We start from the raw sequence: 221757 nt of genomic DNA, 5'->3' as shown, positions 1-221757 counted from the left end.
CGCGAGATCATCGAGGCGGTGCGCTATTCCGCCGTCTCGGCGCGCTACAAGGTCTACATCATCGACGAAGTCCACATGCTGTCGAAGAACGCGTTCAACGCGCTCCTCAAGACGCTCGAGGAACCGCCGGCGCATGTGAAATTCCTGTTCGCGACCACCGAGGTGAACAAGGTCCCCATCACCGTGCTGTCGCGCTGCCAGCGCTTCGACCTGAGGCGGATTCCGGCAGAGCTGCTCGCCGCCCATTTCGGCGAGGTCGCGAAGGCGGAAGGCGCCGAGATCGAGGCGGAGGCGCTGGCGCTGGTCGCCCGCGCCGCGGAAGGCTCGGCGCGCGACGGCCTCTCCATCCTCGACCAGGCGATCGCCCACGGCGCCGGCGCGGTCACCGCCGAGCAGGTGCGCGCGATGCTCGGCCTGTCGGACCGCGGTGCGACCCGCCGCCTGCTCGGCCTCCTTCTCGCCGGCGACGCCGGCGGCGCGCTGGCGGCGCTCAGGGACCAATATGATCTCGGCGTCGAGCCGTCGGCGCTGATCCGCGGGCTGCTCGAGGCGGTCCACGGAATCACCCGCGCCAAGGTCGGCGGCGAGCAGGATCCCGCCCAGTCGGCCGAGGAGCGTGACGCCTATGCCGATTGGGCGAGCCGCCTGTCCTATGCCGCTGTGCACCGGCTGTGGCAGCTGCTGCTGAAGGGCCTCTCGGAAATCCATATCGCGCCGTCGCCGCTGGAGGCGGCGGAAATGGCGCTGCTGCGGGTGATCCACGCCTCCGAGCTGCCCGATCCGGGGGCGCTCGCCGAGCGTATCGAGAGTGGCGCCGTCGCCGCGACGGCCGCGCCTCAGGCCGCTGAGAAGGCCGAGGAGCAGGCGCCCTTGCTCCGGCTCCCGGAGAGCTTTGCGGCGATGATCGACCTGGTCGACCGACACGGCAAGTCGCTGCTCGCCCAGCAGCTCCACGATTTCGTCGGACTGGTCCGCTACGCCCCGCCGGAGCTGGTGATCCGGCCTTTGAAGCCGCTGGCCGGCGATTTTGTGCGGGACCTTGCAGCGGCGCTCAAAACGGCTACCGGGGCGGTCTGGCAGGTGAGGGCCGCCGACGAACCGGCCGAGCCGTCCCTGCTCGACCAGGAGAAAGCGGCGGCGGAGCGGCTGCGCCAGCAGGTGCTCGACTCGCCGGTGGTGAAGGCGGCATTCGAGATCTTCCCGGAGGCCGAGCTCGCCGACTACAGGATCGACGAAAAGCGGAGTGCCTAATGCCCAATCTCGACGACATCATGAAGATGGCCCAGGAGGCCCAGGCGAAGCTGATGCAGGCCCAGGAGGAGCTCGACCGGGTGACGGTCGAGGGCGTCTCGGGCGGCGGCATGGTCAAGATCCATGCGACGGCCAAGGGCCGCATCACCGGCGTCGACATCGACGAGAGCCTGCTCCAGCCGAGCGAGAAGCAGATGGTCGAGGACCTCGTCGCGGCGGCGATCAACGACGCCCGCACCAAGGCTGAGCTCGCCGCCCAGGAGGCGATGCAGAACGCGACCGGCGGTCTCCAGCTGCCGCCGGGCTTCAAGATGCCCTTCTGAGGGCCGCCCACTCCTGCATTCTCGTCATCCCCGCGTAAGAGGATGTGAAGAATTCCCCCTGCTCGTCATCCTGGCGCAAGCCAGGATCTCATTTCCTTGCTCACCGTGGACCTAAGGCATTGAGATCCCAGCTTTCGCTGGGATGACGAGGTTGGGGCGAAAGGCAAAAGACCGAGCCTCAGTCGCTTGGAAGTCCGCGAGGGCCGATTTCTTCACATGCTCGTAAGCGGGGATCCAAGCTGCCTTTCCGGCGGGCTTCACCGGTTCCTGCGAGGAAAGCTGGACCCCCGCTTTCCCGGGGGTGACGATTTGAGTGAGGTTGGTGCGTTCGTGACGGCGGAAGCCGTCACATTCCAATCGGATCAACTGTCTCGGGCTGGGGCGGGGCGATCTCGACCGGCACGGGCTCGAGTGTCGCCTCCGGCTCTTCGAACTCTTCGCCCGGAAGCGGCTGCGGCGCCGGGTCTGGCCTCGGCACCCGCGGCTCGGTCCGCGCCTTCGGCCGCTCGCTCCGCGGCTCCGACCGATCCGAGGAAGGCACCGCCGCCGCGCCTTCATAGACGCAGGCGTCGAGTCCGTCGCGGCGGACTACCGCCATGCGCGCCGTGATCATGTTGCCGTAGCGGCGGGTGAAGCCGGTCGGCGCGACGGCCTCGCGGCGCTTGGGCAGCGGGAAGACGGCGGCGATGCGGGCGGCCTCGGTGGCGGTCAGGGACGAGGCGTCGTGGCCGAAATAACGCTGGGCGCCGGCATTGACGCCATAGGTGCCGATGCCGGTCTCGGCGACGTTAAGATAGACCTCCATGATCCGCCGCTTGTCCCAGAGGTTTTCGATCAGCAGGGTGAACCAGGCTTCGAGCCCCTTTCGGACATAGCCGCCCCCCTGCCAGAGGAAGGCGTTCTTCGCGGTCTGCTGGCTGATCGTCGATCCGCCGCGGATGACCGATCCGCCGCGGGCGTTTCGCCGCATCGCCGCCTCGATCGCCTGGCGGTCGAAGCCGTCATGGGCGCAGAACTTGCTGTCCTCGCCGGCGATCACCGCCCGGACCATGTCGCGGTCGATCCCCTCGATCGCCATCCAGTCGCGCCCGGCGCCGTTGCCGGCCGCCCAGTCGCCGATCTGGGTGAAGGTGACGGGCGGGTTCACGAAGCGATAGGCGACCACCCACAGCACGCTGCCGACGAGGAAGATGAGGACGAGCGAGACCAGCCAGCCGATCAGGCGGCGGAGCAGGGAGCGCCTCTTGCGGGTGCGGGGGCGGGCCACTTCATTCCCCTCCCTGCGTACAGGGAGGGGTCAGGGGAGGGGAAAATCCCACCGGCCGAGCGGAACCGGACACGTACCCACCTCCAGCCCCTCCCTGCGGGCAGGGAGGGGAGTCATGGTGGGGCATCCTACCCCGCCGTCAGCAGGCGGCGTTCGCCGGCGAGGTTCATCAGCGCCTTCTGGAGCTTCTCGAAGGCGCGTACCTCGATCTGGCGGATGCGCTCGCGGCTGACGTCATAGACCTGGGAGAGCTCCTCCAGGGTCTTGGGCTCGTCGCTGAGCCGCCGCTCGGTGAGGATGTGGCGCTCGCGGTCGTTGAGCGCCTGCATCGCCTCGACGAGCAGCTCGTGGCGGACCTTGGTCTCCTCGGCGTCGGCGACGCGCTCGTCCTGGAGCGGCTCGTTGTCGACCAGGAAATCCTGCCAGCTGCCTTCGCTGTCGTCGCGAAGCGGCACGTTCAGCGAGGTGTCGCCGCCCATCGCCATGCGACGGTTCATCGAGATCACATCCTCCTCGGACACGCCGAGATCGGTGGCGATCTTCCTGACGTCCTCAGGCTTGAGATCGCCCTCCTCGAACGCCTCGATGCGGTTCTTCATCCGCCTGAGGTTGAAGAACAATTTCTTCTGCGCCGCGGTGGTGCCCATCTTCACCAGGCTCCAGCTGCGCAGGATGAATTCCTGGATCGAGGCGCGGATCCACCACATCGCGTAGGTGGCGAGGCGAAAGCCCCTTTCGGGCTCGAACTTCTTCACGCCCTGCATCAGGCCGATATTGCCCTCGGAGATCAGCTCGGAGAGCGGGAGGCCATAGCCGCGATAGCCCATGGCGATCTTCGCCACGAGGCGCAGGTGGCTGTTCACCAGCTTGGCGGCCGCCTCCGTGTCCTGATGCTCGGTCCACCTCTTGGCGAGCATATATTCCTCTTCCGGCGTGAGGATCGGGAATTTCTTGATCTCGGCGAGATAGCGGTTGAGCCCCGCCTCGCCGCCGGTGGCCGGAATGGTCGCCGGTACGTTTCTGCCGCTAGCCATGATGACTTCTCACTTACTCCCTGGGGCGCTCCACGGCATTTCTCCGCTTCGGCACCTGTTTCCTATACCGAGAGCATCCCGAACAGTTCCTGAATATCAGACGGGACGTCACTTTTGAAGGTTAAGTTTTCTTTCGAAACCGGGTGAACGAAGCCGAGCTCCGCCGCATGCAGGGCCTGGCGATGAAAACCCAATTCTTTCAACACTTCCCGATGCGCCGGCCTGCTCCGGCCGTAGACCGGATCGCCGAGCAGGGGGTGGCCGATCGACGCCATGTGGACGCGGACCTGGTGCGTGCGGCCGGTTTCGAGCCGGCATTCGACCAGGGCGGCCTCCTTCAGCGGACGGAGCGTGCGGTAATGCGTCACCGCGCGCTTGCCGCGGCCGGGCTCGACCACCGCCATCTTCTTGCGGTTCGCGGACGAACGCGCCAGCGCCGCGTCCACCTCGCCCGAAGGCGGGTTGGGCCGACCGGCGACGATCGCCCGATAGGCCCGGTGGATGCTGTGCCGGGCGAACTGCGCCGCGAGCCCTTCATGGGCGACGTCGGTCTTGGCAACGACGAGCAGGCCCGAAGTATCCTTGTCGATCCGGTGGACGATGCCCGGCCGGGCGACGCCGCCGATCCCGGAGAGCCGCCCCGCGCAATGGTGGAGCAAGGCGTTGACCAGGGTGCCGTCGAAATTGCCGGCCGCGGGGTGGACGACCATGCCCGCTGGCTTGTCGACGACGAGGAGGTGATCGTCCTCGAACACGATGTCGAGCGCGATATCCTGCGCCTCGTTATGCGCCGGCTTCGGCTCCGGGACCGAGACTTCGTAGACCGCGCCCGGCAAAGCCTTCACCGCGGGATCGCGGACGGGCGCGCCTTCGGGGCCAAGCACCTCTCCGCTGGAGATCAGCGCCTTGAGCCGCTCGCGCGAGAGGGTGGGGAGCGCTGCCGCCAGCGCCCGGTCCAGGCGCCACCCGACGGCATCCGAGGCAATCGTCGCGAATATGGTCGATTTCCCCCCGGACATCCTGTGCCGATATGGTGCGGGGCGTAACGATTTCAAGATGGACGGAGACCGCCTGCAGGTGGATCGCGGCCGCCCCGATCCTTCCGGCAAATGCCTGAATCCGGCGGGTTTGCGATGGCTGGCTGAGAAGCGGCCGGCGCGGCCCTGCCCCTTGAATCCTCGATTCGCAGGGGCCAATAGGGGACGACCACCGCCAGAGAGGGGCCCGGCGCGAATGAAATCCCATGAATTTGCCAGCCTGCTCTGCTCGAGGCTGTGCCACGACCTGCTGTCGCCGGTCGGCGCCCTCAACAATGGCATCGAGCTCCTTGCCGACGAGCATGATCCCGAGATGCGGGCGCGCTGCCTCGACCTGCTCGCCGAGAGCGCCCGCGCCTCCGCCAACAAGCTCAAATTCTTCCGCCTCGCCTTCGGCGCCGCCGGCGGCTTTGCCGACGAAGTCGATTCCCGCGAGGCTCGCGCCGCGATCGAAGGGCTGTTCGGCGGCGACGGCCGCATCCAGCTCGGCTGGATGGTCGACGAGCCGGTGATCAGCAAGGCGGCCTTGAAGGTGCTGCTCAACATCGTCCTCATCGCCGGCGATTCCCTGGTACGCGGCGGGCGGCTGGATGTCGGCGCCGAGAAGCACGATCACGGCCTCGACATCGTCGTGCGCGCCGAGGGCAGCCGGATCGTGCTCGATCCGGAGCTGAAGAGCGTGCTCATCGGCGGGACCGGAGAGGACGAGGTCGCGCCCCGTGCGGCAGCGGCCTGGCTGGTCCACTGCCTCGTCCAGGAAGGCGGCGGCCAGGTCCAGGTGGCCGAGGGTCAGGACGGCATGCTGCTGATCGGGGCGAGCCTGCCGGCGTGATTCCGCCCCTCCCTGCACGCAGGGAAGGGAAAGTGGGGGCGGGCACCTAGTCCAAAGTCGTCCGGTACCGCGCCAGCGCCAAGGCGCTCACCACGCAGACGAAGACCGCGAGCGCGAGCAGGCTTGGCGCCATCTCGGCGAGATCCTGCCCCTTGAGCAGGGCGCCGCGGACGATTCGCAGGAAATGCGTCACCGGGATCACCGTGCCGAGCCATTGCGCCCATTCCGGCATGCCGCGGAACGGGAACATGAAGCCCGAAAGCAGGATGGAGGGCAGCAGATAGAAGACCGAGAGCTGCATCGCCTGGAGCTGGGTACGGGTCAGGGTCGAGATCAGGAAGCCCAGCGCCAGCGAGCCGATTATGAACAGGCTGGTGCCGATCGCGAGGCCGGCCCAGCCGCCGGCCATCGGCACGCCGAACAGCAAGCGGGCGACGAGCAGGATGATCGCGGTCTGGAGCAGGCCGACGATGACGAAGGGCGCGAGCTTGCCGATCATCACCTCGAGCGGCTGGACCGGCGTGGCGAGCAGGCTCTCCATCGTCCCGCGCTCCTGCTCGCGGGTGACGCCGATCGCGGTCATCATCACCAGGGTCAGAGTGAGCACGACGCCGAGCAGGCCGGGGACGATGTTATAGGCGGTGACGTTCTCCGGGTTGTAGCGACGGTGCACGACCAACTCGAACGGCGGCGCGGACCGGGCGGACGCTGCGGCGGCGCCGGTCAGGTCGTGACGCAGCGCTTCCGAAGGCAGGCTGGCGAGCGCGGCGACGGCGCTACCGACAGCGGTGGGATCGGTGGCATCGGCCTCGACGAGAATCTGCGCGCCGTCGCCGCGGACGACGCGCCGGGTGAAATCGCCCGGGATCGTGATTGCGAACTGGACCTGGCCGGTGCGGATCAGCCGGTCCAGCTCTTCCGGCGAGCGCACCTCGTGCTCGATTTCGAAATAGCTGCTGTTCGCGATCGCGCTCACCACCGAGCGGGCGAAGACGCTATTCTCCTGGACCAGCAAGGCGGTGGGAAGGTGGCGCGGGTCGGAATTGATCGCATAACCGAACAGCATCATCTGGACGAGCGGAACGGCCAGGATCATCGCATAGGTCAGGCGGTCCCGGGTGAGCTGGATGAACTCCTTGACCAGCACCGCGGTCATCCGCTGCCGGGAGAAGCCGCGGCGGGCAGGGAGCCGGCCGGCGCTCACCGGAAATTGTCCTCGACCCGGCCCATCAGGTGGATGAACACGTCTTCGAGACCCGGCTCGGTCCGGGTCCAGCGGAAGGGCGGCCGGCGGTATGGCTCGAGCGCGGTCTCGAGGGCGGAGGCGTCGCGGCCGCTGACGTGAAGGGCGAGGCCGAAAGGCGCGGCGAGCTCGATCGCCGGGTCGCCGAGAAGCTCGGGGGAGAGGCGATCGACGCCGGGGCCTTCGCCGCGCCAGGTGACGAGCCCGGCCGATCGGATCACCTCCTCGGCGGTGCCGCGGGCGAGCAGCTCGCCATAAGCGATATAGGCGATGTCGTGGCAGCGTTCAGCCTCGTCCATATAATGGGTCGAGACGAGAACGGTGAGGCCGTCCGCGGCCAGCCGGTGGATCTCGTCCCAGAAGGTCCGCCGCGCCTGCGGGTCGACGCCGGCCGTCGGTTCGTCGAGCAGCAGCAGCTCTGGCTCGTGGAGGGTCGCCGTGGCGAGCGCCAGGCGCTGCTTCCAGCCGCCGGAGAGGGTGCCGGCGAGCTGACGCCGCCGCTCGGTGAGTCCAAGCTGATCGAGCGCCGCCTCGACCCGCTGCCGGACGCGGTCGAGATCCCGGATACGGGCGCTGAACTGGAGATTCTCCTCGATGGTGAGGTCCTCGTACAGCGAGAAGCGCTGCGTCATGTAGCCGGTGCGCCGCTTGATCTCGGCGCTCTCGGCGATGATGTCGTAGCCCAGCGCCTCGCCGGAGCCGCTGTCCGGGGTCAGCAATCCGCACAGCATGCGCAGCGTGGTCGTCTTGCCCGAGCCGTTCGGGCCGAGGAAGCCGGTGATCCGGCCTCGCTCGACCTCGATCGCGAAGTCCTTGACGACGCGGCGGCCGCCGAACGACTTGTTCAGACCCTCGACGCGGATTGCGACGGTCACCGGTCCGCTCCGATCGGTATGACGTCGACCGGAAGACCGGGGACGAGCTGCGCGTCGGCGGCGGGAAGCGCCTCGACCATGAAGACAAGCCGGTCCCGGCTCTCCCGGCTGTAGATGATCGGCGGCGTGAATTCGGGCCGTGGGCTGACGAAGGCGATCGCCGCCTCGAGCCCCGCCGGGCAGCCGTCGCAGCGGAAGCGGACGCGGCGGCCGGGCCGATAGGCCGCGACCTGGGCCTGCGGGACGAAGAAGCGCACGCGCACGCGGCCGTCCGGGATCATCGCGACGATCGGCTGGTTGGCCGCCGCCCATTCCCCGCGCTGGTAGAAGACCTCCTCGATCCGGCCCGCCGACGGGGCCCTCGGCGCCATGTCGTCGATCCGCTCCGCCGTCTCGCTCTGCCGCGCCCGGGCGAGGGCGGCACGGGCGTCGGCGGCGCGTATCTCGTCCTCGCGCTGGCCGAGCCGGGCCGCCTCGAGCCTTCGGGTGGCGGCGGTGAGGCGGGCGGCGGTGGTCTCGTGGGCGGCGCGGGCATCGTCGAGCCTCACCCGCGCGAAGATGCCCCGCCGGACCAGCGCGGCGGTCCGGTCGAGCTGGATCCGCGTCTCCCGCGCTGCGGCCGCGGCAGCCTCGCGCTCGGCCTCGAGGATGCCGAGCTCGACCGGACGCTGGCCCTTGCGGGCATCCTCGGCGAGCGCCTGCGCCGCCTCGACGTCGGCGCGCGCCTGCTCGCCCTGCGCCTCGCGCTGTCCGGGAGCAACGACGAACAGGCGCTGCCCGGCGGCGACGCGCTGCCCGCGGCGGACGCCGAGCTCGGCGACGGAGCCGGCAACCGGGCTGGCCAGATAGAGCGTCTCGCCCTCGACATAGCCGGAAAGCGTCTCGACCTCGCGACCGTCGGGTGCGAGCAGCAGCCAGGCCAGGAAGAGCAAGGCGAGCAGGGCCAGGATCGCGACGACGATGCGCTGGGGCTTCATCGCGCGCTCTCCTTCAGGCTGAGCCCGTCGATCACCGTCTCGGCATGCTGCCGCGCGGCGGCCACGAGATCGACCTCGGCGCCGCCGATCGGGGTGAATGTTTCCCTCCACAGGATGCCGAGCAGCATCGGCCCCATGATCGAAAAGGCCTGGATGCGCGGATTGCCGGCGCGGACCTCGCCGCGGGCCTGCGCCGCCTCGAGCAGCTCGACGAGCAGCCCGATCGACTTCAGGATGACATCGTCGTGCCAGACCTTGGCGAGCTCGGGGAAGTTGCGCGATTCGCCTATCACCATCTTGGCGACGGCGCCGATCGGAAGCGCGGTGACGATGGCCGCGAAGCGGGGCAGGAGTTCGCGGAGCCGCTCCGGGAAGGGGGTGGCCGAGCCGAGCACCGATTCCCGGAGCGCCTCGACGTTTGGAACCACCACGTCGCGCACCACCGCCCGGAACAGGGCCTCCTTGCTGTCGAAATAGAGATAGAGCGTGCCCTTGGACACGCCCGCGCGGCGGGCGATCTCGTCCAGCCGTGCGGCGGCGAAGCCCTTCTCGGTGAACAGTTCGAGCGCGGCGGCGACGATGTCGGCCGGACGCGCCTCCTTTCGGCGGCGCCAACGGGGTTCGGGGACAGGGGCCATGACCGATCCTTACTAACTGACCAGTCAGTCATTAATAGGCCCGGACGCGCCTGTCGAGTCTCGCGCCTTCGGCGGCAAGCGGCAGGACGGGGGTGGGGGTCAGCCGCAGGCGCGGTCGGCGGCGTTCCAGTCGAACCAGTCGGAGAAATAGACGCTGTCGATCGACCGGTCGAAGCTGAGCTCGACCCGCCAGCGGGCATTGTCCGAACCCCGCGCGCCGATGATCCGAAGGACGTGATCGCCGCCCTCGGCGGCCGCGAACGCGCCGGTCGCCCGCCGTCCGTCGCCGCTCGCCTCCAGCGTCGCGAGCGGCTGCTCGGGCGCGCCGGCGCGGAAGACCTGCAGCGTGAGCGGTGCATCGGGCGAGGTCAGGCTGATACCGTTCCGAGCGCCCGCCTCGAACCGATGCAGCTGGTCGCGAAAGGGGCGACCGTCAGCCAACGTCCCGCCGCCGCACCCTGCGCCGAGCCTGCCGACATGATAGGTTCCGATCGCCGGCGTCGCCGGTCGGTCGTGGTGCGAGATCGGCATTGGCGGCGGCGGCGGCGGCGGCGTGTCGGCCAGGCGCACGACGGGCGGCTCCCGGTCGGGAAGCCCCAGAAGAAGCGAAGCCTGTCCCGGCGCGACCCGTTCGACGCCGCCGCGGACGACCATGGCGGCGGGCGTCAGGCCGATCAGTGCGGCAGCTGCCAAGACATTCATCATTCGAGCCTCCTCCGGTCGTTCTCGTCGGATCGAGAGTTAAGCCGCTTCGAAGCGACGACGGAACCGGACATTTGTCGGGAAGGCGCGCCCGCCCAGCCGGGACAGGGCGGTAAACGGCTTCTTTACCAGCGCCGCTCCATAGGGGTTCCGCGACGGTTGCGGACGGAGCCATGGACGAGCTGATCAACGACTTCCTCGCGGAGACGCGCGACATGCTGCAGGCCCTTTCGGGGGCGATCGTGGCCTGGGAGTCCGAGCCGGGCGACCGCGCACGGCTCGACGAAATCTTCCGCTTCGTGCACACCGTCAAAGGCAATTGCGGCTTCTTCGACCTGCCGCGCCTTCAGCAGCTCAGCCATGCCGCCGAGGACGTGCTCGCCGAAGTCCGCTCCGGCAAGCGCTCGGCGGATTCGCGGCTGGTCAGTGCGGTGCTCGCCGTCATCGACCGGATCGGCGAACTCGTCCAGGCGCTGGAGACGGGCGAGGCGCTGGGCAGCGAGGACGACGAGCAGCTGATCGCCGCGCTGAGCGGCGAGACGGCCCTGCCGGCGCTGGAGCCGGAGATAGCGGCAGGCGCCGCCGCCGAGGTGCGCAAGGGCATGCGCAGCATCCGCCTCTCGGTCGACCTGCTCGATCGGATGATGAGCGGCGTCTCCGACGCCGTGCTCGCCCGCAACGAACTGGCGCGGCGACTGCGCGACATCGATCGCGATCTCGCCGTCGAGGCGGCTTTCGAGCGGCTCTCCGCCTGCATCGGCGAGATACGCGACGCCATCACCCGCACCCGCATGCAACGGATCGACAGCCTGTTCACCGCTTTGCCGCGAATGGTCCGCGACCTCTCCGCCGAGCTCGGCAAGCAGCTCCGGCTGGAGATAGACGGCGGTGACGTCGAGCTCGATCGCGAGATGATCGAGATGATCCGCGATCCGCTGACCCACATCATCCGCAACGCGATAGACCACGGCATCGAACAGCCCCAGGATCGCGCCAGGGCGGGCAAGGACAAGACCGGCTATCTGCGCGTTTCCGCGCGCCAGGCCGGCAACCAGATATTGATCGAGGTGATCGACGACGGCCGCGGCATCGATCGCGAGGCTTTGGTCCGCAAGGCGCTTTCCGCCGGGATCATCGCGCCCGACCAGGCCGAGCGGCTTTCGTCGAGCCAGAAGCTCGCGCTCGTCTTCGCGCCGGGTCTGTCCACGGCCGGCGAAGTCACCGCCATTTCGGGCCGCGGCGTCGGCATGGACGTGGTTCGCGCCAATATCGAGCGGATCGGCGGTCTGGTCGACATCGATTCGCGGCGCGGCGAAGGCGTGCGGCTGTGCATCCGGGTGCCGCTGACCCTGACCATCATCCCGGCGCTGACGGTGAGCGCCGGGGGCCAGGTCTTCGCCATCCCGCGCTCGGCGATCGAGGAGATCTTGCGCGCCGGCACCGGGGCCCAGATGGACCAGGTCGGCGAATCGACCGTGGCGACGGTGCGCGGGCGTCGGGTGCCACTCGTCGACTTGTGCGACCTCCTCGGGGTCGAGGCGGCCGGGCAGGCGGGCAACGAGGCCGCGGTGGGCCGGGCCTCGGCCTCCCGCAGCGCCAACATCATCCTGCTCAAGCCCGCCGGCGGCGACGTCTACGCGCTCGCGGTCGAGGCGGTTCACGACCATGAGGAGCTGGTGGTCAAGCCGGCGGCGCCGGCGGTGATGATGGCCGGCCTCTATGCCGGCACGACGCTCGCCGATGACGGCCGGCCGATCCTTCTTCTCGATCCTTCGGGAATGGCCAATCAGGCCGGCCTCGGTTCCGACGAGCAGGGGCCCGAGGCGCGGGCAGCGGAGGAGGAGATTTCGGACGACGGACCGAACGAGACCACCTTGCTGCTGTTCCAGGGGCTGGACGGCGGTCTGCGCGCGGTGCCGGTGCCTGTGGTCGAGCGGATCGAGGACGTTCCCACTCAGGCTATCCGCCACAGCGCCGGCAAGCTTCGCGTCGCGCTGGGCGGCAACATATTGCCCCTGGCCGGCTGCGCCGCCGCGCCCGGCGAGGGCAAGCTGCGTATCCTCCGGCTGACCGATGGCGAGACCGAGATCGCCTACGGGTTTGCCGAGGTGGTCGACATCCGCTCGGTCGCCGTCGAACTCAAGCCATCGCCGTCGCCGGGGGAGATTGCCGGCGTCGCGCTCATCGACGGCAGCCAGGTCGAGCTGCTCGATCCCTATTGGCTGTTCGCCGCTTGCGGGGACGCCACCGCCGGCAACGACGAGGCGCCGGTGTGCGCGCTCCCGACCGGGGATCCCTGGATGGAGAACATGCTTCGCCCGCTGATCGAGAGCCTGGGTTACCGGGTCGTCCCGGCGGGCGAGGGCATCGCCGCCGACATTCTCATCGCCAGCGCCGAGGACGACCTTCCCGACTCGGCCGTCTCGGCCGGCGAGGTACTGCGCATCCGCTCCCGGCCGGAGCATTCGGGCGAGAATGACAACAGCATCTACCGGTACGACCGCGCCGGCCTGCTCGAGGCGCTGAGCCGCGGCGCCAACAAGGCTCGATCCCATGGCTGACCATCTCCTGCTCATCGTTCGGCTCGCCGGCCGCCGGGTCGCGCTTCCCGCCGCCGAGGTGGAAGGCGTCGTCGAGCTGGACGGGATCACGCCGACCCCGAAGGCGGCGGCGCACGTCGCCGGGCTGTCCGCACTGCGCAGCCGCGTGCTCACCGTCATCGACGGGCTCGCCGCGCTCGAATTCGGCCGGTCCCCCGTCGACGGACTAGCCGAGGCGATCGTCGTCATCTCGGGCGGCCATCCTTATGCGCTGCTCGTCGAGGCGGTGGAGGACGTGGTCGAGATCAATCGCGCGGCAACGCCCGTGCGCGGCCGCGTCGGCGCCGGCTGGGACCGCGTCGCTGCCGGCATGGTCGAGGTGGAAGGCAGCCTGCTCCTGCTCGTCGATCCCCATCTGCTCATCGCCGGCCCGACCGCCCAGGCGGCCTAGGCACATCCGGCGGTTCCGCCCGCTTCGCTTCAACGCCTCACCCGAAACCCGTGATGATTGCCGTCGGTCGATCGACGCCGAATGTTCGGCTTTAAACTTGTGATTACCTCTTCGCATTACGGTCCCCGGCGCGGCCAACGGAGCAAAGAGATATGAGAAGCTGTCTTGTCGTCGATGATAGCAAGGTGATCCGCAAGGTCGCCCGTCACATCCTGGAAACCCTCAACTTCTCGGTCGAGGAAGCGGAAGACGGGCGCGAGGCGCTCGACCGCTGCGACAGCAGCATGCCGGACGTGATCCTGCTCGACTGGAACATGCCGGTGATGAGCGGGATGGAGTTCCTGCGTGCGCTGCGCGGCTCGGAGCGGCCCGAGCAGCCCAAGGTGGTGTTCTGCACGACGGAGAACGACATCGCCCATATCCGCGCGGCGATCGCCGCCGGCGCGGACGAATATGTGATGAAGCCGTTCGATCGCGAGACCCTTCAGAGCAAGCTGCAGATCGTCGGCGTGGCGTGAACGCCCCCTGCGCCACCCTGCGGCGGCGCCCAGAACGGGGCGGACCCGCCCCGATTCGCCTGATGATCGTCGATGATTCGACGGTCGCGCGGGCGGTGCTGTCGCGAATGGTCGGCAGCGAGCCGGACTTCGAGGTGGTGGCGCTGGCCGGCAATGCGCGCGAGGCGCTGGATGCCTTGCGTACGGTCGAAGTCGACATCGTCCTGCTCGACGTGGAGATGCCCGGGACGAGCGGCCTCGAGGCGCTTCCCGAGATCATCGCGGCCGGTAACGGCGCCCGGGTGCTGATCGTGTCGTCCATGGCCGAGGATGGCGCCGAGGTCACGGTCCGTGCCCTCGCCGAAGGTGCGGCCGACACCCTTCCCAAGCCTGGCACAGGCTTCTTCGCGGGACGTTTTTCCCAGGTGCTTGCCGACCGGTTGCGTCGGATCGGCCATGCCAGCCGCGAGGAAGGCCAGGTCGCGCGGGCCCCTGGGCCGGTCCGGCTGCGCGACATGCCCGACCGGCCGCTTGGCTGCGTCGCTCTCGGCGCGTCCACCGGAGGGCTCCATGCCCTGGTGGAGCTGCTGCGTGCGCTGCCGCCGCGGATCGGCGCGCCGATCCTGGTCACCCAGCACCTGCCGGCGGTGTTCATGCCCTATTTCGCGCGCCAGCTCGAGACGGCCTCCGGCCGCGCCGCGACGGTCGCGGTCGAAGGCCGGACGCTGATCGCCGATCGCATTCACGTCGCTCCGGGCGACGCCCATCTGTGCGTGGCCGGCGCGCCGGGCCAGGCCCGGGTCAGGCTCGATCGCCACCGGGCGCCGTCGGGATGCATGCCTTCGGTCGACCCGATGATCTCCTCGGTGGCCGAGCTGTTCGGCGATTGTGCGGTCGGCGTGATCCTGAGCGGCATGGGCCGCGACGGCCTGATCGGCAGCCGCCTGCTCGTCGAGCGGGGAGGCGCGATGCTCGCCCAGGACCAGCTGAGCTCCGCGGTGTGGGGTATGCCGCGCGCCGTCGCGGAGGCGGGACTCGCCTCCGCCGTGCTTCCGCCCACCGAGCTGGCGCGGCGGATCGCCGAGAGGGCGGGGGCCGCATCGTGGAAATAAGCCAGTCCTCCCAACGCATTCTCGCCAGCCTGCTCGAGGCCCGCACCGGCCAGCAGATCACCTTCAATCGGCGTTGGCGGATCGACAGCGCGCTCTCCTCGATCATGCGCGAGCGCGACTTCGCCAATGTCGACCAGCTCGTCGCCCGCCTCGTCGCCGGACGCGACCCGGCGCTCACCGAATCGGTGATCGAGGCGCTGCTCAACAACGAGACCTATTTCTTTCGGGACAAGCTTCCCTTCGATCTCCTGTTCGGCGGGCCGGTGAAGCGCCTGGAGCAGGCGCGGCAGCGCGAGAAAAGGCTGTCTATCTGGTGCGCCGGCTGTTCGACCGGTCAGGAGGTCTATTCGCTGGCGATGAGCTTCGCCGACGAGAAAACCCGCTGGCAGGGCTGGAAGATCGATATCGTCGGCACCGACCTGTCCCGTCGCACGATCGAGAAGGCGCGTGCGGGAATCTATTCCCAGTTCGAGGTGCAGCGCGGCCTGCCGGTGGTGCAGATGATCCGTCATTTCGACGAGGTCGGCGGCCGCGAATGGAAGATCTCGCCGGTCCTGCGCGACGCCGTCCGCTTCGAGGCCCGCAACATCAGCGACGCGCCTCCTCATCCGGGCAAGTTCGACATCATCCTGTGCCGCAACGTGCTGCTCTATTTCTCGCCGGAGATGAAGCGGCTGGCCTTCACCCGGCTCTCGCAGGCGATCGCCGCCGACGGCAGCCTCATGCTCGGCGCCGGCGAGACGGTGATCGGGCTGACCGATCGATTCGTCTCGGATCCGGAAAATCGCGGACTCTACGTCCCGGCACCGGGAGTCGGCATCGGTGCGTCGCCCGCGGCCCGCGTCGCCTGAACCCACCCTCGAGGCCCCCGTCGCCGTCTGCGCTTGACCTTTCGGCGGATTTTCATCCCTAAGCGGTCATGGACGAGATCATCGACTGCCCGTCGCCCAATTTCGACGAGCGCGACCAGCCCGTGTCGATGGTCGTCCTTCATTATACCGGGATGGCGGATGCCGACGCGGCGATCGACCGGCTGCGCGATCCGGAGGCGAAGGTCTCCTGCCACTATCTCGTCACCGAGGACGGCCGGGTGCTGCGCATGGTGCCCGAGGAGAAGAGGGCGTGGCATGCCGGCAGCTCCTATTGGCGCGGCGTCCACGGCGTGAACGCGGTCAGCATCGGCATCGAGATCGTCAACCCGGGCCACGAGCTCGGCTACCGGCCTTTCCCGAAGGCGCAGATGGACGCGCTGCTGCCCTTGCTCGACGGAATCGTGAAGCGCCATCAGGTGCCGCGTGCGAACATCGTCGGCCATTCCGACGTGGCGCCGGCGCGCAAGCAGGATCCCGGCGAGCTTTTCGACTGGGGCCTTCTCGCTCGTTGCGGCCTGGCGGTGGCGCGGCCGTGCCGCGGCCTGGTCGATCCCGCCTGGACCGACGGCGGCTTCCTGCTCGCGCTCGAACGCTATGGCTATGACGTGCGCGAGGCCGTTGCGGCGGTCACCGCCTTCCAGCGCCGCTTTCGTCCCGAGATGGTCGACGGCGCGATAGACGGTGAGTGCCGGGCCATCCTCCTCCAGCTGCTGCTCGACCGCGAGCGCGGGCACGTCTTCTGACCTTTCGGAATCGGGCGGCAGGTCCTAGATAGGCTGGACCAGAGGGTCGGGCGGCCGCGGCCTGCGCAAGCAGGGCGAGGAAAGTCCGGGCTCCATGGAACGGCGGTGCCGGGTAATGCCCGGCGGGGGCGACCCCAGGGAAAGTGCCACAGAAAGCATACCACCCTCCTTCGCTCAAGCTCCGGCGGGCTCGCCCGCCGAAGCCGAAGGCGCAGGCGGGCCAGGGCGAAAGGGTGCGGTAAGAGCGCACCGCGTCTCCGGCAACGGAGGCGGCACGGTAAACCCCACCGGGAGCAAGACCGAATAGGGGCGGCATATGGGCTTCGTTCCGGCCCCGTCGCCCGGGTTGGTTGCTTGAGGGACGGAGCGATCCGTCTCCTAGAGGAATGGCCGCCCATCCGCTCCGGCGGTGGACAGAACCCGGCTTACAGACCCTCTGGCCATTTCCTCGCCGTCTGCCGGTCGGCGGCGGTCACGAACTTTTTCCCCTTACCCCCGTGCACGTGCGCACCATTCTGACTAGATTGGCCGGACCTATGGCAAAACCGACGCGATCGAACGACTGGGGCTTTCCCCGCTGGCGCGGCTACGGATCGGCGCGTGATGCCGAGCCGGTGCGGCTGTGCGATCGCCACGGCTGCGACGAGCCGGGCGATCGGCCGGCTCCGAAATCTCCGAACAGTCGCGAACGCTGGTATTTCTGCGAGCGCCACGCCGCGGAATATAATCGCAACTGGAATTATTTCGAGGGCCTGACCGTCGAGGAGGCGGCGGCGCGCGAGGCGGACGAGCAGCGCGGCGCCAACGGCTATCGGCAGGCGGGCCATTATGGCTGGGGAGGCCCCGGCGACGGCAGCCGCAGCCGGGACGAGATGCGTGCGCTCGAGGCGCTCGAGCTCGAATCCGACGCGGAGTTCGACGACATCCGCGCCGCCTATCGCCGTCTCGCCAAACTCAATCACCCCGACGCCCGCCCGGGGGATGCCGAGGCGGCGGCGCGCTTCCAGGCGATCCAGGCCGCCTATGAGGTGCTGCGCAAGGCCGAGGAGCGGCGCAGCGCGGCGTGATGCCTGTCTTGCGGTCCCGGGGGGGCGAGGGCCTGCCGGCCGGAAAGCGGATCAGTCGGTGAACATGAAGGTGCCGCCGACATGCGCCACCGGCCGTGCCGGATCGCCGTCATGGGCGGTGCCGCGGACGAAGCCGACGCTGCTGGTGACGGCATAGCATTCGCCGCGCCCGACCAAGGTCTGGCCGGGCACGGCAGGGCGCAGATAATCGACCCTGAGGTCGAGCGTCGCCTGATGGCGGAAGCGGCCCAGCCTGATCCAGATGGCGAGGCTGGTCGCCATGTCCATGAGGCTGATGATCGGGCCGGAGGCGATGATGCCGGTGGCGGGCATTCCGACGAGCCGCTCGGCATAGGGAAGCTCGAGCTCGGCCCAATCCTCGCCGTGGCTGCGATAAAGGATGCCGAGCGCGCCGCCATGTCCGATGCGGCGGACCAGCTTCATGAAGCGCTCGGGATCGAAGCCTTCGGCGATGCTCAACGCACGAGCCTCGCGGCGGTCTCTCGCACCAGCGCGATCATGTTTGGAATGCCCTGAGTGCGGTTCGAGCTGAGCTGGTTCCTGAGATCGAAGCGGACAAGCTCGCCCTCGATATCGGCGGCAAGGATTTCGGCGGGCTCCCGATCCTGGACAGCCAGCAGGACGAGCGCGACGATGCCCTTGGTGATCGCCGCATTGCTGTCGGCGAGGAAATGGAGGCGGCCGTCCTCGCGCGGGACGGGATAAACCCAGACCGCCGCCGAGCAGCCGCGCACCAGGGTGGCATCGGTCTTCAGCGCGGCGGGCATCGGCTCGAGCTCGCGGCCGAGATCGATGAGCAGGCGATAGCGGTCGTCGGCGTCTAGAAGCTCGTAATCGGCAAAGACGTCGTCGAGGGACTGGAACGGCATGCGCGGCGCTTAGAGCAAAAGGCGGCCTTGCGTCACCTCTTCACCGACGAGATCAGTCGTCGCCGTCGGCGATCGATTCCAGCCGTCGGATGCGCTGCCTGAGGTCGGCGAGCTCCAGCCGGGCCGGCGTACGCCGCGCGCCTTCGCCGAGCTCCAGCCGCTTGAGCGCCAGCCAGTCCGTCCACAGCCGGAGCGCCGCGGTCGAACCATAAGCGAGGAGGGCGGTCGCGAGTGCGCACATGGCGAGGAGGGGAAGCGACGCAGCCATTTCAATCACTCCTCAGGCGTTCGATTTCCTGCTCGAGCCGCGCGTCCTTGTCGGTCGCGATCCGCTCGAGAACGGCGAGCCGGTCCTTCACTCGGGCCAGGTCGTCGCGCAGCAGCCGGTTATCGGATTCGCTCTGGGCGTGGCGCGCCCGGCGGGCGCCGCCGCGGTTGATCCAGACGGAAAGGACGATGCCCAGAGTGATGACGAGCACGCTGAAGGCGATCATGTCATATTCGTTCATTCGTTCCTCCTCGCTCGTCTCGCCGGCAGCCGCGCTTCAGCCCGGCAACCTCATCGTGGGCCCAGCTCGGGCCGGTCGCGCAGCGCCTCGATCTGTCGCTCGAGGCTGTTCTCCTTTTCGACGGTGATCCGCTCGAGCACCTGCACCCGGTCGCGCAGCTGCTTCACCTCCTCCCGAAGGCGGGCCATCTCCTGCTCGCCGGCAAAGGCCCCATCGCCGCGCCGGCCGCGGGAATGACCGTACCGGGCCCGGACGATGCTCGCGATCATCACCATGGCGACGATCAGCACCACCATGAACTGTCCACCACTCATCTGTTCAACCTTTCGTGACTGGGCGGCGGGCCGCCCGATGCGTCAGTTTCTCGGGCCCCGAAGCGCCTCGATCTCCTGGGTGATCCGGTGGCTGTCGTCGGTGACGATGCGCTCGACATTGGCAAGCCTGTCCTTCACCGCGCCGAGCTCGGCGCGCAACTGCGCATTCTCGCTCGACAGCAGCCGTATCCGCTCGGTCGTCTCCGTGGTCGTCCTCGGCTCGAGGGGTTTTCCCCAGCTCGTCTCCAGCGGATAGCCGTGCTTGATGCGCAGCCAGGTCGTGAAAACCCAGCCGACGATCCCGACCGTGCCCATGGCGAGCGAGGCGGCGATGATCCATGGGAGGTGGGGGAGGATGGCTTCCGCGCCGTTCATGTCCGGGACCTTCCTGAGTGTGCGGCCTCAATTGGCGGGGCCGCGGAGCGCCTCGATCTCCTGGGTGAGCCGGTGACTGTCGTCGGTGACGATCCGCTCGACCGTCACCAGCCTGTCCTTCATCGCGCCCATTTCGGCGCGCAGCTTCGCATTCTCGCTGGACAGGAGCTTGATCCGCTCCATCGCCTCGTCGCTGGTCTTCGGATAGACCGCCTGTCCCCAGGCGCCGTCGAGCGGGTAGCCATGCTTGACACGCATCCAGGTGGTGAAGACCCAGCCCAGCACCGCGGCGAGACCGACAATGGCGAGGACGGGGGCCATCGCGTCGAAGGAAAAAGGCATGTCCGTGTCTCCTAGTTGGCGAGCTTGGGCTGTTCGCGCGTCGGCTCCGGAAGGGCGTCGATCTCCGCGGCGAGGTGGTTGGAACGGTCGGTGACGATCCGCTCCAGAACCCGGATCCGCTGCTCGAGCCGCTCGATCTGGACCGCCTGGCTCGCGGCCTTGTCTGCGGCGAGATGGGCGGCATGGTCGAGCTGCTTCTCCTTGTGCTTGAGCCAGCGCTTGAAGATGTCGGAGCCGATGCCGAGCACGACCGGCAGGCCGACGACGAAGAAGATGATGGTGAGGACGAAGGCGTGGGAGGACATCGGCGATTCCCCTGTCAACGAAGGCTGTCTATGCTGCGGGCGGTGCGTCCGGCCGGATCGGTCGCGATCCGCTCCAGCACCCGGATCCGCTCTTCGAGCCGTCCGATCTGCGCGCGCATCTCGCCATTCTCGCCGGACAATCTTTCCACCTCCCGCGTCTCGGCGGGGACCTCGTTCCTGTAGGTCTTGCCGCTCCACTCATTTTCGAGCGGGTAGCCGTGCCGCGCGCGGATCCAGCTGCTGGCCAGCCAGCCGAGCGTGCTGATCGCGATGATCGCGAGGACGAATTCGGGGCCTCCCCAGGACATTTCGCAATACTCCTCTTGGTCTTCAGCGCAGGCTGTCTATCTCGCGGGCCGTCCGTTCGGCGGGATCGGTGGCGATCCGCTCCAGTACCGCGATCCGCTCGTGCAGCCGGGTGACTTCCGCGGTCAGCCGCTCGTTCTGCTCCACCAGCTTGGGCACTTTGCGATCCTCGTCCTGGTTGCCGCGCACCGTCCTGAGCGCGAGCTCCTCGTCGGTCGGGATGGCGTGACGCGCCCGGATCCAGGTGGTCAGGATAGTGACGATCATGGCGGCCGAGATCGCCACCACCAGCACCAGGAAAATCGTGAGATTGGTGTCCATGGTCGTTCCCCTCCTGACGCCGAACCGCTCAGCGCAGCCTGTCTATTTCGCGGGCGGTGCGTTCGGCAGGATCGGTGGCGATCCGCTCGAGCACGGCGATGCGCTCCTCGAGGCGGCCCACCTGGCCGCGCAGCTTCTGATTCTCGTCGGTCAGCAGCTCGATCTGGCGCGTCGCCTCCGGGCCGGCCGACGGATGGACCGTGTTGCCCCAGTCGTCGGTCACCGGATAGCCGTGCTTCGCCCGGATCCAGCTGGTCAGCACCCAGCCGAGCGTCGTGATCAGGATGATCGCGATGACGAAATTGGGTCCGCCGAAATTCATGTGTCTTCCCCCTGCCGGTGTTCGCGGTCAGCGCAGCTGCTCGATCTCCCGCGCCAGGCGGCTGTTCGAGCTGGTCACATAGGTCTCGACGTCGGCGAGACGGCGGTCGATTTCACGGAAGCGGGAGCGCACGTCCCGGGCGGTGCGGCGCGGATTGGCCCGCACGCCCTGCCAGAACTTCTTCTCGTCCGGATCCTGCTCGTAGAAGGAGAGCGGCTTCCTCGGCGCCATCGCCGCGACGATCCAGTAGGCGATGAGCGTCCAGGGAAAGCCGCCGAGCAGGGTCAGCAGCACCGCACCGATGCGGACGAGGGTGACGTCCATGCCGGTATAATCGGCGATCCCGGCGCAGACGCCCGACCATTTGGCATTCTGCTTGTCGAGGTAGAAGCGGGTGCGCGGGCCGGTCATGAATTCCTCCTGCGGGGCTGGTTGCTGAGGCGGCCGTCGTCGCCGATCGCGTCGGGATCGAAGCTGCGGCTCAGCCGCGGCTCCAGACCCATTCCGGCCGGATCGTGGGCGATGGCGCGCCAATTGGGATTCTCGGCCTGGATGATGCGCTCGATGGTCGCCATCCGGTCGTCGAGCCGGCGCGCCACGTCGTGCAGCTCGTCGAGCAGATTCTCGTCCTCGGTGGTGAGCGTCGCCGCCGTCTTCCACTTGGTGATGTAGTGAAAGATCACCCACGGGAAGCCGATGAACAGGATCGCGCAGATGACGATCGGGAACAGGAAGTCGCCCATCGATCAGTCTTCCTTCTTCTGAGCTTCGCCGCCATTCGTACGCTTCGCCAGCGAGGCTTTCAGCGCCTCGAGTTCGGCATCGACCTTGTCGGAGCTCCTGAGCTCCGCGATCTCCTCGTCCAGGCTCTTGGGCGGCCCGCCGAGGCCGAGCGCGTCCGCATGTCCCTCGGCGAGGTCGGCGCGGCGCTCGAGCACATCGAAGCGCGAGAAGGCCTCGTCGACCTTGGGGCCGGAATGAAGCTCGCGCAGCCGGGCTCGATTGTGGGCGCTCTCCATCCGGGTCATGATCGCGGTCTGGCGGGCGCGGGCCTCGCGCAGCTTGTTCTGGAGCTTGGCGATATCGGTCTCGGAAGCGCGAAGCGCGTCGTCGAGGACCTCGATCTCGGCGGTGAGCTCGACGGCCATGTCGCCGGCCTTCTGCTTCTCGAACAAGGCGGCCTTGGCGAGATCCTCGCGCCCCTTGGACAAGGCCAGCTCGGCTTTCTCCACCCAGCTTTCCTGAAGCCGCTCGAGCTTGGTGATCTGGCGCCGCAACTCCTTCTGGTCGGCGATGGTCCGGGCCGCGGAGGCGCGGACTTCGACCAGGGTCTCCTCCATCTCGAGGATGATCATCCGGATCATCTTGGCCGGGTCCTCGGCCTTGTCGAGCAAGTCGGTAACGTTGGCGGCAATGATATCGCGCGTCCGCGAAAAGATACCCATGGGGAAAAGCTCCTTGGCAGAAAGATAGGGCCGGGCCGGGCCGGACCGTGCGGATTCACGCGGCGCATTCATGCGCACCAGCGCTTCGCGATCAACCACGATCCTCACCGGCTTCGGCTCAGCCATGCGCCCTGACCCCGTCGTGGATCGAGGCGATGACCGTCCGGTCGACTGCGCCCGTTTGGGCAGGGCCGATCGCGGCGGCCACCGAAAGGGTCGAAAGGACGAGCGCGCCGACCGTGGCGAGGGCGACGCGGGAGAGGCGATCGAAAAGGGTCATGTCCGGTCTCCTGAACCTGGGTCTTCGTCTCGTCCCGCCGACCATCGGCGGTGACTCCCTTTCTTAAGCAGGGTACGTGCCAAGTGCGGAAAATGGCGGAAAAGCGCGAAAAAATCTTCTTCCGACCTCCCCTGAACCGATAAGCTCTTGCCAAGAGGTGGCGAATTACGCCAAAAAGTGGCGATGGAACGTCACGTCCAGCTGATCGGCCAATCCTCCTCCTTCCTCGACGCCGTCGAGCGGGCGAGCCGCGCCGCGCCGCTCGATCGGCCGGTGCTGGTGATCGGCGAGCGCGGGACGGGCAAGGAGCTGATCGCGGAGCGACTCCACCATCTTTCCTCCCGATGGGATGGTCCGCTCATTATCATGAATTGCGCCGCCTTGCCCGAGACGCTGATCGAAGCCGAGCTGTTCGGCCACGAAGCCGGCGCCTTCACCGGCGCCACCAAGGCGCGGCCGGGCCGGTTCGAGGAGGCCAATGGCGGCACCTTGTTCCTCGACGAGCTGGCGACGCTGTCGAGCCCGGCCCAGGACCGGCTGCTGCGCGCGATCGAATATGGCGACGTGACTCGGATCGGATCGAGCAGGCCGGTGCGGGTGGACGTGCGAGTCGTCGCCGCGACCAATGAGCATCTGCCACGGCTGGTCGAGCAGGGCCGGTTCCGAGCCGACCTGCTCGATCGCCTGTCGTTCGAGGTCGTCACCTTGCCGCCGCTGCGGCACCGGCAGAGCGACATTCCGGTCCTCGCCGAATTCTTCGCGCGGCGGATGGCGGTCGAGCTCGGCTGGGAAGGCTGGCCCGGCTTCAGCGAGGACGCGATGGCACGGCTCCAGGCCTACGCCTGGCCCGGCAATGTCCGCGAGCTGAAGAACGTCATCGAGCGCGCAGTCTATCGCTGGGAGGGCCGGGACGGGCCGATCGGCGAGATCCAGTTCGATCCGTTCGAAGCGCCCTGGGGTCCGCTCGAGCCGCGGCCCGTGGCGAACGAGAATCGCGCCTTGCCGGGCGGCGGCGCCGTCGAGTCGGAGGAACCCACGACCGTGGTGGAGCAGGCCGCGAAGGCGATGGAAGCGGCGTCCCATGCCTTCGATCCGGGCAGTTGCGCCGACTTCCGCCTGGCGGTCGCCGAATATGAGAAGGCGATCCTCGCCGCCGCCCTCGAGAAATGCCGCTGGAACCAGCGGCAGGCGGCCACGGCGCTCAGCCTGACCTACGATCAGCTGCGGCACGCGCTGCGGCGGCACCAGATCCAGGGCTAGGGGTTCGGGTTCAGCCGTCCAGCGCCAGCCGGATCGCGCGCCAGACCGGGAAGTCCTGCGCTACCGCCTCCTCGGGATCCAGGTTCGGGGCGGGAAGGAGCGGCGGCTGAGCGATGATTCGCGGCCGCGTTCCGAAATGCGGCTGGGCGGCGTGCACCAGGAAAGGATGGCAGAGATAAACCGTTCCCGCCTCGCCGACGGCGAGCGCGACGGCGCGATCGGCCGAGCTGGCGAAGTCGTCGGCGGCGAGTTCCCCCAAAGTCCGTCCCGCCGCGCCATGAGGCGCCAGGTCGCGGGCGACGTCCCGATGGGATCCCACCCGCAGCCGCGTCGGTGCATCCGCCTCGCCGACGTCGGTGAGCAGGAACAGCATCAGCAGAGTTCGGCCCTGCGAGTGGATATTCAGCCGCCAGGACAGGAAATCGGGATTCTCGAAGCCGAAGCTCGGGTCGACATGCCAGCCGGTATCGCCGGGTTCGTCGGGGGAGGGGAATCGGATCGGGAAGGTGCCGAGGCCGCCTTGCCGCTGCCAATTGCCCGCCCCGACGAGCTGGTCGAACGCTTCCAGAAGGATCGGCGCGTTGGCGGCTTCGCGGAAGACCGGCTCGGCCTGGTGGCCGAGGCGCACGACCGGTCCGGGCCAGGTCGCGGGATCGTCGGGATCGCAACCGGCCTCGCGCCAAAGGATGTCGCAGGCGGTGGCGGCCATATCGCGCGAGAAGGCGCCGTCGATCCGGACGAACCCGCGATGAACGAACTGGTCGATTTCGCCGGCCGAGAGCCGGGGGGTGTCGGATTGGGCCATGGTGCAGGTCGGATGGCGCGAACCGGCCGCCGCGTCGCGGGCTAGGGCAGGCGCGCGCCGGTGAGGAGGGCGAGATTGCGCGCGAGAGCGCGCTTCGGCAGCGCCGCCGAGACGCGCGCGATCAGGCCTGGATCGACTCCAGCACCGATCCTGCCGAGGGCTGCGGCTCCGGCACGTCGTGGCCGGCGAAGGGATGAACCGCGAAGAACAGCAAGGCACCCGCGGCGAAGCCCTGCAGGGTCAGCATGATCGGGTTCTTCAGCGTCTTGCGAACGTTCATCTTTCCTCTCCGGCGGCCTGTCCTGCCGCGTTGCCAGGCCCTGCATATAGGGCACAAGAGCCTGACTTTCATCGACAATTCGGTTTCGGCCGGGTGTCGATCGTGTCAATCGTGCCTGCCATGGGACGGGCCGAGCCGCACGGCGCGAGCTAGTCCACGGTCTGATCCGCGACCTCCTACGGCTTCGGCCTGGCGGGGAAACCGGCTTCGCGACGAAGCCGCCGCGCGGCGCGACGAAGCCGACGGCCTGCCGATCGCCGTCGGAGGCCGCGGAGGTTGACGTCGGGCGCGGACGCCTTCACCGGAAGATGCCATCGAGATCAGCGCGGCGGCCGAAAAGAAAGGACTGAGCAGGCGTGGACTTCATCGACTCGATGATGGTGAAGATCGCGCTGATCGGTTTGCTGGGAATCGGCGCCCAATGGATCGCCTGGCGGACCGGTCGACCGGCGATCGCGCTGATGATGCTCGCCGGACTCGTTGCCGGCCCGGTCACGGGCGTGATCGTTCCGGAGCGGGACTTCGGGCCACTGCTCGAGCCGATCATCAAGCTCGCGGTGGCCGTGATCCTGTTCGACGGCGGCCTCAGCCTCAACTTCCGAGACCTGCGCGCGTCGAAGGCCGGCCGCGCCGTGCTCGGGCTCGTCGTCGTCGGCGTCCCCGTCGGCTGGGCCTTGGGTACCGCCGCCGCTTATTATGGCGGAGGACTGCCGCTCGCGGTCGCCGCCTTGTTCGGCGGCATCATGGTCGTGACCGGTCCCACCGTGATCGGGCCGTTGCTGCGCAACCTCAATATCGGCCGGCGGCCGGCGCAGATCCTGCGCTGGGAAGGAATCGTCAACGATCCGATCGGCGCCCTTCTGGCCGTCTTCATCTTCGCGTGGATCACCTATGAGGGTACCGCGCGGAACGTTGCCGAGATCGCCGCCGAGGTGGCCATTGCGACGGGCATTGCCGCCGCGCTCGGCGTGGCGGTGGCGATGATGCTGACCTGGCTGTTCCGGCGCGGGCTGGTGCCTGAATATCTGAAGGCGCCGGTGCTGCTCGTCTCGGTCATTGCGAGCTTCGTCGCAGCCGATCTCATCTACCATGAGACCGGGCTGGTGACGGTGACGGTGATGGGCGTGGTCATCGCCAACAGCCGTCTTTACGAGTTCGAGAGCCTGCGCCGCTTCAAGGAAGATCTGGGCGTGCTGCTCGTCTCCGGCGTGTTCATCCTGCTGCCCGCGACCCTGGACTGGGTCACGTTGCGCGCCTTCGAGCTGCGCTTCCTCCTTTTCCTCGTCCTCCTCCTGTTCGTCGTCCGGCCGCTGACCGTGATGGCCAGCCTTCTTTTCTCGGGCGTGCCCTGGCGCGAGCGCGCCTTCGTCGCGTGGATCGGGCCGCGCGGCGTCGTCGCGGTCGCGATCAGCGGCCTGTTCGCGTTGCGGCTGGAGGAGCATGGGGTACCGGGCGCCGAGGCCTTGATCCCGCTCTCGTTCGGGGTCGTCGTGGCGACGATCGTCGCGCATGGTTTCACCGCCAATGCGTTCGCCCGCCGCCTGGGCATCGACCAGGGCGAGGGGCGGGGTCTGCTGCTGGTCGGGGCCAATCCCTGGACGATCGCCCTCGGCCGCTTCCTGGCGGAACTCGGAGTCGAGGTGACGGTGGCGGACGACAGCCGGCTGGCGCTGCGACCCGCCGTGCGCGAGGGTCTCGCCGTCTATCGCGGCGACATATTGAGCGAGGTCACGGACGATCTCGTCGATCTGTCGCGCTTCCAGCAGCTCGTCGCGGCGACGGGAAGCCCGGCGCGCAACGCCCTGATCTGCACCGATCTGGGTCCCGAAATGGGCTATCATGCGGTGGCGCAGATCGGCGTCGACGATGAGCGGCCGCCCCTCCACCATCGCGGCCGGGTGCTGCTCGAGGATCAGGCGTCGATCGAATCGCTGGTCGCCCGGCACGAAGCGGGCTGGCGCTTCCGGCGAACGGAGCTGACGGAACGCTTCACCTTCGGCGACAAGAAGGCGACGATGGAGGAGGGCAGCCTGCTCGTCGCGGTGCTGAAGCCTGACGGGCGACTGCTCTTCTTCGGCTCCGGCGCGAAACCGGCGGCCGAGACGAGTGACGTCCTGATCAGCTTCGCGCCGCCCGCGCGCTGACGGAGCGAGACGCGCGTCGACGCGTCAGGGACTGGCCAGGCCGGGATCGCTGCCGATCGTCCGATGGGCCTTGTCGAGGCACAGTCCGGCGATCATGAAATGTGCCCTCGCCGCGGCTTCGTGCCGGGCCCGCCGCGCCATCCGCAGCTCGGATTCCGCTCGCAGAAGGTAATAGGCCTTTTCCGTGAGCCGCGAGATATCGTTCATATTCCCCCTTTTCGATCCGACCCCCCATTCTTCCATAACCTGGATCAGGGGGCGACGCCGGTAAGCGACGATCGGGCTGCATGACGCGTCGGAACGCTTCCGGTTCCGCGCCCGACGTCGAACCGGCGGAGTCGCGCCGCCGCTCGTTTTCAGCGGACGCTGCGGATGGACCGAATCGCCTCGTTGCAGGCATCCGCGCAGCGGCGGCACGCCTCGGCGCAGACGCGGCAATGTTCCATCATCCCCGCATGATGCTCGCATTCGTCGCCGCAAAGACGACAGGCAAGGGCGCAGGCGGTCAGGAGCTGGACGAGCAATTCCTCGTTGCTGCCCGTCCGGCGCGTGGCGGCAGCGCCGGCGGCCGCGCAGATATCGCCGCAGTCGAGATTGAGACGGATGCATTGGCGCAGGTCGGCGACCCTCTCCTCGGCGAGACAGGCGTCGGCGCAGGCCGTGCAGGCCTGGGCGCAGGCATAGCATTCCTCGATGCATCGCAGCAGCGCATCGTTGGCGTCGCCCTTCACGTTGGGATGTGTCGAGAGCATCTCGCGAACTTGCATCTTGGAATCCCTTTTCGACGAACGGCCGGGCAGCGTCGCTCGCGCAGCGACGTCGGGCCAACGGGCGCGCGGCGCGCCGGTTCCGCGACATGCCTTGCGATCCCCAGCAGGCACCGTTAGACTCATGTTTATGCGGCATTTCCCCGCCTTCGAGCGTTTGCGACTGCATGAGGCCGGTACCTGGTTCACGTGCTGCCCTCGGGTGGATTCGCGCGGCTAGCGCAGGCACCCGGGGGGACACAGATCGGGCCGGGCTCGCCGGCATGGCAGGCGTCGCCGGATCGTCCGCCCCGGGAAGCGAGCTTCCGCGCCCACGTCGCCACATCCTTCCTCCGGGGGAGCAACGGAACGCCGACATGTCCGTAAACCTGATCGCCGAAAACACCCGCCTCGCACTCGCTCAGTCTCTCGCCATTCTCGAACGTCACCGCGATGGCGTCACCGCCTCGATGCAGAAACGGCTGGTGGCGATGGAGACCAGTGACGAGGCCTTCGGCCAGGGCGACATCACCGCGCTCGTTCTGGTCAGGCTGCTCCTCGGCGCCGCTGGGGATCTCGTTGAAGGCCGCGAGGTGGGCGATCTGCGCGAGGAAGCGGCCGAACATCGCCGCCTCGAGATCGATGGACGCCATTATTCGCGCTTCGGCCTCGCCCTCGGCGGCGTCCTACGCGAGACGCTCGGTCCGCGGCTCTCCCCGGCGATGGTTTCGGCATGGACCGACGCCTATTGGTTCGTCGTCCGCGAGCTGGCTCCCGTCGAGACGGGACCGGCACGGCTGAGCCGATTCGGCTGAAGGCAGGATCGGCGGCGCCTCAGATCCCGAAGACCTTGAGCGCGGCGTCGCCCAGGCCCTCGAGTCCGCGGCCCCACAAGCCGGCGCGGGCGCCCTCGCGCGGCATCTCCTCGTAGAGGCAGAAGCCGTCACCGTCTTCGAAGCTGTCGTTGAACAAGTCCTGGCGGCCCAGCAGATAGGCGCCGAACGCCTCGCTCCGGCGCACCGAATAGGCAAGTCCCGCGCTGAAGCCGATCGTCGCCGCCTGGTTGATCCCGCGCCCGCGTGCCGCGCGCTCGAGCCGGACTCCGCGCCTGCCTTGGACGATCAGGGTGCAGGGACCGTGGAAGACGATGTAGCGGAACTGCAGCGTCAGCCAGGCGGAGAGGTGGGCGAGACGCCAGTGTCGGGTGATCCGCACGGGACGTCCGATCGGCTGGAGCAGACCGCGCAGCGCGCGCGGTCGCAGCACCAGGGCGGAACCCGCCGCCATCTCGACAAGGGCGATCTCGGCCAGCGGATCGGCCGTCGCCGAGACCAGGACGGTTTCCGGCCGGCGCGAACGGATCCGGATCAGCCCGGCCATTCCGGCGGCGAGGCTGGTGAGCGGCATCGACGTCCGCAGCAGCCACTGGGTCGCCTTGGCCGCATCATGGGGCGTGCTCTGCACCGCCTCCGGGACGACGAGCAGCTCATCGGCCGGCGTGACCGGGACAGGCTGCGACACGGCCGGTGCCGCGCTGGCGGCGGCGATTTCGCCGCGATCGCCGGGCAATAGCCGGATCGGGCGGCGCCGCGCCGCCAACGGGGCGATGACGAAATAGAGGAAGGCCTTGACCAAGGGCGGCGCCAGCATCGCCGCGGCGAGGATGGCGAGCGCGGTCGGCAGCATCTCGACGATCGGCCGTCGGATCCAGATCAGCCAGTTCGCACGAAGGGCGCGCTCGGCTTGTTGCAGGCGCGCCGCCGTGGCCGCGCGCTCCGCCTCGAAGAGGGCGGCGGCATCCGCGGCGGCCGCACGGGCTGCGGTCATCGCGCCCAGACTACGGTCGATGGCGCGGATCTCGGCATGGGCGCGGCGATTCGCCGCCAGCGCCGACGCCATGTCCGCCCGCGCCTCGCGCAGCGCCTGATAATGATCGCAACCGATCCCCGGCCGCGCATTGCGGCAGACGAAGTTGCGCGGGCCGGCGAGCGGGCGCCGGTTGAGCGCGGCGGCACGGTCGCGCGCGGCGAGCCACTGGCGATGGCTGGCGGCGACGCGGCGGGCGGCATCCTGTCGCTGCGCCGCCAGGCTGGATCGGCGGCTGTCGCTGGCGCGGGCGGCGAGCAGGCTGTCGATATAGTTTCGCTCGCGCTCAAGGAGGGCGATTTCGGCGCCGGCGCGGGCATGGGCGAAAAGCGCGTCCGAATCGCCCTGCGTTGCGGCCAGGGCGAGGGCGCCGCCGCCGAGCCGCTCCTTCCGCACTTCGGCGAGCGCGGGATCGATGGCCGAGCGCCGCGCGCGCAGGGCCGCTGCGGGCGCTTCTGCGAGCCGCGCCGTCTCCAGCTCGATCTCTTGCGCCCTGGCCGCGGCATAGGTTTCGAAGCGGTCGCGGGCGTCGGCATGAGCGGCGCGCGCGGCAGGCAGGCTCTGCGCCGCCGTGCTCTGCGCGCGGACCCAGTTGCGTACCGGTTCCCACGCATAGCGTCCGGCAATCAGGATGATCAGGATCAGGATGAGCGCGAGCGCGTGTCTGGCGAGCCAGAGCAGGATCGTTCGGCCGAGTTGGATCAAGAGGAACGCGCCTTCGTCGGTTGCAGCTGCTCGGGTCGGACGAGCCGGGGAGGACAGAGTTCCGAAGCGGCCGGATGGGCAGGGAACTAGCGCACGATCCTCCAGGTCAAGTCGGCCCGGACCGTGTCCGGGGCGGGATTGCCTTCGGCGTCGCGCGCCGGCTCGAATCGCGCACGCTCCCGCATGATCTCGCAGGTGCGTGCGTCGAGCGCGCTGCTGCCGCTCGATCGGGTGACGACGCAGTAACTCACCTCTCCGCGCGACGAGACGTCGAGCTCGAAACTGACCCGCCCCTGTTCGTTGCGGGCGAGCGCCGTCCGAGGATAGTCATTATACCTCACATAGGAGGCGAGATTCGCCCTTGCGTGGGCGGCGACGGCGGGCGCCTCCGGCAATCGCCAGGCAATGGTCGCCGGCACGCTGTCCGGAACCGCGTGGCCTCCGGCATCGCGCGCCGGGGTGTAGCGAACGCGATCGCGAAACAATTGGCAGGTGCCATCGTCAAGGCCGGCGTCACCGCTCGAGCCGGTGATCCGGCAGTCGACGACGCGGCCTTCGGGAGAAATCGAGGCGACCAGCCTGACCGTGCCCTCCGCCCCCCGCCGCCTGGCTTCGGGCGGATATTCATCGGGAGAGATATAGTCGCCGAGGCTGGCGCGGGCGCGAACGGGCGGCCGATCGCCCGCAGGAGCGCTCTCGGCCCACGCTGCCGGGGCACCTGCCAGCAGCAGCGCGGGGAAGGCGATCCTGATCAACTCTGCCATCTGCCATCATTAATCGACGCATTCTCAGTTTGTCGATTGGGGCGACGCTGTCTTGCATGGGCGCCAAATACGCGGAAAAATGGGCCCCTAAGCTTCAAGTGGGGGCAATTCATGAAAGTCATGGTCATTTCACTCGGCGCGGTGCTCGCGCTCGCCGGTTGCAACTTTCTCAACGACGAAGCGAAAGTCGAGGACTCGATCCGCGAGAATCTCGCCTCGCGCGGTGAAGTCACTCAGGTCGATCTCGCGCAGCAGGAGGATGGCACCTTCGCCGGCTTCGCGGTGGTGCGGGACCGCGCCAGCGGCGCCGAGAGCCGGCTCAATTGCACGGCACGCCGCACCGAGGGGACGGAGATCAACTGGCAATGCGTTCCCACGGTCGATGATGCCGCGATCGCCAGCATCGAGAACAATATCCGGGAATTCTATCGCGGCCGCCAGATCGAGGTGGCCCAGATCGACCTCGAGCGCGCGGACGATGACGGCATGCGGGGAAGCGGCCGCATTCGCGACGCGAGCGGGGCCGAAGCGAGCGTGAATTGCACCGCCACGCGCGAGAATCCGCAAAGCACGGACTTCCGCTGGGAATGCAATCCCGCCGAAGAGGCCGCGAATGGCGCAGGCGGCGCCGCCGCCGCCGGCGGAAGTCCCGCTGCCGAGGGCGATCCGGCAGGCGGCGCCGGCCCCGGTGGCAAGCCTGGCGCCGACGAAGCCGTCGCGACTGCGGACGGAGGCGGCAAGGACTGAGGTCGCGGGGCGCATCCTCGACAAAGGGGCCGCCGCCCTGTTTCAGGGCAGCTGCGCCTTCGGGAATCCGCCCCAGGCCTGATCATAATCCCGCTGCAGCGCCTCGGTCTCGAGCGCGAAATTCGTCGGCCGGTAGGGCCAGCAGCTCTCGACCATGAAGGCCATCGTGCCTTCGATCTTGTGCGGCGCGAGCGTCGCCTCGCTGGCGCCGCGCCAGCTCGCGACGTCGGGGCCGTGTCCGGCCATGAGATTGTGGAGGCTGAGGCCGCCGGGGGCGAAGCCTTCCGCCTTGGCGTCATAGTCGCCGTAGATCAGCCCCATGCACTCGCTCATCACGTTGCGGTGGAACCAGGGCGGACGGAAGGTGTCCTCGGCGACCATCCAGCGCGGCGGGAAGACGACGAAATCGGCATTGGCCCGTCCCGGCACATCGCTCGGCGAGGTCAGGACGGTGAAGATGGACGGGTCGGGATGGTCGTAGCTGACCGAGCCGATCGCGTTGAACAGCCTGAGATCATATTTGAACGGCGCGAGATTGCCGTGCCAGGCGACCACGTCGAGCGGGCTGTGGTCGAGCTCGGTCACCCAGAGCGAGCCGAGCGATTTCTGGACGAGGGTGAAGCGGCCTTCGCGGTCCTCATAAGCGGCTTCGGGCGTCAGGAAATCGCGCGGGTTGGCGAGGCCGTTCGAGCCGATCGGACCGAGCTCGGGCAATCGGAACAGCGCGCCGTGATTCTCGGCGACATAGCCGCGCGCCGCCCCGTCGGGCAGCAGAACGCGAAACCGGACGCCGCGGGGAACGAGGGCGATCTCGCCCGGCTCCAGTTCGATCGCGCCGAGCTCCGTCCTGAGATCGAGCCGGCCTTCCTGCGGGATGATGAGGAGCTCGCCGTCGGCGTCGAAGAAATAACGGTCCTCCATGTCGCGCTCGGCGCGGTAGAGATGGACGGCGACACCCTCGAGATCGGCCGGGTCGCGATTGGCGACCATCGTCACCAGCGAGTCGACGAAATCCGCCGCGGCCTCGGGCATCGGCAGCGGGCTCCAGCGCAGCCGGTTCGGCGGCAGCGGATCCGGGCTGGTGCCCGGCGCGAACAGCCTTGCGCCCTCGTAACGGCGATACGGGGGATGCTCGGCCGAAGGGCGCAGCCGGTACAGCCATGAGCGCCGGTTCTCCGCGCGCGGCGCGGTGAAGGCCGTTCCGGAAAGCTGCTCCGCATAGAGGCCGAAAGGCGGCTTCTGGGGCGAGTTGCGTCCCTTCGGCAGGGCGCCTTCGGCGGCTTCGGTGGCGAAATGGCTGCCGAGGCCGGACATGTAGGTGCGGGTCATGGCCGTTTCTCTAGCCGCGGGCGAAGGGGCGGGGAAGGGCGGGCCGCCGCGGCTGCTCAGCGCTTCAGCCGGTAGCTCACGAACGCGATCGAACGTCCGTCCGGCGACCATGACGGCACATTGATCGTGCCCTGGCCGCCGAACAGCCGGGTGAGCACCCGTGGGCCCGCGCTGCCGTCGGCCGGCATGATCCTGAGGTCGACATCGCGATTGGGCGGATGGTCGCCGAGCTCGATGTCGAGGCCGAAGGAGATGAAGACGATCCAGCGGCCGTCCGGCGACAGATGCGGGAACCAGTCGCGATAATCGGGATCGGTGGTGACCTGCACGGGACCGCTGCCGTCGATGCCCATGCGCCAGATCTGCATCGCGCCGGACCGGGTCGAATTGAAATAGAGGAAGCGGCCGTCGGGCGAATATTCGGGGCCGTCGTCGACGCCGGGGGACGTCGTCAGCCGCCGTTCCGGACCGCCGGCGAGGTCGCGGACGTAGATCTCGAAATCCCCGTCGGTCTCCGGGCGGGTCGCGGCATAAGCGATGGTGCGGCCGTCGGGCGACCAGGCATGCCAGTAGGAGGGATGGGTCGGGTGGCCGACCACCAGCTGGGGCCGGTCGGACCCGGCCAGCGGCAGGATGTGGATGCGAGAGACATTGTCGGGTTCGGACTGGTCGGAGATGATCAGCCTCGTCCCGTCCGGCGAAAGCCCATGATCGTTGTTGTTGCGCCGGTTCGGCCCGGTATCGATCGGCTCGGACGTACCTCCGGCCACCGGAATCCGATAGATGAGGCCGTCTCTGTTGTAGATGAGCGAGCGGCCGTCGCGAGTCCAGTTGGGCGCCTCGATCTTTCCGTCGAAATGGCGGACGACGCGGCGGGTCTGCGCGCCGTCCACCTCCATCACCTCGAGGCTGCTCTCGACCGCGGCGGGGTACCCGGTGTCGGGGATATATGCGAGACGGGGGACCGTCAGCGAGACTTCGGAGAAGAGCGCGGTTTCGGTGCGGCGATCGTCGTGGGCGGAGACGGCAAGGCCGACCAGATAGGGGGCGCGCAAGGCGATGCGGTAATTCCCGCCGGCATGGCGGAAGACCCCGTCCTCGCCGGCGACCGAGAAGAAGACGTAATCGCCCTCGCGTTCGAGCCGCACGCCGCGCACTCCGGTGACGTCGGAGACGATCTGGCGGGTCGGTCCATCCTGCGTCTCGCGATATTGCAGGGCGACGAGGCCGTCGCCATGGACCATGACGTCGGCATAAGGCGAGCCCGGCGTCGGATTCTGGCGGATCATCAGACCGGCCTTGCGGTGCGGATCGCCGCCGTGCCCGACGAAGGCGATGCTCGCGGCGGCGTGGAGATCGCCGGATCGCCGGGTCCAGACAAAATGGAAGGCGTCCTCGCCGCCCCAGATATTGGCACCGGCGCCGGTGACCCGGTAGCTGCCGGAGACGGCATCATGGAGGACGCCGCCGGGCAAGGACACGGCGCCGATATCGCGATGGTCCTCGAACAGGACGATCGGCTCGGCGGCGGCGGCGCCCGTGAGCGCGAAGAGCCAGCCCAGGCAAGCGAACAGGATCCGCATCGGCGCCCCCTCCCGGCCGGGTCGGCGGCCGCCGCCCAGCTCATGCGGGAGTCATGTTACCGCTCACATGGCGAAAAGGCGAGGGGGCGCCATGCTGTTCCCCGTTCCAGGAGGATGAGAGGGCTTGTGACGCCCCCCTCAAACCACCTTGGCCGGCTCCAGCTTCGGCACCAGCAGGTGGATGACGAGCAAAGCCAGCAGATAGGTCGATCCGGCGACGATGAACATCGGCATGTAGCTGCCGGTCGAATCGAGCACCCACCCGGTGAACTTGGCCATGAACATGCCGCCGACGGCGCCCAGCGTGCCGCCGATGCCGATGATCGCTCCGACCGCCTTGCGCGGGAAGAGATCGGAGGGAAGGGTGTAGAGATTGGCCGAGAAGCCCTGGTGAGCGGCGGTGGCGAGGCCGATGAGGAGGACGGCGCCCCACAGGCTGTCGATGCCCGGCGCCAGGATCACCGGCGGGACCATCAGCGCGCAGACCAGCATCGCGGTCTTGCGGCCGGCATTGGCGCTCCAGCCGCGCTTCATCAGCGCCGAGGAGAGCCAACCGCCGAACACGCTGCCGACGTCGGAGATGATGTAGATGGCGACCAGCGGCGGCCCGAAGGTCATCAGGTTGAGGCCGTGCTCGGTCTGAAAGAAGCTGGGCAACCAGAACAGGAAGAACCACCAGATCGGATCGATCATGAACTTGCCGACCGCATAGGCCCAGGTCTGGCGGTGGCGCAGCAGCGACAACCATGGCACCTTTCCGGGCGGGTCGGCCGGATCGCTCTCGATCCAGGCGAGCTCGGCAACGGACAGGTTCTTCTTCTCGCGCGGCCGACGATAGACGGTCCACCAGATCGCCACCCAGACGAAGACGATGGCACCGGTGAACAGGAACGCCGCGCGCCAGCCGAAGGCGAGGACGAGGATCGGCGCGATCAGCGGCGTCAGGATCGCGCCGATATTGGCGCCGGCGTTGAAAATTCCGATCGCGAGCGCCCGCTCGCGGGCCGGAAACCACTCCGACACCGCCTTCACGCCGGCCGGGAAATTGCCCGATTCGCCGAGGCCGAGCGCGAATCGCGCGATCATGAAGTCGAGCGCGCCGCGCGCGCCGGCGTGCGCCATCGCGGCGATGCCCCAGATCACGGCGGCGAGCGAATAGCCGAAGCGCGCGCCGAGCCGGTCCATCAAATGGCCGAAAATGAAATAGCCGATCGCGTAGGCGGCCTGGAAGGAGAAGACGATGTTGGCGTAGGTGGTCTCGCTCCACCCATATTCGGCCTGCAGCGTCGGCTTGAGGACGCTGATCATCTGCCGGTCGATGTAGTTGATCGTGGTGGCGAAGAAGAGCAGCGCGCAGATCCCCCAGCGGACCCTGCCGACGCTCCACCCTCCCGAAGTCGCGCTTGCGCCTTCGCTGCTGCTCGAAGCCATTCTGTTCCTCCCGCGACGCCTCTGGCGGATGTCTGCGCCGGTTGTAGGGGAAACCGGTGTCATGTACAACGCCCTCGCCGTAACCGGAGGGAGAAAGGCTGTGGAAAAGACTGCGATTGCTGCGTTGCTCGGGATAGCCGCCATGATCGGGGGCTGCGCGTCCGAAGCGCAGGATCAGGCCGACGCGCCGGCCTCCAATCGGGTGGAGACTTCAGGCAAGTCCGACGTCCCGCTCGCCGAGGTGCCGGCCGAGGTCCTCGCCGCGGCGCAGGCGGCGCAGGCCGGCTTCGTCCCCGCCGAGGCGGAACGCGAGACTCGCGAAGGCCGGCTCTATTACGACGTCGAGGGCCGCCTCGCGGACGGGTCCGAAATCGAGTTCGACATCATGCAGGACGGCGCCGCGTGGCGCGTCGTGGAGACCCAGCGCGACATCGCCTTCGCCGCTGCGCCGTCGCCGGTGCGCGAGGCGGCGAGCGCGCATGTGCCGGGTCTGGAGCCGACGCGGGTGATCGAGAGCGTCCAGCCCGACGGGGTCGTCATCTATGAGATCTACGCTCCCGACGGCGCCGATCCCCAGGGCCGCAAGGTGGAGGTGCGCTGGAACGGCCGCGAAGCGGATCTGCTGACGCAGGAATGGGCGCACTGATCTCGTCCCGGCTCCCGGGAACCCGCCCCGAGGAACCTTCGGCGATGGTCCGCGCGGGGAGGGAAGGGGGCGGCCAGCGGCCGTTCGTGGACGCGGGCCTATTCGCCGCGGGCGGCGGCCAGCTTGCAGCTCACCGAATAGCCCTCGTCGAAGTGCGCCTCGACACGCTGGCCGGGCCGGGCGTCGTGGACGCCGGTGACGGCGCCGGACGAGATCCACTGGCCGGGCTGGAGCGCGATCCCGCGACGCGCCATCAGCTCGAGCAGGAAGCGGGCGGCGCCTATCGCTCCGTCGGGAAAGGCGCGGGCGCGGCCACGGCCGGCCTCGCGGCCGTCGATCAGGGTGACGACCTCCCAATCCTCGAAGCCGCTGTCCCGCCACCGGGCGATCGCCGGGCCGACGAGGATTCCGTTATTGTTGCCGAAGTCGGAGATCACCGAAGTCGGTCCGAGCGCGTTGATCGACGGCAAGGGCGAGCTCGCAATTTCGATCCCGACATGGACCGCATCGATATGGTCAGCCGCCTCGTCCAGGGTGAAGCGCGTCTTCCCCGCGCTCGGCGCGTGGCCGATGCGGAGCAGGAACTCGGATTCGGCGGCCGCGAAGCCGCCCTCGAAGACCGGCATCTCCGGATCGTCTTCGACGGCGCCCGTTTGTCGGAAGATCGGTCCGGCGAGGCGGTCGGCGCCGAATCGCTCGGCTTCCGGCAGGTGGATGCGTCCTACCTTCCAGCCGATCACCGGACGCGCCCAGCCGGCGATCGCCGCGTCCTGGATCGCATAGGCGCCGTCGAGCGAGTCGGGCAGCTGGCCGGGATAGCCGGTGAGCGGAGAAGCGCGCCGGCGGGCATCGAGGAACCGCCGCGCGATGACGCTCGTCTCGTCGTGCGTCTCGTTCACGAACGGCGCTCCCGCGACAGGACAGGATCGAATCTAGTAACCGGTGTCATTCCTAATCCCCGCAAGCAACCGGATCCGTCCGGCCCGCGTGTCGGTCGCGCGATTCCGGTCTCTCCGCCGCAGGGCTTGTGATATTCGGAAACCGGTGTCAATCCATGCTCGTCGCCACGCCATTGTCGCCGACGCGCTTTTGCTGGCGAGCGCTGCGCAAGCGAGCTAAGCCGATGGGGTGGGAGAGACACCGGTGGCGGACAAGGATCAGGGGGCATCGGCGCGGGCGGCCAAGCCCACCATCAACGACGTCGCCCGGCTCGCGGGGGTCTCGAAGAAGACGGTGAGCCGGGTGATCAATCGCTCGCCTTTGCTCAACGACGAGACCCGCGAGCGGGTCGAGGCGGTCATCCGCCAGCTCGGCTATGTCCCGAACCCGCAGGCGCGGGCGCTCGCGCTCGGTCGCAACTTTCTCGTCGGCCTCATCCACGACAATCCCAATGCGCAGATGGTCCTGAACGTCCAGCACGGCATCCTGGAGGCGCTCGCCGGCACCGATTTCGAGATGGTCGTGCGTCCGGTCGACCGGAACAGCTCGATGCTGCTCGACGACGTGCGCGCGTTTCTGGAGCGCCAGCGGCTGTTCGGGGTGGTTCTGCTCCCGCCCATCTCCGAGAATGACGCGCTGGCGCGGCTCTGCGACGAGGTCGGCTGCCGCTATGTCCGCATGGGCTCCGCGCAGCTCGATTCGAGCGAGCATATGGTCGCCTCGAACGACCGCGAGGCGGTGCGCGAGGCCACGGCCTATCTCATCCAGAGCGGGCACAGGCTGATCGGCCTGATCGAGGGGCCGGACGGCTTCCGGTCGGCACGGGAGCGCCGGCTGGGATTCGAGGATGCGATCAAGGCGGCCGGTCTCAAGCTGGCGAGGAGCCTGATCGCCGGCGGCAACTACACCTTCGAAACCGGGGTCACCGCCGCCAACCGCCTGCTCGACCTGTCGCCGCGCCCGACCGCGATCTTCGCGAGCAACGACGAGATGGCGGCCGGGATCGTCTTCGCGGCGCGCGAGCGCGGCATCTCGGTACCGGACGATCTCTCGGTGATCGGCTTCGACGACACGCCGATCGCCGCTCATATCTGGCCGCCTCTGACGACGGTGCGCTGGCCGATCGTGTCGATGGCGCGCTCCGCGGCGCGCAAGCTGGTCGGCGACGTCGTCCTGCCCGGCGACGATTCCCAGCCGAGCATGCTGCCGTCGATGCTGGTCAAGCGTGGGTCGGTCGCGCCGCCGAAGCCGGAGGTGGCGTAGGAGGGAAGGCGGCCGAGACCGGCTCGTTCCTCAGGCTTGCCTACGGTGTTGACACCGGTTACCAGAGTGACAGTCCCGGCGCGCCGCGAGCGCCGCCGCTTCAAGCCAGAGGAGATGCCGATGTTCGAGAGGACCTATTACGCCACCCATCCCGACATGATGGAGTGCGTCTCGAACGAGGAGCTTCGCGACCGCTATCTGATCCAGAACCTGTTCCGCGAGGGCGAGGTCGTGCTCAGCTACACCCATGCCGACCGCTTCGTCATAGGCGGCGTCCAGGTCGGCGCCGGTGCCGTGCGGCTTCCGGACCAGACCGAACCGGCCTCGGCCGCCGGCCACCCGTTCCTCGAGCGGCGCGAGCTCGCCATCGTCAATGTCGGCAAGACATCCGGGACGGTCACCGTCGACGGCGAGACCTTCTCGCTGGACAACAAGGATTGCCTCTACGTCACGATGGGGGCGAAGGACGTGACCTTCGCCGGCCAGGGTGCGCGCTTCTACCTCGCCTCCTGCCCGGCGCATAAGACCTTCCAGACCCGCAAGCTGTCGATCGCCGAGGCCAATGCGCTCGAGCGCGGCAGTCTCGAGGAATCGAACCAGCGCACCATCTACCAGCTCGTCATCCCCGGCGTCTGCGACAGCGCGCAGCTCGTCATGGGCCTGACCGTGCTCAAGCCCGGCAGCGTCTGGAACACGATGCCGCCGCACATCCACGAGCGGCGCTCGGAGATCTATTTCTATTTCGAGCTCGACGGCGACAATGACCGGGTCATGCACTTCATGGGCGAAGGCGAGGCGATGCGGCACATCGTCGTCGCCAACGAGGAAGCGGTGATCAGCCCGGTCTGGTCGATTCACATGGGCGCGGGGACCAAATCCTATGCCTTCATCTGGGCGATGGCCGGCGAGAACCAGGACTATACGGACATGAACGTCCTCGACATCTGCCAGCTGCAATGAGCATGAACCCGTTCGATCTGTCCGGCCGGGTCGCGATCGTCACCGGCGCCAATACCGGCATCGGCCAGGGGCTCGCGCTCGCCCTCGCCGAAGCCGGCGCCGACGTCGCCCTCGCCGGCCGCACCCCGGCCGAGGACACCGCGGAGCGGGTGCGCGGCCTCGGGCGCCGCGCCCTGGTCGTCCCCGCCGATTTCGCGACGACCGCTCCGGTGCAGGCGGTGGTCGACCGCACGATCGGCGAGCTCGGCGGCCTCGACATCCTCGTCAACAATGCCGGCATCATCCGCCGCGCCGATGCGCTCGATTTCACCGAGGAGGATTGGGATTCGGTGATCGACACCAACCTCAAATCGCTCTTCTTCCTCTGCCAGGCCGCCGGCCGGCATATGGCGAAGCAGGGCCGCGGCAAGATCATCAACATCGCCTCGATGCTGAGCTTTCAGGGCGGCATCAGGGTGCCGAGCTATACCGCCTCGAAGAGCGGCGTCGCCGGGCTGACCCGGTTGCTCGCCAACGAGTGGGCGGCCAAGGGGATCAACGTCAACGCGATCGCCCCGGGCTACATCGCCACCAACAACACGGCGGCGCTGCAGGCGGACGAGACCCGTAACCGGCAGATCCTGGAGCGGATCCCGGCCGGCCGCTGGGGCGCCCCAGCCGATCTCGGCGGGGCCGCGGTCTTCCTCGCTTCCTCGGCTTCGGACTACGTCCAGGGCCATATCCTCGCGGTGGACGGCGGCTGGCTGGCGCGGTGAGGATGGACGCGCGGGCAAGCGCCGCTAAGCTCGCCGCGACGCACCTTCGGACCTGAAGGGCGCGGGCATTGCCGCGAGCAGGGGAGGAACATCTGGGCGATCATCGGGCACCACCCTCCGGCCACGTCGCCTGCTTCGGCGAGCTGCTGCTCCGCCTGAGCGCGCCGGGGCGCGAGCTGCTGCTGCAGAGCGGACGCCTCGACGTCCATGTCGGCGGCGCCGAGGCCAATGTCGCGATCGGCCTGGCGCGGCTCGGCCACCGAACGGCGATGATCGGCCGCGTGCCGGACAATCCGCTCGGGGAGGCGGCGGCGGGCTTCCTGCGCCGCCATGGAGTCGACGCATCGCGCGTCGCGACGGCGCCCGGCCGGATGGGCCTCTATTTCCTGTCGACGGGAGCAGGTCTGCGCGCCTCGGCCATCACCTATGACCGCGAGGGAAGCAGCTTCGCGCTTGCCGGGCCGGACGATTTCGACTGGACCGCGCTGCTGGAAGGCGCCGACCGGCTGCACCTTTCCGGTATCACGCCGGCGCTCGGGCCGCGCTCGGCCGCTGTGGCCGAGGCCGCCGCCGAGGCGGCGGCGGCGCGCGCTATTCCCCTTTCCTTCGACGGAAACTACCGCGCCAATTTGTGGGAGCGCTGGGACGGCGATCCACCCTCGATTCTGCGCCGGCTGGTCGAGAAAGCGGACATATTGTTCGGCAATCACCGAGACGTGGCCCTGCTCCTCGGGCGCAGCCTGGAGGGCGAGGGCGAGGCGCGCCGCCGCGCCGCCGCCGAGGCCGCTTTCGCCGCCTTTCCGAAGCTCGAGCTGATCGCCTCGACCGCCCGTCATCTCGTCGATGCCGACACGCACCGCCTCTCCGGCAGGATCGATACGCGCGATGGGGCGGTGCAGACGGAGGAAGTCACAATTCCCGGCATCGTCGACCGGATCGGCGCCGGCGATGCCTTCGCCGCCGGCGTGCTCCACGGCCTGCGTCTCGGTCGCGGCATCGACTGGGCGGCGCGCGCCGGACTGGCACTCGCCTGCCTCAAGCATAGCCTGCCGGGCGATGCGAGCCTGTTCGGAACCGGGGAGGTGGACGCCTTCATGGCCGGCCAGCTCGACGTGCGTCGCTAAGCGGCCGGCGGCGGGAGGGACGCGGTGCAGGGTGATGACGAGCGTGCGGCGCGGATGACGTCGATCAGCCGGCGGGCGATGCTGGCCGGGAGCGCGGCGGTCGCTGCCTTTCCCGCCGCGGCGCGGGCGCGGCGCGAGGTGCCGGTCGAGTCTCCGGCGGGCCGCTTCGCCGGGATCCGCGAGCAGGGGATCCGCCGCTTCCTGGGCATACGCTACGGACGGGCGCGGCGGTTCGAGGCGCCCGCGGCCGAGCCAGCGGCGCGCGAGGTCGTCGACGCCGCCGCTTTCGGCCCGGCCTGCCCGCAGCGGGGCGACCGCTACCAGCCGCAGGACGAAGATTGCCTGACGCTCAACATCTGGTCCCCGGAGGCGGATGCGCGCGCTCGCCGGCCGGTCATGGTCTATTTCCATGGCGGCGCCTATTCGGCCGGAAGCGTCGCCGATCCGCTCAATGACGGCCGCCATCTCGCTGCGCGCGGCGACGTCGTCGTGGTGACGGTGAATCATCGCCTGAACGCCTTCGGCTATCTCTATCTCGCGCGGCTCGATCCGCGCTTTCCCGACAGCGGCAATGCCGGCCAGCTCGACCTGGTGCTCGCCCTGCGCTGGATCCGCGACAATATCGCGGATTTCGGAGGCGATCCTGGGCGGGTGATGGTGTTCGGCCAGTCGGGCGGGGGCGCCAAGATCGCGACCTTGATGGGCATGCCTGCCGCGGCGGGCCTCTTTCACCGCGCCGCGACCATGAGCGGACAGCAGGTCACCGCCTCGGGGCCGCTCAACGCCACCGCCCGGACCAGCGCCTACATGGCCGCGCTCGGCGCCCGTAGCGCCGACGAGCTGCTGGCGATGCCGACGCCGGCTTTGGTCGAGGGGCTTTCCGCTACCGATCCGATCCTCGGCGGCGGCGTCTATTTCGGCCCGGTGCTCGACATGAAATGGCTGGCTCGCCATCCCTTCTGGCCCGACGCCCCACCGCAGTCGAACCCGATCCCGATGATGCTCGGCAATACGCGCGACGAGACGAGGGGCTTCTTTGGCCCTGACCATCCCCGCATCGTCGGCCTCGACTGGAGCAACCTCGCCGAGCGGATGGCGCCGGAGCTGCGCGTCGACGCGCATCCTGAGTGGGTGGTGGCGGAATATCGCAAGCTGTTCCCGGGATTTTCGGCGGAAGAGGTCTTCTTCGCGGCGACCACCGCCGGCCGCAGCTGGCGCGGCCAGGTCGAGGAAGCCGACGCCCGCGCCCGCGCGGGCGCGCCGACCTGGGTCTACCAGCTCGATTTCCCGTCGCCGATCGAACCTTGGCGCGGGGCGCCGCACACGCTCGACATCCCGCTCGTGTTCGGCACGCTCGACGCAGCGGGTTCGATCGCCGGCACCGGCGCCGACTCGCGTCGGCTGAGCGCGGCGATGATGGACGCGTTCATCGCCCTGGCGCGGAACGGGGACCCGAATCACGCCGATTTGCCCGACTGGCCGGTCCATCGCGTTCCCGAGCGTCAGACGATGGTCTTCGACCGCCGCCTTCGGGTCGAGAACGATCCGCGCCGGGTGCAGAGGGAGCTGTTCGCACGGGTGCCCTACGTCCAGCCGGGAACCTGATCGCCTTGCCGGACGATCTCTGCCCAACTTCACCGTCAACTTACCGGACAGAGCAGATCGAATGCAGTCAGACGTTATCGTCTGACTACTCGAAAATTGCGGCAAACCAATAACCTGGAGCGGCCGTCCCGAGGCTATCGGAACGCAGCCGGCTCTGGTCTCTTCGACGCTGAAGGACGGCGCGACAGGAGACCGGGCACGACGGTCGCGGCCGCAGCCGCCGGCTTGCTCCTGTTGCCGGGAAGCCACGCTCCCAGCCTCCGCCCCGAGCCGGCGAACCATGCGCTTGACAGTCGCGCCGGCTCGGCTCAAAACCCGATGACACCGGTTACTTCAATGAGCGCCGGCGATAAAGGACTGCGGCCGAACGCAGCGCAGGGAGAGGAAGACTGGGGCCCCGAGCCCTGCTCGACGCTTCTCTTCTGCGTCTACGCGGCAAGGCCCGCCTTCTTTCGCCCCTCGGCAAGACACCGGTGTCATGAGCGGGGCGCGAGGTCGCGCTGACGGAAGGGGATAGACATGGCTTCGATTCAGGAATTCGCGCCGGCCGGGCAGAGGCTCCTTCGCATGATGGGTGCGGCGTCGGCGCTGGCGATCGCGACCTTCTCCTTTTCGGCCCATGCGCAGGAAACGGGCCAGGCGGATCCGCAGATCGGCGCGGGGGATACCCAGCAGGTCGACAGCGGCGCGCCGGCCGAGGACGAGATCGTCGTCACCGGCTTTCGCCAGTCGCTGAACCAGGCACTCGAGCTCAAGCGCCAATCCGTGTCGGCGGTCGACGCGATCGTCGCCGAGGACATCGCCCAGTTTCCCGACCAGAACCTCGCCGAGTCGCTGCAGCGCATCCCCGGAATCTCGATTCAGCGCGACGGCGGCGAGGGCCGGGCGATCACCGTCCGTGGCCTCGGCTCGCAATTCACCCGCGTCCGTGTGAACGGGATGGAGACGATCGCCACGTCCAGCGACGGCGCTTCGGCCAACCGAGACCGCGCTTTCGACTTCAACGTCTTCGCCTCGGAGCTGTTCACCTCGCTGGTCGTCCACAAGACCGCCGAGGCTTCGCTCGACGAGGGTTCGCTCGGCGCCGTCGTCGATCTCAATACCGGCAATCCTCTGGGGGGTCGGGCGGGGCTGTCGCTGGTCGCCTCGGCACAGGCCTCCTACAATGATCTCAGCGACACGGTCGGGCCGCGCCTCGCCGGCCTGCTCGGCTGGCGCAACGATGCCGGCACCTTCGGCGTCTCGGTCTCGGCCGCCTACCAGAACACCGAGACGCTCGAGCTCGGCAACAACACCGTCCGATGGGCACAGGCCCGCTTCGACTCCGTTGCCGGCACGCCCTGCTGGACCAATTCGGCGGAAGACCTCACGCCGCGACAGAATAGCGGCGGCCGCTATCTCCCGAGCGCGGTCTGCGACCAGGCGGCGCTCGCTTTCCATCCGCGCATTCCGCGCTACGGTGAAGTCTCGCACGATCGCGAGCGGCTCGGCCTGACCGGCAGCGTCCAGTTCGAGCCGAGCGAGTCGACGCGCTTCTCGGTGGACGCCCTTTATTCCCGCTTCCGCGAGGATCGCCGCGAGAAATGGGGCGAGGTCCTGTTCCGCAGCAACGAGCGCTCGATCGATATCGTCGACTATGAGATCGACCCCGAGACCAACAATCTGGTGCGGGCGACGGTCAACGACGCCTGGGTTCGCACCGAGCATTATCTGCGCCGGTCGGAGACCGAATTCTACCAGATCGGCGGCAGCTGGGACCAGGATATCGGCGACACCTTCCGCTTCACCCTGATGGGGGGCTTCTCGCGATCGAGCGCCGACATTCCGGTCGAGACGACCTTGGTCTTCGACGACCGTGACGCACAGGGCTACAGCTACGATTACACCGATTCGCGCAGCCCGGTGCTGACCTTCGGCACCGACGTCACCAATCCGGCCAATTTCCAGCTGGCCGAGATTCGCGATCGCCCGTCCAACGTCACCAACAAGTTCCGCACGGCGCAGCTGCGCACCGAATGGGACGTGGCGGACGGGCTTCAGGTCCTCGCCGGTGCGGTCTACCGCCGCTACGACTTCGAGGCCGAGGCTTTCACCCGCGATACCGCCGTGTGCGGCAGCAGCGGCGGGCCCGACCTGGTTCTCGGCACGATCACCTGCACGCCGAGCAGCGTCTTCGGCCCCACCGCCGTCTATGGCTTCCCGGTCACCGGCGATCTCGCCGAGCTGTTCGAGCTCGGTAATGCCGGTCAGCCGAGCGGGACGACGACGAGTTGGCTGATCCCGAACCTGGAAGCGGGCACCGCCTTCACGGGCCTCTATGATCGCGAGGCCAGGCCGGACGCCGGCAACATCCGCAGCGTCACCGAGGAGGTGACCGGAGGCTATCTCCAGTTCAACGCCCGAGGCGAGCTCGGAACCCTTCGCTACGCCTTGAATGCCGGCATCCGCTACGTCCATACCGATCAAAGCTCGACCGGTCTGCTGAGCGGGGTCCAGGTCACCGTCGATCGTGGCTATGACGACTGGCTGCCGGCGGTGAATCTCGCTTTCTATCCAACCGAAGATCTCATCGTCCGCGCCGCCGTCGCCAAGGTCATGACCCGGCCTTCGCTCGGCAACCTTACCCCGGGCGGCTCGGCGGACGGCTTCAACTTCCGGATCACCAACGGCAATCCCTTCCTCCAGCCTTACCGAGCGACCAATTTCGACCTTGGCATCGAATGGTATTTCGCGCCGGAATCGGTCTTCTCGGTCGCCCTGTTCCGCAAGGAGGTCGCCAGCTTCCCGATTTCGATCACCCAGACGACGAGCTTCGATGCGACGGGACTGCCGGTGTCGGTGCTCGTTCCGTCCTCGCCCGGCGCGCTCGACGCGGATCTGCGCGCGGCGCCGATCTGGACCTTGTCGACCCAGGGCAATGGCGAGGGCGCAACCCTGAACGGCATCGAGGTGGCGTTGCAGGCGCCGTTCACCTTCCTGCCGGGCTTCCTGTCCAATTTCGGCGGCATCGTGAACGTCACCCTCGTCGACTCCGACGCCGATTATCAGGTCAGCGGCCCCGCGGTCGCCACTTGTGTCGGTGCGAATTGCGCCTTCGGACCGCTGGTGAGCGAAACTCGGACGTCCACATTGTTCGGCCTGTCGAAGCGCGCCTTCAATGCCACCCTTTATTATGAGGACGGCCCGTTCAGCGCCCGCGGCTCGATCAGCTATCGCAGCCGCTATGTCGATCAGAACAGCGGCACCGGAAACGTCTTCGAAGGCTTCAACTCGACAATCAATCTCGACGCCGTCCTGCGCTATGAGATCAACGACCATTTCGAGGTGTCGATCGAGGGCATCAATCTGACCGACGAGTATCGCGACCGTTTCGTCGATATCGACGCGAACCGGGCCTATGAGAACAACCATTTCGGCCGGACCTTCCTGTTCGGGGTCCGTTACCGCCTTTGACCGACGCGCATCCCCCCTTGGCCGGGCGTCGGATCGTACGCCCGGCCGTTTTTTTCAGGGACAGGGGCTGATGGACCGCCGGACGACATTGAAAGCCATCGCTGCGACCGGGCTGTCGCTCGGCGTCGGTGCCGGCCCGCTCGGTACGGGGAAGCTGCTCGCCCAGGGCTCGCGCGCCTCCTCTTCGCTCGACCCCCATGGCGACATGCGCTGGGGGCGCGGCTTCGAGGGCCAGCGTAAGGCCGATCTCGGCGACGGGACCTTCCTCAACCCGGTCTTCGCCGGCGACCATCCCGATCCGACCATCCTGCGAGACGATGACGATTATTATCTCACCTTCTCGAGCTTCGATGCCTATCCCGGCATCGTCATCTGGCACAGCCGCGACCTGGTCAACTGGCGGCCGGTCACGGCCGCGCTGCGCACGCCGATCGGCTCGGTCTGGGCGCCCGAGCTGGTCAAGCATGACGGCCGCTACTTCGTCTACATCCCGGCGCGAACGCCCGATCGACGCTCGATCTACGTCATCCATGCGGACCGCATCGAAGGGCCATGGTCCGAGCCGATCGACCTCGACCTTCCCCAGCATATCGACCCCGGCCATGCCGTCGGCGAGGACGGCCGGCGCTACATCTTCCTGTCGGGCGGCGACCGTGTCCGGCTGACCGCCGACGGCCTCGCCAAGGCGGGGCCGGTCGAGCATATCTACGATCCCTGGCGCTATCCCGAAGACTGGGTGGTCGAGACCTTCGCCCCGGAAGGCCCGAAGATCGTTCGCCGCGGCGGCTATTTCTACATGGTGACCGCGGTCGGAGGGACGGCGGGCCCGCCGACCGGCCACATGGTGATCATGGCGCGCTCGCGCTCGATCGACGGGCCGTGGGAGGATGATCCCGCCAATCCGGTGCTGCGGACGCAGTCCGAGACCGAGAAATGGTGGTCGAGGGGCCACGCCACCCTGTTCGAGGGGCCGGGCGGTCGCTGGTGGATGATCTATCACGGCTATGAGAACGGCTATTGGACGCTCGGCCGCCAGGCCCTGCTCGAGCCGGTCGAGTGGACCGAGGAGGGGTGGATCCGGCCGCTCGGCGGCGATCTCTCCCGGCCCATCGCGAAACCGGTCGATCTCGGCCCGCAGCCGCACGGCCTGCCGCTCAGCGACGATTTCGCCACCAGCCGCTTCGGCATCCAGTGGGCCTTCTACGACCCCGCCGTCGATGAGATGGATCGCGTCCGGCTCGCCGACGGCGCGCTCCGTCTCCGGGGCAAGGGCAGGACGGCGGGCGACAGCTCGCCCGTCACCTGCATCGTCGGCGATCAAAGGTACCGCTTCGAGGCGGATGTCGAGGTCGATCCGGGCTGCGAGGCGGGGCTGCTGCTCTTCTACAATCGCCGGCTCTATGCCGGACTGGGCTTCGGCGACGATGGGCTCGTCATGCACCGCTACGGCCTGCAGCGCCCGCGCGGCGCGATCCCGGGCCAGCGCGAGTCCGGCCCAAGCGGACCGGTGCGGCGGCTGCGGCTCCGGCTGACCAATGACCGCAACATCCTCACCATCCACACCAGCGCCGACGGCGGTTCGAGCTGGCGGAAATTCGACGTGCAGATGGAGGTTTCCGGCTATCACCACAACGTGGCCTATGACTTCCTCAGCCTGCGCCCCGGTTTCTATGCGACCGGGCAGGGCAGCGCCCGCTTTCGCGACTTCCGTTACGAGGCGCTGACATGAAGCTCGACCGGCGTACCGCCTTGCTCGGCACGCTCGCACTCGGCCTTTCCGCCCGCGCCGCGGCGCAGGTGCCGCCGCCGTTGGTCCCGGGCGGCCGCACCTTGTCTTTCCCGGACCCGACGGAGACGATCGAGCTGTGGCCGGCCGGGGCGCCGGGCCTCGCCGGCGCCGCGCCGCGCGAGACCGTGACCGAGCGCAGTACCGATCCCGGATATAACGACCGCATCGTCACGGGCATCGCCCGTCCGCGGATGGCTGCCTTCCGCCCCGAGCGGCCCAACGGCGCCACCGTCCTGCTGATCCCGGGCGGCGGCTATCAGCGCGTGGTGATCGACAAGGAAGGCTATGAGATGGCCCGGCTGCTCGCCGGCCGCGGCATCACCGCCTTCGTCCTTTTCTACCGTCTGCCGCACGAGGGCTGGCTTCGGGGAGCGGACGTGCCGCTCGCCGATGCGCAGCGGGCGGTGCGGCTGCTCCGCGCGCGCGCGGCCGGCTTCGGCCTCGACCCGACACGTCTCTGCGTCATGGGCTTCTCGGCGGGTGGCCATGTCTGTGCCAGCCTGCTCGCCCGCTTCGGCGACCGCTCCTACGATCCGATCGACGAGGCCGACCGGCTCTCGGCGCGGCCAGACGCGGCGGCGCCCATCTATCCGGTCGTGTCGATGACGCCGCCGCTCGCGCATGAAGGTTCACGCTCGCGGCTGATCGGCGACGATCCACCAAGGCAGCGCGAGCAGGCGTACTCGCCGCACCGGCACGTGAAGGCGGGCAGCCCGCCCACCTTCCTGCTTCACGCCGAGGACGACGAGTCGGTGCCGGTCGGCAATACGCTGCTGCTGCGCGAGGCGCTGCGCGACCGTGGGGTGCCGGTGGAGACCCACCTTTTTCCCGACGGCGGCCACGGCTTCGGCATCCGTCTCGCCCGCGGCCATTCGGTCGAGCACTGGCCCGACCTCTTCCTCGCCTGGGGCCGAACAAGGAATCTCTGGTCATGATCGCGCGCCTGCTGCTTCTTTTCTCGGTCGGCCTGCTCGCCGCCGTGCCGGCGTCCGGGCAGAGCCGCGACGAGATCGAGAGGACGATGCGCTGGGCGACCACCTTCATGGTCGAGGAGGTGGCGGCCGAAGGCGGCTATCTCTGGGCCTATCTGCCCGACATGTCGCGCCGCTGGGGCGAGGCTGAGGCGTTTTCGACGATGATCTGGATCCAGCCGCCGGGCACGGCGACGATGGGCCAGCTCTTCCTCGACGCCTACCACGCGACCGGCGACGAATATTATTATCGCGCCGCCGAGCAGGTCGGACAGGCCCTGGTCCGCGGCCAGCATCGCAGCGGCGGCTGGGGCTATTTCATCGATTTCGGCGGGCCGGAATCGACGCGGCGATGGTACGAGACGATCGGCCGCAACGCCTGGCGGATGTCCGAATTCCACCATCCGGCCGACGACGCCACATTCGACGATGCCGGCACGGTCGAGGCCGGGATCTTCCTGCTGCGCCTCTATCTCGAGAAGAACGATCCGCGATTCCGGCCTGCCCTCGATCGGGCGGTCGGCTTCGTGCTCGACAGCCAATATCCGATCGGCGGCTGGCCGCAGCGTTGGCCGCCGGATCCGGACGCGCCCGATTATGCCCGCCTGATCACCTTCAACGACGAAGTGGCGGCGGAAAATCTGCGCTTCCTCCTTTTGGTCTGGCAGACGCTCGGCGGCGAGCGGGTCCGCGACGCGATCACCCGCGGCATGAATGCCTTCATCGTCACCCAGGGCGGTCCCGAACAGCCCGGCTGGGGCCTGCAGCACAGCCTGGAGACTCTGCAGCCGGAAGCGGCGCGCAGCTACGAGCCGCGGGCGCTCTCGACCCACACCACCGCGTCCAACATCCGCCAGCTCTTGGATTTCTACCGGTTGACCGGCGACAGCCGTTTCCTCGCCCGCGTCCCCGAGGCGCTCGACTGGCTGGAGACGGTCCGTCTTCCGGCAGGGCAGGTCCGCGAAGGCCGCGCTTTCCCGACCTTCGTGGAAATCGGCACCAATCGCCCGATCTACGTCCACCGCCGCGGCTCCAATGCGCGCAACGGCGAATATTATTGGGACTACAGCCCGGAAGCGACGATCGGCCACTATTCGGCCTTCCGCGCGATCGACGTCGCCGCCATGCGCCGGGAATATGAGGAATTGCGGCGCACGCCGGGCGAGCGCCTTCGCGCGACCTCCCCCCTCTACGCGCCCGCCGCCTCGCCGCTGCCGCGCTTCATGGTGACTCGCGTCGAGGCCGGCTCCGACCTCAATGCCGGCGGCGGCGGCTCACCCGCGGAGATCATCGCCGCGCTCAACCCCCAGGGTTATTGGCCGACGCCGCTGCGCGCCACCAGTCATCCGTATCGCGGTCCGGCGCCGGCCGAGGTGGCGCCGGGCGACTATCGCACCACCCATGTCGGCGATGCCTCCGATACCTCGCCGCATCCGACCGACCGGCCTGTCACCGGCATCTCCACCGCCACCTACATCGCCAATATGGCAAGGCTTATCGCGGCGCTGGAGGAGAGGGCGGGAGAGTGAAGGGGGCCGCCGCGGCCATCCCATCCGTCATTCCAGCGCAGGCTGGAATCTCTCTTCACCTTCGCAAGGTCAAGGGAGATCCTGGCTCTTGCCAGGATGACGGCGAGGGGGTTGGTGTAAGGAGCCCCGTCCAGGCCGGGTCGAGCCTGGCCGGCTCGCCTCCCGCAAGATCCGCTGGAATGTGGGACATTCGACATGCCGCGGCGCCGGGCAGGCTGCCGCATGGCGCAGCCCGTCGCGCATCGCGCCGAGCCTGCGGATCGTCCGGTCGATCTCGTCCGCCTTGGCCCTGAGCCTCTCCCGGTCCAGGCTCGGCCGCCCGTCCGGCGCAAACATCGAGGCGATCTCGTCCAACGAGAAGCCGGCCGTCCTTCCCACCGCGATGAGCGCCAGCCGCTCCAGCACGCCGGGATCGAACAGCCGCTTCAGGCCCCGTCGTCCGATCGAGGCGATCAGCCCCTTCTCCTCATAGAAGCGGAGCGCCGAAGCCGGCACGCCGGATCGCTTCGCTACTTCGCTTATGTCCAGATCGCGCATGGCCTTGACCTCAAGTGGGCTTGAAGTGGCATCCTCCACGAATCGCAATCCAGCGGCAAGCGAAGGGTGACGGGAATGGAGAGCTCCGGACGGATGGAACAGGATCAGTCGGCTTTGTGGAACGGCGCCGCCGGGCGCGCCTGGGTGGACCAGCAGGCGCTGCTCGATACGGCTTTCGAGCCGATCGAGCACTGGCTGGCCGAGGTCGCCGCCCGCGCGCAGGCGCGGCGCGTGCTCGACGTTGGCTGCGGCACCGGCAGCACCACCCTCGCCATTGCCCGCCGGCTCGCCCCCGCCGGCCAATGCCTGGGCGTCGACATTTCGGCGCCGATGATCGCCCGCGCACGGGACCGCGCCGGGCAGGCGCAGGCCCGAGCTGCCTTCGCCGAGGGCGACGCCGAGACCTACGCGTTCGCGCCGGATACCTTCGATCTGATCGTCTCGCGCTTCGGCGTGATGTTCTTCCGCGATCCGGTCGCCGCCTTCGCCAATGTCAGGCGATCCGCACAGCGCGGCGGCGCGCTCACCCTTCTCGTCTGGCGCGGCCCGGAGGAGAATGCCTTCATGACCACCGCCGAGCGCGCCGCCGCGCCGCTCTTGCCCCAGCTTCCGCCCCGGAAGAAGGACGGACCCGGGCAGTTCGCTTTCGCCGATCCGGCACGCGTGCGCCTCATTCTCGCGCAGGCGGGCTGGAGCGACATCGGCATCGAAGCGGTCGACTTCGCCTGCGCCTTCCCGAGATCGGGCCTGGCTTCCTATGTCACGCGGCTCGGCCCGGTCGGATTGTTCCTGCAGGGGGCCGACGAAGCGATCCGTTCCCGCATCGTGGACGCGGTGCTCCCTGCTTTCGACGGCTATGTTGATGGAGCGGAGGTCCGGTTCGTCGCGGCCTGCTGGAAGATCGTTGCCCGGAAATCAGCGGACATATCAAGTTAGCCGGCTCAGCCTGCTGACGCGCGGCGGGTCAGTCGAACAAGGTCTCTCCGGCCCGATAGGCGCGCAGCAGCTCGGCGTCGCTGCGCCGGCGCGGCGCCAGCCGCGATCCCTCCGCCATCGCGCAGACCAGGGCCCGCTCGGTCGGACGCCATGGCTCGCCGGGCAGGTCCCGCCGCCAGGGCGCCGGCTCGTCGACCGTCCGCACGAGGTCGCCGGAGGCGCCGAACGACCTCACCGAAAGCACGCGCGCTTCGGGAGCGTCGCAGCGGACTTCCCAGCTGTCGATGCCGTAGGAGCCGCCATTTTCGTCGGCCTGCAGCAGGACCAGCTTCGAATAGCGAACGCCCGCGTCGGTTCGCCGCACCGACGTCGCGTCGAGGATGGAGGCGGCGTCGTCATAATATTGAAGCGGGAGCATCGCCGGCGCTCCTTCCGGCGCTGCCGCGGCCTGATCCAGCTTGCGCACGAGCGCCGCCCGATCCCAGCCGGTGGGTCCCGGATCGTAATCGGTGGCCAGCGCGATCCGCCATTGGGCATGGGCATCGGCCATCCGGCCGAGACGCGCAAAGGCGTCGCCGAGGTCCTCGTGCACGATCGACCAGCGCGGCAAGCTGTGGTGGCGCGGCCGCGCCAATGGCTGCAGCAGCCGGACCGCATCGGCGTAGCGGCCCTGTCGATAGGCGAGCCATGCCCGGGCGTGGGTCCAGGCGTCGCCCTGCAGGCTGTCGCAGTCGAGGATGGTCTCGTAGGGTGCGAGATCGCCGGATGGCAGCTGCAGGTCGATCAGCAGGCGCAGGGCCCGCGCCCGCGCCACGTCACCGCTTTCGCTCGCTAGCGCCCGGCGCGCCAGTGCCTCCGCTTGGGCATGATCGCGGACCGCCATCGCCTGCGCCGCCTCCTGCACCAGCGTCTCGGCCTCGCCCTCGCTTTGCATCGCCTCCAGCGCCGGGCAGGAGCCCGAAGGGGAGGGCGGCGGCGTCGGCGGCACGGACAATCCGGCGAGCATCGCCGCGGCCAGCATCGTCGGTATCATCGCGCCGCCTCTGACGTAGGGGCAGGCGGAGCGTGAAGGGCGACCGTCAGGCTTCTCGGGACCATAGACATTCTTCTCTTCGAATCAGCGACGCTCGGCGCGCTATCTGGAATGCCAACCGCAAAGGGAGGCGGAGCGGGCCGCCGGCTTTGCCGCAGGCGGCATCGTCCGTCGCTCCCCGCCGGCGGCACGTGGAAGTCCAGTCGAGGCGGTTCCCTTCGGGATGTCAATGGGTTTGAGCCGGATGGGGCGGAGCGGTGGGGCGTTCGCCCATCCCGCCCGCTGCCGTCGCGCCGGGCGGCATTTGGTTTGTCGAGTCGGCTCTCCTTCACCCGGCGGCGGCGCGCGGCGCTACCAGGCCGAATAGCTCCTCCACAGCATGTAGATCGCCACGACGAAGATGAGTCCGGCGAAGGCCAGGCTGAGGCGGCCGCGGCTCGCGGACAGCCTTCTCGCGGCCTGCGCGCCGAACAGGCCGCCGACGACGCCGCCGCCGATGAAGGTCAGAGCCAGCCATCCGTCTACGAGGCCGGAGGCGGCATAATTGAGCGAGGTGGTGAGCCCGAACGCCGCGACGGCGACGAGCGATGAGGCGACGGCATTGATCATCGGCATTCCGGTCGCGGCGATCAGACCCGGGACGATCAGGAATCCGCCGCCGATGCCGAAGAAGCCGGAGAACAGGCCGGTGCCGGCGCCGAAGCCCGCCAGCTTCGCCGCATTATGCCTTCCGAGCACCACCAGGGGATCACCGGCGCGATGGCGCCCGCGGACCATCATCGCCCCGACGAGGAGCATGACGAGCGCGAACAGGAAGAGCAGCTTCTCGCCGTCGAACGCCTTGCCCGCCGTCGATCCCGCCAGCGCGCCGACCATTCCGGCCGCGGCGAAGACGAACGCGCATTGCCATTTCACGTTGCCGTGGCGGATATGGCTGGCGAGACCGGTCGCGGCATTGACGGCGACGGCCAATGCGCTCGTTCCGATTGCCACGTGCGGGTTCGGGACGCCGACCAGATACACCATCAGCGGGACGGCGAGGATCGAGCCGCCGCCGCCGACCAGCGCCAGGACGAAGCCGACCAGCAGACCCGAGCCGGCGCCGAGCAGATATTGGGCGGTGTCGAGCATCTCAGCGCCCCTGCTTGGCCCTCCGATCAAAGAAGGTCGAGCGGAACCTTGAGATAGCTCACCCCGTTCGCCTCGGGCTCGGGCGGACGGCCGCCACGCATGTTGACCTGGATCGCGGGCAGGATGAGCTTCGGCACCGAAAGGGTCGCGTCGCGCCGGGTGCGCATCTCCACGAACGCGTCCTCGGAAACGTCCTCGTGGAGATGGATATTGCCCAGGCGCTCGGCCAGCATGGTGGTTTCCCAGGCAAATTCTTCGCGGCCGGGCGTCTTGTAGTCGTGGCAAAGGAAGACCCGGCACTCGTCCGGAAGCTTCATCAGGCGCCGCACTGATCGATAGAGCGTGCGGGCGTCGCCGCCCGGGAAATCGGCGCGGGCCGAGCCGTAATCGGGCATGAAGATCGTGTCTCCGGTGAAGACGGCGTCTCCGATCACATAGGCCATGTCGGCCGGCGTATGGCCGGGAACGTGCAGCGCGATCAGCGGAATGCCGCCGATCATCAGCATGTCGCCGTCGCGCAGCAGCCGGTCGAACTGCGAGCCGTCGCGCGCGAAGTCGGCGGCTTCGTTGAAGATCCTGCCGAAGTTGACCTGGACGGCGACGATATCGGCGCCGATCGCCAGCAGTCCGCCGAGCCTCTTGTGCAGATAGGGCGCGGCAGACAGATGGTCGGCATGGACGTGCGTCTCCAGCAGCCATTCCACCTTGAGGCCTTCCTGCCGCACGTAGGCGATCATCGCATCCGCCGCGTCGCCGCTGGTCCGGCCGGACGCCGGGTCGAAGTCGAGGACGCTGTCGATGATGGCGGCAGCCTTCGTCTCGGAATCGTGGACGACGTAGCTCGCGCTGAAGGTCGGCTCATGGAAGAAGGCCCTGACCTGCGGCGGGCGGATCGCGCCGCCAAGGACCGCGCGAACCTGCTCCGCGGCGCGACGTAGGTTGAAGTCGTCGTTCATGGTGGGCCCGGCCTGATTCATCGTCATCGTCGCGCTCCGGCAGAGACGATATCCGACCGGGCTTCAAGGGGCGCCGGGGAATCGGGCGCGGCTTGGTACCTTTCCGGCGCCCGTCATGGCATGAACGCGTTCGCGGACGGCGGCCGCTATCGTCTCGACTTCCGCCTCTCGGCCATACGGACTGACCCAGGCAAGGAATCGGATCGGCCAGGCCTGACTGGCTGCGCCGATCTGTCGACGAACATGATATGCACGATTCGCTCAACCGAGGGAGGAAGAATGGAGCCGTCCCGTCGTCGGCCGCTGCCGGTCCCGCTCGCCATCGCCTTCGCGCTCGCCGGCTGCGGCGGCGCCGACCAGCCTTCGCCGCCGCCGGGCCCGGGCGGACAGGCGCCGCCGTCATCGGCTTTCGCCATCTGCTCCACCTGCCACACGATCGGGCCCGGCCAGAACCGGCTCGGTCCGACGCTGCACGGCGTCGTCGGGCGCGGGGCCGGGTCGCTTCCCGATTTCGCTTACTCGCCGGCGATGCGTGACAGCGGCATCGTCTGGACGCCCGAGACGCTCGACCGCTTCCTTGCCGATCCGCGCGGCACGGTTCCCGGCAACCGGATGGCCTTTGCCGGGCTGGCCGACGACGCCCGCCGCCGGCAGCTGATCGACTATCTCACAAGCCTTGGCGCCGCGCCTGGGAAGGTCCGGTAGCGGCGCAGCCCGACGCTTCAGAAGTCGCCGCATGCCGCCCGGGGCATGCGTTCGTGCGCGCAAAGAGGTGGAGGCCCGAGCCGGAATCGAACCGGCGTGCAAGGATTTGCAGTCCTCTGCGTAACCACTCCGCCATCGGGCCGGAGGCGCGGAAATGGGCGGGAACGGCGAGGGTGTCAACCGCCCGCGCCACTTTCCCATCGGCATCGTCGCTCTGGCCGGAGCGCAGTCCGGTCAGCCGCGATCCTCAGCGGTGGCGCGGTCGGTATCGGCCCGCTCGCCGCGGTCGCGGTCGCCCGGCGAGGATTTCTGGCCCTTCTCGCGTACATTCCCGGCTATCTCGAAATCCTGCTTGCCCTCGCTGGTCCCGGCTTTGTTGATCCGGCTATCGGGGGTCGTGCCGAACTTGTCGTCCTTGGTCATCGCCTTCTCCTCTCCGCTTCAACCGATGGGCGAGCGATTGGTTCGCCTCGGGCGGGCCGCGACCGGGCCGAGCGCCCGCGCCGGCCCCGCTAGAAAACCGGGTTTCATCGCCGCCATGTACCTGCTCTAATTGGCGCGATGAGCGACGCCTTCCTCAGTTCGGCGATCATGCTGCTGGCGCTCGCTCTGTTCATCAGCGATCGGCTGCGGCCAGACGCGGTGGCGCTGATCATCCTGTTGCTGGCCTGGGTCACCGGCCTGGTATCGCTCGAGGAGGCGCTCGCCGGCTTCGGCTCGCCCGCGGTCATCATCGTCGCCGCCGTCCTGGTCGTCGGCCGCGCGGTCGAATATAGCGGCGCCGCCCAGGCGATGACGCGTCTGTTCGTGCCGAGGTCCCGCTTCGCCAGCGTCCGTATCGGCGGCGTCCTGCTCATGGGTGCCCTGCTCTCGGCGTTCATGAACAACATCGCGGCGCTGGCCATCACCATGCCGATCGCGCTCAACGTCGCCCGCGATCACGATCTGCCGGCGGGCGCGGTGCTGATGCCGCTCGCCTTCGCCACCATTCTCGGCGGGATGACCACGCTGATCGGCACGCCCGCCAACCTGATCATTTCGTCGGTCCGCGAGGACACGGTCGGCGCGCCCTTCGGCATGTTCGACATGACTCCGGCCGGTGGCGCGCTCGCTTTGGCCGGGCTGGCCTATCTGACCCTGTTCGGCTGGCGACTCGCACCTCGCCGGCAGGGCGAGGTCGAGTCCGGCCCCACCCATCGGGTGCTGGTCTTCGAGCTCTCTCTGCCCATTGCCGCGACCCTGGGGCAGATGCGCGTCGGGCAGATGCGCGAAAGGCTGCGCGAGGCGGGGGCGGTGATGCTCGCGGTGTTGCGGGAGGGCCAGCGCGCGAAGCTGGAGCCCGATGCCCTGCTTTTCCATGACGACCGGCTGCTGGTGATGAGCCGCGACTATCCCTGGAAGGTGGCGGAAGGTGCCGATCTGTTCGCCGACGTCGCCGGCGACCGTCCGGACACCATCTCCTCGCATGTGACGGTGATCCACGGCTCGTCCTTGATCGGCCAGGATTATGGTGCGATCGGCGCCCGCACCGGCGGCGCCGTCGAGCTCGTCGCGGCCGGCCCGCGCGCCGCGCGGCTGCGGCGGCCGCTGCAGACCAATCTCATCGAGGCGGGCGACCAGCTCTACCTGAGGGGCGAGCCCGAGGCCCTCGCCGAGCTCGTCCGCCAGGCGCGCCTGCTCGAGGTCGAGCAGGAGGCGGCGCCGGTCAAGCCGGGGCGGCCGGCGCTGCTCGTCGTCGCCATCTATGCGGCCGCCGTGCTGCTGGCGTCGATCGGAATCGAGACCACCGCCGCCTTCATCGGCGCGGCGCTGGCCATCTGCCTGCTGCGCCTGCTTCCGGCGGACGAGGCCTATCGCTCGGTCGACATCCCGGTGCTGGTGCTGCTGGCGGGCATGATCCCGGTGGGGCGGGCGTTCGACGAGGCCGGCGGCAGCGATGCGATCGCCGCCGCCTTGGGCTGGCTGCTGGCGGGCGCCCCGTTGTTCGTGATGCTGGCGGTGATCGTCGGGGTGACGATGCTGCTGACCGTTTTCCTCAACAACATCGCCACCGCGCTGGTGATGGCGCAGGTCGGAGTCGGCGCTGCGGCGGCGCTCGGCATCGATCCGGATGCCGCCCTGCTCGCCGTGCTGATCGGGTCCTCGTGCGACTTCCTCACCCCGATCGGCCACCAGAACAATCTGATCGTCATGCGGCCGGGCAATTACCGGTTCCGCGACTATCCGAAGGTCGGGCTGCCGCTGTCGCTGCTCGCCATCTTCGTCACCGCCTGGGTGCTGAGCCGCCTCTATGGGTGAGGCGCTGGCCCGCGCCCGAATTCTGCTGCGGCCGGTGCTGGATTTCGCGCTGCCGCCGCGTTGCCCCGGCTGCGGCGCGATCATCGGCGAGCCGCACCGTTTCTGCCCGGCGTGCTGGAACCGGCTGCTGTTCCTCGGCGAGCCCTGCTGTACCTGCTGCGGTCTTCCCTTCGCTTACGAGCAGGCCGGCGGCGGCGAAGCGCGATGCGGCGCCTGTCTCGCGGAGCCGCCCGCCTTCGACCGGATGCGTGCCGCCGTCGCTTATGGCGAGGTGCCGCGCCAGGTCGCGCTCAAGCTCAAATATGGCGGCCGTCCCGGAGTCGCCGAGACCATCGCCCGCTTCCTCGAGCGACATGTCGAGCCGTCGACCGAGTCCGTGCTCGTCCCGGTGCCGCTGCACCGCTGGAGGATCTGGAAGCGGGGCTACAATCAGGCGGCCCTGATCGCCGCCGCGCTGGGCCGGCGGCGCGGGATCGAAGCGCGCCTCGACCTGCTCGATCGGACGCGGCCGACACCGCCGCTGAGGGGAATGAACCGGCGGGAGCGGGCGGAGGCGGTTCGCGGCGCCTTTCGGGTCGCGCCGCGTCACCAGGACCGGGTGCGGGGCCGCCACATCGTCCTTGTCGACGACGTCTTCACCAGCGGCGCCACCGCCGGCGCCTGTGCACGCGTGCTCAAGCGCGCCGGCGCGGCCCGGGTCGACCTGCTATGCTGGGCCCGCGTGGTGAGGGAGGAGACGGCCGACTCCGGCCGTGAATAGATTCCCCCCGCCGATCCGGAAGCCCTCTCCACCGTTGACAAGGCCGGGCCGTGTCCTCACTTCCGATCGGATGGCAAAAGTCGAAATCTACACCAAGATCTTCTGCGGTTATTGCGTGCGCGCCAAGCGGCTGCTCGACACCAAGGGCCTTGCCTACGACGAATATGACATCTCGATGGGCGGGCCAAAGCGGGCCGAGATGCTGCAGCGCGCGCCGGGGCGCACCACCGTGCCCCAGATCTTCATCAACGACCGCCACGTCGGCGGCTGCGACGACCTTCTCGAGCTCGAGCGCAACGGCCGCCTGGATCCGCTGCTGACGGCCGAATGAAGGTCGCCCTGTTCCAGGCGCAGACCGGCATCGACCCCGAAGCCAATGCGGCCGAGCTGGTCGGGCGCATCGGCGAGGCCGCGGCGGGCGGCGCAGCGATGCTGTTCACGCCCGAGATGAGCGGGCTGCTCGACCGCGACCGTCAGCGGGCGGCTCCGCATTATCGTCCCGAAAGCGAGGATCGGGTTCTCGCCGCCGTCCGCACGGCCGCACGCGATTCGGGCCTCTGGGTCCATCTCGGCTCGTTGGCGCTGCGCGACGAGAATTCCGAAAAGCTCGTCAACCGGGGCTACGTCATCGATTCGCAGGGCGAGATCCGCGCCCGCTACGAAAAGTTGCACCTGTTCGACGTCGACCTGCCGACCGGCGAGAGCTGGCGGGAATCCGCCTCCTATCGCGGCGGCGAGCGGGCGGTGCTGGTCGATACGCCGCTCGGCACGCTGGGCCTCGCCATCTGCTACGATCTGCGCTTCGCCGGCCTTTTCGCCAGCCTCAGCGATGCCGGCGCGACCTTGTTCAGCGTCCCGGCGGCCTTCACGGTGCCGACGGGGCAGGCTCATTGGCATGTCCTGCTGCGCGCCCGCGCGATCGAGGCGGGCGCCTTCGTCGTCGCCGCCGCCCAGGTCGGCCGCCATGCCGACGGCCGCGTCACCTACGGCCATTCGCTGGTCGTCGACCCGTGGGGTCAGATATTGCTCGACATGGGGGCCGATGGTCCCGGCCTCGGCTTCGCCGAGCTCGATCCGGGCGCGGTCGAGGAAGTACGGGGCCGGCTGCCGGCCATCCGTCACCGCCGGCCGATCCCGCTGCCGGAGCGGGCAGGGGGCCCCCGCTCTTGATCGTCTTCGACCTCAGATGCGCCCCGGACGGCCATGTCTTCGAAGGCTGGTTCGGTTCGACTGCCGATTATGACGACCAGTCGGCGCGCGGGCTGGTCAGCTGCCCGATGTGCGGCTCGGGCGAGGTCGGCAAGGCGCCGATGGCGCCCCGGGTCGGCCGCAAGGGCAATCAGCTGGCGGTCGCGCCCGCAGCGGCGCCGGCAGAGCCGTCCGCCGAGCCGTCGGCCGCGCAGGTGAAGGCGATGCTCGCCGAGCTGGGCAGGATGCAGCGCCGGCTGCTGGAGAAGAGCGATTTCGTCGGCGACCGCTTTCCCGACGAGGCCCGCGCGATCCATCTCGGCGAGGCGGAGGCGCGGGCGATCCACGGCCGCGCCACCCTCGCCGATGCGGAAAGCCTGATCGACGAGGGGATCATGGTCGCGCCGCTCCTGTTTCCGGTCGCCGAACCGGGCGAGGAGAATTGACCCTGTGCGCCGCTTGCGCCAAACCGCTCGCGTCGCGTGGAATGGCCCCGTAGCTCAGCAGGATAGAGCGACTGATTCCTAATCAGTAGGCCACAGGTTCGAATCCTGTCGGGGTCACCACCTTTCCGACCGGCGGTTTGTGCCTTCAGGCAGAGCGCGGTGCGACGGCGCATCGGGGAAGACCCCGATCCCTCTTGCGGGTCTTTGCGCTATCCTCCCCCGGGACCAGGACCTGCGCACGGAAGGTTCAAGCCTGGTCCAGCTCGAGGAGAATCGCGATGAGGTCGATCACTATCGTGGGGCTCATGCTCGTCGCCGGTTGTTCCGACGCGAGTGTGCCGGCGGCCCAGGCCGACGGGGCTGCTCCGAACCAGGCCGTGACGGCGGCGCCAGGCAACGCGCTTGTCGATCGCGTTGTCTCTCTCGGCCTTACTGCCCGCCAGCTCGAGGATGCGGAGATCGTCGATGCCTCCGGTCGCGAGCTTGGTGACGTGGAGCGGCTCGTCTTCGGCGCCGATGGCGAGCTCCTGACTCTGGTCGTCGAGATCGAGGACAGCGATCCCGATCGCTTCGTCATGCTTCCGCTCGAAGGGCTCACCGTCGTTCAGCGCGGTGATGATCGTGACCTGCAGGCGAAGATGACCCGCGAGCAACTGGCCGCCCTCCCCGCCGCGGCGCGCTAGGACGTCTCAGACGGGCCTGGCAGAGACGACGCCGCGCGTCTTTGGGGCGACGGGCGAGCCGATCCTGATCGCGATCAGCGCCGGCGCGGCGACGGCGAACGGCAGGGCGACGGCGGCGAAGCCCGAGTTGAAAGCGATCCCTGCCATCGTGCGGCGGGACGGCCATATCCTGCGGGCGCCTAGAAGACCCTCTACCTCGGAACAGGTCGGCGGCGGCGGGCTGGCCCGTCAGGCCGCGTCGAAAAAGTCCGCCAGGCAGCGGCCCGCGTCCTCGGTCTCGTCGAGTGTGTAATGGGTGGTGCCGGGAAGGATGGCGAGGCGCCCGGGCGGACGCCCGGATCCGTCGATGCCGCCGTCGCGCAGGAACCCGCCCAGCTGGCGGTAGAAGTCGACGATATGCTCCGGCCGGATCGCATCCGCGTCCGCGAAGATGAGCATGGTTGGCGCCGCGATGGCGGAGACCTGGTCCGACCAGTCGAAGGGCTCCCTTTCCGTCTCGCCCATCTTGCGGAAGAGGCTTTCCCAATCGCTGTCCGGAAACATGCTTGGCAGCGGAGTCTCGCGAATGCCTTCTGCGTGCGCCGCCGGATCGGCGGCCATATCCAAGAAGGCCTGGACCACCTCCGGATACCAGCCGTCGCGCGCCATCGTGGTCGAGACGATCCCGAGCTTGTGCACTCGCTCCGGATGACGAAAGGCGACGTTCATCGCGATCCCGGCGCCCATCGAATAGCCGGCAAGGTCGGCGCGGTCGATGTCCAGATGCGTCAGGAGCGCAACCACGTCCTCGGCCATCTGCTCGTAGCTGAGCGGGCGCTCCGGGATGTCGCGGGTATAGCCATGCCCCTGCATGTGAGGCGCGATCACCTGCCGCTTCCGCGCCAGCGCGGTCAGCGTAGGACCGAGCCCGTAGGTGACGGTCATGCCGCCATGGAGCAGAACGGTCGGAACGCCGCCGCTGCCGTGGATCTCGTAATAGAGGTCGAGCCCGTTGATCGACGCCCTGGCGGACTTGGATCTTGCCGGTTCGATTCTTGTCATTCGCGTTCCTCCCGACGATCGTTCGGCGGATGCAGCCCCGAGCAAAGGCGGGACATTTCCGGCCTCCGCCTCGACCTCAGCCGCTCGGCGCCGAACCGCCATAGCATGGCCGAAGGCGTGACGAAGGTCCTGAAGGGGCAGTCTCTCACCGACGAAAGACGCTGTTGCGGACGGCAAGCTTGCCATCGAACGACATCTGCACCGGCACGCCGGTACGGCCATCGACCGCATGCATGTGGAGATGGGGCTCGCTGCTGTTGCCGGAATTGCCCACTTCCCCGATCGCGTCGCCGGTAGCGATCCGTTGGCCTTCGGCCACCAGGATGCTGCTCCTTCGGAAATGAGCAAGCTCGACGCGGGTACCTGCGCAGTCGAGCACCACATGGTTTCCCGCGGCATTCTCGGGATCCATTCGCGGCGGCGACTGGTCGGGCAAGCCGTCGCGCAGGTCGACGACCGTGCCGTCGCAGGGACTGACGACGTCCGCTCCCCAGATGGCGTAACGGTCGAGCCGGCTCGGATGCAGCCCGGCCGCGCGGAACCCGGCCGGGTTGAGAGCGAGGATGTCCGCGGCGTGCCGCTGCTTCGGGTGCGAAAAATGATGGTTGAGCAAGGTCCGGCTTCCGCCTTGGCCGACCACGAAGGTGCCGCCCCTGAGCGGAAAGGCGAATTCCTGCGGATCGTCTCTGACGAACAGGCCGGCGCCGAGATAGACCGACGCTCCGCCGAACGCGACCAGGGACAGGATGTTCGTCCATTGCCCGCGCCAGACGCCCGGGCCCTCCGGCGTCTTCCATGGACGAGCAGAATGGCGTCGCCAGGAGCGGGCGAGCGCGACCGCGAGCAGAGCGAGAAGGATGAAGCGGGTATAGTGACCCACGACATCCCAGCGGCCGAGGATGAAGATGAAGGCGATGAATGCCAATGTCTCGCCGACGACAATCAGCCAGCCGCTTCGGGTCGGCTGGTCGAGCCGCCACAGTCGCCAGGTCAGTGCGAGCGGCACGCCGACGCAGATGACGATCATCAGGATCCCCATCAGCTGCATGATCATCTGACGGCACCTTCCGGCTGACGCGCCCGCCACACGGGATCGCTGGCGATAGTCGGGGCTCCACGGCGGTGCCCGACTGATCCCTCGACTTGCGTGCAGCGGGGATCGGGGGAGATCGAGGACGCTGAAGGCTCATCGAAGATCGTTCCTGCGACGGTGTCGTCGGTGAGCCGCCGGCGCAGCCATGCGGTGATATGGCCGATGAAGCTCGTCGCACCCTGGCGGCAGCCGAAGGCGAGAAATCCGCAAATACCCGACAGCCGTCCGACCAAGTGATTCATCACCTTTCCTCCATTGGGATGGCTGGCGATGAGGCGGGGCCGTCTCCGAGGCTCCGCCGCAAGCAAGGCACTGGCCAGCGCGCGCCCGTCGGGGAAGCCTGTTCCGCCGGGCCGAGCCATGGCCGGGGCGGACCGCCTCGTTCACGCCGACGACGCCCCGGTCACCCCCGGTTCATCTCGTTTCGGCTTGGTGTCGTCTTCCACCGGCTCCCCCTCGCAGGTGCCGACCTGGATCGCTACGCGCCGTCCCTGGGGCGACCCTCGGCAGCGCCATGAGGGGAGAGTCGCATGAAGCCCAATCGCCCGCTCAATCGCCGTTCCTTCCTGCGCCGGGTCGGCGGAGGCGTGGTCGGCGCCGGCTCGTTCCTCGGCCTGACCGGGTGCATGTCGCCTTATTCCGATGCCGACCCCTACGATCCGGCCGGCGGCGGCGGCGGAGGAGGCGGCTATGGCGGGCGCGGGTGGGGCAGGCCTCCACGCGGCCGCGGCTGCACCGACAACGACACCGGCCGCTATGCCGATCCGGTCGGCCGTGGCCGGGATTGTGGCGGCGGCGGCCAGACCGACAACGACACCGGCCGCCATGCGGACCCGGTCGGCGGCGGCCAGGGCGGCGGGGGCGGCACGGGCATCACCGACAACGATACCGGCGGCTACGCCGATCCCGTCGGCCGCGGCCGCGGCGGCGGGGGCAGCGGGATCACCGACAACGACACCGGCCGCTACGCCGATCCGGCAGGACGAGGTCGCGGCGGGGGAGGGCGCGGGGGCGGAATCACCGACAGCGATACCGGCCGGAATGCCGATCCCGCCGGCCGCGGTCGCGGCGGCGGTGACGGCGGCAGCGGATGCAGCGACAGCGACAGCGGCGCCCGGGCCGATCCCGGCGGCGACGGCCGCTCCTGCAGGCCGCGGCCGATCTGACACTCGTCGAAGCGGTTTCGCTCTCGGGGTCATATGTGTATCCGCCTCTTCCAAAGGGAGGTGACGAATGGACCCGAACGGCCCCGATCCGGTGGATGGCGACCTCGTCAGCGAGCCGGGCCCCGCCGAGATTCCCGCCGACGTGCAGCAGGCGGTGCGGACCCTGATCCGCTGGGCGGGGGACGACCCGGACCGGGAGGGCCTGCTCGACACGCCGCGACGGGTGGCGCGCGCCTGGAAGGAATATGCGCGCGGCTACGAGGAGGATCCGAGCCACCATCTCCGCCGCACCTTCGAGGAAGTGGGCGGCTATGACGAGATCGTGCTCCTGAAGGACATACCCTTCCAGTCGCATTGCGAGCACCATCTCGCGCCGATCATCGGCAAGGCGGCGATCGCCTACCTGCCCAAGGACCGGGTGGTCGGCATCTCGAAGCTCGCGCGGGTGCTGCACGGCTTCGCCCGGCGCCTCCAGGTCCAGGAGAGACTGACCGCGCAGGTTGCCGACGCGATCTGGGAGAATCTCCAGCCCAAGGGCGTCGCGGTGGTGATCGAGGCGACCCATGCCTGCATGACTGCGCGCGGCGTCAACACGCCCGGCGTGATGATGACGACCAGCCGGATGATGGGCACCTTCCGGTCGGACGAGCGCAGCCGCCGCGAGGTGCTGGCGCTGATGGGCTATTGATGCGCACCGGCTTCCTCCTGCTCGCGGCGCTGGCCGCCTGCGGCTCGGAGGGGCCGTCCACCGGCACGCAGGGCGGCGGCGCCGATGCCAACCAGATCCGCCGCCTGTCGACGCCCCCTCCGGCGCAGGGGGACGTCCAGGCCGCGGTGCGGCTGGAGCCGGTCACCTATGCCGAGCTCGAGGCGGAGGGCGTGATCGGAGCCGGCTGCGCCTTCACCCGTGGCGGCGTGATCCTGCTCGCCGCAGCCGGCAGCGACGCGCTGATCCGGGTCAATGGCGGTCTTCGCCATCTCGTCCAGTCGTCGGTCATGGGGCCGACCGGCGGCTTCTTCGAGGACCGCCAGATCAGCGTCAGCGTCGGCCGCACCGACGAACGCGGCGAGGCCGGCGAGGAGTCGACCGCCTGGCCGGCGCGGATCACGGTCACCAACCGCCGCTCGAATGCGGATATCGAGCTGGACGGGGAATGGAGCTGCGGCGCCTGAGCGCCGGGCCGACAAAGGAAGAGAGATGGCGTCCCCAGCCGCAGCGACCGGTGAAAAGACCCCGCTCCGGCGGGTGGTGATGGCGAGCCTGATCGGCACGACGATCGAATGGTACGACTTCTTCCTCTACAATGCGGCCGCGGCCCTGGTCTTCAATCGCCTGTTCTTCCCGACCTACGATCCGTGGATCGGCACCCTGCTGTCCTTCGCCACCTTCGCGCTCGGCTTCGTCGCCCGGCCGATCGGCGGGATCGTCTTCGGCCACTATGGCGACCGGATCGGGCGCAAGCGGCTGCTCATGCTGAGCCTCGTGCTGATGGGGCTGGCGACGGTGCTGATCGGCCTTCTCCCCACTTATGCTCAGATCGGCATCTGGGCGCCCGTCCTGCTCGTCCTGCTGCGGCTGGTGCAGGGCTTCGCCGTCGGCGGCGAATGGGGCGGGGCGGTGCTGATGGCGGCCGAGCATGGCGACGCGGCGCGTCGCGGCTTCTGGGCGAGCTGGCCGCAGGCCGGGATTCCCGCCGGCAGCCTGCTCGCCGCCGGCGTGCTCGCCCTGATGGCCGGCTTTCAGGACGAGGCGGACTTCGTCGCCTGGGGCTGGCGGGTGCCGTTCCTGCTCTCCTTCGCCCTGGTCATCGTCGGCTGGTATATCCGCAACCGGGTTTCGGAGAGCCGGCTGTTCGAGGCTGCCGTCGAGGAGGCCGAGGCCCCGCCGAAGCTGCCGGCGCTCGAGGTCTTCAAGGAGCGCCCGCGGGCGATCCTGGTCGGATCGGGCCTGCGCTGGGGCGAGAATATCTCTTACTACATCCTCACAGCTTACTCTCTCAACTACCTGGTAGAGAATGCGGAAGAGTCCCGCAGCCTCGCCTTGAACGCCTTGCTGATCGGCGCTGTCATCCAGTTCTTCGCCATACCCGCCTTCGCCCGCCTGTCGGACGCGATCGGCCGGCGCCCGGTCTACGCCTTCGGCGGTTTCGCGCTCGCCGGATGGAGCTTCGCCTTGTTCCCGCTGCTCGGCAGCGGCCAGGATCTCGCCATCTTCACCGCCTTGGTCGTCGGCCTGGTGCTCCACGGCGCGATGTACGGGCCCCAGGCGGCGTTCATCACCGAGCTCTTCCCGACCCGGATCCGCTATTCCGGCGTCTCGATCGCCTATCAGCTCACCTCGATCGTCGCCGGCTCGCTCGCCCCGATCGTCGCCGTCTCGCTCTACCAGATCAGCCAGTCGGCGCTGCCGGTGGCGATCTATCTGGCGGCCAGCTGCGCGGTCAGCGGCGTGTCCGCCTTGCTCGCCAGGGAAACCAAGGGCGTCGAGCTCGCCGACATCCGCTGAGGGTCGCCTTCGCCTGGCGCGCATGGAGTCGAATATTTTATTCGATCCGGCAGCGCGGATTGCAGGCACGAAAAAGGCCGCCGGTCGCCCGGCGGCCTTCTCGATCGTTCCACCTGGAAAGGGTCAGGCCTGGGCCTGTTCGCCTTCCTCGGCCGGCTCGGGCGCGATCTCGCCGGGCTCGAGGCCTTCGACGCGCTCCTCGGTGAAGCCGGCGACGTCCTTCTCGAACATCTCGGCCATCACGTCGACACCCTGCTCCTGCAGCTCGGCCTCTTCGGGCGAGCGGGCGATGTTGACGTGGATGGTGACCGACACCTCCGGATGGAGCGCGATCTTCACGTCCTGGACGCCGATCGCCTTGATCGGGCGGTCGAGCACGATCTGGTTCTTGGCGACCTTGTGGCCTTCGGCCTCCAGCGCCTCGGCGAGATCGCGGGCGGACACCGATCCGTAGAGCTGGCCGGTGTTGGACGCCTGGCGGATGAGCTGGATCTTCAGCCCGTCGACCTTCTTGGCGTCCTTCTCGGCATCGCTGCGGCGCTCGGCGTTCTGGGCCTCGATCTTCTCGCGATTGGCCTCGAACACCTTGCGGTTGGCCTCGTTGGCGCGAAGCGCCTTCTTGCGCGGCAGCAGGAAGTTGCGGGCGTAACCGTCCTTCACTCTGACGACGTCGCCGATGGTGCCGAGCTTCTCGATCCTCTCGAGCAGGATGACTTCCATGACCCGGGCTCCTTACTTCACGACATAGGGGAGCAGGCCGATATGGCGGGCGCGCTTGATCGCGCGCGCCAGCTCGCGCTGCTTCTTGGTGCTGACCGCGGTGATGCGGCTGGGGACGATCTTGCCCCGCTCGGAGACGAAGCCCTGGAGCAGGCGGACGTCCTTATAGTCGATCCGGGGAGCATCCTTGCCCGAGAAGGGGCAGCTCTTGCGGCGGCGGAAAAATGGGCGTGCCATGTCGCTATGTCCCTCTCTTAGCCTTCGAACTCGTCACGGCCGCGGCTGGGGCGGTCGCCCCGGTCGCCCCGGTCGCCACGATCACCGCGGTCGCCGCGCGGGCCGCGATCGTCGTCGCGGTCGCCGCGACGCTTGTCGCGCTCGCCGCGGCGCATCATCACCGACGGGCCCTGCTCGTGCTCGTCGACCTTGATGGTCATGTAGCGGATGACGTCCTCGTTGATCTGGGTCTGCCGCTCGAGCTCGGCGACGACCGGCGCGGGCGCCTCGAAGTCGAGGGCGACATAGTGCGCCTTGCGGTTCTTCTGGATGCGGTAGGCGAGGTTGCGGAGGCCCCAGGTCTCGGTCCTGACGACCTTGCCGCCATTGTCCTCGACGATCTTGGTGGCGGTCTCCGCCAGCGCGTCCACCTGGGCCTGGGCCAGGTCCTGACGTGCGAGAAACACATGCTCGTAGAGAGCCATGCTCATGCGTCCTTGTCTTGGCCGATCGCTGACGCCGCCCAATGCGGTCGCCCCTCCGGCTGTCGTCTTCGCGATGCTTCAAAGCGAAAGCCGGGGCTGAAGGTCGCGCCTCCGCCCCGGATGCGGGCCACATGGCGGAGAAAGCGACGGAAATCAAGTCCGCCTTGCGCCCAGGCGGGCGCGTGGATAGGCGGGCAGCCGTTGTTCACGACCCAATCAAAGCCCTCCCCTTGATGAGGAGGGTTTGGGTGGGGTGGAGGTCGCGGCGGACACCGTGCCGGCGGAAACTCCACCCCCACCAACCTCCCCCATCATGGGGGAGGCTTTGGGTCAGGATGAGGGTCAGGCTATGCGCGCATTCATCTTCCCCGGGCAGGGGAGCCAGACGGTAGGGATGGGCAAGGCGATGGCGGAGGCGAGCCGCGCCGCCCGCGACGTGCTCGAAGAGGTGGACGAGGCGCTCGGGCAGAAGCTGTCCGCGCTCATGGCCGAAGGGCCGCTCGACACGCTGACTTTGACCGAAAATGCCCAGCCGGCGATCATGGCCAATGCGATCGCGACCCTGCGCGCCTCCGGTCTCGACGTGGCGGAGAAGGCCGATTTCGTCGCCGGCCACAGCCTTGGGGAATATAGCGCCCTGTGCGCCGCCGGCGCCTTCGACCTGGCGACGACGGCCCGGCTGCTGAGGCTGCGCGGCCAGGCGATGCAGGCGGCGGTGCCGGTCGGCGAGGGGGCGATGGCGGCCCTGCTCGGCGCCAGCCTCGAAGTTGCCCAGGCCGTGGCCGAGGCGGCGGCGCAGGGCCAGGTCTGCACCGTCGCCAACGACAATGATCCCAGTCAGGTGGTCATCTCCGGCCATCGGACGGCCATCGAGCGGGCCCTGGACATCGCCAAGGAGAAGGGCGCCAGGCGCGCCGTCCTGCTGCCGGTGTCGGCGCCGTTCCACTGTCCCCTGATGCAGCCGGCCGCGGATGCGATGGCGGATGCGCTGGCCGGCGCCGCGCTCGCCTCGCCGGCGGTCCCGGTCTATGCCAACGTCACCGCCGCACCGGCCGGCCAGCCCGACGAGATACGCGAGCTTCTCGTGAGGCAGGTGACCGGCATGGTGCGCTGGCGCGAGAGCGTCGTCGCCCTATGGGAGGCCGGCGTCACCCAATATGTCGAACTGGGCGGCAAGGTGCTCGGTCCGATGGTCAAGCGCATCGCGCCCGACGCCACCGTGATCAGCGTGGTCACCCCCGACGACGTCGACGCGCTCGTCAGAGAAATTTAGGACTCCACAGAACAGGGCAGAAGAAATGTTCGACCTTTCAGGAATGACCGCGTTGGTGACCGGCGCTTCGGGCGGGATCGGTTCGGCGATCGCCAGAGGCCTGGCTGCCCGGGGCGCGCGTCTGGCCGTCTCCGGATCCAATGCCGAGAAGCTCGAGAGCTTCCGCGCCGACCTGGGCGGCGACCATGTTGCGCTCGCCTGCAACCTCTCCGACGCCGCCGCGGTCGACGCGCTGGTGCCGCAGGCGGTAGAGGCGCTCGGCAAGCTCGACATCCTCGTCAACAATGCCGGCGTCACCCGCGACAATCTCGCCATGCGCATGAAGGACGAGGAGTGGTCCGACGTCATCCGGATCAACCTCGAGGCCGCCTTCCGGCTGGCCCGCGCGGCTCTGAAGCCGATGATGCGCGCCCGCCACGGCCGCATCATCTCGGTCACGTCGGTGGTCGGCGCGACCGGCAATCCCGGCCAGGCCAATTACGCCGCCTCCAAGGCCGGGCTCGTCGGCATGTCGAAGGCGCTGGCGCAGGAGGTAGCGAGCCGCGGCATCACCGTGAACTGCATCGCCCCCGGCTTCATCCGCTCGGCGATGACCGATGGCCTTCCGGAGGCGCAGAAGGAAGCGCTGCTCGGCCGTATTCCGATCGGCAAGCTCGGCGAGGGCGAGGACATCGCCGCGGCCGCCGTCTATCTGGCGAGCCGCGAAGCCGGCTACGTCACCGGCCAGACCCTGCACGTGAACGGCGGAATGGCGATGATCTGAGCGCGGCTCCGCCGGCATCGTCGACGAGCACGGCGCGGCGCACGGCCAGCGCCAGCACGATCAGCGCGGTGATCTGGCCGGCCGGGACCAAAGTCAGCGTGGCGAGCGGCCGCGCGAACAAGGGCGCGATCCAGACCAAGGCGAGCAGCGACTTCTCGAAGCCGAGGAAGCCGCGCTGCCGCCCGTCCGCGACCAGGAAGGCGCAGCCGATGCCGAGCAGGACGAAATCATAGTCGAGCACGTAGGGCGTCGACAGGATGGCGGCAGCGGCGACGGCGGCACCGCGCGGGCCGGGGCCCGCGAACCGCGCGGTCCACAAGGCCGCGCCGATCGCGGCCGCGGAGGTCATTCCCTGGACCGCGTAGGCGAGGTCGACGCCGCCGCCCCACATCCGGATCATCGCGAACGGGCTCTGTATCTTGCCCCAGCCGGTGGCACCCGCCTCGATCACGATCTGCCGGGTCAGCGGCAGCGAATCGAGGAAGGCCTGCCAGACCGGCCATCCCCACAGCATCAGGGTGAGGGCGACGAGCGCGCCCGAGGAAAAGGCCGCGCCGGCGAAGGCCCGCCCGTTGCGCGTCACGAGCAGCAGGGGCGGGATGATCAGCGCGAATTGCGGCTTGTAGACCAGGCAGCCGAGGAGGAGGCCGGCCAGGAGGGGGCGCCGCTCGAGCAGCAGCAGCCCGCCGCCGAGCAGCGCGGCGGTAAGGAAGCCGTTATGGCCGTGAGCGAGGCAGACCAGGACCACCGGCGCAGCGAGCACCGGCGGCAGCGCATCGCGGTGGGGCAGGATGCGCCGGACCACGGCAAGGGCTCCCGCCAGGGAGGCGCCCTGCCAGACGGCAAGCGCGGCGAGATAGGGGAGGAAGCCGAGCAGGGCGGCGACCAGCAGGAAAGGCGGCGGATAATGCCAGCCGTAGAAGGGAACCTCCCGATCGGCATGGGCCTCCTGCTGGACCCGATGATGGGCGCCCCAGTCCCAGGCATCGGCGGCGCGCCCCTCGATCGCCATCCGGCCCGCGGTCCAGACATTGGAGAAATCCGTGCCGAGAGGTCGCCCCCACCGGTCGAGCGTGCCCTGCGAGGTCAGCAGCAGGAAGAGGAGGAAAAGGAGGCTCGCCGCGCCGGCCACGCGGGCGACGGCGCGGACGCGGTCGGCGGTCAGCCAGCTTCCGTCGGCGAGCGATCTCCACATGGCGCTCTCATGCCGCCGCCCAAGGCAAGGAATGGTTAACGGCGCTGCCATGACTGTCGCGGGATGCCGGCGTCTATGTCGGGGCGCGGATCATGATCGGACGGGCGCAGCGGGGCCTGCCGCTGCATTGACCGGGAAGCCACCGCGCCGATACCTTGCCGGAGCTTGGGGCCTTCGCGCGCGCCCCTTGCCAGCGGCGGTAGCGAGCGGCTAGGGCGGGCTCAACAAGACAGCCTCTAGGGAAAGGTGGACTATGAGCGAGACTGCCGAACGCGTGAAGAAGATCGTCGTCGAGCATCTGGGCGTCGAGGGCGACAAGGTGACCGAGGAAGCGAGCTTCATCGACGATCTCGGCGCGGACAGCCTCGATATCGTCGAGCTGGTCATGGCCTTCGAGGAGGAGTTCGGGGTCGAGATCCCGGACGACGCCGCCGAGAAGATCACGACCGTCAAGGACGCGATCGATTACATCGAGCAGAACAAGGCCTGAGGCTTCTCGCGAGGCCTGCCGGTCCGCCTGGAGGTGGCCGAGCCGAAAGTTGAAAAAGCGGCTCCCCGTCCTAGGTCGGGGGGCCGCTCGTCGTTAGGAGATAGCACGCATGCGCCGTGTCGTGATCACCGGTCTCGGACTCGTCACCCCTTTGGGTGCCGACGTCGAGACCAGCTGGAAGAACATCCTCGCCGCGAAGAGCGGAGCGGGCCGGATCACCCGGTTCGATCCGACGGACTATGCCTGCAAGATCGCCTGCGAGGTGAAGCCCGCCGATCATGAATATGGCTTCGACCCGAACAAGCGCGTCGACCACAAGGTCCAGCGCCAGGTCGATCCGTTCATCGTCTTCGGCATCGACGCGGCTGGCCAGGCGCTCGAGGATGCCGGCCTCACCGACATGAGCGAGGCGGAGCGCTATCGCGCCGGCGTGTCGATCGGCTCCGGCATCGGCGGGCTTCCCGGCATCGAGTCGGAATCGCTGGTGCTGCACGAGAAGGGGCCACGCCGGGTCAGCCCGCATTTCGTCCATGGCCGGCTGATCAACCTCACCTCGGGCCAGGTCTCGATCAAATATGGTCTCATGGGACCCAACCACGCCGTCGTCACCGCCTGCTCGACCGGCGCCCACTCGATTGGCGATGCCGCCCGGATGATCTCGATGGACGATGCCGACGTCATGCTCGCCGGAGGCTCGGAAGGGGCGATCTGCCCGATCGGAATCGCCGGTTTCGCCCAGGCGAGGGCGCTGTCGACAGCCTTCAACGACGAGCCCGAGCGGGCCAGCCGGCCCTATGACGTCGCGCGCGACGGCTTCGTGATGGGCGAGGGCGCCGGCGTCGTCGTGCTCGAGGAATATGAGCGGGCGAAGGCGCGCGGCGCGAAGATCTATGGCGAGGTGGTCGGCTATGGCATGTCCGGGGACGCCTATCACGTGACGGCGCCGCATCCGGAAGGCGCCGGCGGCTTCCGGGCGATGCAGATGGCGCTGCAGCGTGCCGGAATGAACCCGGGCGACATCGACTATATCAACGCCCACGGCACGTCGACGCCGCTCGGCGACGAACTCGAGCTCGGCGCGGTCCGTCGGCTGTTCGGCGACGCCATCGGCAACCTCTCGATGAGCTCGACCAAGTCCGCCATCGGCCACCTGCTCGGCGGCGCCGGCGCGGTCGAGGCGATTTACTGCCTGCTCGCGCTTCGCGATCAGATCGTGCCGCCGACGCTCAACCTCGACAATCCGAGCGAGGGTACCGCCGGGGTCGATCTCGTCCCCCACCATGCCAAGGAGCGTCAGGTTCGGGCGGTCATCAACAACAGCTTCGGCTTCGGCGGCACCAATGCCAGCCTGGTGATGAAGGCCGTCTGACTTGAGGCTCGGCTGTCTGGTCGCCTCCCGCTCCGCAAGAGCGGGAACGGACATGCGGGCGCAGCGATGATCCGCCGGTGAAGCGTTTCCTCCTCCTTTTCCTGCCTGCTCTCGCCTTGGTCGCTGCGGGGGCGGCGCTCTGGCTGCTGTGGGTGGGGCCGGGGCCGACCGAAGAGCCCAAGACGCTCATCGTCGCCCAAGGATCGAGCCTGGCCCGCGTCGCCGATCAGCTCGAGGAGGCCGGCGTCATCCGCGGCAATGCCACCAGCTTCCGCGCCTTCGCGCGGCTGCTCGGCTCGTCCGACCCGGTCCAGGCCGGCGAGTTCCTGATCCCGGCCCGGCTCAGCGCCGACGGGATCCTGAACCTTCTCCAGCATGGTCGGCCGGTGCAGAGGCTGGTGACCATTCCCGAAGGCATGCCGTCGGTGCTCGTCCACGAACGGCTGGCCCGCAATCCCTATCTGACCGGGGACATCCCGGTTCCCGCGGAGGGGTCGGTCCTTCCCAACAGCTACAGCTTCCAACGCGGCGAAAGCCGGGCAGCCGTGCTCGGGCGTATGCAGGCGGCGATGCGCGCCGAGCTGTCCCGCCTGTGGGCGCAACGCCGGCCGGATATCGCGGTGTCGACGCCACGGGAGGCGATCATTCTCGCCTCGATCGTGGAGAAGGAGACGGCCAAGCCATCCGAGCGGCGGATGGTGGCCGGCGTCTATACCAACCGGCTGAAGGCGGGCATGCCGCTCGGCGCCGATCCCACGGTCATCTATCCGGTGACGCGTGGGCGCCCGCTGGGCCGCCGCATCCTCCGCTCGGAGCTGCGGGCCGACAATGGCTACAACACCTATGTCCGGGCCGGCCTGCCCGTCGGTCCGATCGCCAATCCCGGCCGCGCGTCGATCTCGGCCGTGCTCAATCCGGAGACGACCGACGCACTCTATTTCGTCGCCGACGGCACCGGCGGCCACATCTTCGCGAGGACGCTCCAGGAGCACAATGCCAATGTCGCCCGCTGGTACGCGATCCGGCGCGCGCGCGGCGAGATGTGAGGGCCGGGCAAGGGGGCCGACACGCTTGGATCGGATCGTGATCCTGATAGCATCGGATCATCCGGTCCAGCGTCAGATCTATCGAGATTTCCCGATGATCGAATAATCTCGTCCGACCAGAAATCGACTAGTCCAGCCAGCCTTTCTTCTCGCCGGTGGCGGCGAGCCGGACGAGGAGGAAGGCGATGGCGAGCACGCCGATGCCGAGGGGCTGGAGCCCGGCGCCGCTGGCCAGGAAAACCCATCCCCAGTCGATCGCGAGGGCGATGAGCGAGATCCAAAGGACGAGGCGCGACCATTCACGCGCCAGGGCCAGTCCGAACGAGCCGATGGCGCCGGCAAAGACCCCGACGGCGTAGGCGCCGGAGACCCAGAAGGGCATGGCGATGCCAGGCGCGGGTGGCGCGAAGACGCCTCCCAGGATGCCGACATGACCGAAATAGAAGGCCACGCCGACCAGGTTCCAAAGCAAGGCGATGAACCCGACGAGACGAAGCCAGCTGGGTGGCCTCGCGCCGATGACGTTGCTCATGTCCGCCCTCCCTGTTCCCCCGAACCGGAAGTTAACGTTTCGCGGGCGAAATGCAAATCAGCGCGCATCGGATGGCCCGGTGGGGCCAAGATGCCAGGGCGTTCATCGAAGCAGTGCCGGCAATTCTACTTGAGTGGGGGACCCATCTGCTTGTCGATGCGCCGCTTTCTCATGGCGAGGCGCGAATTCGAGGCCTTTGGCGGACTCAGAAGGAGAGTCTTCGGCGCTCCAGGCCGGGCCGGTCGAGCACGGCCACCGGATCCACCGTTACCTTGCCTGCGGCAGGGCAGGCGTGGATCATCAGCAGATCGTCGATCATCAGACCCGAATCGCCGTCGAACAGGATGAGATCGCCCCGTCGCAGCGGCACGCCGTCGGCGATCGGTTCTCCCAGCCCCCGCTGCTCGTCGGCAAAGCGCGGCGCGGCGAGGCCGCACAGCGCCAGCGAGAGCTGGACGAGGCCCGCGCCGTCGATGCCGTTGAAGCTGCGCCCGCCGGCCAGGTAGGGCGTGCCGATCAGCCGCTCCGCGACCACCACCGGATCCTCGTCATGCTCGTCGATGCGACGAAGATGGCTCAGCGACACGCAGCCATATTCGGTACCCAGGCACGCGCCCTGTTCGGTCCCGTGCAGCCTCGATCCCATCGGCAGCGAGGCCAGCACCGGCGAGGTCACCAAATCGTCGGCCGCCACCGGCGCGCATCTTTCGCAGACGATATGGGTCGGCGGACTGGGAGCGGCGAGTTCGATCGCCTCGACATAGCCGACGACATGGTCATTCTCGCAGAAGCCCCACGCCCACCCTCCGGCATATTCGAGCACCGCGAAGCCTTCGCCGGGAAGCAGTTCCGACGCGATTTCGGCGGCCGCATCGGGCTCGATGCGCACGAAAGTCGAATGGGCGCCGCAGCTGCGCATCACCGGCCGCGCATAATGCGGCGCGATCACCCGGCCCGCCAAGGCGATGTCGGCGAGATCGTGGCGATAGGCGTTGATGCGCGCATCCAGCGGCAGCGACGGTCCCGAAAGCCCGTAACGCTCAGCCGTGCTGGAGGATGAGCCCCCGTTCCCGGGCGACTTTCTTGCTGGAGCCGTCCTGCTCGAGATTGCGTTCGAAGCTTTCAAGGAATTCCTGTCCAACACTGGTCCTGGCGACGAAGACATTGCGGCGGTCGGTCTCATCGCGAACGCGGCGCAGATAGCCGAGCGAGCCGAGTGTGTTCAAGGCGCGCGTGATCACCGGCTTCGACACGCCCAATATATGGGCGAGGCCACGGACCGTGTGCGGACCCGGCGTGAGGTAGACGAGCAGCATCAGGGCCATCTGCCGGTTGGTCAGGTCCGGCTGACCAGACCGGACATAGTTGATCAGGGTGTGCATCCAGCTTCTGAGCGCTTGCTCCGACACGGCGCTTGCTCCGAAATGATTGGAGGAAAGGACGTTTCGGCAATTAAACCAGCAAGTACCCGTTTCGTTTCCGACCAATCCGGAATTCTGCTGAAAAATGAAGCACGATCCGCTTTTCCAGGCCAGATCCTAGCGCGGATAGCGGTTCCGGATCGCTTGCCAGGCGGCGCGAAGACCGAGAGCGTCGCCGCCCTTCGGTCGGCCCGGCTTGGCCGCGGATCGCCATGCGAAAGTGTCGAAATGGGCCCAGGCCGTTCCTTCCGGCACGAACCTCTGCAGAAAGAGGGCCGCCGTGACCGCGCCGGCCATCGGCGCCTCCGAGACGTTGCCGAGATCGGCGATGTCGGACGACAGCATGTCGTCATAGGGCTTCCACAACGGCATCCGCCAGAGCGGATCGGACACGGCGGTGCCGCATTCGAGCAGCGTCGCGGCAAGACTGTCCTCGTTGGCGAAGAGAGCCGGCAGGTCGGGGCCGAGCGCGATCCGCGCCGCCCCGGTCAGCGTCGCGAAATCGAGGATCAGCTCCGGCTCCCTTTCGGCGGCGAGCGTGAGCGCGTCGGCGAGGATGAGGCGCCCTTCCGCATCGGTATTGCCGATCTCCACGCTGAGGCCCTTGCGGCTGCGCAGCACGTCGCCCGGTCGGAACGCGGCACCGGAAACGGCATTCTCGACCGCCGGGACGACCAGGTGCAGCCGCACCGGCAGGTTCGCCTTCATCACCAGCCGGGCCAAGGCGAGGGCGTGCGCCGCCCCGCCCATGTCCTTCTTCATCAGCCGCATGCCCGCGGACGGCTTGATGTCGAGGCCTCCCGAATCGAAGCAGACGCCCTTGCCGACCAAGGCGATGCGGGGATGGCGCTGGTCGCCCCATTCCAGCTCGATCAGCCGGGGTCCCCGCTCCGGCGCCGCCGCGCGGCCGACCGCTGCCACCATCGGGAAGCCAGAGTCGAGCGCCTCGCCGGTCGTCGTGCGGATCCGTGCGCCGAATTCGGCGGCGACCTCCTCGGCGGCCGATTGCAGCTCCGCCGGCCCGAGATCGCCTGCCGGCATGTTGACGAGATCGCGGACCAGGTAGACCGAGCCGGCAATGTCGACGGCTTCGCCAACCCGGGCCGGATCGTCGGTGAGCAGCACGCGAGGCCCTTTCGGTTCCTTCGCCACGCGGTAGCGGTCGAAGCGATACTGGCCGAGCAGCCAGCCCAGCATCGCCGGCCCGGGACTGCGGCCCTCGACCCGATAAGTCCCTTCCGGCAGGGATTCCGCGGCCTTGGCCAGGCACCAGGGGCTGAGCTCGTCGACATTGGCGACTCCGAGCACGGCCGACCAGCCGTCGCGCTCGCCCGGCAGCACGGCGAGCTGGAAACCGTCGCCCCTGAAACCCTGGGCCTGCGCCGCCTGGCGGGCGCGATCGGGCTGGGCCGCGAGCCAAGCGTCGAAACACTTGCGGTCGACGAGCTGGAGCGGCGTGGCCGGCTGCCCGCGGTCGGGCTGGAGGAGGTCGGCGAGGTCTGGCATGCTGGTCCCCTATCACCATCGGGACGGGGGGTTCAAATGCGGCGAATCCTGTTGTGTCTGCTGGCCATTCTCGCCGGCGCGTGCTCGCTGCGCGGGGCCCTGGAGACGATGACGGCGCCGGAGGATCGCGCCTTTGCGCAGGAGGTGGTCGAGCGGTTGCGGCGCGGCGATCAGGCCTGGCTGCAGCGGCATTTCGATCCGGAGCTCTGGGCGCAAAGCGCGAAGCAGCTACCGCAGGTGCCGTCCCTGTTCCCGGCGGACGCCGGCACGACCGAGATCACCAGCTTCCAGACGTCGACTTCGGTCGCCAACGGAGCGACCCGGCGCGAGCGGCGATTCACCCTGGTCACCCATGGCGGGGGGCGATGGACCGTGACCAGCTTCCAGACCTATTCGGTCGGCGGGCCAGACCGGATCGTCCAGTGGCAGGTCGTTCCCCACGAGACCGCGCCGCCCGAGCTGCGGATGCTCGATGCCGTCGACCGGGCGCTACCCTGGATCTGGGGCGGACTGCTTTTCCTCGTCGCGGCCATCGCCGCGCTGATCTTCTGGCTGATGCGGCGCAGCCGCCGCCGGCGCGACGCTCAGAGCGGAACGCCGTAAAGATCATGCTCGTCGGCATCCTCGACCAGAAGCTCGACGATGTCGCCCGGAGCGAGATGGCCAGCGTCGCGGAGATGGACCTCGCCGTCGATCTCGGGCGCATCCGCCTTGGAGCGGCCGGTCGCGCCGCCTTCCTCGCCGACGGCGTCGATGATCGCCGAGATCCTGCGGCCGACCTTGGCCTGCAGCTTTGCGGCGGAGATGGCGGCACTCGTCGCCATGAAGCGCTCGTAACGCTCCTGCTTCACCTCTTCGGGGACGATGCCCGGAAGATCATTCGCCGCGGCGCCCTTGACCGGCTCGAACTTGAAGGCGCCGACCCGGTCGAGCTGGGCCTCGTCGAGCCAATCGAGCAGGTAGGCGAAATCCTCCTCGGTCTCGCCGGGGAATCCGACGATGAAGGTCGATCGGATCGCGATGTCCGGGCAGATGTCGCGCCAGCGCCGGATCCGCTCCAGCACCTTGGCCTCGTTCCCCGGCCGCTTCATCGCGCGCAGCACCTTCGGGCTGGCATGCTGGAAGGGGATGTCGAGATAGGGCAGCACCAGCCCCTCGGCCATGAGGGGGATGACCTGGTCGACGTGCGGATAGGGATAGACGTAGTGGAGGCGCACCCAGGCGCCGAGCCTGCCGAGCTCGCGGGCGAGGTCGGTCATGTGGGCGCGCACCTCGCCACCATGCCAGGGCCAGGCGGCATGGCGGAGGTCGACGCCGTAAGCCGACGTGTCCTGGCTGATGACCAGCAGCTCCCTCGTGCCCGCCGCGACCAGCTTCTCGGCCTCGCGCAGGACCGCGTCGGGTCGGCGGCTGACCAGGTCCCCCCGAAGCGAGGGGATGATGCAGAAGGCGCAGCGATGATTGCAGCCCTCCGAGATCTTCAGATAGGAATAATGGCGCGGGGTCAGCTTCAGGCCGGCATCGGGGACCAGGTTCAGATAGGCCGAGGGCGGCATCGGCGCCGCGACATGGACGGCCCCGACCACTTCCTCATATTGCGCGGCGCCGGTGACGGCGAGCACGTCCGGGAAGCGCGCGCGAATGACGTCCGCTTCCTTTCCCATGCAGCCGGTGACGATCACCCGTCCGTTCTCGGCAATCGCCTCGCCGATCGCGGCGAGGCTCTCCTCCTTGGCGGAATCGAGGAAGCCGCAGGTATTGACCAGCACGACGTCGGCGCCGGCATAGTCCGGCGAGAGCGCGTAGCCGTCGCTCCTGAGCTTGGTCAGGATGCGCTCGGAATCGACCAGCGCCTTCGGGCAACCGAGCGAGACCATGCCTACTTTGGGCGGGGAGGGAAGCTCTATTTCCATGAGAGGCGCGCGACATAGTGTCTCGACTCGGAAATGTCACCGGGCGTGCCTCGATTGTCGCACCTGACCGCTCGACCAGTCTTGGTACGGTCGACCTCGGCGGCTAGTGAAACGGCACGCGGCGAAGAGGAGGATCGGGGTGCGTCTCATCATGATGGGCGGGATTGCGGTAGGGTTCTTCCTCGCCTTCCTTCCCGATCAGCCCGTTGCCGCCGTTCCGGGCATGTCCCAGTCCGCTACCGGAAGCGAGTCCGCTCGCTGGCAGCGCCACGCCGCCCTGGTCACCATCGCGCGCGACGAGTGGGGGATCGCCCATGTCCGTGGGCGGAGCGACGCCGACGCGGTGTTCGGCATGATCTATGCGCAGGCCGAGGATGACTTCAATCGCATCGAGACCAACTATCTGACCGCGCTCGGCCGGCTGGCGGAAGCCGAAGGGGAGGGGGCGGTCTGGCAGGATCTTCGGCAGCGGCTGTTCATCGATCCTGCCGATCTCCGGGCGCGCTACGCCGCCAGCCCGGAATGGCTTCGCCAGCTGATGACCGCCTGGGCGGACGGGCTCAATTTCTACCTCCACTCCCATCCCGAGGTGCGCCCGCGCGTTCTGACCCGCTTCGAGCCGTGGATGGCGCTGAGCTTCTCCGAAGGAAGCATCGGCGGCGACATCGAGCGGATATCCTTACCCGCGCTGGAGGCCTTCTACGCGCGGCGCGCCGCGCCGCCGGGCCCGGAAGCACGGCTCGCCGACCGGGAGCCGACCGGGTCGAACGGAATCGCCATCGCGCCGGCACTCACGGAGGCGGGGCGGCCGCTGCTGCTCATCAACCCGCATACCAGCTTCTTCTTCCGCGCCGAGCTGCAGATGACGAGCGAGGAGGGGCTGAACGCCTATGGCGCCGCAACCTGGGGCCAATTCTTCGTTTATCAGGGGTTCAACGACCGCGCCGGCTGGATGCACACGTCGAGCGGGGTCGATGTCGTCGACGAGTATCTCGAGACGATCGTTCGCCGCGACGGCCGGTTCTTCTACCGCTACGGGCGCGAGGAGCGACCGGTCGAGACGTCGAGCGTGACGATCGCCTACCGGACCGCCGAAGGCGGGCGGGCGGAGCGCCGGTTCGACGTTCATCACACCCATCATGGGCCGATCGTCCGGCAGGAAGGCGACCGGTGGGTCAGCGTCGCGCTGATGCACCGGCCGGTCGAGGCGCTGAGCCAGTCCTTCCTGCGCACCAAGGCGCGCACCTTTGCGGACTATGCGCGGGTCATGGAGCTGAAGGCGAACAGCTCGAACAATACCATCTATGCGGACGCCGACGGCAATATCGCCTATCTCCATCCCCAGTTCGTGCCCCGGCGCGACGACCGCTTCGACTTCACCCGACCCGTCGACGGCAGCGATCCCGCGACCGACTGGCGGGGCCTGCACGAACTCGGCGAGCTTCCCCGGCTGCACAACCCGTCCAACGGCTGGATCCAGAACACCAACAACGCCCCCTGGTCGGCCGCCGGAGTGCACAGTCCGCGCGCGGCCGACTTTCCCCGATACATGGACATGTTTGGCGAGAATCCGCGCGGCGTGCATGCGCTGCGCCTGCTCGAAGGCTCCGGAGGGTGGACGCTCGACCGGCTCCAGCAGGCGGCCTACGATCGCTGGTTGCCGGCTTTCGAGACGCTGATCCCGAGGCTTGCCGAAGCCTGGGACCGGGCCGATCCGTCGGCCGAGCGAAGGCGCCGCCTCGCCGATCCCGTGCGGCTGCTGCGCGAGTGGTCCCGGAGCTGGTCGACCGACTCGGTCGAGACCTCGCTCGCGGTCTTCTGGGGCGAGGCGCTGCTTGAGCGGGCGTCGGACGGCCGCTGGGGCCCCGGCATGACCAGCTACGAGGCGATGGCGGCGCTACCGCCCGAGCGGCTGTTCGACGCGCTCGACGACGCGATCGGCCGGCTGGAGCGCGACTTTGGCCGCTGGCGAATCCCTTGGGGCGAGATCAATCGCTTCCAGCGGCTCACGGGCGACATCGTCCAACCGTTCACGGACGATGGCCCGAGCCTTCCGGTCGGATTCCCGTCGGCGCGGTGGGGAACGCTCGCTTCCTTTGGCGCCCGATCATGGCCGGGAACGCGGCGCTGGTACGGCACCAGCGGCAACAGCTTCGTCGCCGTCGTCGAGTTCGGCGATCGCCCGCGGGCACGGGCGGTGAGCGTGGGCGGCCAGAGTGGCGATCCGCGCTCGCCGCATTTCAATGACCAGGCGGCGCGCTACGCCGCCGGCGATCTGCGACCGGTCCATTTCGAGCCGGACGACGTCGCGGCAAATGCGAGGCGCACCTACCGTCCCGGCGAATGATCTCTATTTCAGCGTCGGCGTGGTATAATTGGCATGGCCGGGCGGCACCTTGAACGCGGCCTCGCGGCTGACGCTGGGGACAATCTCGACGATCCGGTCGCCGGCTCGGAGCTGCTCGCAATCCCGTTCCCAAAAGCCGATCGGCTGTCCGCTGCGATAGACCCGAAGGCCCAGTCCCGTCGTGATCTGGGCCAGTGGCTTACCATATTCCTCGGGTCGTGCCTCGCGCTCGGCCAGCCGGACCCGGCCCTGGGTCGAAGCCAGGTCGGCGATATAGTCGGCGATGTTGGGACCATGAGCGGAGCCGGCGAGGAGCAGTCCCGCGAAGCTCACCGGATTGATGACGGTGGTGGCACCGGCCTGGCGGGCGGGAAGCTCATTGTCCTCGGCTCTCACCGCGATGCTGATCTTGAGGTCGGGAGCGAGATGCCGGGCCGTCAGGCAGATCAGGATCGAGGTATCGTCGCGGCCGGCGGAGATGATCAGCACCTTCGACTGCGCTACCCGCACGGCTTCCAGCGTCTTGTCTCGAGTCGCATCACCCTGGAGCACGGCGCAGCCGAGCGACTCGGCCGAAGCGATCGCCGCCGGGTCCGGGTCGACGACCACGATGCAGTCCGATTTCGTGCCGCGGGCGATCAACTCGACGACGGCCTCGGAGCCGCTCGTGCCGAAGCCGGCGATGACGACATGGTCGGTGAGCTTCTTCTGTATGCGCGCCATGATCCAGCGGTCCCAGGTTCGCCGCAGCACGAACTGATAGGCCGTGCCGAGGAAGATCAGAATGAAGAAGATGCGGATCGGCGTCACCACCAAAGCATCGAAGGTCCGTGTGTGCGGTGAGATGGGGACGATGTCGCCGTAGCCGGTCGTCGTGATGCTCACCGCGGTAAAGTAGATGACGTCGCTGAACGTGATGTGCCCGTCGAGATTGTCGCGCAGGCCGTCACGCTCGAACCAGTGAACGGCGACGACGAAGACGAGCATGACGACCACCAGCGCGATCCGCCAGGCGAACGAGACCCAGGGGGATGTTCGCGACTTCCGGCGCAACGTCAGCAGCTCGGGCCCGGTCGGGCGCAGGCTCATGCGCCGTAGCGTCCCGCGAGCTCGGCCATCGAGCCTTCATGCGTGAGATCGAGATGGAGCGGCGTCACCGCAACGTAGCCATCGGCGACCGCCTCGAGATCGGTGGTGTGCCCCGGCGTGTGCAGGACCGGACGCAGACCGAACCAGTAATAATTGTAGCCCCGCGGATCGGTGCGCCGGTCGATATGGAGCCGGCCGTAATCGCGAATGCCCTGCCTGACCACGCGAATGCCGCGCACCTCGCTCGGCGGCAGCGCCGGGAAGTTGACGTTGACCAGCGTCCGCGGCGCCATCGGCCGGCCGATCAGCGGGCGCAGCACCTCGTCCGCCCAGGCTTCGGCGGCGGCGAACGGGACCGTATCGCCCATGCCCTCGCGGGGATAACCCTGGCTCAGCGCGATCGAAGGGATACCGGCGAGCGCGCCCTCCATCGCCGCCGAGACCGTGCCCGAATAGGTCACGTCCTCGCCCAGATTGGCGCCGCGATTGACGCCCGCGAGGATGAGGTCGGGCGGCGCGTCCTTCATGATCCACGCGATCGCCATCATCACCGCGTCGGTCGGCGTTCCGGTGACGCAGAATCGCTTGTTGCCGAGCTTGCGTAGGCGCAGCGGCATGGAGAGGGTGAGCGAGTGTCCGGCGCCGGATTGTTCCTCGGTCGGCGCAACGACCCAGACGTCGTCCGAGAATTCGCGAGCAATGCCTTCCAGCACCTCCAGCCCGCGCGCATTGACGCCGTCGTCGTTGGTGAGGAGGATCCGCATCGGCTTCGGCTTAGGGGCATTACCCGTTTCGAGGCAAGGCCGCCGCCCGCAACATCCGCTGCGTTCTCGCGTTCATCCGGACAAGCTATCGCAAGGAGGAAAGAATGCGGGTCCCGCACAACAGTTGCGTTCTCGTCGCCGACGGCCGGAAGATGCTCTTCTTCCGCAACGAAGGAGACGGCGAGTATCCGAATCTGGAAGTCGAGCGGAAGCGGGAGGAGGAGAATCCCGCGGATCATGTCCAGGGCACCGATCGGCCCGGCCGCTCGTTCGTCAGCGCCGGCTCGCCTCGGACCGGCAGTGCGGTCAGCGCCGGCGCGAACAATCGCAGCGCTTTTTCGGAGACCGACTTCCACCAGCTCCAGGAGGACCGGTTCGCCGCGGAGGCCGCGGAGCTGCTGAAGGAGAGGGCGCTGAGGAACGACTTCGACGCCTTGATCGTGGTCGCTCCGCCGAAGACCCTGGGCGAGCTTCGCAAGCATTATCACAAGGAGGTGGAGAAGCGACTGTCCGGGGAAATCGCCAAGGATCTCACCAACATGCCGGTCGAGGAGATCGAGAGGATATTGCAGGCGGAATGAGCGGCTCCAAGCGGACGCGAAGAGGCCCCGCCGGCCGTGCCGGCGGGGCCCTTTTCATCCGTCGTGAACGTTCAGTCCTGGTTGCGCCGGGCGAGCCGCCGCCGTGCCACCAAGGCCGCCGCCGCCGCGCCGAAGAGCAGCAGCATCGGCGGTGCCGGAACCGGATGGCCGCCGGTCGAGGTCGAGCCATGGCCGCCGCTCGAGGTCGAGCTGGAGGTCGACGAGCTGGTGCTGGAGCTGGTGCTCGAGCTCGTGCTGGAGCTGGTGCTCGAGCTGGTACTCGTGCTCGATCCGCCGGTGCTCGACGAGGTCGAGGTGCTCGTCGCCCCGAAGCTGCTCGATGAAACGATGCCGCTCGACGTCGAGATGTTGATGGTCGTCCGGCCCCCGCTGGAGCTTCCGCCGAAGAAGCCGCCGCTGAAGAAGCCGCCGCCGAATCCGCCACCGCTGCTGCCGCCGATCACGATCGGCACGCCGCTGCTGCCGCTGCTCGCCACCGCGACGGGCGGCGGCGGCGGCGGCGGCACGAACATCGGCGGAACGATGGTTCGCGTCGTGGTGACCGTCTGGGGCGTGGCGGCGCAGGCCACACGCCGGACGGTGCGGCGAACGGTGCGGCGCTGAGCGCTCCGGACCTGCCCCTTCGCCTTTGCGTGGCTGACCACCGCCGGCCGCTGCGGCGGGTTTTCGGCGACATGGACGGCACCGCCGCCGATGATCGCTCCGCCGCAAGTGCAGGCGCAGAGTTTCGCCAAAGCCATTCTTACTGACATAACCTGCATCCCGTTCCTGCCGGCCCCTTCATTGGCATCGCGCCAATATCCAGCACCGCTATGGTCTAGGCAGGAGATGCAAACGTTCGGTTTAAGCGCAAGCGCGTTAACCATCTTCATGCCCGGAATCGGGCCGTTTCGGCCTCTACATGGATCTTCCGTCCCATTACAGAACAGGCCGGCGTGGCGAATGAACGAATTCAGGGCGCCGCGCGATCAGCACTTTGGTTAACGGCCCCGGCTCCGCTTCGGCGCGAATCGGTTCGGCGGGCAAAGGCGATCCCCCGTCCGAACCGTGCGAGGTCAAGGAGAAAAATGGATTTTCGGGCTGTTTGAGTGACTTGTGCTTGACCCTCGCCATCTGTATAGGCCCGGACTGGGGCGGGAGGCAAAATTTTCAGGACATATGCGCCCGCACCCTGTCCGGCACGCCAATTGCGTCGCCGAGGCATCGCCCGCTCGGCATTGCCGGGAGACGAGGAGTGGAGGGGTATGGCAACGGCTCACAGTGACGCGTTGAATCCGCAATTTGGCGGTGGCTATCGGCCAAGCGCCAATGAAGAGTTCATGAACCCGGAGCAGCTGGCCTATTTCAGGAGCAAGCTGCTCACATGGAAGGACGAGATTCTCAAGGAATCACGCGAGACGATGACGGCTCTCGCGAGCGGGCCGCTTCAGGAGGCCGACCTGACCGACCGCGCCTCGAGCGAGACCGACTGGGGCATCCACCTGCGTACGCGTGATCGCCAGCGCAAGCTCATCGCCAAGATCGATGCCGCGCTGCGCCGTATCGAGACCGGCGAATATGGCTTCTGCGAGGTGAGCGGCGAGCCGATCTCGCTGGCGCGGCTCGAGGCGCGGCCGATCGCGACGATGACGGTCGAAGCCCAGGAGCGCCACGAGCGCAACGAGCGGATCTCTCGCGACGACTGATACGAGAAACGCCGCCTCGGGAGCCCGGGGCGGCGTTTTTTCTCGGGTTTCGTCCGGCGAGGCCGGCCCGGGCTGCGAGCCGGCCGGCGCGGATGGTCAGAGGCCCGAAATCTCCTCCTTGACCCTCAGTTTCTCCTTCTTGAGTCGGGCGAGTGTCGCCGCGTCGGGCATTGGGCGCTGGCTTTCTTCACTGATCCGGGCCTCGAGACCCGCATGCTTGGCCTGAAGAGCCGAAACGTGCGCCTGGTGCATACCCATCTCCTTCTTCTTGGACTGTTCAAGTCTAACCCGCGGACCGCGCCTTGTCTCCCTCGATCCGATGGCCGAACAGATATGTACGACAAGCGGTTGAGGGATTATCAATGCCCGATTGACCCGATGAGGAGCGAGGGCAACTCATGGAAAGGTACGACTCGGCCTATCTGGATCCGGCTTCGCGACTCGCCGGCCTGCGTACGGAGCACAGGGATCTCGACGCCGCTATCGACGCGCTGCGCAGCATGGCGGCGCCGGACCAGCTCCAGCTGGCGCGCCTGAAGAAACGCAAGCTGAGATTGAAGGACGAGATTGCGGTAATCGAGGACATGGCCGTCCCGGACATCATCGCCTGACTTGAGGCGGTAGCTTCTGCCGTCTCGCCTGTCCCTCGACCGGACAAGTCGGCCGCAAGGCGCAAGTCCCTGGTTTTTCCCGTTTCCGCGGAAAGGGCCCTGTGGCATGGGGGCGCCATGGCCGACGACGAACCCCACGCGCAACTGACGTCCAAGCTGGTGGACTCGCTCTACGTGGAGGCGATGCTGCTGGCGGACGAGGCGCGCGGCTATTTCGACAGCGCCGCCCGCGACGATCGGCTCGCTCTCGATGCGGCCGATCGCGTCGGCTTCTCGTGCGAGTCGCTTAAGGTGACGACGCGGCTGATGCACATCATCGCCTGGCTGCTGACGCAGCGCGCCGTCGCAGCGGGCGAGCTGACGCCGCACCAGGCGGGTGAGCCCGATCGCCGGCTCGGCACCGGCCCGACCAGCGACGAGGACTTGCTGCCGCGCCTTCCGGGACCGGCGGCCGCCCTGATCCGTTCCAGCGAAGAGCTCTATGAGCGCATCCGCCGCATCGACGAGGGCCGATTCGGCGAAGCGCCGCATGCCAGCCCGGCGCGCGGCCTCCTGAGCCGGCTCGAACGATCGCTCTGACGACTGCGGGCTGGCCCAAAGACACTTGCCTGGGCCCGCCGCGCTGCGCAAAGGCAACGGGCTCAGGGTCGTGCCGTTCGCCACGGCGGCCGCGCGACCGGATACGGGAGGCGATATGGTCATGGAGATGGCCGGCGGCTGCGCCTGCGGACGGATCCGCTACCGCGCGACGATCGAGAATGACGATGCCTATCTGTGCCATTGCCGGATGTGCCAGCGCGCCACCGGCGGCGTGTCCGTCGCCTTCAAGGGCGTGCGCAAGGCCGACGTTTCCTGGCAGGCGGAGCCCGACTGGTATGTCTCCTCGCCGATCGCTCGAAGGCCCTATTGCCGTGACTGCGGAACGTCGCTGGGCTTCGCCTTCCCGGACAGCGACCATATGGACCTGACCATCGGATCGTTCGACGATCCTTCGCGGTTCCGGCCGGCGCACCATTTCGGGGCAGAGAGCCTTCACCGCGCCTGGCTCAATACCGAGGGCCTGCCGGAATATCGCACCGAAGACCACAAACCCGTGGTCGACAGATGGATGACCGCTCTTGGCAAGCTCCCCGACTGACCGAAGCTTCGTCGCCGCCGACGGTTGCCGCCTGGCCTGGCACGAACTGGGCGAGCCGGGTGCGCGCGCCGTGCTGCTGCTCCATGGGCTCTTCTCCAACGCCGAGACGAACTGGATCAGGTTCGGCCATGCCGCCGCGATCGCGGCGCGCGGCCTCCGCGCGATCATGCCGGATCTGCGGGCGCATGGCGACAGCGATGGCCCGCATGATCCCGCCGCCTATCCCCCCGACATCCTGGCCGAAGACGGCCTGGCGCTGATCCGTCATCTCGGCCTCGAAGACTATGATCTCGGCGGCTATTCGCTGGGCGGCCGCACCGCCGTCCGGATGGTGGCGCGCGGGGCGAGGCCGGCGCGCCTCGTGGTCGCCGGCATGGGGCTGGAAGGCTTGCTCGATACCGGCGCCCGCTCCGACCATTTCAAGCGGATCCTCGAGGGATTGGGGACCCATAAGCGCGGCTCGCCGGAATGGATGGCCGAGGCCTTCCTGAAGACCACCGGCGGCGACCCCAAGGCGCTGCTGCCGCTGCTCGACAGCTTCGTCGACACGCCCGAAGACGTGCTGCGCGGCTTTGAAATGCCGGTCCTCGTCCTCTCCGGCACCGATGATCACGATAACGGCTCGTCGGAGGCGCTCGCCGCCCTGCTCCCCCACGGACGCCATGTCGAGGTGCCGGGCAACCATATGAGCGCCGTCACCAAGGCCGATCTCGGCCGCGCCATCGCCGATTTCCTCGCCTCTTGACCAGCATGCGGCGGCGGGCGCAGGAGCGGCGCAGTTCCTGAAAGCAAGGATGAGGACGTCATGATCAAGAGCAGCGTTTCGCGGCTGGCCATCGCTATCGGCGCCTGTCTCGCGGTCGCCTGCACCGCCGCCGTCGCCGGCGGGCAGACGCCGGCGGCCGAGGCCGCGCCGGCCCGGCCCAAGTCGGGTACGCCGACCGTCGCCGAGGCCGATGCCTTCGTCGCCGCCGCCGAGCGCGAGTTGGCCGGCTTCTCTGTCCTGAACAGCCGCGCCCAGTGGGTGAACTCGACCCACATCACGCTGGACACCGACGCGCTCGCCGCCCATTTCGGAACGATCGGGACCGAGATGGGTGTCCGGCTCGCCGGCCAGGCGGCGCGCTTTCAGAATGTCCCCGGCCTGAGCTTCGACACCCAGCGCAAGCTGAACATCCTGCGCAGCGGGCTCGTCCTCCCGGCGCCGACCACCGAAGGCGCCGCGGCCGAGCTCAACCGCATCTCCACCGACCTTCAGTCGCAATATGGCCGCGGCCGCGGCACGATGGCTGGCGAGACCCTGACCGGCAACGAGATCGAGGCGCGGATGGGCACCGTGCGCAACCCCGAGCAGCTTCGCGAGATGTGGACCAGCTGGCACGACAATGTCGGCGCGCCGATGCGCGAGCCCTATGCCCGCCTCGTCCAGATCTCGAACGAGGGCGCCCGCGAGCTCGGCTTCGCCGACACCGGTGCGATGTGGCGGTCCAAATACGACATGAGCCCGGAGGAGTTCGCGGCGCTGACCGAGCGGCTCTGGAACGAGGTTCGGCCGCTCTACGAGGAAATCCATTGCTTCGCCCGCGCCGGGCTCAACCGCCAATATGGCGACGAGGTCCAGCCGGCGACCGGACCGATCCGTGCGGACCTGCTCGGCAATCTCTGGGCGCAGGAATGGGGCAATATCTACGACGTCGTCGCGCCGGGCGGATCCGGTGCGGCGCCGTACGACCTGACCCAGCTGCTCGAGCAGGCGAACTACACGCCGGAGCGGATCGTCCGCCAGGGGGAATCCTTCTTCAGCTCGCTCGGCTTCGCACCGCTGCCCGAGACCTTCTGGGAGCGGTCGATGATCACCCAGCCGCGCGACCGCGAGGTGATCTGCCACGCTTCCGCCTGGAACGTGGACAATGTCGAGGACCTGCGCATCAAGATGTGCACCCGGGTCAATGCCGACGATTTCGTCACCGTCCACCACGAGCTCGGACACAATTACTACCAGCGCGCCTACAACCAGCAGCCCTATCTCTTCCTCGACAGCGCCAATGACGGCTTCCACGAGGCGATCGGCGACATGATCGCGCTTTCGGTAACTCCCGAATATCTCGTGCAGATCGGGCTGCTCCAGCAGAACCAGCTGCCGAGCGAGGAGCAGGATCGTTCGCTGCTGCTGCGCCAGGCGCTGGACAAGATCGCCTTCCTGCCGTTCGGCCTGCTCGTCGACCGCTATCGCTGGGGGATCTTCTCCGGCGACATTCAGCCGGCCCAGTATCAGGCGGCGTGGGACAGGATGCGGCTGCAATATCAGGGGATCGTCCCGCCCGCCGAACGGACCGAGCGGAATTTCGACGCCGGTGCCAAATATCACGTCCCGGCGAGCGTGCCCTACACCCGCTACTTTCTCGCCCGCATCCTCCAGTTCCAATTCTACAAGGCGGCCTGCGACATTTCCGGCTGGGAGGGGCCGCTCCACCGCTGCTCCTTCTACGGCAATCGCGAGGTCGGCCGGCGCCTGAACGAGATGCTTGAAATGGGCGCGTCGCGGCCGTGGCCGGAAGCTCTGGAGCGGTTCACCGGTACGCGCGAGATGTCCGCCCAGCCGATGATCGAATATTTCCGGCCGCTGCTGGGATGGCTGCGCGAGCAGAATCGGGGACAGCGTTGCGGGTGGTGAGGGCCGCGGTGCCGCTGTCGTCGCCGAGCCCGGCCCGCATTCGCCACGGCTCGGCCTAGGCGGCGGCAGCCGGGACATTGCCCGCGCCGGCGGGGAGGGGCACAGCCACTCCCCGAAACGATCGGAGGTATCGATGCGAGCCGCACTCGCCCTGCTCATTTTCGTGGCGGCGCCAAGCGCGGCGGGGGCCCAGGCCGCGCCCGCCCGCTGGAACCCGGCGGCGCCGGAGAACCGGCAGGTCCTGCCGACCTTCAACTACGCCACGGTCGAATCCGTGCTGGCCTCGATCGGTGCGCGCGGCGAGCGGCGCGGCACGCCCGACCGGCCGGCATTGGCCGTGACCCTTCCGAACAATCGCCGGGCGGCCATCCTGTTCGGCAGTTGCGAGCGCCAGGGCGCGGCCTGCAAGGCGATCAGCATCCAGGCGGTCTGGACGCGGCCGGCGAACGTCAGCGCCGAGCGGATGAGCGAGAATATCGGTGCCTTCAACCGCCGCTACGCCTTCGCGCGAGCCTTCCTGACCGCGGACGGGCGGCCGGCGCTGACGCGCTATCTCACCGCGGACTTCGGTTTCGTTCGCGGCAATCTCGCGGTGAACCTGCTGGTCTTCGCCAATCAGTCGGAGCGCTTCGCCGCCGAGGTGCTGCGCTAGCGGGCTCCGCTCCGATTCAATCGGAACGGCCGCTCCAGGCTATTGGATAGGCGCGATTATCGAGTCTTCAGACGATATGATCTGACTTCAAGTCGCGCTAGCGAATGTCTTTTTGGGTCGATCCCCGTCTCTCTCGGCCGCTACCGCCCGGACCGCCCCGATTTGTGGCCGCCGCCATGCGCCAGCTCGCACGCCGTCGCCGCCGTCTTCATGACCGGACTGAGCGGACGCCCCGGATCGACCTGGTTGCGGCGCGCAATCTCCCGCGCGTTCCAGACCGATCGAGGGTCCGTCTCCTGGCTGCCGCTTTCACCCATCGCACGCTTCTCGCATCAACAAGGGAGACGGAATCAATGCGTCGCGAGGGGTGAAAGTTGCATGAATTGGCGCGGGGCGCCTCGCCGCCGGGGCGGCTCGTCAGAGTTGGCCGATCATATATTCCGCCGCGGACACCTTGAACGCGCCCGGCTCCTCGACGTTGAGCTCGCGGACGACGCCATCGTCGACGATCGCCGACCAGCGCTGGCCGCGCTCGCCCATGCCGAACTTCGACGCGTCCATGGTGAGCCCGAGCGCGCGGGCGAAGTCGCCATTGCCGTCTGCGAGCATCGTCACCTTGCCTTCCGCGCCGGCCGACTGACCCCAGGCCTGCATCACGAAGGCGTCGTTCACGGCGACGCAGGCGATCTCGTCCGCGCCCTTCGCCTTGAGCTCGTCGGCCTTCTCGACGAAGCCCGGCAGGTGCTTGGCCGAGCAGGTCGGGGTGAAGGCGCCCGGCACCGAGAAGAGGGCGACCTTGCGGCCGGCGAAGAAGGCATCGGTGTCGATCTGCTGCGGACCGTCCGCGCCGGCCTTCAGCAAAGTAGCCTGGGGAATCTTGTCGCCGACCTTGATCGTCATGTCTTTCTCCGTTCGTTCGCGGGCTTGCGCCGCTTCCGGGGTTCGTCCGGGCCAGCCGGTGCGCCGTCGCTCTACCAACACGGCCCGCATCCGCAAAGACGCAAAGGCCTGTCGCCGGGCGGCGCGCCGGCCTATAGGGCGGCGATGGAATCTCCGAGGTTTCTCAGCGGCCAATTGCTGCTCGCCATGCCCGGGATCGGCGATCCGCGGTTCGAGAAGGCGGTGATCGCGATGTGCGTCCATGATGAGGAGGGTGCGCTCGGCATCGGCCTTGGACGCGTGATTCCCCGGCTCGGCTTCCACGCGCTGCTCAAGCAGCTGGACATCGAGCCGGGCTCCGCGCCGGACGTGGCCATCCACCAGGGCGGCCCGGTCGAACCGCAGCGGGGCTTCATCCTCCACACGCCGGACTGGGGCGGTCACGAGAGCGTCCAGGTCGGCGACCAGTGGGTGCTGTCCGCCACGCTCGACATCCTCAAGGCGATCGCCGAGGGGAAGGGGCCGAGCCGCTGGGTTGCCGCACTCGGCTATGCGGGCTGGGGTCCAGGCCAGCTCGACCAGGAAATGGCCCGCCACGGCTGGTTCGTCACGCCGGCCGGCGACGAGCTCCTCTACGGCTGCGACACCGCGGCGCGCTGGACGGCGGCGTTCCGGAGCGCGGGGGTCGATCCACGGCTCCTGACCGCGGAATCCGGCACCGCCTGACCCCTCGGCATCTCACATATAAAGAGTTCTTTATATTTGCATTTGCAGTGCCGCGTCGCTAGATGAGGCGCATGACCGCCCGCCGATGCCGGCGGTTTTTCACCTTTCGGGAGAACTTCCTTGGCGACGCAGCCCCAGCCCAGCTTCAATGATTATGTCGTCCGCGACCTGTCCCTGGCCGAGTTCGGCCGCAAGGAGATCGAGATCGCCGAGACGGAAATGCCGGGCCTGATGGCGCTGCGCGACGAATATGGCGCTTCCAAGCCGCTCAAGGGCGCGCGGATCACCGGATCGCTCCACATGACGATCCAGACCGCGGTGCTGATCGAGACCCTGGTCGACCTCGGCGCCGAGGTGCGCTGGGCCAGCTGCAACATCTTCTCGACCCAGGACCATGCCGCCGCGGCGATCGCCGCCCGCGGCATTCCCGTCTTCGCCATCAAGGGCGAGACGCTCGAGGAATATTGGGACTATGTCGACCGCATCTTTGCCTGGGGCCCCGACGGGAGCTACAGCGAGACGACCAACATGATCCTCGACGACGGCGGCGACGCCACCATGTTCGCGCTGTGGGGCGCGCGCATCGAGGCCGGCGAGGCATTCCCCGAGGCGACCAACGAGGAAGAGGAGATCTTCCAGAAGGTGGTTCGCCGGCGCATCGAGCAGTCGCCGGGCTTCCTCACGCGGAGCGTCGAGGCGATCCGCGGCGTGTCCGAGGAGACCACGACGGGAGTCCACCGCCTCTACGAGCTCAGCAAGAAGGGCAAGCTTCCCTTCCCGGCGATCAACGTCAACGACAGCGTCACCAAGTCCAAGTTCGACAATCTCTACGGCTGCCGCGAGAGCCTGGTCGACGCCATCCGCCGCGCCACCGACGTCATGCTTTCCGGCAAGGTCGCCTGCGTTGCCGGCTTCGGCGACGTCGGCAAGGGCTCGGCGGCATCGCTGCGGCAGGGCGGCGCGCGCGTCATCGTCACCGAAGTCGATCCGATCTGCGCGCTGCAGGCGGCGATGGAGGGCTATGAGGTGGTGACGATGGAGGACGCCGCGACCCGCGCCGACATCTTCGTCACGGCGACCGGCAACATGGACGTCATCACGCTCGATCACATGCGGTCGATGAAGAACATGGCGATCGTGTGCAACATCGGCCACTTCGACAGCGAGATCCAGATCACCGCGCTGAACAACATGAAATGGACCGAGATCAAGCCGCAGGTCGACGAGGTCGAGTTCCCCGACGGCAAGAAGATCATCGTCCTGGCCAAGGGTCGCCTGGTCAACCTGGGCTGCGCCACCGGCCATCCCAGCTTCGTGATGAGCTCGTCCTTCACCAACCAGGTGCTGGCGCAGATCGAGCTGTGGACGAAGTCCGACCAGTACAAGAATGACGTCTATGTCCTCCCCAAGCATCTCGACGAGAAGGTCGCGGCGCTTCACCTCGACAAGCTCGGCGTCAAGCTCACCACGCTGAGCGAGCGCCAGGCCGACTATATCGGCGTTCCGGTCGAAGGTCCGTTCAAGCCGGATCACTATCGCTACTGACCTCCGCGCCAGCGATTCAAGAGCAGCCGCCGTGGCCATAGGGCCACGGCGGCTGTTTTCATTTCTCCCAAGCGGGTTCGCCAAGTTCGCAAGCGCGGACATTCAATTCGCAAGGCCGGTCAGGCTTTGTCGAAAAGCGCTCCCGCTTGGTCGAAGCCGTCGTCTTCTCCCCCTGTCGGACGCGCATGGTGACGAAAAAGTAGAAAGGGGAATGAGATGCGTCGCTTTCCGTCCGCCGGATTCCCTCCAGCCGCTTCGCTGATCGCGCTCGCGGTCGCAATTTCATCCTCGGCCGCCTTCGCCCAGGACGAGACACCGGCCGACCTTCCCACTGCCTCCCCGGCCGAGACCGCCGACAGCGAAGAGTCGATCGTCGTCACCGGCTCGCGGATTCCCCGTGCCAATTTCGATACGCCGCAGCCGGCGGTCGTGCTCGGCGGCGAGCAGATCGAACAGCGCGGCTACACCAACCTCGCCGACGCGCTCGAGGAGCTGCCGGCCTTCGGCGTGCCCGGCTCGAGCCCGGTCGGGGCCGGGCAGGGGGGCGCCTTCGGGTCCGGGCAGAACTTCATCAACTTCTTCGGCCTGGGCGACCAGCGCACGCTGACCCTGGTCAATGGGCGCCGCTTCGTCTCGTCCAACACCGCCTCCATCTTCGGGCCGAGTGCCGGTGGCCCGGGCGGGCAGGTCGACTTCAACGTGCTGCCGACACTCCTCGTTGACCGGGTCGAGACGATCGCCGTCGGCGGCGCGCCGATCTACGGCTCCGATGCCATTGCCGGTACCGTCAACGTCATCCTCAAGCGCAACTTCACCGGCATCCAGGTCGACGGCACCTACGGCATCTCGGAACGCGGCGACCTGCGCGACTGGCGGATCCGCGCCGCGGCCGGCACCAGCTTCGCGGGCGGGCGGGGTAATATCGCGATCGCCGGCGAATATAATGAAAGCGATGGCCTCGATTATACCGGGCGGCCCGACCGGCGGCTGAATTCCTTCTTCACCGAGCCGGCCGATCCGGACTCGCCTTTCGCCCAGACCTATATCGAGGACCGCCGCATTCCGAGCATCTCGGAGACCGGCATTCCGATGGTGACCGATTTCATCGCGCTCTCGCCGGAGCAGGCGGCGGCCTTCGGCTTCCAGCCTGCCGTCGTCGACGCCGCGGGCAATCCCCTGACCTTCGACGATTCGGGCAATCTGGTTCCGATCGATTTCGGCGAGGCCACCGGCAATACGCTCAACTTCAACGGGGGCAGCGGCTTCGTGCTGCCGCTGAACCTGATATCGCCGCTGCGGCGGTACATGGTGACCGCGCTGGCGCAGTACGAGCTCACCGACAATGTCCGCCTGTTCGGCGAAGCCTGGTATTCGAACAGCCGGGGCACCCAGATTCGGAGCCAGCCGGAATATGCCAGCTTCCTGTTCGGCTCCGGCCCCGGAACGCCCGGTGGCCAATTCATCATCGACATCGACAATCCCTTCCTGTCCGATCAGGCGCGGGCGATCATCCAGCAGAACCTCGCTGCCAATCCGGCGGCGGACAGCACCGACAGCTTCTATCTCACGCGGGCGAGCACGGATCTCATCTCTGGGCAGGCGTCGAGCGAGATCGAGCTCTATCGCTTCGTCGCGGGGCTCGACGGGACGTTCGAGATGCTCGGTCGCGAGCTCAGCTTCGAGCTGGTCGGCAATTACGGCCATTCCCGCACCGAGGGGCGTGGACGGGCGCTGGTCCAGCAAAACCTCGAAAATGCCCTCAACGCCGTCGACGACGGCAGCGGCAACATCATCTGCGCGCCCGGATTCACCAATGCGCCGGTGACGACCTTGAGCTCGACCTGTGCGCCGATCAATCCCTTCGGCCGCCAGATCAGCCCTGAAGCGCGCGACTATGTCACGGCCATCACCGATCCGGTCGGCGTGAACGAGCAGATCGTCGGCACGGCCTCGGTTTCCGGCTCGCTTTTCGATATCTGGGGCGGCTCGGTCCGTTTCGCGCTCGGTTACGAGCATCGAGACGAGTCGACCGACTTCGATCCGGGCGAGTTCTTCGCCGGCGGCCCCGATCCCGACCCCGCCGTCGACGACAATGGCGACGGCATTCCCGACAATGACCGGGTGCCGTTCGGCCAGATCGCCATCATCGATCCGGTCTCAGGCGGGTTCAACACCGACGAATTCTTCGCCGAGCTGGTCGTGCCGCTGGTGGGACGGGACCAGAATATCCCGTTCCTCCACTCGGTCGAGCTCAATGGCGCGTTCCGCTACATCGATCATTCGCTCTCGGGGGGCGACCCGACCTGGACCGTCGGCGCGACCTGGCAGCCGATCCGCGACGTCACCTTCCGCGGCAATTTCACCCGCTCGGTGCGAGCGCCGGCGATCACCGAATTCTTCAATCCGCGCAGCCAGTCCTTCTTCACCGACAACGACCCCTGCGATGCCCGCTTCATCGAAGGCGGACCCAATCCCGCGGTTCGCGCCGCCAATTGCGCGGCCGACGGCATCCCGGCCGACTTCGAATCCGACATCGTCGATTTCACCGTTCCCGGGGCCTTCTCGGGCAATCCGACGCTGACCAACGAGAAGGCCGATTCGTGGACCATCGGCGTCGTGCTTCGACCAAGCTTCGTGCCGCGCCTGACGCTCGCCGTCGACTGGGTCGACATCAAGGTCGAGGACGCCGTCACCGGTCTCACCGCGGCCCAGGTCCTCGAGGCCTGCTACGATTCGGAGAGCTTCCCCAACGTCGTCTCTTCCTCGGGAACCAACTTCTGCGAGCTGTTCACCCGCGATGCCGACGGACAGATCACCTTCATCGAGACCGGGTTCGAAAATGCGTCGGAGCTCAATTTCGAGGGGCTGATCGCCGAGCTGGCCTGGCGGCTGCCGACGCCCTTCCTCGGCGGCAGCAGCTCGATCGATTTCGGCCTGAACTATATCTATAACCATCGGCTCGATACCCGCGCGGGCCTGTCGGACATCACCACGCTGCGCGGCAGCATCGGCTATTCGAAGCACCAGTTCACCGCCAATGCCACCTACCGCAACGAGGGCCTGGCCTGGCAGGTCCAGGCGCAATATTTCGGCCCCGCCCTCAACGATCCGGACGCGGAGCCCGACGCCTTCGACTTTCCGCGGGTCGAGAGCGTCGTCTTCATCAACTCCTCGCTCTCCTACAATGTGAACGATCGGCTGACGGTTCGCTTCATCGTCGACAACGTCTTCGACACCAAGAACCCATTCCCGACGCCGGCCAATGGCGGGGTGGTCACCTATTTCGACGGCGTGCGCGGCCGCTACTTCCGGTTCGGGGCAGGCGTCCGCTTCTGATCCGGGCCGCCCGGCGCCTCAGCGCAGCGGACGGTTGAGGTCGATCGGCCGCGCACGGATCCAGCGCGAGGCGAGCAGCTTGGAGCCGCGGGTCACCGGCAGGCCGGCATGGCGCGCCAGCGGGTCGGCGCGGCCATCCGGAGCCGCGTTGCGGAAGAGGAGGCCATCGCCTTTTCGGCCTTTCACCTCGAGCCCCGTCTCGAGGAATGCGGTCTCGCCGCCTTCATAATCGTCGTTGAGCCAGACCAAGAAGGTGAGGACCCGTTGATTGTCGGCGCCGCTTATGGCGTCGCTATGGGCGCGGTACTGCTGCCCGGGCCGGTAGCGCAGGACCTGGAGCGGCTCGCCCTGGCTCACTACCGTCCCGCTCGCGGCGGCCAGGCGACGGTTCAGCGCGTGGATCGCCGGATTCTCGAGCACGAGCGGGAAGCTGGCGCCGTCGGACGTACGGATCGGATTGGGGATCTGCCCCCCGGTGCGCGGATCGACGACCAGTGAAGGCTGCATCATCGGCTCGGCACAGGAGACGACGAAGTCGCATTCGGCGGGCGAAAGGAGCATGGGAAAGAGCCGGACGTCCGGTGCAGACGAGAGGGGCTGGGCCGGCGGCACCCGCTCCGGATCGCCCTCCCGGGTCAGTGCCATGGCGCGGATCAAAGCGAGCTGGCGGGCGGCCTGCGGGTCGACGCCTGCGGCGCCTTCGAGCAGATCCACCGCGCGCTTCCATTCCGCCGTTCCGCCCGTCCCGTTCGCCACGAAGGCACGGTAGACCGCTGGCGCCTCTTCGTGGCCGGCTTCGGCGGCCCTTCGGAACAGATCGCGCGAGCGCGGAAGGTCGCGCCGGAGGATGTCGCCGGACAGGAACCAGGTGGCGAGGATGAAGAGCGCCTCGGCATCGCCTTGGCCGGCAAGACCCTGAAGCTGGGCCACCGCTTCCCGGGCCCGCCCTGCGTCGACCAGGGCGAACGCATTCTCCGAAAGCGAGGCAGCGGGCATGGACGAACCAGTGGCAGCCGCCCGGGCAAAAGAAAAGGGCCGGGGCATGCGCCCCGGCCCGGAGTTTTTCGCGGCTGACGCCCTTAGAAGCGGGCGCGGAAGCCGGCGTAGAAGTTGCGGCCACGATTGTCGTAGATGCCGCTGCCGCCGCCGACGCCGGTGAGACCCAGCGGGGGAAGGCGATTGGTGAAGTTGTCGATGCCGACGTAGAAGTTGTAGTCTTCGGTGACGTCGAAGCCGACGCGGATGTCGTGGTAGAGCACCGACGGATACCAGATGCGATCGGCCCAGTCGGCATTCTCCGGCGCCCGACCCTGGACGCTGAAGAAGTCCTCGTAGAAGTTCACGACCATCTTGCTGATGTAACGCATCTGATAGCCGACCGTGACCGGGCCGCTCTCCATGGAGACATTCAGGTTGAAGGAGTCCTGGGGATCACCCAGCTCCGAGAGCAACCGGTCCGCACGACCCGGATCGGCCGGGTTGAGGTACTGGTTGCGCTCGAGGACGTGGGTGTAGTTCAGCCGCGCATTCAGCCGGCCGATACCCTCGAAATCGTGGCGATAGGCGGCCTCGATATCGATGCCCCGAGCCGTCAGCTGCGCGTAGTTGAGCAGGGTCTGCTGGAGGGTACCCTCGAGGATCCGGAACGGAATCTCTCCGGCCGGACCGTCACCCGGACCCGTGTTGCGCTCGAAGAGGTCGCAGAACGGGTTGTCCAGGCTGGCCGCGTCATAGCAGGCGTTGACGATCTGCTGGGCGGTCGGAGCCGTGATCACGTCGTCGACGGTGATGTCGTAATAGTCGACGGACACCGACAGGCCCGGAATGAAGCGCGGCTGGATGACCGCACCGAACGTCCAGGAGTCGGAGGTTTCTTCCCGCAGATCCGGATTGCCGCCGCTCAGGATCTCGAGCGACTCGACATAGACATAGTCATAGTCGCCGGGGCGCCCGTCCGCCGCGCAGTTCGCCGCGCGGGTGGCCGAGCCGGCACCGATGTTCCGCGCCGAGCAGGGATCGTTGAAGCCCGGAGCGAAGTTCTGCGACTGATCGGAGAACAGGTCCGCCAGGTTCGGCGCCCGGACCGCGCGGGAATAGTTGCCGCGGAAACGGATGTCCCGGATCGGCGCCCATTCGAGGCCCGCATTGTACGCGTAAACCGTGCCGGTCGCGCCCTTATAGTCGGACGCGCGGCCCGCGACCGACGCCGTCAGCTCCTCGAAGAAGGGCGTGTTGGCGAGGATCGGGAAGCGAAGCTCGCCGAACAGCTCCTTCACCTCGAAGGCCGGCGGATCGAACAGCGGCAGCGCGTTGTAGAAGGTCAGGCCGTTGGCGACATTCTCGTCGGTCTGGAAGAAGGCCGTCTCGCGGCGATATTCCGCGCCGATAGCGACGCCGATCGGGCCGCCCGGAAGCTCGAACCAGCGGCTCGAATCGCCCGAGATGAAGCCGTTCAAGACGAACTGGCTGATCCGCCCTTCGGAGATCGCGTCGGTGACGAGATAATTGCGCATCTCCGGCGTGACGTTGCCGACCCCGAACGGATTGAGCGGAACGCAGGCCGCGACGTCGGCGGCCAGATTGGCCTCCGCCACCGCCGGGTCGACGAACGGATAGGGAACCGCCGCCGCCGGGTCGATCTGCGATCGGCAGACGATGTTGCCGGTCGCCGGATCGCGGACCGCATCCATGGCGAGCGCGAAGCGCTGGACGTTGAGGTTGCCGCCGACGACGGTGCGCTCTTCGAACTCACCATAATTGGCCGACAGCTCGTAATTCCAGTTCTCGGCGATGTCGCCGCGGACGCCCGCCACGATCCGCCAAGTCTCGCGGGTCGCCTCTTCCTCGCGGTCGCCGATCTCGAGGATGTTCTTGCGAAGCAGGAACCGGGTCGAGTCGGTGATCGACGCTGCGGGGACGCCCGACGCGATGAGCTGCTCGGTGATCAGCGCGCGCGCCTGGGCGGTCAGGAACGGATTGTCGAGGCGCGGACGCTCACGACCGGTGAACGGGATGCCCGCAGGCGGCTCGATCGTCGAACCCTGGAAGAAGGCCGGGCCGCTGGTGCTGCCCAGCGATTCGGTGCGCACATACTTCGCCTCGATGAACGCTTCGAGCGCCGGCGAGAAGGTGTAGTGGGCGATCAGGTTCGCGCTGTACCGGTCGAGCTGCGGGAACAGGCCGAACGAGCGGCGCTCGCGGTTGTTGATGCCGTTGCCGCCGATAAAGTTGCCGTTCGGCGCCAGGCCGACGCGGGTGCCGGTCTGCGGGACCAAGGTGCCGTCCGGCTGGAACACGAACGCGCAGGTGAACGGATTGCCCAGGGCGTCGCGGCCGCAGGCGCCGGTCGGGCTGGCGAAGCCGACCTGGCCGCCGACCGACAGGGTCGCGAAACGGATGTCGCGGAAGAAGACGCGGTCCGGATTGCCGTCGGCGCCGTTCGGAGTGCCGCCCGGATCGGTGTCGACGACGACGAAGTTGTCGTTCTGCCGCAGGTTCGGCCGGCCGGGAGCGTAGACGTCCTCCTGGTGGGCATATTCGAGGTTGATCGCCACGTTGCCGCGGCCGTCCCCGAAATTGTGACCGGCAAGGAGGCTGCCATAATAGGAGCCGCCGTCGCCATAGGTCGTGACGGCGCCCTGGCCGCGCATCTGGATGCCTTCGAAGTCACGACGCAGGATGAAGTTGACCACGCCCGCAATGGCGTCCGAGCCGTAAATGGCCGAGTTGCCGCCCGTCACCAGGTCGACACGCTCGATGAGGTCGGTCGGGAAGGTGTTGACGTCCGGCGAGACGGCGTTGCTGAGAATGTCGCTGCCGACGTGGCGGCGGCCGTTCACCAGCACCAGGGTGCGCTGGGTGTTGAGACCGCGAAGGTCGAGCAGGTTCAGACCGGCGGTGCCGAGGAACCGGGTCGAGTTGGACTGGCTGAAGGTGCTGCGCAGGGCCGGCAGCTCGTTCAGCGTGTCGCCGACCGAGGTCTGGCCGGTCTCGAAGAATTCCTCGCCGCCGACTGACGTCGTCGGGACGACCGACTCGAGATTTGGACGACGGATACGCGAACCGGTGATGACGAGGGTCTCGCCTTCATCGGCGGCCTCGCCCGACTCGATCTCCTGCTCGGTATCGAGCTGGGCCGTGGAATCCTGCTCGTTCTGAGCATGAGCAGGGCTCGCGAAGGCGATGGCCATGCCGAAAAGCGCAGCGGAGCCAATGGCGCTCGTGCTGAGCAGGTTAAGCTTCTTCATCCTGACTTCTCCCCCAGGGATAAGAGAATACCGCCAGCAAAGCGGCAATGATGGGTCCACAGCCTTTTTCCCCCCTCAACTCAAGCGAACGATGACGGCGATTCATCGAAAGTTCAGGTGTGTAACACATTTGCAACAGCTGGCTTTTGCCCCAGCGTGCATGGTCGGGGAGCTCCGGGCAGCGTGGCGTGGCCGCGGCGATGCGGCTCGGTTCGAATGTGACGGAAAGTGCCGATCGCCCAATTTTTTCCTATATTTTATTGCCGCTGCGCCGGGCGCGCCGAATGGCAGATGGTCTGGGCCGGGCACCGCTTCCGCTTGCCGGGCGGGCGGGCTAGGACAGCGCGCGATGCGTCAATGCCACACCTGTTGTCGGGCCTGGGACGAGGCAATCCGCCGATGATGCTGACCGGCTCCCTGGCAGCGCTCGCCGGCCTCGTTGCCGGCGGTTGGCTCGCCATCGCCCTGTGGGCGACGCTGCGCGCGCGCCGCTTGGCGGGCGCCGCGGCGGAGGTGGTCGGCTCGAGCGCCCGTCTGGAAGGCCTGCTCGCAGCCGGGCCCGCGACGCCGCTGCTGATCGGCCGCGACGGGAGGCTGGAGAGCGAGGCGAGGCTGGCGGCGATGCTCGGTCTGGACGTCTTGCCGGAGCGCTGGACCGAATTGGTCGAGGCGCTGGGACTGCAGCCCGACGAGTCCGACCGCCTCGCCCGCTGCGTCGATGAGGCCGCGGTCGGCGGGACCGTCCACACGACCTTGCGTCCGCCGGGGTCGGCGCGGACGCTGCGGATCGAGGGCGGGCCGGCTCCGGCGGCTTTTCCCGGCGGGGCGGCGGTGCTCTGGTTCTTCGACGTCAGCGAAATCGAGGCCCAGGCGACCACGCTTCGGGCGCGGCTGGAGCGGCGCTCAGCGGCGCTCGAGGCGCTGTCCCGCCTGATCGAGCTGGCGCCCTTTCCGATGTGGCATCGTGGCCCGGACCTGTCCCTGGCGATGGTCAACGGAGCCTATGTCGCGGCCGTCGAAGCGTCGGACGCCGCGACCGTCGTCGCAGAGGGGACCGAGCTGCTCGAGGATGTCGGCAGCCAGGTGGCGCTCGCCGCCGCGGGCGAGGCGCGCGAACGCCAGGAGCCGGTCCAGCGCACCGTGCCGGTGACGATCGCCGGCGAGCGCCGGATGATGCGGATCGTCGAGGTGCCGCTCGGCAATAGCGGAGTCGCGGGCTACGCCATCGACGTCGAGGACCAGGAGGAGGCGCGGGCCGAGCTCGCCCGCTTCGCACGCGCACAGCGCGACATGCTGGATCGGCTTTCAGCGGGCGTCGCGCAATTCGCCCGCGACCGCAGCTTGATCTTCTTCAACCAGCCCTTCGCCCGTTTGTTCTCGCTGCCCGGCGACTTCCTCGCCGACCGGCCCGAATTCGACCGGCTGATCGATGCGATGCGCGAGGCTGGCCACCTCCCGGAGGTGCGCGACTTCCCCGAGTGGAAGAACGAGCATCGCGCCTGGTTCACGAGCGGACTCTCCGCCGACGAGGAGGATTGGCTGCTGCCCGGCGGCAAGCATCTGCGGGTGGTCGCCCAGCCGCTCCCGGACGGCGGCTTGCTGCTCATCTTCGAGGATCGCACGGAGCAGATCCAGCTCGCCTCGGCCCGCGACACCCTGCTGCGCGTGCGCAGCGCCACGCTCGACAATCTGTTCGAGGCGATCGGCGTGTTCGCGTCCGACGGCCGCCTCAGCCTGTGGAACCAGCGCTTCATGCAATTGTGGGGGTTCGACGAGGAGCAGCTCGTCCAGCATCCGCGCGTCGATGCGCTGACGCCCCATCTCGCCGCGCGCCTCAAACAGCCCAAGCATGCCGGCCTGGTGCGCGAGCTGGTGAGGAGCGCGACCCAGGAGCGCAAGCAGCGGTCAGGGCGAGTGGCGATGGTCGACGGCCGCGAATTCGAGTTTGCCGCCGTGCCGCTCCCAGACGGCGCCGCCCTCTTCACGATGCTCGACATCACCGACAGCCGGAAGGTCGAATCGGCGCTCCGCGATCGCAACGAGGCGCTGGAGGAGGCGGACCGGCTGAAGACCGCCTTCGTCTCGAACATGAGCTACGAGCTGCGCACGCCGCTTACCTCCATCGCGGGCTTCGCCGAGATGCTCGCCGGCGGCTATGCTGGGGCGCTCCCGCCGACGGCGGCGGAATATGTCGCCGCGATCATGGACAGCGTCGGCCGTCTCGGCATCCTCATCGACAATGTCCTCGACCTCACCCAAAGCGACACGGGCGCGCTCCTGCTGGCCGAGGACGAGGTCGATCTCGCAACCCTGTGTCAGGAAGCCGCCGCCGCCATTCGCGAAGGCGCCGGTCGAAAGGAGATCGCCCTCGTTGCGGAGATCGATGCCTCGGTCGGGTTGGTGATCGGCGATCCCCGCCGGCTGAGCCAGGCGCTCGGCAACATTCTCGGCAACAGCCTCGCTTATACCGAGCGCGGCGGCCGCGTGCTGCTTCGGGCGGACGGCGATCGCGAGGAGGCGCGGATCGTCGTCTCGGACAATGGCCACGGCATCTCTCCGGCCGACCTGGGAAAGGTTTTCGACCGCTTCTCGCGAACGATGGAGGCTCGCACCGAGAATGCCGCGACCGTCGGTCTCGGTCTTCCGCTCGCCAAGCAGTTCGTCGAGGCTCATGGCGGATCGATCTCGCTGGAATCGCGGCCGGGGCAGGGGACGACGGTCACCGTGACCCTGCCGCGGACGATGGAACAGCAGGCCGCCTATCCCGCCCGCGACGTCGCGGAATGAGCGGCCGACGATGATTCGCCTGGCCGAACCGGAGGAGACGGAGGCGTTCGGCCGGCAGCTCGCCGCGCAGCTGAGGCCGGGCGACGTCGTCGCCCTGCAGGGCCCTCTGGGAGCGGGCAAGACGACACTGGCGCGGGGCATCTTGCACGGCCTGGGGCATCGGGGCGATGTGGCCAGCCCGACCTTCCCGATCGTCATCGCCTACGAACCGCCGGAGACGCGCATCCCAGTCTGGCATGTCGATCTCTACCGGATCGAGGATCCTGCCGAGCTGGAGGAGCTCGGGCTGGAGGATGCCCGCGAGGAGGCGGTCCTGCTCGTCGAATGGCCGGAGCGGCTGCCGTCGCTGTGGCCCGGCACGCTGCAGCTGGTCTTCGCCGAGTCGCGCGGGGCGCGCGCCTTGACAGCGCAGGTGCCGCCCGCTTGGGGGAGCCGATGGCCGCCCCCCCCATGATTCCGCCCGCCGCGGCGCCTGGCTTCCTGGCAGAACATGGCTGGGCGGGGGCCGAAATCCGGCCGCTCGCCGGTGATGCCAGCTTCCGCCGCTACTTTCGGGTCCATGCCGGCGACGGCCGTACCGCCGTGCTGATGGACGCGCCGCCGGAGCATGAGGATGTCGGACCGTTCCTGCGCGTCGCCGGTCATCTGCTTGACCGCGGCTTCTCGCCGCCACGGCCGCTGGCCGTCGATCGCGGGATCGGCCTGCTGCTGCTCGAGGATTTCGGGGACGACCGCGTGACGCCGCTCCTGCAACGCAAGCCGGAGCGGGAGCTCGCGATCTACGAGACGGCGGTGGACATGCTCGCGCGCCTCGCCATGCAGCCTGCCCCGACGGACCTCGGCCCCTATGACGAGGCGGCGATGGAGCGTGAGGTCGGCCTGTTCACCGAATTCTATTGCCCCGCTTTGGACATCGATGCCGAGGCCGGCGGCTTTCTCGCCAACTGGGGAAGGATCTGGACCGGCATAATAGAGGAAGTCGCGAACGATCCCGTTCTCGTCTTGCGCGATTATCATGCCGACAATCTGATGGTGCTTCCCGATCGCGCCGAACTTGGACTGCTCGATTTCCAGGACGCGCTCGCCGGCCACCGCGCCTACGACCTGGTCTCGCTGCTCCAGGATGCGCGCCGCGAGGTACCGGCCGAGCTCGAGGCCGCGATGTTCGACCGCTTCGTCGCCGCTGCCGGGATTGCCGATCCTGTCCGGTTCCGCGCCGAATATGAGATACTCGGCGCGCAGCGGAACACCAAGATCCTCGGCATCTTCACCCGGCTGTGGAAGCGCGACGGCAAGCCTCATTATCTGCCGCTGCTGCCGCGGGTGTGGGGGTATCTCGAGCGCAACCTCGTCCATCCCGCTCTGGCGCCGGTCGCCGCCTGGTTCGACGCCAACGTGCCCCCCGACAAGCGGGGGGAGGCGTGGCGCAAGGGGAGCGCCGCATGAGTCGATACCGCAAGCCGCTGGCGCTGCGGCCCAATCCCGGCGCGGCCGTCCCCGGGACCGCGATGGTGATGGCCGCCGGTCTCGGCAAGCGCATGCGGCCGCTCACCGCAACGCGACCGAAGCCGCTCATCGAGGTGGCCGGCCGGCCGCTCATCGACCATGCGCTCGATCGGCTCCGCGCCGCCGGCGTGCGCAAGGCCGTGGTCAACGTCCACTATCTCGCCGATGCCGTCGAGGCTCATCTGCGCAACCGCAGCAACGGCCTCGAGATCGTCATTTCGGACGAGCGCGGCCAATTGCTCGAGACCGGCGGCGGGCTGATCAAGGCGATGCCGCTGATCGACGCCGATCCCTTCCTCGTCGTCAATTCTGACAATCTGTGGATCGACGGGCCGGTCGACGCGCTGAAGCTGCTCGCGTCGAGCTGGGACGATGCGCGGATGGATGCCCTGCTGCTGCTCGTTCCGCTCGCCCGTGCCCACTGCCATGGCGGCCGCGGCGACTTCCATATGGCTCCGACCGGAGCGCTTGCCCGGCGCCGCCCGCGCTCGGTCGCGCCGTTCGTCTATACCGGCATCCAGATCGTCTCGAAGCGGCTGTTCGCGGGCGACCACCCGGAGGGGCCGTTCTCGACCAACCGCCTGTGGGACAAGGCGATCGAGCAAGGCCGCTGCTTCGGGGCCGTGCACCAGGGCCTCTGGTTCGACATCGGCCAGCCCGAGAATATCCGGAAAACGGAGGAGATGCTGCGCGAGGTCTGAGGCACGCGGCCGCGGCCGCGGGCTCGACTTCGCGCGGGCGATCTCTACTCTCCCGGCCGTGCACCCTTCGGTCTTCACCATTCCGCCTCACCGCGCCTTTGCGGACGCGCTCGCCGCCGGCCTGGTCGTGCGCTGCGGCGGCCATCCGATGGCCCTGGCGCAGGGTGTCCTGCTGGTCCCGAACAACCGCGCCGCCCGCGCGATCCAGGATGCGTTCGTCCGGCGCTCGGGCGGCGGACTGCTGCTGCCGCGGCTGGTCCCGGTCGGCGACCCGGATCTGGGAGAGCGTATCGGCGGCGCGCTGGAGCCGCTGGACGCCGAATACCCGGTGCCGCCGGCGATCGATCCGATCGCCCGGCAGCTCCTGCTCGGCCGGATGGTCCAGCATCGTCTCGGCTTCGGCGCGGCCGAGTCGCTCCGGCTCGCCGAGGATCTGGCACGCACGCTCGACCAGCTGCTGGTCGAGGAAGTGCCGCCGTCGCGGCTCGAGGCGTTCGCGGCCGATTTCCCGGACTTGTCGATCCACTGGCAGAAGTCGCTCGACCAGCTTCGGCTGATCCTGGCGGAATGGCAGAAGCTGCTGGCGGAACGCGGCCGGATCGATCTCGCGGATCGCCGCAATCGTCTGCTCGACGCCGTCACCCGGCGCTGGCGCGAATCTCCGCCGCCAGGATTCGTCTGTGTCGCCGGCGTGACCACCGCCGCTCCGGCCGTCGCGCGCCTGCTGCGCCGGGTGTCGCGGCTCCCTGGCGGTCTGGTCGTCCTGCCCGGCCTCGATCTCGAGATGCCTGAAGCGGAATGGCAGGCGCTCGGACCCCACGTTCCAGACCCCGAGACGGAACGACGCAAGCCGTCGATCGAGACTCATCCGCAATTCCACCTCAAGCTGCTGCTCGATCGGATCGGCGTCGGCCGCGGCGAGGTTCGCCGCTGGCGCTTCGGCGGCGGCCGCGACGCCCCGGCGGCCCGCAGCCGCGCGGTGGCGCACGCCATGGCGCCGGCCGCCTTCACCCAGAAGTGGCAGGGTCTGCGACCGCATGAGCGGCGCCTCGGCGGCATCCGCGCGCTCGAGCTCGCCGATCCGGCCCATGAAGCGCAGGCGATCGCCGTGTCGCTGCGCGAGGCGCTCGAGCAACCCGGCCGGACGGCGGCGCTGGTCACCCCGGACCGCGCGCTCGCGAGGCGGGTTTCGGCCCATCTGCGCCGATGGGGAATCGAGGCGGATGACAGCGCCGGCCGCCCGCTGTCGCAAACCCCGCCGGGTACCTTGCTGCTGGCCTTGGCGGCCGCGGCCGCCGACCGGTTCGCGCCGGTGCCGCTGCTCGCCTTGCTCAAGCATCCGCTTGTTGCCGCCGGGCCGGCTCGGCTCGCCTGGCTCGACGGCGCGCGTTTGCTCGACCTCGCCCTGCGCGGCCCGCGCCCGCCTTCCGGCCTGGACGGAGTGACCGAGGCGCTGGCGCCGCGCGGCGATCGAAACGATCGACTGCGGGGCCAAGCCGCGTCCTGGTGGCCGGCGGCGGTCGAACGATTGCGGCCGCTCGAGCGGGCGTCGCAAGACTTCATTCCCTTCGGTCAGCGTCTCGCCGCCCTGCGCGAGGCAGCCGCAGCGCTTTGCGGGGACGGTCTCTGGGCCGGTCCCGCCGGACAGGCGGCGGCCGACCTGTTCGCCAGCCTGGAGGAGGGGGCGGGGGAGGGCCCCGATCCGGTCGCTGCGGCCGAGTTGCCGCCCTTGCTCGAGCGGATCATGGCGGCGGTCGCGGTTCGCCCGCCCTACGGACAGCATCCTCGCATCTCCATCTGGGGTCTGATCGAGGCCAGGCTCCAGCGTGCCGATCTGATGATCCTGGGCGGCCTCAATGAAGGCGTGTGGCCCGCCTTGCCGGCGCCGGACCCCTGGCTCGCGCCCCGGCTCCGCGCCGAGCTCGGATTGCCGTCGCTCGAGCGTCGGATCGGTCTCGCCGCGCACGACTTTGCTGGCGCCCTGGGCGCGCCGGAGGTGCTGGTCACGCGGGCTCGGCGCGATGCACGGGCGCCTGCCATCGCGTCGCGCCTGTGGCTGCGGCTCGAAGCAATGACCGGCGGAGTCACCCGGCATCCGGTCCTGGCGCGGTGGGCACGCGCGATCGACCGCCCGGGCGAGATCCGCCCCGCCGAACGCCCCGCGCCGGCGCCGCGCGAGCGGCCGACGAGCATCTCGGTGACGGAGGTCGACCGACTGAAGGCCGATCCCTTTGCCTTCTACGCGCGCCGCGTGCTCCGGCTCGGCCGCCTCGACGCGGTCGACGCCGATCCGACCGCCGCCTGGCGGGGCAGCGCGGTCCACGAGGTGCTCGAGCTCTGGATGAAGGAGGATGACTGCGATCCGGCCCGGCTTCGGCCGCGCGCCGAGGCGCTGCTCGCCGGAGCCTCGGCACACCCGCTGATGCGCGCCCTGTGGCAGCCCCGACTGATGGAGGCCATCGAGTTCATCGCCGCGGAAGTCGAGCGCAATCGCGTCGAAGGGCGCATCCCGCTACTTGCCGAAGCCGTCGGCCACTGCGAATTTGCAGGCATGAGGCTGCAGGGGGTCGCGGATCGGATCGACCGGTGTGCCGACGGCAGTCTCGCCATCGTCGACTACAAGACCGGGCAGCCACCGAGCAGCCGCGCGGTGGCCGAAGGATTTTCGCTCCAGCTCGGCCTGCTCGGTCTGATCGCCGAGAAGGGCGGCTTCGACGGTTTGGCCGGCCGTGCCGGCTGCTTCGAATATTGGTCGTTGGCGCGCAAGGCCGGCCGTCTCGGCTATGTCGCCAGCCCGATCGGCAGGCGGAGCGGTCTCGATGCGGCCGACTTCACCACAATGGCCGCGCGCCATTTTGCTGCGGCGGCGGCCAAGTGGCTGACCGGGGCGGAGCCGTTTACCGCCAAGCTCCATCCCGAATATTCGCCCTACGGCGATTATGATCAGCTGATGCGTCTCGACGAATGGTACGGACGCGAATGACCGGGGCTCCGGTCCTGCTCCGGAGCCGCGCTTCTTCGTGCCGCGTCCGGCCGCTCGGCGCGGTCGGGCCATATCGTCCCGCGCCGTGCCGGCGCCGTTCGCGGGCTCGTAGGGCCCGGCCAAGGGGGCTGTAGCCGACGGGAAAACGCGGCGGATCGGCGTCTCGCCGAACCCGCTGCCGGATCACATGCCGCGGGTTTCGCCGCCATAGCCGTCCCGCGCCGGCTCGTCCGGCTCGCCGATGGCCGTCGCGGCGGACGGATGGTCGCTGTGACGGTCGTGGTGCGCCGCATCATTCTCCTCGATGCAGCGGCGAGCCTGACGCTGCCGTGGACGGGGCGCCGCCGCCGCTTCATCGTCCGGGCCGCCCATCGCCAAGCGGGTCCGCGGTCCGGTATCACTCCGCTCGCGCCGCCACTGCGCATAAGCGGTACGAACGCCGCGTTCGTAGAGCTGAATGCAGCGATCGTCGCCGCGGCCGGGCCTGCAGGGGCGGTAAGTGACGGGGCCGGTAGACGGAGCGGAATAAGCGGTCGCGTCGGCGTGATCCGCCTTGTCGTCCTTGGGGTAGGCGGCGCCGATGAGCAGCATCGGGGCGGCGATGGCGACGACGAGCGTCTTTGGCATGGCAGGTCCTCTCGGCAAGGGCTTCGGCAGCTTAACTAACATGGTTAACGCCCGTCCACCATAAGCGGCCGGCCAGAGTGTCGCTCCGGTAAGCGCCGAAGCGCCGCCAACGTTCGACGGGCGGAACGAAAACAGGCGTTGGAGGCGCCCGCATTAGTAATTCGTAAACCCCTTTTGCCGGAAAATAGGGAGAGCAAGCCGCATCGTGCGCGACGCCGTTGGCCGAGGACCCAGCTCCTGTTCGAGACCGTCTATTCCCTGTCGGGCGATGTTCCGCCTGTCGACCTCCCGGCCGACGAGGCGGACGATTCGGTCCTGCAACCGGGTTCGGTCGTGCTTGGCAGCATTCGCGAGGTGTGCCTGATCCGCAAGATCGGTGCCGGCGGTGCCGTGCTTCATGCCGACATTCCGGTCGAGGAGGGGCGGCGGCTGGAGCTCGAGCTCGAAACCGGCGAGCACCTGGACGGTACCATCGTCTGGAGGCACGGGTCGGAACTCGGCCTGCGTTTCGACTCGCCGATCGACGTTCTACCGATCCTGGCCCGAAACCTGGTCACGCAGCCCGGCGAGCGGCGGCGCATGCCGCGGGTGGAAGTTTCCTGTCCGGCGCGGCTCGAGCGCGGCAGCCGGGACCTGCTGGTCACCATCCGGGATATTGCACAGGGCGGCGCCAAGATCGAATCCGGCTTCGACCTCATCCCCGAAGAGAAGGTGGTGATCACGCCAGAGGGGCTGGGCCCGCTTGCCGGCACGGTCCGGTGGGTGCGGGGCCAGAGCGCGGGCATCGAGTTCGAGCCCGAGCTCGAATGGCAGATGCTGATGCCGTGGCTGCGGATGCGAAGCAGCATGCGGACGGCCGAGCCGGCGAGCGCCCTTGCGGCCGTCGATCCGTCATCCTCCGCGCTCGGCACGGCCGAGCCCGGCGCCGTCCAGCTGAATCTGCCGGCACGGGTACGCGAGGGGACGCGGCGCTGGAGCATCGACGTGTCGACCCTGACCGCCCGCACGGTCGAATTCGACTGCTTTGCCGCGCTGAGGCTCGGCACGCTGCTGTGGATCGTGCTGCCGGGACTCGAGGGTTGGCCGGCCCGAATCGTCGCGATCGATGGCTATCGATTTACCTGCGAGTTCACCCAGCCGCTCCATCCTGCGGTGCTCGAGCGCATCCTCGCCACCGCTCGTTCGCTTCCGAACTGACCCGGCTGCGCAGGCGCTGCCTGGCCGCGCGGCGTCAGTCGACCAACGTGCGTTCGCCGGTCGGCCTAGCGCCGAGCCAGGACCAGGCCGCGTCTTCCTCCTGGGTGTCGAAGTGCCGGATCTCGACCTTGAAGAGCGGCGCCAGCGCATTGAGCGTGGTTCGCAGCCATGCCGGCCCGCCGATAATCGCATAACGCTCCATTCGTTCGAGGAAGGTGCGCTTCATCGCGAAATAGTCTCCGGTGAAGAGGCCGCTCATCTCGAAGCCGCCAATGTCACCGATCCGGCCCAGCATGCGGATCTTGGTCTTTCCTTCGATCGCAGACAGGAAGTGCGCCGTCACCGCATCCATCTCGGCCCTGTCGACATGGCCGTCCATCGCGAACGCCAGCACGTCGGGACGATCGGTATCGATGATGCGGATGGCGGCTCCATGCGGGTGGGCCCGCTCCCCTTGCACCCAGGCGAGGGCAAGGTCGCGTTCGCTGCTGTCGAACGTCTCGTACGAGACATGGGGCAGGAGCGCGCCTTCGAGCTTGGTCGCCCAGCGTATCCAGCTCTGGTCGGCGACGATGCCGACGCGGCCGATGCGCCTCAGATTCTGGAAATAGACGGCGCTGCGCTTCATCAGATCGCCGAGGCCGTCCGTTTCCACGCCGCTGAAGTCGACAATCTCGGCATAGAAGTGGGTGCGATCATGCGCGGCGAGCGACGCCTCAAGCCGATCCATGAAGCCTTCGAGCTCGGCCCGCTGCAACGTGCCGCCGCAGCGCAGTGCGATCACATCCTCGTTCGCCGGCAGATATTCGAGCATCGCCTTGCCTCCGCATGCTGAACCTGGGCCTGCAAGAAATTGCCTGCCATCGGCTCCCGCCGGTGCGGTTCACTTGCGGCTCTTGTCGCCTTTGCGGGAGCGATTGGCGTAAAGCAAGGCGGCGACCAGGGCCGCCGACCCGATCCCGATCGCCGCGCCGGTGACGATGTTCCGGGTGCGGCTGGATTCCTCCGTCGGATTGCTGTCCTCAGCGGCGGACGGGTCCTCGCCAGGGCTTCCCTTCGCGGGAGCTGGCGTTCCGACCGGGGCGTCATCGGGATAGGCAGGTTCGCGTTCCATGTTCCTCTTTCCGCAGGATCTGACCAGTGATGGCGCTGTTTATGCCCGCATCGCTGAATGGAGGGCAACGCACGCGAATGCAGAAAGGGGGCAGCTTTCGCTCCCCCCTCCCATCCGGCAATCGCCTCCGCCTAGTGGTCGCGTCCGCGCCCGAAATTGGCCCGGTCGGCATTGCTGCCCGAATCGCGATCGGTGAGCCCGGTCGCGCGGGTGCGTCGACGGCCGCGGCCGTTGCCGCCGGGATCGGCCCAGTTGCCGCTGTCGGAATCGCTGAGGCCAGTGCTCCGGCGCCCGCCGCCACGGCCGCGACCGGCCGGGTCGGCATTTCGGCCGGTGTCGTTGTCGGTGACCCCGCCGCGATTCCCGCCGCGGCCGCGGCCCACAGGGTCCGCATTGCGGCCAGTGTCTCCATCGGTGACCCCGCCGCCGCGGCGTCCGCCGCGGCCGTTTCCAGCCTGATCGGCATTGCGGCCGCTATCATTGTCGGTGAGTCCGCTACGCCCTCCACGACCGCTGCGGCCGTGGCCGGCGCGGTCCGAATTGGAGCCGGTGTCGTTGTCGGTGCGGCCGGTATAGCCGCGCCCGGACGGATCGTTGGGATCCGAGTCGCTGACCTGCAGCGCCTGCGCGCTCTCACCGAGCACGGTCATCGCGGCACCGCCGACGATGGCGCCCCCGGCCACCCGGCCGAGGAACGACCGGCGGCTTATCTTTCGGGTGGGCTTCATAGCTGGTTGATCTCCCCTTGCCGGGAACGTCCGACACAGGCAGCCAATTCCTGTCGGGCCTTACCGGGAAAACCGCAGAGTAGATCGGAGGCCGATTCTGTCAAGCAGCGCCGACGGCGCGAGCGCGCTCGAGCGCGGCGACGATGGCGGCGGCCAGAGTCTGGCTGTCATAGGGCTTGCGCAGGACTTCGTGCCTATGGCCGACGCTGCCGGTAACCTCGTCGCTGTAGCCGGTGGCGAGCACCACCGGCAGGCGCCCCAGCCTGCGCTCCGCCTCGTCCGCGAGCGCGGTCCCGTTCATCCCCGGCATGACCACGTCGGAAAAGAGCAGATCAATGCCTTCATGCTCGTCGAACAGGGGCAGCGCGTGCTCGGCCGACTCGGCGGCGACGACATGGCAGCCGAGCTCGTTGAGAAGATGCTCCGCGAACGTCAGGACGTGCGGATTGTCCTCGACGAGGAGGACCCTGAGACCCGGCGGCACGGACGGGGCGAGCTCCCCGTCACGCGGCACGGCGAGCGGCTTGGTTGATCGTGGCAACAGGATCCGGACGGTCGTGCCGACCCCCGGCGTGGAGTCGATCTCGGTCGCTCCGCCCGACTGGGCGGCGAAGCCGTGGATCTGAGAGAGGCCGAGCCCGGTTCCCTTGCCCACCGGCTTGGTGGTGAAGAACGGCTCGAACACCCGGCTCAGCACCTCCTCGTCCATCCCTTGGCCGGTATCGGTGAGAAAGATGGAGATGAATTCCCCGTCCGTCGTGGCGACGTTCGTCGTGCCGATGGTGAGCTTGCCCCCGTCTCCCATGGCGTCGCGGGCGTTGAACGCGGCATTGAGCAGGGCCGTCTCGAGCTCCGCCGGATCGACCTCGGCGTTCCAGAGATCCGGGTCGAGCTTGAGCTCAATCTGGACGGCGCTGCCGAGCGTTCGGGAGAGCACCTCGCCGATCGCGTCGAGCCGGACATTGATATCGATCACTTCCGGCTTGAGCGCCTGGCGCCGGCTGAAGGCGAGGAGATGGCTGGTCAGCGTCGCGGCACGATCCGAGGTTTCGATGATCGCATCGAGATAGCGCTGCTTCTTCTCCTCGGTGAGCCGGCCGCGCCGAAGCAGATCGGCGGAGCCCCGTATCACCGTCATCAGATTGTTGAAGTCGTGCGCGATGCCGCCGGTAAGCTCGCCGAGGGCCTGCAGCTTCTGCGACTGGAACAAGGCGGCCCGCGCCTCCTCCAGCTCCTCCATGGCGCGACGGCGCTCGGTCATGTCCCGCGTTATCTTGGCGAACCCGATGAACTCGCCATCGTCGTCGTGGATCGGATCGATGACGACATTCGCCCAGAAACGGGTGCCGTCCTTGCGGACGCGCCAGGCCTCCCGCTCGTACCGTCCCTCGCGCCGAGCGGTCGCCAATGCCCGCTCAGGCTCGCTATTGGAACGGTCTTCGGGTGTATAGAAGCGGGAGAAATGCTGGCCGATGATCTCTCCGGCGCTATATCCCTTGATCGCCGCGGCGCCGGTATTCCAATTGGTGATCCGTCCGTCCGGATCGAGCATGTAGATCGCATAGTCGCGGACGCCCTGAACCAGGAGGCGGAAGCGCTGCTCGCTGGCGAATAGGGCGCGCTCTGCCGCGCGCCTGTCGCTGATGTCGCGCGTGATCTTGGCGAAGCCGATCAACTCCCCCTGAGGGTCGCGGATGGGATCGATGACGATATTCGCCCAGAAGCGGGTGCCGTCCTTGCGAACCCGCCATCCCTCCGACTCGAACCGGCCTTCGGCAACCGCGGTACGCAGCGCCCGCTCGGGGACGCCGCTATCCCGGTCCTCCGGCGTGAAGAAACGCGAGAAATGCTGGCCGATAATCTCTTCCGGCTCATAGCCCTTGAAGCGACGTGCACCCGGGTTCCAGGTGGCGACATGGCCGGCCCGATCGAGCATGTAAATCGCGTAATCGGTGACGGCATTGACCAGCAGCTCGAAGCGAGGGTCAGTCGCATGTCGCTCAAAAATCGGAGAATCAGCCATTTGATGCCTATGAATTCCCCGCCCAACTTCATGCTTATGGGCGCGGCCCCTGCACGGCAAGCCTGCATCGGAGCCCCATCGCCGTGCGCCGTGCGCCCCGCGGCCGGACACGCTATGCTCGAGCGATGCCCGAATCCGGCTACACCCTCTTCGAGACGCCGGTCGGCCGGCTGGGCATCGCCTGGAAGGGCGACGTGCTCGCCGGAATTCACCTGCCTGCGAGCGGTGGGGACAGGTCCGGCCCCGGGATGAGCCGGCGCTTTCCCGGCGTTGAGGAACGAAGGCCTCCGAAATGGGTGGAGGGGGCGATCGAATCCATATGCGGCCTCCTCGGCGGCGTTCACGCCGACCTGTCGGCCATCCCACTGGACCTCGCCGCTGTCGGCGCCTTCGAAGCCTCCGTCTATCGCGCCTCCCAAGCGATCCCGCCGGGCTGCACCGTGACTTATGGCGAGCTTGCCACCCGGATCGGCGACCGCGGCGCCGCGCGCGCCGTCGGCCAGGCGCTCGGCCGTAACCCCTGGCCGATCGTCGTCCCTTGTCACCGCGTCACCGCGGCAGACGGCCGTTTCGGCGGCTTCTCGGCACCCGGCGGGATTTCAACCAAGCGCAGGCTGCTCGAGATCGAGGGCGCCTTCTCTGTCGACCGCCTCCCGCTCTTCGCCCCTCCGCTGAAGTAGCGCCCTCGCTCCAGACGCGAGGCGCTCAGCGCGAACGGGACGCGCAGGGGAGGGTGAATCGAAAGCTGGCGCCGCCCGCTGGCGATCGGCCGGCGCGCATGCGTCCGCCGTGCGCGTGGACGATGGTGCGGCAGACGGCGAGACCGACGCCGCTCTCGACGCCGTCGCCCGCGCGCACGAACAGCGTCTCGGGCGCGTGCTTGGCGCCGGGCCCGGAATCCTCGATGCCGACCTCCACTTCCGCCGAGTCCGTCAGGCGGGCCGAGACGAGGATCTTACGGTCGGGGCCCTCCGCCATCGCCTCGATGGCATGCGCGACGAACTGGACCACCACCTGCTGGATCTGGGCGGAATCGGCGTCGACCCAGATGGCATGCCGGTCGAGGTCGAACGCGATCTCGACCTCGGCTAGCCGAGCCTGCGGCTGGATCAGGATCGCGGCGTCGCTCAGGATGACGTCGAGCTTCTGGATGCTTCTGATCGAGTTCTTGGCGACATAGGCACGAACCCGCTTCAGAAGCTCGCCCATCCGCTGCAACGAGCTTCGTGCGATCTCAAGCGACTCGCGCGCCGTTTCGAGGTCGGCTTCGCGATCGCGCCCGAGCAGGGCGAGTCCGGCAGCAACGGCCACACTCGCCGACGTGAGCGGCTGGGCAAGCTCGTGGGCGAGCGCTCCGGTCATCTCGCCGGCGGAAACGATGCGCGACGTGTGGACGAGGTCCGCGCGCGTGCGGTCGAGTGCCTCCTGCCGGGACTTTTCGGCGCTGATGTCCCGGAAGAAGATCACCAGGCCGTCGCCGGCCGGATGAGCTCGCATCTCGAGCCAGGTTTCGCGCCCGTCGCGCCAGCTGTGGAGATGCCGCGTGCTGACGGGGACCCGTTGCCGCATCGCCTGGACCCAAGCCTTGCCGGCGACGCCATGGCGCAGGTCCGGGGCCAGATCCCATACCGCGCGGCCGACGATGTCGACGCGTCGCTGACCGGTGAGCCGGAGCGCGGGTGCGTTGACCTCGAGGACCCGGAAGCGCGCATCCAGCACCAGGCAGCCTTCGTCGATCAGGTGAAGCAGTTCGCCCTCGGCCTCCATGGCGGGAAGAGGCGGAGCGGGCACCGCCGTCGGCAGGAGGATCGATCGAGCTTCCGCCATGTCACGCCCCTTTTTAAATGAGGCATTTAATAAGTTAATGCCGCATTTATTTGATATTATTGAATTTTAGGCGTGTGGAGCAGCCTTGTCCAGTTGCCGCGGACGTGACGCTTCCGGCCACGTCCTTGTCACACCACAAGCGTGTACTATATACATAACACACAAGGAGGTGCAGCCGATGGACTTCATCAGGAACTTGCAGCCGCGCGACTGGATGATGGTCGCCGTCGCATTCGTTGCCGGAGCGATCGTCTTCTGAGCTGAGCAGCGAACTCACCGGCGCGTGCGATCACGCTGAAGAGCCGTCCGCCGCCTCGCGGCCGCATCTTCCGGGGGATGACGGGCAGGCCGGCGGCGGCGGGACTGCCCGAGGCGTGGCTGCTTGCCGCTTCCTGCCCCATCTCTTAGGTCGGGGCGTGACCCACCGTCTCCGTCCGCTCGCGCGCCTCGAGGGCGACCAGCGCCGCGCTTCCGATCCCGTCGATCATGCCGCCTTGTCGGCTTCGGCGGGGACGGGCAAGACCCACGTCCTCACCGCGCGGGTGCTGCGCCTGCTTCTCGCCGGGGTAGGCCCCTCGTCCATCCTTTGCCTGACTTTCACCAAGGCCGGTGCGGCCGAGATGGCGGAGCGGATCCATGCGCGGCTCGCGCACTGGGTGAGGCTGAAGGACGCCGAGCTGGGAAGGGAATTGCTCGCCCTGGGCGAGGATCCCGGCCTGGAGACCCGGGAGCGGGCTCGAACCCTTTTCGCGCGGGTGCTCGAAGCGACCGGCGGAGGCCTGCGGATCCAGACGATCCACGCCTTCGCGCAGAGCCTGCTCGCCGCGTTCCCGGCGGAAGCGGGCCTCGTGCCCGGCTTTCGACCGCTTGAGGGACGGGAGGAGCAGCAGCTCGCCCGAGCAGCGCTTGCCGATCTGCTCGTCCGCGCCGAGGACCAGGGCGATCTCGGCCTCGTCCGCGACATCCAGGCGCTCAGCCTCCGGCTGGGCGAGGGCGGAGCGGAATCCTTCCTGTTGGCCTGCGCGCGCGCGCCCGAGGCAATGGTGCCGCTCGGACCCCGCGAAGGAATCGAATCGCGCCTTCGGCACGTCTTCGATCTTCCCGTCGGCGACGTGGACGAGTTGATCGCCCATGCCTGCGGCGGCAGCCCCGGCCTGGGCATCGATCCGGACACGGTCCATAGGATCGAGCGGCTCAACCGGGAATGGGGGACCAGCAAGGGGCTGGAGCGCGCCGGCTGGTGCGAACGCTGGCTGGCGGCGACGCCGGCGGAGCGAAGCGAGCTTCTGGACAAGCTGCACGCGGTATGGGCGCGCGGCGACGGGGGGCTGCGCAGCTTCGCCAAGGGCCAGGCGCCGCAGGACGATCGCTACGCGGAACTCGCGACCGCCGCGTTCGAATGCTGTGGCCGGCTGCTGGCCCTGCGAACGCGCGCCGCGATGGTCGCCGGGCTCGCCGCGGGCCTGCGCGCCGGCCAGGCCTTTGCGGCGGCCTATGACGAGGCCAAGCGCGCGGCCGGCCTTGTCGATTTCGACGACCTGATCCGATGGGCCGAGACGCTGCTGACGACACCCGGCATGGGCGACTGGGTGCGCTACAAGCTCGACCAGCAGACCGACCACATCCTCGTGGACGAGGCTCAGGACACCAATGCCCGGCAATGGAGCATCGTCGCCGCCCTTGCCGAGGAGTTCTTCTCCGGCGAGGGCGCGTCGAGCCGGCCGCGGACGATCTTCACCGTCGGCGACTTCAAGCAGGCCATCTTCAGCTTCCAGGGTACCGATCCGCGCGAGTTCGAACGCGCGCGCAGCCGCTTCTCGGCCTTCGCCCAGGCGCTGAGGGGCGAGGCGGAGCGGCTTCGCGACGAAGGCCGTTGGGACAGGCACCGGCCCTTGCCACCGGGCTTCCTCGATCTCTCGGTGGACCGCAGCTACCGCTCCTCGCCGCAGATACTGACGGTGGTCGATCGGGTCCTGGAGTCGCTCGGACCGGACGCCCTCGGTCTTCCGAAGGCGCCCAATGCGCATGAGAGCCATTATCCCGACCGCCCCGGTTCGGTGACCTTGTGGCTGCCCATGTCGGACGAGACCGGGGAGCCCGAGGTCGGCCCGGCGGGATTCTCCGGCGACCCGGGCGAGGAGGGCTGGATCAACGACACGGTCCGGCGCTACGCGGGCAGCCTGGCGCGCCAGATCCGCTCCTGGCTGGATCATCCCTTCCAGCTCCATAGCCGCGGCCGGCCGCTTCGTCCCGAGGACATACTCATCCTGGTCCGCCGGCGCGGCGATCTCGCCTCGTTGCTGGTCGCCCGCCTCCATGCCGAAGGCGTCCCTGTGGCAGGCGTTGACCGCCTGCTGCTGTCGGCGCCGCTGGCGGTGCAGGACCTGCTCGCCGCCGCCCGCTTCGCGGTCCAGCCGCTGGACGATCTCAATCTTGCCGGCTTGCTTGTATCGCCCCTGTTCGGCTGGTCGCAGGATCGGCTCCATGCCGTCGCCGCCGGCCGGACGGGCGCGCTATGGCCGCAGCTGCGCGAGCATCGCGCGACGCACCCGGAAACGCTGGCGGGGCTGCAGGCGATACTCGCCATGGCCGATTATGCGACGCCCCATCTCTTCTTCGAGACGATGCTCTCGGGGCCGCTGGATGGGCGGCGCAAGCTGATCGGCCGGCTCGGCAGCGAAGCGCGCGATCCGATCGAGGAGCTGCTCTCGTCGGCGCTCGAGTTCGAGAGCGGAGGCACGCCCTCGCTCCAGGCGTTCCTCGACTGGTTCGCCCGCGGCGATGTCGAGATCGTCCGGGATCCGTCGGGGCCGCAGGACGCGGTGCGGGTCATGACGGTGCACGGCTCCAAGGGCCTCCAGGCGCCGGTCCTGATCCTGGCCGACGCCTGCGCCGATCCGGATCGATCGCGCAGCGGCCCGGGCGGCCGCTTCGGCACGCTACGCCTCGGCGAGGACGGCCCGGAGATCCCTGTCTTCCGGCCGCGCAAGGAAGAGCTGGCCGAGCCGATCAAGTCGCAGCTCGAAGCCAAGGATCGTGTCGACCGCGAGGAGCATTGGCGCCTGCTCTATGTCGGCCTCACCCGGGCCGAGGAGCGGCTCTATGTCGGCGGGACGCTCGGCCTGCGCGACCGTGACGGGCCGCCGCAGGCGAGCTGGTTTCGGGCCGTCGAGGAAGCGCTGGTCTCGCTCGGCAGCGACTGGAGCCCTCATGAGCGTTGGGGGCGTGAGATGCGTTTCGGTTCCGGAGAGGGTGCGGGCCGGGCGCCGCGCCCGGCGACACCTGCTGTCCCGGCCGCGCCTCTGCCTGAATGGCTTCATCGTCCGGCGCCGGAGGAGGAGCGGCCACCGCGTCCGCTCGCCCCCTCGGCGATCGGCGAGGACGACGTGCCTTACCCACCGCCCGGGCCCGAACAGCGCCACGCGGCGGAAAGGGGCCGGCTCCTCCACCGCCTGTTCGAGCGGATCGGCGGCATCGATCCGGCGGGTCGCGCCGAACGGGCCGATCGCTGGCTGGAGCGCAGCGCGGGGGTTGCCGATCCGTCGCTGCGCACCGCCATCGTCCGCGACGTCCTCCGCGTGGTCGAGGATCCGCAGTTCGCCGAGCTGTTCGGACCCGACAGCCTTGCCGAGGCGCCGCTGGCGGCGGTGATCGGCCGGGGTATCGTCGTCTCCGGCACCGTCGATCGGCTCGTCGTCGGAACGAAGCGGGTGTTGATCGCCGATTTCAAGACCGGCCGAAAGGTGCCGGCGGTGCTGGCCGAGATACCGCCCGCGCACCTGCGGCAGATGGCCGCCTATCGGGCGGCGCTGCAGGTCGTCTTTCCCGGGCGCGAGGTCGAGGCGGCCTTGCTCTACACAGCTGGACCGGTGCTTCACCGCCTTCCCGACTCTCTGCTCGACGCGCAGGCGGCGACGATCTCGCCGAACGCCCGCCTGGGTGGTTGAGACGCCGCCCGGCGCGTCCTACATGGCAGGGAACGAAACAGCGGAGCGTCCCATGGCCACCAAGTCCGTCACCGATTCCACCTTCGGTCAGGAGGTGCTCGGCGCCTCGAAGCCGGTTCTCGTCGATTTCTGGGCGGAATGGTGCGGCCCTTGCCGGATGATCGCGCCGGCGCTCGAGGAGCTGAGCGACGAGCTCGGCGACCGAGTGACCATCGTCAAGCTGAATATCGACGAGAATCCGGATGCGCCGTCCAAATATGGCGTGCGCGGCATCCCGACGATGATCCTGTTCAAGGACGGCCAGCCGGCGGCGACCAAGGTCGGCGCCGAGCCGAAGAGTCGCATTCAGGTCTGGCTCGAGGGCCAGCTCGCCTCCGGGGCTTCTTCGGCCAGCGCGGCTCCCTCGGCCTGATTGGCCGAAGGCCGGGCCCGGCGTCGGTCGAGCCCTGCGAGCACCAGCCTTCGGTCATTCCGGCGGCTCGGTCCCCTCGAGGCCGCGCGTGCCGGATCGGAAGCGATCGTGGCGGGGCAGGTCGTCCCCGGTCTCGAACCAGCCGATCCGGCTGGCACGGAAGATGTGGAATTCGGGCGGGACGCGGTCCGGATCGTCGAGCGTGGCGATGCTGAAATCGACGGTTTCCGGCTGATGGTCGACCCGCATCAGCAGGGGCGTACCGCATTCGCCGCAGAAAAGGCGGTGGCCGAAGCCGGTCGACTGGAAACGCTTCACCTTGTCGGCTCCGGCGACGAAGGCGAAATCCTCGACGGGCACCGATGCGAAAGCCATGGCCGGGGCGCCGGAATTGAGCTGGCAGATGCGGCAGTGGCACCAGCCCGCGTCATAGGGCGCGCTCTCGAGCGCATAGCGCACCGTTCCGCATGCGCAGCCGCCGCAGCCTTGCCGGTCCATCGTCCCGCGGTAGAGGCCTGACAGGATCGATTCAACCGCCTCAGGCCATGGACCTTGCGGTCGCCAGTCACTATGTCGCCGTTGCGATGGAATGGCTGCTGATCTTCTCCGCCCTGCTGAGCGCCGTTACCGGCGCCATTTCGGGCGGCCGGGCGACGGAGCCGGGCATGCAGCAAGCCGAGGCCGCCGTCGGCGCGCAGGTCGCCGCCGCTGTGGTCACCCAGCAAGTCGCGCGGGCAAGCGCGGTCATCCCGGCCAATGCGGCGCCTTCGTCCGGACCGGCCACGCCGCCCATCCTGTCCGTGCCGACGTCCATACCCCTGTACGCGGACCGCCTGCTGGAGTGAATGACCGAGAAGGGGGCTCTCGCTCCTTTGCCCGGCCTATTCCCTTGCTCCGGCTTCGGCCGGCGCTCCTCCGTAAGATCAGGATTCCAGTATGTTCGGCGGATTTGCCAAAGCCATTTTCGGGTCGTCCAACGACCGCTACGTCCGCTCGCTTCGCAAGATCGTCGAGCAGGTAAACGCTCTCGAGCCCACCGTTTCGGCCATGTCCGACGACGAACTGCGCGGGCAGACCGGATTGTTCCGGGCTCGCCTCGCCGACGGCGCGACGCTCGACGACATCCTGCCCGAGGCCTTCGCCACCGTCCGCGAGGCCGCGCAGCGGACGCTCGGACAGCGCCATTACGACGTCCAGATGATCGGCGGCGTCGTCCTCCATCGCGGCGAGATCGCGGAGATGCGGACGGGCGAGGGCAAGACCCTCGTCGCTACCCTCGCCACCTATCTCAATGCGATCGAAGGCAAGGGCGTCCACGTCGTCACCGTGAACGACTATCTCGCCCGGCGCGACGCCGCATGGATGGGGCAGATCTACCGTTTCCTCGGCCTCACCGTCGGCGTCATCATTCCCAACCTCACCGACGCGCAGCGGCGCGAGGCCTATCATTCGGACATCACCTACGGCACCAACAACGAATTCGGCTTCGACTATCTGCGCGACAACATGAAATATGAGCGCGCGCACATGGTCCAGCGGCCATTCAATTTCGCGATCGTCGACGAAGTCGATTCGATCCTCATCGACGAGGCGCGAACGCCGCTGATCATCTCCGGGCCGACCGACGACAAGTCCGAGCTCTATCTCGCACTCGACCGGATCGTGAAGGAGATCTCCCCGGACGATTACGAATATGACGAGAAGGACAAGCGCGTCCTGCTGACCGAGGACGGCACCGAGCGCATGGAGCGCCTCCTCGAATCCGAAGGCCTGCTCGTCGGCTCCAATCTCTACGATTACGAGAACACCCAGGTGGTCCACCACCTCAACCAGGCGCTCCGCGCCAACATCGCCTTCCGTCGCGACATCGATTACATCGTCAAGGACGGCAAGGTCGTCATCATCGACCCCTTCACCGGCCGCATGATGGACGGCCGGCGCTGGTCCGAGGGCCTGCACCAGGCGGTCGAGGCGAAGGAAGGGGTGGAGATCGAGCCGGAGAACCAGACTCTCGCGTCGATCACCTTCCAGAATTATTTTCGCATGTATCCGAAGCTGTCGGGAATGACCGGAACCGCCGCCACCGAAGCCGCCGAGTTCTACGACATCTACAAGATGAACGTCGTCACCATACCGACGCACAAGCCGGTCCGTCGCCAGGACGATGACGACGAATTCTACAAGAATCAGGACGACAAGTTCGCCGCGATCACCAAGGCGATCCAGGAGAAGCAGGCGATCGGCCAGCCGGTCCTGGTCGGCACCGTCTCCATCGAGAAATCCGAACTCCTCTCCGAATATCTCAAGAAGGAGAAGATCACCCACGCCGTCCTCAATGCCCGCCAGCACGAGCATGAGGCTCATATCGTGGCGCAGGCGGGCCGGCTGCGTGCGGTCACGATTGCGACCAACATGGCCGGCCGCGGTACCGACATCCAGCTCGGCGGCAATGTCGAGTTCCGCATCGGCGACGAACTCGCCGAAATCCCGGAGGGGCCCGAGAAGGATGCCGCCATCGAGCGGATCAAGCGGGAAGTGGCCGAGGAGAAGGAGCGGGTGATCGAGGCCGGCGGATTGTTCGTGCTCGGCACGGAACGGCATGAGAGCCGGCGCATCGACAACCAGCTTCGCGGCCGTTCGGGCCGTCAGGGCGATCCCGGCCTGTCGCGCTTCTATCTCAGCCTCGACGACGACCTGCTGCGCATCTTCGGTCCGCAGACCATGTTCGCGCGGCTGATGAACAAGAACCTTGCCGACGGCGAGGCCATCGTCAGCCCCTGGATCTCGAAGGCGATCGAGACCGCCCAGAAGAAGGTCGAGGCGCGCAATTACGATGTCCGCAAGCAGGTCGTCGAATATGACGACGTGATGAACGACCAGCGCAAGGTCATCTACGAGCAGCGCGCCGACATCATGGACGCCGACACGGTCGGCGACGTCGTCTACGAGATGCGGGCGGAAACGGTGAACGGTCTCGTCAGCGAGGCGATTCCGCCCAATTCCTATCCGGAGCAGTGGGATATTCCGCTGCTGACGGAGCGCGTCCAGGCCGTGCTCGGCCTGAACCCGCCCTTCGAGGAGTGGATGAAGGAGGAAGCAGTCGATCCGGAGATGTTCGTCGACCGGCTCCAGAAGATGGCCGACGACCAGATCTCCGAGAAACTGGAGATGGTCTCGAGCGAGGACTGGATCCAGATCGAGAAGAGCATCCTGCTCCAGTCGCTCGACCATCATTGGAAGGAGCATCTGTCGATGCTCGACGCGCTCCGCCAGGTCGTCCACCTCCGCGCCTATGCGCAGAAGAAGCCGATCGACGAGTACAAGCAGGAAGCGTTCGTGATGTTCGAGCGGATGCTGGTCACGATCCGCGAGGACGTGACCGGGACGCTGGCGCGCGCCCGCTTCATGGCGCCGGAGGAGCAATTGCCGGTGATGCCGGACTTCGTCACCCAGCATATCGACCCCTTCACCGGCGAGGACGACACGGCCGATATCGACGCGAGCACCGGCACGATCCTGTCGCGGCTGCCGCCGATCCTAACCGGGGAGATGCCGGCGGCGGCGACCGCCGCGATCGACGACGTGCCGCCGCCGGCCAGCCGCAACGCGCCCTGCCCCTGCGGGTCCGGCCGCAAGTTCAAGCACTGTCACGGCGCGGTGGCCTGACTTAGTCCCTCCCCGGCAATGAAGCTGGGGAGGTGCGCTGCCTGTGTGGAAACGAAAACGGCGCCGCCCTTTCGGACGGCGCCGTTCCCGCATGAGACCCGTGAAGGGGTCAGGCCATTTTCAGGCCTTCCTTGTTCATCATCGCGCTGAGCTTGGAATTCTGCTCGTCGGACAGCGTGTTGCGGAAGCGGGGGAAGACCTCCTCCTCCTCCATCCGCATATGCTCCTGGATCATTGTGCGGAAGTCGCGCACCCGAGCCAGCCATTCGGGGCTGTCATTGGGCATCGTCTCGAGCTCGTAGAGATAGGTCTTCACATAGCCGTGCTCTGAATTGAGGTGATCGGCGTCGTGAGCCGAATTCGCCTCGCGCAGGGCCGGATAGATGACATTCTCTTCCTGGTGCGCATGCTTGTCGAGCGCGTATTTGAGCTTCATCAGCAGGTGCGAACGCACCCAGGTCTGCTCGTCGTCGGTCGCCTCGATCTTGTCGAAGATCGCGAGCGTCGCCTTGTGCTCGGCGGCAAGCGCGTCCGCCCAATCGCCGGCGGCCGCGCCCATGCCCTGGATGAGGAACTTGCGCCCGTAATTGGCGGCGATCCCGACGGCGGCGCCGGCGACGGCGGCAGCGGCGATCATGCCGGTCTGGCTGTTGCCCCAGCTGAACGCGGAGCCATTGTCATCGCCCGAGCGGCTCTCGCTCCGGCGGCGGCCGGTGTCGCTCTGGCTGCTCTTCGATCTTGTCCTGGTAGCCATTCTTGCCTCCTCGAATGCTTACCTGCCGAACCCACGCGGGCCGGCAATTGTTCCGGCGCCGGTTGCTTCGCCGAAATCCCAAGCGATTGAAAAAGCGACTGTTTCTGCTCCGCAACGAACGGCCTTGCGGCGAGCGGTTGCGCCGATGCGCCGGACGGCCGCGGGAACTTCGGACCCTCCGCTTCGCTGACTGGTTCAGCTCGGCAAGTCGCATTCAGCCAAGGAGACTCATTCGTGAAAGCGCTCGTGTGGCACGGCAAGGAAGACATTCGATACGATACCGTCCCAGATCCCGAGATCGAGGATGATCGTGACGCCATCATCAAGGTGACGAGCTGCGCGATATGCGGCTCCGATCTTCACCTGTTCCACAACTTCATTCCGGCGATGAAGCCGGGCGACATCATGGGCCACGAGATGATGGGCGAGGTTGTCGAGGTCGGCCGCGGGGTGACCAAGCTCAGGAAGGGCGAGCGGGTGGTGATCCCGTTCACCATCAACTGCGACGAGTGCGATCAGTGCCGCCGCGGCAATTTCTCGCTCTGTGAACGCTCCAACCGCAACAAGGCGCTCGCCGACAAGGTGTTCGGCCACACCACCGCCGGCCTGTTCGGCTACACCCATCTCACCGGAGGATATTCCGGCGGCCAGGCCGACTATCTGCGTGTGCCTTTCGCCGACGGCACCCACATCAAGGTTCCTGACAGCCTCACCGACGAACAGGCTCTGTTCCTCGGCGACATCTTCCCGACCGGCTGGCAGGCCGCGGTCCAGTGCGACATCCAGCGCAGCGACGTCGTTGCGGTCTGGGGCGCGGGCCCGGTCGGCCAGATGGCGGTGCGAAGCGCGCTCATCCTCGGCGCCCGCAAGGTAGTCACCATCGATCGGCTCAAGGAGCGGCTCGACATGGCCGCGGCGGCGGGATCGGAGACGATCGACTTCGAGGAGGAGAGCGTCGTCGAGCGCCTCAACGAGCTCACCGACGGCAAGGGACCGGACAAATGCATCGATGCCGTCGGGCTCGAGGCGCATGCCGCCTCCCATCTCGATTCGATGATGGACCGGATGAAGCAGATGACGATGACGGCGAATGACCGCGCCCATGTCCTGCGCGAGATGATCTATGTCTGCCGCGGCGGCGGCACGCTCTCCATTCCCGGCGTCTATAGCGGCCTCGTCGACAAGATCCCGTTCGGCATGGCGATGAACAAGGGCCTCACCTTCCGCATGGGCCAGACCCATGTCCGACGCTGGACCGACGACCTCACCCGCCGCATCGAGGAGGGCGAGATCGATCCCTCGTTCGTCATCACCCACAGCGAGACCCTCGACCAGGGGCCGGGCATGTATCGGACTTTCCGGAACAAGCAGGACAGCTGCGTCAAGGTGGTGCTGAAGCCGTGAACAGGGAGGAAGAGATGAATGCCGCAACCTTGTCCGGCGGTCCCGCCGACCGGAGCATGACCTGGAGCCTGCGCGCCGCCCGGCTGATGGGATGGGCGAGCTTCGGGCTCGCCGTCGCCTTCGTCGCGGCGCCGGGCCGTATCGCCCGCACCTTCGGCCTCGAAGGCAAGGAGAATCTCATCCGCAGCTTCGGCGCCCAGGAGGCGATGGCCGGAATAAGCGTGCTCTCCACGGAGGTGACGCCGGCCATGTGGAGCCGCGCGGCCGGGGACGTCATCCACATCGGCACGCTCGCCACCGGCCTCCGGACGGACGACAGCCGGCAGCATCGCAACGTCGTCGTCGGGCTCGCCGCACTGGCCGGATTCCTGCTGGTCGATTCGCTGATTGCGGCTAAGCTCGGCTCGGAGCGCACCAGGAGCCGGGGCGAGGCACGCGACTATAGCGGCCGCAGCGGCTTCCCGAAGGGGCGTCCCTCGGCCGCCTCGGCTTCGGCGGCCGAAAGGCAACAGGCGCGTCAACCGGCGATGGCGGCAGGCTGAGCCGGACCCGTCACGGCACCATCGCGGCGGCACTTCTTTGTCGGCATCGCCTCAACGACGATAGCTGGGGAGGGACCATCCGCGCTCGATCGCCGCGCAGCGAAGGGTGAAGCCGGCCAGGGCGGCGACGAGGGCGCCGCCGAGAGCCGGCGCCCCGGCCAAGGCGAGACCGACGACGAGGCCGGCGGACAGCGCCGCCGCCGTCACGTAGAGCTCGGGCCGCATCAGGATCGAAGGCTCGCCGGCGAGGACGTCCCGGACGATGCCGCCCAGGCAGGCGGTGAGGACGCCCATCATGAAGGCTGGAACGGGGGCGACGCCGAAGAGCATGGCCTTGCTGGCGCCGAACGTCGCATAGGCGGCGACTCCGGCGGCATCGAGCCAGAGCAAGGTGCGGCCGCCCCAGAAACGCGCCGGCGTCATCCAGACCAGCAAGGCGGCCGCGAAGCAGATGAGGAGCATCCAGTTCTCGTCCATCCAGAAGACCGGTGCGCCGATGAGCAGGTCCCGCGTGGTGCCGCCGCCGACCCCGGTGGCGACCGCGAAGAAGACGAAGGTGACGAAGGTCTGGCGCTTCTCGGCGGCGACTAGGGCGCCGGTGAGCGCGAACACGGCGATGCCGACATAGTCGAACATCTCCAGCGCCGGCAGCAGGGCAGGGGGAAGGGGGGCGGTGGCCGCGCTCATCTGTCTTGCCGCCTCCAACGCTGCTCATGCGGCGAAAGTCCGGACCTTCTCGCAACCGGCCCTGCCGGTGGCAAGCCCGGTGTCGGCGCCAGCGATAGGGGCACCCGAAAGATCGTCACGATGCCGTTTGCGCAGGAGCGGGACCGCCGGCTGAGGTCGGCCGCTGCGGCCAGCGCGATCTCGACGAGCATAGGCCGCGCCGCCGGCCGCTGGCGGATGGTTCGACTACACGACCTTCGCCCGACGGCCTCGGTGGAGACGAGCGTTGCGGGCCGCCTCAGTCGAGGCGGGCGTCCGCCTCGATGTCGTCGGCCAGCTCGCGAAGCGCGTCGGCCTCGTCCTGGCGGTCGCAATCCGCCTCGGTGTCGGCGGCGAGACGCAGCTGCTCGACGATATGGGCGACGGCGGGATCGGCGATGACCCCGGCCTTCTCCAGTCCGTAGATGATCGCGCGAATGGCAGTGCGAGTGGTGGCGTCCATATCGAATCTCCCCCTTCTTTCAGGAGGCTGTAGGTAGCATTCTCAAATCCTACGTCGAGAGCTGTTTGCTAGCTGCCGGCAGCGGCGGCCGACGGGGCGATTCAACGCGCCGGGCGCAGGCTGAAATGACGGCCCGAGGCTGTCCGTACGGTGATGGGCGCCTGCGGTCGCTCGGGCAGGGCTCGCCGGATCCGCCGGAACAGACTTCTGGCTTGAGCCTCGGATCCGACCTGAACGCAGAGCGTGGTCTCGCCCTCCCATCCCCAATGACGCCGCGCCATCGCCGTCACCTCGATACGATCGGCGAGAAACGCCTCGACATCTTGCAGCGCCTGCCCGTCGATGCCGGAGCTCTCGCTGAGGAAATCGACGGCCAAAGGGCAGTCGGCCGAGCCATGCGTTCGGGGGACCGACTCATCGCTCGCCGTCGTGGCGGCCCGGGCGCCGGCCTGCGCTGGAAGCTGAGCCGCTCCCGGCCAGCCGCCGCTGTCCATCGGGAAGGCCCCCTGGCCGGCGATCCAGCCGGCAAGCGCCAGCGGGAGAAGCCAGTAGGGAGCCGGTGCCATCGGCTCAACCTTGTCCGGGACGCCGGCGGAAGCAACCCTTCTTCGAGGCCCGCCGGCGAGCGCGCGAGCGGGCATCGGTCACGAGGGCAGACAGGGAGGGGCAGGCTTGAAGGAGAGTGGCTCCCCGGGACGGATTCGAACCATCGACCAACCGGTTAACAGCCGGTTGCTCTACCGCTGAGCTACCGGGGAGCAGCCTCTCTCTCGCGCGAGGCGGGACAGTCATGCTGTCCGGGCGGGCCTCATAGCAGGCCCGGCGGACCTTGCAAGACTTGGCGACGCTTCAGGCGGCAAATTGCTCGCGGACTATCCGGTCGTCGAGCGCATGTTCCGGATCGAAGAGCAGGGTCAGCGTGTCCGTGCGGTCGACGCTCACCTCCACCGTCGCGACGTCGCGCACCTCGTGCTGGTCGGCAACGGCCGAAACCGGTCGCTTCACCGCATCGAGAACTCGGAAGCCGATCTTGAGGTCATCCTGGATCAGGGCGCCGCTCCAGCGCCTCGGCCGGAACGGGCTGATCGGCGTCAGCGCCATCAGCTTCGAGCTCAGCGGCAAGATCGGCCCCTGCGCCGAGAGATTGTAGGCGGTCGATCCCGCCGGGGTCGAAACCAGGACGCCGTCGCAGATCAGCTCCGGCAGAACGACACGGTCATTGATCTTGACCTCGATCTTTGCGGTCTGCCGGGTCTCGCGAAGCAGCGACACTTCGTTGATCGCGTGATGCTTGACGATGGCGCCGGAGACGGTTTCCGCCGTCATCTCGAGCGGAGCCACGGTGAACGGGCGCGCCCGCTCGAGCCGCTCGATCAGCCCGTCCGATCGCCATTCGTTCATCAGGAAGCCGACGGTGCCGCGGTTCATGCCGAAGACGGGGCAGACGCGGCCGCGATTGAGCATCCGGTGCAGCGTGTAGAGCATGAAGCCGTCGCCGCCGAGGGCGACGATCAGCTCCGCTTCCTCGGGAGGCACGAAGTCGTAGCGTTCGCGCAGCAGCGTCTCGGCCTCCTGCCCGTTGGCGGTGGTGGAGGCGACCAGCGCCATCTTCTTCGTGCTCGGATCGCTCATGAAGCCTGCGTAAGGCTGCGGGCGCGATGTCGTCAATGTGCCAAGGCGGGATTGTTCGGCGAAGGTCGATTGGACGGCCATCGGCTTGGGGCTACACCGGGGCGGAATGTCGGCGCCGCTCTTCATCCTTTCCTTCCGCCACCGCGACGAACTGACCCGGCTGGCGGAGAGCGCGGGCTGGCAGCCGCTGGCGGCGCGCCGGACCGAGAATGCCGAGGCGCGGTTCGTCGCGTCCGGCGCCGCGGTCGCCGTCGTCGATGCCCGCGGCGCGCTCGGCGATGGCCTCGAGGCGGTTCGCGCCGTCGCGGAAGCCGTCGAGGCGAATGCCGCTGCCCTGCTGGTGCTGCTGTCGCGCAACGATTCGGCGGCGCTCGAGGACTTTCTCAAGCTCGGCGCCACTCATTTCCTCGTCAGTCCCTTCACCGAGGCCCAACTCGTCCACGCCTTCCAGTTCGCGATGCGTCACGCCGATCGCGTCGGCGGCCACGGCCAACGCCGGGCGCTCGACGACCGCGGGGATGGGGGCTCGTGGCGCTGGCAGCCGGGCTCGAGGACGATCGAGCTCAGCCCGGCGCTCGCCCGCAAGGCGGGACTGGGCGAAGCGGAGGGGCGCCGGATCAGCCTGATGGAGCTGTTCCGCAAGCTCGACCCGGAAGGACGGCGGGCGGCGCGCAGCGCCGTTGCACGGGTCGTCTCGACCGGAGAGGCCACGGCCTTCGCCCATGCCGACCTGGAAAGCCGCACGGGGCGGATGGCGCATCACGTCCGGGCGCGACCGGAGGGCGGCATCGTCGGCCGCACCGAGACGATCGCCGCGGAAGGAGCGCGGCCGGCGTCCGCCCGCGACCCGCTCACCGGCCTTGCCGATGCGCGCGCGGCCCGCGCCTGGCTGGAGGCCCGGCTGAGCGGGGAGGAAGGCGGCGGGCAGGCGCAGGTGGTCGCGCTCCTGCTCTCGGTCAGCCGCTACGACGCGATCAATGCCGCTTTCGGCCGTCCGGTCGGCGACGCCGTGCTGCAGGCGGCCGCGCGGCGAATCGAGCGTCAGGTCGATCCCGACGGTCGCCGACTCCTGGTGGCACGCATGGCCGGCGCCGAGTTCGCCGTCCTGCTGGCGCCCCCGGCGACGCTCGAGGACGGCCGCTTCCTCGCCGGCGAGCTGGTCGAGGCGATCGGACGGCCGTTCATGTCGGGCGACCATGTCGTCTCCCTCGGCAGCCGCGCCGGGGTCGCCATCGCCCAGCCAGGCGACGATGCCGCGGGGTTGCTCCGCCGCGCCAGCGTTGCCCTGGCCGAGGCGAAGGCGCCGGACAGCGCACCCGTGCGGGTGCTCGAGGAGGGGGCGGAGAGCGATACGGCTCGCGGCGAGCGGCTCGAGGTCGACCTCAGGCGCGCGCTCGATCAAGGCGAGATCGAGATCCGGTTCCAGCCGCAGGTTGCCATCGCCAGCGGCGAGATCGTCGGCGTCGAAGCGCTCGCCCGTTGGATGCATCCGCGCTACGGCGAGCTCGGTGCCTCCACCCTGTTCAGCGTCGCCGAGCGATCCGATTATATCGCGCAGCTGTCCGAACATGTTCAGCGGCGGGCGATCGCCGAGGCCGCCGCGTGGCCGGAGCCGCTCGCCCGGCTGCGCCTCTCGGTCAACATCACCGCGGCCGACATCGTTCGCCCGGGCTTCGCCGCCCAGTTCCTGTCGCTGGTCGGGGAGAGCGGCTTCGCTGCCGACCGGCTGACGGTCGAGGTCACCGAAAGCGGCCTCATCGAGGATCTCGGCGGAGCGGGTGCGCTGCTCGCCCAATTGCGCGGCGGCGGGCTGCGGGTCGCGATCGACGATTTCGGAACGGGCTATTCCAGCCTCGCCTATTTGAAGGCGCTGCCGCTCGACTATCTCAAGATCGACAAGCGGCTGAGCCAGGACATAGCGGGATCGACGCGCGACCGGATCGTCGTGCGAAGCGTCATCGACATGGCCCGATCGCTCGGCCTCGACGTCGTGGCCGAGGGGGTCGAGACGGAGGAGCAGCTCGCGTTGCTCGCCGAGGAAGGCTGCACCCTCTACCAGGGATTCCTCTGCGCTCCGCCGGTCGATACCGCCGCGCTGGAAAAGATCGTCGCCAGCTGACGCCGCGACGACGATCCTCCCCGCGCGATCGCGCGGAGGACAGACGAGGTACCTCGGCCCCGCCGGCGGACCTACCCGACCACCTTCGCCAGGCCCTTGGACAGCTGGAGCGCACCGTTGAGCCGCGCCTGCGCATCGGGCCAGCTGCGGGTGATGACGAGCTTGCTGTCCGGCCTCAGCTTCGCCGTTCCCTTGAGCCGCTCGACATAAGCGAGCAGTCCGGGGAGGTCCGGGAAGGTATCGTTGAAGAAGTGGACGAGCGCCCCCTTGGCGCCGACATCGAGCTTGGCGACATGGGCCTTGCGACAGTTGAGCTTGATCTCGATCACCTTGAGCAGGTTCGCGGTCTCTTCCGGGAGCTTGCCGAAGCGATCGATCATCTCGGCCGCGAAGCTCTCTATCTCTTCGCTGCTCTCGAGCTCGTTCATCCGCCGGTAGAGCCCCATGCGCAGGTCGAGGTCCGGGACATAGTCCTCCGAGATGAGGATCGGCGCGTCGACCGTGATCTGCGGCGAGAAATGCTCGCGTGCCTCGGCGAGGCCACCCGATTTCGCCTCCATGATCGCCTCCTCGAGCATCGACTGGTAGAGCTCGAAGCCGACCTCCTTGATATGGCCGGACTGTTCGTCGCCGAGCAGGTTCCCGGCGCCGCGTATGTCGAGGTCATGGGTGGCCAGCTCGAAGCCGGCGCCGAGGCTCTCCAGGCTCGCGAGCACCTTCAGCCTCTTGTCGGCGGTCTCGGTGACCAGCCGATCCTCCGGTGTGGTGAAATAGGCGTAGGCGCGAGTCTTCGCCCGGCCGACGCGGCCGCGCAGCTGGTAGAGCTGGGCGAGGCCGAAGCGATCGGCGCGGTGCACGATGAGCGTGTTGGCGCTCGGTATGTCGAGCCCGCTCTCGATGATCGTGGTCGACAGCAGCACCTCGTAGCGCCGATCGTAGAAGGCGCTCATCCGTTCCTCGACCTCGGTCGCCGCCATCTGGCCGTGGGCGACGACGTAGCGGACCTCCGGCACCTCCTCGCGCAGGAACTGCTCGATGTCGGGCAGGTCGGCGATCCGGGGTACGACGAAGAAGCTCTGGCCGCCGCGATAATGCTCGCGCAGCAGCGCCTCGCGGATCACGACGGGGTCCCAGGGCATCACGTAGGTGCGCACCGCGAGGCGATCGACCGGCGGGGTCTGGATGACGCTGAGCTCGCGAAGGCCCGACATCGCCATCTGCAGCGTCCGCGGGATCGGAGTCGCGGTCAAGGTGAGTACATGGACATCGGTGCGGAGCGTCTTCAGCCGTTCCTTGTGGGTCACGCCGAAGCGCTGCTCCTCGTCGACGATGACGAGGCCGAGCTTCCTGAACTCGACCGACTTCGCGATCACGGCATGGGTACCGATGACGATGTCGATCTTGCCCTCCTTTAGCCCCTCCTTGGTCTCCTTCGCCTCCTTGGCGGGGACCAGGCGGGAGAGGCGGCCGATCTCGATCGGGAAGCCTTGGAAGCGCTCCTTGAAATTCTGGTAATGCTGCCGGGCGAGCAGGGTGGTCGGTGCGATCATCGCCACCTGCAACCCGCCCATGGCGGCGACGAAGGCGGCGCGGAGCGCCACCTCGGTCTTGCCGAAGCCGACGTCTCCGCAGACCAGCCGGTCCATCGGCCGCCCTTGGCCGAGATCGCCGATGACGTCGGCGATCGCGCGATCCTGATCCTCGGTCTCCTCGTAGGGGAAGCGGTCGGCGAAGGCGGAATAGCCGGTGTCGGGCTCGGCCACTGCGCCCGGGCGAAGCGCCCGCTCCGCCGCGATCTTGATCAGCTCCCCGGCAATCTCGCGGATCCGCTCCTTCATCCGCGACTTGCGTCGCTGCCAGGCCTCGCCGCCCAGCCGGTCGAGCGCGACGCCGTCGCTCTCGCTGCCGTATCGCGACAGGATGTCGATATTCTCGACCGGTACGTAGAGCTTGTCGCCGCCGGCATATTCGAGCGCGACGCAGTCGTGCGGCGCCTTCTGCACCGGAATCTGGGTCAGGCCCTCATAGCGGCCGATGCCGTGATCGGCATGAACGACGAGGTCGCCGGGGGTGAGCGTCGCCAGTTCGTTGAGAAAGGCCTCGTTGCTCTTCTTGCGCTTGCGCCGGCGCACCAAGCGGTCGCCGAGCATGTCCTGCTCGGTGAGCAAGGCGACGTCGCGCGTCGTGAAGCCGTGGTCGAGCTGGATGACGGCGAGCGCGACCTGGCCCCTGGCTGGCGCGCCGAGCGCCTCCTGCCAGTCGTCGGCGACGGCGACCTTGGCGAGGCCGTGGTCGGCGAGCAGCCCCTTGAGGCGCTCGCGCGCGCCGGCCGAATAGCTGGCGAGGACGACCTTGCGCTTGCCCCGCCGCAGCTCGGCGACATGGGCGACGACTGATTCGTAGACATTCTCGTTCTGGGTGCGCTCCGGCGCGAAGTCGCGGGCGGGCTCGACTTCGAAGTCGAGAACCTTCGCGCTTTCGGGCTCATGGAAGGGCGTCACCAAGTGGAGCGGACGGGAGGCGACGATCTCCTCCCATTCCGCCTTGACGAGGTAGAGCCGCTCGGGCGCGAGCGGCCGGTAGCTGCCCGCCGCGCCGGTCTCGGCGCGTTGCCTGTTCTCGTAATAATCGGCAACCGCCTCGAACCGCGCGGAGGCGGCGCCGCTGTCGCCGGGGTCGCGCACGACGATGTCGGCATCGGAGAGATGGTCGAACAACGGCACCAGCCGCTCCTCGAACAAAGGCAGCCAGTGATCGATGCCGGCGATCCGGCGGCCTTCGGACACCGTCTGGTAGAGCGGGTCTCCGGTGGCGGTCGCGCCGAACAGCTCGCGATAGCCCGAGCGGAAGCGCTTGACGCTGTCTTCGTCGAGCAGGGTTTCGGACGCGGGAAGGAGGGTGAAGCCCTCGATCCGCTCGATGCTGCGCTGGGTCGCCGGATCGAACCGGCGTACGCTCTCGATCTCGTCGCCGAAAAAGTCGAGCCGGAGCGCCTGCTCCTCGCCCGAAGGGAAGAGGTCGACGAGGCCGCCGCGCACCGCATATTCGCCCGCATCGGCAACCGTGTCGGTGCGCGAATAGCCGTTGGCCTGAAGAAGGGCGGTGAGACGGTCGAGGCCGATGCGCTCGCCCGGAGCCAGGCGGGCGACGAGCTGGCGGATGCGGAAGGGCGTCAAGGTGCGCTGGAGCGCCGCATTGACGGTGGTGACGAGGAGCTGCGGCTTGTCGAGCTTGCGCTGGAGCGCGTGCAGCGTCGCCAGTCGCTCCGACGTCGAGCGCAGCGACGGCGAGCTGCGATCGTAAGGGAGGCAGTCCCAGGCCGGGAAGGCCAGGGTCTCGAGCTCCGGCGCGAAATAATGAGCGGAGTCCACGATCGCGCGCATCCCGGCCTCGTCCGGCGCGACGAAGACGGCGCGGCCGCCTTTGTGAAAGGCGGCGCGGGCAAGGTCGGCGGCGAGCCAGGGCTGGAAGCCGGAGGGGACGCCCGAAAGCGTCATCGCCCGATCGGCCGAGAGGATTTTCTGCAGCTTGTCCAATGCTTATTCCGGATGCTTGATATAGTCGAGGCGCTGGAGGCGGGCCATCATCGCCCCGTCGAAGCGCGCCGGCGAGGCCGCGGTTCCGATCGCCCACGCCATGATGTCGACGTCCTGCTCCTCGAGCAGCCGCTCGAACCAGTCGACGTCTTCGTCGGTCCAGCTCTCATGATGGAAATCGAAGAACCCGCCGATCAGCAGGTCCGCCTCTCGGGTGCCGCGATGCCAGGCACGGAAGCGGAGGCGTTTGAGGCGGGATGGCCTGTCCATGTCGTCCATGCAGGAAGGCCCGGCGGGCGCAGGGCGGCCAGCCGGGGAGGGTGGGTGAGGGCGCTATGTAGTGGGTCCGATAAGCTCGCGAAACCCTCGCGATCTTGATTCCCTTCCCCTGGAGGGGGAGGGTAGGGAGGGGGTGTGGGGCGTCCGCGAATCCGCTCGGACGCTGAACCCCCTCACCCTGCCCTCTCCCCATGGGAGAGGGGAAAGCAAGGCTCCCGCCGAGAACGCATGCGCCCCGAAATCCTCAATCCCCTGTTTGCCGAAGTGGAGGTGCTGAAGGGCGTCGGCCCACAGCTCGCCAAGCCGCTGCACCGGCTCGGCCTCGACCGCGTGCTGGACGTGCTCTTCCACCTCCCCGGCGGCTGGATCGACCGCAAGCGCGTCGACCGGCTCGATCCGGCCGACGTCGGCCGGATCGTCACCGTGCCGCTGATCGCCGGCGCCTACCGCCAGAGCGGTGCGCGCGGCCCTTTCCGGGTGCAGGCGGTGGATATCGACGGCCAGCCGGTCTCGCTGATCTATTTCAACAATCCGGCCTGGGCCCGAAAGCTGTTGCCGCTGGGGGAGCCGAAGATCGTTTCGGGGAAGCTCGACCGCTACGGGCAGGAGCTGCAGATCGTCCATCCCGACCATGTCGTCGATCCCGGCGAGGCGGCCGAGATACCCGAGCGCGAGGCCGTCTATTCGCTTTCCGAGGGGCTGACGGCGCGACGCCTCGCCGATTTCGCATCCCAGGCGCTGGCCCGGCTGCCGGTGCTTGCCGAATGGATCGAGCCGAGACTGAAGGCGAGCCGGGGCTGGCCGGACTGGGCCGAGGCGCTGGCGACGGCGCATCGCGATCCGGCCGCATCGAAGGCGCGCGAGCGGCTGGCCTATGACGAGCTCTTCGCCAACCAGCTGGCCCTGAGCCTGGTGCGGGCGAGCTCGCGCCGCCGCCGAGGCCTGCCATTGGCCGGCGACGGCGTCCTTCGCGACGGGCTGCGCCTGCCGTACGGCCCGACGGGAGCGCAGCAGCGGGCAATCCGCGAAATCGAAGGCGACCTCCAGCAGGACCAGCCGATGCTGCGCCTGCTCCAGGGCGATGTCGGATCGGGCAAGACCCTGGTCGCGCTCATGGCGATGCTCGCCGCGGTCGAGGCGGGAGCCCAGGCCGCGTTGCTGGCGCCGACCGAGATCCTCGCCCGCCAGCATTTCGAGACGCTCTCGCGCCAGCTGGCCGGCCTGCCGGTCAACGTCGCGATCCTCACCGGCCGCGAGAAGGGGCGGGTGCGCGAATCCTGTCTGATCGGCCTCGCCGACGGCTCGATCCACATCCTGGTCGGAACCCACGCCATCTTCCAGCAAGCCGTCAGCTACCGCCGGCTCGGACTTGCCGTGGTCGACGAGCAGCACCGCTTCGGGGTCGCCCAGCGCATGATGCTGGCGAGCAAGGCCGAACTGCCGCCGCACCTGCTGGTGATGACGGCGACGCCGATCCCACGCACCCTCACGCTGACCCATTATGGCGAGATGGACGTCAGCCGGCTCGACGAGATGCCGCCGGGGCGGCAGCCGATCGAGACTCGGGTGATCAGCGACGAACGGCTGGGCGAGGTGATCGACGCGCTCGGCCGTCACATCGAGGCGGGCAAGCAGGCTTATTGGGTGTGTCCGCTCGTCGAGGAAAGCGAGAAGAGCGACCTCGCCGCCGCCGAGGATCGCGCCGAGCTGCTGCGCGCCCGTTTCGGCGACCGGGTGGGGGTCGTCCACGGCCGGATGAAGGGTCCGGAAAAGGATGCGGTGATGGCGGCGTTCCAGCGCGGCGACCTCGCCGTCCTGGTGGCGACGACGGTGATCGAGGTCGGCGTCGACGTGTCGAACGCCTCGCTGATGATCGTCGAGCATGCCGATCGCTTCGGCCTGGCCCAGCTGCACCAGCTGCGCGGCCGCGTTGGCCGCGGCGACCAGCACAGCGTCTGCCTGCTCCTGCGCAGCGGCGCCTTGAGCGAGACCGCGCGGGCCCGGCTCGCGCTGATGCGCGACACCAATGACGGCTTCCGAATCGCCGAGGAGGATCTGAGGCTTCGCGGAGCCGGGGAGATATTGGGGACGCGCCAGTCGGGCGAAGCCGAGTTCCGGCTCGCGACGCCGGAGCTGATCACCGATCTCGCTCAGCCGGCGATGGACGATGCCCGCCTCCTCATCGACCGAGACGGCGGGCTCGACAGCGAGCGGGGACAGGCGGCGCGCGTCCTCCTCTATCTCATGGAGCGCGACGCGGCGGTCGGCCTGCTGCGCGGAGGCTAAGCCTTTTCGGAAGAGGCGGTCGCGGGAAACGCCGTTGCCAGCGCCGCCAGCTCCTTGACCATCTTCGCCGCGAGCATGGCGGTCATGTCGTTGACGTCGCGGTCCGGGTTGAGCTCGACGACGTCGGCACCGGCGATCGGCGTCTCCAGTCCGAGCAGCACGTCGGTCACGTCGCGCGCCGTCAGGCCGCCCGGCTCGATATGGGAGACGCCGGGGGCGCAGGAGGGATCGAATCCGTCCATGTCGATGCTGATGTAGAGCGGCCCTTCGAAAGTGGGGACGCAGCCGCGGCGGAAATGCCGAGCCTCGATGATCTCGACGCCGAACCGCGCGGCCTGCTCGCGGCAATGGCGGCCGAGGGTGCGGATGCCGACCTGGACGAGCCGCTTGGCCAGGCCTTCCTCCATGATGCGGGCAAAAGGCGAGGCGTGGGAGCGACGATCGCCTTCATACTCGTCGTAGAGATCGGGGTGGGCGTCGAAATGCAGGATGTCGACCGGCCCGTGGGCGGCGGCGATCGCGCGCATCACCGGGAAGGTCACCGAATGATCGCCGCCGAGCGCGATCGGCACGGCCCCTTCGCGCAGCGCCTGCGCGACCGCGCCGGTGATGATCGCATCGTCTTCCGGCGCCTCGCGTAGCGGAAGGTCGCCGCGGTCGACGAGCCTGATCTCGGCACCGATCTCGGTGCCGCGCTCGCTCGCAGGGTTGGAGTGGGCGCTCGCCAGCATCGCGCGGATCCGGGCCGGCGCACAAGCGGGTCCCCGGAGATAGGAGGAATGGACGTCGGTCGGCAGGCCGATCAGCTGGACGAGCGGGCTCACGGCGCGGGCGTGAGCAGACCGTGCTTCTTCTTGCCGGCCGAGATCCGCACGTCGCAGGTGACCGCGATCGGCGCGTCCTCGCCGATCGGGCGGCCATCGATGCGGGCGCCGCCCTGCGCGATCAAACGCCGCGCCTCGTTCTTCGAGGCGACGAGTCCGAGGCCGACCATCGCATCGACGAGGGTCGTGCTCCCTTCGACCTGCAGCGTCGGCAGCGCCTCACCCGTGCCGCCCTGCTCGAACGTCGCCTTGGCGGTCTCCGCCGCCGCCATGGCGGCCTCCTCGCCATGCGCCATGGCCGTCGCCTCGTCGGCGAGGATCTTCTTGGCATCGTTGATCTCGGCGCCGCCGAGCCGCTCGAGCCGCTCGATCTCGTCGAGCGGCAGATCGGTGAAGAGCCTGAGGAACCGGCCGACGTCGCCGTCCTGGGTGTTCCGCCAGAACTGCCAGTAATCGTAGGGGGCGAGCTGGTCCGCGTTGAGCCAGACCGCGCCCTGCGCGGTCTTGCCCATCTTGCCGCCGTCGGCGGTGGTGATGAGCGGCGTCGTGACGCCATAGACCTGGGCGCCGTCGACGCGGCGGGCGAGCTCGATGCCGTTGACTATATTGCCCCATTGGTCGGAGCCGCCGAGCTGCAGGCGGCAGCCCGCGCGCCGCGACAGCTCGAGGAAATCGTATCCCTGGAGGATCATGTAGTTGAACTCGAGGAAGCTCAGCGACTGCTCGCGGTCCAGCCGCAGCTTGACGCTGTCGAAGCTCAGCATCCGGTTGACCGAGAAATGCTGGCCGATCTCGCGCAGGAAAGGGATATATTCGAGCTTGTCGAGCCAGTCGGCATTGTCGACCATGACCGCGTCGGTGGGGCCGTTGCCGAAGCTCAGGAAGCGCTCGAACACCCGCTTGATTGAGGCGATGTTGGCATCGATCGCCTCGGCGCTGAGCAGCTTGCGCGCCTCGTCCTTGAAGCTTGGATCGCCAATCTTGGAGGTGCCGCCGCCCATCAGCACGATCGGCTTGTGTCCGGCCTGCTGGAGGCGGCGGAGCATCATGATCTGCACCAGGCTGCCGACGTGGAGCGACGGCGCCGTGGCGTCGAACCCGATATAGCCGGGGACGATGCTGGCCGCCGCGAGAGCGTCCAGCGCTTCAGGGTCGGTCACCTGGTGGATGTAGCCGCGCTCTTCGAGCCGGCGCAGGAGATCGGACTTGAACTCGGTCATGACGGCGAGCGGCTTAGCGTGCCGCCTGCCGCGCGTCATCCCTCCTCGGCATCGCACCGGCGGCAAGATCGGCCGCGCCGAGCCCGAAGTCATCGAGGCTGTAGCGGTGGCCGAGATGGGCCTTGGCCCCGGCGAGATAGGCGTGCATCCGCGCCAGCAGGTCCGGCGTCAGCTCCATGCCGAGGAACTGATAGATCCGGGCCGTTTCACCGCGCCAGTCGCGGTTCATCGCCTCGTAGGAGACGCGGATCCGCGGCACGTCCGGCCGGGCCGCCAGCGCCTGCTCCGCGATCCGCTCCCTGAGGCGGGTCTTCCCCAGCCATTCCCGCCCGATCCAGCCAGGATCGACGCCGTCCGACTGCACTCGCATCTGATTCCACACCAGCGAGCATGAGGAGGCGACGACCTGCCCGGCCGGCCGGTCCAGGCAGATGAGGCGCGCATCGGGGAAGGCGTCGAGCAAGGCCGGCAGGTCCTGGAGAAATTGCGGCGCCTTGAGCAGCCAGGGCCGGGCGGGATCGTCGCCGCGATACCAGCCGTTGGTCTGCAGCAGGGTCTTGAAGGCGCGGTAGAGCGGCCGGCGGTCCGCTTCTTCCCACCAGCGGGAAAAAGCGGGCACGCGCCACTGCGCTTCGAATTGGGTTGCGCCGAAGCCGTAGCTCAGCAAGCCGAATTCTTCCTCGGCGGCGTCCGGCGCGGTCGGGTGGATCCGCCCGATCTCGGGATTGAGCGCCCGCAGCACCGCCAGTCCGACGCGGGCACGCAGCCGCCGCGGATCGCGCCGGCCTGGCTTCGGGCGCAGCGGCACCGGCATCAGTGACTCGAACGTCCGGCTGTGGGCGAAGCGTGGATCGCAGGCGAGCAGGCGCTGCACCCTCGTGGTGCCGGAGCGCATCTGGCCGAGCACGACGACCGGGGCCCGGACCGGCCGCTCGAGGATGTCGTGATGCCTTTCCCACAGCCGGACCGCCCGCATGCGGGCGCGCAGCGTCATCACGATCTGGCCGTGCGCCATCGTCTCGCCGAGCGGGCTGAGTTCGGCCTCCTCGCGGAGCGACCGCACCAGTCGTTCGAACGGCTCCCGCCAGTCGGAATCGTCGCCGAGAGCCCGGCGCGGCGCTCCGGCGAGGGCGGCCGCCTCGAGCGCCTCGGCCGTCAGCCGGGGGCGCGGCGACAGGCCCGAACGCCACAGCGCCTCGAGGGCGCTATTCGCCTTCCGGACATTGGGAAGCGGGGACGGGGCGGTCACTCAGCTCTTGCGGGTCAGCGTGCGCATCGCCTCGTCGAGGCCGGCAAGGGTGAGGGGGTACATGCGGTCCTGCATCAGCTCGCGCACGATCCCGATCGAGCCGGTATAGCCCCAATATTGCTCGGGCACCGGGTTGAGCCAGACCGCGCTCGGATAGGTGTCGGCCATCCGCTTCAGCCAGACCGAGCCGGCCTCCTCGTTATAGTGCTCGACCGAGCCGCCGGGATGGGTGATCTCGTAGGGGCTCATCGAGGCGTCGCCGACGAAGATCAGCTTGTAGTCGTGGCCATATTTGTGAAGCAGGTCCCAGGTCGGGCTGCGCTCCTCGAAGCGGCGGCGATTGTCCTTCCACACCGCCTCGTAGGGGCAGTTGTGGAAGTAGAAGAATTCGAGATTCTTGAATTCGGCGGTGGCCGCCGAGAACAGTTCCTCGCACAGCCGGATATGGGGGTCCATCGATCCGCCGACGTCGAGGAAGAGCAACAGCTTGACCGCATTGTGTCGTTCCGGGCGCATGCGGATGTCGAGCCAGCCCTGGCGGGCGGTGCCGTCGATCGTCCCGTCGAGATCGAGCTCGTCGGCCGCGCCCTCGCGGGCGAAGCGGCGCAGCCGGCGCAGCGCGACCTTGATGTTGCGGGTACCGAGCTCGACCGAGCTGTCGAGGTTCCTGAACTCGCGCTTGTCCCAGACCTTGATCGCGCTGCGGTTGCGGCCGCCGTCCTGGCCGATCCGCACGCCCTCGGGATTGTAGCCATAGGCGCCGAACGGAGAGGTGCCGGCGGTGCCGATCCACTTGCTGCCGCCCTGGTGCCGCTCCTTCTGCTCCTCGAGCCGCTTCCTCAGCGTCTCCATGATCTCTTCCCAGGAGCCGAGCGCGCGTATCTCCTCCATCTGCTCGGGGGTCAGATAGAGCTCGGCGACCTTGCGCAGCCATTCCTCCGGGACCGGCACCGCCTCGTCGCGATAATCGCCCTCGAGGCCCTTGAAGACCTTTCCGAAGACCCGGTCGAAGCGATCGAGGAGGCCTTCGTCCTTCACGAAGGTGGCGCGGGCGAGATAGTAGAATTCCTCGGGACGGGCGGCGATCACGTCCGCGTCCAGCGCCTCGAGCAGGGTCAGATGCTCCTTCAGCGAGGCGGGAATGCCCGCGGCGCGCAGCTCGTCGACGAAGGAGAAGAACATGCTGCCGGTTTAGCTCGGCGTCGGCACCTGCGCCACCTTGATCCCGCGCCGGCGAGATGAGATGCAACGCATACCGATCGGGAGAGGGTAGATATGCTGACGCTGTACAGTTTCGGCCCCGGCGCCAATTCGCTCAAGCCTTTGCTTACCCTCTACGAGAAAGGTCTGGATTTCAAAGGGGTGCGCCTCAATCCTGCCAATTTCGAGCATCACGAGGACTGGTTCAAGGCGATCAATCCGAACGGCCAGGTGCCGGCCCTCGTCGACGGCGACAAGGTGATCACCGAATCGACCGTGATCGGCGAGTATCTCGAGGACGAATATCCGACCGAGGTGAAGCTGCGGCCGGACGACAGCTATGGCCGCGCCCGGATGCGGGTATGGACCAAATGGGTCGACGAATATTTCTGCTGGTGCGTCTCCACCATCGGGTGGGAGCGGATGATCAGCGGAATGGCGCGCGCGATCAGCGACGAGGAGTTCGAGGAGAAGGTGAAGCGCATCCCGATCCCCGAGCAGCAGACCAAGTGGCGCAATGCCCGCAACGGCTTCCCGAAGGCGGTGCTGGACGAGGAGATGCGCAAGGTCGGGGTCTCCGTGCGCCGGCTGGAGGCGCGCCTTGCGGAGAGCGAATGGCTGGCCGGCGACATGTACACGCTGGCGGACATCTGCAATTTCGCCATCGCCAACGGAATGCAGTTCGGCTTTGCCGACCTCGTCAACGAGAGCGACACGCCCAACCTGCTGCGCTGGATCCGCCAGATCAACGACCGTCCGGCGTGCAGGCGCATGTTCGCCGAGGTGCCGATGGAGCGGCTCCAGCCGGAGAAGGCGGCCTGAGCAGGTGAATTGATCACCCGCTGTCAGTCTCTCCTCGCCCTGCGGAGACGCAAAGACCGGATCCGGCCTTCGCCGAGGCGGCATCTTCGCTTCGCCGAAGGGGCTGGTTAATCCACCTTCAACCCTTTCCGGCTAGTCCAATGCGTATCCAAGAACAGAAGAGGGACGCAAGGTGGCGAGCTCGGCGATCGAGAAAACCAATGGTGAGGCGATCAATGCGGTGGCCCGCAACATCGGCTCGCTGGCGATCGAGTGCAGCGACGTCGCCGGTTTCGTCGCAGGCGTGAACGAGCGCATCTCGGCCAACCTCAAGATGCTCGATGCCCTGGAGGATGTCACCACCCGCTTGCTCGCCGATCAGGCGCGGGTCTCCGATTCGACCGATGAGGCGCGCGTGCTCGCCGAGCAGGCGCGCGACAAGCTCGACCAGGGCCGAGGGGCGATCGAGGACACGATCCGGGTCTTTTCGGGCCTGACCGACCTCGTCGTCCAGCTCGGCGACCGCATGGCCGGCTTCGCCGAAGCGATGGCGCGGGTGAAGAGCGTCTCGTCGGCGATCGAGACGATCGCCAACAAGACCAACATGCTGGCCCTCAACGCGACCATCGAGGCGGCGCGGGCGGGCGAGGCCGGCCGCTCCTTTGCCGTCGTCGCCGCCGAGGTGAAGAAGCTCGCCCACGACACGCGCAGCGCCACCAGCGAGATTGCCGGGACGATCGCGTCGCTGACCCGGGAAGCCGAGGCGGTGACGTCCGAGATCAAGGTGGGAGTCGAGAAAAGCCGGGTCGCCCAGTCGAGCTTCTCCCGCATCAACGAGACGGTCCAGGACGTCGCCGACATTGTCGCCCTCGTCGACCGCCAGACCGACGGCATCGCCCAGGCGACCAGCCTGATCGAGCAGAGCGTCGACAGCGTGAAGAGCGGCCTGTCCTCCTTCGCCGCCGATGCACGCGAGAATGGCGGCAAGCTCAAGGCGACCCGCGAGCGGCTCGGCCGGCTCGAATTGCTCTCCAACGAGATGCTCGACACCTTGGCGAGCAGCGGCGTGAAGATCGACGACACGCCGTTCATCGATTTCGCCAAGAACGGCATGCGCGAGATCCAGACCATCGTCGAGAAGGGGATCGCGCGCGGCGAGGTCGACCTCGAAGCGGTGTTCGACTTCAATTATGTGCCGATGCCCGGGACCAACCCGACCCAGTGGGAGACCCGCTTCTGCGCCTTCGCCGACCAGCATGTCCGGCCCGTTCTCGACCGGCTGATGGCGGACGAGCCGCGGCTGATCGCCTGCGCGATGACCGACATCAACGGCTATCTGCCCACCCACATCACCGAGCGATCGCAGCCGCAGAGCGACGACCCGAAGTGGAATGCCGAATATTGCCGCAACCGGCGCAATTTCATCGACGACATCACCCGCCGGGCGATCGCCAGCGACAAGGAGGCGATGCTCGCCACCTACGGCATGGAGCTGGGCGACGGCCGCTATTTGCCGGTGAAGAACGTCTTCGTGCCGCTCTATTTCGGGGGCCGCCGCTGGGGCAATTTCGAGCTTGCTTACCGGGACGACGGGACGAAATAGGTTTCGCCGGGAAGAGGGACCGAGCGCCGGCGGTCGCCGTACCCGGTCCGGCCGCGCTGGCGCCGGCGAAGGATGAGAGGGGTCAGCTTCCCGGCCGCCGCGACATGAAGGCCAGCCGCTCGAACAGCATGACGTCCTGCTCGTTCTTGAGCAAAGCGCCGTGGAGCGGCGGGATCGCCTTGGCAGGATCGCGCGACTGGAGCACCTCGAGCGGCAGATCCTCGTGGAGAAGGAGCTTCAGCCAGTCGATCAGCTCGCTGGTCGACGGCTTCTTCTTGAGACCGGGCACCTCGCGGACCTTGTAGAAGATATCGAGCGCCTTCTGGACGAGGATCGTCTGTATGCCCGGGAAATGCACGTCGATGATAGCCTGCATCGTCTCGCGGTCGGGAAAGCGGATATAGTGGAAGAAGCAGCGGCGCAGGAAGGCGTCGGGCAGCTCCTTCTCGTTGTTCGAGGTGATGACGACGATCGGCCGCTCGCGCGCGGCAATGGTTTCCTTCGTCTCGTAGACGTGGAACTCCATCCGATCGAGCTCCTGGAGGAGGTCGTTCGGGAACTCGATATCGGCCTTGTCGATCTCGTCGATGAGCAGGACCGGAAGCTCCGGGCTGGTGAACGCCTCCCACAATTTGCCGCGTCGGATGTAGTTGGCGATGTCGTGGACGCGCGGATCGCCGAGCTGGCCGTCGCGCAGCCGGGCGACCGCGTCATATTCATAGAGGCCCTGGTGCGCCTTGGTCGTCGACTTGACGTGCCACTCGATCAGCGGGGCGCCGACCGCCTCGGCGATCTCGTGGGCGAGCACGGTCTTGCCGGTGCCCGGTTCGCCCTTGACCAGCAGCGGCCGCCGCAGCGTGACCGCGGCGTTGACCGCGACCTTGAGGTCCTCGGTCGCGACATAGTTGCTGGTGCCTTCGAAGCGCATCGACTTCCCTTTACGTGAACGTCAAGTCAGACCGGCGAATAGGGACCGGACGGGGAGGGTGCAAGCCGCACGCGCCTCAGCCGAGCAGCATCACCTTGTCGCCCAGCCTGACCCGGCCTTGCCGGGCGGCGGTGGCGTAGATGCCGATCTTGTTGTCGAACGCCTGGGCGACGGTACGCATGATGGCCGGGTCGCGCGCGCCGCTGTCGGGGCAGAGGGTGACGAAGGCGCAGCGCGGGATCATCTCGGTGACGAGGAGCTCGGCCGCATCGTCCCAGCCGCCGAAGCCGAGCCGGCGACCCGCCCATCGGTCCTCGCGGACATCCGCCTCGACGACGATGTTCGAGCGGAAGCGGCGGGGATCGACGGCCGAGCCGTGCGCGGCGTCCACCGCCGCATGGGTCGTCGTGGTGACGACCGAGACAGGCATCGCGTCGTGGGTGCCGCGGCCGAGCTGCATCAGCCCGAGCGGGCAGCCGGCGGTGAGCGCGAGCCGGTCGAGGAAGGCGACGTCGTGGAGGCTGCTCCAGCGCCCCTCGGCGTCGCGCACGTCCACGGGAGACATCTTCGGATCTTCCGGATCGCGATAGCGCGGCGCGAAGCGGACCATCTCGGGCAGCTCTCGGGCGGTCATCCAGGGAAAGCGGGAGCGGTCCTCGCTGCGATAGAAGGCATATTGACGGTCGCCCTCGATGCCCTGCCAGTCGATGTCGGCCTGGGTGACCGGATCGGCCGCCATCGACTTCACCGGGTAGCGATTGATCTCGACGACGCGTCCGACGACTTCCCCCATGGCGCCTGCTTAGAGAGGCGGGGGAGGGGCGGCAATGGCGCCGGGCTCCACGGACGGCTTCAGCCGTCCAGCCGGGCCTGGTGGCGGGCCTCGAGCAGGTCCCAAAGCCCGCGATGCTGGAGGGCGAGTTGCTGGGCGCCGAACAGGAGGGCGCGTTCGGTCGATGCCGTCTGGCCGGCGAGGTCGGCGACGAGGCGAAGCTCGGCTTCGTCGCTCAGCCCGCGTCGGGGCGGATCGATGCCGAGCCGCTGAGCGGCCGAGTCGAGCACCATCCGGATCGGTGCCCAGTCGATCGCGAAGGCGAGCGAGGCGCCGAGCGCGCAGCCGCGCCGGTCGGAGAAGGCGAGGGTGGTGAGGGCATTGAGCTGGGCGATGACCGCCGCCTCGCTGGTTCCGCCTCCGGGCGTGCTCGGCGCGGGTCCGGCGGCAACGGCGAGCTGGGTCAGGTAGAGCCGCTCGGCGGCCATCGATTCGCCCGCTGCGATCAGCCAGGCGCGGGCCGCATCTTCCATCGGCCGTCCGGCGGCGTGATCGACGACACCGGGATGGCGGCCATGAAGCGCGCACAGGAAATGAATGGCATCGGCAAGGTTGCGGGCGCTGTCCTGCCCATTCAGCAAGGCGGGGCTGACGAAATAGGGATGGGCGGCGCTGCCATGCTCGGCGACGCAGGCGAACAGCAGGTCGCTCGTACCGGCGCCGTCTGCCCTGACCGAAACTGAAGCCATTCACCCGTCTCCCGGACTCGCACCGCCACCCGAACCGATCCGGAGGCTGTAGACCAGCCGGCGTAAAGAGGAGGTTTACGGGGGGAAAGACGCATCTCCCCGGCCCCCGCGCCAGCGGGGATTCAGCTTTCGTGTCTCCGTCGCGGGTGCAGGTTGGCTGGGCCCCCGCTTTCGCGGCGACGACACAGGTGGTTCGGGGCGGCGACGCCTTATTGGTCGAGGAAGCTGCGCATCTTTCGGCTGCGGCTGGGATGCTTCAGCTTCCTCAGCGCCTTGGCTTCAATCTGGCGGATGCGCTCGCGGGTGACGCTGAACTGCTGCCCGACCTCCTCGAGGGTGTGGTCGGTGTTCATGCCGATGCCGAAGCGCATGCGCAGCACGCGCTCCTCGCGCGGGGTCAGCGAGGCGAGGACGCGGGTCACCGTCTCCTTGAGGTTGGCCTGGATCGCGGCGTCGACCGGGATGACCGCATTCTTGTCCTCGATGAAGTCGCCCAGATGGCTGTCCTCCTCGTCGCCGATCGGCGTTTCGAGGCTGATCGGCTCCTTGGCGATCTTCATCACCTTGCGGACCTTCTCGAGCGGCATGGACAGCCGCTCGGCCAGTTCCTCCGGCGTCGGCTCGCGGCCGATCTCGTGGAGGATCTGCCGGCTGGTGCGGACCAGCTTGTTGATCGTCTCGATCATGTGGACCGGGATGCGGATGGTCCGCGCCTGGTCGGCGATCGACCTGGTGATCGCCTGCCGGATCCACCAGGTGGCGTAGGTCGAGAATTTGTAGCCGCGGCGATACTCGAACTTGTCGACGGCCTTCATCAGGCCGATATTGCCTTCCTGGATGAGATCCAGGAACTGCAGGCCGCGGTTCGTGTACTTCTTGGCGATCGAGATGACGAGGCGCAGATTGGCCTCGACCATCTCCTTCTTGGCGATGCGGGCTTCGCGCTCGCCCTTCTGCACCATGTTGACGATGCGGCGGAACTCGCCGAGCGACATGCCCGTCGCCTGCGCGATTTCGGCGATCTCGGCGCGGATGCGCTCGATCGCGTCGGCTTCGCCCGCGCAGAAGGCGGCCCACTTCTTGTCGAGACCGCAGACCCGCTCGGCCCAGCCCTCGTCCAGCTCGTGGCCCATATAGGCGTCGAGAAAGGCGCGGCGGGGGACCTTGTGGCGCTCGGCCAGGCGCAGCATCTGCCCGCCCAGCGTCGTCAGCCGGCGGTTGTAGCTGTAGAGCTGGTCGACGAGAAATTCGATCTTCGCGCCGTGGAACTGGACGCTCTCCACCTCCGCGGTGAGCTGCTCGCGCAGGTTCTGGTACTTGTTCTCGTCGCTCTTCGGGAAATCCTGGCCGGCGCTCATCGCCTCCATGCGGTTCCCCTGGAGCCGCGAGAACTTCTTGTAGAGATCGGTGATGCGGGCGAACTTCTCCAGAGCCGCCGGCTTCAGCGTCTCCTCCATCTGGGCGAGGCTGAGGGTATTGTCCTCGTCCTCGTCCTCGGTGGGGCGGGGCGCGCGGCGCTCGACGAGGCTGTCCTCCTCGTCCTCCTCCTCGGCGACTTCCTCGACGTCCTCCTCTTCCTTGAAGGAGGGGCCGGCGGTCGATTCGGAGATGTCGCCGTTGCCGGATTCGGCGCCCTCGACCTGCTCCGGGGTCGGGCCCTTCGACAGCATCGCCTCGAGATCGAGGATCTCGCGCAACTGCATCTGGCCGTTGTTGAGCGCGTCCGACCAATGAATGATCGCATTGAAGGTGATCGGGCTCTCGCACAGGCCCCAGATCATCGTGTCGCGGCCCGCCTCGATCCGCTTGGCGATGGCGATCTCGCCCTCGCGGGAGAGCAGTTCGACCGCGCCCATCTCGCGCAGATACATGCGGACCGGATCGTCGGTCCGGTCGACCGTTTCCTTCTTCTTCTCGATGACGAAGGTCTCGCCGGTCTCGGCGGCGTCGTCGATGCCGTTATCGGTCTCGGGCTCTTCCTCGTCGCCCTCGTCGCTCTCGACGATGTTGACGCCCATGTCGTTGAGGGCGGACATGATGTCCTCGATCTGCTCGGAGGACATCTGGTCCTGCGGCAGCGCCTCGTTGAGTTCGTCATAGGTGAGCACGCCGCGCTTGCGGGCACGCGCGATCAGCTTCTTGATGGAGGCTTCGTTGAGATCGATGAGCGGCGCGTCGCCGGTCTCGTTCTTCTCTTCGCTCTCAGCCGTGTTCGTCTTCGCCATTCCCACGCCTTATACCCGTTCCGGTTGACCGGCCCTTAGTCCGCGTCGCCCTCGATCAATGTCGCAAGCTGCCTGTCCGCCTCGTCCCGTGCCGCCCGGAGCCTCTGCTGCTCCTGGAACGCCGCCTCGTCCCCCGCTTCCTTCAACCGCGCCGTCGCCGCCTGCAGCGCCGCGTCGAGGCCCGGTCGTGCCGCCAGCGTCTCGACGACCAATGCCAGGTCCCGGCAGGCTCGTTCGGGATCGGCATCACGTCGCGTGAAGGAAAATGCAAGTCCTCGCTTGAGGCCCAGCGCCTCGAGCAGAGCCGCCGCACCCTTCGCGGCCAATATGGTATGCAGCGCTTCGGGATCAAGCTCGGCGTGGGTCATCGCCGCTTCTATCATCAGTTCGCGCAGCCGAGCGGCATCACGTTCCTGCATCGGCAGCTTCAGCAAGGCATCGGCATGCTCGCCGATCTGCGCGGGATAGCGCGCCATGCCGACTAGGACGGCGCGCGCGAGCTGAGGGTCGAGCCCATCATTTCCGACGGCCTTCGCCTCAGCCGAGGCGGGGCGTGGCGGCTGGAAGAAGCGGCCGCCGGGACCGGGCCGGCCCCGCGGGCCGCTCCAGGGCCGCTGCGCCGGCCGCGTCAGGACGGCGAAGCGCTGGAGCAGCTCGTGGCGATATTGGTCGCGCACGTCGGGGTCGCCGATCGCCGAGACATGGTCGAGCAGGCGTCGGCGAAGCCCGGCACGCTGCTCCGGCGTCGCCAGCGGCTCCGCCTCGAGCTCGTGCCGCCACAGCCGATCGACCAACGGCTCCGGCTTCTCGAGCAGCGCCTCCAACGCGGCGGCGCCACGATTGCGCACGAGATCGTCCGGGTCCTCGCCGGCCGGCAAGGTGACGAATCCCAGCGAGCGGCCCGGCCCGACATGCGGCAGCGCCCGGAGCGCCGCCCGCACTGCGGCCTTCTGGCCGGCGGCATCGCCGTCGAAGCAAAGGATCGGCGCCGGCGAGAAGCGCCAGAGGAGGCCGAGCTGGCCCTCGGTGAGCGCCGTACCGAGCGGCGCCACCGCCTCCGGAAAGCCGGCCTGGTCGAGCGCGACCACGTCCATATAGCCCTCGACGACGAGGATCCGGCGCGCCTCGCGCGCGGCCGGACCGGCGCGGTCGAGATTGAACAGGGTCCGTCCCTTGTCGAACAGCGGCGTGTCCGGGGAGTTCAGATATTTGGGTTCGCCGGCGCCGATGATCCGCCCGCCGAAGGCGATGACCCGCCCGCGCGGATCGCGGATCGGCAGCATCAATCGGCCGCGGAACCGGTCATAGGGCACGCGCCTGGCCGCACCCTCCTCCTCCTCGGGCGCGATCAGCAGTCCCGCCTCGACCAGCCGTTCCTCGCCGAGGCTCTTGAGCGCCGTCTTGAGCTTGCCGCGCGAATCCGGGGCGAAGCCGAACCCGAAGCGGCGCCGGGCGACCTCGTCGATGCCGCGGCCGCGCAGATAGGCGCGTGCCGGCTCGCCCTCCAGCCCGTCGAGTTGCTCGACGAACCAACGCTGGGCCGCTTCGGTGACCTCATGGAGCCCGGCGGCGCGCTCGGCCCTGGCCTGCGCCCGCGGGTCAGGCGCCGGCACCGCCATGCCGGCGGCGTCCGCCAATTCCTTCACCGCATCCATGAAGGCGAGGCCGCGGGCATCGGTCAGCCAGCGAATCGCGTCGCCATGCGCGCCGCAGCCAAAGCAGTGATAGAAGCCCTTCTCGTCGCTGACGGTGAAGCTCGGCGTCTTCTCCTTGTGGAACGGGCAGCAGGCCTTCCATTCCCGCCCGGCGCGCTGGAGCTTCACTGCCTTGCCGACGAGCGACGACAGCGACGTCCGCGCGCGCAGCTCGTCGAGGAAGGCGGGGGAGAGGGTCATTCGCGGGATGCTGCCCTGTGGGCCTCCATGCCTATCTCAGTTTCGTTCGTCTCGAGCGAAGTCGAGGGGCGCTCGTGAGGCGGCCGTGCAAAATGGCCGATCAACCCCCAATCACCAGCGATCAGTGCTTCCTTCTTGGCCCTGGACCAACGCTTCACCCGGCGCTCGAACGCAAGCGCTTCGTATCGCCAGCTCGTCCAGTCATGCCACACCAGCTCCACAGGCCGCCTCCGACGCGTCCAATCAGCCGCCAGACCCTGATGGTGCTCGCCCAGCCGTAGCTCCAGATCGTCCGTATGTCCCGTATAGCAAGAGCCGTCGCTGCAGCGCAGGATGTAGGCCCAGAACTGCATCATCACCGTGGCTGCGCCCCTCGACTTCGCTCGGGACGAACGAAGTTTCTTCCGCACGAACCTCAACCTGGTTTGGACGCGCCTAGCGGCCGCGCTCCTTCACCCCGCCAGCTTCGCCTTCACCATCTGGCTTGCCTTGCTCATGTCGAGCTGGCCGGCATGGCGCTCCTTCATCAGCGCCATCACCCGGCCCATGTCCTTGACCGAGCTAGCGCCCGTCTCTGCGACGATCGCGTCGATCGTCGAGCCGATCTCCTCGTCGGTCATCTGCTTCGGCAGGAATTGCTCGATCACCGCCACTTCGGCCGCCTCGGCCTCGGCGAGCTCCTCGCGGCCGCCTTTCCGATACATGTCGATCGATTCGCGGCGCTGCTTGATCATCTTCTGGAGCACCTCGGTGACGGTCGCGTCGTCGTCCGCGGGCGCGCCGCTGCCGCCCCGCAGCTCGATGTCGCGATTCTTGAGCGCCGCCTGGATCAGCCGGATCGCGCCCACGCGCGGCTTGTCGCCCGCCTTCATGGCGCCGGTCAGCGCCGTCTTGATCTCGTCGCGAATCATGCTGGCTCTCGGAAAAGTGGAAATCGAAAAGGAAGCGGCGATCATAGCCGCGCCCACCGCCGTTTAACAGATTGACGCTGCCCGCCGGCGGCACTAGCGGACGAGCCTTAGCGACATCGTCAGATCCATTTTCGAGGAGTGCCCGCCAAGATGGCCGACACCAAAGCCACGCCTGCGCCAAAAGGGGCGACGGGCGTATTGGTCCTGGCCGACGGCAGCACGATCTGGGGAAGGGGATTCGGGGCCGAAGGCGAAGCCGTCGGGGAGGTGTGCTTCAACACCTCCATGACGGGCTATCAGGAGATCATGACCGATCCCTCCTATGCGAGCCAGATCGTCACCTTCACTTTCCCCCATATCGGCAATGTCGGCGCCAATTACGAGGATCTGGAGGCCGACAATCCCTGGGCGCTCGGCTGCATCGTCCGCGAGGATGTGACCGCACCGAGCAATTTCCGCGCCGCCCAGAGCTTCGTCGAGTGGATGCGGGCCAATGGCCGCATCGGCCTCTCCGGCGTCGATACCCGCGCCTTGACCCGCAAGATCCGCGAGCAGGGCGCACCCAACGGCGTCATCGCCCATAGTGCCAAAGGGGCCTTCGACCTCGAAGCCCTCCTCGCGAAGGCGCGGGCCTGGCCCGGCCTCGAAGGCATGGACTTGGCGAAGGACGTATCCTGCCGGCAGCTCTATCGCTGGTCGGGCGGCCGCTGGCAGCTCGGCGAGGGCTATGTCGAGCGCCCGCACGACGAGCAGCTCCCGCACGTCGTCGCCATCGACTACGGCTCCAAGCGCAATATCTTCCGCAACCTCGCCGACGCCGGCGCGCGGGTGACGGTGCTCCCGGCCACGGCCACCTTCGACGAGGTGATGGTCCACAAGCCCGACGGCATCTTCCTCTCCAACGGCCCCGGCGACCCGGCCGCGACCGGCGAATATGCGGTGCCGGTGATCCGCCAGCTGCTCGAGACGGGAAAGCCGCTGTTCGGCATCTGCCTCGGCCACCAGCTGCTCGGCCTCGCCGTCGGCGCCCGCACCACCAAGATGCATCAGGGTCATCGCGGCGCCAACCATCCGGTCAAGCGCCTCGCCGACGGCCAGGTCGAGATCACCAGCATGAACCACGGCTTCGCGGTCGAGAAAGAGAGCCTGCCGGACAATGTCCGCGAGACCCATATCAGCCTGTTCGACGGCAGCAATTGCGGCATCGAGCTGACCGACAAGCCGGCGTTCAGCGTGCAATATCATCCCGAAGCGAGCCCGGGCCCGCAGGACAGCCTTTATCTGTTCGAGAAATTCGTGGGACAGTTGGGGTGATCGACGTGCCGCTTCCGCCGGTGCAGGAGTGCGTCAGCCACGCCTCATCGGAAATCTCTCGCGTGAAGGTCGTTCTGACCGTGAGCGGCGATGCGGTGCAGGTAAGCGCATTCGTCACGGAACAGCTGAGAAATTCCATCTGGACCGTGGAAGCTGACGCGCAAGCCAACGGGATCCGGTTCCTCCGGCTCGTCGCTTCGGGAGATGTGCCGTATCGTGAGATCGGCTTGCGGCTCTACGAGGTGCAGCGCAGACGTCTCGAAGTCTCCTACTCCACCATTCCTCCAATTTGCGAGCCTGAAGAGCGCTGATGCCCAAGCGTACCGACATTTCCTCGATCCTCATCATCGGCGCCGGCCCGATCGTCATCGGCCAGGCGGCGGAGTTCGATTATTCGGGCACCCAGGCGGCCAAGGCGCTCAAGGCCGAGGGCTATCGGATCATCCTGGTCAACTCCAATCCGGCGACGATCATGACCGATCCGGAGATGGCCGACGCCACCTATGTCGAGCCGATCACCCCGGCCTATGTCGCCAAGATCATCGAGAAGGAGCGCCCCGATGCGGTGCTGCCGACGATGGGCGGCCAGACCGCGCTCAACACCGCGCTCGCCCTGTTCAAGGACGGCACGCTCGACAAATATGGCGTCAGGATGATTGGCGCCGATGCGGAGGCGATCGAGAAGGCCGAGGACCGGCTCAAGTTCCGCCAGGCGATGGATCGGATCGGCCTGGAATCGCCGCGCTCGGCGATCGCCCACGATCTCGACGACGCCATGGCGGCGCTGGAGACGGTCGGGCTGCCGGCGATCATCCGGCCCAGCTTCACGCTCGGCGGCACGGGCGGCGGCATCGCCTACAATCGCGAGGAATATATCGACATCGTCACCGGCGGGCTCGAGGCCTCGCCGACCACCGAGGTGCTGATCGAGGAGTCGGTGCTCGGATGGAAGGAATATGAGATGGAGGTGGTCCGCGACCGCGCGGACAATTGCATCATCATCTGCTCGATCGAGAATGTCGATCCGATGGGCATCCACACCGGCGATTCGATCACGGTCGCGCCGGCGCTCACGCTGACCGACAAGGAATATCAGATCATGCGCAACGCCAGCATCGCGGTGCTGCGCGAGATCGGCGTCGAGACCGGCGGCTCCAACGTCCAGTTCGCCGTCAATCCGAAGGACGGCCGCCTCGTCGTCATCGAGATGAATCCGCGGGTCAGCCGCTCCTCGGCGCTTGCCTCCAAGGCGACCGGTTTTCCGATCGCCAAGGTCGCCGCCAAACTGGCGGTGGGCTACACGCTTGACGAGATCCAGAACGACATCACCGGCGTCACCCCGGCGAGCTTCGAGCCCACGATCGACTATGTCGTCACCAAGATCCCGCGCTTCGCCTTCGAGAAGTTCAAGGAATCGCAGGCGCTGCTGAGCACCTCGATGAAGTCGGTCGGCGAGGTGATGGCGATCGGCCGATCGTTCCACGAGAGCCTGCAGAAGGCGCTACGCGGGCTCGAGACCGGCCTGATCGGACTCGACGGGGTCAAGGCCCTCTACGGCGCGCCGCGGGCCGAGATCGAGGAGGCGCTGGCCCGGCCGTCGCCCGACCGGCTGCTCGTCGCCGCCCAGGCGCTTCGCGAGGGCCTTACCGTCGACGAGATCCACGCCATCACCCGGTTCGATTCCTGGTTCCTCGAGCGGATCCGCGAGATCGTCGAGGCCGAAGAGGCGATCTGCCGCGACGGCCTGCCCGCCGATGCCGAGGGCATGCGCCGGCTGAAGGCTTTGGGCTTCTCCGACCGCCGGCTCGCCGAGCTCGCGCTCAAGGCCGCCCATATTCGCGGCGAAGGCGTGAAGACCCGGGCGCGCTCGCACGGCCTGATCCACGATGCGGTCAAGGGGATGCTCGGCGCGACCACGGAGGACGAGGTGCGCGCGCTTCGTCACAAGCTCGGCGTTCGCCCCGTCTTCAAGCGGATCGATACCTGTGCCGCCGAGTTCGAGGCGAAGACCCCCTACATGTATTCGACCTACGAAGCGCCCAGCTTCGGGGCCCCCGAGGACGAGAGCCAGCCTTCCGATCGGCGCAAGATCGTCATCCTCGGCGGCGGCCCGAACCGGATCGGGCAGGGGATCGAGTTCGACTATTGCTGCTGCCATGCCTGCTTCGCGCTCGGGTCGGACGCGGGCGGGTCCGGGTTCGAGACGATCATGGTCAATTGCAATCCGGAGACGGTGAGCACCGACTATGACACGTCCGACCGCCTCTACTTCGAGCCGCTGACGGTCGAGGACGTGCTCGAGATCCTCCATGTCGAGAAATCGCGCGGAGAGCTGGTCGGGGTGATCGTCCAGTTCGGCGGCCAGACTCCGCTCAAGCTCGCCGCGGCGCTCGAGAAAGAGGGGATCCCGATCCTCGGCACCTCGCCCGACGCGATCGACCTCGCCGAGGACCGCGAACGCTTCGCCCGCCTCGTCGACCGGCTCGGGCTCAGACAGCCGGCCAACGGCATCGCCCGTAGCCGCGAGGAGGCGCTCGCCGTCGCCGAGCGGATCGGCTACCCGGTACTCACCCGCCCGAGCTACGTCCTCGGCGGCCGTGCCATGGAGATCGTCGACTCCCCCGGCCAGCTCGAGGATTATATCGAGACGGCGGTCCAGGTCTCGGGCGACAGCCCGGTGCTCATCGACCAGTATCTGCGGGACGCGATCGAAGTCGATGTCGACGCGCTCGCCGACGGCAAGGACGTCGTCATCGCCGGCGTCATGCAGCATATCGAGGAGGCGGGCGTCCATTCCGGCGACAGCGCCTGCTCGCTGCCGCCCTACAGCCTTTCGGCGGAGATCGTCGCCGAGATCGAGCGCCAGGCCGAGGCGCTCGCCCGCGCGCTCGGCGTCAAGGGACTGATGAACGTCCAGTTCGCGGTCAAGGACGGCATCGTCTATCTGATCGAGGTCAATCCGCGCGCCAGCCGGACCGTCCCGTTCGTCGCCAAGGCGATGGGCACGCCGATCGCCAAGATCGCCGCCCGGGTGATGGCGGGCGAGCCGCTACGCGAGGCGATGACGCACTACCGGCCGCTCCGGCGCGACGTCCCGCACATCGCGGTCAAGGAGGCGGTCTTCCCCTTCGCCCGCTTCCCCGGCGTCGATCCGGTCCTCTCACCCGAAATGAAGTCGACCGGCGAAGTCATGGGCATTGCCCAGGATTTCGCCACGGCCTTCCTGAAGTCGCAGCAGGGCGGCGGCGTCGAGCTCCCCGACGGCGGCTCGCTGTTCGTCTCGGTCAAGGACAGCGACAAGCCGGCGATCGTCGAGCCGGTCCGCACCTTGCTCGACCTCGGCTTCCGGGTCTTCGCGACCGGCGGCACCGCCAGCTTCCTCGCCGAGCAGGGGCTGGCCGTCGAGCGGGTCAACAAGGTCGCCCAGGGTCGGCCGCACATCGTCGACCGGATCAAGGACGGCGAGATCGATCTCGTCTTCAACACCACGGAAGGATGGCAGAGCCATCGCGACTCCGCCTCGATCCGCGGCTCCGCCCTCGGCCAGAAGATTCCCTACTTCACCACCGCCGCTTCGAGCGCGGCGGTGGTGCGGGCGATCGTGGCTCGCCGGGAGCATGACCTTGAAGTGCGGTCCCTCCAGGACTATTACTCGGATTCCGAAACATCATCCTGAACAATGCGACTGTTGTAGGCGGTGTCCCCCTGGAGGGTCGCTGAAGCCCGCGTTTTGACGAAAGGCACGATTGAATGGCGACGGTCGACAAGCTGCCCATGCTGGCCGAAGGCTATGAGAAGCTCCAGAACGAGGTTCGCCACCTGAAGACGGTGGAGCGCCCGGCGATCATCGACGCGATCGAGGAAGCCCGCGGCCATGGCGACCTTTCCGAAAATGCGGAATATCATGCCGCCAAGGAGCGGCAGGGCCATGTCGAGGCGCAGATCGCCGATCTCGAGGACCGGCTGAGCCGCGCCATGGTGATCGATCCCACCACCCTTTCGGGCGATCGCGTCGTCTTCGGCGCCACGGTCCACCTGCTCGACGAGAACGACAAGCCGATCAAGTATCAGATCGTCGGCGAGACCGAGGCCGACGCCAAGGTGGGCCGGATCAGCTACAATTCGCCGCTGGGTCGCGCCCTGATCGGCCGCTCCGTGGGCGACGAGGTCGAGTTCTCGGCGCCGTCGGGCGACAAATATTACGAGATCGCCAAGATCGAGTTCATCTGATGCAGCGCCGCCGAGACGGACTCCGTCCGTCCGACCGTTGCTGACGGGCGAGAGGGCCGCCTCAGCCAATGCGTCCGCCTGAAAGCTGGTCCACCGCCCGGGTCACGCTCGGGATCGCTCTGGCGACCGCGGGAATCTGGGCCTTGCTCAGGCTGCTCGGTCTGGAGATCTGGGCGGTCGACCGGGCTGGCTTCGTCGCGGCAAGCGTCGGCACGGGCGGGGCAGGGGGCGCAATGCCCTTCTGGCTGGCGCCGCTGACCGCGACCCTGCTCCACGCGAACATCTTCCATCTCGGCTTCAACCTGCTGATCCTGGTGTTTTGCGGCCGCCCGACCGAGGCGGTGATCGGCCGGCCGGGCTTCGTCATCCTCTATCTGGTTGGCGCCTATGCCGCCGCCGCGGCCCAGTATCTGGCCGATCCGACCGCAACGGTGCCGATGATCGGAGCCAGCGGCGCCGTTTCCGCCGTGCTCGGCGCCTATGCGATCCTGTTCGGACGCAACCGGGTCAGCGTGGCCAATGCGACGCTCGCGCTCTGGCTCAACGCGCTCTGGCTGATGGCGGCCTGGGTCGGGCTGCAGCTGATCGTCGGGTTCACCTTCGCTCGGAGCGGTGCCGGCATCGCCATCGCCGCCCATATCGGCGGCTTCCTCGTCGGCGTCGCGCTTGCCAACCCCCTGCTGCTGTTCAGGTACCGGAAGGCCTGAAGCGATTCCCGGTCGCATCAGCCGACGACGCGTCCACCTGACCAGGACAGACTTCAGGCGGAAGCGAGGCGGTTACGGCTTCGGCGCTTCCATGTCCGGCTCGAGAAGCCGGTGGAGGTGGACGACGACATATTTCATCTCGGCGTCGTCGACGGTGCGCTGGGCGTGCGTGCGCCAGGCGTCATAGGCGCTGGCATAATTGGGGTAGAGGCCGACCATCTCGATCGTCGAGAGGTCGAAATCGAGGCCGCGCGGGTCCTTGACCCGGCCGCCGAAGACGAAATGCAATTTGCTCATGGGAAAGGCGAGATCCTGGGATGGTCGGTGAAGCGCCAGCCCAAAGCGGGAATCGCCGCGGCGTGCAAGCCCGTCGGGGGGCGTGCGCGCCGCGGCGTCTCCGCCTTAGTCCTTGCCGCCGCTGACGGCTTCGACCACCGCTTCGCCGACCTTCTGGGTCGCGCGGTTGCGGATCTCCTCGATCTGCTCCTTGCCGGCATCGACACCGCGCTGCGCGGCGGTGCGGGCCGCATCGGTGATGCGCCGGCCGGTCGGCTCGAGCAGGTCGCGCTCGCGCCGCGTCGCCGGCAGCAGGAAGCCGAGCAGCGCGCCGACGGCGAGACCGCCGACGACCGCGGCGACCGGATAGACCGTGATCTGCTCGCTCGCCTGCCGGGTCACCTCCGCGGCCCGGTTGCGCGCCGTCTCATAGGCGGAATAGGTCCGCTCGCGCGCCGTCTGGTAAGCATCGGCCGCCCGCCCGCGCCCCTGCGCGCCTTCGTTGGTGCCGGTATCCGTCTTCGCAACCATTACTTCACTCCTTCCATCAGGGACGCGTCGGTGATCACGGGCGCCGACGCGGTAAACTTCGGTTCCTGGGTTTCGATCCTCGTGACGATGCGGCCCTCATCCTCGTCCTCGTCGCCGCCGACGAGGCGGCTCACCGTCCGCGCCAGCGGCTTGCGGGCGAGGAACAGGGCGAAGGCGCCGAGCGCGACGGAGACCGCGGCAGGGCGCTTGCGCACCGCTTCCAGTGCGCCGTCGGCGAGATCGGCGCTCTTGTCCTTGACCCCGTCCCACGCCTCGCCGGCGAGATTGCCGGGCCTGAGCCGTTGCTGGATGGCGACTAGGCTGCTGTCGAGCCGCCGGCGTGCCATCACCGCGTTGCGCTTCGCCTGCTCGAGCTGGGACAGGTTCACGGCATCGTCTCCCCGCGCGCGATCGCCTGCTTTTCCTCCTCGTCGCCGCTCAGCGCCCTGAGGCCGCCGAGGCCGATTCGGACGAGGAGGTAGCCGATCCCCGCCAGCGCCGCGGCGATCGCGATCCCGGCCAGGACCGGCCCGATCAGGACGGCCAGGCCAAGCACGAGGCCGAGGATGAGGGCGGTCAGCGAGGAGAGCAGCAGCACCGCGCCCGCGGCGAGCGCGATGAGGCCGTTGCGGGCGCGGTCGGCGCGATGGCGGGCGATCTGCTTGACGAGGTCGAGCTCGGCGCGCGCATAGGCGCGGCCGTCCTCGAGCAGCCGCGACACCAGGTCGCTTATGCCCTCGTCGCGCGGATCGTGCGCCGGCGAGTCCAAGGATCAGGCTCCGCCGCTCGTCGTCGTGTCGGCATTGGTGGTGCGCCGGGTACGGCCGCCGCCCGGCCGCGAGCCGGTGGAGGCATCGTCCGAGCCGCTGCCGCCGTCGAGGCCGGTGCGGACCACCCGCATCAGCGCGAAGCCGACCACGGCCGCCGCGGCGATCGCCACGGCCGGACTCTTGCGGACGATGTCGCGCGTGTCGTCGACCAGATCGTCGACGCTCTTGTCGCGGATCTTGCCGGCAAAGGACGAGACCGCTTCCGACGCGCTATGCGCATAGCCGCCATATTCGCCGCCGAGCCGCTCGTCGATCGAGCGGGCCGCGTCCTCGATGATGGAAGCGACGTCGTCGAGCAAGGTCGTTGCCCGGCCCTTGCCGTCGTCGGCGAAGCCGCGCAGCTTGTCGGTCGCCTGGCCACGCAGATTGACCACCTGCTCCTTGACCTGGCTGACCAGCTTGTCCGTGGCGCCGGACGAGCCGGGCGAACCGCCGGCGCTGTCGCCGCCGCCATTGCCGGTGGCGACGAAGCCTCCGCCGTTGCTGCCGCCCTGCTCGGCGGACGCGCCGGTGACGATCTTGTCGGTTCCTTCGGGGAGTTCGTTCTCGCGGGGGGGCATAAGCATCTCCACAGTTGACGGACATCAGTTTTCGAGAGCGAGAACACCTGCCGCGGGGCATGCGTTCCGGCCCGGAAAGGAAAGTTGCATGCGGCTCGCGCAGCCGATAATCGGCCGATGATCCCCCTTAACTCATATCGAGGGCGTAACCAATGACCGCCATCATCCATCTGCACGCGCGCCAGATTCTCGACAGCCGCGGCAATCCCACCGTCGAAGTGGAGGCGCTGCTCGAGGATGGCAGCCTCGGCCGGGCCGCGGTTCCTTCGGGCGCGTCGACCGGCGCCCACGAGGCGGTCGAGAAGCGGGACGGCGACAAGGACCGCTGGCTCGGCAAGGGCGTCGGCGGCGCCGTCGAGGCTGTCCGCGGCGAGATCGCGCAGGCGGTGGTCGGCATGGAGGCCGAGGACCAGGGCGAGATCGACGCCGCCCTGATCGCGCTCGACGGCACCGAGAACAAGTCGCGGCTCGGCGCCAACGCGATCCTCGGGGTCAGCCTCGCCGTCGCCCGCGCAGCCGCCGACGCGCGGGGCCTGCCGCTCTACCGCTATGTCGGCGGCGTCTCGGCCGCGACCCTGCCGGTACCGATGATGAACATCCTCAACGGCGGCGCCCATGCCGACAATCCGATCGATTTCCAGGAGTTCATGGTGATGCCGGTCGGCGCGCCGACCTTCGGCGAGGCGCTGCGCTGCGGCGCCGAGATCTTCCACACGCTGAAGAAGGGCCTGCATGATGCCGGCCTGTCGACCGCCGTCGGAGACGAAGGCGGTTTCGCCCCCAATCTCGCCTCGGCCCGCGATGCGCTCGACTTCATCATGCGCTCGGTCGAGCAGGCCGGCTATACGCCGGGAGACGATGTCGTTCTCGCCCTCGACTGCGCCGCCACCGAATTCTTCAGGGACGGCGCCTATCGGATGGAAGGCGAAGGCAGGACGCTCTCGCCGGACGAGATGGCCGCCTATCTCGCCGAACTGGCCGGCGCCTATCCGATCCGCTCGATCGAGGACGGCATGGCCGAGGACGATCTCCCGGGCTGGAAGGCGCTGACCGAACGCGTCGGCGACCGGGTCCAGCTCGTCGGCGACGACCTCTTCGTGACCAACCCGAAGCGACTGCGCATGGGCATCGAGCAGGGCCTCGCCAATTCGATCCTGATCAAGGTCAACCAGATCGGCACGCTCACCGAGACGCTCGAGGCGGTCGAGACCGCCCACCGCGCCGGCTACACCTCGGTGATGTCGCACCGGTCCGGCGAGACCGAAGACACGACGATCGCCGACCTCGCCGTCGCCACCAATTGCGGTCAGATCAAGACCGGCAGCCTGGCCCGCTCCGACCGGCTCGCCAAATATAACCAGCTGCTGAGGATCGAGGAGGAGCTCGGCGAGACCGCCCGATATGCCGGCCGCGACGCCTTTGGTCGCTGAAACCGGGCACTTGGGACTTTATTGTCAGCAAAGGGCTTGATTCTCCGCCGCTTTCCTGATTCTTACGGCAGGCGATGACGGGGGTGAACAGTCCTTTGGCCTTGATGCGGCGTGCGGCGCTGCCGGCGCTTGGCGTGCTCATCATCGCCAACTTCCTCGGCTATGCCGTCATCGGCGAGAATGGTGTGCTTTCCTGGGGCGATTATCGTCGCCTGAAGGCCGAGCGCCAGGTCCAGCTCGCCCAGCTCGAGGCCGAGCGGGCCCGCCTTGCCCACCGCTCGCAGCTGCTCGATCCCCGCCACGTCGACCCCGATCTCGCCGAGGAGCTCGTCCGCCGCGAGCTCGGCCTCGTGAGGCCCGACGAGGTGATCATCGAGCTCGAACCCGCGCCCGCTCCGGCGCGCTGATCCTTCCCGCGGGCGAGGAAATCGGCGTCCCGCAACCTTCCTCACGCCTCGGCATTGACCGTGCACGCTTCCGGGCGTTGCGCCCCGCCGGGTTTGCGGCCATAGAGCCGCCAGCCAGTCGCCTCGAGAACAGAAAGGGTTGTGGAGAGTGGCAAAATCTGCATCGGCACGTGCCGCATCGGCCAAGAAAGCTGCGCCGGCGGCGCCGCCGCGTCCCAATCGCGAGAGACCGCCGGAGCCCGAGCGCTACCAGGCGGGCCGCGAGGAGCTGCTCGAACTCTACAAGCAGATGCTGCTCATCCGCCGCTTCGAGGAGCGCGCGGGCCAGCTCTACGGCCTCGGCCTGATCGGTGGCTTCTGCCATCTCTATATCGGCCAGGAAGCGGTCGCGGTCGGCCTCCAGTCGGCGCTCGACGACAAGAAGGATTCGGTGATCACCGGCTATCGCGACCATGGTCACATGCTCGCTTACGGGATCGATCCCAGGCTCATCATGGCCGAACTGACCGGCCGTGCCGCGGGCATCTCGAAGGGCAAGGGCGGCTCGATGCACATGTTCTCGGTCGAGCATAAATTCTATGGCGGCCACGGCATCGTCGGGGCCCAGGTCAGCCTCGGCACCGGCCTCGCCTTCAAGCACAAATATGCCGACGATGGCGGCGTCTGCCTCGCTTATTTCGGCGACGGCGCCGCTAATCAGGGCCAGGTCTATGAGAGCTTCAACATGGCCGAGCTGTGGAAGCTCCCGATCATCTACGTGATCGAGAACAACCAATATGCGATGGGAACCAGCGTCAACCGCTCGTCGGCCGAAGATCAGCTCTACCGTCGCGGCGAGAGCTTCCGAATTCCCGGGATACAGGTCGACGGCATGGACGTGCTCGCCGTCCGCGGCGCCGCCGAGACGGTGATCGACTGGGTACGGTCCGGCAAGGGTCCGGTGCTGCTCGAGCTCAAGACCTACCGCTATCGCGGCCATTCCATGTCGGATCCGGCCAAGTACCGCTCGCGCGAGGAAGTTCAGGCGGTCCGCGAGAAATCGGATCCGATCGAGGCGGCGAAGCGGGAGCTGGAATCGCTCGGGGTGACCGAGGACGAGCTCAAGGCGATCGACAAGGAGACCAAGGCGATCGTCGCCGAGGCCGCCGATTTCGCCGAGCAGGCGCCGGAGCCGGACGGGTCCGAGCTTCACACCGACATCCTGGTCGGGAGCTACTGATGCCGATCGAGCTGAAGATGCCGGCCTTGTCGCCGACCATGGAGGAGGGCACGCTCGCCAAGTGGCTGGTCAAGGAAGGCGACAGCGTCGCATCCGGCGACATCCTCGCCGAGATCGAGACCGACAAGGCGACGATGGAGTTCGAGGCGGTCGACGAAGGCACGATCGCGAAGATCCTCGTCGCTGAAGGCACGGACGAGGTGAAGGTCGGCACCGTCATCGCGCTCATCGCCGGCGAGGACGAGAACGCAAGTGACGTCGAAGCCGGCGCTGCTCCGGCCCCGGAAGCCAAGGCCGACACGGGCGCGGTCGAACAGCCGAGCGACCAGAAGACCGAGCCCGAGGCGGACGCGCAAGCGACTCAGGTCCAGATGGAGACGGGCGCGCGCGATCTCGTCGCCTCGGCCGAAAAGACCGAGGTGCAGCCCGAGGTGCCCGAAGGGACTGAGATGGTCCGCACGACCGTGCGCGAGGCGCTGCGCGATGCCATGGCCGAGGAGATGCGCCGCGACGACCGCGTCTTCGTCATGGGCGAGGAGGTCGCGGAATATCAGGGCGCCTACAAGGTGACCCAGGGCCTGCTCGAGGAGTTCGGCGCGCGCCGGGTCATCGATACGCCGATCACCGAATATGGCTTTGCCGGCGTCGGCACCGGCGCGGCGATGGGCGGCCTGCGCCCGATCGTCGAGTTCATGACCTTCAATTTCGCCATGCAGGCGATCGACCACATCATCAACTCGGCGGCGAAGACGAACTACATGTCGGGAGGCCAGATGCGCTGCCCGATGGTGTTCCGCGGCCCCAACGGCGCGGCCGCCCGCGTCGGCGCCCAGCACAGCCAGAATTATGGGCCCTGGTATGCCGCCGTCCCCGGGCTGATCGTCATCGCCCCTTATTCCGCGGCCGACGCCAAGGGCCTGCTCAAGGCGGCGATCAGGTCCGAGGACCCGGTGGTCTTCCTCGAGAACGAATTGCTCTACGGCCAGAGCTTCGAGGTGCCGAAGCTCGACGACTATGTCCTGCCGATCGGCAAGGCGCGGATCGCGCGCGAGGGCAGGGACGTCACCCTGGTCAGCTATTCGATCGGCGTCGGCGTCGCGCTCGACGCCGCGGAGACACTCGCCGAAGAGGGGATCGACGCCGAGGTGATCGATCTCAGAACCCTGCGTCCGCTCGACCGGGAGACCGTGCTCAAGAGCCTCGCCAAGACCAACCGGATGGTCTGCGTCGAGGAAGGCTGGCCGGGCTGCTCGATCTCCTCGGAGCTGATGGCGATCGCGATGGAGGACGGCTTCGACGATCTCGACGCGCCGGTACTTCGCGTGACCGATGCCGACGTGCCGCTGCCTTATGCCGCCAATCTCGAGAAGATGGCGCTGGTCAAGGCCGAGGACGTCGTCGCCGCGGCGAAGAAGGTCTGCTACCGCTAGTCGCTCGTCCTCCCCGTTCCCGGGAGGAGGTGGATGTCGATCCCATGATCCAGCTCTACCGTGCCGGCGCGCAGCTCACCAAGGTGCGCGGCCTGATGCTCTTCTCCCTCGTCTGCGCGCTCGGCACCGCCTGGTGGGGCTGGGACCTGTTTCGCACCTACGGCTCGCTGCCGGGCGACGGCGGCGTGCTTGCGCCGCTCGGCACCCGGCTCGCAGTGGGAATCGGTGTCGCCTCGATCGGCATCCTGTTCGCGCTGGGCATGGCCGCCTATGGCCGGATCTATGTGAGCGTTCTCGCACTCGACGAGCCGAGCGGAACGCTGCGGGCGAGTACCGTCCGCTTCGTCGGCAGCCGCGCGCTGATCGTACCGCTGACCGACGTGTTCGGCTCCAACTATCGCGCCGGGCGGTTCGTCAATCCCGCCGGCGTCTCGGTGAACGCCCCCTGGATCTCGGTGCGAGTGAAGGGGCGCCGCTGGCCGCTCATCGTCGACGCGCAGGGAGAGTTCACCGATCGAAGCCTCGTGGCGCGGGTGCTGAAGTTCCGCTGATCGTGCGCTAGGAGCGTCGCGGATGACGCTCGATCTCGATCCTGAGCGCCGGCTGGCGCTCGCTTACGTCCCGGCGGCGCGGCGCGCTGCGGTCGAGGCCTTGTGGCGCCTCGACGTCGCTTTGGCCGACGTGCTGGCGACCGGCCGCGATCCGATGATCAGCCGGATCCGACTGGCCTGGTGGCGGGAGTCGCTCGAGAAGCTGGATCGGGAGCCGCCGCCGCCCCAGCCGGTTCTCGAGGCGGTCTCCGTCCACCTCCTTTCCGCCGGCCTGCCCGGCGCCGCCCTGGCCGGCTTGGAAGAAGGCTGGGCCGTCCTTGCCGATGCGGAGTCCCTCGACGCCGACGCGCTGGAGACTCATGCGGTCCGTCGGGGCGGGCTCCTGTTCGCGCTCTCGGCGCGCCTGCTCGGCGGCGATCCGGCGGCGGCGGCGGGAAGCGGCGAGGCCTGGGCGCTGGTCGACCTTGCCCGGCACAGCAGCCGGCAGGAAGAGGCCGAGGCGTCGCTGGAGGCGGCGCGGCGCCGCGGCGATCGTCGGCCCTGGCCGGTCGCCCTGCGTCCGCTCGGCATGCTCGCCGCGCTCGCACGCGGCGATGCCGAGGCCGGGCTGCCGCTCGCCCCCCAGGCTTCGCCGCGGCGCATGCTGCGGATGATCGGACATCGCCTCACCGGCCGCTGATCGGGCTTGGTGGCTGCCTGCGCCTGGTTTAGCCTCTGCCGGATCAGGGGAGGACGCGATGCTGCGATTCGTCGCCGGCGTGGGATCCGCTTTGCTGCTCGTGGCCGCCGGCTTTTTCCTGTGGAAGGGGCTGGCCCAGGACGAGGAGGCTCCGGTGCCGCCGGCGCCGGAGGCGGTCGCGGCATTGCCCGACGAGCCGCGTCCGCCCGTGCCGCCGGCTGCCGACGAACGCACCAAGGAGGAGCGGCGCTTCGACCGGGCCGACCGCGACGATGACGGACGGATCACCCTCGAGGAACTCTATCACCCACGCCGGACCGCCTTCGCCCGGCTCGACACCAATGGCGACGGCCGCCTGGCGTTCGAGGAATGGGCGGTGAGTACGTCGGAGAAATTTGCCCGTGCCAACGCGAACCGCGACACCTTCCTGACCCGGGAGGAATTCGCCACCACCGCGCCCCCGCGCCGGGCGCCGAGACGGTGCGCCTGCTGACTTGCCGGGCGCTGTCCGACCACTGGCGAGCCGCCTTCAACGGCCCGCCCTCCACCTCTCACACGCGTTCCATCGCCTCGTTCCCGATCGCCGCCTGCCATTGGCCGAGATCGCGGCGGGCCCGGTCGGTATAGAGCTTCTTGCGATCGGCCTTGCGGGCCCGGCCCTCGACCGGCGGGAACAAGCCAAAATTGACGTTCATCGGCTGGTAGCTCTTGGCATCGGCACCGCCGGTGATATGGCCGAGCAGCGCGCCTAGCGCGGTGGTCGGCGGCGGCGCGCCGATCGCCCGTCCCGACAGCTCCGCCGCGGCGAAGCGGCCGGCAAGCAGGCCCACGGCGGCCGACTCGACATAGCCCTCGCAACCGGTGATCTGGCCGGCGAAGCGGATGTGCGGCGCCGCCTTGAGGCGGAGGGTGGCATCGAGCAATTGCGGCGAGTTGATGAAGGTGTTGCGATGGAGGCCGCCGAGCCGCGCGAACTCGGCCTGCTCGAGCCCGGGTATCGTCCGGAACAGCCGCACCTGTTCGGCATGCTTAAGCTTGGTCTGGAAGCCGACCATGTTCCACAGCGTCCCCAGCGCATTGTCCTGCCGGAGCTGGACCACCGCATAGGGCCACCGTCCGGTGCGCGGATCGTCGAGGCCGACCGGCTTCATCGGCCCGTAGCGCAGGGTATCGACCCCGCGCGCGGCCATCACCTCGATCGGCATGCAGCCCTCGAAATAGGGCGTGCTCTTCTCCCATTCGCGGAACTCGGTCTTCTCGCCGTCGATCAGACCTTGATGGAAAGCGAGATACTGCGCCTTGTCCATCGGGCAGTTGATATAGTCCTTGGTCTCGCCCTTGTCCCAGCGCGAGGCCATCCAGGCGATGTCCATGTCGATCGTGTCGCGGTGGACGATCGGCGCGATCGCGTCGAAGAAGGCGAGGGCGTCCGACGCGGTCGCGCGGCGGATCGATTCCGCCAGCGGCGCCGCGGTCAGCGGGCCGGTGGCGACGATCGTAGGGCCGCTCTCCGGAAGCGCGTCGACCCGCTCGCGCACCAGCTCGATCATCGGGTGGGCGGCCAGCCGGCGCGTCACCTCGGCGGCGAAGCCTTCTCGGTCGACGGCGAGCGCCGTTCCGGCCGGCACCCGGTGCGCGTCGGCCGCCGCCATGATCAGCGATCCGAGCGCGCGCATCTCGGCATGGAGGAGGCCGACCGCATTGTTCTCGGCATCGTCCGAGCGGAAGCTGTTCGAGCAGACCAGCTCGGCGAGCGCGTCCGTCTGGTGCGCCGGAGTCATCTCGACGCCGCCGCGCATCTCCGACAGCCGGACCCGCACCCCCGCCTGCGCGAGTTGCCAGGCGGCCTCGGAGCCGGCAAGGCCGCCGCCGACGATGTGGACCTGGTGGGGGGACTTCGCTTGGAGCTGGGCGTTCATGGCTGGGCCCTCTAGTCGGATCAGGGGCAAGGAGGAAGGCCGCCGCATGCGCATCTTCACCATCGGCTATGAAGGCGCCACCCAGGATGAGCTGATCGCGACGCTCACGTCGGCCGGCGTCGAGCGGCTGATCGACGTGCGCGCGGTGCCGCTGTCGCGAAAGCCCGGTTTCTCGAAGAATGTCCTTGCCGCCGGCCTGAAGGAGGCGGGCATCGACTATGTCCACCTGAAGGCGCTCGGCACGCCGCCCGACGGCCGCGAGGCCGCCCGCAAGGGACGGATCGGGGAGATGCGCCGCATCTACGCGGCGCAGCTCGAGACGCCCGAGGCCGGAATTCAGGCCGCGCAACTGGCGGAGCTTGCCGCAGAGAAGCCGTCGGCCCTGCTCTGCTTCGAGCGCGATCCCGCCGGCTGCCACCGCACGCCGCTGCACGAGGCTATCCTTCGCGGCGCGGAGGTGGTGGACCTGTACGTCTAGCTCCTCCCCAGCTCTGCTGGGGAGGGGGGAGGGGTAAGCGACGCGCTACGGCGCACCAAGGCATCGCTCCCCATCGCACGGCGATGGAGAGGAACCACTATTCCTCTCCCTCGCCCTCCTGGCTGTCCGGCAGCGTCTCCGGACCGGTGCCGTCGTCGAGCTGGACCCGGTCGCCCGGCGCGGCATCCTGGCCGGCCATCTCCTCCGCGATCTTCTCCTCGGCCTCGTTCTCCGGCTCCTCGTCCTCGTCGATGCGTGCGGCGGAGACGACGTGCTCGCCGTCGGCGACGCTGAACAGGGTGACGCCCTGGGTGTTGCGGCCCATGATCCTGATGTCGCCCACCATCGTGCGGATCATCTTCGCCTGATCGGTGACCAGCATGATCTGCTCGCCGTTGCGGGCGGGGAAGCTGGCTACGACCGGGCCGTTGCGCTCCGACGTGTCGATGTTGACGATGCCCTGGCCGCCGCGATTGGTGCGGCGATACTCGTAGGCCGAGCTGCGCTTGCCGTAACCGTTGGCGGTGACGGTGAGGATGAACTGTTCCCTGTCGGCGAGTTCCGCCATCCGCTCCCGCGACAGCTGGCATTCGCCCTCGCGTTCGCCCTTCCAGGGGGCGAAGCGCAGATATTCCTCTTTCTCCTCCTGGGTGGTGCCGACCCGCCGAAGGATCGACAGCGAGATGACCTCGTCGCCGCCGGCCAGGGTCATGCCGCGCACGCCGGTCGAGGTCCGGCTCTGGAACTCGCGGATGTCGGTGGCGGCGAAGCGGATCGCCTTGCCGCCGCGGGTGGCGAGCAGGACGTCGTCCTCCTCCGTCAGCAAGGCGACGCCGACCAGGCTGTCCTCGCTGCCCTCGTCGAATCGCATCGCATACTTACCCGCGGTCGGCACGTTGGCGAAGGCGTCCATGCTGTTGCGGCGGACGCTGCCTTTGGCGGTGGCGAAGACGACATGGAGATCCTTCCACTCCGCCTCGTCCTCCGGAAGCGGCAGCACGGTCGAGATGGTCTCGCCCTCGGCCAGCGGCAGCAGGTTGACCATCGGTCGCCCGCGCGCCTGCGGCGCCCCCTCCGGCAGGCGCCAGACCTTCAGCCGGTAGACCTTGCCGTGGGTCGAGAAGAACAGGACGGGGGTATGCGTGGAGGTCACGAACAGCTCGGCGACGGCATCCTCGTCCTTGGTCGCCATGCCGGAGCGGCCCTTGCCGCCGCGACGCTGGGCGCGGAATGCATCGAGCGGGGTGCGCTTGATATAGCCACCCATCGTCACGGTGACGACCATCTCTTCGCGCTCGATCAGGTCCTCGTCGTCGATGCCGTCGGCGGCCGGGGCGATCTCGGTGAGCCGCGGCGTCGCATAAGCCGTGGCGATCTCGTCCAGCTCCTGGCGCATCACGGCATAGAGCTTGACCCGGTCGGCCAGGATCTCGAGCAGGCCGGCGATCGACGCCGCCAGCTCGCGCAGCTCGCCGCCAATCTCCTCGCGCCCGAGCGCGGTCAGGCGGTGCAGGCGCAGCTCGAGGATGGCGCGGACCTGGGTCTCGGAGAGCCGGTAGCGGCCGTCCTGCACCTCGTCCTCGACCGCCTCCACCAGGGCGATGTAGGGCGCGATCTCCTCGATCGGCCATTCGCGGGCGAGCAGCGAGGCGCGCGCCTCGGCCGGCGACGCCGACGCCCGGATGATGCGTACCACCTCGTCGAGGTTGGTGACGGCGATGACCAGGCCGAGCAAGATGTGCGCCCGCTCGCGGGCACGCGCCAGCTCGAACTTGGTGCGCCGGGTGATGACCTCCTCGCGGAACTGGACGAACGCGCTGATGATGTCCTTGAGGTTCAGCGTCTCGGGCCGGCCGCCCCGTATCGCCAGCATGTTGGCGGGGAAGCTCGACTGGGCGGGGGTGTGTCGCCACAGCTGGTTGAGGACGACGTCGGGCGTCGCATCCCGCTTGAGGTCGATGACGATGCGGACGCCCTCGCGGCTCGATTCGTCGCGAATGTCCGAAACGCCCTCGATGCGCTTGTCCTTGGCCGCCTCGGCGATCCGCTCGACCAGGCCGTTCTTGCCGACCTGATAGGGGATGGAGGTGAGGACGATCGAGCGGCGGTCGCCGCGGCCTTCCTCGACCTTGTGGCGGGCGCGCATGATGATCGAGCCGCGGCCCGTATTATAGGCGGAGCGGGCCCCCGCGAGGCCGAGGATCAGGGGCGCGGTCGGGAAGTCGGGGCCCGGAATATGCTCCATCAGCCCTTCGATGCTGATGGTCGGATCGTCCATATAGGCTTTGCACGCGGCAATGACCTCGCCCAGATTGTGCGGCGGGATATTGGTCGCCATGCCGACCGCGATGCCGCCGGCGCCGTTGACCAGGATGTTGGGGAATCGGGCGGGCAGGACCTGTGGCTCGCGCTCGGACCCGTCGTAATTGGGCTGGAAGTCGACCGTGTCCTTGTCGATGTCGTCGAGCAGGGCATTGGCGACGCGGGCGAGCCGCGCCTCGGTGTAGCGCATCGCCGCCGGCGGATCCGGATCCATAGATCCGAAATTGCCCTGGCCGTCGATCAGCGGAACCCGCATCGACCAGTCCTGGGTCATGCGCGCGAGTGCGTCGTAGATCGAGGAATCGCCGTGCGGGTGATATTTACCCATCACGTCGCCGACCAGGCGGGCCGACTTGCGATAGGGACGCCCCGCGACGAAACCGGCTTCCTGGGCGCCGAAGAGGATGCGGCGATGGACCGGCTTCAGGCCGTCGCGAACGTCCGGGAGGGCGCGCGCGACGATCACCGACATCGCATAGTCGAGATAGGAGGTCTTCATTTCCTCGACGATGGAGATCGGGGAAATGTCGCTGGGTTCGATGGTCGGCGGTGCGCTGGCCAATTTGGGTTCCTGATTCTATGGGCGTCGAGCGCCGCGAGGCGCGGCGTGCGGACCGGCTCTAGCCGAAGGGGCGGGCGGGCGCCACCCCGCGCGCACGCCTGCGCGCGCGAGGAACGGCATCGCGGGCGCCTCCGTCGGGCATCCGGCAAGTCGTTGCTTTCGCGCCGGCTTTCGGCCTGCCGCAGTTCAAGGGGCGTTCATTGCCCGGCCCCTAGAAAGCCCGTGGCAATGACGGTAGAAGCCACCGCCCGCGACCGTCGCGGGCGGATCAGGGAGACGCCATTCATGAGGGTTTCGAAGTTGGCGCTGACGGCGGCATCGATGGTCTGCGGCGCGGCGATCCTCGCTTCTCCCGGCCTGGCCCAGCCGGCGCCCGCCGGTCACACCGTCTCCCTCACCCGCGACGAACGGCAGGCGCTGCAGGCGCTGGAGGCGGCCGCGCGCGGCACCGATCGCGCCGCCCAGGACGCGGCCTTGGCGGCGGCGCGGGCGGCGGCGCAGAGCAACGATGCGCGTCATGCTCTCGCCCATTACCAGCTCGAGATCGGCCGTGCCCGGCAGGACGCCCAGATGACGGGCCAGGCGGTCGACGCGCTGGTCAGTAGCGGACTCGCGACCCGCGAGGAGATGCCGTCGCTGCTCGCCAACCAGGCGGCGCGGGCCTTCTATGCGGGTCAGCACAATCAGGCCGAGCGTCTGCTCGCCCGCGCCGTCGAGCTCGATCCGCAGAACGCCGCAGTCACCGCCGAATATGCCCAGATGAAGTCGCAGATCGGCTCGGCGCTCGTCCGCGGCGGCCGCAATGCGGAGGCGCAGGCCCAGTTCGCTGAATCCGTCACCTTGCTCCAGCGGGCGATCGAGCTTCAGCGTGCCGCTGGCCAGCCGGTGCCGGAAAGCTGGTACAAGCGGGCCGTCGCCTTGGCCTTCGATCACAATCTCGGCCCGCAGGGCGTCGCCCTCGCGCGGGAGATGGTGGCCGCTTATCCAAACCCCGCCAACTGGCGTGACGCGATGATGGTCTATCAGCGCGCGGTCCAGGCCGATCCTGCGCTCGACCTCGACGTCCGGCGCCTGCTCAGGGCCGTCGGCGCCCTCGCCGGCGAGCGCGATTATCTCGAGTTCGCCGAGGCGCTCGGTCGGGCCATGCCGGGCAATGCGACCACCTATGCCGACGAGGTCAAGGCAGTGCTCGACGAAGGTGTCGAGCGCGGCATGCTTTCCTCGACCGAGCCGCGCGTGCGCCAGCTCAACACGTCCAACAACCGCAAGGCGACGACCGCGCGCTCAGGTCTCGGGCGCCTTCGCACCCAGGCGCTCGCCGCGGCGACCGGTACTCCGGCCCGCGAGGCGGGCGACGCCCATTTCGGCTTCGGCCAATATGCGGAAGCGGCCGAGCTCTACCGCGCTGCCCTTCAAAAAGGCGGCGAGGACCCCAATCTCGTCAATACGCGGCTCGGCGCGGCACTGGCTTTGGCCGGACAGCGCGCAGAGGCGGAGACGGCGCTTCGGGCCGTCACCGGGCCACGCGCCGACCTCGCCGGCTTCTGGCTGGTCTGGCTGGCCCGCCGCCCCGCCTGACGGCAGATGAACATGACCCCCCGCACGACAGGAGACGATTTTCGATGAAAGCTTCGATGGCGGCGCTGACCGCAGCGCTCATCACGGGTGGAGCCGTGCTGGCCTATCCGGCGCCGGCCGACGCCCAGGCGTTCGAATCGCTGCGCAACCGGCAGCGCTCGCAGCCGAACCAGCAGCAGCAACAGCAGCAGGATCAGGACCAGCAGACGACCGCGACCAATGCGGCCGGCCGCGAATTCCAGCTGAGCCGCGCTGAACGCGAAGCGCTGGTGCCGCTGTCCGAGGCGGCGCGCGCCCAGAACTGGGCTGCCGCACAGGCGGCGCTCCCGGCGGCGCAGGCAGCGGCCCAAGGCGCCGATGCCCGCTTCCTCGTCGGTCAGATTCAGCGCGTTGTCGGCATCGGTCTCAACGATGCCCAGTTGCGCGCCCAGGGCATAGACGCGATGATCGCCTCCGGTGGTGCCCCGCAGACCGAGCTTCGCGCGCTCTATGAGGAGCAGGGCCGTCTCGCCGCCGCCGCCAATGACAATGCCAAGATGGACCAGGCGTTCAACCGCCTGCTCGAGGTGGCGCCGAACGATCCCGAAGTGATGGCGCTCGTCGCCCAGAGCCGGGTCGAGCGCGACAGCGCCGCGGCCCTGCGGCTCTACCAGCAGGCGATCCAGGCCCGCCAGCAGGCCGGTGGCGAGGTGCCGGAGCTGTGGCGACGCCAGGTGCTGGCGCTCTCCTTCCGCGCCCGCAGCCCGGAGGCGCTCGGCCAGGCGCGTGAGCTGCTCGCCGCCAATCCGACCCCGCAGCTCTGGCACGACACGATCGTCATCTATCGCGAGCTCAACAATGTCGGCGAGGACCAGCATCTCGACATCTATCGGCTGATGCGCGCCGCCCAGGCGCTCACCAGCGAGCGCGACTATGTCGAATATGCGGAGGCCGCCAACAGCGCGGCCATCTTCGGAGAGGTCAAGTCGGCCCTCGAAGAAGGCTTGGCCCGCAACGCGATCAGCGCCGGCAACACCGGTTATGCCCGGCAGATGCTGCAGGCCGCAAGCGGCCGTGTCCAGGAAGATCGCGCCTCGCTCGCCCAGGAGAAGTCCGCGGCGATGGGCGGCAATGACGGCCGTCGCGCGCTTCGCGTCGGCGACGCCTTCTACGGTTATGGCGATTACGCGCAGGCGGCCGAGCTCTATCGCGCCGCCCTGCAGAAGGGCGGCGTCGACGCCAACCTCGTCAATAACCGTCTCGGCGCGGCGCTCGCGCAAGCCGGACAGCGGGCGGAAGCCGAGGCCGCTTTCCGCGCGATCACGGGCCCGCGCACGGAGCTTGCCAATCTCTGGCTGCTCTGGCTCCAGCGGCGCGGCTGACGGCGCGCAGCACCGATAGGGAAGGGCGCCGGAGCGATCCGGCGCCCTTCTCGATTCCGGAAGAGCGGCCTGCCGTCCCGACCGTCCCGAATTGCGACGGGATCAATTCGCCCCTTCCGCGCCCGGCTCCCCGGGTCTACCTCGTGATTTCCACCGCGTGAGAGCCTCTGACGGCCGGGATCGAGGATGCGCTTCGACGACACCATCGCCACCGTCCTGGCGCAGCCGGCCGACCGTCCGGAGCGGCTTGCGGCGCAGTGGCGCCAGCTCGTCGACCTTCTCGCCCAGGGCCGTGCCGGCGCCGACCTGGACGAAAGCGGCAGCGCCTTCGTCTGGCTGCGCGAGCATCGCATCGCGATTGCTCCCGCGCTCAGACGCGAAGCGGCCTGCGCCCTGGTCGGTCTCGGCGTCGCTCCGGATCTCGTCGCCTATTTCGCCGAGGACACCCCGTTCGTCTCGGGGCCGCTGCTCGCCGGAGTCCGGCTCGAGCCCGGCGAGTGGCTTTCCTTGCTGCCGCGCCTCGGCCCCACGGCGCGTTCGCTGCTGAGGCACCGCCGCGACCTCGCGCCGGAGGTCCGCCACGCACTGGCCGCCTTCGGTGCGAGCGACTTGGTGATCGAGAAGAAGGAAGGGCTCGCCGCTCATGCTCCCGCGGCCCCGCCTTCCGGCGAAGCCGCGCCGCCGGCCTCCGCCGGGGCTGAGGCCGAAGAGTCCCAGATCCAGGAGCTGGTCGATCGGATCGAGGCGTATCGCCGGCGTCAGGATGGCGAGCGCGAAGCCCATCGCGCGGCGCGAGAGGCGGCTCCTGCCGACGGCTTTCGCTGGGAGACCGGCGCCGACGGCATCATGCGGTGGATCGAGGGGGCGCCGCGTGAGCCGCTGGTCGGACAGAGCATCGCCACCATTGCCGCGCTCGGCCAGTTCGGCGTCGACGGCCAGGCCGCGGGGGCCTTCGAAAAGAGGTCGCCGTTTCGCGACGCCCGCTTCAGCGTCGCCGGCGAAGGCCCGGCCTCGGGCGACTGGCGGATTTCCGGGGTGCCTTTCTTCGATCCCCATCGCGGCAGCTTCCTGGGCTATCGCGGCACCGCGCGCCGGCCTCGCCTCGACGAGATCGCCCATGCCGCCGCCGAGGCGCCGCCCACCGGCCTGTTCGGCACCCGCCTCCCGCCCGATGCGCTGCGCCAGCTGGTCCATGAGCTGCGGACGCCCTTGAATGCGATCGTCGGCTTCGCCGAGATGATCGAGGGCCAATATATGGGTCCTGCGGCAGCCACTTATCGCGGCCGGGCGGCCGGCATCATGGACCAGGCGCGGCGGCTCCTGTCCGCGGTTGACGATCTCGACACGGCGGCGCGCCTAGAGACCGACCGGCTCGCAATGGATTCCGGCGCGGTCGACGCCGGCACCCTGCTCGGCCGCCTCCACGAATCCTACGGGCGGCTCGCCGCCCAGCGCGGCACCCGCCTGACCCTCGACCTCGCAGCCGGGCTGCCGCCGGCCGAGGTCGAGGCGGCGACGGCGGAGCGGATGTTCTCGCGGCTGTTCGCGGCGACCATCGGCCTGGCCGCCTCCGGCGAGACGATTGCCTGCGCCTTTGCCACCGCGTCGCGCGGCGGCCGGCCGATGCTGTGCCTTTCGCTCGATCGTCCGCAGGCGATCGATGGGCTCGACGAGCGCGCTTTGCTCGATCCGGGATACAGCCCGGACGGCGACTGGCCGGACGCTCCGGCGCTCGGCCTCGGCTTCGCGCTGCGGCTGGTGCGCAATCTCGCCGAGGCGGTCGGCGGCGCCCTCCTGATCGGCGAAGAGCGCATCTCGCTCTTCCTGCCGACGCTGGTCGAGGCCCCGCCGGCGGCGGGTCAGGGCGAGGGCGGTGCCTGAAAGGCCCTTCGGTCGAACGAATTTGTGGCGGCCCTCTCCGGCATTCGCTATCGAGCACGAGGCTTCGGGGTAAGGGCCTGTAGCTCAATGGTAGAGCCGGCCGCTCATAACGGCTAGGTTGCGGGTTCGAATCCTGCCGGGCCCACCAGAACCGTAGACGGCGCCTGCGCTGTTTGCCCCAGTGCGGGCGTACAGGAGGCCGCTCCATCGCTGCTCTACGCAACACCCGAACGATCCGAGTTGCCGGGCCGTCGCCGACGCCCTACCTAGGCGCCGTCGGGGAGTAGCGCAGCCTGGTAGCGCATCTGCTTTGGGAGCAGAGGGTCGCAGGTTCGAATCCTGTCTCCCCGACCATCGATCGGAAAGACGAGTCTTGTGGCCTCGTCTTTCCGATCGATCCGGCCGCGCCGCGCCTCCCGATCGTGGCTTCGCTCGGACCACATGCCGCTCCGTCCGATGGCGCACCTCCCTCTGGACGCACTCCTCATCCTCGCCGATAGTCTCATCGAACAGGGAGGCGGCCCCATGAACATCGAGCTCATCGTCCTCGCCTGGGGCTGCGTCCTCGGCGTCGCCCACATCTTCGCCGCGGTACGGGTGAAGACGCGGCAATATGGGGTCGCATGGAACATGGGCGCGCGCGACGAGACGCTGCCGCCGCCCGAGCCGATCGTCGGCCGCCTCGCCCGGGCGCAGGCCAATTATTTCGAGACCTTTCCGATCGCCGCGGCGGCCATCCTGATCGTCAGCATCGCCGGCCTCAGCACGTCCTGGACGGAGATCGGCGCCCTGACCTGGCTCGGCGCCCGCATCCTCTATCTCCCCGTCTATGCCGCGGGCATCCCGAGGATCCGTACCCTCATCTTCCTCGCCAGCTGCGTCGGCATCGCGATGATCCTCTGGCCGGCATTGTTCCACTGGATCTGACCGCCGCGGTCGGCGGTCGTCTCTTCCACTTCCTTGCCCGCGGGCCCGGCGCTGCCTAGGATCGCCAGGAACCGACAGGAGGCGAACCTATGTCCCGCCAGCGTTCCCGCGATTCCGTCCGCCAGAGCCTCAGGTCCTTCCTCGCCCTGATCGGGCTATGCCTGTCCGCCTTGGGCTCGACGGCCTGTGCCCAGCCCGGCGAAGCTCCGGGAGGCACGACCGCCTTCGTCGGCGTGAACGTCATCCCGATGGACCGCGAGCGAGTGCTCGAGAACCAGGTCGTGATCGTTCGCGACGGCCGGATCGTCTCCGTAGAGCCGGCCGCCGCGGCGCAGGTGCCGGCGGACGCGCGGCGGATCGATGCTGCCGGACGCTGGCTGATGCCCGGTCTGGCCGAGATGCACGGGCACGTGCCGGGCCCCGAAGATCCGGGCTATGCCGAGGATGTCCTGTTCCTTTACGTCGCCAACGGCGTGACCACCGTCCGCAGCATGGCAGGCCATCCTGGGCTGCTGGCGCTGCGCGAGCGCATCGCCGGCGGCGATCTGCTCGGGCCGACGCTCCATGCCGCCAGCCCCTGGCTGAGCGCGGAAGCGGCGGCGACGCCGGAGGCCGCCCGCGCGATCGTCCGCCAGCACCGCCAAAGCGGCTACGATCTGATCAAGATCGGCAGCCTGCCGCGGGACGCCTATGGGGCGATGGCGGAGGAGGCGCATGCGATCGGCCTGCCGTTCGGCGGGCACATCCCGCAGGATGTGGGCCTGGTCGGTGCGCTGGAGGCTCGGCAGGCGTCGATCGATCATTTCGACCGCTATGTAGAGTTCATGGTCCCGCAAGACCGGATCCCGGCCGGGCAGGAGCCCGGCTTCTTCGGCAGCGGCTGGGTCGGCCTGATCGACGAGGGCCGCATCGCCGATGCCGTCGCGCGCACCGTGGCGGCAGGGACCTGGAATGTGCCCACCTTGAGCCTCGTCGAGCATCTCGCCTCATCCGAGCCTGGCGAGGCCATGATCCGGCGGCCTGAGATGCGCTACATGCCCCGGCGCGTGCTCGACGGCTGGGCGCAGGCGAAACGCGAATTTCAGGCCAGCGCGACGTTCCAGCCCGAGGCGGCGCGTGCGCTGGTCGATCTTCGCCGACGTCTCCTTCATGCGCTTCACGAGGCCGGCGCCCCGATCGCCCTCGGATCCGACGCCCCGCAATTCTTCAACGTGCCGGGATTCTCCATCCATCACGAGATGGGGATGATGGCCGCGGCCGGGCTCAGCCCCTATGCCGTGCTGGAATCGGGCACGCGAAATCCCGCGCGTTATTTCGGCACGCCGGACGCATTCGGGACGGTGGCGCCCGGGCGCCGCGCCGATCTGATCCTGCTCGAGGCCAACCCGCTCGAGGATCTCGACAACGTGCAGCGCCGGGTCGGCGTCATGGTGCGCGGCCGGTGGCTTCCGGAAGCCGAGATCCAGGCCCGGCTGGAGCAGATCGCCCGCGACGCTGCCGCTTCGTGAACCGGCCCGTCCACAGGCGACGGCTCGCGCGCCGCTGATCCGGGCCGACGACTGTCAGAGCCCCTGGCTCTCCAGCACCTGGGCGTCGCTGCCCAGCCGGTGCAGGAAGGCGCGGCGCTCGGAGCTGCCCTGTCGCAGCCGCCGCAGCTCCCGCTGCTGAGGCTCGGTCAGCCGGAACTGGCGGTAGCCGAGCTCGCGAAGGCAGACGGCCAGCGTGTCATATTGCATGTCGGAGAGTTCCCGGATCTGCCGGTCGACGCGGTAAGCCTCCATCGTCCGGTTGAGATCCGTGTTGACCGCGACGGGGGAGGCAGCGTCGGTCGCCGACGGCCCGGTGACCCAGCTTGCCTGCGCCGCATTGTCCAGCGCGCGCGAGGCCCGGATGAGGGTCCTGACCTGGTCGGTGCTGGTGATGTCCTGATTGACCGCAATCCGAGCGCAGGTGATTCCGTCGGAATGATATTGCTCGAGGCTCACGCCGGGCTTGCCCCAGCTCGTCTCGCGCGGCGCGTTGCGCGGCGTTACCTGAGCGCTGGCCTGGGCAGCGGCGAAGGTGAGAAGGACGGTCGCGAGGAATGCACGGCGCATGACGCGTCTCCTGTCAGCTGACATAGCCGAATAGCACAGCTATGGTCGCCCGAACAGTCCAGGAGCCGAGGACGTTGGCGGCGGGCGGGCGCAATCCTATTCCGGAAGGAACCTCGCCACGACCTCGCGGGCCAGCCGCGCCGGCCGCTTCGAACCGGCGTCGAGACAGCACCAGCTGCTCTTGACCTCGGCGATGACTTCCTCGCCGCGACGGATGACGGTGCTGAAGAAGGCCCTCGCGCCCTGCATCTGCTCGGCCATGACGTCGGCGACGACCGCGTCGGTGAGGAAGGCCGGCTTGCGGTAGGTGATGTCGTGCTTGAGCGCGACCCAGAGGTGCGAGGCGACGGCCTCGGCGGGGGCGACCTTCTCCCAGTAGCGGGTGACGGCCTCCTGCACCCAGCGCAGATAGACCGAATTGTTCACATGCCCCATATGATCGATATCGGCTGGGGCGATGCCGATCGGGTGACGGAACATCCTGGGCCTCTTCAAAATTCGACAATGGCGATAACTGACAATAGTGTCAATAACATGACGCGCGCCGGCGAGGGGAGCTGCGCATCTCGACTCCGGCTGCCGCGCCCGACGCGTCGCTTGTCGGCGTCACCTTGATCGGCCGTCACGCACCGGGCTCGCGCTCCCACCTTCGTCCAAGGCGCGCGACGAGCGCGAGCAGGGGAGGGCGTCGCGTCGTTCAGCTCCGTTCCTGCCTGTCGCGCAGCGCCTGGTCGAGCGCGGAGGAAAGCGTCTCCAGCCGGTAAGGCTTGAGGATCACCGGGCGTCCCCCGGTACCCGTCTCGGCAATCTCATCGCTATAGCCGGTGGTGAGGATCACCGGCAGCTGCGGCTGCTGGGCGGCCAGGACTTCGGCGAGCTCCAGGCCGCTCATTCCGGGCATCACCACATCGGAGAAGACGGCGTCGAACGGCTCCCGGGCGGCTAGCTCGAGCGCTTCTTCCCCCGTCCGTGCCCAGCGCACCTCATGGCCGAGCTCGCTCAGGAGCGTCTGCGCGAACTCGCCCACTTCCTCATTGTCCTCAGCGAGGAGAATTCGACCCGTGCGGCGCGGCTGCAGGCGGCCGACCCTGGCTTCGTCGCGATGGTCGAGGGCGTCGCCGCTGAACGGCAGCAGCAGAGTCACGGTGGTGCCGACGCCGGGCGTGCTGGAGATGCGCACATCGCCCCCCGACTGCGTCGCGAAACCATAGACCTGGCTGAGCCCGAGCCCGGTGCCCTTGCCCATGCTCTTGGTCGTGAAGAAGGGCTCGATGGCGCGGCCCAGCGTTTCGGCGTCCATGCCGAAGCCGCTGTCCGTTACGAAGATCGCCACCATATTGCCGTCTGCGCCCTCCTCGCGAAGCGCCGTACCGATGGTCAGCGTGCCCCCGTCAGGCATCGCATCACGCGCATTCACGGCGATGTTGAGCAAGGCGGATTCCAGCTGGGCCCGGTCCGCCTCGACGGCGCAGCGGCCGGCCGTCAGGTCCGTCGCGATCGCGATGCGCTCGCCCAGCGTCCGGTCGAGCAGGTCGGTCATGCCTTGGATCAGGGCATTGACGTCGATCACCTCCGGCTGGAGCGGCTGCCTGCGGGCAAAGGCGAGCAGTTGGCCGGTGAGGGCAGCGGCGCGGCTCGAGGCCTGGACGACTGCATCGGCGAAGCGGATCCTCTTCGCCTCGTCGAGTCCGGGCCGGCGAAGCATGTCGGCCGACCCCTGGATGACCGTCAGCAGATTGTTGAAGTCGTGGGCGATCCCGCCGGTGAGCTGGCCCAGTGCCTGGAGCTTCTGCGACTGGCGAAGCTGGTCCTCCGCGCGCGTCCGCTCGGTGATCTGGACCTTGAGCTCGGCATTGGTGGCGACCAGCGTGTTGGCCCGCTCCTCGAGCTTGCGATTGGCGCGCCGCAGGGCGTTCTGGCCGATGCCGAGGACGATGATAACGAGCGCCGCCATCACCACCAGCAGGCCCATGACCATGTAGCGATTGAGCCGCCGAGAGACCGGCTCGGCATCGGAGACCAGCAGCACCGATCCGATCCGTTCGCCGCTGCTCTGGACCGGCACCCGGGCAGTCAGAACCGCCTGGCGACTCGGCTGCAATTGCGTCAGCTGGCGCGGGGGATCGGTGCCGTCGCGGCCGTAGCCCGCGACCAACGCTCCGCCGAGATCATAGATGCCGACGGCGCGGACCTGCCGGTTGACCCGGATGGCGTCGACCGCTTCCTGGGCCGCCTGGGCATCGCCGAAATCGAGCGCAGCCGTCACGTTGGCGGCGAGGATCTCGGCCTGGACCCGGGTCTCCTGGACCTGGAAGTCGCGATAGGCGGCCTCGTTCTGGATGATGATCCCGATCCCCGAGAGCAGCAGCAGCGTCACGACCGCGACGATCGCGCCGGGCGCGTTGCTCAAGCCGCCGGGGATCGTGGTGAGCCGGCGTCTCATGTGCGTCGCTGCCTGACGCCGAGCGCCAATGCGAGCAGGCGGGAACTGATCGAAAGGCCATGTGCCTGGGCTTCCGCCTGGTCGATGAAGAAGCGCACGCGTCCCCCCGCGACGGTGAAATGGATCATGCCCCGCGTGGCCCCGGCGCGGCTGTCCGTGATGGTGAGAACGGGTTGGCCGCGCATCGCAAAGAGCATCTGGCGCGTCTCCTGCGCATTTCCGCCGCGTACGAAGGCGAGGTGACAAGCCTCGGATCCGGCGGCATCCGCCAGGCGGCGGACCGCGACCGTGCGCCCATCCACCTGCTCGCTCGCCGCCGCGCGATCGATCAGGTTGCCGAACTGATCCTCGCCGATGACGCACAGTTGCACGGGTTCTCGTGGTCCTGGATGTACTTGAGCCGGCCACTGCACATAGCGTGCGAATTTGGGAATGAACGCCGCTTTCACCGCATCCTCCGTCGGCTGGGCCACCGCCGGGGCGGCGACGCCGAGGAGCAGCAGCAGCAGCAGGAGGATCACGCGCGCGGTCAAAAGACGACCCTCGTGCCCGCGATGACGCTGCGGTGGGCAAGTTGGGCGCGGTCGGTGTCGTCGCTCTCGGCATGGCGACGGCGAAGGAGGTTGCGTCCGGCAATGAACAGCTCGACCTGCTCGTCCAGCCGATAGCCGAGCCGGGCATCGGCCTCGACATAATCGCCAATTCCCGGCCCGGAACGCGATTCGAGATCGCCCACCCAGCGCAGGCCCGCGTTGAGAGTCAGCCCCGGCGCAAGCGTCATCTGCGAGCGGCCGAGCAGCTGGTATTCCGGGTCATGGCCGAGCGAATCGCCGGAAGCGAGGTCCAGGTGCCCCGGTTTGAGCTCAAAGTCCTTCCAGAGGGTGGCAAGGCCGAGCGTGAGGCGCCACCAGTCGGCGACCTGGAGGCTGCTCCAGGCTTCGACGCCATAGCTGTGGCCGCGCCAGCCATTCCCCAGCCGTATCGGAAAAATGGCCGGATTCGTCCCCTCAGTCGAGCGGATATCGTCGTAGCGATTGAAGAAGACGGAGACGGAGAGGCTCGTCCGGTCGGTTGGCTGGCCGCGATAGCCCGCCTCGAACGCGATCAACTTCTCGGTCTCGAAATCGCTGGCGGCGATGAACAGGGGCGGCGCCTGGAGCTGGCGATCGATCCGTGAAGGCGTCCGCACGGCGCGCGACACCGCGCCCCAGAAGAGGGTATGCGGGTTCGGCTGCCAGGCCAGCCGGACATTGGGCAGGAGTTCTAGTCCCGAAAAGCTCGATTGCTCGGCCTTGAGGCCGATGATGATCGCCAGCTCCGGCGAAAGGGCGATCCTGTCCTGGACGAAGGCGTTGAAGACCCACAGCCGCCGACTCGCAGGTACCAGCTGGAAGGCATTCAGATTGTTGATGAACTCGTCGCGGGTGGTGCGGATGCCGGCGCCGGCCACGAGGTCGTGGGCACCGGCCCGCCCATTATACTGGGCTTCAAGATCGAACGTCTGCAGCGAATCGTGCGCCAGCAGGAAGTCGCGCCGAAAATAATCGTAATAGCCCTGCACGCGCAGCGACGAGGTCCGGGAGAAATCGTGCGACCAGCGGCCGAGGAGGTTGTGCCCGCGATCGCCGTCGCCGCGCACGCCGCCCGTATCCGTCTCGAAGACGTCGCCCTGGACGGTGACGTGATCGCTCTCACCGGCAAAATCGGCACGGAAGCCGCCCTGGACTCCCTCGAAGCGATCATTGGCCTCGGGGCCGACACCGCGGGGGAGTCCGTCGCGATGAAACCAGGTGCCGTAGACGCGGATCGCGCCGTCCGGCCCTACCGGCGTGCCGAAGCGCGCGACGGCGCTTTGCTCATTCTCCCCGGCGGCGGCCCTGACCATGCCGCCGATCGTGTCATGGGCGGTGCGGGAGTTGATGCTGACGACACCGTTGACGGCATTCGGTCCGTACAGCGTTCCACCGGGCCCGCTGATCACCTCGATCTGAGCGATGTCCTCGATCGGGCGGTTGTGCAATTCCCAGAACACGGTCGAGGCGAGCGGCGAGTAGACGGTCCTCCCGTCGATCAGCACGAGCAGTTTGTTCGACGTTTCGACGCTGTTGAAGCCTCGGGCGGTGATCGCATATTGACGCGCATCGACCTGCTGGACCTGGAGATTGGGCGCGAGCCGCAGCGCCTCGGGGATCGAGAGAGCAGCCGAGGCGGCAATCTCCTCGCCGGTAATGACATAAAGAGCGGTGGCGGCGCTGCTCAGCGGCTGGTCCTGCTTGGTCGCTGACTGGACGTTGATCTGCGCCAGCTCCTCGATCGAGAAATCGGACAGGTCCTGAACGGCGGCGCTCGCCGCGACCGCGACCTCGGTTGACTCCTGCGCCGCGGCACTCGCAGCGGTAGCCGCCAGCGCGACGGTGCCGCACCCGGTCAGGAGAACCGTCAGTCGCACAGGCGTCACGCGTCCTTCAAAGGTCGCCCCCCGGCGCCGCTTCCTTCTGTTCGGAGGAGGCGGCGAGGTCAAGGCGCGGAGGATCTTGGGCGACCTCGCTCCACGGCCTGACGTTCGGGCGACCGCTTTCGCCCCTCGGCCGGGCGGCGGCGGTCCCCTGGCTTCACTCTCTTCGGGCCGGGATAGCCTCGATCCGCTCGGGCGCGTCAGCGGCGACGGCCAGCAAAGCCGTCCAGGCGGCGACATTCTGCCGGAGCTGGCCCGGGTCGACCTTGTCGAGCGTATCGTCCGGCGTGTGGTGATAGTCGAAATAACGGGTGCCGTCCTGGTTGAGGTCGATAGCCGCAAAACCGGCCCGGGGCCATTCGCCGAGATCGGCTCCGGCATTGGCCGGGTCGCGGCCGCGCACGATGCCGAGCGGGGCGAGGAGGGCCGTGATCCGGTCGGCGAGCGCCGAATTGGCGGGCGCGAGGTTGAAATTGACCCGCCAGATCCGGTCGGCGCCGAAATCGGACTCGCCGACGAGGACGACGTTGCCGCGCTCCCGGTGCAGGCGGAAATGGGTCTCGCCGCCGCCGCCGCCGACCTCCTCGGCGCCGAACAACACGACCCGGATCGTCCGGCGGGGGCGGCCCGCCTGCATGATCCGATGCGCCGCGGCGGTGGTGATGGCGACGCCGGCAGCATTATCGATCGCACCGGTGCCCAGGTCCCAGCTGTCGAGATGGCCGCCGATCGTGATGATTCCGGCCTCGGGATCGGTTCCGGGCACTTCGGCGACGACGTTGCCGGACATGTGGCGGCCGGTGTTGCGAGGCGTCAGGACGAGCCGCATCCGCACCGGACGGCCCCGCGCGAGGATGCGCTGAAGCTGCTCGGCGTCGGGGATGCTGAGCGCGGCGGCCGGGATCGGCCGGGCTCCGTCGGCCCACATCTGCACCCCGGTATGAGGGTTGCGGTGATAGTCCGTGCCGATCGAGCGGATCACGATTCCTGCCGCGCCCTTGCGCGAGGCGATGGACGGTCCCTGCCGGCGCGGCGCCCCGAACTGACCATAGCCCGACCCGTCCTGGGTCGGGGTCATCCCATGGGTGATGAAGACGATCTTGCCGCGGACGCTCTCGTCGCTCGCCGCCTGAAGCGCGGCGACGCTGTCGAAGCCGATCACCTCGGCCTCGATGCCGCGCGCGGGAGTGGCACCGCTATTGCCGAGCGCGGTCAGGACGAGCGGCTGGGGGAAAGGGGAGAGGATCTCGGCGCGTTCCTGGCCGCGTACCCAGACCGGCATTTCGAACGGCTCGATCCGGACATTGCTGAAGCCGAGCTCGGTCAGCCGCCGCACCGCCCATTCGCGGGCGCGCCCCTCGGCTTCGGTGCCGGCCTGGCGCGGCCCGACCTCGGTGGTGAGCTCCTCGACCAGCGTCCAGGCGAGATTGTCGCTCAAGGCGGCGTCACGCAGTTGCGCGGCCTGCTGCCCGACCGTCGCCTGCGGCGTGGATGGCGAGGGCTGGGCGGAGGCGGGGACGGCGGGAAGGGCGAGGGCAGCGGCGAGGATCAGCTTGTTCATGTCGAGTGGCTTAAGTGGCAAGCCCCCATTTGCCAATCCCGCCCGGCGCTACTAGGTAGCGGCCCGAAATCCGTACAACGTGAACCTGTGGAGACGAGCGCCTCATGGCCGCCCAATACAGCTTTGTGATGAAGGGTCTGAGCAAGACCTTCCCCGGCGCGAACAAGCCGATCCTGAACGACGTCCACCTGCAATTCTATCTCGATGCCAAGATCGGAATCGTCGGACCCAACGGCTCCGGCAAATCCACTTTGATGAAGATCATGGCCGGCCGCGACAAGGAGTTCGTCGGCGAGGCGTGGCCGGGCGATGGCATCCGCGTCGGCTATCTCGAGCAGGAGCCGCAGCTCGATCCCTCCAAGACGGTCAAGGAGAATGTCATGGACGCGGTCCGGCCGGTCGCGGACATGATGGATCGGTTCAACGCGATCAGCGCGATGATGGCCGATCCGCCCGAAGATGCCGATTTCGACGCGCTGATGACCGAGATGGGCGAGCTCCAGGAGAAGATCGACGCCGTCGACGGCTGGACGCTCGACAACCAGCTCGAGATAGCGATGGATGCGCTCCGCTGCCCGCCCGGTGACGCCGCCGTCACCAACCTTTCCGGCGGCGAGAAGCGCCGGGTCGCGCTGACCCGCCTGCTGCTCGAGAAGCCGGACATCCTGCTGCTCGACGAGCCGACCAACCATCTGGACGCGGAGAGCGTCCAGTGGCTCGAGAAGCATCTGATCGACTATCCGGGCAACGTCATCCTCGTCACCCACGACCGCTATTTCCTCGACAATGTCGTCAACTGGGTGCTCGAGCTCGATCGCGGCCGCTACTACATCTACGAAAGCAATTATTCGGGCTATCTCGAGAAGAAGGCGAAGCGCCTCGAGCAGGAGGAGCGCGAGGAGGCGGGCCGCCAGAAAGCGATCAACGACGAGCTCGAATGGATCCGGCGCTCGCCCAAGGCGCGGCAGGCCAAGTCGAAGGCTCGCATCCGCGCGTTCGACGAGCTGGTCGAGGCGCAGGAGAATCGCACGCCCGGCAAGGCCCAGATCCTCATCCAGGTGCCCGAGCGCCTCGGCGGCAACGTCATCGACATCAACGGCGTCTCCAAGGCCTATGGCGATAAATTGCTGTTCGAGGACCTGACCTTCAGCCTGCCCCCGGGCGGCATCGTCGGCGTCATCGGGCCGAACGGCGCCGGCAAGACCACCCTGTTCAAGCTCATCACCGGCCAGGAGCAGCCGGATTCGGGCGAGATCAAGGTCGGACCGACGGTCCATCTCGGCTATGTGGACCAGTCGCGCGACCATCTCAGCCCTAACAAGAATGTCTGGGAGGAGATCTCGGACGGTCTCGACGTCTTCCGCTTCGGGAAACACGAATTGGGCACGCGCGCTTATGTCGGCGCTTTCAACTTCAAGGGTCCCGACCAGCAGAAGAAGGTCGGCCAGCTCTCCGGCGGCGAGCGCAACCGCGTCCACCTTGCCAAGATGCTGAAGGAAGGCGGCAACGTGCTGCTTCTCGACGAGCCGACCAACGATCTCGACGTCGAGACTCTTCGCGCCCTCGAGGAGGCGCTCGAGAATTTCGCCGGCTGCGCGGTGATCATCAGCCACGACCGCTTCTTCCTCGACCGCTTGGCGACTCACATCCTCGCCTTCGAAGGCGACAGTCACGTCGAATGGTTCGAGGGCAATTTCGAGGCCTATGAGGAGGACAAGCGCCGCCGCCTCGGTCCCGAAGCCGACCGGCCGCACCGGATGAGCTACAAGAAGCTGACGCGGTAGCTCGCATCAGGCGAGAAGTAACAGCGTCAAGCTCTTGTTAATTATGGGCCATTGCGGGCGGCAGGGTGAGAGGATGAGGTATCCGTCGCCTCGGCAATCGGCGAATGAAGGGCGTCAGACCGGAAACTCGTACCGGATGAAGCCCTTGTACGTCGCCACCTTGTCGTACAGCGCCCGGGCCGTCTCATTGTCCTCGGCGGTGAGCCAGTAATACCGGCTCGCTCCGCGCGCCCGGGCTGCCTCGGCCACCGCCTCGATCAGTGCGCGCGCGACGCCGCGGCCACGGACGCCCGGAGCGGTGAACAGGTCCTGCAGGTAGCAGGCCTCGCCGAGCCAGACGGTCGGATGGAAGAGATAGTGGGCAATGCCGACCAGCCGCCCGTCGAGATGGGCGCCCAGCCCGAAAATGACCTCGGCGGCCATCAGCCTTGACCAGGTGCGGCGATAGTCCTCGTCGGAAGGATCTTCCCGATAGAAGGCCTTGTAGCCGCGCGCGAGCGGCTCCCACTCGGATTGCTGATCGGGTCGAAGGGGAGCGATTTGCGGCGTCATGACGCCACTGTAACGAAACGGCCGGTGCCGCCAAGCCTCCGATGGTGTCCGGCGTCGTCGTGGCGGTATCGGTAGGGAAGGCGCGCGGGCGCCGCCGGTCACGCCGAAAGAGCGCTCGCCTGCTCCTCATACTCCTGGGCCATCAGCGTCAGCGTCGACACGGTGCGCGTGTCGGTGACCGACTGGGCGAGCCGGCGGCAGCGGAGCGCCTGCGCGCGCAACATTTCGGCCTGGCGGGAATCCGTGATGTCGATGAGAAGATTGACGGCACCGACGACCCTGCCGTCGGCATCGACGGCCGGCGTGGGGAACGGCGTGAAAAGGACGCGGCTGCCGTCCGGGCGCTCCGCGACGGCGACGACGCCGCGCACCGGCTTTCCCTGGCGGATGGCGACGGCCATGGGGCATTCCTCGTGAGGCAAGGGCGTCCCGCATTCGGTGTAGAGCCGCCATGTGACACACCACCGATCCTCGCCGGGCGTCGGCCTGCGACCGGCAAAATCGACGCAAGCCTGATTGTACCAGGTTACCCAGCCCTCGGCGTCGGTGAGATAGACGGGCGCCGGCAAGGCGTCGAGACGCTCTCGCAGTTCGGCGTCACCGGCCTGGAGATAAGTGACGGCGAATTCGACGATTTCGTCCGGCGTCGGCGTAGCGACAGGCTGGAGCTGGACTTCTGACACGATAGCTTCCGGAAAATTCCCCCGCGTGAGCTGGATTAACTCAGGTCAAACCCCGAAGTTCCGATGCAACGCACACTTTTCTGCCCTGGTGGAGAGCCTGATGCCACCTAGATCGTATCACTTGCTCCTGCTTGCCTCGCTCATGCTCGCCGGCTGCGGCGGCTCGCGGCCGCCTTGGGCCGATGGTGCCATGGTGCGCAGCGAGGCGCCGGCGGATGCGCCGCCACAGGACCTGCGCGACCTGCCCGGCCGTCTGACCGCGCTCCACAATCGCGAGCGGTCCGCAGTCGCGGCCGCGCCGCTGCGCTGGGACACCTCGCTCGCCGCCGCCGCGGCCGCTTACGGACCGGCTCTCGAGCGTCTCGGCCGCCTTGCCCACTCGCCAGTCGAAGGGCGGACAGGGCAAGGCGAGAATCTCTGGATGGGTACGCGCGGTGCCTATCCGGTCGATCAGATGGTGGGAAGCTGGGCGGCGGAGCGGCGGCTCTTCGAGCCCGGCACCTTCCCGGAGGTGAGCCGCAGCGGTCATTGGAGTGACGTCGCCCATTACACGCAGATGATCTGGCCGGCGACGGTGCGCTTCGGCTGCGCCGTCCATAGGTCGGCCCAGTGGGACTTCCTGATCTGCCGCTACGCGCCCGCCGGCAACGTCGTGGGGCAGAGGGTGCCCTAGGCCGGCAAGTCTTCCCGCGCAGGAAATCGGTTTGCCCCTTTCGCCGCATCGGCGTCCCTTTTCCCCTTGTCCCGCCCCCGCAACCCGCCCCAAGGTTCCCCGCACGAAACGGGGAGGGTGCCGCATGGCTCGCTGGAACACGCGCAAGGCAATTCTCAGCCACGAGGACCTTCCCGAGGAGCATCGCCTCCATCGCTCGCTCGGCTGGCCGCATCTCATCGCGCTCGGCGTGGGCGCGATCGTCGGAACCGGCATCCTCACGCTGACCGGCGTGGGCGCGGCCAAGGCCGGCCCGGCGGTGATCCTGTCCTTCCTGATCGCCGGCGTGATCTGTGCCGCCGCCGCGCTCGCTTATGCCGAGATGGCGACGATGATCCCGGCCTCCGGCAGCGCCTATACCTACACCTATGTCGTCCTTGGCGAGCTGCTCGCCTGGTTCGTCGGCTGGAGCCTCATCCTCGAATATTCGCTGGTGGTCAGCGCCGTCGCCGTCGGCTGGTCCGGCTATGCGGCGCCGCTCCTGCACGCCTGGCTGGGATTCCCGCTGGCGTTCACCCAGGGACCCGAACTGGGCGGAATCGTCAATTTGCCGGCGGTGTTCATCATCGCCGTGGTCGCCGGCCTGCTCATCTACGGGGTGCGCGAGAGCGCCAACGTCAACGCCCTTCTGGTCGCCGTGAAGATCGTCGCCCTCGGCGTGTTCGTCGCCGTCGCCTTGCCCTATTTCGACGCCGCCAATTTCGATCCTTTCATGCCGTTCGGTTTCCCGAAGAGCGGCCCACCGGGCGCCGAGGTCGGCGTCATGGCGGCTGCCGCGATCATCTTCTTCGCCTTCTACGGCTTCGACGCGATCGCCACCGCGGCGGAGGAGACCCGCAATCCGGAGCGGGACCTGTCGATCGGCATCGTCGGATCGATGATTGCTTGCGTCCTCATCTATATCGCCGTGGCCGGTGCCGCGATCGGGGCGCTCGTTTATACCCGCTTCGCCAACAGCCCGGAGCCGCTCGCCCTGATCCTGCGCGAGATCGGCAGGCCTGGGGCAGCGACCTACCTCGCCGCCTCGGCGGTGATCGCGCTGCCGACCGTCATCCTGGCTTTCTTCTATGGCCAGAGCCGCATCTTCTTCGTCATGGCCCGGGACGGGCTGCTGCCGCCGGCGCTCGCCAAGGTGTCGGGCCGCGGATCGCCGGTGCGGATCACCCTGTTCACGGCGGTGATCGTGGCGCTGCTCGCGGGCGTGGTTCCGCTCGCGGAGCTCGCCGCTCTCGCCAATGCCGGCACGCTCACCGCCTTCGTCTTCGTCGCGATCTGCATGCTGGTCATGCGGCGGCGCGATCCCGATCGGCCGCGTGCCTTCCGCACCCCCTGGGCCTGGCCGGTAGGCGGCGTCGCCATCGCCGGCTGTCTCTATCTCTTCTACAGCCTGCCGCAGAGCACCCAATTGTGGTTCCTGGGCGCCCACATCTTCGGCTTCGCCCTCTACTTCTTCTACGGCGCGCGAAAGAGCCATGCCGGGAGGATCGCCTGATGTGGCGCATGTTGATCCTGTTCCTGGCCGCCGCCCTGACCGCGCCGGCCATGGGGCAGACCGGACCCGCCGCGCCCGCCCGGGTGGCGCTCGAGACCAGCGCCGGCACGATCGTCATCGAGGTCGATCTCGCGCGGGCCCCGGTCAGCGCCGGCAATTTTCTCCGCTACGTCGACGCGCGCCGGCTCGACGGCATGGAATTCTACCGGGCGATGAAGACCGGCGAGGGCAGGGGTCTGGTCCAGGGCGGAGTCCGCGATGCGCGCAAGCTGTACCCGCCGATCGCCCACGAGCCGACCAGCGAGACCGGGCTCTCCCATGTCGACGGCGCGGTCTCGGTGCCGCGCTTTGCGCCGGGAACGGCCCAGGGCGACTTCACCATCATGGTCGGCGACCAGCTCTATCTCGACGCCGGCCCCGGCTCGGCCGGCGACGGCTTGGGCTATGCCGTCTTCGGCCGCGTCGTCGAGGGCATGGATGTGGTCCGCCGCATCCTCGATGCCCCGACCTCGCCAACCGAAGGGGAGGGCGTCATGCGCGGGCAGATGCTCGACCCGCGCATCCGTATGGTGACGGCTCGGCGCCTGCCGTAGAGTAGAATCGAATATTTTATGCGGGCGCGAAGACGCCGCTCTGCGCGTCCATCACGTGGAGCGTGCCGCCGTCGATGGCGAACCAGGCGCCGTGCAGCTTCAGCCGCCCCGCCGCCTCGCGCTCGGCGACGAAGGGGAAGGTTCTGAGATTGGCGAGGGAGAGCCGCACGCCCTCATGCTCCATCTCGAGGAAGGCGGCGCGGTCGAGCTCCGAATGGCGCGCGCGGATAGCCTGGCGCGCAGCGCAGAGCATGCCGATCCAGCGGGCGATGAATTGTCCTTCGCCATGGCCGGCATCGTCGAACTGGCCGGTCAGCGCTGCCGCGCAGCCGCCGCAGAAGCCGTGCCCCATCACCACGACGTCCTGGACCTGGAGCTGGGTGACCGCGAATTCGAGCGCGGCCGAGACGCCGTGATAGGCGCTGTCGCGCTCGAACGGCGGCACCAGGTTGGCGACGTTGCGGACGACGAAGATCTCGCCCGGCCGCGCGTCGAAGATCTGCGAGGGATCGACCCGGCTGTCGGAGCAGGCGATCACCATCACCTTGGGATTCTGGCCCTCGGCCAGTTCGCGCCAGCGTTCGCGCTGGGCAGCCCAGGCGGTCTCGCGGAAGCGACGATAGCCGTCGATCAGTGCTTCGAAGTCGGCGGGCAAGGCATAAACTCCCTGTTGTCCGATCGGCGCCTAGCGAGCCGAGGGCAGGGGTGGCAAGTCGGCGGCGACATCGCTATCTCGCCGCCATGAGCGAAGCCGACCCGATCGCCGTGCCCCTGCCGGGGGCGCCCGAGCGCAAGAACCGCAAGCCCGACTGGATCCGGGTCAAGGCGCCGACCGGCGCCGGGGTCGCCGAAACGCGCAAGCTCATGCGGCGACTCAACCTCGCCACCGTCTGCGAGGAGGCGGCCTGTCCGAATATCGGCGAGTGCTGGACCAAGAAGCACGCGACGGTGATGATCCTCGGCGACACCTGCACTCGCGCCTGCGCCTTCTGCAACGTCAAGACCGGCATGCCGCGCGCCGTCGATCCGATGGAGCCCGAGCATGTCGCGGTCGCCGCCGCCGAGCTCGGTCTCAGCCACATCGTCATTACCTCGGTCGACCGCGACGATTTGCCCGACGGCGGCGCGATGCAGTTCGTCCGCGTCATCGAGGCGCTGCGCCGGAACGCCCCCGACACGACGATCGAGATCCTCACGCCGGACTTCCGCAACAAATCCGAGGCCGCGGTCGAGCGGATCGTCGAGGCGCGGCCGGACGTCTACAACCACAATCTCGAGACGGTGCCGCGTCTCTATCCGACCATCCGCCCCGGCGCCCGCTATTATGCGTCGCTGCGGCTGCTCGAGAGCGTCAAGCGGCACGATCCCACCATCTTCACCAAGTCCGGCCTGATGGTCGGCCTCGGCGAGGAACGGCTCGAGGTCCATCAAGTTATGGACGACATGCGCTCCGCCGACGTCGATTTCCTGACCATGGGCCAGTATCTGCAGCCGACGCCGCGCCACGCCAAGGTCGAGGCCTTCGTCACCCCCCAGGCCTTCTCCGCTTATGCCGCGATCGCCCGCGCCAAGGGGTTCCTGCTGGTCGCGGCCAGCCCGCTCACCCGCTCCAGCTATCATGCGGGTGACGATTTCGCGAAGATGAAGGCCGCGCGGGAAGCCAAGATGGCGGCCGCCGGCCGGCATGCCGACGTCGTCCGCGGTCTCGAAGGGCCAGGGCGTTAGGCGAGCCGATGCCCCGTCATTCGGAAAAGCGGCATCTGCCCTACAGTCCCGACCAGCTTTTCGACCTGGTCGCCGACGTGAAAAGCTACCAGGAGTTCCTGCCCTGGGTGGCTACGGTGCGGGTCCGCTCCGACAGCGAGACCGAGATGATCGCCGATCTCGTCGTCGGCTTCCGCGCTCTCAAGGAAACCTTCACGTCGCGCGTGAACAAGCGCCGGCCCCATCAGATCGACATCGATTATATCGAAGGGCCGCTCAAATATCTCCATAACCACTGGAAGTTCGAGCCCGACGGCCAGGGCGGCACGATAGTCGATTTCTGCGTCGACTTCGCCTTTCGCAGCCGAATCTTCGAGACCTTGGCCGGCCAGATGTTCGATCGGGCGCTGCGCCGGATGATCGGCGCCTTCGAGGACCGCGCCCACGTCCTCTACGGCGAGGGTGCGGTGGCCGAGGGAAGCAGCAGCTCGAGCGCGCACCGCGCCGCCTGAAGCCGCACGCCCGCGCGGCCGAGGTCGCCGAATTCCCGGAGGTCGGCGATGATCTGCTTGGGATCGCCGTCGCGCTCTGCCCGGGCAAAGACGACGGTGCCCACCGGCTTCATCTCGCTCCCCCCGGTCGGTCCGGCAATGCCGGTGATCGCCACCGCGACATCGGCGTCGGTGCGGTTGATCACTCCCTGCGCCATGGCCCAGGCGGTGGCGACCGAGACGCTGCCGAATGTCTCGATCACCTCGGCGCTGACGCCGAGCAGTGAGATCTTCGCTGCGTTCGAATAGGTGACGAAGCCGGTCTCGAACACGTCCGAGCTTCCCGAAATCTCGGTCAGCGCCGCCGAGACGAGGCCGCCGGTACAGCTTTCCGCCACCGCGACCTTGCGGCCGGCGGCGCGATTCTCCTCGATCACCCGTCGCGCGAGGTCGTCGAGCGCGTCGGGAAGCAGGAAGTCGCGATGTTCGGTCATGGTCACTCCGGAAGGCGAATGGTCGCGATGGCCTGGACGGCTATGCCTTCGCCGCGGCCGGTGAAGCCCAGCCGCTCGGTCGTCGTCGCCTTCACGCTAACCGACTGGGCCGGAAGCCGCAACAAACCGGCCAGATTCTCACGGATACGTACCCGGTGCGGCCCGATTTTCGGTGCCTCGCAGACGATGGTCGCATCGACATGGTCGATGCGACCACCCGCCTGCTCGACCAGTTGCCGGGCATGATCGAGGAAGAGGGAAGAGGCTGCGCCGCGCCAGCGCGGATCAGTCGGCGGGAAATGGTCGCCGATGTCGCCGGCGCCGACGGCGCCGAGCAGGGCGTCGGTGACGGCATGAAGGAGCACGTCGGCGTCGCTGTGGCCGATCAGGCCGCGCGCATAGGGGATTTCGATCCCGCCGAGCCAGACCGACGATCCCGAGCCGAAGGCATGGACGTCGAAGCCCATGCCCGCCCGGCTGACCAGGCGCGGACCGGGCAGTATCTCGGCCCGTTCGAAATCGGCATCGTAAGTCAGCTTTTCGAGCATCCTGTCTCCCTCGACGACGGCCACGCTGAAGCCGGCAGCGCGTGCCATCTGGGCGTCGTCGGTCGCTTCGCCGCCGCTCCAGGCCTCGTGCGCCCTCACGATCGCCTCGAAGCGGAAGGCCTGCGGCGTCTGCACGCGCGCCAGCCCCTGGCGTGGGACGGTGTCGCCTAGCCGACCATCGGCCACGGCCAGCGTGTCGACGACCGGCAGCGCCGGCACCGCGCCGTCATGATCGTCGAGCGCGGCGATCAGCCGGTCGATCACCGCCGCGGGCAGGAAGGGACGGGCAGCGTCGTGGACCAGCACTCGGCCGACGTCGCCGTCGGCCGTCAGCGCGGCAAGGCCGTTGCCGACCGATTCCCGCCGGGTCGCGCCACCGAGGATGGGCGAACGGAGCGAAAGGTCGCCGACCGCGTCGGCATAGGCGGTCTCGTGGCCCGCGCCGATCACTACTCGGATCCCGTCGATGCGTGGGTGCCGCAGATGCGCGATCGCATGGGCGAGGACCGCCCTGCCGCCGATCCGCCGGTACTGCTTGGGCACCGCGCCTTCGCCGCCCGCGCGGATGCCGCTGCCTGCCGCCACCACCAGAGCGATCGTCTTTCCCTGCGCCTCCATCGCGCGCGCCCTAGCCCAGCCCGACCTTGTCGACCAGCGGCTTAGAGCCTATCTCCGCGGTCCCATGAGCCGCCTCGAACCCATCCAGATCGGCCCGGTCCGCATCGACGTGCCCGTGATCCTGGCACCGATGACCGGCGTCACCGACATGCCGTTCCGGCGGATCGTCAGGCGCTACGGTGCCGGGCTCACCGTGACCGAGATGATCGCCAGCCAGGCGGCGATCCGCGAGACCCGTCAGTCGCTGCAGAAGGCGGTATGGGATCCGGTCGAGGAGCCGGTGTCGATGCAGCTCGCCGGCTGCTCGCCGGTGGAGATGGCCGAGGCAGCGAAGCTCAACGAGGATCGCGGCGCGGCGATCATCGACATCAACATGGGCTGCCCGGTCAAGAAGGTGGTCAATGGCGAGGCCGGTTCGGCGCTCATGCGCGATCTCGATCTCGCCGCCCGCATCATCGACGCGACGGTGAAGGCGGTGGACGTGCCGGTGACGCTGAAGATGCGCATGGGCTGGGATCATGCCAGTCTCAACGCCCCCGAGCTCGCCCGCATCGCCGAGGATCTCGGCATCCGGATGATCACCGTTCACGGCCGCACGCGCTGCCAGATGTACAAGGGGAATGCGGATTGGGCCTTCATCCGCAAGGTGAAGGACGCCGTGCGCGTGCCCGTCATCGCCAATGGCGACATCGAGACCATCGAGGACGCCGACGCGGCGCTCGCCCAGTCGGGCGCCGATGGAATCATGATCGGCCGCGGTGCCTATGGACGGCCCTGGCTGCTCCGGCAGGTGATGCACTGGCTCCGCACCGGCCAGCGGCTTGCCGATCCGAGCCTCGACGAGCAGCTCGCCGTGATCATCGAACAATATGAGGCGATGCTGGAGCTTTACGGTCCGGTCGTCGGCGTCAATTGCGCCCGCAAGCATATCGGCTGGTACACGAAGGGGCTGCACGGCTCGGCCGAATTCCGCAACGCCTTCAACAAGGAAGCCGATCCGGCGCGGGCCCTGGCGATGCTTCGCGACTTCTACGCGCCCTGGCTGAGCCGCGCCGCGGCCTAGCCGCGCGGCCGGTGCGGCCTCAAATCGGACGGGATGAGGCGAAAGACTGTGTTCTTTCGGCCACATTGTTGTGCTAGAGCCGCAGCGTGAACGCCGAAACAGCGATCTCCGTCGAATCCCGTCCGCGCTGGCGCAGGCGCGCTTCGGTCTTGCTGAGGCGCCGCGGCCTCACCCCGCTGATCGAAATCGGCGCGGTCCTGGCGCTCGTCGTCACGGCAGCGGTCAGCTACCTCATCCTCTCCGGCTACAGCGACGCCGAGGCGCTGTTGACGCCGCCGATGGTCGCCGGGCTGCTCGTCGCCAACCTCGTGCCTGCGATGGCGCTGATGGTGCTGATGGCCCGCCGGGTGGCTATGCGGCGGGCGACCCGCTCGGCGATGGGAGGACGCGGCCGGCTTCACGTCCGTCTGGTCGCCTTGTTCTCCGGAATCGCCACGGTTCCGACCCTGCTGGTGGTGATCTTCGCCTCCTTCCTGTTCCAGAGCGGCACCGCTTTCTGGTTCTCCGATCGCGCGCGCGGCATGCTCGAGAACGCGTCGACCATCGCCCAGGAAAGCTATCAGCAGGAGCTCGATCGGGTCGAGGGCGAGACCCTGACCATGGCCGGCGACATCGGCGCCTTCCTTGCCGAATATTCCCCGGATAGCCCCGAATTCACCGAATTCTTCGCTCGCCAGGTCTATTATCGCAATCTGTCGGAGGCGATCCTGATGCGGGTGACGCCGGAACATGGCGTTCAGTCGCTGGCCCTGGTCGACCCCTACGACCGTTCGCTCGAGGATGCCGTCCGGCCCGAATTGCTGCGGCGGCTGACCGGGGACCGGCTCAGCATGGCCTTCCAGGACCAAGACAGGATCGGCGCGATCACGCGCTTTCCGGCCGGGAGCGACACCTATCTTTACGCCGCGCGGGTGTTCGACGAACAGCTGATCGAGCAGATCAATCGCGGTGCGGCGGTGCTCGCCGACTATCGGGCGCTGACCGAGCGGTCGCGCAACCTCCAGCTGCGCTTCAACGCCATCCTGCTGCTGGTGTCGCTGCTCATCGTCGCCCTCGCGATCTGGATCGCGCTCAAGCTGGCCGACCGTCTGGTGCGGCCGGTGGGCGAGCTGGTCGACGCCGCCCGCCGGGTCACCGCCGGCGAGCTTTCGGCGCGGGTGCCGACGTCCGCGGTCAAGGACGAGATCGGCACGCTCGGCGACGCCTTCAACCGGATGACCCATCGCCTCGAGGAGCAGACCGGGGCGCTCGTCGCCGCCAACGCCCAGCTCGAGAACCGGCGCGCCTTCACCGAAGCGGTGCTGGCCGGAGTGACCGCCGGAGTCATCTCCGTGGACGACGACCATGTCGTCCAGTTGATCAACAGCTCCGCGGAATCGCTTCTGAAGACGGGCGGCCAGAGCCCGGTCGGCCAGAAGCTCGCCGACCTCGCGCCCGAACTCGATCGCCAGCTGACCGCCGAGGCACGCGAGGACATCGTCCAGTTCGCCTCGCGCGGGGAAGCCCGTACCCTGGCGGTGAAGACGGTGAAGGTGAAGGGCGGCCACGTCCTCACCTTCGACGACATCACCGAGCAATTGCTCGACCAGCGCCGCGCCGCCTGGTCGGACGTCGCCCGCCGGATCGCGCACGAGATCAAGAATCCGCTGACGCCGATCCAGCTCGCCGCCGAGCGGCTCCAGCGGCGCTACGGCACCGAGGTGCAGAGCGATCCCTCCACCTTCGAGCGGCTGACCGGGACGATCGTCCGGCAGGTCGGCGACCTCAGGCGGATGGTCGACGAATTCTCCTCCTTCGCGCGTATGCCCAAGCCGGCCTTCCGCACCGAGCCCCTGGGCGAGATCGCGCGTCAGGCCTTGTTCCTGCACGAGGTCGCCCATCCGGACATCAGCTTTACGCTCGACTCGCCCGATCCGGCGCCGACCCTGGTCTGCGATCGCCGACTGCTCGGCCAGGCGCTCACCAACGTCGTCAAGAATGCCGTCGAGGCGATCCAGCAGAAGCGCGAGGAAGCCGGCCCCGGCGAGGGAGGGGACGCGGTCGCGATGACCTTGCGCGACGACGCGGGCAAGATCGTGATCGAGGTCGCCGACACCGGCATCGGCCTCCCGGCCGAGCGTGGGCGGATCACCGAGCCTTATATGACGACGCGGACCAAGGGGACCGGGCTCGGCCTCGCCATCGTCAAGAAGATCGTCGAGGAGCATTTCGGCCTCATCGAGTTCGAGGACCGCGATGGCGGCGGCACCCTCGTCCGCTTCCGTTTCGACCGTGAGGCGCTGGCGCGGCTCGAAGCGGCCGAGCCGTTGGCCCCCGAAGACATTGTAGCGAGTGGTTGAGAAACATGGCCTTGGACATTCTCATTGTCGACGACGAGCAGGACATCCGGGATCTCGTCTCGGGCGTGCTCGAGGATGAGGGCTTCACCACCCGCACCGCCGCGGACAGCGACGGGGCGCTCCAGGCGCTCGCGGAACGCCGGCCGTCGCTCGCCTTGCTCGACGTCTGGCTCCAGGGCTCGCGCCTCGACGGGCTGCAATTGCTCGAGGAGATCAAGCGGCGGGATCCGACCCTGCCGGTGCTGATCATCTCCGGTCACGGCAATCTCGACACCGCCGTCGCCGCGATCCGTCAGGGCGCGGTCGACTTCATCGAGAAGCCGTTCGAAGCCGGCTACCTCGTCCATCTCGTCACCCGCGCCACCGAGACCGAGCGCCTGAAGCGCGAGAATGCCGAGCTGCGCCAGGTGGTCGGCAACGAGATGGAGCTCACCGGCGCCAGCGCGGCGATCAACAACGTCCGGGCGACGCTGAAGCGGGTGTCGGCAACCGGGAGCCGGGTGCTCATCTCCGGGCCCGCCGGCGTCGGCAAGGAGGTCGCCGCCCGGCTGCTGCACGAATGGAGCCCGCGCGCGCGCGGCCCCTTCACCGTCGTGACCGCGGCGCGGATGACACCCGAGCGCGTCGAGGAAGAGCTGTTCGGGGTCGAGGAGGGGGGCGAGCTTGCCCGCCCGGGCCTGCTCGAGCAGGCCCATGGCGGCACCCTGTTCCTCGATGAGATTGCCGACATGCCGATGTCGACCCAGGCGAAGATCCTGCGCGTCCTTACCGACCAGAGCTTCACCCGGGTTGGCGGCCAGCGGACGGTCAAGGTGGACATGCGCGTGGTCTCCTCGACGGCGCGCAACCTCGCCGAGGAGATCGCCGCCGGGCGTTTCCGCGAGGATCTCTATTACCGGCTCAACGTCGTGCCGGTGCATCTGCCGGCCTTGTCGGAGCGGCGCGAGGACATACCCGAGCTGGTCGTCCATTTCGCTGCCCGCTACGCCGCCGACCGGCGGGTCTCGACTCCGGACGTCTCGACCGACGCGATGGCGGCGCTGCAGGCCTATGACTGGCCGGGCAATGTCCGCCAGCTGCGCAACGTCATCGAGCGGACCATCATCCTCGCGCCCGGCGAGCGGATCGGCTCGATCGACATCGACATGCTGCCGCCCGAGATATTGAGCGACCAGGCCCAGCTCACCCCCAGCGAGGCGGTGAAGGCGATCATGGGGACGCCGCTTCGCGAGGCGCGCGAGACGTTCGAGCGCGAATATCTGCGGGTCCAGATCCGCCGGTTCTCGGGAAACATTTCCCGCACCGCGAATTTCATCGGGATGGAGCGGTCGGCCCTGCATCGCAAGCTCAAGGCGCTCGGCCTGGGCGACACGCGCGGCGACGGCGGCGAATAGAGCCCGATGGCGCCGGACGATGGCGCGTGATATTGCATCAGCCGATCCGCATCAGCGCGGATCCAGGAGACAAGAATATGGCCGACAAGGTCAACAACCTCCAGGACATGTTTCTCAACACGTTGCGGCGCACGAAGACGCCGGTGACGATGTTCCTCGTCAAGGGCGTCAAGCTTCAGGGGATCATCACCTGGTTCGACAACTTCTCGGTGCTGCTCCGCCGTGACGGTCAGGCGCAGCTCATCTACAAGCACGCCATCTCGACGATCATGCCGGCCCAGCCGGTCGACCTCAGCGACATCCAGGACGCCTTCACCGAGCAATTGGAGAAGAAGAAGCCGACCCTGCTCCAGGAGGTCTTCCTCTCGGCCGTCCGCCGTGCCGAGGAGCCAGTGACGATGTTCCTGGTCAATGGCGTCATGCTGCAAGGCGAGATCGCTGCCTTCGATCTGTTCTGCATGTTGCTCGAGCGGGACGGCCTGTGTCAGCTGGTCTACAAGCATGCGATCTCGACGGTGCAGCCAGAGCGGCCGGTCAATCTGGCCGAAGCGCAGGAGCCGAGCGACTGAGCCCGTTCGATTCCGAGACGATCGGTGAATATGCCCGCGGCGCCCGTGCGGTCGTCGCGCTGCCCGATCTCGGCTCCGACGGCCGCCGCGACGTCGAGGCCCGCCTCGACGAGGCGGCCGGCCTTGCCGAGGCCATCGGCGTCGAGGTGTCCGACAAGCTCCACTTCCGCATCCGCCAGGCTCGTCCGGCAACTTTGTTCGGGCCGGGTCAGGTCGAGCGGATCGCCGACGCACTTCGCCAGAACGAGGCGGAATTGCTCATCGTCGACGGGGCGATCACGCCGATCCAGCAGAAGAATCTCGAGGACCGGACCAAGGCAAAGGTAATCGACCGCACCGGCCTCATCCTCGAGATTTTCGGCGAGCGGGCGGCGACGGCGGAGGGGCGCCTCCAGGTCGAGCTCGCCCATCTCGATTATCAGGCAGGACGGCTGGTCCGATCCTGGACCCACCTCGAGCGCCAGCGCGGCGGCTTCGGCTTCCTCGGCGGCCCTGGCGAGACCCAGATCGAGGCCGACCGGCGGCTGATCCGCGATCGCATGGCCAAGCTCAGGCGCGAGCTCGAGCAAGTGTCGCGCACCCGCTCACTCCATCGCGCCCGCCGCCAGCGCGCGCCCTGGCCGGTCGTCGCCCTGGTCGGCTATACCAATGCCGGCAAGTCGACCCTGTTCAACCGGCTGACCCGTGCCGACGTGCTCGCCGAGAACCTGCTGTTCGCCACGCTCGATCCGACGATGCGCGAGATCGGGCTGCCCGGGCTCGACAAGGCGATCCTCTCCGACACGGTCGGCTTCATTTCCGAGTTGCCCACGCAGCTCGTCGCTGCCTTCCGCGCGACCCTGGAGGAGGTGGTTTCGGCCGACCTCATCGTCCATGTCCGTGACATCTCGCATCCCGACAGCGACGCCCAGCGCCAGGATGTGGAGCGCGTTCTGGAGGAGATCGGCGCCTCGCCCGAGGCCGGGTCGGCGATGATCGAGGCGTGGAACAAGATCGACGTCCTCGGCGTCGAGGATGCCGCGGCAGTCCGCGCCGAAGCCGCGCGGCGCGAGGACGTGGTCGTGCTCTCGGCGCTGACCGGCGAGGGCGTCGACGATTTCCTTCAAGGCATTGTCGCCCATCTGCGCAAGGGCGCCGTGGTCCGCGACGTGACCTTGTCCTCGTCCGATGGCGAGGGCCTCGCCTGGCTTCACGCCAATGGCGAGGTGCTCGACCGGCGCGACGAGGGCATGGAGACGCATCTCACGGTCCGCCTCGGTGCTGCGGACTGGGCCCGTTTCGACGCGCGATTGGCCGAGCGCGCCTGAGCCGCTCAACGCGCCGGCGCCGGCCTTTCCCCGTCAGAAGGGACATCGTCCTCGATCCGAGGCCAGCCGTCCCGCCAGACGATCCGGTCGATCAGCATGACGCGGCGCGTGTTGATCTCGTCGTTCGCGCTTGCCTGGGGGCGACGGGCGTCCACGGCATGATAGAGGATCCAGTGGTTTCCGCCGGCGTCCTCGGCGACGCTGTTGTGGCCGGGTGCGACCCAGCGTCCCTGCGCGGCGAGGATGACGCTGCTGGCCCTTCCGTCGGCCGCCTCCAGCGTCTCGAACGGTCCGGTGGCGCTTCGCGAGCGGGCCACCATCAGCGCATAATGGGCGTTCGGTCCGCAGCAATTGTCGCCGGAATAGAAGAGATAATGATAGTCGCCGTGGCGGGTCACCCAGGCCCCCTCGATCAGGCGCTGGTAATTGGCGGGATCCTCGGTCGGAACGACCCTGAGGAGGTCGATCGGGCGGCTTCCGGGCGCGAACGAAATGCGGTCGGGCGCCAGCTCCTGGACCTTGATGGGGCCAAAGCCGGAGCCCCAGTAGAGCAGGCGCCTCTCGGTCGCCGAATCGTCATAGGCCATCGGATCGATGTTGACGAAGCCGTCGCCGCATTGGAGCGGCGCGCCGGCGTCGGTAAACGGACCCTCCGGGCGCGTCGAGGTGGCGACGGCGAGGCACAGGCCGCGCGAAGGATCGTCGAGCGCCGCGTCGGGCTTGGCCGAATAATAGAGATAGAAGGTGCCGTCATGTTCGGCGACGTGCGGCGCCCAGAAATCCTGGGTGCGGGTCGCCCAGTCCGGCTTCGCCGGCAGCGCGTCGCCCAGCCTTTCCCAAGCGACGAGGTCCCGGGAACGCGCCACCTGGATATTGAGCATCCGCCCGTCATGCCTGCCTTGGGTGGCGTAGACGTAATAATGGCCGTCGCTCGCGCGCAGCACCGCGGGATCGGGAAAATCGCTGTCGATGACGGGGTTGCGATAGGTTCCGGCCGCCGCCGTCTCCCCTGGCGGCGCCGTCGCGCATGCGGGGACCATCAGGATCAGGAGCAGGGTGGCGAAGCGATGGATCATGCTCACTCCACCCTTGCCCCCTCCGGGCCGAACCGGAGCGGCGCGGTGAGCAGGGCCCGGAAGGCGTTATAGCCGCCGGTGCCAGGGAAGAAGGCGTGGAAGAAGAGTTGGGGACTGCCGTCGATCCCGGGCGCGACCGAGGCGTGGCCGGGCGCCCACCAGGCCGGCGTCGAGCGGAGCAGCGGCTCCGGCTGCTTCACATAGGGGCCGAGCGGATGATCGGCGACCGCGACGCCGATGCCGTAGGCCGGGGTGCCGAAATCGTTGCCGGCGTAGAAGATCCAGTAGCGGCCCTGCTGGAAGGTTACCCAGGGTCCCTCGATGAGATGGCCCTCCCAGTCGAGGTCGTTGACGAGCACCACCTTGTCCTCGCCGATGAGGTCGCCGGTCTCCGACAGGCGCTGCGCGTGGATCGGGGTGCTCATCGCATCGACGATCATCGCCGCCTCGGGAAGCTCGGACAAAACCGCCTTCACGTGGCGCCAGGAATCGAGCACCGCCTCGATCAGCGGCTGCATGAGGAAGAAGCGCTCCATCGGCCGCCGTCCGTTCGCCCAGGGCTGGATGGCGGCGGCGAAGGCCGCGGTTCGCCGATCGGCCTCCTGTGCGAACAGGCGCTCGATCAGCTGCGGATGATGGCGCAGCAGGCCGGCGAGCGGGCGCGGCCACACGCCGTTCGTGTCGCGCTTCCAGAACAGATAGCGGTCGCCGTCGGCGTCGATGAAGATGTGCGAGTCGATGACGCCGCCGCTCAGCACCGGCTGGGTCGGATCGTCGGGCAGGCCGGTCGTGTTGAAGGCGTAGCCGCTGACCAGCGGGCTGCCACGATCGCGCCAGGGCCCGAGGGGGCTGTCGCTCTTCGCAAGCCCGATGGCGAGGGCGTTCGACCGCTGGCGGGCGGTATAGACCAGCCAATATTCGTCGCCGACCTTCGCCATTTCCGGCGCCCAGAAATCGCCGACCTTGCGCCCGTGCGCGGTCCAGTCGGGGGCATGCCCATCCGGGAAGACGAACCCCTCGTGGTTCCATGTCTTGAGGTCGTGCGACCGCAGGATCGGAAAGGCGTCCGGAGCATCGTTCGACGTGGCGACGAGGATATAACCCTCATCCGTCTTGAGCACGGCGGGATCGCCATAGCCCGCCGTCGTGAGGGGGCTCAGATTCTCGACGATGAGCGGCCGCCAGTCGGGTTCGGGGCCTTCCAGGGCGGCCGGACCGTTGTGGACATGGGGCGTGCGCGTGCCGAAATCGCGCGCCAGCTCGCTGAAGAAGAGGGTGTAATCCTGATGCTCGCCGCCGGGGATGCGGTAGCTTTTCTCGGCTACACCCAGGCGCACGGTGAGGCGGGTGCCGGGTCCTTCCGCCGCGGCATCGATCTCGAAGGGCTGATTCGTCATCACGCCTGGTTAGCGCGGCCGCCCCACCTCGGTGAAGGCTTTTATAATACAAATCGCCAAGCCTGCCGGCAGGCGGCATTGACGCGGAACGCGCCATCGGCGAAAGGATCAATAAATAAGATAAAAGGGCAGGATGCTCAGTCTCGAGCTCGACCGGATCCGCAAGGCTTATGGTGACACGCTCGTCCTCGACGACGTGTCCCTGGGCATGGACGCGCGCGAATTCATCGCCTTCCTCGGGCCGTCCGGCAGCGGCAAATCGACCTTGCTGCGCATCATCGCCGGGCTCGAGACCGCGGATTCCGGCGAGGTCCGGCTGGATGGGCAGCGGATCGACCATCTCCATCCGGGCGACCGCAACGTCGCGATGGTCTTCCAGCATTACGCTCTCTACCCGCACATGACGGTGCGAGAGAACATGGCCTTCGGGCTTCGCAATGCCCGCGTTCCGAAGGGGGAGATCGACGAGCGCATCGCCCAGGCGGCGAAGGTGCTCGAGATCGAAGATCAGCTCGACAAGAAGCCCGGTCAGATGTCGGGCGGCCAGCGTCAGCGCGTTGCCATCGGTCGCGCCATCGTCAAGCAGCCGAGGCTGTTCCTGCTCGACGAGCCGCTCTCCAACCTCGATGCCGCCCTGCGCACCCGCACGCGCGTCGAGCTGGCCCAACTGCGCCAGCGCGTCGACGCCGGCGTCATCATGGTCACGCACGACCAGGCGGAGGCGATGACCCTGGCCGATCGCATCGTCATCATGAACGATCGCCGGATCCAGCAGATCGGCGCGCCGATGGAGATCTACACGCGCCCGGCCAACGCCTTCGTCGCCGGCTTCGTCGGCTCCCCCGCAATGACCCTGGTCAAGGCGGCGCTGGAGCCGGGGGAGGGGCCGTTCGCGCGGGTTCGTCTCGGCGACGGTGCGCAGGTGGAGACCCGCGTCTCTCGGGCCGGCCTTCCCGTCGACGGCCCGCTCCGGCTCGGTCTGCGGCCCGAAAGTGTCCGTCCCGCGGCCGCCGGCACCGGCACGACCGAGGCGGAAGTACTCCTGGTCGAACGGCTCGGCGACCGCACCCTCGTCTATGCGAGGCTTGCGAATGGCGAGGAGGTCACGGCCCAGGACGAGGGCAATAGCCGCATCCGCATGGGCGATCGAATCGGACTCGCCGTCGACGGCAAGGCCGCTCACCTGTTCGACGCCGACGGCACCGGCCATCACGCCGAGGCGGCGGCGTGACCCGGTCACGGGGGAAGGCCGGCCATCTTTCCGGTTACGCCTTCGCCGGACCCTTCCTCCTCCTCTACGCGACGATCCTCGTCTACCCGCTGCTGCTCGGCATCTGGCTGAGCTTCCAGCGCGCCGACCTGTTCGGCGCGCGGACCTGGGTAGGGTTCGACAATTATGCGCGGCTGCTCACCGATCCCACCTTCCACCAGTCGGTCCTGAACACGTTCGTCCTGGCGCTGCTCATCGTCCCGCCGCTGACCGTGATCGCTTTGCTTCTGGCGCTGGCGCTCAATCGCGCAACTCGCACGGCAGCCGTCTTCCGGGGGATCTTCTTTTCCTCCTCTGTCCTGTCGGTGACCATCGTCACCTTGATCTGGCGGTTCATATTGACGCCCGACGCGGGTCTCGTCGCCGAGATCAGCCAGGTGCTGGGACGCGAGCCCTTGCCCTTCCTCAGCCATCCCGATCTCACCATTCCCTCGCTCGCGATCACCACCATCTGGTGGTCGCTGGGCTTCCCGATCATGCTCTTCCTCGCCGGCCTGCAGCAGGTGCCGCCCGACATCTACGAAGCGGCGGCGCTCGACCGTTCCAGCCGCTGGTCGACCTTCTGGCGGATCACGCTGCCCTCGCTCCGACGAACGCTGGTCCTCGTCATCATGCTTCAGACCGCGGCGCAGCTGCAGCTCTTCGGCCAGGCCCAGCTGCTCACGGCGGGGGGGCCGAGCGGCGCGTCGCGGACGATGGTGCTGTTCATCTACGAAGTCGTCTTCGGCCGCTGGGATCTCGGGTACGGCGCGGCCGCCGCCGAGATCCTGTTCCTGCTCGTCCTCGGCATCACGCTCGCTCAATATTGGGCGATCACGCGGCGTGAGGCGGAAAGATGAGCGCGGCCGTTTCCCGCAATCGCCTTCCCATCGCCGCCACCGCCGGATTGCTGCTCGGCGCCGCGATCATGGTGACGCCCCTGGTCTGGACTTTGCTCTTGTCGTTCAAGAGCAATGCGGAGCTGATGCGCGACAGCGCCACCGCTTTCTCGGCGCCCTATACCCTGGAGAATTACCGGTCGATCCTGGTCGGCTCCTCGGTCAGCCGCTGGCTGCTCAACAGCCTGATCGTGTCGCTCGGAACGACCGCCGGCGTGCTGATCCTGTGCTCGCTTGCCGGCTACGCCTTCGCCCGGCTCGACTTCCCATTCCGGCGCACCCTGTTCGTCTTCGTCCTGCTCGGTCTCGCCGTGCCCGAGCAGGCTGTGATCCTGCCGCGCCATCAATTCTTCGCGTTGCTCGGTCTTCACAACAGCTATCCCGGACTCATCCTGCCCGGGCTGGTGGCGCCGTTCGGTGTCTTCTTCATGACCCAATATTTCCGGGCGATACCGCGCGACCTCGACGAGGCGGCGATGCTCGACGGCGCGTCCCGCTTCACGCTGTTCTGGAAGGTCCTGCTGCCGCTCACCATCCCGGCCCAGGCGACGCTCGGCGTGTTCACCTTCCTCGGCTCCTGGAACGATTATTGGTGGCCGCTCATCTCGGCGACGACGAGCGACCGCTTCACTCTGACGGTCGGCCTTGCCTCGGCGCAGATGAACTATGCGCAGACGAGCGGCCTCGGTTTCCTGATGGCCCAGGCGGTGTTCGCCTCGATCCCGATCCTGATCGTCTACATCATCTTTCAGAAGCAGATCGTGCGCGCCATGGCGGGAACGGCGGTACGGTGAGCCGGCTCGTCTCGCTCCTCCTCGCGGTCGTCGCGCTCGCCGGCTGCGGCCGCGCAGACGATCGCACCGAGATCGTCGTGCAGCGCTTCTTCGGCGAATGCGGCGCTGTCTATGGGCAGAGCACCGACGTCGCCGCCGCCGACGGCGAATGCGGGACCCTTACGACGATCATCAACCGGTTCCAGGCCGAGAATCCCGATATCCGCGTCAGGCTCAACGTCGTCGCCTGGCCGGGTTACCCGCAGCTTTCGGCGCAGATCGCCGCCGGCGATCCGCCCGATCTGGTCACGATGCACCAGTCGGTCATTTCCGATTATCAGGGGAGGGGGCTGCTCGAGCCGATGGGCGGTCTGCTCCGCGGGGCCGGGATCGGCCCCGAGACCTTCACCGAGGCGGGCCGCCGCGGCGTCGTCAAGGGGGGCCGGGTCTACGGCATGCCGTGGGACACGATCGGGCGCCTCTTCCACATCAATACCGGCCTGATGGCGCAGGCGGGCCTGATGAGAGACGGACAGCCGGTGCTTCCGAATTCCCCGGAAGAGATGCTCGATCACGCCCGCCGCTTTCGCGCGGCGACCGGAAACCCCTATCTCATCCAGGCGCAGGTCAACGCACCCGACACCCACGTCGGCAATCTCTATACCTATCTGCTCGCCCAGGGCGCCGTCATTTTCCCCGACGCGCGGCACATCCGTCTGCGCACGCCCGAAGCGCGGCGCATCGTCGAACTGTTCCGGACCCTCAATGCGGAGCGGCTGAGCACGACCAACCAGGATTTCCCGGGGGCGACGGCAGCGTTCATCAACGGCCAGGGCGGCATCTTCCCAACCGGGACCTGGATGATCGGTCCCTACGAAGCCGAGGCGGGAACGCCGGGCCAGCCGCTCTACCGCAGCTACGCGGTACGGCCCTTTCCCCGCCTCTGGGGCAGCGAGGCCGCGTTCGTCGACGGCCATGCCTGGGTGATGCCGCGGCGCGAGCGCAGTCGGACCGAGCGGGCGGCCGTCGGTCGCTTCCTGCGCTTCCTCGCCGATCACAATTTCGACTGGACCCGTACCGGCCATCTTCCCTCCTTCGCGGCGGTGCTCGATCGGCCCGATTTCCGGGCCTTGCCCCACCGCGCGGAGATCGCCGAGATGGCTGGGACGGGCCAGCAGCTGCCCGATTATGTGCAGCGCCAGTCGGCCATCCAGGGCCTGATCGGCGAGGAGCTCGAGGCGGCGGTGAGCGGCATCAAGCCGGTCGACCAGGCGCTCGCGGATGCGGAGCGGCGGGTCAACGAGCTGCTGGCGCAGATGATCTGACGCGCGTTTTGGGAGAGATTCAGCCGAGAGAAACCTAATCCATCTATAGTGAGAGCAATGCCGGCGGGGGCCGGCGCTTGGATTGGCCCTTTTTGTAACCCGGGGGGGTTATGATGACGAGATTGATCAAGGATTATGTCGAGATCGGCGACCATGCGTCGCTTGATTCGGTTATCGAGCAGCTTACCCGCATCAGGGACAGCCTGCCGGCCTCGGCCGAGGCGGAAATCCGGATGCGCGGCGACGACGTGTTCGGCCGTCACCTCTGCGTGGCCTTCATGAGGCCGCTGACCGCCGAGGAGGCGGCGTGCGAGGGGCGTTATGCCGGGGTCGGCGAGGAAGAGCGCCAGGCCGCCTGATCGGCGGATCTTCTCCTGTATTCTGGCCTTCACTGCCGGGAGGGTGGCCGCGCCATCCTTCCGGCTCGACGTGGCTAGAGCGCATCAGTGTCGGGCGGACCAGTCACGCTTCCGGCTGGTTGGTGTCGTCCCGAACGAAGAGCTTGAGCCGTCCTATCGCTTCGCGCCTTTGCTCGCGGGCCTGTTCGCCTTGGGCGCGCGACGGCGGCACGACCGGGACGATCAGGCAATGGCTCGATGCCGGCAGCAGGTTGCGCCAGTCTGCGATCAGCTTCTTGTAGGCCTTGCCGACGGCACGGATGTTGCGGTCGAGGTCGAAAAGACCGAGCGGGTTGACGTTGCCGTTCTGCTCGCGAAGCGCGGTGTCCCAGTCGACCTGATCGGTGAGCGAATACCAGGTGAAGCCGACGGTGGGGATGCCGATGTTCCGCACGCGCAGCACGTTCGCCCATTCCTTCCACAGCCACTGGACCGCTTCCTGGCCGGTGGGACCTTCGCGCATGTTCGTTTCGGTATGCATCACCGGAAGGAGATAGCGCTCATAATATTGTCGGGTGATCTCGGAATAGCCGAACACCTCGCCCGAAGCGGTCGTGTGGCCGTCGGCGAACACCCGATGCTCGTTTGTCCAGTAATAGTCGTTGCCGAGGATGCAGTGCTGCTTCAGCCGATGCGTCAGGAACCAGTTATACTCCTCCTTGGTCATGCCGTTGGCGAGCAGGTATTCGTACATGTCGCTGTCCACGCGGCGACCATAATTCAGGTCGAGCGAGAGGAAGCGCCACTGGTTGAGATGCTCGGCGAGTCCGATCGCCGAGGGGCTGTCGGCGTGGAAATATTCCGACGATTCGCTCTGGATGAAAATCGCGTCCGGCCGGCGCTTCAGTATCTCGATCATGGCCATGACGTTGGCCTTCACCACGTGCTTGAGCGCGGTGACGAAAGTGCGGTCGGTCGTGCCCTGCTCGTTCCACCAGCCATATTTTCCGGAGAAGACCGAGCAGATGAACATCTCGTTCACCGGCGTGTAGAGCTGGATCCACGGATAGCGTTCCGCGAACGCGCCCGCATAGAGCGCGAACAATTGAGGGAAATCCGGATTCTGGAAGTCGCCGATCCAGTCCGGAACTCCGAAATGGCACAGGTCCACGATCGGGATGATGTCGCGTGCCTTGAGGTCGGCCAGAGTCAGGTCGGCGAAGTCCCAGTCGTAGCGTCCCGGGCCGCGATAGGTACGATGGAGCGGTGGGCCGTAGCGCAGGAACTGGATGCCGATCTCCTCGACGCAGTCGAAGTCCAGGCGCCAGTGGCGATAATGGCCGCACACCTCCATCTGATCGACCCGGGTGCGGCCGTTGTTGATCGTCGGGATGCTGTTCTCGATCCCGGTCGCGAACATGAAGTTGACGATGGTCCCTCTCCTGGGTTCGGCGGCTCGGCCGTCCGGCTATAGAAAGGCCTCGGTGGCCTCGCGTTCCGCGACGAGGAAGGCATCGGCGACAATTCGCAAGGGCTCGCGGTCGACTTCGCTGCGCCCAGCCCGGATGAGTGCGGCGAAGCTGGCATAGATGGACGGATATTCGCCGTTGGAGCCGACCGGCTTTTCAGCGCCATCGACGAACAACCGCGCGCCGCCGTCGCGCAGCTCCACGATCGGGCCCGGTGCAGTCTCCACCCGGATCGTCCATTGCTCGCCGTCGGCAAAGCGCCAGTCCAACTCCGCCTCGAGCCGCTCGCCGACGAACGCGAGCCGGGCAGCGATCGGCGCCTGCTTGTTCGCCGGCACGAGGAGATGAGCCGAACGGACGAAGAGCGGCATGGGCAAGATTCGCGTCGCGATCGAAAGCGCGTTTATGCCGGGATCGAACACGCCGAAGCCGCCGGCCTCCCAGATCCATTCCTGACCCGGGTGCCATTTGCGCACATCTTCCAGCCAGGAGATGGAAATTCTCGAGACCTTGCGCCCGGAAAGGATCTCGGCCGCTGCCGGAACTGCCGCCGCATGCTGGGAATGCCAGCCGGCATAAAGCGTGCGTCCGCATTCCCGCGCCACCCGTTCGAGATGCTCGATTTCTCCCAGCGTCGCCGCCGGCGGCTTTTCCAGCAGGACATGCAGGCCGGCCTTGAGAGCGTCGCGGGCGATGGCGTGGCGCGCGGTCGGCGGCGTGCAGATCGCGACCGCGTCGAGGCCGCCGGCCATGGCGGCGAAGAGCTCGGCGGGATTTTCGAACCAGGGAATTCCGAGCTCGGGATCGCCGGCGCGGGTCGCGACCGCCGCCAGCTCGAAATCGGGGTCGGCGGCGATCGAGGGCAAATGCTGGTCGCGGGCGATCTTGCCGAAGCCGACGACGCCGATCCGGTACGCCATGGCTCAGACCTCGCCGCGCAGCGCGGCGACGAAGGCTGCGGCCTGCTTCTCGACTTGGCCAGCAGTCTGGCCGGGGCGGTACAGCGCGCCGCCGAGGCCGAAGCCGTCGGCGCCCGCCGCCAAATAGTCCGCCATCTTCTCAGGGGTGACGCCGCCAACCACGACCAGCGGCACCGCCTTCGGCAGCACTGCCCGCTGCGCCTTCACCACCGCAGGCGCCGCCGCTTCCGCCGGGAACAGTTTGAGCAGATGAGCGCCCGCCTTGAGCGCAGTGAAGGCTTCGGACGGGGTGAAATAGCCAGGCGAGGACACCAGTCCGGCGGCGACCGTGGTGCGGATCACGTCCACATCGGTGCTCGGCGAGACGATGATCTCGCCGCCGGCGTCCGCGACACGGCTTACGTCCTCGGCTTTCAGAACCGTGCCCGCGCCGATCAGTGCCTCTTTGCCGAAGCGGCGGGCGAGCCGCTCGATGCTGACCAGGGGTTCGGGCGAGTTGAGCGGCACCTCCACGATTCGGACCCCGGCTCCGACCAGGGCCTCGCCGATCGCCTCGCATTCGTGAGGCGTGACTCCGCGGATGATGGCGATCAGCGGGCATTGAAAGAAGGCGGCACGAAACTTATCGGGGGCGGACATCAGATCAGCTCCTTCAGCGCATGGATGCCGGCGAGAAAGGCCTCGGCGCCGTCCACCCGAATCGAGTCCAGTCCGGCTTCGGCCAAAGCGGCGGCATAGAGCGCCGCGAGGTCAGGGCGACCGACCAGCGCAACGGGCCCGCCGCGGGCGAGGGCGAGGCCGGCGCGGACGTCGCTGCCGATGAGCAGGCCGCTCGCGAAGGAGGCGGCGGATCCCTGCGACTCGCCGAGGAGATAGCGCGCCCTTATGCCGAACAGGGTGGCGAGGAGGTCGGCGCCGGCGAGACCCTGGCGCGCGCCATCGCGGAAGCCGGCGTCTGCCGCCACCTCGCCCTTGAGCTGCTCGGAAAGGATGCTGTGCTTGCTGAGCAGGCTGAACATCTCGCCCGTCATCATCGTCCTGAACGCCTCCAGGCGGCCGCCGCGGAGGAGAATCCATTTGGCGTGCGTGCCGGGATGGCAGACGAGGATATCGGCGGGGAGCAGGCCGGCGGCATGGGCGCCCAGGATCTGGACCTCCTCGCCGCGCATCACGTCGGCGCCGGCCGCTCCGGACTGGCAGACGCCGGGGACGATCGCCGTCCGTTCCGGCTCCACCCAGAGCAACGCCTCGGCCAGCTGGTCGAGGCCGGCGGGGCAGGGGACATAGGGTGCCTCCCGCCAACCCCGGTTCGATCCGACCATGCCCGCCAGCAGCATCGGCCGGTCGCCCAGTCTTTCGCGGATATCCTCGGCAGCCGCGGCAAAGCCTTCGCGCGGCACCGCCAGCAGACCCTTTTCGTCCGCGAAGCGTTCAGTCACTCGGCCGGAATCGTCGACGGCGTAGGCGCGCCGGTTCGTCGTTCCCCAGTCCACTGCAATATAATCGCCGCGCAAGATGCTCGTCTCCTGCCTGCCTTGGTCGGCCCGACCTCCATACAGGTCCAGTCCGGCCTTGCTAGCGCCAATTTGTAGGATAAAAGGCCGTTCAGTTCCCGGAGTGCAAGAATTGACGAAGATCGCACGAATCGAAACCTTCCTGGTTCCGCCCCGCTGGCTGTTCGTCCGCGTCGAAGCCGATGACGGGACGTTCGGATGGGGCGAGGCGAGCCTCGAAGGCCATGCCGAGGCCGTGGCGGGTGCATTCGAGGCCTTCCGCGACCGGTTCATCGGCGCCGATCCGATGCGCATCGAGGACATCTGGCAGGTCGCCTATCGCGGCGGATTCTATCGCGGTGGCCCCGTGCTCATGTCGGCGCTGGCCGGTCTGGACCAGGCCCTGTGGGACTTGAAGGGGAGGACTTACGGGCTGCCGGCCTGGCAGATGCTCGGCGGCCGCGTGCGCGACCGCATCCGGGCCTATGCCTGGATCGGCGGAGATCGCCCCGACGACATCGCGGCGGCGGCCAAGGCACGGCGCGAGCAGGGCTTCTCCGCCGTGAAGATGAACGCGACCGCGGAGATCGATTATCTCGTCGCCCCCAAGCTGAACGACGTCGAGGAAAGGGTGAAGGCGGCGCAGGCGGAAGGCATGGACGTCGGCCTCGATTTCCACGGCCGCGTCCATCGACCGATGGCCAAGCAGCTGGCGCGGCTCCTCGAGCCGCTGGGACTCCTGTTCATCGAGGAGCCGATCCTCTCCGAAAACCCGGAAGGGCTGCTCCAGCTCGCCAATCTCGTCAGCACGCCGATCGCGGTCGGCGAGCGGCTCTATTCGCGCTGGGACTTCAAGCCGTTCCTGGCGAGCGGCGCGGTCGACATCATCCAACCCGATCTCAGCCATGCCGGCGGCCTCACCGAATGCCGCAAGATCGCGGCGATGGCGGAGTGCTTCGACGTCGCCGTCGCACCGCATTGCCCGCTGGGTCCGCTCGCGCTCGCTGCCTGCCTTCAGCTAGCGGCGACCAGCCCCAACGTGATCATCCAGGAGATGTCGCTGGGCATCCATTATAATGAAGGCCACGATCTCCTGAACTTCGTCGTCGATCCGGCCGTGCTGACCCCCGTGGACGGCCATCTCATGATCCCTTCCGGGCCGGGCCTCGGCGTGGAAATCGACGAGGAAGCCGTTCGCGAAGCGGACCGGACCCGGCATCGCTGGCGCAATCCGGTCTGGCGCCACGCCGACGGCAGCTTCGCCGAATGGTGACGGGGCGCGCGGTCAGCCCGCCGCCGCCGTCTTCATGATCGCATCCGCGGTAGCCCGATTGCAGGCGAACGGGATGTCGGCGAGCGTGGCCATGCGGATCAGGGCCTTGACGTCGACGTCGTGCGGGTGCGGCGACAGCGCATCGACGAAGAAGACCAAGGCCTCGATCCGCTCCTCGGCGATCAGCGCGCCGAGCTGCTGATCGCCGCCGAGCGGCCCGCTCTTGAGCAACGTGACGTCGAGCGCGGGGAGGGCGGCGGCGATCCGCCCTCCAGTCGTGCCGGTCGCGTAGATCCGGGTGGCGCCGAGCGCCTCCGCCCAATAGCTCACCCATTCCACCAGATCGTCCTTGCGGTCGTCATGGGCGACGAGCCCGATTGTGCCGTACATCGCCTTCTCCTTCTTGGGCGCGACCCCCGGTGTGGGCCGGAATCCACACCCCTGTATAAATCGTATAAATACCTTGTCAGCCCTGCGACCCCGAACCTATAACGCCGGCATCAAGAGCCGCAGGAACGCGGCCACCGGGAACATGGGAGGTCCCTGCATGCGCCTGAAGAGCCTTGCCCTCAGCACCACGTCGATCGCCGTCCTGGCTTTCTCGGCCACGCCGGTTATGGCGCAGGATCAGCCGACGCCGGGAGGCGCGCAGGATCCTGCGACCACCTCTTCTGCCGCCGCGGCGGAGGAGAGCATCGTCGTCACCGGCCTTCGCCGCTCGCTCGAGTCGGCGCAGAACATCCGGCGCAATTCCGATCAGATCATCGACGCCGTGGTGGCCGAGGATATCGGCAAGCTGCCCGACATCACCGTCTCGGATACGGCGGCGCGCATACCGGGCGTCCAGGTCGAACGCGGCGGCGGCGAGGCAGGGCGCGTGCTCGTGCGCGGCCTCGGGGACACCCTCTATTCGACCACCTATAACGGCCGCGAGATATTCACCGCGGAGCGGCGATCGGTCGCTCTGCAGGACTTCCCCTCCGGTCTTGTTGGCGCAGTCGAGGTGTTCAAGACCTCCACCGCGGATCTGGTCGAGCCCGGTCTGGGCGGACTGGTCAACGTCCGGTCGCGCCGGCCGTTCGATTTCGACGGCTTCGAGATCGCCGGCTCGGTCTGGGGGCTATATTCCCACCAGTCCGACACGATCACCCCGAACGGCAATATTCTCGTCAGCAATCGCTGGGACGTCGGCGACGGCGGCGAGATCGGCGCGCTCGTCGGTTTCTCCTACACCAATATCGAATTCCTCGATTCGACCCGGGCAAACACCGACTTTGTCGCCGGCGGCGGGCCGAACGGCACCCGGTGGCCGGACATCCAGCGCATCACTTACGGAACGGCGGACCGGCGAAGGCCGTCGATGAATGCCGCCATCCAGTACCGGCCGACTCCCGATCTGGAATTCTACGTCGAAGGGCTTTGGCAGGGCTTCCGTAACCGCATCTCCGACCGCGAGACTTCGGTGCCGCTCTGGGGCGGTTCCGGCTTCTCCGACTTCCGCACCCGCGAAGGCCGTCCCGATCTGCTCGAGGCCGGCACCGTCGTCGATCCATTCCGTCCGGACGGCTTCCAGGGCGGCACCTACAACAAGACGGATACCTATCAGTTCGCGGTCGGCGGCAGCTACGACGCCGGGCCGCTGCGCATAGCGGCCGATCTGGCGCGCACCGACAGCACTTTCACCGGCTCCACCGCCAGCGTCGATTTCGCCTTTGCCGAGCGTCAGACCGTCACCTTCGACACCGACGTCGACAGCGAGGTAGGTGGGGCGGAGTTCAGCTTCGAAAATTTCGATCCGAGCAATCCGGCCAACTACGTCTATCGCGGCTTCTACGAGGAGGCGCAGCAATCGCAGGGCGACGACTGGCAGGCGCGGCTGGACTTCGACTACGAGACGGGCCTGTCGTTCCTGCCCCAGATCGACTTCGGCGTCCGCTTCACGGACCGCGACGCCCATCGCGAGTTCGGCAATCGCTACTGGAACTTCGAGGGGGAGCGCCTGCCTTTCTCGGCGGTGCCGCTCGACTACCGGCTGTTCAGGCCGGGCTTCCGGGGCAGCAACGTCCAGCGAGGCTATCGCAATTGGCTCTCGCCCACCTATCGGAGCATCCGCGACAATCTGCTCGAGCTGCGGCGCTTCAACATCGCGCTCGGGCCGACGCAATACGGTGTCGCGAGCGAAGACGCACCCCCCCAGGACCCGCTTGCGACCTGGGACGCGAGCGAGAAGAGCTATGCCGCCTATCTGCAGGCGCGGTACGAATTCTATCTCGGCGACGTCCAGGTCGATGGCAATGTCGGCCTGCGTTATACTCGCTCCGACCTTCGACTCAGCGGAACGCGGCTGGTCTTCGGAGACGATCCCGACGACGGCGGACCGTTGCCGGCACCGAGCGAGCTGGTCGCGACCGACGTCGACCGCGAGTTCGAGGATTGGCTGCCCAATTTTAGTGCCCGTATTCGCTTCACGCCGCAGATCCAGGCGCGGCTCTCCTACACCCAGACCAGGACTCTGCCGCTTTTCACCGATCTTCGCGCCTCCGCGACGATCGATCAGCCGCCCGCTTGCCTCGGTGAAACGCCGGTACCCGAAGGCTGCTTCAGGACCGGGAACGGCGGCAATCCGTTCCTCGAGCGACTGACATCCGACAATTATGATGCTTCGCTCGACTGGTTCTTCTCGCGGGCCGGCTTCGCTTCCTTCACCTTCTTCCACCGCGACCTGTTCGGTTTCGTCGAGAATTCGATCACCGAGGGGGTGTCGCTGACCGGGGAGCCGTTCCGTTTCACGGGGCCGATCAACTCGGGCGCCGGTAACATCACCGGCTTCGAGGCGCAGGTCACGACCTTCTTCGATTTCGCCGGCCTGCCGGACTGGATGAGCAATTTCGGCGTGCAGGCCAATGTCACTCATCTCGATGCCAAGGCCGATTTCACCTACGATCCCGGACTTCCGACCGAGGAGACGGTGAACCGCAGCCTGCTGGACGTGTCCGACTGGACCTACAATCTCATCGGCATGTACGAAGGTCACGGTCTGTCGGTGCGGCTCGCCTATAATTGGCGCAGCGGCTATCTCGACGAATATCAGCGCCGGGGTGACCATCTCTACATCGAGGAAGCGCGGTCGGTCTCACGGCTCGATCTTTCGGGCAGCTATGACGTGTTCGAGAATCTCACCGTGTTTGCCGACTGGACCAACATCCTGGGCGATCCGTTCCAGAACGATCTGACCCGCATCGACCCCGACGGCACCGAGTCGACCTTCCCGCGGATCGTCCGGTACGAGGAGACGACGGTCTCGCTCGGCGTGCGCTTCCGCTTCTGAGCAGGGAAATGGCCGTGATGCGGCGAAGGGCATTGTCCTTCGCCGCATTGCCGCCGACGCTGCCGCGATGACAGGGCAGGCGTCGGAACACAGGACCCGCGTCGTCATCGTCGGCGGCGGCACCGCCGGCTGGATGACGGCCGCGGCTCTTGTCCGTCGTCTCCCCCACGCCTGCACCGTCCGGCTGGTCGAGTCGACCGAGATCGGGATCGTCGGCGTCGGCGAGGCGACCCTCCCGCACCTGCGCGCCTTCATCGAGATGCTCGGCATAGACGAGGCCGAGTTCATGCGGACGACCCAGGCCACCTACAAGCTCGGCATCGAGTTTCGCGACTTCGGCCGCATCGGCGAGCGCTATCTGCATCCCTTCGGCAGCTTCGGGACGCCGCTCAACGGCGTGCCCTTCCACCATTATTGGCTGAGGATGCGGGCTGCCGGCCGCCAGGACAGCTTCTTCGACTACTCGATCGCCAACGTCATGGCGGCAACGAAGCGCTTCGCGCCGCCTTCGGTCGATACCGGTTCGATCCTGTCCAGCTACGCTTATGCTTACCAGTTCGACGCGACCCTGTTCGCGCCGTACCTGCGCGACTATGCCCTCGCCCGCGGCGCCGTCCGCACCGAAGGCAAGGTCGTTGCCGTCGAGCGCGATGCCGCGAGCGGGGACGTTGCCGCCCTAGCGCTCGAGAGTGGCGAGCGGATCGAAGGCGACCTGTTCGTCGATTGCTCGGGCTTTCGCGCCCTCCTCATCGGCGAGAGCCTCCATTCAGACTGGGAGGATTGGTCGCGCTGGCTCCCCTGCGACCGCGCCGTCGCCATGCCCTGCGCGTCGCCGACCGGCGGGATCGAGCCCCTGACCCGTGCCACGGCGATGGGCGCCGGCTGGCGCTGGCGCATTCCGCTCCGTCACCGGGTCGGCAATGGCTATGTCTATTCCTCCGCCCACATCGGCGACGACGAGGCGGCCGCCGCTCTGACCGCCGCGGTCGAGGGCGAGCCCTTGGCCGACCCGCGCCTGCTTCGCTTCCGTGCCGGCCGCCGCACCCGCAGCTGGCACGGCAACGTCGTCGCGATCGGCCTCGCGTCCGGGTTTCTGGAGCCACTCGAATCCACCAGCCTCTATCTTGCCCAGGGCGCGATCGAGCAGCTCGTCGCCTTGTTCCCGATCGGCGGCCGCGTCGCCGACGCCGATCGGGACGAGTTCAACGAGGTCGTCGACTGGGAATATGACCGCATCCGCGATTT

The 221757-nt window shown here is 68.1% G+C and carries 215 protein-coding genes, 5 tRNA genes, 1 other RNA gene and 2 pseudogenes (2 of these 223 cut by a window edge); 114 read left to right on the top strand and 109 right to left on the bottom strand.

What is annotated here, in order from left to right:
- Together DDE10_RS04260 and DDE10_RS04255 are read left to right on the top strand one after the other, a co-directional pair.
- Positions 1-1251, top strand: the 3' portion of a protein-coding gene (locus DDE10_RS04260; protein WP_114951425.1) for a DNA polymerase III subunit gamma/tau. Its footprint begins 342 nt before the window's first position; the window shows 1251 of its 1593 coding nt (coding positions 343-1593); the start codon falls outside the window, past its left edge; it ends in the stop codon at positions 1249-1251.
- A complete protein-coding gene (locus DDE10_RS04255) occupies positions 1251-1574 on the top strand; it encodes a YbaB/EbfC family nucleoid-associated protein (RefSeq protein WP_114951424.1) in 324 nt (107 codons plus the stop codon). Before DDE10_RS04260 ends, DDE10_RS04255 begins: the two co-directional genes overlap by 1 nt.
- A 559-nt stretch (positions 1575-2133) precedes the next feature.
- Here DDE10_RS04255 and mtgA read toward each other — a convergent pair.
- The 3 genes and pseudogenes from mtgA to DDE10_RS04240 form a co-directional block, all read right to left on the bottom strand.
- Positions 2134-2808: pseudogene (gene mtgA / locus DDE10_RS04250) on the bottom strand (monofunctional biosynthetic peptidoglycan transglycosylase); the annotation flags it as partial.
- Positions 2809-2969: 161 nt separating this feature from the next.
- A complete protein-coding gene (gene rpoH / locus DDE10_RS04245; protein ID WP_114951423.1) occupies positions 2970-3875 on the bottom strand; it encodes an RNA polymerase sigma factor RpoH in 906 nt (301 codons plus the stop codon).
- Positions 3876-3937: 62 nt separating this feature from the next.
- Positions 3938-4894, bottom strand: a complete 957-nt coding sequence (locus DDE10_RS04240) for an RluA family pseudouridine synthase (RefSeq protein WP_114951422.1) — start codon at positions 4892-4894, stop codon at positions 3938-3940.
- Between the two features lie 214 nt (positions 4895-5108).
- Here DDE10_RS04240 and DDE10_RS04235 point away from each other — a divergent pair, with 214 nt between their 5' ends.
- Positions 5109-5744, top strand: a complete 636-nt coding sequence (locus DDE10_RS04235; protein WP_114951421.1) for a histidine phosphotransferase family protein — start codon at positions 5109-5111, stop codon at positions 5742-5744.
- 46 nt (positions 5745-5790) lie between these two features.
- Here the strand turns inward: DDE10_RS04235 and DDE10_RS04230 are convergent, their stop codons facing one another.
- The 5 genes from DDE10_RS04230 to DDE10_RS04210 all read right to left on the bottom strand — a co-directional run bounded on the left by DDE10_RS04230 (position 5791) and on the right by DDE10_RS04210 (position 10182).
- Positions 5791-6948 carry an ABC transporter permease gene (locus tag DDE10_RS04230; RefSeq protein ID WP_284734426.1) on the bottom strand — a complete coding sequence of 386 codons (1158 nt, stop codon included), beginning with the start codon at positions 6946-6948 and terminating at the stop codon, positions 5791-5793.
- A complete protein-coding gene (locus DDE10_RS04225) occupies positions 6945-7862 on the bottom strand; it encodes an ABC transporter ATP-binding protein (protein ID WP_284734425.1) in 918 nt (305 codons plus the stop codon). Before DDE10_RS04225 ends, DDE10_RS04230 begins: the two co-directional genes overlap by 4 nt.
- Positions 7859-8839: an HlyD family secretion protein gene (locus tag DDE10_RS04220; RefSeq protein ID WP_114951420.1), complete on the bottom strand. Its 981-nt coding sequence runs from the start codon at positions 8837-8839 to the stop codon at positions 7859-7861. The genes DDE10_RS04225 and DDE10_RS04220 overlap by 4 nt, the downstream gene beginning before the upstream one ends.
- Positions 8836-9477, bottom strand: coding sequence for a TetR/AcrR family transcriptional regulator (locus tag DDE10_RS04215; RefSeq protein WP_114951419.1), 642 nt, complete (start codon positions 9475-9477; stop codon positions 8836-8838). The genes DDE10_RS04220 and DDE10_RS04215 overlap by 4 nt, the downstream gene beginning before the upstream one ends.
- A 99-nt stretch (positions 9478-9576) precedes the next feature.
- Positions 9577-10182 carry a hypothetical protein gene (locus tag DDE10_RS04210; protein ID WP_114951418.1) on the bottom strand — a complete coding sequence of 202 codons (606 nt, stop codon included), beginning with the start codon at positions 10180-10182 and terminating at the stop codon, positions 9577-9579.
- A gap of 170 nt (positions 10183-10352) precedes the next feature.
- Between DDE10_RS04210 and DDE10_RS04205 the strand changes: the two genes are divergently transcribed.
- From DDE10_RS04205 to DDE10_RS04170, 8 genes are all read left to right on the top strand, one after another.
- A complete protein-coding gene (locus DDE10_RS04205; protein ID WP_114951417.1) occupies positions 10353-12740 on the top strand; it encodes a chemotaxis protein CheA in 2388 nt (795 codons plus the stop codon).
- Complete coding sequence (locus DDE10_RS04200; protein ID WP_114951416.1) at positions 12733-13170, top strand: chemotaxis protein CheW; 438 nt, start codon at positions 12733-12735, stop codon at positions 13168-13170. Before DDE10_RS04205 ends, DDE10_RS04200 begins: the two co-directional genes overlap by 8 nt.
- Positions 13171-13322: 152 nt before the next feature.
- Positions 13323-13688: a response regulator gene (locus tag DDE10_RS04195; RefSeq protein WP_114951415.1), complete on the top strand. Its 366-nt coding sequence runs from the start codon at positions 13323-13325 to the stop codon at positions 13686-13688.
- Positions 13689-13750: 62 nt separating this feature from the next.
- Complete coding sequence (gene cheB, locus DDE10_RS04190) at positions 13751-14779, top strand: chemotaxis-specific protein-glutamate methyltransferase CheB (protein ID WP_114951414.1); 1029 nt, start codon at positions 13751-13753, stop codon at positions 14777-14779.
- A complete protein-coding gene (locus DDE10_RS04185) occupies positions 14770-15630 on the top strand; it encodes a CheR family methyltransferase (protein WP_284734424.1) in 861 nt (286 codons plus the stop codon). Before cheB ends, DDE10_RS04185 begins: the two co-directional genes overlap by 10 nt.
- 68 nt (positions 15631-15698) lie before the next feature.
- Positions 15699-16394 carry an N-acetylmuramoyl-L-alanine amidase gene (locus DDE10_RS04180; protein ID WP_114951413.1) on the top strand — a complete coding sequence of 232 codons (696 nt, stop codon included), beginning with the start codon at positions 15699-15701 and terminating at the stop codon, positions 16392-16394.
- A 38-nt stretch (positions 16395-16432) separates the two neighbouring features.
- Positions 16433-16838: RNase P RNA component class A (gene rnpB / locus DDE10_RS04175), an RNA gene on the top strand.
- 92 nt (positions 16839-16930) lie between these two features.
- The gene (locus DDE10_RS04170) at positions 16931-17461 is read left to right on the top strand and encodes a J domain-containing protein (RefSeq protein WP_114951412.1); all 531 of its coding nucleotides are present in this window, start codon (positions 16931-16933) and stop codon (positions 17459-17461) included.
- Between the two features lie 51 nt (positions 17462-17512).
- Here DDE10_RS04170 and DDE10_RS04165 read toward each other — a convergent pair whose 3' ends face one another.
- The 15 genes from DDE10_RS04165 to DDE10_RS23325 all read right to left on the bottom strand — a co-directional run bounded on the left by DDE10_RS04165 (position 17513) and on the right by DDE10_RS23325 (position 22870).
- The gene (locus DDE10_RS04165) at positions 17513-17905 is read right to left on the bottom strand and encodes a PaaI family thioesterase (protein ID WP_114951731.1); all 393 of its coding nucleotides are present in this window, start codon (positions 17903-17905) and stop codon (positions 17513-17515) included.
- Between the two features lie 32 nt (positions 17906-17937).
- A complete protein-coding gene (locus tag DDE10_RS04160; protein ID WP_114951411.1) occupies positions 17938-18351 on the bottom strand; it encodes a SufE family protein in 414 nt (137 codons plus the stop codon).
- Positions 18352-18403: 52 nt separating this feature from the next.
- Positions 18404-18619 (bottom strand): hypothetical protein, encoded by a 216-nt coding sequence (locus tag DDE10_RS04155; protein WP_114951410.1) that lies wholly within the window; start codon positions 18617-18619, stop codon positions 18404-18406.
- A 1-nt stretch (position 18620) separates the two neighbouring features.
- A complete protein-coding gene (locus DDE10_RS04150; protein ID WP_114951409.1) occupies positions 18621-18860 on the bottom strand; it encodes a hypothetical protein in 240 nt (79 codons plus the stop codon).
- A gap of 50 nt (positions 18861-18910) precedes the next feature.
- On the bottom strand, positions 18911-19174 hold the full coding sequence (locus DDE10_RS04145) for a hypothetical protein (RefSeq protein WP_114951408.1): 264 nt from the start codon (positions 19172-19174) through the stop codon (positions 18911-18913).
- Between the two features lie 42 nt (positions 19175-19216).
- Positions 19217-19549 carry a hypothetical protein gene (locus DDE10_RS04140; protein ID WP_114951407.1) on the bottom strand — a complete coding sequence of 111 codons (333 nt, stop codon included), beginning with the start codon at positions 19547-19549 and terminating at the stop codon, positions 19217-19219.
- A gap of 27 nt (positions 19550-19576) precedes the next feature.
- Entirely contained in the window at positions 19577-19891 is a 315-nt protein-coding gene (locus DDE10_RS04135) for a hypothetical protein (protein ID WP_114951406.1), read from the bottom strand.
- Between the two features lie 11 nt (positions 19892-19902).
- A complete protein-coding gene (locus tag DDE10_RS04130; RefSeq protein WP_114951405.1) occupies positions 19903-20196 on the bottom strand; it encodes a hypothetical protein in 294 nt (97 codons plus the stop codon).
- A gap of 14 nt (positions 20197-20210) precedes the next feature.
- Entirely contained in the window at positions 20211-20504 is a 294-nt protein-coding gene (locus DDE10_RS04125) for a hypothetical protein (RefSeq protein WP_114951404.1), read from the bottom strand.
- Positions 20505-20526: 22 nt separating this feature from the next.
- On the bottom strand, positions 20527-20823 hold the full coding sequence (locus DDE10_RS04120; protein ID WP_114951403.1) for a hypothetical protein: 297 nt from the start codon (positions 20821-20823) through the stop codon (positions 20527-20529).
- A gap of 28 nt (positions 20824-20851) precedes the next feature.
- The gene (locus DDE10_RS04115; RefSeq protein WP_114951402.1) at positions 20852-21145 is read right to left on the bottom strand and encodes a hypothetical protein; all 294 of its coding nucleotides are present in this window, start codon (positions 21143-21145) and stop codon (positions 20852-20854) included.
- A gap of 27 nt (positions 21146-21172) precedes the next feature.
- Positions 21173-21556 (bottom strand): envelope stress response membrane protein PspC, encoded by a 384-nt coding sequence (pspC, locus tag DDE10_RS04110; protein WP_114951401.1) that lies wholly within the window; start codon positions 21554-21556, stop codon positions 21173-21175.
- Positions 21553-21888, bottom strand: a complete 336-nt coding sequence (gene pspB, locus DDE10_RS04105) for an envelope stress response membrane protein PspB (protein ID WP_114951400.1) — start codon at positions 21886-21888, stop codon at positions 21553-21555. The genes pspC and pspB overlap by 4 nt, the downstream gene beginning before the upstream one ends.
- Before the next feature lie 3 nt (positions 21889-21891).
- On the bottom strand, positions 21892-22590 hold the full coding sequence (pspA, locus tag DDE10_RS04100) for a phage shock protein PspA (RefSeq protein WP_114951399.1): 699 nt from the start codon (positions 22588-22590) through the stop codon (positions 21892-21894).
- Positions 22591-22708: 118 nt separating this feature from the next.
- Positions 22709-22870, bottom strand: a complete 162-nt coding sequence (locus DDE10_RS23325) for a hypothetical protein (RefSeq protein ID WP_162806275.1) — start codon at positions 22868-22870, stop codon at positions 22709-22711.
- Positions 22871-23053: 183 nt separating this feature from the next.
- Here DDE10_RS23325 and pspF point away from each other — a divergent pair, with 183 nt between their 5' ends.
- Positions 23054-24130: a phage shock protein operon transcriptional activator gene (pspF, locus tag DDE10_RS04095; RefSeq protein WP_114951398.1), complete on the top strand. Its 1077-nt coding sequence runs from the start codon at positions 23054-23056 to the stop codon at positions 24128-24130.
- Positions 24131-24140: 10 nt separating this feature from the next.
- Here pspF and DDE10_RS04090 read toward each other — a convergent pair whose 3' ends face one another.
- Both DDE10_RS04090 and DDE10_RS23320 read right to left on the bottom strand, forming a co-directional pair.
- The gene (locus DDE10_RS04090; protein ID WP_114951397.1) at positions 24141-24935 is read right to left on the bottom strand and encodes a phytanoyl-CoA dioxygenase family protein; all 795 of its coding nucleotides are present in this window, start codon (positions 24933-24935) and stop codon (positions 24141-24143) included.
- Positions 24936-25056: 121 nt separating this feature from the next.
- Positions 25057-25215 carry a hypothetical protein gene (locus tag DDE10_RS23320; protein WP_162806272.1) on the bottom strand — a complete coding sequence of 53 codons (159 nt, stop codon included), beginning with the start codon at positions 25213-25215 and terminating at the stop codon, positions 25057-25059.
- A gap of 356 nt (positions 25216-25571) precedes the next feature.
- Here DDE10_RS23320 and DDE10_RS04085 point away from each other — a divergent pair, with 356 nt between their 5' ends.
- Positions 25572-27359, top strand: a complete 1788-nt coding sequence (locus DDE10_RS04085) for a cation:proton antiporter (RefSeq protein ID WP_349356529.1) — start codon at positions 25572-25574, stop codon at positions 27357-27359.
- 24 nt (positions 27360-27383) lie between these two features.
- On the opposite strand, the gene DDE10_RS04080 is transcribed toward DDE10_RS04085, so the two are convergent.
- Together DDE10_RS04080 and DDE10_RS04075 are read right to left on the bottom strand one after the other, a co-directional pair.
- A complete protein-coding gene (locus DDE10_RS04080) occupies positions 27384-27566 on the bottom strand; it encodes a hypothetical protein (RefSeq protein ID WP_114951396.1) in 183 nt (60 codons plus the stop codon).
- Between the two features lie 149 nt (positions 27567-27715).
- Entirely contained in the window at positions 27716-28126 is a 411-nt protein-coding gene (locus DDE10_RS04075; RefSeq protein ID WP_114951395.1) for a four-helix bundle copper-binding protein, read from the bottom strand.
- 356 nt (positions 28127-28482) lie between these two features.
- On the opposite strand from DDE10_RS04075, the gene DDE10_RS04070 reads away from it, so the two are divergent.
- Entirely contained in the window at positions 28483-28920 is a 438-nt protein-coding gene (locus DDE10_RS04070; protein ID WP_114951394.1) for a globin domain-containing protein, read from the top strand.
- 19 nt (positions 28921-28939) lie between these two features.
- Here DDE10_RS04070 and DDE10_RS04065 read toward each other — a convergent pair whose 3' ends face one another.
- Complete coding sequence (locus tag DDE10_RS04065; protein ID WP_114951393.1) at positions 28940-30676, bottom strand: hypothetical protein; 1737 nt, start codon at positions 30674-30676, stop codon at positions 28940-28942.
- Between the two features lie 86 nt (positions 30677-30762).
- Positions 30763-31440, bottom strand: a complete 678-nt coding sequence (locus DDE10_RS04060; RefSeq protein WP_114951392.1) for an energy transducer TonB — start codon at positions 31438-31440, stop codon at positions 30763-30765.
- 111 nt (positions 31441-31551) lie between these two features.
- Here DDE10_RS04060 and DDE10_RS04055 point away from each other — a divergent pair, with 111 nt between their 5' ends.
- Complete coding sequence (locus DDE10_RS04055) at positions 31552-32187, top strand: hypothetical protein (RefSeq protein WP_114951391.1); 636 nt, start codon at positions 31552-31554, stop codon at positions 32185-32187.
- Between the two features lie 42 nt (positions 32188-32229).
- Here DDE10_RS04055 and hmgA read toward each other — a convergent pair whose 3' ends face one another.
- From hmgA to DDE10_RS04040, 3 genes are all read right to left on the bottom strand, one after another.
- On the bottom strand, positions 32230-33516 hold the full coding sequence (gene hmgA, locus DDE10_RS04050) for a homogentisate 1,2-dioxygenase (protein WP_114951390.1): 1287 nt from the start codon (positions 33514-33516) through the stop codon (positions 32230-32232).
- A 56-nt stretch (positions 33517-33572) separates the two neighbouring features.
- Positions 33573-35099 (bottom strand): TolB family protein, encoded by a 1527-nt coding sequence (locus DDE10_RS04045; RefSeq protein WP_114951389.1) that lies wholly within the window; start codon positions 35097-35099, stop codon positions 33573-33575.
- A 138-nt stretch (positions 35100-35237) separates the two neighbouring features.
- A complete protein-coding gene (locus tag DDE10_RS04040) occupies positions 35238-36530 on the bottom strand; it encodes an MFS transporter (RefSeq protein WP_114951388.1) in 1293 nt (430 codons plus the stop codon).
- A 100-nt stretch (positions 36531-36630) separates the two neighbouring features.
- On the opposite strand from DDE10_RS04040, the gene DDE10_RS04035 reads away from it, so the two are divergent.
- Positions 36631-37176 carry a PepSY-like domain-containing protein gene (locus DDE10_RS04035; protein WP_162806270.1) on the top strand — a complete coding sequence of 182 codons (546 nt, stop codon included), beginning with the start codon at positions 36631-36633 and terminating at the stop codon, positions 37174-37176.
- 98 nt (positions 37177-37274) lie between these two features.
- Here the strand turns inward: DDE10_RS04035 and DDE10_RS04030 are convergent, their stop codons facing one another.
- Positions 37275-38075 carry a 2-keto-4-pentenoate hydratase gene (locus DDE10_RS04030; protein WP_114951386.1) on the bottom strand — a complete coding sequence of 267 codons (801 nt, stop codon included), beginning with the start codon at positions 38073-38075 and terminating at the stop codon, positions 37275-37277.
- A 244-nt stretch (positions 38076-38319) separates the two neighbouring features.
- Here DDE10_RS04030 and DDE10_RS04025 point away from each other — a divergent pair, with 244 nt between their 5' ends.
- The 9 genes from DDE10_RS04025 to DDE10_RS03985 all read left to right on the top strand — a co-directional run bounded on the left by DDE10_RS04025 (position 38320) and on the right by DDE10_RS03985 (position 51564).
- Positions 38320-39378: a LacI family DNA-binding transcriptional regulator gene (locus DDE10_RS04025; protein WP_432653699.1), complete on the top strand. Its 1059-nt coding sequence runs from the start codon at positions 38320-38322 to the stop codon at positions 39376-39378.
- A 120-nt stretch (positions 39379-39498) separates the two neighbouring features.
- Complete coding sequence (gene kduI, locus DDE10_RS04020) at positions 39499-40338, top strand: 5-dehydro-4-deoxy-D-glucuronate isomerase (RefSeq protein WP_114951384.1); 840 nt, start codon at positions 39499-39501, stop codon at positions 40336-40338.
- Between the two features lie 2 nt (positions 40339-40340).
- Positions 40341-41093: a 2-dehydro-3-deoxy-D-gluconate 5-dehydrogenase KduD gene (gene kduD / locus DDE10_RS04015; RefSeq protein ID WP_114951383.1), complete on the top strand. Its 753-nt coding sequence runs from the start codon at positions 40341-40343 to the stop codon at positions 41091-41093.
- A 92-nt stretch (positions 41094-41185) separates the two neighbouring features.
- On the top strand, positions 41186-42217 hold the full coding sequence (locus DDE10_RS04010; RefSeq protein ID WP_114951729.1) for a sugar kinase: 1032 nt from the start codon (positions 41186-41188) through the stop codon (positions 42215-42217).
- Positions 42218-42271: 54 nt separating this feature from the next.
- Positions 42272-43822 carry a carboxylesterase/lipase family protein gene (locus tag DDE10_RS04005; protein WP_114951382.1) on the top strand — a complete coding sequence of 517 codons (1551 nt, stop codon included), beginning with the start codon at positions 42272-42274 and terminating at the stop codon, positions 43820-43822.
- A 519-nt stretch (positions 43823-44341) separates the two neighbouring features.
- Positions 44342-47275, top strand: a complete 2934-nt coding sequence (locus DDE10_RS04000) for a TonB-dependent receptor (protein WP_284734423.1) — start codon at positions 44342-44344, stop codon at positions 47273-47275.
- Positions 47276-47345: 70 nt separating this feature from the next.
- Positions 47346-49004: a family 43 glycosylhydrolase gene (locus DDE10_RS03995; RefSeq protein ID WP_432653698.1), complete on the top strand. Its 1659-nt coding sequence runs from the start codon at positions 47346-47348 to the stop codon at positions 49002-49004.
- Entirely contained in the window at positions 49001-49999 is a 999-nt protein-coding gene (locus DDE10_RS03990) for an alpha/beta hydrolase (RefSeq protein WP_114951381.1), read from the top strand. Before DDE10_RS03995 ends, DDE10_RS03990 begins: the two co-directional genes overlap by 4 nt.
- Positions 49996-51564, top strand: a complete 1569-nt coding sequence (locus tag DDE10_RS03985; protein ID WP_284734422.1) for a pectate lyase — start codon at positions 49996-49998, stop codon at positions 51562-51564. The genes DDE10_RS03990 and DDE10_RS03985 overlap by 4 nt, the downstream gene beginning before the upstream one ends.
- Positions 51565-51633: 69 nt before the next feature.
- Here DDE10_RS03985 and DDE10_RS03980 read toward each other — a convergent pair whose 3' ends face one another.
- On the bottom strand, positions 51634-52101 hold the full coding sequence (locus DDE10_RS03980) for a helix-turn-helix domain-containing protein (protein WP_114951380.1): 468 nt from the start codon (positions 52099-52101) through the stop codon (positions 51634-51636).
- Positions 52102-52194: 93 nt separating this feature from the next.
- Here DDE10_RS03980 and DDE10_RS03975 point away from each other — a divergent pair, with 93 nt between their 5' ends.
- Positions 52195-53037, top strand: coding sequence for a class I SAM-dependent methyltransferase (locus tag DDE10_RS03975; RefSeq protein ID WP_284734421.1), 843 nt, complete (start codon positions 52195-52197; stop codon positions 53035-53037).
- 28 nt (positions 53038-53065) lie between these two features.
- On the opposite strand, the gene DDE10_RS03970 is transcribed toward DDE10_RS03975, so the two are convergent.
- From DDE10_RS03970 to DDE10_RS03960, 3 genes are all read right to left on the bottom strand, one after another.
- Positions 53066-54070, bottom strand: a complete 1005-nt coding sequence (locus tag DDE10_RS03970; protein WP_114951378.1) for a tetratricopeptide repeat protein — start codon at positions 54068-54070, stop codon at positions 53066-53068.
- A gap of 351 nt (positions 54071-54421) precedes the next feature.
- Entirely contained in the window at positions 54422-55201 is a 780-nt protein-coding gene (locus DDE10_RS03965; RefSeq protein ID WP_114951377.1) for a sulfite exporter TauE/SafE family protein, read from the bottom strand.
- Positions 55202-55227: 26 nt separating this feature from the next.
- On the bottom strand, positions 55228-56178 hold the full coding sequence (locus DDE10_RS03960) for an MBL fold metallo-hydrolase (protein ID WP_432653707.1): 951 nt from the start codon (positions 56176-56178) through the stop codon (positions 55228-55230).
- 258 nt (positions 56179-56436) lie between these two features.
- Here DDE10_RS03960 and DDE10_RS03955 point away from each other — a divergent pair, with 258 nt between their 5' ends.
- Complete coding sequence (locus DDE10_RS03955) at positions 56437-56862, top strand: c-type cytochrome (protein ID WP_114951376.1); 426 nt, start codon at positions 56437-56439, stop codon at positions 56860-56862.
- Between the two features lie 68 nt (positions 56863-56930).
- Here DDE10_RS03955 and DDE10_RS03950 read toward each other — a convergent pair.
- Positions 56931-57004 (bottom strand) — tRNA-Cys (locus DDE10_RS03950).
- Between the two features lie 92 nt (positions 57005-57096).
- Positions 57097-57285, bottom strand: a complete 189-nt coding sequence (locus tag DDE10_RS03945; RefSeq protein ID WP_114951375.1) for a hypothetical protein — start codon at positions 57283-57285, stop codon at positions 57097-57099.
- Positions 57286-57423: 138 nt separating this feature from the next.
- On the opposite strand from DDE10_RS03945, the gene DDE10_RS03940 reads away from it, so the two are divergent.
- The 7 genes from DDE10_RS03940 (at position 57424) to DDE10_RS03910 (ending at position 62237) form a co-directional block, all read left to right on the top strand.
- Entirely contained in the window at positions 57424-59160 is a 1737-nt protein-coding gene (locus tag DDE10_RS03940; protein WP_114951374.1) for an SLC13 family permease, read from the top strand.
- The gene (locus DDE10_RS03935) at positions 59153-59920 is read left to right on the top strand and encodes a ComF family protein (protein ID WP_114951373.1); all 768 of its coding nucleotides are present in this window, start codon (positions 59153-59155) and stop codon (positions 59918-59920) included. Before DDE10_RS03940 ends, DDE10_RS03935 begins: the two co-directional genes overlap by 8 nt.
- A 70-nt stretch (positions 59921-59990) precedes the next feature.
- Positions 59991-60251 (top strand): glutaredoxin 3, encoded by a 261-nt coding sequence (gene grxC / locus DDE10_RS03930; protein ID WP_114951372.1) that lies wholly within the window; start codon positions 59991-59993, stop codon positions 60249-60251.
- Entirely contained in the window at positions 60248-61090 is an 843-nt protein-coding gene (locus DDE10_RS03925; RefSeq protein WP_114951371.1) for a carbon-nitrogen hydrolase family protein, read from the top strand. Before grxC ends, DDE10_RS03925 begins: the two co-directional genes overlap by 4 nt.
- A complete protein-coding gene (locus tag DDE10_RS03920; protein WP_114951370.1) occupies positions 61087-61554 on the top strand; it encodes a DUF1178 family protein in 468 nt (155 codons plus the stop codon). Before DDE10_RS03925 ends, DDE10_RS03920 begins: the two co-directional genes overlap by 4 nt.
- Positions 61555-61597: 43 nt before the next feature.
- Positions 61598-61674: transfer RNA gene (locus DDE10_RS03915), tRNA-Arg, on the top strand.
- A 158-nt stretch (positions 61675-61832) separates the two neighbouring features.
- Complete coding sequence (locus tag DDE10_RS03910; protein WP_114951369.1) at positions 61833-62237, top strand: PRC-barrel domain-containing protein; 405 nt, start codon at positions 61833-61835, stop codon at positions 62235-62237.
- Between the two features lie 6 nt (positions 62238-62243).
- Here the strand turns inward: DDE10_RS03910 and DDE10_RS23315 are convergent, their stop codons facing one another.
- From DDE10_RS23315 to DDE10_RS03900, 3 genes are all read right to left on the bottom strand, one after another.
- Positions 62244-62384 (bottom strand): hypothetical protein, encoded by a 141-nt coding sequence (locus DDE10_RS23315; RefSeq protein WP_162806268.1) that lies wholly within the window; start codon positions 62382-62384, stop codon positions 62244-62246.
- Positions 62385-62465: 81 nt separating this feature from the next.
- The gene (locus DDE10_RS03905) at positions 62466-63278 is read right to left on the bottom strand and encodes an alpha/beta fold hydrolase (RefSeq protein ID WP_114951368.1); all 813 of its coding nucleotides are present in this window, start codon (positions 63276-63278) and stop codon (positions 62466-62468) included.
- 145 nt (positions 63279-63423) lie between these two features.
- Positions 63424-64332: a M23 family metallopeptidase gene (locus DDE10_RS03900; RefSeq protein WP_114951367.1), complete on the bottom strand. Its 909-nt coding sequence runs from the start codon at positions 64330-64332 to the stop codon at positions 63424-63426.
- A 569-nt stretch (positions 64333-64901) separates the two neighbouring features.
- Here DDE10_RS03900 and DDE10_RS03890 point away from each other — a divergent pair.
- From DDE10_RS03890 to DDE10_RS03875, 4 genes are all read left to right on the top strand, one after another.
- A complete protein-coding gene (locus DDE10_RS03890; protein ID WP_114951365.1) occupies positions 64902-65537 on the top strand; it encodes a hypothetical protein in 636 nt (211 codons plus the stop codon).
- A 67-nt stretch (positions 65538-65604) separates the two neighbouring features.
- Complete coding sequence (gene folE / locus DDE10_RS03885; RefSeq protein ID WP_114951364.1) at positions 65605-66225, top strand: GTP cyclohydrolase I FolE; 621 nt, start codon at positions 65605-65607, stop codon at positions 66223-66225.
- Positions 66225-66710: a hypothetical protein gene (locus tag DDE10_RS03880; protein WP_114951363.1), complete on the top strand. Its 486-nt coding sequence runs from the start codon at positions 66225-66227 to the stop codon at positions 66708-66710. The genes folE and DDE10_RS03880 overlap by 1 nt, the downstream gene beginning before the upstream one ends.
- A 25-nt stretch (positions 66711-66735) precedes the next feature.
- Entirely contained in the window at positions 66736-68043 is a 1308-nt protein-coding gene (locus tag DDE10_RS03875) for an MFS transporter (protein ID WP_114951362.1), read from the top strand.
- A 123-nt stretch (positions 68044-68166) separates the two neighbouring features.
- Here the strand turns inward: DDE10_RS03875 and rplI are convergent, their stop codons facing one another.
- The 3 genes from rplI to rpsF are packed head-to-tail and all read right to left on the bottom strand — an operon-like array spanning position 68167 to position 69464.
- Positions 68167-68763 (bottom strand): 50S ribosomal protein L9, encoded by a 597-nt coding sequence (gene rplI / locus DDE10_RS03870; RefSeq protein WP_114951361.1) that lies wholly within the window; start codon positions 68761-68763, stop codon positions 68167-68169.
- 12 nt (positions 68764-68775) lie between these two features.
- Entirely contained in the window at positions 68776-69000 is a 225-nt protein-coding gene (gene rpsR, locus DDE10_RS03865) for a 30S ribosomal protein S18 (protein WP_114951360.1), read from the bottom strand.
- Between the two features lie 17 nt (positions 69001-69017).
- Positions 69018-69464 (bottom strand): 30S ribosomal protein S6, encoded by a 447-nt coding sequence (gene rpsF / locus DDE10_RS03860; RefSeq protein WP_114951724.1) that lies wholly within the window; start codon positions 69462-69464, stop codon positions 69018-69020.
- Positions 69465-69813: 349 nt separating this feature from the next.
- On the opposite strand from rpsF, the gene fabD reads away from it, so the two are divergent.
- Together fabD and fabG are read left to right on the top strand one after the other, a co-directional pair.
- Entirely contained in the window at positions 69814-70737 is a 924-nt protein-coding gene (gene fabD, locus DDE10_RS03855) for an ACP S-malonyltransferase (RefSeq protein WP_114951359.1), read from the top strand.
- 25 nt (positions 70738-70762) lie between these two features.
- The gene (fabG, locus tag DDE10_RS03850; RefSeq protein ID WP_114951358.1) at positions 70763-71500 is read left to right on the top strand and encodes a 3-oxoacyl-[acyl-carrier-protein] reductase; all 738 of its coding nucleotides are present in this window, start codon (positions 70763-70765) and stop codon (positions 71498-71500) included.
- Here fabG and DDE10_RS03845 read toward each other — a convergent pair.
- Positions 71454-72695, bottom strand: coding sequence for a glycosyltransferase family 87 protein (locus DDE10_RS03845; RefSeq protein WP_114951357.1), 1242 nt, complete (start codon positions 72693-72695; stop codon positions 71454-71456). The genes fabG and DDE10_RS03845 overlap by 47 nt on opposite strands.
- Positions 72696-72948: 253 nt before the next feature.
- On the opposite strand from DDE10_RS03845, the gene DDE10_RS03840 reads away from it, so the two are divergent.
- The 3 genes from DDE10_RS03840 (at position 72949) to mltG (ending at position 75600) form a co-directional block, all read left to right on the top strand.
- A complete protein-coding gene (locus DDE10_RS03840; RefSeq protein WP_114951356.1) occupies positions 72949-73185 on the top strand; it encodes an acyl carrier protein in 237 nt (78 codons plus the stop codon).
- A 109-nt stretch (positions 73186-73294) separates the two neighbouring features.
- Positions 73295-74554 carry a beta-ketoacyl-ACP synthase II gene (gene fabF / locus DDE10_RS03835; protein WP_114951355.1) on the top strand — a complete coding sequence of 420 codons (1260 nt, stop codon included), beginning with the start codon at positions 73295-73297 and terminating at the stop codon, positions 74552-74554.
- Positions 74555-74631: 77 nt separating this feature from the next.
- Positions 74632-75600, top strand: a complete 969-nt coding sequence (gene mltG / locus DDE10_RS03830) for an endolytic transglycosylase MltG (protein WP_114951354.1) — start codon at positions 74632-74634, stop codon at positions 75598-75600.
- Between the two features lie 127 nt (positions 75601-75727).
- Here the strand turns inward: mltG and DDE10_RS03825 are convergent, their stop codons facing one another.
- The 4 genes from DDE10_RS03825 to DDE10_RS03810 all read right to left on the bottom strand — a co-directional run bounded on the left by DDE10_RS03825 (position 75728) and on the right by DDE10_RS03810 (position 79059).
- Positions 75728-76132, bottom strand: a complete 405-nt coding sequence (locus DDE10_RS03825) for a hypothetical protein (RefSeq protein WP_114951353.1) — start codon at positions 76130-76132, stop codon at positions 75728-75730.
- Between the two features lie 205 nt (positions 76133-76337).
- On the bottom strand, positions 76338-77081 hold the full coding sequence (locus DDE10_RS03820; RefSeq protein ID WP_162806266.1) for a C40 family peptidase: 744 nt from the start codon (positions 77079-77081) through the stop codon (positions 76338-76340).
- 91 nt (positions 77082-77172) lie between these two features.
- Complete coding sequence (locus DDE10_RS03815) at positions 77173-77514, bottom strand: MarR family winged helix-turn-helix transcriptional regulator (protein WP_114951351.1); 342 nt, start codon at positions 77512-77514, stop codon at positions 77173-77175.
- Between the two features lie 156 nt (positions 77515-77670).
- Complete coding sequence (locus tag DDE10_RS03810; protein ID WP_114951350.1) at positions 77671-79059, bottom strand: leucyl aminopeptidase family protein; 1389 nt, start codon at positions 79057-79059, stop codon at positions 77671-77673.
- A 36-nt stretch (positions 79060-79095) separates the two neighbouring features.
- Between DDE10_RS03810 and DDE10_RS03805 the strand changes: the two genes are divergently transcribed.
- Positions 79096-79662: a hypothetical protein gene (locus DDE10_RS03805; protein ID WP_162806264.1), complete on the top strand. Its 567-nt coding sequence runs from the start codon at positions 79096-79098 to the stop codon at positions 79660-79662.
- On the opposite strand, the gene rimO is transcribed toward DDE10_RS03805, so the two are convergent.
- Positions 79644-80972 (bottom strand): 30S ribosomal protein S12 methylthiotransferase RimO, encoded by a 1329-nt coding sequence (gene rimO / locus DDE10_RS03800; protein ID WP_114951348.1) that lies wholly within the window; start codon positions 80970-80972, stop codon positions 79644-79646. The two genes, DDE10_RS03805 and rimO, sit on opposite strands and share 19 nt — an antisense overlap.
- A gap of 223 nt (positions 80973-81195) precedes the next feature.
- Here rimO and DDE10_RS03795 point away from each other — a divergent pair, with 223 nt between their 5' ends.
- Entirely contained in the window at positions 81196-83319 is a 2124-nt protein-coding gene (locus DDE10_RS03795; RefSeq protein ID WP_114951723.1) for a penicillin acylase family protein, read from the top strand.
- A gap of 3 nt (positions 83320-83322) precedes the next feature.
- Here DDE10_RS03795 and DDE10_RS03790 read toward each other — a convergent pair whose 3' ends face one another.
- On the bottom strand, positions 83323-84408 hold the full coding sequence (locus DDE10_RS03790) for a potassium channel family protein (RefSeq protein WP_114951347.1): 1086 nt from the start codon (positions 84406-84408) through the stop codon (positions 83323-83325).
- Positions 84405-85172, bottom strand: coding sequence for a 5'/3'-nucleotidase SurE (gene surE, locus DDE10_RS03785; protein WP_114951346.1), 768 nt, complete (start codon positions 85170-85172; stop codon positions 84405-84407). The genes DDE10_RS03790 and surE overlap by 4 nt, the downstream gene beginning before the upstream one ends.
- A 104-nt stretch (positions 85173-85276) precedes the next feature.
- Here surE and DDE10_RS03780 point away from each other — a divergent pair, with 104 nt between their 5' ends.
- The 3 genes from DDE10_RS03780 to dksA all read left to right on the top strand — a co-directional run bounded on the left by DDE10_RS03780 (position 85277) and on the right by dksA (position 87459).
- Positions 85277-85753, top strand: coding sequence for a host attachment family protein (locus DDE10_RS03780; RefSeq protein WP_114951345.1), 477 nt, complete (start codon positions 85277-85279; stop codon positions 85751-85753).
- Positions 85754-85816: 63 nt separating this feature from the next.
- The gene (locus DDE10_RS23310; protein ID WP_162806261.1) at positions 85817-86377 is read left to right on the top strand and encodes a hypothetical protein; all 561 of its coding nucleotides are present in this window, start codon (positions 85817-85819) and stop codon (positions 86375-86377) included.
- A 641-nt stretch (positions 86378-87018) separates the two neighbouring features.
- Positions 87019-87459 carry an RNA polymerase-binding protein DksA gene (dksA, locus tag DDE10_RS03770; RefSeq protein WP_114951343.1) on the top strand — a complete coding sequence of 147 codons (441 nt, stop codon included), beginning with the start codon at positions 87019-87021 and terminating at the stop codon, positions 87457-87459.
- A 96-nt stretch (positions 87460-87555) separates the two neighbouring features.
- On the opposite strand, the gene DDE10_RS03765 is transcribed toward dksA, so the two are convergent.
- Positions 87556-87711: a YdcH family protein gene (locus tag DDE10_RS03765; protein WP_114951342.1), complete on the bottom strand. Its 156-nt coding sequence runs from the start codon at positions 87709-87711 to the stop codon at positions 87556-87558.
- A gap of 146 nt (positions 87712-87857) precedes the next feature.
- On the opposite strand from DDE10_RS03765, the gene DDE10_RS03760 reads away from it, so the two are divergent.
- The 6 genes from DDE10_RS03760 (at position 87858) to DDE10_RS03735 (ending at position 92534) form a co-directional block, all read left to right on the top strand.
- Positions 87858-88070: a YdcH family protein gene (locus DDE10_RS03760; RefSeq protein ID WP_114951341.1), complete on the top strand. Its 213-nt coding sequence runs from the start codon at positions 87858-87860 to the stop codon at positions 88068-88070.
- 117 nt (positions 88071-88187) lie between these two features.
- Positions 88188-88649, top strand: a complete 462-nt coding sequence (locus tag DDE10_RS03755; RefSeq protein WP_114951340.1) for a DUF1465 family protein — start codon at positions 88188-88190, stop codon at positions 88647-88649.
- Positions 88650-88764: 115 nt separating this feature from the next.
- A complete protein-coding gene (locus DDE10_RS03750) occupies positions 88765-89208 on the top strand; it encodes a GFA family protein (RefSeq protein WP_114951339.1) in 444 nt (147 codons plus the stop codon).
- Positions 89189-89953, top strand: a complete 765-nt coding sequence (locus tag DDE10_RS03745) for an alpha/beta fold hydrolase (RefSeq protein ID WP_114951338.1) — start codon at positions 89189-89191, stop codon at positions 89951-89953. The genes DDE10_RS03750 and DDE10_RS03745 overlap by 20 nt, the downstream gene beginning before the upstream one ends.
- 60 nt (positions 89954-90013) lie before the next feature.
- Positions 90014-91882, top strand: a complete 1869-nt coding sequence (locus DDE10_RS03740) for a M2 family metallopeptidase (protein ID WP_114951337.1) — start codon at positions 90014-90016, stop codon at positions 91880-91882.
- A gap of 133 nt (positions 91883-92015) precedes the next feature.
- Positions 92016-92534: a YbjN domain-containing protein gene (locus DDE10_RS03735; RefSeq protein WP_114951336.1), complete on the top strand. Its 519-nt coding sequence runs from the start codon at positions 92016-92018 to the stop codon at positions 92532-92534.
- A 140-nt stretch (positions 92535-92674) separates the two neighbouring features.
- Here the strand turns inward: DDE10_RS03735 and DDE10_RS23305 are convergent, their stop codons facing one another.
- Positions 92675-92851 (bottom strand): hypothetical protein, encoded by a 177-nt coding sequence (locus DDE10_RS23305; RefSeq protein WP_162806259.1) that lies wholly within the window; start codon positions 92849-92851, stop codon positions 92675-92677.
- Positions 92852-92951: 100 nt separating this feature from the next.
- The gene (locus tag DDE10_RS03730; RefSeq protein ID WP_114951335.1) at positions 92952-93434 is read right to left on the bottom strand and encodes a peroxiredoxin; all 483 of its coding nucleotides are present in this window, start codon (positions 93432-93434) and stop codon (positions 92952-92954) included.
- A gap of 144 nt (positions 93435-93578) precedes the next feature.
- Here DDE10_RS03730 and DDE10_RS03725 point away from each other — a divergent pair, with 144 nt between their 5' ends.
- From DDE10_RS03725 to DDE10_RS03715, 3 genes are all read left to right on the top strand, one after another.
- A complete protein-coding gene (locus DDE10_RS03725; protein WP_114951334.1) occupies positions 93579-94139 on the top strand; it encodes a YqgE/AlgH family protein in 561 nt (186 codons plus the stop codon).
- A 120-nt stretch (positions 94140-94259) separates the two neighbouring features.
- Positions 94260-95684 carry an adenosylhomocysteinase gene (gene ahcY / locus DDE10_RS03720; RefSeq protein ID WP_114951333.1) on the top strand — a complete coding sequence of 475 codons (1425 nt, stop codon included), beginning with the start codon at positions 94260-94262 and terminating at the stop codon, positions 95682-95684.
- Between the two features lie 216 nt (positions 95685-95900).
- A complete protein-coding gene (locus DDE10_RS03715; RefSeq protein WP_114951332.1) occupies positions 95901-99020 on the top strand; it encodes a TonB-dependent receptor domain-containing protein in 3120 nt (1039 codons plus the stop codon).
- Positions 99021-99038: 18 nt separating this feature from the next.
- Here the strand turns inward: DDE10_RS03715 and DDE10_RS03710 are convergent, their stop codons facing one another.
- Positions 99039-100016 (bottom strand): 2OG-Fe(II) oxygenase, encoded by a 978-nt coding sequence (locus DDE10_RS03710; RefSeq protein ID WP_114951331.1) that lies wholly within the window; start codon positions 100014-100016, stop codon positions 99039-99041.
- An 83-nt stretch (positions 100017-100099) separates the two neighbouring features.
- Positions 100100-103267, bottom strand: coding sequence for a TonB-dependent receptor domain-containing protein (locus DDE10_RS03705; RefSeq protein WP_114951330.1), 3168 nt, complete (start codon positions 103265-103267; stop codon positions 100100-100102).
- Positions 103268-103666: 399 nt separating this feature from the next.
- Between DDE10_RS03705 and DDE10_RS03700 the strand changes: the two genes are divergently transcribed.
- Genes DDE10_RS03700 through addB form a run of 5 tightly spaced genes read left to right on the top strand, consistent with a single transcriptional unit; the run spans position 103667 to position 111244 of the window.
- Positions 103667-106054 (top strand): sensor histidine kinase, encoded by a 2388-nt coding sequence (locus DDE10_RS03700; RefSeq protein ID WP_114951329.1) that lies wholly within the window; start codon positions 103667-103669, stop codon positions 106052-106054.
- A 10-nt stretch (positions 106055-106064) separates the two neighbouring features.
- Positions 106065-106508 (top strand): tRNA (adenosine(37)-N6)-threonylcarbamoyltransferase complex ATPase subunit type 1 TsaE, encoded by a 444-nt coding sequence (gene tsaE, locus DDE10_RS03695; protein ID WP_114951328.1) that lies wholly within the window; start codon positions 106065-106067, stop codon positions 106506-106508.
- Complete coding sequence (locus tag DDE10_RS03690; protein WP_114951722.1) at positions 106505-107500, top strand: aminoglycoside phosphotransferase family protein; 996 nt, start codon at positions 106505-106507, stop codon at positions 107498-107500. The genes tsaE and DDE10_RS03690 overlap by 4 nt, the downstream gene beginning before the upstream one ends.
- Positions 107497-108261 (top strand): nucleotidyltransferase family protein, encoded by a 765-nt coding sequence (locus tag DDE10_RS03685; RefSeq protein ID WP_114951327.1) that lies wholly within the window; start codon positions 107497-107499, stop codon positions 108259-108261. The genes DDE10_RS03690 and DDE10_RS03685 overlap by 4 nt, the downstream gene beginning before the upstream one ends.
- A gap of 58 nt (positions 108262-108319) precedes the next feature.
- Positions 108320-111244: a double-strand break repair protein AddB gene (gene addB / locus DDE10_RS03680; protein WP_284734419.1), complete on the top strand. Its 2925-nt coding sequence runs from the start codon at positions 108320-108322 to the stop codon at positions 111242-111244.
- A gap of 183 nt (positions 111245-111427) precedes the next feature.
- Here addB and DDE10_RS03675 read toward each other — a convergent pair whose 3' ends face one another.
- The gene (locus tag DDE10_RS03675) at positions 111428-111871 is read right to left on the bottom strand and encodes a hypothetical protein (protein WP_114951326.1); all 444 of its coding nucleotides are present in this window, start codon (positions 111869-111871) and stop codon (positions 111428-111430) included.
- A 174-nt stretch (positions 111872-112045) separates the two neighbouring features.
- Between DDE10_RS03675 and DDE10_RS03670 the strand changes: the two genes are divergently transcribed.
- Complete coding sequence (locus tag DDE10_RS03670; RefSeq protein ID WP_114951325.1) at positions 112046-113068, top strand: PilZ domain-containing protein; 1023 nt, start codon at positions 112046-112048, stop codon at positions 113066-113068.
- Between the two features lie 34 nt (positions 113069-113102).
- Here the strand turns inward: DDE10_RS03670 and DDE10_RS03665 are convergent, their stop codons facing one another.
- The 4 genes from DDE10_RS03665 to DDE10_RS03650 form a co-directional block, all read right to left on the bottom strand.
- Positions 113103-113882 (bottom strand): SpoIIAA family protein, encoded by a 780-nt coding sequence (locus tag DDE10_RS03665; protein WP_114951324.1) that lies wholly within the window; start codon positions 113880-113882, stop codon positions 113103-113105.
- Between the two features lie 69 nt (positions 113883-113951).
- Positions 113952-114182: a hypothetical protein gene (locus DDE10_RS03660; protein ID WP_114951323.1), complete on the bottom strand. Its 231-nt coding sequence runs from the start codon at positions 114180-114182 to the stop codon at positions 113952-113954.
- Between the two features lie 131 nt (positions 114183-114313).
- A complete protein-coding gene (locus DDE10_RS03655) occupies positions 114314-114910 on the bottom strand; it encodes a hypothetical protein (protein ID WP_114951322.1) in 597 nt (198 codons plus the stop codon).
- Positions 114911-115010: 100 nt separating this feature from the next.
- Complete coding sequence (locus tag DDE10_RS03650) at positions 115011-116933, bottom strand: hybrid sensor histidine kinase/response regulator (RefSeq protein ID WP_114951321.1); 1923 nt, start codon at positions 116931-116933, stop codon at positions 115011-115013.
- 125 nt (positions 116934-117058) lie between these two features.
- Here DDE10_RS03650 and DDE10_RS03645 point away from each other — a divergent pair, with 125 nt between their 5' ends.
- Positions 117059-117613, top strand: a complete 555-nt coding sequence (locus DDE10_RS03645) for a methylated-DNA--[protein]-cysteine S-methyltransferase (RefSeq protein WP_114951320.1) — start codon at positions 117059-117061, stop codon at positions 117611-117613.
- A 25-nt stretch (positions 117614-117638) separates the two neighbouring features.
- Here DDE10_RS03645 and DDE10_RS03640 read toward each other — a convergent pair whose 3' ends face one another.
- Positions 117639-118760 (bottom strand): sensor histidine kinase, encoded by a 1122-nt coding sequence (locus DDE10_RS03640; RefSeq protein ID WP_114951319.1) that lies wholly within the window; start codon positions 118758-118760, stop codon positions 117639-117641.
- 416 nt (positions 118761-119176) lie between these two features.
- On the opposite strand from DDE10_RS03640, the gene addA reads away from it, so the two are divergent.
- Positions 119177-122707, top strand: a complete 3531-nt coding sequence (addA, locus tag DDE10_RS03635) for a double-strand break repair helicase AddA (protein ID WP_114951318.1) — start codon at positions 119177-119179, stop codon at positions 122705-122707.
- A 52-nt stretch (positions 122708-122759) separates the two neighbouring features.
- Positions 122760-123119 (top strand): thioredoxin, encoded by a 360-nt coding sequence (trxA, locus tag DDE10_RS03630; protein ID WP_114951317.1) that lies wholly within the window; start codon positions 122760-122762, stop codon positions 123117-123119.
- 54 nt (positions 123120-123173) lie between these two features.
- Here the strand turns inward: trxA and DDE10_RS03625 are convergent, their stop codons facing one another.
- Positions 123174-123617, bottom strand: coding sequence for a GFA family protein (locus tag DDE10_RS03625; protein WP_114951316.1), 444 nt, complete (start codon positions 123615-123617; stop codon positions 123174-123176).
- Positions 123618-123664: 47 nt separating this feature from the next.
- Between DDE10_RS03625 and DDE10_RS03620 the strand changes: the two genes are divergently transcribed.
- The 3 genes and pseudogenes from DDE10_RS03620 to DDE10_RS24030 all read left to right on the top strand — a co-directional run bounded on the left by DDE10_RS03620 (position 123665) and on the right by DDE10_RS24030 (position 126785).
- Positions 123665-123964 carry a hypothetical protein gene (locus DDE10_RS03620; RefSeq protein WP_114951315.1) on the top strand — a complete coding sequence of 100 codons (300 nt, stop codon included), beginning with the start codon at positions 123665-123667 and terminating at the stop codon, positions 123962-123964.
- A gap of 91 nt (positions 123965-124055) precedes the next feature.
- A pseudogene (secA, locus tag DDE10_RS03615) lies at positions 124056-126618 on the top strand (preprotein translocase subunit SecA); the annotation flags it as partial.
- 50 nt (positions 126619-126668) lie between these two features.
- Positions 126669-126785, top strand: a complete 117-nt coding sequence (locus DDE10_RS24030; RefSeq protein WP_432653706.1) for an SEC-C metal-binding domain-containing protein — start codon at positions 126669-126671, stop codon at positions 126783-126785.
- 109 nt (positions 126786-126894) lie between these two features.
- Here the strand turns inward: DDE10_RS24030 and DDE10_RS03610 are convergent, their stop codons facing one another.
- On the bottom strand, positions 126895-127539 hold the full coding sequence (locus DDE10_RS03610; protein WP_284734418.1) for a hemerythrin domain-containing protein: 645 nt from the start codon (positions 127537-127539) through the stop codon (positions 126895-126897).
- A 234-nt stretch (positions 127540-127773) separates the two neighbouring features.
- Between DDE10_RS03610 and DDE10_RS03605 the strand changes: the two genes are divergently transcribed.
- Complete coding sequence (locus DDE10_RS03605; protein WP_114951313.1) at positions 127774-128943, top strand: zinc-dependent alcohol dehydrogenase; 1170 nt, start codon at positions 127774-127776, stop codon at positions 128941-128943.
- A gap of 14 nt (positions 128944-128957) precedes the next feature.
- A complete protein-coding gene (locus DDE10_RS03600; RefSeq protein ID WP_114951312.1) occupies positions 128958-129485 on the top strand; it encodes a hypothetical protein in 528 nt (175 codons plus the stop codon).
- A gap of 51 nt (positions 129486-129536) precedes the next feature.
- On the opposite strand, the gene DDE10_RS03595 is transcribed toward DDE10_RS03600, so the two are convergent.
- The 5 genes from DDE10_RS03595 to DDE10_RS03575 all read right to left on the bottom strand — a co-directional run bounded on the left by DDE10_RS03595 (position 129537) and on the right by DDE10_RS03575 (position 132285).
- Positions 129537-130172 (bottom strand): trimeric intracellular cation channel family protein, encoded by a 636-nt coding sequence (locus tag DDE10_RS03595; protein ID WP_114951311.1) that lies wholly within the window; start codon positions 130170-130172, stop codon positions 129537-129539.
- 277 nt (positions 130173-130449) lie between these two features.
- Complete coding sequence (locus DDE10_RS03590) at positions 130450-130653, bottom strand: hypothetical protein (RefSeq protein WP_114951310.1); 204 nt, start codon at positions 130651-130653, stop codon at positions 130450-130452.
- 101 nt (positions 130654-130754) lie between these two features.
- Positions 130755-131219 carry a hypothetical protein gene (locus DDE10_RS03585; RefSeq protein ID WP_114951309.1) on the bottom strand — a complete coding sequence of 155 codons (465 nt, stop codon included), beginning with the start codon at positions 131217-131219 and terminating at the stop codon, positions 130755-130757.
- Positions 131220-131336: 117 nt separating this feature from the next.
- A tRNA-Asn gene (locus DDE10_RS03580) sits at positions 131337-131411 on the bottom strand.
- Between the two features lie 91 nt (positions 131412-131502).
- Positions 131503-132285: an NAD kinase gene (locus DDE10_RS03575; RefSeq protein ID WP_114951719.1), complete on the bottom strand. Its 783-nt coding sequence runs from the start codon at positions 132283-132285 to the stop codon at positions 131503-131505.
- A 106-nt stretch (positions 132286-132391) separates the two neighbouring features.
- Here DDE10_RS03575 and DDE10_RS03570 point away from each other — a divergent pair, with 106 nt between their 5' ends.
- A complete protein-coding gene (locus DDE10_RS03570) occupies positions 132392-134404 on the top strand; it encodes a putative bifunctional diguanylate cyclase/phosphodiesterase (protein WP_114951308.1) in 2013 nt (670 codons plus the stop codon).
- Positions 134405-134475: 71 nt separating this feature from the next.
- Here DDE10_RS03570 and mfd read toward each other — a convergent pair whose 3' ends face one another.
- Together mfd and DDE10_RS03560 are read right to left on the bottom strand one after the other, a co-directional pair.
- Entirely contained in the window at positions 134476-137940 is a 3465-nt protein-coding gene (gene mfd / locus DDE10_RS03565) for a transcription-repair coupling factor (protein WP_114951307.1), read from the bottom strand.
- A 3-nt stretch (positions 137941-137943) separates the two neighbouring features.
- On the bottom strand, positions 137944-138210 hold the full coding sequence (locus DDE10_RS03560; protein WP_114951718.1) for an FAD assembly factor SdhE: 267 nt from the start codon (positions 138208-138210) through the stop codon (positions 137944-137946).
- Positions 138211-138447: 237 nt separating this feature from the next.
- Here DDE10_RS03560 and recG point away from each other — a divergent pair, with 237 nt between their 5' ends.
- Positions 138448-140505 (top strand): ATP-dependent DNA helicase RecG, encoded by a 2058-nt coding sequence (gene recG, locus DDE10_RS03555; protein WP_114951306.1) that lies wholly within the window; start codon positions 138448-138450, stop codon positions 140503-140505.
- Here the strand turns inward: recG and DDE10_RS03550 are convergent.
- Genes DDE10_RS03550 through DDE10_RS03535 form a run of 4 tightly spaced genes read right to left on the bottom strand, consistent with a single transcriptional unit; the run spans position 140502 to position 144980 of the window.
- Positions 140502-141329, bottom strand: a complete 828-nt coding sequence (locus DDE10_RS03550) for an agmatinase family protein (RefSeq protein WP_284734417.1) — start codon at positions 141327-141329, stop codon at positions 140502-140504. The two genes, recG and DDE10_RS03550, sit on opposite strands and share 4 nt — an antisense overlap.
- Positions 141326-142549 (bottom strand): tyrosine--tRNA ligase, encoded by a 1224-nt coding sequence (tyrS, locus tag DDE10_RS03545; RefSeq protein ID WP_114951716.1) that lies wholly within the window; start codon positions 142547-142549, stop codon positions 141326-141328. The genes DDE10_RS03550 and tyrS overlap by 4 nt, the downstream gene beginning before the upstream one ends.
- A 13-nt stretch (positions 142550-142562) precedes the next feature.
- Entirely contained in the window at positions 142563-143798 is a 1236-nt protein-coding gene (locus tag DDE10_RS03540) for a sulfotransferase family protein (protein WP_114951305.1), read from the bottom strand.
- Positions 143799-144980, bottom strand: coding sequence for a vWA domain-containing protein (locus tag DDE10_RS03535; protein ID WP_114951304.1), 1182 nt, complete (start codon positions 144978-144980; stop codon positions 143799-143801).
- A 93-nt stretch (positions 144981-145073) separates the two neighbouring features.
- On the opposite strand from DDE10_RS03535, the gene DDE10_RS03530 reads away from it, so the two are divergent.
- On the top strand, positions 145074-145820 hold the full coding sequence (locus DDE10_RS03530) for a glutathione S-transferase family protein (protein ID WP_114951303.1): 747 nt from the start codon (positions 145074-145076) through the stop codon (positions 145818-145820).
- Between the two features lie 172 nt (positions 145821-145992).
- Positions 145993-147402 (top strand): methyl-accepting chemotaxis protein, encoded by a 1410-nt coding sequence (locus DDE10_RS03525; protein WP_114951302.1) that lies wholly within the window; start codon positions 145993-145995, stop codon positions 147400-147402.
- A gap of 82 nt (positions 147403-147484) precedes the next feature.
- Here the strand turns inward: DDE10_RS03525 and DDE10_RS03520 are convergent, their stop codons facing one another.
- The 7 genes from DDE10_RS03520 to DDE10_RS03490 form a co-directional block, all read right to left on the bottom strand.
- Complete coding sequence (locus tag DDE10_RS03520) at positions 147485-148330, bottom strand: AAA family ATPase (RefSeq protein ID WP_114951301.1); 846 nt, start codon at positions 148328-148330, stop codon at positions 147485-147487.
- A 76-nt stretch (positions 148331-148406) separates the two neighbouring features.
- On the bottom strand, positions 148407-149123 hold the full coding sequence (locus DDE10_RS03515; protein ID WP_114951300.1) for an MOSC domain-containing protein: 717 nt from the start codon (positions 149121-149123) through the stop codon (positions 148407-148409).
- A gap of 59 nt (positions 149124-149182) precedes the next feature.
- Positions 149183-149851 carry a DUF6975 family protein gene (locus DDE10_RS03510; RefSeq protein WP_114951299.1) on the bottom strand — a complete coding sequence of 223 codons (669 nt, stop codon included), beginning with the start codon at positions 149849-149851 and terminating at the stop codon, positions 149183-149185.
- Positions 149852-150060: 209 nt separating this feature from the next.
- Positions 150061-152076 carry an RNA polymerase sigma factor RpoD gene (rpoD, locus tag DDE10_RS03505; protein WP_114951298.1) on the bottom strand — a complete coding sequence of 672 codons (2016 nt, stop codon included), beginning with the start codon at positions 152074-152076 and terminating at the stop codon, positions 150061-150063.
- A 35-nt stretch (positions 152077-152111) separates the two neighbouring features.
- Positions 152112-153971 carry a DNA primase gene (dnaG, locus tag DDE10_RS03500; protein WP_114951297.1) on the bottom strand — a complete coding sequence of 620 codons (1860 nt, stop codon included), beginning with the start codon at positions 153969-153971 and terminating at the stop codon, positions 152112-152114.
- Positions 153968-154327, bottom strand: a complete 360-nt coding sequence (locus DDE10_RS03495) for a GIY-YIG nuclease family protein (protein WP_349356530.1) — start codon at positions 154325-154327, stop codon at positions 153968-153970. The genes dnaG and DDE10_RS03495 overlap by 4 nt, the downstream gene beginning before the upstream one ends.
- A gap of 96 nt (positions 154328-154423) precedes the next feature.
- Complete coding sequence (locus DDE10_RS03490; RefSeq protein WP_114951714.1) at positions 154424-154882, bottom strand: GatB/YqeY domain-containing protein; 459 nt, start codon at positions 154880-154882, stop codon at positions 154424-154426.
- A gap of 150 nt (positions 154883-155032) precedes the next feature.
- Here DDE10_RS03490 and carA point away from each other — a divergent pair, with 150 nt between their 5' ends.
- The 5 genes from carA to DDE10_RS03465 all read left to right on the top strand — a co-directional run bounded on the left by carA (position 155033) and on the right by DDE10_RS03465 (position 161133).
- Positions 155033-156196, top strand: a complete 1164-nt coding sequence (gene carA, locus DDE10_RS03485; RefSeq protein WP_114951296.1) for a glutamine-hydrolyzing carbamoyl-phosphate synthase small subunit — start codon at positions 155033-155035, stop codon at positions 156194-156196.
- Positions 156193-156507 (top strand): hypothetical protein, encoded by a 315-nt coding sequence (locus tag DDE10_RS03480; protein ID WP_114951295.1) that lies wholly within the window; start codon positions 156193-156195, stop codon positions 156505-156507. Before carA ends, DDE10_RS03480 begins: the two co-directional genes overlap by 4 nt.
- Positions 156507-159872: a carbamoyl-phosphate synthase large subunit gene (carB, locus tag DDE10_RS03475; RefSeq protein WP_114951294.1), complete on the top strand. Its 3366-nt coding sequence runs from the start codon at positions 156507-156509 to the stop codon at positions 159870-159872. The genes DDE10_RS03480 and carB overlap by 1 nt, the downstream gene beginning before the upstream one ends.
- A 74-nt stretch (positions 159873-159946) precedes the next feature.
- On the top strand, positions 159947-160426 hold the full coding sequence (gene greA, locus DDE10_RS03470) for a transcription elongation factor GreA (RefSeq protein WP_114951293.1): 480 nt from the start codon (positions 159947-159949) through the stop codon (positions 160424-160426).
- 68 nt (positions 160427-160494) lie between these two features.
- Positions 160495-161133, top strand: coding sequence for a rhomboid family intramembrane serine protease (locus tag DDE10_RS03465; protein WP_114951292.1), 639 nt, complete (start codon positions 160495-160497; stop codon positions 161131-161133).
- A gap of 72 nt (positions 161134-161205) precedes the next feature.
- Here the strand turns inward: DDE10_RS03465 and DDE10_RS03460 are convergent, their stop codons facing one another.
- The 5 genes from DDE10_RS03460 to DDE10_RS03440 form a co-directional block, all read right to left on the bottom strand.
- Positions 161206-161430, bottom strand: coding sequence for a DUF4170 domain-containing protein (locus tag DDE10_RS03460; RefSeq protein WP_114951291.1), 225 nt, complete (start codon positions 161428-161430; stop codon positions 161206-161208).
- A gap of 105 nt (positions 161431-161535) precedes the next feature.
- Positions 161536-161940 (bottom strand): hypothetical protein, encoded by a 405-nt coding sequence (locus tag DDE10_RS03455; protein ID WP_114951290.1) that lies wholly within the window; start codon positions 161938-161940, stop codon positions 161536-161538.
- The gene (locus tag DDE10_RS03450) at positions 161940-162329 is read right to left on the bottom strand and encodes a DUF3618 domain-containing protein (protein WP_114951289.1); all 390 of its coding nucleotides are present in this window, start codon (positions 162327-162329) and stop codon (positions 161940-161942) included. The genes DDE10_RS03455 and DDE10_RS03450 overlap by 1 nt, the downstream gene beginning before the upstream one ends.
- Entirely contained in the window at positions 162326-162709 is a 384-nt protein-coding gene (locus DDE10_RS03445) for a phage holin family protein (RefSeq protein WP_114951288.1), read from the bottom strand. Before DDE10_RS03445 ends, DDE10_RS03450 begins: the two co-directional genes overlap by 4 nt.
- Positions 162710-162712: 3 nt before the next feature.
- Positions 162713-163330, bottom strand: coding sequence for a hypothetical protein (locus tag DDE10_RS03440; RefSeq protein WP_114951287.1), 618 nt, complete (start codon positions 163328-163330; stop codon positions 162713-162715).
- 152 nt (positions 163331-163482) lie between these two features.
- On the opposite strand from DDE10_RS03440, the gene eno reads away from it, so the two are divergent.
- The 7 genes from eno to DDE10_RS03405 all read left to right on the top strand — a co-directional run bounded on the left by eno (position 163483) and on the right by DDE10_RS03405 (position 169539).
- Positions 163483-164760: a phosphopyruvate hydratase gene (gene eno, locus DDE10_RS03435; RefSeq protein WP_114951286.1), complete on the top strand. Its 1278-nt coding sequence runs from the start codon at positions 163483-163485 to the stop codon at positions 164758-164760.
- 83 nt (positions 164761-164843) lie between these two features.
- A complete protein-coding gene (locus DDE10_RS03430) occupies positions 164844-165167 on the top strand; it encodes an FtsB family cell division protein (protein WP_114951285.1) in 324 nt (107 codons plus the stop codon).
- Positions 165168-165315: 148 nt separating this feature from the next.
- Positions 165316-166386 carry a pyruvate dehydrogenase (acetyl-transferring) E1 component subunit alpha gene (pdhA, locus tag DDE10_RS03425; protein ID WP_114951284.1) on the top strand — a complete coding sequence of 357 codons (1071 nt, stop codon included), beginning with the start codon at positions 165316-165318 and terminating at the stop codon, positions 166384-166386.
- Positions 166386-167816, top strand: a complete 1431-nt coding sequence (locus DDE10_RS03420) for a pyruvate dehydrogenase complex E1 component subunit beta (protein WP_114951283.1) — start codon at positions 166386-166388, stop codon at positions 167814-167816. The genes pdhA and DDE10_RS03420 overlap by 1 nt, the downstream gene beginning before the upstream one ends.
- 44 nt (positions 167817-167860) lie before the next feature.
- Positions 167861-168367, top strand: coding sequence for a TMEM70/TMEM186/TMEM223 family protein (locus DDE10_RS03415; RefSeq protein WP_162806257.1), 507 nt, complete (start codon positions 167861-167863; stop codon positions 168365-168367).
- A 22-nt stretch (positions 168368-168389) separates the two neighbouring features.
- A complete protein-coding gene (locus DDE10_RS03410) occupies positions 168390-169046 on the top strand; it encodes a squalene/phytoene synthase family protein (RefSeq protein ID WP_114951281.1) in 657 nt (218 codons plus the stop codon).
- Between the two features lie 58 nt (positions 169047-169104).
- The gene (locus DDE10_RS03405; RefSeq protein ID WP_114951280.1) at positions 169105-169539 is read left to right on the top strand and encodes an EF-hand domain-containing protein; all 435 of its coding nucleotides are present in this window, start codon (positions 169105-169107) and stop codon (positions 169537-169539) included.
- Between the two features lie 58 nt (positions 169540-169597).
- Here the strand turns inward: DDE10_RS03405 and trmFO are convergent, their stop codons facing one another.
- Positions 169598-170965, bottom strand: coding sequence for a methylenetetrahydrofolate--tRNA-(uracil(54)-C(5))-methyltransferase (FADH(2)-oxidizing) TrmFO (gene trmFO, locus DDE10_RS03400; protein WP_114951279.1), 1368 nt, complete (start codon positions 170963-170965; stop codon positions 169598-169600).
- 46 nt (positions 170966-171011) lie between these two features.
- Between trmFO and DDE10_RS03395 the strand changes: the two genes are divergently transcribed.
- On the top strand, positions 171012-171443 hold the full coding sequence (locus tag DDE10_RS03395; protein ID WP_114951278.1) for a DUF488 domain-containing protein: 432 nt from the start codon (positions 171012-171014) through the stop codon (positions 171441-171443).
- 97 nt (positions 171444-171540) lie between these two features.
- Here DDE10_RS03395 and gyrA read toward each other — a convergent pair whose 3' ends face one another.
- Positions 171541-174327 carry a DNA gyrase subunit A gene (gyrA, locus tag DDE10_RS03390; protein WP_114951277.1) on the bottom strand — a complete coding sequence of 929 codons (2787 nt, stop codon included), beginning with the start codon at positions 174325-174327 and terminating at the stop codon, positions 171541-171543.
- A 285-nt stretch (positions 174328-174612) separates the two neighbouring features.
- On the opposite strand from gyrA, the gene DDE10_RS03385 reads away from it, so the two are divergent.
- The 7 genes from DDE10_RS03385 (at position 174613) to DDE10_RS03355 (ending at position 181582) form a co-directional block, all read left to right on the top strand.
- On the top strand, positions 174613-175905 hold the full coding sequence (locus DDE10_RS03385; RefSeq protein WP_114951276.1) for a hypothetical protein: 1293 nt from the start codon (positions 174613-174615) through the stop codon (positions 175903-175905).
- A 44-nt stretch (positions 175906-175949) separates the two neighbouring features.
- The gene (locus DDE10_RS03380) at positions 175950-177266 is read left to right on the top strand and encodes a hypothetical protein (protein WP_114951275.1); all 1317 of its coding nucleotides are present in this window, start codon (positions 175950-175952) and stop codon (positions 177264-177266) included.
- Positions 177267-177452: 186 nt separating this feature from the next.
- Positions 177453-179147, top strand: a complete 1695-nt coding sequence (locus tag DDE10_RS03375; protein ID WP_114951274.1) for a sensor histidine kinase — start codon at positions 177453-177455, stop codon at positions 179145-179147.
- A gap of 73 nt (positions 179148-179220) precedes the next feature.
- Positions 179221-179295 (top strand) — tRNA-Ile (locus tag DDE10_RS03370).
- Between the two features lie 129 nt (positions 179296-179424).
- A tRNA-Pro gene (locus DDE10_RS03365) sits at positions 179425-179501 on the top strand.
- Positions 179502-179672: 171 nt separating this feature from the next.
- Positions 179673-180074, top strand: a complete 402-nt coding sequence (locus DDE10_RS03360) for an MAPEG family protein (protein ID WP_114951713.1) — start codon at positions 179673-179675, stop codon at positions 180072-180074.
- A gap of 89 nt (positions 180075-180163) precedes the next feature.
- Positions 180164-181582 (top strand): amidohydrolase family protein, encoded by a 1419-nt coding sequence (locus DDE10_RS03355; RefSeq protein ID WP_114951273.1) that lies wholly within the window; start codon positions 180164-180166, stop codon positions 181580-181582.
- A gap of 54 nt (positions 181583-181636) precedes the next feature.
- Here the strand turns inward: DDE10_RS03355 and DDE10_RS03350 are convergent, their stop codons facing one another.
- The 6 genes from DDE10_RS03350 to DDE10_RS03325 form a co-directional block, all read right to left on the bottom strand.
- Positions 181637-182170 carry a hypothetical protein gene (locus DDE10_RS03350; protein ID WP_114951272.1) on the bottom strand — a complete coding sequence of 178 codons (534 nt, stop codon included), beginning with the start codon at positions 182168-182170 and terminating at the stop codon, positions 181637-181639.
- A 96-nt stretch (positions 182171-182266) separates the two neighbouring features.
- Positions 182267-182650, bottom strand: a complete 384-nt coding sequence (locus DDE10_RS03345) for an acyl-CoA thioesterase (RefSeq protein ID WP_114951271.1) — start codon at positions 182648-182650, stop codon at positions 182267-182269.
- A gap of 217 nt (positions 182651-182867) precedes the next feature.
- Entirely contained in the window at positions 182868-184613 is a 1746-nt protein-coding gene (locus tag DDE10_RS03340) for a CHASE sensor domain-containing protein (protein WP_114951270.1), read from the bottom strand.
- Positions 184610-185146, bottom strand: a complete 537-nt coding sequence (locus tag DDE10_RS03335; protein WP_162806254.1) for a TOL_0243 family YfiR-like periplasmic protein — start codon at positions 185144-185146, stop codon at positions 184610-184612. The genes DDE10_RS03340 and DDE10_RS03335 overlap by 4 nt, the downstream gene beginning before the upstream one ends.
- Entirely contained in the window at positions 185143-187071 is a 1929-nt protein-coding gene (locus DDE10_RS03330) for a TonB-dependent receptor plug domain-containing protein (RefSeq protein ID WP_162806252.1), read from the bottom strand. The genes DDE10_RS03335 and DDE10_RS03330 overlap by 4 nt, the downstream gene beginning before the upstream one ends.
- Before the next feature lie 154 nt (positions 187072-187225).
- Entirely contained in the window at positions 187226-188629 is a 1404-nt protein-coding gene (locus DDE10_RS03325; RefSeq protein ID WP_114951267.1) for a M20/M25/M40 family metallo-hydrolase, read from the bottom strand.
- 104 nt (positions 188630-188733) lie between these two features.
- Between DDE10_RS03325 and ettA the strand changes: the two genes are divergently transcribed.
- Complete coding sequence (ettA, locus tag DDE10_RS03320; RefSeq protein ID WP_114951266.1) at positions 188734-190413, top strand: energy-dependent translational throttle protein EttA; 1680 nt, start codon at positions 188734-188736, stop codon at positions 190411-190413.
- 114 nt (positions 190414-190527) lie between these two features.
- Here the strand turns inward: ettA and DDE10_RS03315 are convergent, their stop codons facing one another.
- Both DDE10_RS03315 and DDE10_RS03310 read right to left on the bottom strand, forming a co-directional pair.
- Positions 190528-190965, bottom strand: a complete 438-nt coding sequence (locus tag DDE10_RS03315; protein ID WP_114951265.1) for a GNAT family N-acetyltransferase — start codon at positions 190963-190965, stop codon at positions 190528-190530.
- A gap of 98 nt (positions 190966-191063) precedes the next feature.
- Entirely contained in the window at positions 191064-191648 is a 585-nt protein-coding gene (locus DDE10_RS03310) for a PAS domain-containing protein (protein WP_284734416.1), read from the bottom strand.
- Positions 191649-191748: 100 nt separating this feature from the next.
- Between DDE10_RS03310 and DDE10_RS03305 the strand changes: the two genes are divergently transcribed.
- The 3 genes from DDE10_RS03305 to DDE10_RS03295 all read left to right on the top strand — a co-directional run bounded on the left by DDE10_RS03305 (position 191749) and on the right by DDE10_RS03295 (position 194445).
- A complete protein-coding gene (locus DDE10_RS03305) occupies positions 191749-192321 on the top strand; it encodes a CAP domain-containing protein (RefSeq protein WP_114951263.1) in 573 nt (190 codons plus the stop codon).
- 124 nt (positions 192322-192445) lie between these two features.
- Complete coding sequence (locus DDE10_RS03300; protein ID WP_114951262.1) at positions 192446-193852, top strand: amino acid permease; 1407 nt, start codon at positions 192446-192448, stop codon at positions 193850-193852.
- Complete coding sequence (locus DDE10_RS03295; RefSeq protein ID WP_114951261.1) at positions 193852-194445, top strand: peptidylprolyl isomerase; 594 nt, start codon at positions 193852-193854, stop codon at positions 194443-194445. The genes DDE10_RS03300 and DDE10_RS03295 overlap by 1 nt, the downstream gene beginning before the upstream one ends.
- Before the next feature lie 16 nt (positions 194446-194461).
- Here DDE10_RS03295 and DDE10_RS03290 read toward each other — a convergent pair whose 3' ends face one another.
- Positions 194462-195100 carry a carbonic anhydrase gene (locus tag DDE10_RS03290; protein ID WP_114951260.1) on the bottom strand — a complete coding sequence of 213 codons (639 nt, stop codon included), beginning with the start codon at positions 195098-195100 and terminating at the stop codon, positions 194462-194464.
- Positions 195101-195186: 86 nt separating this feature from the next.
- Between DDE10_RS03290 and lipA the strand changes: the two genes are divergently transcribed.
- Together lipA and DDE10_RS03280 are read left to right on the top strand one after the other, a co-directional pair.
- Complete coding sequence (gene lipA, locus DDE10_RS03285; protein WP_114951259.1) at positions 195187-196170, top strand: lipoyl synthase; 984 nt, start codon at positions 195187-195189, stop codon at positions 196168-196170.
- A gap of 8 nt (positions 196171-196178) precedes the next feature.
- The gene (locus tag DDE10_RS03280; RefSeq protein WP_114951258.1) at positions 196179-196661 is read left to right on the top strand and encodes a type II toxin-antitoxin system RatA family toxin; all 483 of its coding nucleotides are present in this window, start codon (positions 196179-196181) and stop codon (positions 196659-196661) included.
- On the opposite strand, the gene DDE10_RS03275 is transcribed toward DDE10_RS03280, so the two are convergent.
- Together DDE10_RS03275 and DDE10_RS03270 are read right to left on the bottom strand one after the other, a co-directional pair.
- Positions 196601-197134 carry a CinA family protein gene (locus DDE10_RS03275; RefSeq protein ID WP_114951257.1) on the bottom strand — a complete coding sequence of 178 codons (534 nt, stop codon included), beginning with the start codon at positions 197132-197134 and terminating at the stop codon, positions 196601-196603. The genes DDE10_RS03280 and DDE10_RS03275 overlap by 61 nt on opposite strands.
- Before the next feature lie 2 nt (positions 197135-197136).
- Positions 197137-198300: a bifunctional 2-C-methyl-D-erythritol 4-phosphate cytidylyltransferase/2-C-methyl-D-erythritol 2,4-cyclodiphosphate synthase gene (locus DDE10_RS03270; RefSeq protein ID WP_114951256.1), complete on the bottom strand. Its 1164-nt coding sequence runs from the start codon at positions 198298-198300 to the stop codon at positions 197137-197139.
- Between the two features lie 64 nt (positions 198301-198364).
- Here DDE10_RS03270 and dusB point away from each other — a divergent pair, with 64 nt between their 5' ends.
- The 5 genes from dusB (at position 198365) to hflX (ending at position 204972) form a co-directional block, all read left to right on the top strand.
- Positions 198365-199363, top strand: a complete 999-nt coding sequence (gene dusB, locus DDE10_RS03265; protein WP_114951255.1) for a tRNA dihydrouridine synthase DusB — start codon at positions 198365-198367, stop codon at positions 199361-199363.
- Between the two features lie 149 nt (positions 199364-199512).
- Positions 199513-201702 (top strand): sensor histidine kinase, encoded by a 2190-nt coding sequence (locus DDE10_RS03260; RefSeq protein ID WP_284734415.1) that lies wholly within the window; start codon positions 199513-199515, stop codon positions 201700-201702.
- Positions 201703-201707: 5 nt separating this feature from the next.
- Complete coding sequence (gene ntrX, locus DDE10_RS03255; protein ID WP_114951254.1) at positions 201708-203096, top strand: nitrogen assimilation response regulator NtrX; 1389 nt, start codon at positions 201708-201710, stop codon at positions 203094-203096.
- Positions 203097-203173: 77 nt separating this feature from the next.
- Positions 203174-203665, top strand: a complete 492-nt coding sequence (gene hfq / locus DDE10_RS03250; protein ID WP_114951711.1) for an RNA chaperone Hfq — start codon at positions 203174-203176, stop codon at positions 203663-203665.
- The gene (gene hflX, locus DDE10_RS03245; protein ID WP_114951710.1) at positions 203662-204972 is read left to right on the top strand and encodes a GTPase HflX; all 1311 of its coding nucleotides are present in this window, start codon (positions 203662-203664) and stop codon (positions 204970-204972) included. The genes hfq and hflX overlap by 4 nt, the downstream gene beginning before the upstream one ends.
- Before the next feature lie 5 nt (positions 204973-204977).
- Here the strand turns inward: hflX and DDE10_RS03240 are convergent, their stop codons facing one another.
- Together DDE10_RS03240 and DDE10_RS03235 are read right to left on the bottom strand one after the other, a co-directional pair.
- Entirely contained in the window at positions 204978-206048 is a 1071-nt protein-coding gene (locus tag DDE10_RS03240) for a glycoside hydrolase family 43 protein (protein ID WP_284734414.1), read from the bottom strand.
- Positions 206049-206050: 2 nt separating this feature from the next.
- Complete coding sequence (locus DDE10_RS03235; protein ID WP_114951253.1) at positions 206051-207445, bottom strand: family 43 glycosylhydrolase; 1395 nt, start codon at positions 207443-207445, stop codon at positions 206051-206053.
- A gap of 133 nt (positions 207446-207578) precedes the next feature.
- Between DDE10_RS03235 and DDE10_RS03230 the strand changes: the two genes are divergently transcribed.
- The 5 genes from DDE10_RS03230 (at position 207579) to DDE10_RS03210 (ending at position 212050) form a co-directional block, all read left to right on the top strand.
- Positions 207579-208676 carry an ABC transporter ATP-binding protein gene (locus tag DDE10_RS03230; protein ID WP_114951252.1) on the top strand — a complete coding sequence of 366 codons (1098 nt, stop codon included), beginning with the start codon at positions 207579-207581 and terminating at the stop codon, positions 208674-208676.
- A complete protein-coding gene (locus DDE10_RS03225; RefSeq protein WP_114951251.1) occupies positions 208673-209554 on the top strand; it encodes a carbohydrate ABC transporter permease in 882 nt (293 codons plus the stop codon). Before DDE10_RS03230 ends, DDE10_RS03225 begins: the two co-directional genes overlap by 4 nt.
- Entirely contained in the window at positions 209551-210387 is an 837-nt protein-coding gene (locus tag DDE10_RS03220; RefSeq protein ID WP_114951250.1) for a carbohydrate ABC transporter permease, read from the top strand. Before DDE10_RS03225 ends, DDE10_RS03220 begins: the two co-directional genes overlap by 4 nt.
- Entirely contained in the window at positions 210384-211691 is a 1308-nt protein-coding gene (locus DDE10_RS03215) for an ABC transporter substrate-binding protein (protein ID WP_114951249.1), read from the top strand. The genes DDE10_RS03220 and DDE10_RS03215 overlap by 4 nt, the downstream gene beginning before the upstream one ends.
- Before the next feature lie 113 nt (positions 211692-211804).
- Positions 211805-212050 (top strand): hypothetical protein, encoded by a 246-nt coding sequence (locus DDE10_RS03210; protein WP_162806250.1) that lies wholly within the window; start codon positions 211805-211807, stop codon positions 212048-212050.
- Between the two features lie 103 nt (positions 212051-212153).
- On the opposite strand, the gene DDE10_RS03205 is transcribed toward DDE10_RS03210, so the two are convergent.
- Genes DDE10_RS03205 through DDE10_RS03190 form a run of 4 tightly spaced genes read right to left on the bottom strand, consistent with a single transcriptional unit; the run spans position 212154 to position 215932 of the window.
- Positions 212154-213449, bottom strand: coding sequence for a glycoside hydrolase family 1 protein (locus tag DDE10_RS03205; RefSeq protein ID WP_114951247.1), 1296 nt, complete (start codon positions 213447-213449; stop codon positions 212154-212156).
- Positions 213450-213497: 48 nt separating this feature from the next.
- Positions 213498-214418 (bottom strand): Gfo/Idh/MocA family protein, encoded by a 921-nt coding sequence (locus tag DDE10_RS03200; protein WP_114951246.1) that lies wholly within the window; start codon positions 214416-214418, stop codon positions 213498-213500.
- Positions 214419-214421: 3 nt separating this feature from the next.
- Entirely contained in the window at positions 214422-215057 is a 636-nt protein-coding gene (locus DDE10_RS03195; RefSeq protein WP_114951245.1) for a 2-dehydro-3-deoxy-6-phosphogalactonate aldolase, read from the bottom strand.
- On the bottom strand, positions 215057-215932 hold the full coding sequence (locus DDE10_RS03190) for a 2-dehydro-3-deoxygalactonokinase (protein WP_114951244.1): 876 nt from the start codon (positions 215930-215932) through the stop codon (positions 215057-215059). The genes DDE10_RS03195 and DDE10_RS03190 overlap by 1 nt, the downstream gene beginning before the upstream one ends.
- A gap of 112 nt (positions 215933-216044) precedes the next feature.
- Here DDE10_RS03190 and dgoD point away from each other — a divergent pair, with 112 nt between their 5' ends.
- Positions 216045-217184: a galactonate dehydratase gene (gene dgoD, locus DDE10_RS03185; protein WP_284734413.1), complete on the top strand. Its 1140-nt coding sequence runs from the start codon at positions 216045-216047 to the stop codon at positions 217182-217184.
- Positions 217185-217196: 12 nt separating this feature from the next.
- Here the strand turns inward: dgoD and DDE10_RS03180 are convergent, their stop codons facing one another.
- Entirely contained in the window at positions 217197-217574 is a 378-nt protein-coding gene (locus tag DDE10_RS03180; RefSeq protein ID WP_114951242.1) for a methylglyoxal synthase, read from the bottom strand.
- 157 nt (positions 217575-217731) lie between these two features.
- Between DDE10_RS03180 and DDE10_RS03175 the strand changes: the two genes are divergently transcribed.
- Entirely contained in the window at positions 217732-220512 is a 2781-nt protein-coding gene (locus DDE10_RS03175) for a TonB-dependent receptor (protein ID WP_162806248.1), read from the top strand.
- A gap of 67 nt (positions 220513-220579) precedes the next feature.
- Positions 220580-221757: the 5' portion of a tryptophan halogenase family protein gene (locus DDE10_RS03170; RefSeq protein ID WP_114951240.1), read on the top strand. It continues 346 nt past the right edge of the window; only the first 1178 of its 1524 coding nucleotides appear in the window; its start codon is at positions 220580-220582; the stop codon falls past the right edge of the window.

Origin of the sequence: Sphingosinicella terrae, assembly GCF_003347635.1 — a bacterium.
GTDB classification, from domain to species: Bacteria; Pseudomonadota; Alphaproteobacteria; order Sphingomonadales; family Sphingomonadaceae; genus Allosphingosinicella; species Allosphingosinicella terrae.
The sequence above is the reverse complement of the archived record's forward strand: the minus strand, read 5'-3'. Positions and strand labels throughout refer to the sequence as shown.

Bases quoted from the DNA above. Each gene is read 5' to 3' on its own strand.
- DDE10_RS04255 (WP_114951424.1), top strand. From the start codon at position 1,251: ATGCCCAATCTCGACGACATCATGAAGATGGCCCAGGAGGCCCAGGCG.
- rpoH (WP_114951423.1), bottom strand. From the start codon at position 3,875: ATGGCTAGCGGCAGAAACGTACCGGCGACCATTCCGGCCACCGGCGGC.
- DDE10_RS04240 (WP_114951422.1), bottom strand. From the start codon at position 4,894: ATGTCCGGGGGGAAATCGACCATATTCGCGACGATTGCCTCGGATGCC.
- DDE10_RS04235 (WP_114951421.1), top strand. From the start codon at position 5,109: ATGAAATCCCATGAATTTGCCAGCCTGCTCTGCTCGAGGCTGTGCCAC.
- DDE10_RS04220 (WP_114951420.1), bottom strand. From the start codon at position 8,839: ATGAAGCCCCAGCGCATCGTCGTCGCGATCCTGGCCCTGCTCGCCTTG.
- DDE10_RS04215 (WP_114951419.1), bottom strand. From the start codon at position 9,477: ATGGCCCCTGTCCCCGAACCCCGTTGGCGCCGCCGAAAGGAGGCGCGT.
- DDE10_RS04210 (WP_114951418.1), bottom strand. From the start codon at position 10,182: ATGATGAATGTCTTGGCAGCTGCCGCACTGATCGGCCTGACGCCCGCC.
- DDE10_RS04205 (WP_114951417.1), top strand. From the start codon at position 10,353: ATGGACGAGCTGATCAACGACTTCCTCGCGGAGACGCGCGACATGCTG.
- DDE10_RS04200 (WP_114951416.1), top strand. From the start codon at position 12,733: ATGGCTGACCATCTCCTGCTCATCGTTCGGCTCGCCGGCCGCCGGGTC.
- DDE10_RS04195 (WP_114951415.1), top strand. From the start codon at position 13,323: ATGAGAAGCTGTCTTGTCGTCGATGATAGCAAGGTGATCCGCAAGGTC.
- cheB (WP_114951414.1), top strand. From the start codon at position 13,751: ATGATCGTCGATGATTCGACGGTCGCGCGGGCGGTGCTGTCGCGAATG.
- DDE10_RS04180 (WP_114951413.1), top strand. From the start codon at position 15,699: ATGGACGAGATCATCGACTGCCCGTCGCCCAATTTCGACGAGCGCGAC.
- DDE10_RS04170 (WP_114951412.1), top strand. From the start codon at position 16,931: ATGGCAAAACCGACGCGATCGAACGACTGGGGCTTTCCCCGCTGGCGC.
- DDE10_RS04165 (WP_114951731.1), bottom strand. From the start codon at position 17,905: ATGAAGCTGGTCCGCCGCATCGGACATGGCGGCGCGCTCGGCATCCTT.
- DDE10_RS04160 (WP_114951411.1), bottom strand. From the start codon at position 18,351: ATGCCGTTCCAGTCCCTCGACGACGTCTTTGCCGATTACGAGCTTCTA.
- DDE10_RS04155 (WP_114951410.1), bottom strand. From the start codon at position 18,619: ATGGCTGCGTCGCTTCCCCTCCTCGCCATGTGCGCACTCGCGACCGCC.
- DDE10_RS04150 (WP_114951409.1), bottom strand. From the start codon at position 18,860: ATGAACGAATATGACATGATCGCCTTCAGCGTGCTCGTCATCACTCTG.
- DDE10_RS04145 (WP_114951408.1), bottom strand. From the start codon at position 19,174: ATGAGTGGTGGACAGTTCATGGTGGTGCTGATCGTCGCCATGGTGATG.
- DDE10_RS04140 (WP_114951407.1), bottom strand. From the start codon at position 19,549: ATGAACGGCGCGGAAGCCATCCTCCCCCACCTCCCATGGATCATCGCC.
- DDE10_RS04135 (WP_114951406.1), bottom strand. From the start codon at position 19,891: ATGCCTTTTTCCTTCGACGCGATGGCCCCCGTCCTCGCCATTGTCGGT.
- DDE10_RS04130 (WP_114951405.1), bottom strand. From the start codon at position 20,196: ATGTCCTCCCACGCCTTCGTCCTCACCATCATCTTCTTCGTCGTCGGC.
- DDE10_RS04125 (WP_114951404.1), bottom strand. From the start codon at position 20,504: ATGTCCTGGGGAGGCCCCGAATTCGTCCTCGCGATCATCGCGATCAGC.
- DDE10_RS04120 (WP_114951403.1), bottom strand. From the start codon at position 20,823: ATGGACACCAATCTCACGATTTTCCTGGTGCTGGTGGTGGCGATCTCG.
- DDE10_RS04115 (WP_114951402.1), bottom strand. From the start codon at position 21,145: ATGAATTTCGGCGGACCCAATTTCGTCATCGCGATCATCCTGATCACG.
- pspC (WP_114951401.1), bottom strand. From the start codon at position 21,556: ATGACCGGCCCGCGCACCCGCTTCTACCTCGACAAGCAGAATGCCAAA.
- pspB (WP_114951400.1), bottom strand. From the start codon at position 21,888: ATGGGCGACTTCCTGTTCCCGATCGTCATCTGCGCGATCCTGTTCATC.
- pspA (WP_114951399.1), bottom strand. From the start codon at position 22,590: ATGGGTATCTTTTCGCGGACGCGCGATATCATTGCCGCCAACGTTACC.
- DDE10_RS23325 (WP_162806275.1), bottom strand. From the start codon at position 22,870: ATGACCCTTTTCGATCGCCTCTCCCGCGTCGCCCTCGCCACGGTCGGC.
- pspF (WP_114951398.1), top strand. From the start codon at position 23,054: ATGGAACGTCACGTCCAGCTGATCGGCCAATCCTCCTCCTTCCTCGAC.
- DDE10_RS04090 (WP_114951397.1), bottom strand. From the start codon at position 24,935: ATGGCCCAATCCGACACCCCCCGGCTCTCGGCCGGCGAAATCGACCAG.
- DDE10_RS23320 (WP_162806272.1), bottom strand. From the start codon at position 25,215: ATGAACGTTCGCAAGACGCTGAAGAACCCGATCATGCTGACCCTGCAG.
- DDE10_RS04080 (WP_114951396.1), bottom strand. From the start codon at position 27,566: ATGAACGATATCTCGCGGCTCACGGAAAAGGCCTATTACCTTCTGCGA.
- DDE10_RS04075 (WP_114951395.1), bottom strand. From the start codon at position 28,126: ATGCAAGTTCGCGAGATGCTCTCGACACATCCCAACGTGAAGGGCGAC.
- DDE10_RS04070 (WP_114951394.1), top strand. From the start codon at position 28,483: ATGTCCGTAAACCTGATCGCCGAAAACACCCGCCTCGCACTCGCTCAG.
- DDE10_RS04060 (WP_114951392.1), bottom strand. From the start codon at position 31,440: ATGGCAGAGTTGATCAGGATCGCCTTCCCCGCGCTGCTGCTGGCAGGT.
- DDE10_RS04055 (WP_114951391.1), top strand. From the start codon at position 31,552: ATGAAAGTCATGGTCATTTCACTCGGCGCGGTGCTCGCGCTCGCCGGT.
- hmgA (WP_114951390.1), bottom strand. From the start codon at position 33,516: ATGACCCGCACCTACATGTCCGGCCTCGGCAGCCATTTCGCCACCGAA.
- DDE10_RS04045 (WP_114951389.1), bottom strand. From the start codon at position 35,099: ATGCGGATCCTGTTCGCTTGCCTGGGCTGGCTCTTCGCGCTCACGGGC.
- DDE10_RS04040 (WP_114951388.1), bottom strand. From the start codon at position 36,530: ATGGCTTCGAGCAGCAGCGAAGGCGCAAGCGCGACTTCGGGAGGGTGG.
- kduI (WP_114951384.1), top strand. From the start codon at position 39,499: ATGTTCGAGAGGACCTATTACGCCACCCATCCCGACATGATGGAGTGC.
- kduD (WP_114951383.1), top strand. From the start codon at position 40,341: ATGAACCCGTTCGATCTGTCCGGCCGGGTCGCGATCGTCACCGGCGCC.
- DDE10_RS04005 (WP_114951382.1), top strand. From the start codon at position 42,272: ATGACGTCGATCAGCCGGCGGGCGATGCTGGCCGGGAGCGCGGCGGTC.
- DDE10_RS04000 (WP_284734423.1), top strand. From the start codon at position 44,342: ATGGCTTCGATTCAGGAATTCGCGCCGGCCGGGCAGAGGCTCCTTCGC.
- DDE10_RS03995 (WP_432653698.1), top strand. From the start codon at position 47,346: ATGGACCGCCGGACGACATTGAAAGCCATCGCTGCGACCGGGCTGTCG.
- DDE10_RS03990 (WP_114951381.1), top strand. From the start codon at position 49,001: ATGAAGCTCGACCGGCGTACCGCCTTGCTCGGCACGCTCGCACTCGGC.
- DDE10_RS03985 (WP_284734422.1), top strand. From the start codon at position 49,996: ATGATCGCGCGCCTGCTGCTTCTTTTCTCGGTCGGCCTGCTCGCCGCC.
- DDE10_RS03980 (WP_114951380.1), bottom strand. From the start codon at position 52,101: ATGCGCGATCTGGACATAAGCGAAGTAGCGAAGCGATCCGGCGTGCCG.
- DDE10_RS03975 (WP_284734421.1), top strand. From the start codon at position 52,195: ATGGAACAGGATCAGTCGGCTTTGTGGAACGGCGCCGCCGGGCGCGCC.
- DDE10_RS03970 (WP_114951378.1), bottom strand. From the start codon at position 54,070: ATGATACCGACGATGCTGGCCGCGGCGATGCTCGCCGGATTGTCCGTG.
- DDE10_RS03965 (WP_114951377.1), bottom strand. From the start codon at position 55,201: ATGCTCGACACCGCCCAATATCTGCTCGGCGCCGGCTCGGGTCTGCTG.
- DDE10_RS03960 (WP_432653707.1), bottom strand. From the start codon at position 56,178: ATGAATCAGGCCGGGCCCACCATGAACGACGACTTCAACCTACGTCGC.
- DDE10_RS03955 (WP_114951376.1), top strand. From the start codon at position 56,437: ATGGAGCCGTCCCGTCGTCGGCCGCTGCCGGTCCCGCTCGCCATCGCC.
- DDE10_RS03945 (WP_114951375.1), bottom strand. From the start codon at position 57,285: ATGACCAAGGACGACAAGTTCGGCACGACCCCCGATAGCCGGATCAAC.
- DDE10_RS03940 (WP_114951374.1), top strand. From the start codon at position 57,424: ATGAGCGACGCCTTCCTCAGTTCGGCGATCATGCTGCTGGCGCTCGCT.
- DDE10_RS03935 (WP_114951373.1), top strand. From the start codon at position 59,153: ATGGGTGAGGCGCTGGCCCGCGCCCGAATTCTGCTGCGGCCGGTGCTG.
- grxC (WP_114951372.1), top strand. From the start codon at position 59,991: ATGGCAAAAGTCGAAATCTACACCAAGATCTTCTGCGGTTATTGCGTG.
- DDE10_RS03925 (WP_114951371.1), top strand. From the start codon at position 60,248: ATGAAGGTCGCCCTGTTCCAGGCGCAGACCGGCATCGACCCCGAAGCC.
- DDE10_RS03910 (WP_114951369.1), top strand. From the start codon at position 61,833: ATGAGGTCGATCACTATCGTGGGGCTCATGCTCGTCGCCGGTTGTTCC.
- DDE10_RS23315 (WP_162806268.1), bottom strand. From the start codon at position 62,384: ATGGCAGGGATCGCTTTCAACTCGGGCTTCGCCGCCGTCGCCCTGCCG.
- DDE10_RS03905 (WP_114951368.1), bottom strand. From the start codon at position 63,278: ATGACAAGAATCGAACCGGCAAGATCCAAGTCCGCCAGGGCGTCGATC.
- DDE10_RS03900 (WP_114951367.1), bottom strand. From the start codon at position 64,332: ATGATCATGCAGCTGATGGGGATCCTGATGATCGTCATCTGCGTCGGC.
- DDE10_RS03890 (WP_114951365.1), top strand. From the start codon at position 64,902: ATGAAGCCCAATCGCCCGCTCAATCGCCGTTCCTTCCTGCGCCGGGTC.
- folE (WP_114951364.1), top strand. From the start codon at position 65,605: ATGGACCCGAACGGCCCCGATCCGGTGGATGGCGACCTCGTCAGCGAG.
- DDE10_RS03880 (WP_114951363.1), top strand. From the start codon at position 66,225: ATGCGCACCGGCTTCCTCCTGCTCGCGGCGCTGGCCGCCTGCGGCTCG.
- DDE10_RS03875 (WP_114951362.1), top strand. From the start codon at position 66,736: ATGGCGTCCCCAGCCGCAGCGACCGGTGAAAAGACCCCGCTCCGGCGG.
- rplI (WP_114951361.1), bottom strand. From the start codon at position 68,763: ATGGAAGTCATCCTGCTCGAGAGGATCGAGAAGCTCGGCACCATCGGC.
- rpsR (WP_114951360.1), bottom strand. From the start codon at position 69,000: ATGGCACGCCCATTTTTCCGCCGCCGCAAGAGCTGCCCCTTCTCGGGC.
- rpsF (WP_114951724.1), bottom strand. From the start codon at position 69,464: ATGGCTCTCTACGAGCATGTGTTTCTCGCACGTCAGGACCTGGCCCAG.
- fabD (WP_114951359.1), top strand. From the start codon at position 69,814: ATGCGCGCATTCATCTTCCCCGGGCAGGGGAGCCAGACGGTAGGGATG.
- fabG (WP_114951358.1), top strand. From the start codon at position 70,763: ATGTTCGACCTTTCAGGAATGACCGCGTTGGTGACCGGCGCTTCGGGC.
- DDE10_RS03845 (WP_114951357.1), bottom strand. From the start codon at position 72,695: ATGTGGAGATCGCTCGCCGACGGAAGCTGGCTGACCGCCGACCGCGTC.
- DDE10_RS03840 (WP_114951356.1), top strand. From the start codon at position 72,949: ATGAGCGAGACTGCCGAACGCGTGAAGAAGATCGTCGTCGAGCATCTG.
- fabF (WP_114951355.1), top strand. From the start codon at position 73,295: ATGCGCCGTGTCGTGATCACCGGTCTCGGACTCGTCACCCCTTTGGGT.
- DDE10_RS03825 (WP_114951353.1), bottom strand. From the start codon at position 76,132: ATGAGCAACGTCATCGGCGCGAGGCCACCCAGCTGGCTTCGTCTCGTC.
- DDE10_RS03815 (WP_114951351.1), bottom strand. From the start codon at position 77,514: ATGCACACCCTGATCAACTATGTCCGGTCTGGTCAGCCGGACCTGACC.
- DDE10_RS03810 (WP_114951350.1), bottom strand. From the start codon at position 79,059: ATGCCAGACCTCGCCGACCTCCTCCAGCCCGACCGCGGGCAGCCGGCC.
- DDE10_RS03805 (WP_162806264.1), top strand. From the start codon at position 79,096: ATGCGGCGAATCCTGTTGTGTCTGCTGGCCATTCTCGCCGGCGCGTGC.
- rimO (WP_114951348.1), bottom strand. From the start codon at position 80,972: ATGGAAATAGAGCTTCCCTCCCCGCCCAAAGTAGGCATGGTCTCGCTC.
- DDE10_RS03795 (WP_114951723.1), top strand. From the start codon at position 81,196: ATGTCCCAGTCCGCTACCGGAAGCGAGTCCGCTCGCTGGCAGCGCCAC.
- DDE10_RS03790 (WP_114951347.1), bottom strand. From the start codon at position 84,408: ATGAGCCTGCGCCCGACCGGGCCCGAGCTGCTGACGTTGCGCCGGAAG.
- surE (WP_114951346.1), bottom strand. From the start codon at position 85,172: ATGCGGATCCTCCTCACCAACGACGACGGCGTCAATGCGCGCGGGCTG.
- DDE10_RS03780 (WP_114951345.1), top strand. From the start codon at position 85,277: ATGCGGGTCCCGCACAACAGTTGCGTTCTCGTCGCCGACGGCCGGAAG.
- dksA (WP_114951343.1), top strand. From the start codon at position 87,019: ATGGCAACGGCTCACAGTGACGCGTTGAATCCGCAATTTGGCGGTGGC.
- DDE10_RS03765 (WP_114951342.1), bottom strand. From the start codon at position 87,711: ATGCACCAGGCGCACGTTTCGGCTCTTCAGGCCAAGCATGCGGGTCTC.
- DDE10_RS03760 (WP_114951341.1), top strand. From the start codon at position 87,858: ATGGAAAGGTACGACTCGGCCTATCTGGATCCGGCTTCGCGACTCGCC.
- DDE10_RS03755 (WP_114951340.1), top strand. From the start codon at position 88,188: ATGGCCGACGACGAACCCCACGCGCAACTGACGTCCAAGCTGGTGGAC.
- DDE10_RS03750 (WP_114951339.1), top strand. From the start codon at position 88,765: ATGGTCATGGAGATGGCCGGCGGCTGCGCCTGCGGACGGATCCGCTAC.
- DDE10_RS03740 (WP_114951337.1), top strand. From the start codon at position 90,014: ATGATCAAGAGCAGCGTTTCGCGGCTGGCCATCGCTATCGGCGCCTGT.
- DDE10_RS03735 (WP_114951336.1), top strand. From the start codon at position 92,016: ATGCGAGCCGCACTCGCCCTGCTCATTTTCGTGGCGGCGCCAAGCGCG.
- DDE10_RS23305 (WP_162806259.1), bottom strand. From the start codon at position 92,851: ATGGGTGAAAGCGGCAGCCAGGAGACGGACCCTCGATCGGTCTGGAAC.
- DDE10_RS03730 (WP_114951335.1), bottom strand. From the start codon at position 93,434: ATGACGATCAAGGTCGGCGACAAGATTCCCCAGGCTACTTTGCTGAAG.
- DDE10_RS03725 (WP_114951334.1), top strand. From the start codon at position 93,579: ATGGAATCTCCGAGGTTTCTCAGCGGCCAATTGCTGCTCGCCATGCCC.
- DDE10_RS03715 (WP_114951332.1), top strand. From the start codon at position 95,901: ATGCGTCGCTTTCCGTCCGCCGGATTCCCTCCAGCCGCTTCGCTGATC.
- DDE10_RS03710 (WP_114951331.1), bottom strand. From the start codon at position 100,016: ATGCCCGCTGCCTCGCTTTCGGAGAATGCGTTCGCCCTGGTCGACGCA.
- DDE10_RS03705 (WP_114951330.1), bottom strand. From the start codon at position 103,267: ATGAAGAAGCTTAACCTGCTCAGCACGAGCGCCATTGGCTCCGCTGCG.
- DDE10_RS03700 (WP_114951329.1), top strand. From the start codon at position 103,667: ATGATGCTGACCGGCTCCCTGGCAGCGCTCGCCGGCCTCGTTGCCGGC.
- tsaE (WP_114951328.1), top strand. From the start codon at position 106,065: ATGATTCGCCTGGCCGAACCGGAGGAGACGGAGGCGTTCGGCCGGCAG.
- DDE10_RS03690 (WP_114951722.1), top strand. From the start codon at position 106,505: ATGATTCCGCCCGCCGCGGCGCCTGGCTTCCTGGCAGAACATGGCTGG.
- DDE10_RS03685 (WP_114951327.1), top strand. From the start codon at position 107,497: ATGAGTCGATACCGCAAGCCGCTGGCGCTGCGGCCCAATCCCGGCGCG.
- DDE10_RS03675 (WP_114951326.1), bottom strand. From the start codon at position 111,871: ATGCCAAAGACGCTCGTCGTCGCCATCGCCGCCCCGATGCTGCTCATC.
- DDE10_RS03665 (WP_114951324.1), bottom strand. From the start codon at position 113,882: ATGCTCGAATATCTGCCGGCGAACGAGGATGTGATCGCACTGCGCTGC.
- DDE10_RS03660 (WP_114951323.1), bottom strand. From the start codon at position 114,182: ATGGAACGCGAACCTGCCTATCCCGATGACGCCCCGGTCGGAACGCCA.
- DDE10_RS03655 (WP_114951322.1), bottom strand. From the start codon at position 114,910: ATGAAGCCCACCCGAAAGATAAGCCGCCGGTCGTTCCTCGGCCGGGTG.
- DDE10_RS03650 (WP_114951321.1), bottom strand. From the start codon at position 116,933: ATGGCTGATTCTCCGATTTTTGAGCGACATGCGACTGACCCTCGCTTC.
- DDE10_RS03645 (WP_114951320.1), top strand. From the start codon at position 117,059: ATGCCCGAATCCGGCTACACCCTCTTCGAGACGCCGGTCGGCCGGCTG.
- DDE10_RS03640 (WP_114951319.1), bottom strand. From the start codon at position 118,760: ATGGCGGAAGCTCGATCGATCCTCCTGCCGACGGCGGTGCCCGCTCCG.
- trxA (WP_114951317.1), top strand. From the start codon at position 122,760: ATGGCCACCAAGTCCGTCACCGATTCCACCTTCGGTCAGGAGGTGCTC.
- DDE10_RS03625 (WP_114951316.1), bottom strand. From the start codon at position 123,617: ATGGACCGGCAAGGCTGCGGCGGCTGCGCATGCGGAACGGTGCGCTAT.
- DDE10_RS03620 (WP_114951315.1), top strand. From the start codon at position 123,665: ATGGACCTTGCGGTCGCCAGTCACTATGTCGCCGTTGCGATGGAATGG.
- DDE10_RS24030 (WP_432653706.1), top strand. From the start codon at position 126,669: ATGCCGGCGGCGGCGACCGCCGCGATCGACGACGTGCCGCCGCCGGCC.
- DDE10_RS03610 (WP_284734418.1), bottom strand. From the start codon at position 127,539: ATGGCTACCAGGACAAGATCGAAGAGCAGCCAGAGCGACACCGGCCGC.
- DDE10_RS03600 (WP_114951312.1), top strand. From the start codon at position 128,958: ATGAATGCCGCAACCTTGTCCGGCGGTCCCGCCGACCGGAGCATGACC.
- DDE10_RS03595 (WP_114951311.1), bottom strand. From the start codon at position 130,172: ATGAGCGCGGCCACCGCCCCCCTTCCCCCTGCCCTGCTGCCGGCGCTG.
- DDE10_RS03590 (WP_114951310.1), bottom strand. From the start codon at position 130,653: ATGGACGCCACCACTCGCACTGCCATTCGCGCGATCATCTACGGACTG.
- DDE10_RS03585 (WP_114951309.1), bottom strand. From the start codon at position 131,219: ATGGCACCGGCTCCCTACTGGCTTCTCCCGCTGGCGCTTGCCGGCTGG.
- DDE10_RS03575 (WP_114951719.1), bottom strand. From the start codon at position 132,285: ATGAGCGATCCGAGCACGAAGAAGATGGCGCTGGTCGCCTCCACCACC.
- DDE10_RS03570 (WP_114951308.1), top strand. From the start codon at position 132,392: ATGTCGGCGCCGCTCTTCATCCTTTCCTTCCGCCACCGCGACGAACTG.
- DDE10_RS03560 (WP_114951718.1), bottom strand. From the start codon at position 138,210: ATGGACAGGCCATCCCGCCTCAAACGCCTCCGCTTCCGTGCCTGGCAT.
- recG (WP_114951306.1), top strand. From the start codon at position 138,448: ATGCGCCCCGAAATCCTCAATCCCCTGTTTGCCGAAGTGGAGGTGCTG.
- tyrS (WP_114951716.1), bottom strand. From the start codon at position 142,549: ATGACCGAGTTCAAGTCCGATCTCCTGCGCCGGCTCGAAGAGCGCGGC.
- DDE10_RS03535 (WP_114951304.1), bottom strand. From the start codon at position 144,980: ATGTTCTTCTCCTTCGTCGACGAGCTGCGCGCCGCGGGCATTCCCGCC.
- DDE10_RS03530 (WP_114951303.1), top strand. From the start codon at position 145,074: ATGCTGACGCTGTACAGTTTCGGCCCCGGCGCCAATTCGCTCAAGCCT.
- DDE10_RS03520 (WP_114951301.1), bottom strand. From the start codon at position 148,330: ATGCGCTTCGAAGGCACCAGCAACTATGTCGCGACCGAGGACCTCAAG.
- DDE10_RS03515 (WP_114951300.1), bottom strand. From the start codon at position 149,123: ATGGGGGAAGTCGTCGGACGCGTCGTCGAGATCAATCGCTACCCGGTG.
- DDE10_RS03510 (WP_114951299.1), bottom strand. From the start codon at position 149,851: ATGGCTTCAGTTTCGGTCAGGGCAGACGGCGCCGGTACGAGCGACCTG.
- rpoD (WP_114951298.1), bottom strand. From the start codon at position 152,076: ATGGCGAAGACGAACACGGCTGAGAGCGAAGAGAAGAACGAGACCGGC.
- dnaG (WP_114951297.1), bottom strand. From the start codon at position 153,971: ATGACCCTCTCCCCCGCCTTCCTCGACGAGCTGCGCGCGCGGACGTCG.
- DDE10_RS03495 (WP_349356530.1), bottom strand. From the start codon at position 154,327: ATGATGCAGTTCTGGGCCTACATCCTGCGCTGCAGCGACGGCTCTTGC.
- DDE10_RS03490 (WP_114951714.1), bottom strand. From the start codon at position 154,882: ATGATTCGCGACGAGATCAAGACGGCGCTGACCGGCGCCATGAAGGCG.
- carA (WP_114951296.1), top strand. From the start codon at position 155,033: ATGGCCGACACCAAAGCCACGCCTGCGCCAAAAGGGGCGACGGGCGTA.
- carB (WP_114951294.1), top strand. From the start codon at position 156,507: ATGCCCAAGCGTACCGACATTTCCTCGATCCTCATCATCGGCGCCGGC.
- greA (WP_114951293.1), top strand. From the start codon at position 159,947: ATGGCGACGGTCGACAAGCTGCCCATGCTGGCCGAAGGCTATGAGAAG.
- DDE10_RS03465 (WP_114951292.1), top strand. From the start codon at position 160,495: ATGCGTCCGCCTGAAAGCTGGTCCACCGCCCGGGTCACGCTCGGGATC.
- DDE10_RS03460 (WP_114951291.1), bottom strand. From the start codon at position 161,430: ATGAGCAAATTGCATTTCGTCTTCGGCGGCCGGGTCAAGGACCCGCGC.
- DDE10_RS03455 (WP_114951290.1), bottom strand. From the start codon at position 161,940: ATGGTTGCGAAGACGGATACCGGCACCAACGAAGGCGCGCAGGGGCGC.
- DDE10_RS03440 (WP_114951287.1), bottom strand. From the start codon at position 163,330: ATGCCCCCCCGCGAGAACGAACTCCCCGAAGGAACCGACAAGATCGTC.
- eno (WP_114951286.1), top strand. From the start codon at position 163,483: ATGACCGCCATCATCCATCTGCACGCGCGCCAGATTCTCGACAGCCGC.
- DDE10_RS03420 (WP_114951283.1), top strand. From the start codon at position 166,386: ATGCCGATCGAGCTGAAGATGCCGGCCTTGTCGCCGACCATGGAGGAG.
- DDE10_RS03415 (WP_162806257.1), top strand. From the start codon at position 167,861: ATGATCCAGCTCTACCGTGCCGGCGCGCAGCTCACCAAGGTGCGCGGC.
- DDE10_RS03410 (WP_114951281.1), top strand. From the start codon at position 168,390: ATGACGCTCGATCTCGATCCTGAGCGCCGGCTGGCGCTCGCTTACGTC.
- DDE10_RS03405 (WP_114951280.1), top strand. From the start codon at position 169,105: ATGCTGCGATTCGTCGCCGGCGTGGGATCCGCTTTGCTGCTCGTGGCC.
- trmFO (WP_114951279.1), bottom strand. From the start codon at position 170,965: ATGAACGCCCAGCTCCAAGCGAAGTCCCCCCACCAGGTCCACATCGTC.
- DDE10_RS03395 (WP_114951278.1), top strand. From the start codon at position 171,012: ATGCGCATCTTCACCATCGGCTATGAAGGCGCCACCCAGGATGAGCTG.
- DDE10_RS03385 (WP_114951276.1), top strand. From the start codon at position 174,613: ATGAGGGTTTCGAAGTTGGCGCTGACGGCGGCATCGATGGTCTGCGGC.
- DDE10_RS03380 (WP_114951275.1), top strand. From the start codon at position 175,950: ATGAAAGCTTCGATGGCGGCGCTGACCGCAGCGCTCATCACGGGTGGA.
- DDE10_RS03375 (WP_114951274.1), top strand. From the start codon at position 177,453: ATGCGCTTCGACGACACCATCGCCACCGTCCTGGCGCAGCCGGCCGAC.
- DDE10_RS03360 (WP_114951713.1), top strand. From the start codon at position 179,673: ATGAACATCGAGCTCATCGTCCTCGCCTGGGGCTGCGTCCTCGGCGTC.
- DDE10_RS03355 (WP_114951273.1), top strand. From the start codon at position 180,164: ATGTCCCGCCAGCGTTCCCGCGATTCCGTCCGCCAGAGCCTCAGGTCC.
- DDE10_RS03350 (WP_114951272.1), bottom strand. From the start codon at position 182,170: ATGCGCCGTGCATTCCTCGCGACCGTCCTTCTCACCTTCGCCGCTGCC.
- DDE10_RS03345 (WP_114951271.1), bottom strand. From the start codon at position 182,650: ATGTTCCGTCACCCGATCGGCATCGCCCCAGCCGATATCGATCATATG.
- DDE10_RS03340 (WP_114951270.1), bottom strand. From the start codon at position 184,613: ATGAGACGCCGGCTCACCACGATCCCCGGCGGCTTGAGCAACGCGCCC.
- DDE10_RS03325 (WP_114951267.1), bottom strand. From the start codon at position 188,629: ATGAACAAGCTGATCCTCGCCGCTGCCCTCGCCCTTCCCGCCGTCCCC.
- ettA (WP_114951266.1), top strand. From the start codon at position 188,734: ATGGCCGCCCAATACAGCTTTGTGATGAAGGGTCTGAGCAAGACCTTC.
- DDE10_RS03315 (WP_114951265.1), bottom strand. From the start codon at position 190,965: ATGACGCCGCAAATCGCTCCCCTTCGACCCGATCAGCAATCCGAGTGG.
- DDE10_RS03305 (WP_114951263.1), top strand. From the start codon at position 191,749: ATGCCACCTAGATCGTATCACTTGCTCCTGCTTGCCTCGCTCATGCTC.
- DDE10_RS03300 (WP_114951262.1), top strand. From the start codon at position 192,446: ATGGCTCGCTGGAACACGCGCAAGGCAATTCTCAGCCACGAGGACCTT.
- DDE10_RS03295 (WP_114951261.1), top strand. From the start codon at position 193,852: ATGTGGCGCATGTTGATCCTGTTCCTGGCCGCCGCCCTGACCGCGCCG.
- lipA (WP_114951259.1), top strand. From the start codon at position 195,187: ATGAGCGAAGCCGACCCGATCGCCGTGCCCCTGCCGGGGGCGCCCGAG.
- DDE10_RS03280 (WP_114951258.1), top strand. From the start codon at position 196,179: ATGCCCCGTCATTCGGAAAAGCGGCATCTGCCCTACAGTCCCGACCAG.
- DDE10_RS03275 (WP_114951257.1), bottom strand. From the start codon at position 197,134: ATGACCGAACATCGCGACTTCCTGCTTCCCGACGCGCTCGACGACCTC.
- DDE10_RS03270 (WP_114951256.1), bottom strand. From the start codon at position 198,300: ATGGAGGCGCAGGGAAAGACGATCGCTCTGGTGGTGGCGGCAGGCAGC.
- dusB (WP_114951255.1), top strand. From the start codon at position 198,365: ATGAGCCGCCTCGAACCCATCCAGATCGGCCCGGTCCGCATCGACGTG.
- ntrX (WP_114951254.1), top strand. From the start codon at position 201,708: ATGGCCTTGGACATTCTCATTGTCGACGACGAGCAGGACATCCGGGAT.
- hfq (WP_114951711.1), top strand. From the start codon at position 203,174: ATGGCCGACAAGGTCAACAACCTCCAGGACATGTTTCTCAACACGTTG.
- DDE10_RS03240 (WP_284734414.1), bottom strand. From the start codon at position 206,048: ATGATCCATCGCTTCGCCACCCTGCTCCTGATCCTGATGGTCCCCGCA.
- DDE10_RS03235 (WP_114951253.1), bottom strand. From the start codon at position 207,445: ATGACGAATCAGCCCTTCGAGATCGATGCCGCGGCGGAAGGACCCGGC.
- DDE10_RS03230 (WP_114951252.1), top strand. From the start codon at position 207,579: ATGCTCAGTCTCGAGCTCGACCGGATCCGCAAGGCTTATGGTGACACG.
- DDE10_RS03220 (WP_114951250.1), top strand. From the start codon at position 209,551: ATGAGCGCGGCCGTTTCCCGCAATCGCCTTCCCATCGCCGCCACCGCC.
- DDE10_RS03210 (WP_162806250.1), top strand. From the start codon at position 211,805: ATGACGAGATTGATCAAGGATTATGTCGAGATCGGCGACCATGCGTCG.
- DDE10_RS03205 (WP_114951247.1), bottom strand. From the start codon at position 213,449: ATGTTCGCGACCGGGATCGAGAACAGCATCCCGACGATCAACAACGGC.
- DDE10_RS03200 (WP_114951246.1), bottom strand. From the start codon at position 214,418: ATGGCGTACCGGATCGGCGTCGTCGGCTTCGGCAAGATCGCCCGCGAC.
- DDE10_RS03195 (WP_114951245.1), bottom strand. From the start codon at position 215,057: ATGTCCGCCCCCGATAAGTTTCGTGCCGCCTTCTTTCAATGCCCGCTG.
- DDE10_RS03180 (WP_114951242.1), bottom strand. From the start codon at position 217,574: ATGTACGGCACAATCGGGCTCGTCGCCCATGACGACCGCAAGGACGAT.
- DDE10_RS03175 (WP_162806248.1), top strand. From the start codon at position 217,732: ATGCGCCTGAAGAGCCTTGCCCTCAGCACCACGTCGATCGCCGTCCTG.